Genomic DNA, 230,686 nt, shown 5'->3' with positions numbered 1-230,686 from the left:
CTGCCGGCGCTGAAGAAGGTCGTCGGCAGCCCCTCGCACGACGGACTCGACGCCGGCTTCGAGTAGGCGTGGTCCGCCTCTGCCGCCGATCCGGCGTTCCTCGCCGCGCAAGACGCGGAGCGCGATGCCCTCGACCTCGACCCCGCCGTGAGCCAGGGGAAGAAAGACGGCGTCGGCGCCCTCGGCCAGTTCATCTACTTCGATGCGCTCGTCATGCACGGGCCCGGATCCGACCACGCCAGCTTCGGCGGCATCCGCGCGACGGCCCGCAAGCACGCCTCGCCGCCGAGCGAGGGCGGCGACGAGACCGAGTGGCTGAACGCGGTGCTGGATGCGCGGGTGAAGGTCGTGCGCGAGGAGGCCGCTCACGACGACACCTCCCGCGTCGACACCGAGCAGCGCACCTTCTTGAAGGCGCGCAACCTCGACCTGCGCACGCCGCTCGTCTGGCGCACCTACGGCGACCGGTACGAGATCAGCTGAGCGGATGCGGAGCGCGGGCACGGCGCGGACTCGGCGCCGATGCGAGTGCCGGCCGCTGGTGACGCGCTGAACCGATCCGTCCACGGCGAGCGCGTCGCGGTTAGGCTGGCGCCGCATCCGACCGCGGGGGTCCGGAGCGACAGGGGAGCAGCATCGTGTCGAATCCGCAGCAGCCGGGCGAGCAGCCCATCCAGCCGGGGGCTTCCGCTCCGCAGCCGGGTCAGCCGGCCCAGCCCGGCCAGCCGGCGGCCTACATCCCCGGGCAGTACACCCCGCAGCCGAAGAAGTCGCGCAAGGGCCTCATCATCGGGCTCGCGATCGCGGCCGCGGTGATCATCATCGGCGGCGCCGTCGGCGGGCTGTTCATCAGCCGCGCGGTGATCTCGGCGGCGGAGACATCCACGCCCGAAGGCCTCGCCAAGATCGGCGCGGAAGAGGCGAACAAGCAGCAGAAGCTGCCCTACGACGTCGACCAGTACACGACGCTCGAATCGATCACCGCATCCGGCCCGAAGATCCAGTACACCTATACGGTGCACGGCGTCGACCCGGCGGCGCTGACCGAAGACGCGCTCGTGTCCGGGGTGCAGCCGCAGCTCTGCAGCACGTCCGCCACGAAGAAGCTGCTCGACCGCGGCGTCGTGATGGCCTACCGCTACACGATCGAGGAGACGGGCGACCGCATCGCCTTCCAGGTGACGAAGTCCGACTGCTGACGCCCGCTCGACTATGCTGAGCCGCCGCCTCCGATCACGGTGATCACCCGCGGCCACGGGGGGAGAGCCATGGAGCGCGACGATCTGCTGTCGACGGCGGACGAGGATGGATCGGCCGGCGAACCGGTCGAGACGGCACCGCCGGCCTCGGTAGTCACCACGCCGGACTCGGCACCGCAGGTCGCACGCGCAGCCTCGCCGAGTGGCGCTGCGCCAGGGCGTACGACCTCAGCCCCGTCGTCTCAGGGACGACTGCCCGCCCGCCGCATCGTCGGGCTCGCCGTGCTCGGACTCGCGGTCGCCGTGATCGCCGTCGCCGGCATCGCCCAGACCACCCGGGTCGCCGGCGAGACCGCGCACGCGGTGGCCGCCGCCGCGAAGTCGCCCACCACGCTCGCGAAGATCGGGGCACAGGCCGCTCGCCAGAAGTTCGACCTGCCGTACACGGTCGACGACAACACCACCCTCGAGGCGATCGAAGCCGACGGACCGGCGGTGCGCTACAGCTATTCGGTGCACGGCCTCGACCCCGCCCTCCTCACCGCCGACGCGCTGAAGGCCGTCGCGGTGCCCCGCCTCTGCACGACGCCGGCGACCCGCAACCTGCTGGAGAAGCACGTGGCCGTCGACTACGTCTGGCATATCGAGGAGAGCGGCGACGACCTGGTGTTCGAGATCACCGACGCCGACTGCTGAGCCGGGCGAGACGTCGGCCTGACCCGCGTCGCGTCCTCCCCGGGGTGTCGGCACCGTGCTCCCGAGGGAGCAGTTGGGCACTCCCGTCGGACGACGCGGTGATGGATGCGCGCGAGGAGCATCGAGGCATCCACAGGAAAGGGAGATTCCGATGTCTGCTCTCAGCTCGTCCCGCACCTCCGCCCGTCCGCGCTCCGCGGTGCTGCTCGGCGTCGCCGGCGTCGCCGCCGCGCTGCTCGCCTCGACGCTCGTCGGCACCGTCGCCGCCGCGCTCGGCGCCGACCCCGACTTCGCCCCGCTGCGTCCCTACGTCTACCTGACCTTCGCCGCGGTCGGCACCGTCGCCGGCCTGATCGGATGGGTGATCATCGCCCGCCGCGCCCGCAGCTCCCGTCGTCTGCTCACCGTGCTCGTGCCCGTACTGACGGTGCTGAGCCTGGTGCCCGACGTGGCGCTGCTCGCGCTCGGCTTCATCCCCGGATCGGGTCCGCTCGAGGTCGTCGCTCTGATGCTCATGCACCCGATCGCCGCCGCCTCGGCCGTGATCGCCGGCTCGCGCATCCAGCCCGCGCGCTGAGGTCGAGGCGGGTCGCGGCAGGGGTCGCGAGACCGACCGCGACACTGACATCACGGAGGCAGCGGGCGCGCGGGGAGACCGCCTCCGCGGCCCGCTGCCGCTGCCGCTGCTTCCGCCGCTTGAGCCGGACCTGCGCGGAGCCGACCCGCGCAGCGCCTCACGGCACCAGCACGAACCGCCCGAACACCTCGCCCGCGTCCATGCGGCGGTGCGCCTCGGCCGCCTGCTCCAGCGGAAGCACCTCCTGAACCACCGGGGTCAGCTCGCCGCGGGCCGCCGCGGCGAGCAGCCGCGAGCGCTCCGCCGCGAGCACATCGCGCTCGATCGTGTCGAGGCTCAGCCCGCCGAAGGAGATCGAGCGGCGGAACCCGGCCAGCAGCGCCATGCCGAACTCCGGCGGGGGGAAGCCGCCGACCACGCCGACCGCGACGAGGCGGCCGTTCGGCGCAAGACGGCCGATCGTGTCGGCGAGCCCCGGCCCTCCGACGATGTCGAGGATGACGTCGAACTCCGCCAGCTCGGTCGTCGCGCCTGAGGTCAGGGCTGCAGCGGTGGCGGAAGCGGGCGCCTCTCGCCCGGATTCCGCCCCACGAGCATCCTCGAGCGGCGTGAGATCCCGGCCGAGCATCTGCGTCGCGCCGAGCGCGCGCAGCCGGTCACCCCGTTCCGCTGACGACGTCGAGACGGCGACCACGGAAGCCCCGGCGCGGGCGGCCAGTTCGACCGCGGCGATGCCGATGCTCCCGGCCGCCCCGCGCACCAGCACGCGCTCGCCCGGCGCGAGCCGCGCCCGCTCGAGCCCGAAGTGCGCGACCGGCGCGGCGCTGCCGAGGGCGACCGCATCCACCTCGCTGAGCGCCTCAGGCAGCTCGGTGACGTCGTCGACGCTCGCCGCGATCGCGTGTTCGAGGTATCCGCCTGCCGTGCCAGTGAAGGCCCAGACGCGGCGACCGACCCAGGCCGGGTCGACGCCGTCGCCGACGCTCTCGACAACGCCCGCGACCTCGCTGCCGGGCACGAGCCCCTCCTCGAAGCCGAAGGTGCCGAGCCCGCCGCGACGGATCACCGCATCCACTCCGCCGACGCCGATCGCGGCGACGTGGATGCGCAGCTCGCCCGGCGCCGGCGTCGGCTCGGGCAGGTCGGTCAGGTGCATCCCGTCGGGGTCGCCGAAGGTCTGGATGGTGATGGCGCGCATGAGGGTCCTCTCGTCAGGCATGGTGGAGATCGGCCGGTCGGGATCGGCTGGCCATCGGTCGCCCGGCGGCCGGAACTCGCGACGCTCACGGCATCCGACCACCCGGCGAGGTTAAATGGACGCACCCGTCCGCTCGATCGAAGTGAGAGACATGACGCTCGAGATGCCTCAGACCCGGCGCGCAGCCGCGCCGGTCGCCTCCGGTTCTGGCGATGCGGCCGACACCGCTCCCGCCCTGCGCGCAGACGCGCAGGAGAACCGCGACCGTGTGCTGTCCGCCGCCCGCGAGCTCTTCGCCGCCGACGGTCTCGGCGTCACGATGCGCGAGGTCGCCCGCCGCGCCGGCGTCGGACCCGCCACGCTCTACCGGCGCTTCCCGACGAAGCACGACCTGATGCTCGCCGCGTTCCACGACGAGATGAGCGTGTGCGGCTCGATCATGAGCAACGCGATCGCCGACGAGGATGCGTGGCGCGGATTCTGCTCGGTGATCGAGCGCATCACCGAGCTCAACGCCCGCAACCAGGGTTTCGCGGACGCGTTCCTCGCGACCTATCCCGACGCGGTCGACCTGGGAGAGCACCGCTCCCAGATGCTGCGCGACTTCAGCGGACTCGCGCGTCGAGCGCAGGAATCCGGACACTTGCGGCCCGACTTCACGGTCGACGACTTCCTCGTCATCCTCCTCGCCGGCCGCGGGCTCACCCGCGCGCCCGCCGAACGCCGCGTCGGGGCCGCCCGCCGCTTCGCCCGTCTCGCGATCGACGGCTTGCGGGCGCCCGCCGCCGTCTGACCCTCTGCCGCCGCCTGACCAGCGCATCCGCCCGCCCGACCGGCTGCGCGACTCCGCGTCAGCCCGCTGCGCGCATCCACTCGACCGAGTCCGTCACGCATCGCGGAGGTACTCCGCCGAGTTGCCCGGTTCTGCCGCGATGGAGCATCGGAACCTGACCGAAGTGGGCGACTCGGCAGAACGACCGACCCCGCACACGACGACGGCGGGGCCGGTGCGCACACACCCGGCCCCGCCGTTCCTCACCGCGTGTGTCGACGCGGTGCGGTCTCGCTGCCTCGGCGCGCTGCGCGCGAGGCTCGCCGCATCAGCTCAGCTCGCGGCGAGCATCCCGAGCGTGTCGACGACGCGGTTCGAGAAGCCCCACTCGTTGTCGTACCAGGCGACGACCTTGACGTGGCGGCCGCCGTCGACGCGGGTGAGCTGCGAGTCGAAGATGCTCGACTCGGGGCGGCCCGTGATGTCGCTCGACACGATCGGGTCGGCGGTGAAGGCGAGGATGCCGTTGAGCGCACCGTCAGCGGCCGCGGCGTAGGCGGCGTTGACCTCCTCGAGCGTCACGTCGCGCGCGACGACCGTGTTGAGCTCGACGATCGAGCCGACCGGAACGGGCACGCGGATCGAGTCGCCCGAGAGCTTGCCGTCGAGCTTCGGCAGCACGAGTCCGATCGCCTTCGCGGCGCCGGTCGAGGTCGGGACGATGTTGACGCCGGCGGCACGCGCGCGACGCAGGTCGCGGTGCGGGCCGTCCTGCAGGTTCTGCTCCTGCGTGTACGCGTGCACGGTCGTCATGAAGCCGTGCTCGATGCCGGCGAGGTCGTCGAGCACCTTCGCGAGCGGAGCGAGCGCGTTGGTCGTGCAGCTCGCGTTCGAGACGACGGTGTGGTTCGCGGCGTCGTAGACGTCGGAGTTCACGCCGAAGGCGATGGTCGCATCCGCCCCCGTCGCCGGCGCGCTGACGAGCACGCGCTTCGCGCCGGCCGCGATGTGGGCGGCGGCGGCCTCGCGCTCGGTGAAGCGTCCGGTCGACTCGAGCACGATCTCGACGCCGAGGTCGCCCCAGGGAAGCTGCGCGGGCTCGCGCTCGGCGAGCACCTGGATGCGGCGACCGTCGATCACGAGCACGTCGCCATCCACCTCGACCGTGCCCGGGAAGGTGCCCGACGAGGAGTCGTACTTGAAGAGGTGACCGAGGGTCGCCGGGGCTGTCAGGTCGTTGACGGCCACGACCTCGAGGCCGTCGCCGCCGCGCGCGAGCAGTGCGCGCAGGGTGTTGCGTCCGATGCGTCCGAAGCCGTTGATGCCGATGCGGGTCATGGGGAGGTTCCTTTCGTTGCGCTCCCCACACTCCCCGAGTGGATGCGCGCTCACCCGTGGCGCTCAGGCCAACATCCGCAAGGATCTCGCCAGCCGTCGCTGATGCATCGGCACGCGAGTCGCCTCATCCGCCTCCCACATGCTGGTTGCTCGCGGGTGGCCAGAAATGCACCAGACACGCCGCCCGACCCGTGCATTCGTGGCCACCCTCCGTTCTGGGTTCGCCAAGGGTGGCCAGAAATGTACGCGACCCGCCGTGCTGGGCGGTCATTCGCGGCCACTCTCGGGTCGCCGCCGACCTTGCGGGCAGTCGCGGCGCGCCAGCTCAGCCCGGGAAGCTGCGCCGATACGCCGTCGGCGAGGTGCCGAGGATGCGCTGGAAGTGCCAGCGCAGGCCGGCGTCGGTCCCGAGCCCGACCTGCGCGGCGACCTGCCCGATCGAGAGATCGGTGCGCTCGAGCAGCTCGCGCGCCGCATCCACCCGCGCCCGCAGCACCCACTGCATCGGCGTGTACCCGGTGCCGTCGACGAAGCGGCGCGAGAATGTGCGCGCGCTGACCGCCGCGTGGCGGGCGAGGTCGTCGAGGGTGAGCGGCTCGTCGAGGTGCCGCAGCGCCCACTCGCGGGTCGCGGCGAAGCCGTCGGCGTCGCGCTCGGGCACGCTGCGCTCGATGTACTGCGCCTGCCCTCCGCTGCGGTGCGGAGCGCTCACGAGCCGGCGGGCGACGTGGTTCGAGAGCCCGACCCCGTGGTCACGGCGCACGATGTGCAGGCAGAGGTCGATGCCGCTGGCGGCGCCGGCGCTGGTGAGCACGGATCCCTCGTCGATGAACAGCACATCCTCGTCGACGTCGATCAGGGGATAACGCTCCCGCATCACGCCCGTGTAGTGCCAGTGCGTCGTGGCGCGGCGCCCGTCGAGCAGCCCGGCGGCCGCCAGCGCGAACGCGCCGGTGGAGATCGCCGCGATGCGCTTCCCGTTCGCGTGCGCCCGCGCGAGTGCCGCGACGACATCCGCCGGAGGAGCCGTGTCGGCGGGCTTGCGGTATCCGGGAACGAAGATCGTGTCGGCCCAGTCGAAGGCCTCGAGCCCGTGCCCGACCGAGTAGGCGAGTCCGTCACCGCCGGCGACGCGGCCGGCCCGGCGTCCGCACACTCGCACCTCGTACGGCATGCTCGGCCGGCTCGAGAACACCTGCGCCGGGATGCCCACATCGAGCGGCTTCGCCCCGTCGAGCACGAGCACCGCCACCCGATGGATGCCCTGCTCGCCCATGCGCCGAACCTACCGGCCGCCGCGATGCTCCTGCGGGCACCGGGACACGGCGATGTCGACGGGACTCAGACGCGCTGGAAGAGCGACGGATAGTCGAGCACGAGCCCGTGCTCGTCGACGGTCACCTCGCGCGAGAACACCGAGTCGAGTGACTCATACAGGTAGCGAAGCTCGGCGATCCGCGTGTACCGCTGGGGGTCGGCGCTGACATCGAGGTCATCGCCGACGTAGGCGGTGACGATCTCGGCCGACTCCCCGATCTCGAGCCCGAGGCGGCGGATGGGCAGCGTGCTGCTCAGCGGCGAGATCGCCAGATCGACCTCCCGGGCGCCGCTGAGATCCGGCCGTTCGACGTCGTCGACATACCAGCGACCACTGTCGTCGAGGATGACGCGACGGCGCACCGCGTGTGCTCCCCGGCTGTCCACGACGGCGAGCTCGCGGAACAGCCACGGTCGGACGATGCGCACCCGGTAGTCGACCATTCCGGGACGGAAGTCGATGGCTGCTGCGATCATCGGTCCGTCATCGCCCGCCAGGAGCGCACACCGTTCGACGGAGCCCTGTTCGAGCCCGACCCAGCCGACCTCGATCGACGTCATGAGGTGCGCCCCGCGCCGACTACTCCGGCTGCATGTCCGCGAAGCGGGACATGGCGCCCTGGAAGGCGACGGTGACCGTGGCCGTGGGGCCGTTGCGGTGCTTCGCGACGATGAGGTCGGCCTCGCCGGGGCGCGAGCTCTCCTTGTCGTAGGCGCTCTCGCGGTGCAGCAGGATCACCATGTCGGCGTCCTGCTCGAGCGAACCGGACTCGCGCAGGTCGGAGATCGCGGGCTTCTTGTCGGTGCGCTGCTCGGGGCCACGGTTCAGCTGCGACAGGGCGATGACCGGCACGCGCAGCTCCTTCGCGAGCAGCTTGAGCGCGCGCGAGAACTCACTGACCTCCTGCTGGCGCGATTCGACCTTCTTGCCCGAGGTCATCAGCTGCAGGTAGTCGATGACGACGAGCTTGAGATCGTTGCGCTGCTTGAGGCGGCGGCACTTGGAGCGGATCTCGACGAGCGTCATGTTCGGGCTGTCGTCGATGAAGAGGGGGGCGTCGGCGATCTTGCCGCGCACGTGCGCGAGCTTCGTCCAGTCGTCCTGCCCGACGGTGCCCTTGCGCAGCTTCTGCAGGAAGATGTCGGACTCAGCCGACATGAGGCGCATGGCGATCTCGCTGCGCCCCATCTCGAGCGAGAAGAAGACGGTCGTCTGGCGGTGCTTGATCGCGGCAGCGCGGGCGAAGTCGAGCGCGAGCGTCGACTTTCCGAGCGCGGGGCGGGCGGCGATGAGGATGAGCTGGCCCGGGTGCAGGCCGTTCGTCATCTCGTCGAGGTCGCGGAATCCGGTGGGCACGCCGAGCATCTCGTCGCCGCGGCCGCTGGCCTGCTCGATCTCCTCGGTCGCGGCGTCGATCGCGACATCGAGCGAGACGTAGTCCTCGGCCTCGACACCGCCGGAGACGTTGTAGATCTCGGCCTGCGCGCTGTTGACGAGGTCGATGACCTCGCCCTCGCTCTGGTAGCCCATCTGCACGATGCGCGTACCGGCCTCGACGAGGCGGCGCAGCACGGCCTTCTCGGCGACGATCTCGGCGTAGTAGCCGGCGTTCGCGGCGGTCGGCACGATGCCGGTGAGGGTGTGCAGGTAGTCGACACCGCCGGCACGGCTCAGGTCGCCGCTCTTGGTCAGCACGTCGGTGACGGCGATCACATCGGTCGGCTCACCGTGCGAGTAGAGCGTGAGCACCGCGTCGAAGATGATCTCGTGCTTCGGGATGTAGAAGTCGACGGCGCGGACGGTCTCGACGACGTCGGCTACCGCATCCTTGCTCAGCAGCATGCCGCCGATCGTCGACTGCTCGGCGAGGAGGTCGTGCGGGGGCGTGCGCTCGCCCTTCCACGACTCCCGCGGCTCCTGGTCGGGAGCGGCGAGTCCGAGATGAGCGATCGACACGGGGGAACCTCCTGCAGGACAAGCTAGGCGCCGCCACCGACATCGAATCGATGACGGCATCGGATGGGACGACGCGACGCACCGAGGAGGAACCGCGCGCGGGGGTTCGGAACGGGGGCGCCGGATCACGATATGAGCGGCTTCGGGCAGCTTCAATGCGCCCTGTGGATAACTCTGTGGGGAAAACGGCGGACACGCCGGGAAGCTTGTTGAAAGCCTGTGGATACATGTGGGGAAAGTCGGTGGACTTCTTGACTCGAACTCGCCCTGATCAGGCTTTTCCTTCTTCACACCCTGTGTGGAAGAACATCCCTTGACCGGGGGTTGAGGGTTGGGGAGATCCGCCGCCTCGGTGTGGATAGAGCTCTTGACAGAGCCGGTTAAACACCAGTAGCGACGAACCCTCACCGGGTGCGTCGCTACTGGGCGGGCGGTGCTTACTTGGCAGCCACCACGTTGAGCGTGATCGTCGCGACGATCTCGGCGCGCACGCGCACCGTGACCTCGTGCTGACCGGTCGTCTTGATCGCCGACGGGATCTCGACGGTGCGCTTGTCGATCGAGCCGATGCCGGCCTTCTCGACGGCGTCGGCGATGTCCTGCGTCGTGACCGAGCCGAACAGACGGCCTTCGCGACCGGCCTTCACCGAGAGCGGCACGGGACCGGCCTGCAGCTTGGCCTTGAGGTCCTGCGCCTCTTCGATCGTGGCGAGCTCGCGCGCAGCGCGGGCGGCCTTGATCGAGTCGACCTGCTTCTCTCCACCGCGCGACCACGCGACAGCGAAGCCCTGGGGGATGAGGTAGTTGCGGGCAAAGCCGTTCTTGACGTCCACGACGTCACCGGCGGAACCGAGGCCGGAGACCTCGGAGGTGAGGATGAGCTTCGACATGTTTCGAATCCCCCTTAGCGGCCCGAGCCGGCGTACGGAAGCAGGGCCATCTCACGCGCGTTCTTCACGGCGCGGGCGATGAGGGTCTGCTCCTGCACGGAGACACCGGTGATACGGCGGGCGCGGATCTTTCCGCGCTCCGAGATGAACTTGCGAAGCGTCGCGACATCCTTGTAGTCGATGACGCCGACGCGCACCGACTTCGCCGGCGCGGCGTTCTTTCCGCCCTTGCGGGGCTTGCGGCGGTCGCCGCTGCTCTTTCCAGCCATTGCTGTCTTCTTTCGTCAGTAACCCGTCAGGCCCGGAGGCTCAGAACGGGGTCTCGTCGTTGTAGGAGCCGGGCGCGTTCCACACGTCCTGGCCGCCGGCGTTGCCGCCACCGTTGCCGCCGGAGCTCTGCTGGCCCCACGGCTCGTCGGCCACGGCGCCCTGCGAGCCGCCGCGTCCGCCGCCGCCACCCGAAGCACGGGTGACCTGGGCGGTCGCGTAGCGGAGGCTCGGGCCGATCTCATCGACCTCGAGCTCGATCGCGGTGCGCTTGTTGCCGTCGCGGTCGTCGTAGGAGCGCTGCTTCAGGCGGCCCTGCGCGATGACGCGGCTGCCCTTGGTCAGCGATCCGGCGACGTGCTCGGCGAACTCACGCCAGCACGAGGCGCGCAGGAAGAGCGCCTCGCCGTCCTTCCACTCGTTCGACGCGCGGTCGAACGTGCGGGGGGTGCTGGCGATGGTGAAGTTCGCCACGGCGAGCCCGCTCTGCGTGTAGCGCAGCTCGGGGTCGGCCGTCAGGTTGCCGACCACCGTGATGATCGTGTCGCCGGCCACGGCTTACTCGGCGTCCTTCTTGGCGGCCTTCGCCGCGGGCTTGGCGGCAGGCTTCGAGGCGGGCTTCGCCTCCGCCTTGTCCGCCTTGTCCTCCGACGCCTCGGCCTTGTCGCCCTTGGCGGCGGCCTTGCGCGCGGCGCGCTTCTCGTCGTCGGCCTTGACGCTCGCGGCGCGAGCGGTGGCCTCCTCCGAGCGCAGCACCTTGGTGCGCAGAACGGCCTCGCTGAGCTTCAGCTGGCGGTCGAGCTCGAGCGTCGAGGCGCTCGTCGCAGTGAAGTTGACGACGGCGTAGATGCCTTCGCTCTTCTTCTGGATCTCGTACGCCAGGCGGCGACGGCCCCAGATGTCGACGTTGTCGATCGTGCCACCGTCGTTGCGGATGACATTGAGGAACTTGTCGAGGCTCGGGGCCACGGTGCGCTCATCGATAGCAGGATCGAGGATCACCATCAACTCGTACTGATGCGTCATTCACCCACCTCCTCTGGTCTTGAACGGCTGCAGACGATCTGCAGCAGGAGGGTGTGCATCGTGCCCGCTGACGACATGGGTCGACCCGGGCAACCTCGCAAGCATAGCCGCTGGTCGCCCTCACCGAAACCCGCAGGTTCAGCCGCGGGCGGCCCACCACTCCCGCAGCCGGCGCTCGGCGTCCTCCGGCTCCAGCGGACCCTCGTCAAGGCGCGCCTCCAGCAGGAAGCGGTACGCCTCGCCGACCTCGCGGCCGGGTCCGATGCCGAGGATGCGCATGATCTGCTCGCCGTCGAGGTCGGGGCGCACCGCATCCAGCTGCTCCTGCTCCTGCAGGGCGGCGATGCGCTCCTCGAGGTCGTCGTAGGCGAAGGAGAGCCGGTCGGCCTTGCGCACGTTGCGGGTGGTGACGTCGGCGCGCACGAGGATGTGCAGCCATTCGAGCACCGAGCCGGCGTCGCGCACGTAGCGGCGCACGGCCGAGTCGGTCCACGCCGCATCCGTGTAGCCGAAGAAGCGCAGGTGCAGTCGGATGAGCTCGGCGACCGGCTTGATCACGTCGGAGGGCAGGCGCAGCTCGCGCATCCGCTTGGTCGCGAGCTTCGCCCCGACGACGTCGTGGTGATAGAAGCTGACCGCCCCGCCCGGCTCGATCCGCCGCGTCGCCGGCTTGCCGATGTCGTGCAGCAGCGCCGCGAGACGTACGATCAGCGTCGGCTGGTGGCCGCGCGAGCGCTCGAGGTCGATGGCCTGCTCGAGCACGGTGAGGCTGTGGTCGTAGACGTCCTTGTGGTGCGCATGCTCGTCCTGCTCGAGCCGCAGCGCGGGGATCTCGGGCAGCACGATCTCGGCCAGCCCGGTGTCGACGAGCAGGCGGATGCCGCGCACGGGCGTCGGCGCCATCAGCAGCTTGGTGATCTCGTCGCCGATGCGCTCGGCCGACACGATCGACAGCCGGTCGGCCATCCGCTCCATCGCGGCGACGGCCTCCGCATCCACGTCGAAGCCGATCTGCGCCGAGAAGCGGGCGCCGCGCAGCATGCGCAGCGGATCGTCGCCGAAGGAGACCTCGGGGGAGCCCGGCGTGCGCAGGCGCTTCGCGAGCAGGTCGTCGACGCCGCCCCACGGATCGACGAGCTGACGCTGCGGCAGGCGCAGGGCCATCGCGTTGACGGCGAAGTCGCGGCGCTCGAGGTCGGCCTCGAGGCTGTCGCCGAACGCGACCTCGGGCTTGCGGGTCTCGTGGTCGTAGACGTCGCTGCGGTAGGTGGTGACCTCGACGGTCTGGTCGCCGATGCGCGCGCCGATCGTGCCGAAGGCGCGGCCGATGTCCCACTGCGCGTCGCTGATCGGCTTCACGATCTGGAGGATGCGGTCGGGGCGCGCATCGGTCGTGAAGTCGAGGTCGGTCAGCGGCCGATCGAGGAAGGCGTCGCGCACGGGTCCGCCGACGAGGGCGAGCTCGTGCCCGGCGTCGGAGAAGGCCCGCGCCAGGCGGGCGACGGCGGGGGACTCGGCGAGGGCGTCGAGTCGGGCGACGGCTGCCGCGACGTTCTGCATGACTCCCAGGGTAGGCGGCGGCCACGGCCTAGACTGGCGCGCATGGTGGCGGCCCGGCAATGGAGCGCGCCCGCGTGCCGCTGAGCCGGTCGCGGCGCGCCGGTTCCCCGACGACGGGCCGGTCGACGGTCCGCGGCACGGGTGGGGTCGTCGTCGCCGCGCTGATCGCGGCAGCTCTCGCGATCGCGCCGGGGATCGGCCTCGGATCCGGTGATGTCGCCCAGGCGGCCGCCGACACCGGCGACACGAGCGGCTCCGGTTCGAACTCTTCCGGCTCGAACGCCTCCGGTTCGACGCCCTCCGGCGACTCGGCCGGATCGAGCGACTCGAGCGTCGCCGCATCCGACCCGATGTCGACCGGATCCCTGCCGACCGCGACGGGCGCCGATGGCCGCGTCGGCATCGCCGCCGTGCTGCCGCTGACCGTTCCCGTCGGCTCCGACGGCCTCCTCTCCTCCGATGACCTCGCCGACCTCACCGCGAACGACGGGCTGCTCACCCGCGAGCTGGACGTCGTGTCCGGCCGCCCGATCGCGGTCGCGATCGACCCGCGCCTCATCGCCTCGATCCGCGTGCTCGGCGGGTCGGCGCCGGCCTCGGCGAAGAGCTGGCTGCTGCGTCTGGCCTCCCTCGACAACGAGACCTTCGCGCTCCGCTACGCCGACGCCGACCCGGTGGGTCCTGGTCAGGCGGGCTCCGCGTCCGCGCTCGGCCCGCTCGGCTTCGACTTCGCGATCGACGCCGATCGATTCGCCGATCCGCTGCCGTCGGCATCCTCGTCGCCCTCCGGTTCGACCGGCTCGGGATCCGACGCGGGCTCGGGCGCCGATTCCGGCGGATCCGGTTCGAGCACCGGCGACACGACCGCGGGCTCGGGCGGCTCGACCAAGCCGAACGGCGGCGCATCCACCCCCGCGGGTCAGCTGCCGGCGCTGCCGACCACGGTCGACCAGGTCGTGCAGTGGACCTACTCGCTGCCGACGATCGCGTGGCCCGGCGAGAACACGGTCACCGCCGCCGACCTCCCCCGCCTGCAGGCCGCCGGCGATTCGGCCGTGCTGCTCTCCGACGAGAACGTGGATGCCGACGGCGCGACCCATGTCTCCTTCGACGGCTCCCAGGTCGGCGGCCTGGTGATCGACAGCGGGCTCAGCGCCGCGGTGCGCGCCGCAGGCTCCACCTCGCAGAGCGACTACACCGTCGTCGACCAGGAGCTGCAGTCGGCTGCCGCCGAAGGCGGCTCGGCGGTGCGGATCGTCGCGCTCGCGCGACCGTCGACGGGCTCCGGCGCCGATGCCGACGCCCGCGCCGAAGCCCTGGACGCCGCCGTGTCGCACCTGCTGGCATCCCCCTTCGTCTCCGCCGTGCCGCTCTCCACCGCGATCGCCGAAGACCCGACGGCGGCCACCGTGATCGACCACCCCGAAGACGCCGCGCGCACCGCCTCGATCGCCGCCCTGCTCGATGTCGAGCAGCAGGTGAGCGCGTTCGCCGTCGTCGCCCGCGACGGCGCGCTGGCGATCTCCGCCCCCCGTCGCCTCGACCTGCTCGCGACCCTGTCGGTGGGGTGGATCTCGTCGCGGTCGTGGGCGTCGACGGTCAGCGATTACCAGAAGACGTCGTCCGAGATCCTCGACGGCGTGACGCTCAACCAGGGCAGCGACCTCATCGCGCTCGGCGCGAGCGCGCCCCTGCCGATGCAGGTGCAGAACTCGCTCGACGTGCCGATCGTCGTGTTCGCCCGCGCGCGCCCGCTCAGCCCGGTGCTGTCGATCGAGTCGAGCGCGCAGCCGGTGCGCGTCGAGGTGGCGCCGAAGTCGTCGGCGACCGTGCGCATCCCGGCGCAGGCGATCACCAACGGCAGCGTGCAGGTCGTGCTGAGCCTCAGCGCGACCGACGGCACGCAGGTCGGGCAGGCCCGCCGCATCCACGTCGAGGTGCAGGCCGGCTGGGAGACCGTCGGCACCGCCGTGATCGCCATCGGCGCCGTCGGCGTCTTCGGTTTCGGGATCGTGCGCAACATCCTCAAGCGCCGTCGTCGTCTCGCCGGCGAGGTGGACGAAGAGGATGCGGCCAACGCGCCGTTGCCAGGTCAGGAGGACGGTCCCGTCGAGGTCGTGCGCGACGCGGATGCGGGTGAGGCGGGCGAGCCCTCGGCGCCGCTCGTCGACGACCCGGCGGACGCGGATGCCACCGCCGGCGACTCCTCCGTCTCCCCTGACTCCGACGACGACCCGATCGACCCGAAGGCGAAGGATGACTGACCCGAACGCCCCCGGGGAATCTCCTCTCGCCTCCGCCGCCGCGGAGAGCGCGCCCGCCGCCGCGCGACCGACATCCGGGAGCATCGGCCGCGCGAGCATGATGCTCGCCGGCGGCACCCTCGTCTCGCGCGCCCTCGGCTTCGTCAACATCGGGCTGCTCAGCGCCGTCGTCGGCACGGTCGGCGTGGGCGCGAACGCCTTCACCGTCGCCAACGGCCTGCCGAATCAGATCTACCTGCTGATCGCCGGCGGTCTGCTCAGCGCCGTGCTGGTTCCGCAGATCGTCAAGTCGGCGCTGCACGACGACGGCGGCCAGGGCTTCGTGAACCGGCTGGTGACGCTCGGCCTGACGATCTTCGCCGGCGTGACGATCCTCGCCACGATCTGCGCCCCGCTGCTCGTGCTCGCCTTCGCGAACAGCGCCGGTCAGCTCAAGGGCGCCGGCATCGAGCTCGCCACGGTCTTCGCCTACCTCTGCCTGCCGCAGATCTTCTTCTACGCGATGTACAGCCTGCTCGGCGAGGTGCTCAACGCCCGCGGCGTCTTCGGGCCCTTCGCGTGGGCGCCGATCGTCAACAACATCATCGCGATCGGCGGTCTGGTGGCGTTCGCGCTGCTCTACGGGATCGATCCCGCGCATCGCGATGCGGCCTCGTGGGATGCGCAGAAGGTCCTCGTGCTGGCCGGCACGACCACGCTCGGCGTCGCCCTGCAGGCGCTGACGCTGTGCCTGTTCTGGCGTCGCACCGGGCTGAAGTTCCGCCCCGACTTCCGCTGGAAGGGGATGGGGCTCGGCGCGACCGGCAAGATCGTCGGCTGGACCTTCGGCATGCTGCTGATCAGCCAGGGTTCGGGCATCGTGCAGAACCAGATCGCGACGCTCGCCGACGCGCAGGACGCCTCGGTCGCCGCGATCCGCGTCGCCTGGACGATCTTCGTGCTGCCGCACTCCCTCATCGCGCTCTCGATCGCGACCCCCTATTTCACGCGGATGAGCGCGCACTCCCGCGACGGCGACATCGCCTCCCTGCGCAGCGACCTGAGCGGAGCGCTCCGATCGGTCGGTCTGCTGATCGCCGGCTCGGCGGTCGTGTTCGCGACCGCGGCGATCCCGCTCATCAACGTCTTCAGCCACACGGCGCCGCACGCGCTGCCGCAGACCTCGCTCGTGCTGCTCGCCTATCTCGCGGGACTGGTGCCGTTCAGCGCTCTGTTCCTCGTGCAGCGGGCCTTCTTCGCCCTCAGCGACACCCGCACGCCGTTCTTCATCCAGCTGCTGCAGGCGCTCGTCTTCGCGATCGGCGCGCTGACCCTGATCGGCGCTCCCAGCGACCGGCTCGCCATCGGCATCGCGCTCTGGACCTCGGCGTCGATCGTCGTGCAGCTGATCGTGTCGATCATCGTGCTGCGCCGCCGGCTCGACGGCTTCGACGGCCGCCGCCTCGCCCGCCGCTACGGCGTGTTCCTGCTCTGCACGATCCCGGCGGCCGGCGCGGGCCTCGCGATGCTGTGGCTGCTGGGCGGATGGGGAGTCGTCGACGGATCGGGCGGCGGCTTCGCGGTCGCCGGCGTGCTGCCGTCGATCCTCTCCGCCGCGGCGATCGCTGCGGCAGCCGGCATCGTCTACTTCGCCGCGGTGCTCATCGCCCGCGTGCCCGAGGTGCGCGAGCTCGCCGGGCCGCTCGGCCGACTGCTCCGCCGCTCCTGATCTGTGCGGATCCGGCCCGCTCTGACGGCCCGGATGCGCGCACCCTGACCGCCCGCTCCGAAGCCCTCACGGGCGCATCGGGGCCGGGAACATCCCGCACTTAAGATGTGTTGCACGATTCGACGCCGCAGGAGCGGCGCCAGGAAGAAGGAGACAGCGCGATGCGCCAGCTCATCATCGTCGGCTCGGGTCCGGCCGGTTACACCGCCGCCATCTACGCGGCCCGCGCCAACCTCAAGCCGCTCGTCATCGCCAGCTCGGTCGAGTTCGGCGGCGAGCTGATGAAGACCACCGAGGTCGAGAACTTCCCCGGCTTCCCCGACGGCATCATGGGCCCCGACCTCATGATGAAGATGCAGGCGCAGGCCGAGAAGTTCGGCGCCGAGATCGTCTACGACGACGTCACCAAGCTCGAGCTCGACGGCGACGTCAAGCGCGTCACCCTCGGCGACGGCAGCGTGCACGAGTCGCTCGCCCTGATCTACGCGACGGGATCGGCGTACCGCAAGCTCGGCCTCGACGACGAGACCCGCCTCTCCGGCTACGGGGTCTCGTGGTGCGCCACCTGCGACGGCGCCTTCTTCAAGCAGAAGCACGTCGCGGTCGTCGGCGGCGGCGATTCCGCGCTCGAGGAGGCGACGTTCCTGACCCGCTTCGCCGACAAGGTCTCGCTCGTGCACCGTCGCGGTGAGCTGCGCGCCTCGGCCGCGATGCAGGAGCGCGCGAAGAACGACCCGAAGATCGAGTTCCTCTGGAACAAGGAGGTCACCTCGGTGCTCGGCGACGAGAAGGTCGCCGGCATCGGGCTCACCGACACGGTCGACGGCAGCGAGTCGGCTCTCGACCTGCAGGGTCTCTTCGTCGCGATCGGGTCCGACCCGCGCACCCACCTGGTGCACGGCCAGCTCGACCTCACCGCCGAGGGCACCATCTGGGTGGATGGTCGCAGTTCGCGCACCAGCCAGAAGGGCGTCTTCGCGGCCGGCGACGTCATCGACCCGACCTACAAGCAGGCCATCACGGCCGCGGGCTCCGGCACGGCCGCCGCGCTCGACGCCGAGCACTTCCTGGCCTCGCTGCCCAAAGGCGTGATCGCCGAGGCCGAGGGCTCCGGCGAGCTCGTCGACCAGATCGGCGCCTCCGCCTGAGACCCCGCCCGACTCCGGTCGGACGCCCAGATCGTGTGCGGCGCGAGCCGCGCATCCACGATTCGGCGGGGCTCCAGCCCCACTGAACAGAAGAACACCTGAAGAAGGAGAAGAGATGTCCGCCAAGGATGTGACCGACGCCACGTTCGCCGACGAGGTGCTCGCCAGCGACAAGCCGATCATGGTCGACTTCTGGGCCGAGTGGTGCGGCCCGTGTCGCGCCGTCTCGCCGATCCTCGACAAGATCGCCGAGGAGCACGCCGACAAGCTCTCGATCGTGAAGATCGACGTCGACAACAACCCCGAGACCGCCATGAAGTACGGCATCACCTCGATCCCCGCGATGAAGGTCTTCAAGAACGGCGAGGTCGTCAAGACCGTCATCGGCGCCAAGCCGAAGCCCGCTCTCGAGGCCGACCTCGCCGAGTTCCTGGCGTAAGAGGTTCTCGCGCGGCACGCGCGCAAGTCCGATTCCGGGCTCGTGGCCCCGCCCTCCTTCGGGAGGGCGGGGCTTTCACGTTCCCCCGACTACCCTGGTCTGAATCCTCCAGAACGGACTTCCATGACCGGCAACGCGAATCAGGGCACCAATCTCGACCCGTGGTACGGCTCCTACGCCGCCCGCACGGCTGGCCTCGCCGCCAGCGAGGTCCGAGCTCTGTTCGCCGTCGCCAGCCGCCCCGAGGTGGTCTCGCTGGCGGGCGGCATGCCCTTCGTCTCGGCGCTGCCGACCGAGCTGCTGACCGAGGCCGTCGAGCGCACGGTGCGCGAGCGCGCCGGGGTCGCCCTGCAGTACGGCTCGGGGCAGGGGATGCCGCAGCTGCGCGAGCAGATCCTCGACGTGATGGCACTCGAGGGCATCCGCGCCGGCGTCGACGACGTGGTCGTCACGACCGGATCGCAGCACGCTCTCGAGCTGCTGGCGAAGCTCTTCCTCGACCCGGGTGACGTCGTCATCGCCGAGGGTCCGAGCTACGTGACCGCGATCACGGTGTTCAAGTCGTTCCAGGGCGAGGTCGTGCACGCGCCCATGGATGACGGCGGGCTCAACCCGCAGGCCCTGCGCGAGACGATCGCGCGGGTGCGCGCCGAGGGCCGCACGATCAAGTTCCTCTACACGATCCCCTCGTTCCACAACCCGATGGGCGTCACCCTCAGCTGGGAGCGCCGCATGGAGGTGCTCGAGATCTGCCGCACCGAGGGCATCCTCGTCGTCGAAGACAACCCCTACGGCCTGCTCTACTTCGATCAGCCGGCCCCGCACGCGATGCGCTCGGTCGAGGAGGACGGGGTCATCTACCTCGGCACCTTCTCGAAGACGCTCGCTCCGGGCATGCGCGTGGGATGGGCCGTGGCGCCGCACGCCATCCGCGAGAAGCTCGTTCTCGCCAACGAGGCCGCCGTGCTCTCGCCCGGCACCTTCGGCCAGACGGTCGTCTCCGAGTACCTGTCGACCGCCGACTGGAAGGGTCAGATCGACACCTTCCGCGGTGTCTATCGCGAGCGTCGGGATGCGATGCTCTCGGCTCTGCAGGAGCAGCTGCCCTCGCTGAGCTGGACCACCCCGAACGGCGGCTTCTACGTGTGGCTGACGCTGCCGCCCGAGCTGGACTCGAAGGCGATGCTGCCGCGCGCCGTCAAGGAACTCGTCGCGTACACCCCCGGCACCGCGTTCTACGCCGACGGGGGAGGGCGCAACGCCATGCGCCTCTCGTTCTGCTATCCGACGCCCGACTTCATCCGCGAGGGCATCCGTCGCCTCGCGAACGTGATCAACGGCGAGCTGTCGCTGGTGAGCGAGTTCTCGAAGACGGCGCCGCTGCAGCTCCGCCCCGCGCTCGACTCGGATCGCGTGCTTCCCCCCAATATCGGCTGAGGATCGTTCTATGGCTTCCGCTCTGCCCCGCGTCGTCGTGCTCGCCGGCGGCATCTCGCACGAACGCGACATCTCGCTGCGCTCCGGCCGTCAGGTCGCGGATGCGCTGAAGGGTCACGGCGTCGAGGTCGAACTGGTCGACCCTGATTCGACCCTGATCGACCGGCTGCGCAGCGATCGGCCCGATGTGATCTGGCCCGCACTGCACGGCGCGAGCGGGGAAGACGGAGCCCTGCGCGGCCTGCTGGAGTTCCTCGGTGTGCCCTTCGTCGGCGCCCGCGGCGACGCAGCGCGTCTCGCCTGGGACAAGCCGACCGCGAAGACGCTCGCCGCCCGCGCCGGCATCGCGACCCCGCGCTCGATCACCCTCGCCCGCGACGCCTTCCGTGAGCTGGGCGCCGACGCGGTGTTCTCGGCGATCGCCGACGAGCTCGCGCCTCCCGTCGTCGTGAAGCCCGCGCAGGGCGGCTCCGCGCAGGGCGTGACGATCGTCGAGGATGCCGCGGGCCTGCCCCGCGCCATGGTCGACGCCTACACCTACGGCGAGGTCGCGCTCCTCGAGCAGCGGATCACCGGCACGGAGATCGCGGTCGGCGTGATCGACACAGGCGACGGCGCCGTCGCGCTGCCGGCGGTCGAGATCCAGCCGCGCAGCGGGATCTACAGCTTCGAGGCGCGGTACAACGCGGGGGAGACCCGCTTCTTCACGCCGGCGCGCATCGCCGACGACGTGGCAGAGCGGGCGGCCGAGGCCGCGGTCACCGTCCATCGGGCCCTCGGACTGCGTCACCTGTCACGCGTCGATCTCATCATCGACGGCACCGGCACGCCGTGGTTCCTCGAGGCGAACGTGCTGCCCGGGCTCACCGAGACGTCGCTGCTGCCGCAGGCGCTCGAGGCCGCCGGACATGACCTGGGCTGGGTCTACACGGCTCTCGCCGAGGCCGCCGTACGCGACGCTCAGGCCTGATCCCCCACTGGGAGGCAGGCCGTACGCGGTCGTGAAAGTGCGCCCTGAACTGGGCTTATTCCGCTAGCGGAATCCGTCTTGCCCGAGCTCGGCGAGGATGCGGTTGAGGTCGCCGACGGTCGCGAAATCGATCACGATCTGACCCTTGCTGCGACCGAGGCTGATCTTCACGCGGGTGTTCAGGCGGTCGCCGAAGGCCTCGGCGATCTCGTCGAGACCGCCCTGATGCCGACCGGCGTTCGGACGGGCGGCGCGCTGCTTCTTCGGCGAGGTCTCGCCGGCCAGCGCCTCAGCGGCGCGCACCGACAGCTCCTGGTCGACGATCTTGTCGGCGAGCTTCTGCATCGCAGCCGGCTCGCCGGCGCTGAGGATCGCGCGGGCGTGTCCGGCGCTGAGCACGCCGGCGGCGACGCGGGTCTGCACGCTCTCGGGCAGGCGCAGCAGGCGCAGCGTGTTGCTGATCTGCGGACGCGAGCGGCCGATGCGCTCGGCGAGCTGCTCCTGCGTGATGCCGAAGTCCTCGAGCAGCTGCTGGTAGGCCGACGCCTCTTCGAGCGGATTGAGCTGCGCTCGGTGCAGGTTCTCGAGAAGAGCGTCCCGCAACATGTCCTCATCCGCGGTATCGCGGATGATCGCGGGGATGCGATCACGGCCCGAGGCCTTGGTGGCGCGCAGTCGACGCTCGCCCATGATGAGCTCGTACTGCGGCTCGCCCTCGACGGCGTTCGTGCGAGGGCGCACCACGATCGGCTGCAGCACGCCGAACTCGCGCACCGAGGTGATGAGCTCGTTCAGCTCCTCTTCGCGGAACTCGGTGCGGGGCTGGACAGCGTTCGGCACGATGTCGTCGGGCGACAGGGATGCCAGACGAGCGCCCGGAACGGCCACCAGAGCGCCATCCTCCTGCTTCGGGGCGGCCGGAGCGGGGAAGAAGACGTCCACCGGGCGGCTCTCAGAGCCGCTGGTGGGGATGAGCGCACCGATTCCGCGCCCCAGACCGGTTCTCTTGGTCGCCATCAGCTGTCTCCTCGTCGCGGTTCGCCCCTCAGAGCGATCTCACCGGCAGCTTCGCGATAGGAGAGCGAGCCGGCGGAGTTCAGGTCGTAGCCCACGACGGTCTGGCCGTAGCTCGGGGCCTCCGAGATGCGAACCGAGCGGGGGATGAGCGAGTCGAGCACCTGCTCGGGGAAGTGCGTGCGCACATCCTCGACGACCTGGTTCGCCAGGTTGGTGCGCGAGTCGTACATCGTGAGCAGGATCGTCGAGACCACGAGCTCGGGGTTGAGGTGGCGGCCGACGAGCTTGATGTTGTCGAGCAGCTGGCTGAGTCCCTCGAGCGCGTAGTACTCGCACTGGATCGGGATGAGCACCTCGCGGGCGGCGACGAAGGCGTTGATCGTCAGAAGTCCGAGCGACGGCGGGCAGTCGATGAAGACGAAGTCGATCGGCTGGTCGACCTCTTCGAAGTAGTCCTGGATGGCGCCGCGCAGACGCTGCTCGCGCGCGACGAGCGAGACGAGCTCGATCTCGGCACCGGCGAGGTGGATGGTCGCGGGCACGCAGAGCAGGTTGGGCGACTCGGGGCTCGGCTGCACGACGTCGTCGATCGGCGCCTCATTGATGAGCACGTCGTAGACGCTCGGGGTGTCGGCGCGGTGCTCGACACCGAGCGCCGTCGAGGCGTTGCCCTGCGGATCGAGATCGATCACGAGCACGCGCATCCCGGCGCGCGCGAGAGCAGCGGCGAGATTGACGGTCGTCGTCGTCTTGCCGACGCCGCCCTTCTGGTTCGCGACCGTGAGCACGCGAGGACGCGAAGGCTTGGGCAGCACCTGCTCAGCGAGGGCGATGCGGCGACGGGTGAGGTCGGCGATCTCGCGAGCGAGGGGAGTGGATGCGTCGTATCCGCCGGAGGCGGGGGAGCTGGCGTTGGGAGAGTTCACCGGCGCGCTCGTCCTCCTGAAAACAGTGGTGGGATGCGATGTTTCACGTGAAACACGAGACCGGCGAGGGAGCGGATGCGCCCTGAAGCCGGCCTAGACCACTGTAGCTCGAAAGACGCGCGTGACCTCGGACACATCCCCAGCGCCGAGCTCGAGCACCTCGACCTCATCGAGGCGCGCCTTGCGGATCTGCTTCTGCGCCGCCTCGATCTCGTCGTGAACGCGAGCTCCCTTGAGGAAGACGAGCTGGCCGCCGACGTCGATGAGCGGTCGCGTAATCGGAATCAGCTTCGACAGGGCGCTCACCGCGCGAGCCGTCACCTGTGACAGGTCGAGCTCGCGCCCGACTTCCTCTGCACGCGCACGAACGACCTCGACGTTGTCGAGGCCGAGCCGCTCGCTCTCAGAACGAAGCCACTCGACCCGGCGTTCCATCGGCTCGATCAGCACCATCGTCACATCCGGACGAGCGATCGCCAGCACCAGCCCAGGGAGGCCGGCCCCGCTGCCGATGTCGCCGACGCGCGCGCCCTCGGGCAGCAGGGGAGCGACCACGACCGAGTTCAGGATGTGCCGGGTCCAGATGCGGGGCAGCTCGATCGGCCCGATCAGCCCGAGCTCCTCACCCCGCGCCACGAGTTCTGCGGTGAACGAGCGAGCGAGATCGATCCGATCGTCGAAGAGGCGCGCCGCCGATTCGGGCTCCGGCTCCGGAACGGCAACGACCGCGGCTGCGGCCTCATCGGAGGCGGGGGAGTGGTCGGTCATGATCTCTCGTGCTTCTTCGGAGGGAGCGGCACACCGACAAGGGGGCGGCGGCAGGAGCAGGCCGGTGATGCCAGTCGGTGATCTGCTTCTCCGAGGGTACCGGGCGTCGACTTCCTCGTTCGCGAGCAGGCATCTGTCGCCCGCCGCGGCACATCACGACGTCTCACGTGAAACATCCTGTGATCCAGCAGGCCCGCGTGCTCGGCTGCGCCGACCGGCGCCCTGTGCCTTGACGGCGGGTGGCAACACCGCGACGGCGCCTGACTCGAACGTGATCCATGCCGCGCCGCGCGGCGCGGAGGACACCAGAGTTCCGGCACGACGGGTCTTCGTCCGACGCGAATCGCGCGACAGATGCACCGAACCCGACGAGTCACGTGCAACACGTTCCTAGCGGAGTGACCAGAGCACCGCGTCGCCGGCATCCGACCAGTCCATCCTCGCGATCCGGCGAGCTCGTGACTTCAGGAGATCGCCACGCCTCGACTACTGCCCGTTCTCGGTGGTAGCCGCTATCGATGTTTCACGTGAAACATCGACAACCGCGGTCGGCCTGGTGCGCACCCTCGCTGTCCCTGACCACATTGGGACTCATGCCGTCCGAGCATCGGATAACCAAATAGCCGAGCAACGAGCGTCGGCGCGGGTTCGCCGGCAGCCGGCGACGCGGTCCTCTGCGCCAGCAGTATCGGAGCGCCAACCAGCCACAGTCCGTTCCTGCTCACCGAACAGGAACCCGGCTCCACCACTGCCCGTCGTCGTCTCGTGCAGAACGATCGCCTCTCCGGTCAAACTCCGCGGACTGACGCCATCCCACCCGCCGCCGGGGAGCACGCCCCCTCTGCCATCGGGCGACGGGCATGCGCATGAGCAATTGCCCCACTGCCTTCATGAGTCTCACAACCCGGCGGACTGCCGGATTGGATCGACTCTGAGCCGGAGCGATGCCGACCCCGTGACGCCATCCGGTGCGTCGACCGACGCCCTCACCTGTGTCGCGCCACCCGCACTCCGCGCTACGAACGACTCCGTCGCCCAGCACCTTGCCAATAGCCGGCAACTCGGCAGTGCCAAACCCACGGCATGCCGCTGCGTCACCAGTCCACGATCGATCCCACCCGCGACGAGGCGACACGCAGTCGCGAGATCCCCGATCACGTGATGTCAGTGGCTACCGGCCGAACGGTCCGCACACGAACCGCCTCTCGACCCGCACCGCTACCGTGACTCCATGACGACGCCGTCGACGCTCGAGTCCATCTGGCCGCTCTTCACCCTGAAGCTCACGACGCCGCGACTGCAGCTCACACCGATCCGCGACGAGCACATGCCCGCCCTCGTCGATGCGGCCGTCGCCGGTGTCCATCCGGCCGAGCGCATGCCCTTCGATACGCCGTGGACCGACGCCGACCCCGCGCAGCTCGCGCACAACCTCACGACCTACCACTGGAGTCTTCGGTCCCAGTCTTCGCCAGCGCACTGGGTCATCGCCTTCGCTGTGCTACATGACGGCTGCCCGATCGGAATCCAGGAGGTGCATGCGCGCGAGTTCCCGACCCGGCGCACCGTCGTGAGCGGATCCTGGCTGAGCGCATCGCAGCAGGGGAGGGGATTCGGGCGGGAGATGCGCGCCGCACTGCTGCTGTTCGCGTTCGATGAACTCGGGGCCGAAGTCGCGGAGACGAACGCGCTCGATTGGAACACCGCATCGCTGACGGTCTCGGCGAGGCTCGGCTATCGCGAGGTCGGCCATCAGGCGACGGAATCGCGACCGGGCACGCCGGAGACGCAGACCGATCTTCGGGTCTCACGGTCGGAGTTCATCCGCCCGCACTGGGAACTCGACGTCGCGGGGGCCGATGCCGCCCGACACGAGCTGCTCGGGGCAGCGAATGCCGAGAGGTCATCCGAGAGCTGATCGATGAGACGCAGCAGGGCCGCACGGCGTCGGATCGACGCACGATGCCGATGACAGACGAAAGCGGGGCGATGTTTCACGTGAAACATCGCCCCGCTCGAGACCTTCACCCGCCCAAGCGGGGGAGTGCGATCAGGCTTTGCGGACCACCGTGTGGCGATCGCGACCTTCGCCCTCCGACTCCGAGGTGTAACCACGCTCGCCGACGAGGTCGTGAACGAGCTTGCGCTCGTAGCTCGACATCGGCGGCAGGGATGCCGATGCGGCGCCGGCCTCGATGCGCGCGACGGCAGCATCCACCAGCGCGCTCAGCTCGTCAGCGCGAGCATCGCGGGATCCGCCGACGTCGAGGATGAGCCGCGAGAAGCGACCGGTCTTGCTCTGCACCGCGAGACGCGTCAGCTCCTGCAGGGCCGACACGGTGTCCGGCTTCGAGAGGGTGCGCAGGGCGTCCTCCTCATCGGAGCTCACCGAGAGGTAGGCGCGGCCGGCACGCACGTCGATGTCGAGGTCGCCATCGAGATCGGCGATATCGAGCAGCTCCTCGATGTAGTCAGCGGCGATGTCGCCTTCTTCGACAAGCTGCTGCTCGGTGTCGGTCGCCGACTCCGGAGTCTCGACGGCGGTGACCGTCTCGCTCTGGACGGCCTCGCCCTGCAGGGTCGTGTTCTCGTCGGTCATCGCTTGTTCCCACCGCTCTTCTTGGCGCGCGACTTGCCCACCGGCTGCTGCCGCTGGGTGGTCGCCTTCTTGGTCTCCTGCTCGGCGGCCTCCGCGGCCTCGAGTGCGGCAGCATCCTCACCCATCTTGCGGCGGGCGCGCTTCGCGAGTCGCGCCTCACGGGCCAGGGCGGCCTCGCTGCCGGGGGTCGGCATGTTCCGGATGACGAGGAACTGCTGGATCATCGTCCAGACGTTCGAGGTCAGCCAGTAGAACATGACGCCGATGGGGAAGGCGAAGCCCGAGAACGCGAAGACCAGCGGCAGGATGTACAGCAGGATGCGCTGCTGCCGGAACATCGGGCTCTCCTTCATCTCCGGCGACTGGTTCTTCGCCATGATCTGAAGCTGAGTGACGAACTGCGAGGCGGTCATCGCGACGACCATGACGGCCGCGAGGATGACGACGGGCCACAGCACCGGGTTGTGCTCGAGAGCCGACTGGATGCTGAACTTGAGGCCGGCGCCGGGGAAGAGCTCGGCGTTGTAGAACTGGTCCGACAGCTCACGGGTCAGCAGGCCGACACCGGCCTTGTCGTTGCGGGCCTCGTTCAGCACCGAGAACAGGCTGAAGAAGATCGGCATCTGGATCAGCAACGGAAGGCACGAGGAGAACGGCGACGTTCCGGCCTTGCGGTAGAGCTCCATGGTCTCGCGCTGCATGGCCTCGCGCGAGAACTGGTCCTTCTTGCCCTTGTACTTGTCCTGGATCTTCTTGAGCTGCGGCGCGACCTCGAGCATCTTGCGCTGGCTCTTGATCTGGCGCACGAAGATCGGGATGAGCAGGGCACGCACGACGAGCACGAGGCCGACGATCGAGAGAACCCAGGTGAGGCCGCCGGCCGGGTTCATCCCGAGCGTGGTGAGCAGCCAGTGGAATCCGACCAGAAGCGCCTCGATCACCCATTTGATGGGTGTCAGCAGCGTCTGGAAGAAGGAGCCGATATCCATAGGGGAGGGTCAGGCCTTTCCTGTTCCCGCGACGACGAATCCGAAGCGGGTGATGCGGTAGCGGGGTGGTGCGAAGTGACCGGGCACGTCGTCGACGCCGCCGGCCGCCCACGGGTGGCAGCGGGCGATGCGCTTCGAGCCGAGCCACACGCCGCGGATGACGCCGTGACGCTGGATCGCCTCCAGAGCGTAGGCCGAGCAGCTGGGGTAGTACCTGCAGACCTGACCGTAGAGCGGCGAGATGACCGCCCGGTAGATGCGCAGAACCACGACGCAGACGTTGCGCGGCACGAGCATCACGGTCGTGAGCACTCGACGGGCGGGGGAGACCTGATCGCTCATGAGCGGATCAGCTTCCCGACCAGCGCGCCGCGCATGTCGTCGCGGATCGCGGTCCAGTCCTGCTCGGCACTGCCGGGCAGCGCACGCACGACGATGTCGCCGCCACGGGCGCCCTCATCCACCAGTTCTCGCCCGATCGCACGAAACCGCCGGCGCAGCTTGTTGCGGTGCACGGCGGTTCCGACGGCTCGGGTGATGATGAACCCGAAGCGAGCTGGATGATCGTCCCCGAGCTCGATGCGGTGGTACACCGCGATCGGCGTGGCCGTCCGGCGACCGCGACGCACGGCTCGACGGAATTCGTCGGCGGTGATGACGCGGTTGGCCCGGGCGAGCACGGAGTCGACCGGTGAGGTCTTACGCGCTGAGCTCGGTGCGGCCCTTGCGACGGCGGTTCGCCAGGATCGCGCGGCCGGCGCGGGTGCGCATGCGCAGACGGAAGCCGTGCACCTTGGCGCGGCGGCGGTTGTTCGGCTGGAAGGTTCGCTTGCTCATAGTCGTATCTCCGTTGCCCGGCGACGCGGAACGACCGGGAAGAAATGGGAACGGGCCCGCGTACACGCGAGTCCGAAGTCAACCGGGTTAATCTAGCCCGCCGAAGCGCTTCGGTCAAAAGGGCTCCGGGTCAACCCTGCATCCTCTACCCGATCCGGCCTCAGCACTGGCAGCGACGCGCCGCGTCCACCTAAGGTGATCCGAAGTCGCGCGACCCCCGGTCGCGACCATCTCGCGTTTCCACAGCAACCCACAACCGTGGATAATCCTGTGGATAACCCTGCGCGCTCGGAGCGTCGCGGGCGGCGTTCTCAGGTCCACAGCGCGAAAGGCACCATGTCCGACATCGATCCCACCCTCCAGCTCTGGCGCGCAGTGCGGGAGCACCTGGAGGAGGATCACCGGATCACGCCGCAGCTGCACGGCTTCCTCAACCTGGTCGAGCCGAAGGGCGTGCTCGCCGGCACCATCTACCTCGAAGTGCCGAACGATCTGACGCGGTCGATGCTCGAGCAGCGCATCCGAGTCCCCCTGCTCGAGGCGCTCTCAAGCGTGGAGGTCGACGACGCCGATGAGGTCTCGAACTTCGCGATCGTGGTCAACCCCGAGATCCACACCGAGGTGCTGAAGCCGGTCGCTCCGGCCGTCGCCGATCGTGACCGGGAGCCTCGTCACTCTTCCGTCGAAGCTCCGGCCGCCGAGCCCGGTCGCCGCTCCGACAGCCGGCTCAACGCCAAGTACAACTTCGACAACTTCGTCATCGGCGGATCGAACCGCTTCGCCCACGCCGCCGCGGTCGCCGTGGCCGAGGCGCCGGCGAAGGCCTACAACCCGCTCTTCATCTACGGCGATTCGGGTCTGGGCAAGACGCACCTGCTGCACGCGATCGGCCACTACGCCGAGAACCTCTACCCCGGCATCCGCGTGCGCTACGTGAGCTCGGAGGAGTTCACGAACGACTTCATCAACTCGATCGCGAACAACCGCTCGTCGCAGTTCCAGTCGCGCTATCGCGACATCGACATCCTGCTGATCGACGACATCCAGTTCCTGCAGCGCGCGGTGGAGACGCAGGAGGCGTTCTTCCACACCTTCAACACGCTGCACGACCACTCCAAGCAGGTCGTGATCACGAGCGATCTCGCGCCGAAGCACCTGACCGGCTTCGAAGACCGGATGCGGTCGCGCTTCGAGTGGGGCCTCATCACCGACGTGCAGGTGCCCGACCGCGAGACGCGCATCGCGATCCTGCGCAAGAAGGCGCAGAGCGAGAAGCTGCAGATCCCCGACGACATCCTCGAGTTCATCGCCACGAAGGTGTCGTCGAACATCCGCGAGCTCGAGGGCACCCTGATCCGCGTCACGGCGTTCGCGTCGCTCAACAAGACGCCCATCGATCTGCAGCTGGTGCAGACGGTGCTCAAGGATCTGATCACCCTCGACGAGGACAACGTCATCTCGCCGGTCGACATCATCAACAACACCGCCGACTACTTCAAGCTCTCGGTCGACGACCTCTACGGCTCGAGCCGGTCGCAGGCGATCGCGACGGCGCGGCAGATCGCGATGTACCTGTGCCGCGAGCTGACGAGCCTGTCGCTGCCGAAGATCGGGCAGCTGTTCGGCAACCGCGACCACACCACGGTCATGTACGCGAACAAGAAGATCAGCGAACTCATGAAGGAGCGCCGCTCGATCTACAACCAGGTGACCGAGCTGACGAACCGCATCAAGCAGGAGCAGCGGTACAAGATCTGACGCTCGGGTCGTCGCGTGCGCAGCACGTCGTCTCCACCGCACCCGATGAGCCCGCCCGCGCGACAGCGCCGGCGGGCTCTTCTGCGTCACGCAGCGAACCGCTGTCGCGGTCGCGGGTGCGTGCTCGGATCGTCGCGACGCGCCCGGGCCCGAGGTTTCGACCCCCCGAAGACGGGGTTAATGCTCACAGTGTGGAATGCCTGTGGATAACTGTGGAGAACCGCCGCTCAGGATGTGAGCGTTAAGCGAGATCCTGTGGAGAGCGCCGAATGACAAGAATCTCCGTCCACATCCGAGGGCTCGACTCTCGACAGTCCGCTCACAAGTTCCAAGGTTGTAGTTCCCTGCTTAACGCGGCTGTCCACCGAGTTATCCACATTCTCCACAGCTGTTAAGAAGATGACAGAGACAGATATCCGATTCGCGAATCCACAACCTCGACCCGGTCGGGTCGACTCGCGCCGGCGCTGAACGCCTTCGCTCGGTCTTCGCAGGCCGAGCAGGGCTCCCCGTGTGACAGGATCGCTCTGCAAACATCGTTCGATCACCGTCATCCGGGGACAGGGAGTGCCTCTCGTGAAGTTCCAGGTCAACCGCGACGTCTTCGCCGAGGCGGTCTCGTTCGCGGTGAAGCTGCTCCCGCAGCGCACGACGCAGCCGATCCTCAGTGGAGTGCTGCTCAGCGCCGAAGACGGCTCGCTCACGCTCTCGTCGTTCGACTACGAGGTGTCGTCGCAGACCGAGATCCCCTCTGAGGTGGATGAGGCCGGCACCGCGCTCGTCTCCGGTCGCCTGCTCGCCGACATCGCGAGCCGCCTGCCGAACGCCCCGGTCGTGTTCGAGAAGGTCGACAACAAGATCGCGGTGAGCTGCGGCTCCGCCCGCTTCACCCTGCTGAGCATGCCGGTCGAGGAGTACCCGACCCTGCCGCAGGTCACCGAGCAGACCGGTGTGCTGCCGGCCGACGACTTCGCCGCCGCCGTCGCGCAGGTCGCGGTCGCCGCCTCCCGCGACGATGTCACCCCCGTCATCACCGGCGTGCAGCTCGAGGTCGGCGAGAACTCGCTCTCGCTCGTCGCCACCGACCGCTACCGCGTCGCGATCCGCGCGATCGACTGGGATTCAGGCCAGACCTCGGCTGAGGGCACGACCGCGCTCGTCCCGGCCCGCACCCTCAGCGAGATCGGCAAGACCTTCGGCCACGCCGGCACCGTCTCGGTGTCGATCGTGCGCGGCGACGACCGCGAGCTCATCGCCTTCAGCAGCGAGAAGCGCACCGTCACCTCGCTGCTCATCAAGGGCAACTTCCCGCCCGTGCGCCGCCTCTTCCCCGACACGGTCGACAACTACGCCGTGCTCAACACGGCCGAGCTGGTGGATGCGGTGCGTCGCGTCGCCCTCGTGCTCGAGCGCGAGGCGGCCCTGCGCTTCAGCTTCTCGATCGACGGACTCACGCTCGAGGCCGCCGGCGCCGAGCAGGCCCAGGCGTCGGAGACCATCGACGCGCACCTGCACGGCGAGGACACGGTCGTGTCGCTCAAGCCGTCGTTCCTGCTCGATGCGCTGAGCGCGGTGCACTCGGAGTTCGTGCGCGTCTCGTTCACGAAGACCGAGAACCCGAACAAGCCGGGCCCGGTGCTCATCACCAGCCAGTCGTCGAAGGACCAGCCGGGCAGCGACGACTACAAGTACCTGCTGCAGCCGAACCTGCTGCTGCGCTGAGCCGGGGCTCGCCCGGCATCCACCACCACACCCGGAGCGACCCCTGCTGACCTGGTCAGCATCGAGCCACTCAGCCCGACGGCGGGGACCCCGCCAGTGAGGAGCGCATGATGCACATCGGACTCGTCGGCCTCGGCAAGATGGGCGGCAACATGCGGGAGCGTCTGCGCCGCGGCGGCGTGGAGGTCACCGGCTACGACCCGAATCCGGCCGTCACCGATGTGCCCGATCTGCCCGCGCTCATGGCCGCGGTTCCCGCGCCGCGTCTGATCTGGATCATGGTGCCCTCGGGCAAGGTCACCGATTCGGTCGTCACCGACCTGCTCGAGGTCATGGACGAGGGCGATCTGCTCATCGACGGCGGCAACTCGCGCTTCGTGGATGACGCCCGTCACGCCGAGCAGGCCGCCGCGAAGGGCGTGCGCTACGCCGACTGCGGCGTCTCGGGCGGCATCTGGGGTCTCGACAACGGCTACGGACTCATGGCCGGCGGCGAGAAGGCCGACATCGAGTTCGCCGCACCGGTCTTCGACGCGCTGCGTCCGGAGGGTCCGCGCGCCGAGGGATTCGTGCACGCCGGCCCGATCGGCGCCGGCCACTACGCGAAGATGGTGCACAACGGCATCGAGTACGCGCAGATGCAGGCCCTCGCCGAGGGCTACGAGCTGCTCGCCGCCCGCAGCGACCTCATCCACGACGTCACCGGCGTCTTCGAGGCCTGGCAGCGCGGCACGGTCGTGCGCAGCTGGCTGCTCGACCTGCTGGTCAAGGCCCTGAAGGAAGACCCGGGTCTGGATGACATCGAGGGCTTCGTCGAGGATTCGGGCGAGGGCCGCTGGACCGTGCAGGAGGCGCTCGACCACGCGGTGCCGATGCCCGCGATCTCGGCGTCGATCTTCGCGCGCTTCGTGTCGCGCCAGGAGGACTCGCCCTCGATGAAGGCCGTCGCCGCGCTGCGCAAGCAGTTCGGCGGGCACGCGGTGCGCTCGGCGTGATCCCGGCCCCGGCGGGGTCGTCGTGATCGTCTCCCATCTGCAGCTCACCGACTTCCGCAACTACGCGGAGGCGGAGGTGCAGCTGCATCCGGGTCCGAATCTGCTCGTCGGCCGCAACGGCCAGGGCAAGACGAACCTCGTCGAGGCGATCGGCTATCTGGCGACGCTCGGCTCGCATCGCGTGTCGACGGATGCGGCGCTCGTGCGCAGTGGACGCGAGTCGGCGATCGTGCGCACCCGCCTGCAGCACGGCGACCGCAGCCTGCTGGTCGAGCTGCAGATCAACAAGGCCGGCGCGAATCGCGCGCAGGTGAACCGGGCTCCGGCGAAGACGCGGGATCTGCCGCGGCACGTCGCGACGGTGCTCTTCGCCCCGGAGGATCTCGCGCTCGTGCGCGGCGAGCCCTCGGGCCGGCGGCGGATGCTCGACCAGCTGCTCATCCAGCTCACCCCGCGGCTCGCGGGTGTGGTCGGCGACTACGAGCGGGTGCTGCGGCAGCGCAACACGCTGCTCAAGACCGCGCGGGCGGCGGCGCGCGGCGGCGATCTCTCGACTCTCGACGTGTGGGATGAGCGCCTCGTCACCTTCGGCGCCGAGCTCATCGTGGCCCGACTCGAGCTGGTCGAGCGGCTGCGTCCCTTCGTCGCCGATGCCTACAAGGCCATCGCCGGCGACGAGCATCGGGCCGACCTCGGCATGCGGATGAGCGTCTTCGGCGCCTCTCCGGATGAGGACGATCCGACGTCGGCGGCCGACAGCGAGCACCGCCGCGTCACGATCGAGGTCGCGGCCGAGGCCTTCCGCGAGAGCCTCGCGCGACTGCGCCGCCAGGAGATCGACCGCGGCGTCACGCTCGCGGGGCCACACCGCGACGACCTCGTGCTCGAGCTCAACGGACTGCCCGCGCGCGGCTATGCCAGTCACGGCGAGAGCTGGTCGTTCGCGCTCTCGCTCAAGCTGGCCGCGGCCGGCATCCTTCGCGTCGAGTCGCCGACCGGCGACCCGGTCGTGATCCTCGACGACGTCTTCGCCGAGCTCGACGAGACCCGGCGCGCGCGTCTGGCCTCGGCGATCGGCGATTTCGAGCAGGTCATCATCACCGCGGCGGTCGAGGGGGATGTGCCGGTCGAGCTGGCGCAGAACGTGCTGCGCATCCGCGCCGGCGAGGTCGTCGATGAGTGACGGCCGCGACACGGACCATGTCGGGCGAGGCCCGGAAGCCCGGCCCGGTCCCGATGCCGGCCCCGACCCCGAGGCGGACGGCCGCGACGAGGTCGAGATCGATCCCGCGCAGCCCGAGCACGTGCAGGTCTACCTGCGGGTGCGCACCGCGATGGGCGAGCGGCGCCCCGGTCGGGATGCGCGCCGCCGAGCCCGTCGTGCCGAAGATCAGACGACCGTCCCCTTCGGCCCCGGCCGCGAGCCGCACGGCATCGACGCCGTGCTCGATCGGCTCACGACGCAGCTCGGCTGGGAGTCGCCACTGGCGCGCAGCGAGCTGATGATCGACTGGCCCGGCATCGTCGGCGCCGACACCGCGCAGCACTCCGAACCGGTCGGGGTGGAAGAGGGAACGTTGACGGTGCGCTGCGATTCGACCGCCTGGGCGAAGCAGCTCGGACTCATGCGCTCGTCGATCGTCGCGGCCATCGAGGACCGGCATCCGCTCTCGGGTGTGGACAAGGTGCGGATTCTGGGGCCGGACACCCCCTCGTGGAAACACGGTCCCAGAGCCGTTCCAGGCCGTGGCCCGCGCGATACCTACGGCTGAGAAGGCAAATCCGGTCTCTGGACGCGGAAAAGGCGCTCAGAAGGCCGTTTCCGCCGGTCGGAACGGGGTCGCTGCGATAGACTGGAGAGGTCTTCGGATCCGCCCGTCGCGACGAGCGCATCCTCCTCCAGCCACCAGGAGAAAACTCCTCTATGACCTCCTCTGACCAGAACGCGGGCGCCCCCGCGTCGGCTGACGACACCTACGGCGCGAGCGCGATCCAGGTCCTCGAGGGTCTCGAGGCCGTGCGCAAGCGTCCCGGCATGTACATCGGCTCGACCGGCCCGCGCGGTCTGCACCACCTCGTGCAGGAGATCGTCGACAACAGCGTCGACGAGGCCCTCGCCGGCTACTGCGACACCATCGACGTCACGATCCTCGCCGACGGCGGCGTGCGCGTCGTCGACAACGGCCGCGGCATCCCCGTCGACGAGCACCCGGTCGAGAAGAAGTCGACCGTCGAGGTCGTGCTCACGATCCTGCACGCCGGCGGCAAGTTCGGCGGCGGCGGTTACGCCGTCTCCGGTGGTCTGCACGGCGTCGGCAGCTCGGTCGTCAACGCGCTCTCCACCCGCCTGAACGTCGAGGTGCACCGTCAGGGCAGCGCGTGGACGCAGAGCTACCAGAACGGCGTGCCGGATGCGCCGCTCGCCCAGGGCGCCAGCATCCCCGAGAGCGACACCGGCACCACGATCACCTTCTGGCCGAACGCCGACATCTTCGAGACCGTCGAGTTCGACTACGAGACGCTGCGCACCCGCTTCCAGCAGATGGCCTTCCTCAACAAGGGCCTGCGCATCCGCCTCACCGACGAGCGCGAGGATGCGCGCATCCCCGACCCGGCCGCGAAGGCCGAGGACGAGGCGGATGCGCCGCTCATCGCCCGCCACGACGACTTCCTCTACGAACAGGGTCTCGTCGACTACGTCGAGTACCTCAACTCCGCCAAGAAGTCGGAGGTCATCCACCCGGAGATCATCGCCTTCCAGCAGGAGGACACCGAGCGCAAGATGGCGCTCGAGATCGCGATGCAGTGGACGACCGCGTACAGCGAGAGCGTGCACACCTACGCCAACGTGATCAACACGCACGAGGGCGGCACGCACGAGGAGGGCTTCCGCGCGGCGCTGACCACGCTGGTCAACCGCTACGCGCGTGAGAAGAACCTGCTGCGCGAGAAGGACGAGAACCTCTCCGGCGACGACGTGCGCGAGGGCCTCACCGCCGTCATCTCGATCAAGCTCAGCGAACCGCAGTTCGAGGGCCAGACGAAGACCAAGCTCGGCAACACCGAGGCGAAGTCGTTCGTGCAGCGCGTGGTCGGAGACCAGCTCGCCGACTGGTTCGAGCGCAACCCGAATCAGGCACGCGACGTCATCCGCAAGTCGATCCAGGCCGCGACCGCCCGTCTCGCCGCGCGCAAGGCGCGCGAGCAGACCCGCCGCAAGGGACTGCTCGAGGGCGGCGGCATGCCCGGCAAGCTCAGCGACTGCTCGAGCAAGGACCCGTCGCGCAGCGAGATCTTCCTCGTCGAGGGCGACTCGGCCGGCGGCTCGGCCAAGACCGGTCGCAACCCCGAGACGCAGGCGATCCTGCCGCTGCGCGGCAAGATCCTCAACGTCGAGAAGGCCCGCCTCGACCGCGCGCTCGGCAACGCCGAGATCCAGGCGATGATCACCGCCTTCGGCACCGGCATCGGCGAGGACTTCAACGGCGAGAAGGCCCGCTACCACAAGATCGTGCTCATGGCGGATGCCGACGTCGACGGCCAGCACATCACCACGCTGCTGCTGACGCTGCTGTTCCGCTACATGCGCCCGCTGATCGAGATGGGCTACGTCTACCTCGCGATGCCGCCGCTGTACCGCATCAAGTGGTCGAACCACGAGGACGACTACGTCTACTCCGACCGCGAGCGCGACGCCGTGATCAAGGAGGGCACCGCCGCCGGCCAGCGCCTGCCCAAGGAGAACGGCGTGCAGCGTTACAAGGGCCTCGGCGAGATGAACCACCAGGAGCTGTGGGACACGACGATGAACCCCGAGACCCGCACGCTCAAGCAGGTCACCCTCGACGACGCGGCCATCGCCGACGGCATCTTCGCCACCCTCATGGGCGACGACGTCGATGCCCGCCGCACCTTCATCCAGCAGAACGCCAAGGACGTGCGCTTCCTCGACATCTGATCGAGAGCGCCAGGGATAACCGCATATGACTGACGAGACCACCACCACCGAGGGCGGCGGCGACCGGATCGAGCAGGTCGACCTGCAGGTCGAGATGCAGCGCTCGTACCTCGACTACGCGATGAGCGTGATCATCGGCCGCGCGCTGCCGCGCGTGGAGGACGGGCTGAAGCCCGTGCACCGCCGCGTGATCTACACGATGTTCGACGGCGGCTACCGCCCCGACCGCGCGTTCTCGAAGTGCACCCGCGTCATCGGCGACGTGATGGGGCAGTTCCACCCGCACGGCGACTCGTCGGTGTACGACGCGCTCGTGCGCCTCGTTCAGCCGTGGTCGCTGCGCTACCCGCTCGCGCTCGGCCAGGGCAACTTCGGCTCGCCCGGCAACGACGGCGCCGCCGCGCACCGCTACACCGAGACCAAGATGTCGCCGCTCGCCATGGAGATGGTGCGCGACATCGAGGAAGACACGGTCGACTTCGAGCCCAACTACGACGGCCGCACCCAGGAGCCCGTCGTGCTGCCGGCGCGCTTCCCGAACCTGCTGGTCAACGGCTCGGTCGGCATCGCGGTCGGCATGGCCACGAACATCCCGCCGCACAACCTGCGCGAGGTCTCCGAGGGAGCGCTCTGGGCGCTCGAGCACCCGGATGCGACGCGCGAGGAGCTGCAGGAGGCGCTGATCCAGCGCATCAAGGGACCGGACTTCCCGACCGGCGCGCAGATCCTCGGCGTCAAGGGCATCCACGACGCGTATCGCACGGGCCGCGGCTCGATCACGATGCGGGCCGTCGTCACCGTCGAGGAGCTGCAGGGCCGCACCGCGCTCGTCGTCACTGAGCTGCCGTACCAGGTCAACCCCGACAACCTCGCGGTCAAGATCGCCGACTTGGTCAAGGAGGGCAAGCTCTCCGGCATCGCCGACATCCGCGACGAGACCTCGGGCCGCACCGGCCAGCGTCTCGTGCTGGTGCTCAAGCGAGATGCGGTCGCCCGCGTCGTGCTCAACAACCTGTACAAGCACACGCAGCTGCAGGAGAACTTCGGCGCGAACATGCTGGCCATCGTCGACGGCGTGCCGCGCACCCTGTCGATCGACCAGTTCATCACGCACTGGATCGGCCACCAGATCGACGTGATCGTGCGCCGCACGCAGTTCCGCCTCAACGAGGCCGAGGCGCGCGCCCACATCCTGCGCGGCTACCTCAAGGCGCTCGACGCGCTCGACGAGGTCATCGCGCTCATCCGCCGCTCGCCCACCGTCGACGAGGCCCGCCAGGGACTCATGGCGCTGCTCGAGGTCGACGAGCTGCAGGCCAACGCCATCCTCGAGCTGCAGCTGCGCCGCCTCGCCGCGCTCGAGCGCCAGAAGATCAACGACGAGCACGACAAGCTCGAGGCGCTGATCCTCGAGTTCAAGGCGATCATCGCCTCGCCCGAGCGTCAGCGCGAGGTGATCTCCGAGGAGCTCACCGAGATCGTGCGCAAATTCGGCGACGACCGCCGCACCGAGATCCTGCTCGGCTTCGACGGCGACATGAGCGTCGAAGACCTCATCCCCGAAGAGGAGATGGTGGTCACCGTCACGCGTGGCGGCTACGTCAAGCGCACCCGCAGCGACAACTACCGCTCGCAGCACCGCGGCGGCCGCGGCGTCAAGGGCGCCCAGCTGCGTGCCGACGACATCGTCGAGCACTTCTTCGTCACCACGACGCACCACTGGCTGCTGTTCTTCACGAACACCGGCCGCGTCTACCGCGCGAAGGGCTACGAGCTGATGGAGGCCGGCCGCGACGCGAAGGGCCAGCACATCGCGAACCTGCTCGCGCTGCAGCCGGACGAGCAGATCGCGCAGATCCTCGACATCCCCGACTACGAGGCCGCGCAGTACCTGACCCTCGCGACCCGTCGCGGTCTGGTCAAGAAGACGGCGCTCTCGGAGTACGACACGAACCGCACCGGCGGCATCATCGCCATCAACCTCCGCGACGAGGACGAGCTGGTGTCGGCGATGCTGGTGGATGACGACGACGACATCCTGCTCGTCTCGCGCCACGGCCAGTCGCTGCGCTTCACCGCCACCGACTCGGCGCTGCGCCCCATGGGCCGCTCGACCTCGGGCGTGAAGGGCATGGACTTCCGCGAGGGCGACGAGCTGCTCTCGGCGGCGGTCGCCCCGCACGATGGATACGTGTTCGTGGTCACCGAGGGCGGCTTCGCGAAGCGCACCGCGGTCGACCAGTACCGCGTTCAGGGACGCGGCGGACTGGGCATCAAGGTCGCCAAACTCAACGACGATCGGGGCTCTCTCGCGGGCTCACTGATCGTCGGAGAAGACGACGAAGTGCTCGCAATTCTCTCCAGCGGCAAGGTGATAAGGTCTGCCGTGGCCGAGGTCAGGGCGACCGGTCGCGACTCGATGGGCGTCACTTTCGCCAAGTTCGCGGCCAGCGACAAGATCATCGCCGTGGCCAAGAACAGCGAACGGAACCTGGACTCCCAGGAACCCGACGAGCCGGAGACCACCCCCAGCCCGGCCGACGATGAGAAGGACGGACCCGCCGAATGACGAGTGTCGCCGAGAAGCTTCAGCGAAAGTCCCCTCGCTCGAGTTCGAGCAAGCAGGTTCGCCTGAAGCTGGTCTACGTCGACTTCTGGTCGGTCGTGAAGCTGACCTTCCTCGTGATGCTGTGCCTGGGGATCGTGCTCGTCGTCGCGGCGTTCCTGATCTGGGTCGTGCTGAACTCGACGCAGGTCTTCGACAAGATCGACGACCTCATGCGCGACGTGCTCAGTGACAACAGCTTCAGCGTCACCGACACCTTCGGCGCCGGCCAGGTCGTGCTGTTCGCGCTCGTCGTCGCGATCCTCAACACGGTCGTCGGCACGGCGCTCGGCGCCATCGGCGCGCTGCTCTACAACCTCAGCGTGCGCTTCACCGGCGGTCTGCTGGTCGGCTTCACCAACAACTGACGTCGCGTCTCGCACGCGAGTACCCCATCCGTTGCCGCCGATTCGTCGGAACGGGGGCGGGTGGGGTACTGTTTCATTCGGCCCGAGCGGGGGATCCCGCGATCCGGTGCCACTCGGGGCTATAGCTCAGGCGGTTAGAGCGCTTCGCTGATAACGAAGAGGTCCGAGGTTCAAGTCCTCGTAGCCCCACTCGCACGAAGTCCCTCTCGGGGGGCTTTTCGTGTTTCCGGCGGTAGTGTCTCTACCGCACGGGGCCTTAGCTCAATTGGTAGAGCGCCTGCTTTGCAAGCAGGAGGTCAGGGGTTCGATTCCCCTAGGCTCCACTCCTTCTCCTCTCACCCGTCTCCCGGGCGCGGCTTCCTCCATGTCGGCTCCGCGGCGTTCGGCGAGCATCCGTCGGAATCTAGGCTGGCGCGGTGAGTTCCGCAGCTGATTCCGCATCCGCAGGACACGTCGCCGGGGAGCCGCCGCTCTGGCTGCCGTACTACCGGGCGCCGTTCGGCGCCGCGATCCGCCGGTTCTTCCGCAAGTACGCCGACTTCAGCGGTCGCGCCGGCCGGGCCGAGTACTGGTGGTGGACTCTCGCGTCGGTCGTCGTGCATCTGGTGCTGTTCGTGGTCGCGAGCCTGATCAGCGGCGACTGGAACCGCGCGGGCACCGGCGACATCGGGGTCATCTCGTCGTTCGGCATCGTGAGTCTGCCCACCCCGCCCGATCTCGCGCACGCCGGGGCCGGCGCGATCGGCGCGTGGGGGATCGACCTGCTGGCGAACGCCTTCGCCCTGGGCACGTTCATCCCCGGCCTCGCCGTCACCTGGCGTCGACTCCACGATGTCGACCGTGCGGGCGGCTGGTTCTTCATCTCGTTCATCCCGCTGATCGGCGCGATCGTGATGCTGGTGTGGACGGTGTCGTCGCCGCAGCCGGGCGGCGCGCGCTTCGACCGCCTGCCTGCGGCGGCGTACGTGCCGCGGCCCGTCGCCTGACCAGCGAGCGCTCGCTCAGTCCTCGCCAGCGAGGTGGTGGATGACGTCGGCCACCGGACCGGGACGCGCCGACTGCCAGCCGGCGCCCGCCCACAGGTGCAGGCGTTCCGCGTCGCCCACCTTGCCCGCGGTCGCGCGCAGCACCCGGGTCAGATGGTGCACGGCCGGATAGGCGGTGATCGCCGTCGCATCGTGACGATCGACGAAGGCGCTGCGCAGGGCGCGCGCTGGGCGACCGGTGAAGGCGCGGGTGATCACGGTGTCGGTGAAGGCCGGGTCGGCGAGGGCCGCGCGATGCGTCGGCGAGGTGCCCGCCTCATCCGTCAGCAGCAGGAGCGTGCCGACGGCGACCGCCTCGGCGCCGGCGTCGAGGATGCGCTGCACGTCGTCGGGTGAGCCGACACCGCCGGCGCCGATGACGGGCAGATCGACGGCGTCGCGGATCGTGTGCACCAGCTCGGCGGTGTCGCCGTCGGCGGGATTCTGCGTCGCCTCGAAGATCGCGCTGTGGCCGCCCGCCGCCGATCCCTGCACGATCAGCCCGTCGACGCCGGCGTCGCGGGCAGCGGCGGCCTCGTCGACATTCGTCACGGTCGCGAGCACCCGCGAGCCGGCACCCTGCAGCGTGGCGATGTCGGACTGCGGCGGGAGGCCGAAGGTCAGCGACACGACCGGAACCGGGTTCGCGACGAGCAGCGCGATCTTCTCGGCCCAGTGGTCGTCGTCGGCGACGGGAGTCGGATCCAGAGCGAGGTCGTAGACGTCGGCCTCGGGCTGCAGCTCGGCGGCGTAGGCGGCGAACGCCGCCGCATCCACCTCGGTCGAGGGGACGAAGAGGTTGACGCCGAAGGGATGCCCGCTCGCGCGCAACAGCTCCACCTCGGCGCCGATCGCCTCGGCGCTCTTGTACCCGGCGGCGAGGAAGGGGAACGCGCCCGCCTCGGCGGCGGCGATCGCCAGGGCGACGGTGGTCGCGCCGCCGGCCATCGGCGCGGCGACGATCGGCAGCCGCGAGGTGATCAGGGGCGAGATCGTCATGGATGCGCCTTCCGCGAGAGAGCCGGACACCTCGACGGTACGCACTCGCGCCCGCTCGTCGCCGGGTGGCGCAGCGTGCCTACGCCTGAGAACTAGTCAGCGGTCCAGTGTCGCTACCCGGTGGAAGCACAGTGGATCAAACGCACGACCCGGCTTCGAGCGCGCGCTGTTGGCGGTCAACTCGTGTGCCGGCCGCGAGAAAGCGCAGTCGGTGGACCGCTCTATCCTGGGTCTGAGGCGAACATCGAGTTGACGATTGACAACTCAGAGTCACGTCGGGTTACCATATCGATCGGTAGCGACCCCTGAAACACGGAGCGCGCGCCACTACGAAGAACCCACGCCTCGTGCGTGGGTTCTTGCGTTGTGGAGGAAAGTTGCTGATCGCCTACCTGGACGAGTTCGGTCACGTCGGACCGTTCGTCGAAGATCGGCACCCGAAGTTCGGTCAGCACCCCGTGTTCGGTTACGCCGGATTCATCATCCCGGCTGAGAACGCGCGGCGTTTCGGGGGTGACTTCAAGCGCGTCAAGACGTCGCTGTTCAAGACGGAGATCGACAAGAGCTCCAACCCCGCGCAGTGGGAGCGGAAGGGGAACGAGTACTTCTCGACCGGGAGCATCACTCGCCGACCGGAGCAACTCCGCGCATTCAGTGGTCTCATGCGACAGCTGCGCGGGAATGGCGGGCGACTCTTCTACTACGGCGATGAGAAGATGCGTGGAACGCTGAAGCAGACCGGGAGAACCAGCACCGACATCACCGAGCACGCGCTGAGCGAAGCGATCAATCGCATCTGCACTCATGCGGACTCAGTCGGTGACGATGTGCTCATCCTCACCGATTCGATCACGGAGAAATCCCGCATCGAGCTCGTAGCCAAGATGTACGCCCACATCTACTCCCGACGACGCGCGGAGATGAAGCGCATCGTGGAAGCACCCTTGCACGTTGAGAGCCAGCTCAACTCGGGCATCCAGATGGCCGACTGGATCTGCGGACTGATCGGTCGTCTGGCTCACTTCCACCTCCTTCGCGGCTCGGAGTTCGAGTGGGCGACCAACCTCAAGCCAGCGGCCGCTAGCCTCATCACCCACGAATCAAAGCTCCATCTGACGCACGGCCCTGAACTTCATAACGCGGCGATCTTCAACGGCAGTTCGCACCGGCACGGATCTCGCCCGGCGAACACAATTGCAGGGCGAATCCCGAATTTGGACGAGATCTACCAGGCGGCGTTGCGGAGCAAGACGAGTTCCTGAGCCATGTTGATCAAGGTTCCGCGGCGGGGCTCAGACGTACTGCAGCGGGCCCGCGAGCTGGGTGATGAGCTGCACGTGGGTGAGCAGGTCGCCGGTGTCGAGGTGGTCGGGCGACTCCGGCCCACCGAGGGCGAGCAGGGGCACGTACATGAACGCGTCCGCGTACGCCGGGCGGCCGAGGCGCGCGACGACGGCCGGGAAGGGCTCCCAGAGCCAGTCCTCGGCGAGGGCTTCCGGGTCGGAGAGATCGCCGATCGCGAGATCGAAGTTCGTGGCGAAGGGGTCGACGCGGCCGTAGCGGTAGAGCAGCACGCGGCTCTTCTGACGGGCCTCGTCCCAGACGACGATGTCGGCGAGGGCGGTCGCGAACAGGGGGATCAGGCCGGGTGCCGGCAGCGCATCCCCGAGCCGCTCGATCGTCAGGTCGGGGTCGATCACCTTGAGCCAGCCGCCGACGCCGTCGCCGAAGCCCTGCGACTGCCAGACGGCGAGCACCGGGTCGGGGATGCGGCCGCGGTAGCGCTCGATCGTGGCGGCGGGCACCGGGGCGGCGGGGACGAAATCGGGGATCTGAGGCATCGCATCCAGTTCTATCTGGTCCGGGTGACGGGCGGGAGGGCCGCGGATCCGGCGACCGCATCGGCACCGGCCGCGGCGCGGGCTACGGCTTGAGACTCACGTTCAGCAGGGTGGACTTGCGCTCGGCCGCGCTCAGCCCCTCCGCGTAGGTGCGGATGTGCTCGTCGAGCGCGCCGATGCGGGTGCGCCACTGCGATCCGATCGACGAGTTGATGTTCTTGTCGCCCATGTCGGTGATGCGGTCCGCGAAGCCGCCGGCGATCTGGTCGGGGTTGTGCAGTGCGGCCTGGGTCTTCAGCCAGTCCTCGGCCTGCGACTTCGCCTCGGCACGGCTGAGTCCGGTTCCGCGCAGCTCCTCGGTCTTCGCGATGAGCGCTTCCTTGCGGGCGGCGTCCTGGGCGATGTCGCCGGCGGGATCGCGGCCGCCGCGCGAGAGGTAGCCGTCGCGGTTGGTCAGGAAGTCGTCGATGCTCAGCTTGTTCATGCCGGCCTCCTGGCCGGCGAGCTGACGTTCGAACTCGACCTTGTCGTGACCCGACCCCAGCTTGAACTGCACGTCGAAGTGCGGCGCGCGCTTCGCGGCATCCGCTCCGCCCTCGGCGACGAGCCGCTTGACCGGCGCGGCGTGCGCGGTGCCGACGAGCATGCCGCTCAGCAGCTCGCCCGCGCGGGCGCCGAGCCTCTGCATCGACTGCAGCAGCGGGCGCAGCGACTTCATCGACTCGAGCAGCTTCGTCACGGTGCGGCCGACGCGGGTCGCGAGCGCGGACACCCGGGCGGTGATCTGGCCGATCACGGCGGGGGCGGCGGTGCCGACCGAGACGATCAGCTCCGTCGCGGCGGAGACGGCCATGCCGACGACCTGCGCGATCGCATCCCGCACCAGATCGTGCACGACCCGCACGAGCTGAGAGGCGATCTCGAGCCCGGTCGCGACGGCGCCCGCCCAGTTGCCCATGCTGTGCACGTGCTGCGCGAGGTCGTCGGCGTACTGGCGGTAGGCGTCGATCGTGGCGCCCGACAGCGAGCTCAGATCGCCGACGCGGGTCTGCAGGTTCTGGCCGGTCTCGCGCATCCGGGTCGCGACGTTCGACCAGGTCTGCCCGAAGGCCGCGACCTCGTCGGCGTTGCCGGTGAGCTGCGTCATCCACGTCTTCAGCGGCTCGAAGTGGTCGAGCAGCCAGCCGAGACCGTTGGCGACGAGCGTGCCGATCGGGTCGGCGAGCGAGGCGCCGATGTCGAGCGCGGTCGAGAACGAGGCGAGACCCCCCGACACCCACGATCCGGTGCTGATCGCGTTCGACAGATCCTCCCCGTCTTGCAGCAGGAAGGCGCCCGAGAACGGTGAGGTCGTGTCGACGACGGGGGCGACGAGCGTGTTCGACATGATCGGATGCGTCCCCCTCGTCTTCTCGGCTCAGCTCTGTCGGGCTCGGTGCGGCTCAGTCGAGCGACCGCTGCAGCTTCTTCAGCGCCGCCTCGATGTCGGCCTCGGTCGCATCCCAGTCGGCGACGGCGCCGCGCAGCTCGGTGCCGGTGCGCTTCAGCAGCTCGCCGCTCGCGCGGATCGCGCCCGTCGTCGCCGTCGTCACGGGCGAGATCACCGGCACGAGGAAGGCGCACATGAGCCCGAAGGCCCCGCCGCCGATGTTCACCGTGCCGGCCGCGGCGGCCGCCTCGGCCACATCGCCGGCCAGCGCCTCGACCTTCGCCGCCTGGGTGCGCAGCACGTCGGCGTCGATCGCGATGTGCTCGCCGCTCATCGCGCGCCTCCCTCGTTCCAGCCGCGGGCGCGCGCGGCGCTCGCCGCGTCCTGCGCCTCGGCGTCGGACTGCAGCTTCGCGGCGATCGGGTCGCCCGCGCCGAGCAGCTGCTCGGTCGCGGCGAGCGTCTTCGCGCGGGCTCCGCGCGTGGCCTTCTCGATCAGCGCCAGGATCTCGTCCGACACGGCACGGCCGCCCCGATCGGCGACGGCGTCGTCGTCGATCTCGAGCCGGGTGAGGCGCCCGGAGGCATCCACCTCGACCAGCAGATCGCGGCGATCCCCGCGCGCGGTCTCGCGCACCGCATCCACCGCCGCCTGCAGCTTCGGCAGCGCCTCGGCACGCTGCTGAACGCGCTGGATGTCGTCGGCGATCCGGGCGATCACGTCGTCCGGCTCCTCGATCACGCACCGACGCTATCCACGCCGTTCTCGCGCTGTAAAGAGAGGTCGCCTAGCGTTCATCTGAGGCGCGTCTCAGGACGGGCCCGGGCGCGAGATCCCGATTGATCCTCTAACATCTGCCGTGGTGCCGGTTGCCGAGGAGGGGCGTGCGTCCGCACCCGATGCGAGCCGACCGGAGCAGGAGGACCCGTGGCACGACGCGCGATCGCGGCGCCCCCGATGCTGCCCGGCTTCAGTGTGGTGCGCCCCCTCGGCTCGGGCGGCTTCGCCGACGTCTTCCTCTACGAGCAAGACCTTCCGCGCCGCGTCGTCGCGGTCAAGGTGCTCAGCGCCGACGCGGTCACACCGGCGCTGCTGCGGGCCTTCAACGCCGAGGCCGACATCCTCGCCCGTCTGAGCACGCATCCCTCGATCGTCACGATCCACCTCGCGAGCATCGCCGCCGACGGCCGCCCCTACTTCGTCATGGAGTACTGCCCCGACACGCTCGGCGCGCGGGCGAAGCGATCGACGCTGGCGCTGACCGAGGTGCTGGATGCGGGGGTGCGCATCGGCGGTGCCCTCGAGAGCGCGCACCGCGCCGGCCTGCTGCACCGTGACATCAAGCCCTCGAACCTGCTCGTGTCGAGCCTCGGCGCGCCCGTGCTCGCCGACTTCGGCATCGCCGCCGCCCTGTCGGTGTCGGGCGACACGGCGCACGCGATGTCGGTGCCGTGGTCGGCGCCCGAGGTGCTTCAGGAGCAGACCACCGGAACCGTGCCGAGCGAGGTGTGGAGCCTCGCCGCGACCGTGTACACGCTGCTCGCGGGCCGCAGCCCCTTCGAGAGCGAGCGACGCGAGCTGAACTCGCGCGACCAGATCACGCAGCGGGTGATCGCCGCGAAGTACGTGCCGACGGGCCGACCGGATGTGCCGGCGCGCCTCGAACAGGCGCTCGCGACGGCGATGTCGAAGAACCCCGAGCGGCGCTACCCGACCGCGCACGCCCTCGCCGAGGAGCTGCGCTGGGTGCAGTACGAACTGGGCGTTCCGCCGACGACGCTCGAGGTCGCCGCCACCGAGTGGGCGCGGGCCGGCGGCACGATCGACCTGGCCGACGACCGCCACCGCGGCGACGTCGTGACGGTCGTCAACCCCGACTCCCGCAGCGCCGCCCGTGAGCGCGCGCGGATGGCGGCCGCCGAGGTGGACCGCGACGGGCTCGTGATCCGCGACCGACGCCGCAGCCGCAACATCCTCCCCGCCCTGATCGGCGCCGGCATCGCGGTCGTGGTGCTCGTCGGGGCGGCCGTGATCCTGAGGACGGTGGGATTCCTGTGAGCCTGGGCACCGCATCCCCCCGCCGGCGCCGCACGCGCGGCATCGTCATCGCCGCGCTGTCGAGCGTCGCCGCGGCGGCGGTCGTCGCCACCTCGATCGTGGTCGCGCAGGGCTACGACGCCCAGCACGTCAACCCGCTCGAGACGGGGGTGTGGGTCTACCGGGATGCCGGGCAGTACGCCCGCGTCGACACCGATCTGAAGCAGATCGACACGGTGCGCGACGCCGAGGATCCGCGCGGGGTGCTGCAGGACGGCGCCGCGACGGTCGTGCTGACGGATGCGCTACGCAAGCGCTGGGCGATCGACCCGAGTGATCCGCCGGCGCTGGTGTCGTCGTCGACGAGCGGCGGCGCCGCGGCGGGATCCGGTGCGGATGCGGCGGCCGGCGATGCCTCGGCCGACACCGCGGGAGCGGACTCCGGCGACGCGGATGCGGGCGCGGGCTCGGGTGACGCGGGCTCGGGCGACGCCGGTGCCGGTGCGGGCGTGGCCACCGGCGGCGCCGCCGACTCGGCCGCTCAGGGCCAGAGCACCCCGCCCGGAACCCGGCAGGTCGTCTCGTCGGGCGCCTGGAGCGCCTACCTGACCGAGTCGGGCAAGGTCTTCATCGCCCGTGTCGACGCCGTCGGCTCCGGAGCCGAGCCGGCGCAGATCGACCCGCTCGTCGCGAGCGCGAAGGCGGGCACCGCGGCCTACGTCGCCAGCGCGATCACAGTCGCCGACGACGGCGCCGTGATCGTCTACTCCGCGGCCGAGGGCGCGATCCGTCGCTATGACGCGACCAGCGCATCCTGGTCGGACAAGCAGGAGATCTCCTCGCCGCCGGGCGCCGACGCCGACCTGCTGCTGACGGCGGCCGGCGGGCACTGGGCCCTCGCGGCGCCGGCGAGCGACCGGGTGTGGATCGACGGCGCCCGCTCTCCGGTCTCGGTCTCGCTCGGCTCCGACGCGGTCGCCGGTCAGGCGAGCTCGTCAGGCGACCGCGCCTACTTCGCCGACAGCGACGGACTCGTCGAGGTCGCGACCGGCGACCGCACCGCGCGCCGTCTCGGCGACGGCGGCGGCACCCCGGCCGCGCCGGCGGTCGTCGACGGCGTCGTCTACGGCGCCTGGATCAGTCAGAGCGGCGGCCGCATCTGGTCGTCCGACGGCGTCGACCGTCGACTCTCCGTGCCCGACGGCGCGCTCGCGCAGACCCGCACGATCGTGCCGCTCATCGCCAGCAACGGCCGCCGCGCGGTGCTCGCCGAGACCAGCACCGGTCTGCTGTGGACGATCCCCGACGGCACCGTCATCCCCCTGTCGCAGTGGACCATCGACCGCGATCGCACCACCCAGCAGGCCGGCACGGTCGAGGTTCCCGACGTCGCCGAAGAGGAGCCGCCGGTCGCCGAGCCCGACAGCTTCGGAGTGCGCTCGGGAACGCACGTGCTGCTGCCGGTGCTGCTCAACGACCACGACCCGAACAAGCGCGATGTGCTGACGATCGATCCGGCGTCGGTCGGCGGTCTCGCCGACCCCGGATTCGGCACGCTCTCGCTCGCCGCCGAAGATCAGCAGCTGGTGGTGGATGTGCGGGCCCGCTCGGGCAGCACGACCTTCACCTACGCGGCCAGCGACGGGCAGCAGAGCTCGCAGCCGACGACCGTGACGCTGCGGGTCGTTCCCGACGGCGAGAACTCGCCGCCGCAGTGGTGCGGCGTCGAGGGCTGCCTGCAGCAGTGGCCGAGCGTCTCGATCGAGCCGGGCGCGACGACGACCGTGCCGGTGCTCGACGGCTGGGTCGACCCCGATGGCGACGCGATGATGCTCAGCGCGGCCGCCGCCGACGACCCCGACAGCTCGCTGACCGTGGTGCCGACCGGCGACGGCCGCGTCGCCATCCGCCACCGCGACCCGAACGCGGCCCCTGGAACCGAGACGGTCACCGTGAGCGTGACCGACGCGCAGGGCGCCACGTCGACCCGTCAGCTCACGGTCGTCGTGGCGGGCGGCAGCGCGCTCGCCGCCGGCTCCTTCGCCGCGGTCGGCCGGGTCGGCGACCCGCTGACGATCGACGTCGCGCAGCACGTGCGCGGCGGATCCGGCTCGTACCGGCTCGTGGATGCGGTGGTCGCCGACGCCCAGCAGGACGGCATCGTCGTCGTGCCGAACGCGGCCGCCGGAACGGTCTCGGTCACGGCATCCCGCGCCGGCCAGTTCGCCCTGACCTACACGGTGCAGGATGCGAGCACCGACGCCGAGCAGACCGCGCAGCTGCGCTTCTCAGCCGTCGAGGGCGCCGGCTCGATCGGCGTGCCGCCGCTGACCGCCTTCGTGCGCCCGCAGCAGGACACCACGCTCGACCTGCTCGGCTCGGTGCAGAACACGACCGGTCGGGTGCTGACGATCTCGTCGGCGACCACGACCGACCCGAACCTCGCCGTCAGCGTGATCGGCGGCGCCCAGCTGCGCGTCAGCGGCGCGACCGACGACGGCCTGCCCGGTCGCGTCGGCACCGCGACGGTGACCGTGACCGACGGCGTCGGAACGACCGCGACCGGGCAGGTCGCCGTGTTCCTGACCGGCGCGACCACGGGCGTCGCCCCGATCGCCCTGCCGGATGCGGTGACGGTGCGCGCCGGATCGCTCGTCGACATCCCCGTCACCGAGAACGACATCGCGCCGCGCGGCGAGCAGCTCGAGCTGAGCACGCAGGTGCAGGGCTCGGGCGCGAAGGACGAGCTGGTCTTCGCCTCGGGTCAGACGCTGCGCTACCTCGCCCCGGCGAAGGCCGGCAGCTACACGGTGCGCTACTCGGTGTCGCTCGCCGGAGACCCGCGCCGCACCGCGACGGCCCCGGTCGCGATCACCGTCGTCGCGGCGGGCACCAACCACGACCCCGAGCCGCGCGCCCTCAGCGCCCGCACGCTCGCCGGGCAGAGCGTCGACATCCCGGTGCCGGCCACCGGCGCCGACCCCGACGGGGATGCGACCGTGCTCACCCAGGTCGAGCAGCCGAAGGCGGGCCAGGGCACCGCAGCGGTCTCGGCCGACGGGCAGTCGATCCGCTACACCGCCCCCGGCGGCGGGGTGAACGGCGGGCAGGTCGCGTTCTCGTACACGCTCAGCGACGGGCACGGCGGCACCGGATCGGCGACCGTGCACGTGGCCGTTCCCGAGGGCCGGCTCAGCGAGGTCGCCCCCATCACCTACTCGGATGCGGTGCGCGCCGTGCGCGGGGCGACGAAGCCGCTGACCGTGCTGCCGCTCGGCAACGACAGCGACCCCGCGGGCGGGGCGCTCGAGCTCATCAGCCTCGTGCCCGACGCCCCGAAGGGCGCCGCCGACCAGGAGTACGACCGCCTGCAGGGGCTGATCGACGACGGCACCGACCTCGACAAGGGCACCGTCAAGCTGCTGGCCGGCGACGTCGAGGGCGTGCACTCGTACATCTACACGGCGCGGTCGAAGCTCACCTCGAGCACGACCGAGGGGCTCATCGTCGTCACCGTCGCCCCGAGCGCGGTGGCGGTTCCGCCGACCATCACCGACACCGTCGTCACCGTCGCGAACCGCGCCAGCCTCGCGACCGGCATCGACGTGGTCACCGGCAAGACCGAGTGGTCGAGCGGCGAGCTCGACTCCCTGAAGCTCACCGTGTGGGGCGAGGCCGCGAAGCGCTACACGGTCGACGGCTGGCGCATCTCCGGTCCGGCCGCGGCCGGGGGTGCGCTCGTGCCCTTCCAGCTGGCGGGCACCGATGCGACCGGCGCCGACGTGGTCGGCTACGGCATGCTGCGCATCCCCGCCCTCGACGACATGCGGCTGCAGCTGAAGGCCTCGGCCCAGCCCATCAAGGTCGGCGAGGAGGCGACCGCGAACGCCCGGCTCGCCGACCTCATCGACCTCGGCTCGGGCGACCGGCTCGAGCAGAAGGGCGGAAGCTACGCGGCCCAGCGCGCCAACGCGACCTGCAAGTCCGCGGGCGCCGGCGACATCGGCTACGACGCGGGCCGCGAGGCGCCGTGGACCGACAGCTGCACGGTGCTCGTGCGCGTCGCCGGGCAGGAGAGCTGGACGGCCGTGCCGGTTCCGGTGGTCATCACCTCGAAGGCGCCCCGCGCCATCCTCGACCCGCTCAGCCGCACCGTCGCCCCCGGCGCGACGCAGACGATCGACCTCTACAAGGAGGTCACCCGCTGGGAGGGCGGCCGCGTCGGCGACCAGAGCAAGCTCGACTACCGCGTCGCCTACAGCGGCTCCGGCTTCGAGACCTCGCTCTCGGGCCGCACGCTCAGCGTCACCGCGAAGGCCGGCGCCCACTCCGGCTCGCGCGACAGCGTGCAGGTCTCGGTGACCGGCTTCGGCGGGCTCAGCTCGGCGATCACGCTCGTCGTCGGCATCGCCCCGGTGGATGCGCCGCGCCCCGTCACTTTCACCAAGAGCTGCTCGGTGGGGCAGGGGCCGAGTTGCACGATCCCGGTCATCGGCATCGCGGGCGAGTACGACCCCTTCGCCGGCAAGTCGGGCTCCGGCCTCAAGCTCGTCGGCATCGGGCAGACCACCTGCGAGCCGGCGACGATCAGCACCAACGGCACCAGCGGCATCACCGCGACCTGGCCGCGCACGGCGAAGCCCGCCGGCGGCAGCTGCATCGTGCCCTACTCGGTGGCCGATGCGCAGGGCCGCATGGGCAGCGCCAACCTGACGATCGACGTGCAGGGCTACCCGGCCGCGCCGTCGTCGCTCATGACGTCCGAGTTCACTGGCAGCTCGACGACGCTGCTGGTCGACCTCGGCGAGGCCGCGACCGCGCATCCCGGCGTCACCGGCATCGCGATCTACGAGGGCGGGGTGCGGGTGGATGCGTCGTGCCGCCCCGGCTCGGCCGGCACCTGGGTGTGCGTGATCAGCGGGCTGCAGAACGGCCAGCGCCACAAGTACACGGCGCGCGCGGTGAACGGCGTCGGCGAATCGGTCGACACGAGCGCGGTCGAGAGCTGGGCCTACCAGGCGCCGACGATCACGAACGCGACCGCGAAGAGCATCTACCTGCAGGGCCGCACCGACGAGCGCAACGGCTACGCCACCCTCGACATCACCGCGACCGCCGACACCGACTCCTTCCTGGTGTCGACCGACGGCTTCAACCCGCGGCGCGTGAACTCCAACCGGGGGTCTGCGAGCGAGCAGTACCAGCTCAGCCCCGGCGACCACAGCTTCTCGATCACGCCGGTCAGCCGCTTCCAGCCGCCGCTCGGCGGCGACGGATCCGGGTCGTCGACGACGGTCAGGGTGACCGTGGGCGGCACGACCTACGTGCGCGACCGCGGTCGCCTCAAGGCGATGAGCAACACCTCGGCGCAGTACGAGGGCGTGCAGTTCGACAAGAACTACAGCGACCGCAACGCGGATGTCGTCTACGCGATCTGGAAGGGCCGGGATGGCGCCGGTCCCGGCTGCTACATGGGCTCCGACGGCGGCCCGTCGATGAACGGCAGCCAGGCGAGCAACATCTTCACCGGGCTCGAGGAGACCCAGGACTACTCGATCAAGGCCTGCGCCGCGAACGGCTACGGCGCGGCCGAGTCGGTCGTGCGCGGACTCGTGTGGACGGCGACGCCGGCGCCCGCCGCGACGAGCTACACGGTGCAGACGACTCCGGCGTACACGGCGAAGGACGGCTTCCAGGCGTCGGCGACCTACGGCCCCGGCGCGATGCCGTCGGTCTCCGCGTCGTTCCCCTACAACGCCTACTACCGCTACGACGGCGATTTCGACCGCACCATCTTCGAGCTGAGCGACGAGCGGGCTCCGCGCGACCCGGCCGTGCGACTCTGCACCTCCTTGAACCTCGCGTGCAGCGCCGGCACGCCGATCACGGCGGCGACCGCTCCGACGACGGCGACGCTGCGGGTCGACACCGCGTGCATCGCCGACCCGAAGGACACCGACATCGTGCCGACGCGGGCCGTGAACGGCAACTACACGGTCGCGGTCGCGAAGGATGCGGCGGCGAAGCGTGCCACGTACACGATCACCTTCACCGGGGCGTGGTCCTCGCTCAAGCCGGCCACACTGACCCGCTGCTGGGAGCCGCCGGTGACGACCCCGCCGACCGACCCGGGAACCGGCACCCCGCCCGGCACCCCGGGCACCCCAGGCACCGGCGGCTGAGCAGGCCGCGCGGCCGCATCCCCGACCAGCACCGCTCGCCCCGCCCTTCCCTGCACCGCCCGACCCGAATCACCCGCGACGACCGACACCGAACGACAGGAACAGCATGACCATCACTCCGGAGCAGACCGCCTGGTTCGCGGAGTCGTTCGGCCAGCTCGCCGAGAACGTCGAGCAGGCCGTGCTCGGCAAGCGCCACGTCGTCGAGCTCGTGCTCGCGACGATCCTCAGCGAAGGGCACGTGCTGCTCGAGGATGTGCCGGGCACCGGCAAGACGGCGTTGGCCCGCGCGCTCGCGCAGACGATCCGCGGCACCTCGACCCGCATCCAGTTCACCCCCGACCTGCTGCCCGGTGACGTGACGGGCATCACCGTCTACGACCAGAAGCGCGGCGAGTTCGAGTTCCACGCCGGGCCGGTGTTCGCGAACGTGGTGCTCGCCGACGAGATCAACCGCGCCTCGCCGAAGACGCAGTCGTCGCTGCTCGAGGTGATGGAGGAGGGGCAGGTGACGGTGGATGGCGTGACCCGCTCGGTCGGCGTCCCCTTCGTCGTGCTCGCCACCCAGAACCCCGTCGAGCAGGCCGGCACCTACCGTCTGCCCGAGGCGCAGCTCGACCGCTTCATGATCAAGACCTCGATCGGCTACCCCGACGACGCGTCGACGCTGCGCATCCTGCAGAACGCTCAGTCGCCGCGGCGCGACGTGACCGGCATCATCGACACGGCGACGCTCGCGACGATGATCGAGCTGGTGGGCGGCGCCTACGCGAGCCCGCTGGTGCACGACTACGTCATGCGCCTCGTCGGCGCCACCCGCCGCGCGCGCGAGGTGCGGCTCGGCTCGAGCGTGCGCGGCGCCCTCGCCCTGGCGCGCATGGCCGCGACCTGGGCGGTCGCGCACGGCCGCTCGTACGTGACGCCCGACGATGTGCGCGACCTCGCGCTGCCCGTGCTCTCGCACCGCCTCGTGCTCGAGCCCGACGCCGAGTTCGACGGCGTCACCGCCGACGCGGTCATCAGCCAGATCCTGCTCGACGTGCCGGCGCCCGCCGAGAACGGCGCCGCCTGACCCGCATGGCCCGACCCGACCGCAGCTCCGCCTCGCGCGGACGACCCTCGCCCGAGCCGCGCCGCGGCCGCGGGCGCGGCGGCGTGCGCGCGGGGGCGGGCTCGGGCACCGGGTCGGATGCGGCGGGCCAGTCCGGCGGACTCGCCCCGAACGTCGAGCGCACCTACTCGGTCACGAGCACCGCGACCCGTTCGTCGACCGTCACCCGGGTCACGAGCACCCGCCTCGGCGCCGTCGACCGCGGTCGACGCAGCGCGCGCCGGGCGGTGCGCGCCGTCGCGGGTCGCACCCGGCTCACGGTGCGCTGGCTCGGCGAGACGGTCACGCCCGCGGGCTGGCTGCTCGGCGTCACGGTCGTGCTCGGAGCCGCCGCCGGCCTCGCCTTCGGCTGGACGCTCGGCTGGATCGCGGCCGCCGCGGCCGCCGTGCTCCTGCTGCTCTGCGTGCCCTTCCTGCTGGCGGGTCACGAGTACCGCGCCCGGCTCGTGCTCGCCCGCGACCGCGTCGTCGCCGGAACCGCGGTCGACGCCGACCTGCGCGTCGCCAACGTCGGCCGCCGCCTCGCGCTGCCCGGAGTGGTCGACGTGCCGATCGGCCAGGGCCTCGTCGAGGCGCAGGTGCCGCTGCTCATGCCCGGCGCGCACCACGACGACCGGCTCACGATCTCGGCCCGCCGTCGCGGCGTGATCGACGTCGGCCCGCTGTCGGTCACCCGCGGCGACCCGATCGGCATCCTGCGCCGCACCGTGCAGTGGCCCGAGGTGCAGACGCTGCACGTGCACCCCGTCACCGCGACGATCCCCTCGACGAGCGCGGGCATCATCCGCGACCTCGAGGGCATGCCGACGACCGACATCGTCTCGGCCGACCTCAACTTCCACGCGATCCGCGAGTACCTGCCCGGCGACTCGCGCCGCAACGTGCACTGGAAGTCGACCGCGAAGACCGGCCGGCTCATGGTCAAGCAGTACGAGGAGACCCGCAACGCCCGCATGGCGATCGTGATCGGCGTGGATGCGCACCGCGAGTACGCCGGTGAGGACGAGTTCGAGCTGGCGATCAGCGTCGCCGCGTCGCTGGGTCTGCAGGCGCTGCGCGACGGTCGCGACCTCGTCGTCGCGACGAGCGCCGACGACCACGGCGCCGCCCGCGGGTCGTCGGTCGCGCTGCGTCAGCTCTCGACGCGGTCGCCGCAGACCCTGCTCGACGGCTTCGCCGAGGTCGAGGGCGGTGAGAGCGCGAGCGCCCTCGAGGATGTCGCGCGGCTGACCGCGCAGCGCCACGACCTGCTCTCGATCGTCTTCATCGTGACCGGCTCGCAGCTGAGCGTCGACGAGCTGCGGGCGGTCGCGCATCCCTTCGACGACAGCCAGCCGGTCGTCGTGCGCTGCGAGGAGAACGCGCAGCCCGCGCTGCGGCGGGCGGGCCGGATGCGCGTCATCACGGTCGGAGCGCTCGGCGACCTGGGTCAGCTGATCGCGCGCGGAGCGCTCGCATGAGCGGCGTCGCGCCCGGGGGCCCGCGCGGAGCCGGCGGGGTCGGCGCACCCGGCGGCCCGGGGCCGATCGCCCCGCCGCCCGGCTTCGGTCCGCCGTCGGGCCAGGTCGGGCCCGTCCCCGCGCCGGGCCCCCGCCCGGGCCCGGCCAAGCAGCCGCGCGGACCGCGCCGCCGGCGTCGTCGCGCCGAGTCCCGCTCCGACCTGCTGCAGCGCGCCGTCGCCATCGCCTTCGTGCTGCTCGGGCTCGCCGTCGCGACCGCTCTGGCCTGGCCGATCTTCCAGACCCCGCGCCTGATCCTGCTCGCGGCCGTCGCCGGGGTCGTCGGCGTCGCGATCCCGCTCGTCGTCGGCTGGCGTCGCTGGCCCGCGCTCGCCGGGATCGGGCTCGTCGCCCTCGCCTTCGTCGCCCTGGTCGTGCCGCTCGCGGTGCCGTCCGGTCTCGCGTCGCCGTCCGCGCTGCTCAACGGCCTGCGCGACGGCGTCGCCGGCATCGTGCTCGGCTGGAAGCAGCTGCTCACCCTCGAGACCCCGCTCGGCGAGTACCAGGCGGTGCTCGTGCCGTTCCTGCTGGTCGCGCTCGTCGGCACGGCCGCCGCCACGGCGCTCGCCACCTCGCCCGGCGCCCGCGCGGTCGCGGCGGTGCCGGTCGTGCTGCTCATGTCGGTGTTCGGCATCGCGTTCGGGGCGACCTCCGGCGGCGCCGGAATCGACCTGCTCGGCACCCGAGTCGGCGCGGTGCGCGAGATGGTGCTCGGCCTCGTCGCCCTCGCGCTCGCCCTCACCTGGCTCGTGGTGCGGGCCCGCCTCATCCGCCGCGCCGCCCTGGCCCGCGCCCGCGTCGACGCGGGCATCACGACGCGCGGCCGCTCGCCGATCGGCGCGCTCGTGCGCCGGCGGATGCTCGTGGTCGGCCTGCTCGTCGTCGCCCTCGTCGCCGGCCTCGCCGTGACGCCGGCGCTCTCGGGCATCACCCCGCGCTCGACGCTGCGCACCGGCGCCGAGCCGCAGCTCATCCTGCGCGCGCAGAGCACCCCGCTCTCGCAGTACCGCGGATCGTTCACCGCCGACGCCTACACCGAGCCGCTGTTCTCGGTCAGCGGGGGAGCGGGCGCCGCGGGCGGCGGTGACGCGGCCGGCGCCGGTTCGGGCGAGCGCATGCGCCTGGCCGTGCTCGACTCGTGGACGGGCGCCGAGTTCCGCGTCGGCGACGACGAGCGCTTCACCCGCCTGCCCGGCGGCACCCCCGCATCCGGCTCGCGTCCCGTCACGATCACGATCGAGAAGGGCCTCGACGGAGTATGGATGCCGCTGCCCGCGGGCGTGCAGTCGGCCCCGACGTTCTCCGGGTCGCGCGCGACCGCGCTCGCCGACGGCTTCTACCTCGACCGCGACAGCGGAGCCGGCATCCAGATCGCGCCCTCCAGCGCCGGGCGCGGCCTGCGCGACGGCGACAGCTACACCGTGCAGGTCGCCCCGAGCCGCGACGTCGAACTCGGCGCCCCCGGGCGCACGAGCCTGCTCGACACCGCCGCCTACCCCCAGCTGAACGCCTGGCTGAAGGCGCAGAAGCAGCCGCGCACGGCCGACGGCTATCGCGAGCTCGTCGAGCGCCTGCGCGAGCGCGGCTACCTCACCCACTCCCTCGAAGAGGATGCGGCGGCGAAGTCATGGATCGCGGCGCTGTCGAAGCAGACCAGCTACAGCTTCCAGCCCGCCTACGCCGGGCACTCGACCGCCCGGGTCGAGACGCTGTTCAAGCAGCTCGTCGATCAGCAGGACAGCGTCGGCGAGACCGCCGACCCCGAGCTGCTCGTCGCGGCTCTCGGCGACGACGAGCAGTTCGCGACGGCCGCGGCGCTGCTCGGCCGGGCCCTCGGCTACGAGACGCGGGTCGTGGTCGGCGTGCGGATGACCGCGCTGAAGGGCAGCGGCGTCGGCACCTGCGACGGCACCTGCACCGGCAGCGACCTGGCCGCGTGGGTGGAGGTGCGCTCGCCCGGTGCCGCCGACTGGACCGTCGTCGACGCCGAGCCGCAGTTCGAGAAGCTGCCGACCATCGTCACCACCGGCCGTCAGCTGCCGAAGAACGCGACCGTGCCCGAGCAGCCGAAGGTCGACACCGTGCGCCCGCCCACCGACCAGCACGACGAGAGCCGCAGCGGCCAGCGCCCCGACGACGGCGACGGCGGCCTGCTCGGCCTGCTCTTCCCGGTGCTGCGCCCGATCGGGCTCGCGCTGGCCGCCCTGCTGCTGCTCGCCCTGCCCGGGCTCGTGCTGCTCGTCGCGAAGCGGCTGCGCCGCCGCGCCCGCCGCGGGGCCGCCGTGCCCGAGGTCGCCGTCGTCGGCGCCTGGGCTGAGGTCGTCGACGCCTGGATCGACGGGGGAGTGGATGCCGGCGCCGGCACCCGCCGCGACCAGGCGGAGCGCCTCGGCTCGCCCCACGCATTCCGTCTCGCCGTGCTGGCCGATCACGCGGTCTTCGCCGAGCATCCCCCGACCCGGCAGTCGGTCGCCGAGGCCTGGCGTCTGGTCGACGCCGAGCTCGCGCGGCGCACCGAGAGCCTCCGCTGGCGACACCGGCTGCGCGCCGCGGTGACGCCGGTGTCGTTCCTGCGTGCGCTGAACGGCAGGATGGGCGCATGAGCTCCTCAGACGCGACCGGCATCGGCGTCATCGGCATCGTCATCAGCCTGATCAGCGTGCTGATCTCGGTCGGCGTCTACGTGTGGCTCGGCCTCATGCTCTCGAAGCTGTTCCCGCACTTCGGCTCGGAGGGATGGCGCGGCTGGGTTCCGGTGCTCAATGTCGCCGAGATCCTGCACATCGGCGGCTACAGCCGACTGCTCGTGCTGCTGTCGCTCGTGCCGGGCGGCAGCGTCGTGGTCGTGATCTTCACGGCGCTCTCGGCGCACAAGATCGGGCAGCGGCTCGGCAAGCCGACCTGGTACGTGGTGCTCGCCGTCGTGCTGCTGCCGCTGTGGGCGATGCTGCTGCTGCGCGGACTCGGCGGTCAGCCGGGCGGCGTCGCGGGTGCGGGCGCCGCCGGACAGCAGCAGTGGGCGGGCCCCGGCTACGGCGCCGGTGCCCCGGCGACGGGCCCGGCCGCCGGCGCGACCGGCTCAGTGGCGATCCCGGTGCCGATGACCGGTGCGGGCACGACTCCGGCACCCGGATATGCGGGGCACGATGCCTACGCCGGCTACGGCGCGCAGCCCGGGGTCGACGCTGCCGCCGAGGTGAACCAGCCCCCGTCCGCCGCCGCGTACGGCGACCCGGCGGGCTACGCCGCTCCCGGGCAGACGCACGGGCAGCAGGGCGCCTATGGTCAGGCCGCCTACGGTCAGCCCGCGCCGCAGTCGGTCGGCGATGCGGTGGATGCGGCCCTCTCGGCGGCGCACCCCGAGCACCCGGGTGCGCCCTCGGTCTCGGCGCCCGAGTGGGTCCAGCAGGGCACGCCCGGACCGACCGCCGGTCAGCCCGCGCCGCTCATCGAGTCTCCCGGATTCTCGGTCACCTCGGCCTCGGCCGCGGGTGCCGGCGTCGCACCGGCCGCTGATGTCGCCGGCCCCGCCGCGAACTACGTCATCACTCCGCCGCCGGGACTCATGCCGCCGGCCGCGCCGGCCTCCACCATGCCGCCGACCGCGTCGGCGCCCGGCGATCACGTCGCGCCGTCGTCGCCGTCCTCCGAGGCGGGACCGTCCGCGTGGGATTACCCTGCCCCGGCCGCCGCTCCCGCTCCGCCCATCGCACCCGAGCCCCTCCCGGCGTCCGCTGACGAGGCGCCCGCGCCGCCCGTCGCCGATCCCGTCCCGAACCCGTGGTCCCGTCCTCCGGTCACGACGGTCGAGCCGGATGTCGCGGCGACCCCCGGGATCGCCCCGCCCCCGCTCGTGGCCGGCGCCCCGGTCATCCCCGGCGCCCCGGCCGCGCCCGCCGCCGATCCCCTCGGCCTCGGGCCCGTCCCGGGTGCCGCATCCGCCGGCGCTCTCGCCGACGAGGATGACGACGACTTCGGCGCGACGATCGTGGTCGATCCGAGCTCCACGGTGCGCTGGGAGCTCTCGCTCGACGACGGGCCGACCTACCAGCTGATCGGCGGCACCGTCGTGCTCGGCCGCAAGCCCGCCGGAACCGACCCGAGCGTGCACTACCTCGCCGTGCGCGACGCCACCCGCACCCTCTCGAAGGTGCACGCGCGCCTCGACCGCGAGGGCGACACCTGGCGCATCCGCGACCTCGGCTCGACCAACGGCGTGCGCGTCGTCGAGGCCGACGGCAGCGAGCATCCGGTTCCCGCCGGCGACGGCGTGCTGCTCGCGGGTCGCCGCTTCGTGCTCGGCCGCGTCGCGATGCGCCTCGATCGCCTCGGCGGCGCTCCGGCCGACGCGGCGAGCCGGGTGGAATCCGACTGGGACACCGAGGACCGATCGTGAGCGCCCGCCTCGACCTCGTCGACCTCATGGTCTCGGGTCTCACTGACGTCGGCCTGAAGCGGAGTGCGAACGAGGATGCGGCGCTCGCCGAGCGTCCCGTCTACCTCGTCGCCGACGGCATGGGCGGCTACGAGGCCGGCGATCGGGCGAGCGCGGCGGTCGTCGCGGCCTTCCGGATCGAGCTGTGCGGCCGCGGCGACGTCGACCCGGCCGGGGTGCGCCGCGCGCTCACGCGTGCCGAGCGCGACGTGGCCGAGATCGCGACGACGACGAGCCGCGGCACCGGCAGCACCGTCACCGGTGTGGTGCTGCTCGAGCACGAGGGCGAGCCGCACTGGCTCATCGTCAACGTCGGCGACTCGCGCGTGTATCGGCTCTTCGGCTCCGAGCTCGAGCAGCTCACGGTCGACCACTCACTCGCGCAGGCCCTCGCCGACAACGGCTCGCTGACCGCCGACGACCGCCGCGACTTCGCGCACCGCAACGTCATCACCCGGGCGATCGGCGCCCCCGACTCGCGCGCCGACACCTGGCTCATGCCGGTCACGACCGGCGAGCGGCTGCTGATCTGCTCCGACGGTCTGCACGGCGAGCTCGAGGACGAGCAGATCCGCGCGATGCTGACGATGGCGGGCCGGCCGGAGTCGGCGGCGGCGGCGCTGGTGGATGCGGCGAAGCGCGCCGGCGGACGCGACAACATCACCGTGCTCGTCGTCGACGTGCGCGCGGGCGGCGCGGTCAGCACCGCCGACCGCACCGACTCGATCGAGCTCTCCGCGAGCGCGACCATCCCGATCTGAGCGGTGCGCATCCGATGAGCAGCGACGACGACCGCCCGCGCACGGCGACGGGATCCCTCGACCTGTCGAGCCTGATGGGCGACGAGCCCGCGCCGGCCTCGGCGTCCTCGGGGACGACGTCGGCGGACGGCGGAGACGAGGCCGACGAGCGCACGATCGTGGTCGGCGGGATCGACGACGCCGACGAGCGCACCCTGCTCGTGAACGACGCGCTCGTCGCGGGCGGCGTCCCGGTCGGCGACGAGACGATCGTCGTGGATGCCGAGGAGACGATCGTCGCCGATCGCGGCTGGGGTGCTCCGCCCGTCGGGGGTGCGCCCGGATCGGCCGGAGTCGGCAGCGGCGCGCTCGCAGGCCCGCCCGGCGCGGGTCAGGTCGCCGGGGTCGGCCCTGGCGCCGGTATCGCCGCCCTCGGCTCGCCCGCTGCGCTCGCCGACCCTGCCGACCCTGCCGACCCTGCCGACCCCGCCGACCCCGCCGGGCTCGGCACCCGCCGGTCGCGTCGCGCCGCCGCGCAGCTCGCTCGGGTCGAGCTGCCGAGCGGCCTCGTGCCGGCCCCCTCCGCTGAGGGCGCCGGTGTCGGCGCGCGCGACGCCTACGTGCCGCGTCCGGTGCCGACCCCGCCGATCGTGCCCGACCTGCCGCCGGGCGGCGAGGCGACCCGTGCCGTGGCGCCGTCGATGCCCTCGGTCGCGCGCTCGGCCCGACGCACCGGACGCCTCGCGCTCATCCTCGCCGCCGCCGCGGTCGTCGTGACGATCGGCGGCCTCATCCTCATCGTCGCCGCGTTCCTCGCCCCCTGACCCCGGGCCTCGGGAATCAGCCGGGCCCGAGGACGCCCTGCTCTGCCCGGCGAGATCCGCTCCCGCCCGCGCCGTGGAGCCCCCGCTCAGACCCCGAACTCGTCGGGTGAGGCCTCCGCGCGCCGGCGTCGGCGGAAGTAGGCGAGCACCCCGACGACGCCGAGCACCGCCCCGGCCGTGACCGCGCCGACGATCGAGATGGTCGTGGCGAGTGCGCTGGCCGGGTCGCTGTGGGCGAGCGCGAGGTCGCGGCGGTCGTCGGCGGGCGCACCGGCGCTGCCGCCGCCGAAGGCGCTCTCCGGTCCGCGCAGCGCGCCGCCGACGGCGAGGGTCATGGCGTCGTAGGGCTGCACGACGCCCCAGCCGATCGCGTCGTCGCGCTGGTCGGGATCGGGTCGCACGGCGGTCGCCTCGAGCCGGTACCTCCACTGCGCGGGCGTCTCCTGCGGGTGCGACGCCGCGACGAGCGCAGCCGCGGCCGAGACGTAGGCGGTCGAGAAGCTGGTGTGCGCGGCCTCGCCCGAGTAGACGCAGTCGATGCCGTTGCTGGCCGAGGTGAGGATGTTCTGCCCGGGCGCCGCGATCGACACGTGCGGTCCGTTGACGCTGTTCCCGTCGGCGGCTCCGGCGGCGTTCACGGCGCCGCTGCCGAGCGCCTCGGGGTCGCCGGCCGGGTAGCGCGCCGAGCCGGAGGCCTTCTCCTCGACCGACTGGCTGTTGTCGGCGTTGCCCGAGCTGGCGACGACGAGGCTGCCGCGCGCGGTCGCGTAGGCCACCGCATCCCGCAGCTCGGGCGCATCGGCGGCGCTGCTCAGCGACACGTTGATGACCTGTGCGTTCGAGTCGGCGGCGACGCGGATGCCCTCGGCGATGCGGGGGATGGTCGGGCCGAAGCCGGCCTTGCGCGCATCCGACTCGGTCGTCGAGAACACCCGGATCGAGAGGATGCGCGCCTCCGGCGCGAGCCCCTCGACGCCGGATCCGTCGATCTTGCGGGCGGCGATCTGCCCGGCGATCGCGGTGCCGTGGCCGTCGAGGTCGGCGTAGCCGTTCTGGCCGGCTCCGTCGCCGACGAGGTCGACGCCGCCGGCGAGCACCCCGGCGAGGTGCGGGTTGTTCGCGTCGACCCCGGAGTCGACGACCGCGACGACGATGCCGGCTCCGCGGCTGACGCTCCACGCGAGTTCGGACTGCAGCTGCGCGAGCGCCGGCGGCGACTGGGCGATGCGCGTGCCGCCGCCGGCGGTGCAGTCGCTCGATCCGGAGTCGGCGTCGACGGTGACCCGCGCGCCGGCGGCGCCGCTCGCCGCCGACGCGCCGGTCGAGATGCCGGCGCCGCCGAGCACGGCCAGCGTCAGTCCCGCGCCCAGCAGCGCCGCTCCCGCTCGGGATGCGCGTCGCAGGCCGCGAGCGCGCCCGTCGCCAGCCGCGCGCCCGGCGAATGGAGCGGGCCGCATCTCAGCCATCCGAGTCCGACGACCCCGACGCATCCGACCCGCCCGAAGAGCCCGACGACGACCCCGAGGCCGGTTCGGCCGGTCCGCCGCCCGGCTCCGCGCCCGCCGCGGCCGTGCTCAGCGCCGGCCCGGTCTTGAACAGGCGGATCCAGCTCTGGTCGACCCGCCCGACCTCCTCGAGCGAGTAGCCGAGTCGCGCGACGGTGTCCTCGTCGGCGCCGGGGAGGGCGTAGGAGGTGCCGGTCGCGTCGACGATCGTGAGCAGCGGGGAGCCCTGCGCTCCGCGCCCGCCGGCGAGCACGATGGCGCCGCGCCCGGAGGCGACGGTGAGCGTCGCCTCCGCGTCTTCGGTCGTCGCGGTGGTCGCGAGCACGGTGCGGGCGAGCCCGCGGGCGTCATGGGTGAGCAGCGCGCAGGGACGGGCGTCGCTCTCGAGGGTCGTGAAGCCGTCGCTCGGCCAGTCGGCGCCGCCGACCGGGTTCTTCGCGGTGGGCACGTCGGCGACGTCGGCGGAGGCGACCTCGAGCACGCGGTCGGCGCCGCGCCCGGTGCCCAGCTGGTAGAGCTGCCAGGCGAGCGGGCTGAGCGAGCCGAGCGTGCCGTCCTGCTGCACGAGGAAGCGCTGGGTCACCGCCTGCCCGGTGATGTGCAGCACGTCGCCGACGTTGAGCGAGGTGCCGGCGAGCGGGAGCCCGGCGTCGGTGATGACGATCGACTGCAGGTCGGCGCCCTCGGTGAAGAGGTCGAGCCAGGCGGGATCGACGGCGACCGGGTCGAGCGAGTCGATGCCGGCGGCGCGCAGCACCGCATCCGTCTGCGCCGGGTCGACCTTGAAGCGGGTGTCGGCGGCGACGACGTAGATCTGGCCGCCCGACGACACGACCACGGCATCCTTCGTGGCGCTCGCGGTCGAGCCGCCGATGCGCACCCGGTTGCCGCCGTCGTCGGCGACGCAGGCCGTCCATCCGTCGTTGATGAGCCTGTTCGCGGCGGGCAGCGTGTCGGGGGCGCCGACGATGCCGACGGGGGCCCCGAGCTTCACGCCGGCGAGGCGCGCCTGGGTGGTGGTGATGACCTTGAAGTCGGTGCTGGGGATGAGCAGCCGCGCCGACACCGAGTTGATCACCGGGTGCAGCACGTTCTTCGAGCTCACATAGCGCGCCCCGGTGTCTTTGGCGATGATGAGCCGGTTGTTGCCCCAGTCGTTGGGCAGGCCCGGCTGCATCACGCCGTAGAACACGCCGGCGAGGATGACGGCCACGGTCAGCGCGATCGCGATGATCACGGCGCGCAGCGGCTTCGAGGGCTCGAGCTCGCGTCCGCCGGGGGCTCCCGAGATGAAGGCGGTGAGAAGGCGGCGGCGCGAGAAGTTCTGCGCCTCGATCAGATCGCTCTTGGTGGCCACGTCACGCCCAGGCGATTCCGGCGGCGATGACGCCGAGCGGCAGCAGGAGTCCGATCACGAGCACCTCGACGGTGTCGGCGAGGCGGGTGAGGCGCATGCGCGCGCGCGGCGCGAGCAGCGTGAGGAAGATCACGATCACGGTCACCGCCAGCAGCGCGACGAGCAGCACGAGCCGCAGGTCGGGCTGGGCGAGGCTCGTGGTGACGCCGGTGATCGCGATGCCCGCGGTGCCGAGCGCCATCAGCACGACGACCTCGGCGCGGGCGAAGCTCTGCCGCGCGGGCATCATGATCCCGATGAAGCCGAGCGCGCAGAGGGCGGCGCCGGCGGGGCTGGCTCCGGCGACGATCGGGGCGCCGACGAGCGCGGCGAGCCCGAGCGCGAGCCGCAGCGCGACGAGCACGCGGTGCCCGGCGGCGGCGCGGGCGCGCACCTGCTCGGTGTCGATCGGGTCGGGGTCGTCGAAGATCTCCTGGTCGCTCTGCGGCGAGATCACGCGGATGCGCGTCGACGTCATCGCGAGCCACGGCAGCGCGTTGGCGAGGGTGATGACGACCGCGACCATGAGCGCGTAGGCGCTCTGCTGGCTGCCCGGCATGAGCCCGGCGATGCCGCCGGTGATGCCGATCGCGCCGCCGAGCACGAGCGGCACGAGCAGGATGGCGCGGGATGCGGGGTTCAGCAGCAGCGCGATGCCGCCCGCGACGACGGCGCCGGCGCCGGCGGCGGCGAGCGGCCATCCGAACAGACCGCCGTCGGCCGGGGTGAGCAGGTAGCCGGTGAGCGCGGCGAAGGCGGCGGCGGCGAGGGCGAGGCCGCGGCCGGTCTCGGCCTGCCCGAGTCGTTCGATCACGGCGGCCGAGGCGAGCAGCAGCACGGTTCCGGCGGCGGCGATGATCGCGCGCAGCAGCGTCGAGGGTCCGTCGCCGCCCCCGGCGAGCAGCAGCACGGCGCAGATGCCGAGCAACGTGAGGCTCGCGGCGAGGGCGGTGCGCGCGTTGTCCTGGGGGGTCCACGGCCGGTTCTGCTCGCCGGTCGCGTCGATCACGGCCTCGACGATGTCGTCGTAGACGCGGGGCTCGGCCAGCTGCACGCCGCGCGCGAGCGTGAGCAGCTCACCGTCGAGCACGCCCTGCTCGGCGGCGCCGCGGCTCGGGTCGAGACGGGTGCCGTCCGCGCGCTGCAGGGCGTAGCCCGTGTGCGTCATGGTCGCATCCAGCACGCCGAGGCCGCGGGCGAAGCCGGGCATCAGCTCGACGAGCGGCAGCTGGGCGGGCACGCCGACATCGAGCCGTCGACCCTCGCTCTGGATCGACACCCTCAGCAGTGCCCGTGACGTGCTCACGGTCGTACTCACGCGTGCTCCTGCCATCGTGCGCATCCGCGCAGCTGACGCATTCCCGGTCAGCCTAATCATCCTCAGGGAACGGATGGCGCTCGGAGTAGGTTGTTCGTGAGTTTTTCCCGAGTGGATGGGCGGGCTCGGTCCGCCTTCCACTCACGGTGCCCTCGTCCTCCACCCGTGTCACCCAGGAGCCCCCGATGCCCCGTGCCCGCACCTCCGCCGCGGCGCTGCTCGCCCTGACCGCTCTGACGGCGGCGCTCGCCGCGGGCCCGACCGCCTCCGCATCCGCGGCGTCGTCGACGGACTGGTGGTACGCGAAGTACGACGTGGCGGGCGCCCAGTCGCAGGGGCTGACCGGGAAGGGCATCAAGATCGCGGTGATCGACGGGCCCTTCAACGCCTCGCTCGAGGTGTTCCAAGGGGCCGATATCACAGTCCCCGAGCCGTCCGTCTGCGGCGACCCGGCGTCGACGACGACCGCGACCATCGACTCGGTGCACTCCGCCGATGTCACCTCGTTGCTGGTCGGCAATGGGACCGGACCTGGCGCGGTAAAGGGCATCGCCCCGGAGGCGAAGGTCACGGTCTACGCCAACTCGACCCAGGGCGCCGAGTCCGGCTGCACCAAGACCGTCGACGGGGTTCCGTACACCGACTACGGCCTGATCGTGCGCAAGGCGGTGGCCGACGGCAACCGGATCATCTCCATCTCGCAGGCGACGAACGCGCATCTTCGCGGTGACGAGCTCGCGATCGCCGACGCGATCGCGCGCGGGGTCGTGATCGTCGCCGGCGACCCCAACTCCCTGACTGATCCGGGCAACTTCCCGGCCAACGCGAACGGCGTCGTGTCGGTCAACGCCTTCAAGGAGAGCGGCGACCTGCAGACCGATGGTGGTGTTCCGGTCGCCTTCGATTCGACGACGGTGGTCGCCGCGGGCGTCGGGTTCTCGTCGCAGGGCACGGCGAACTCCGCGTCGTGGGGTGACGACGGCCGACGGATGCAGGGGTCGTCGCTGGCGACGCCGCTCGTGTCGGGCATGTTGGCGCTGGTGGCGCAGAAGTATCCGCAGGCGACGGGTAATCAGCTGGTCCAGTCGCTGATCCACAACACGGGCGGTGACGATCATCCGCTGACCCGGTACGAGGGCGGGTACGGGTACGGTCCCGCGTCGTTGACGCACATGCTCAAGGTCGATCCGACGCAGTATCCGGACGAGAACCCGCTCATGAACGAGCCGGGTCACCTCGGCGTTCCGACCGTGGCTGATGTGGCTGCGGCCAAGAAGGCACTGGCATCCGCTTCCGCCTCGCCGTTGTCCGGTCCGTCCGCGGGTTCCGCGGCGCCGTCCGCCTCGCAGCGCGGCGGCTTCTCGCCGGTCGCGACGGCGCTCATCGCGGCGGGCGTGCTCGGCGGCCTCGTCGTCATCGCCGGGGTCGTGGTGCTGATCGTGCTGCTCACCCGCCGTCGGCCCTCGACCAGGGGGTAGCCGGATGGTGAATCTCAGGTTCCGAGGTCTTGTCGATATTGCGGGAACCGCATAGCCTTGCCTCATCCGCGTCACCGAGGCCCCCCATTCGGGGGCAGAGTGACGCGTCGACACCATCTCAGACAAGGGGAATGCTGTGGCAGATGTCATCGCGGCCGAAGAAGGCGCACTCAAGCGCGGAGCCCAGGCGGTCGGCACCGCCAAGGCCGGTATCGACCAGGAGGTGAAGAAGCTCCGCGGCGAGATCGAGCAGGTCTCCGGCTACTGGTCGGGCAGCGCCGCCGTCGCGTTCAACCAGCTCCTCACCCGCTGGGACAACGAGACCAGCAAGCTCAACAACGTGCTGATCACCCTCGAAGACGCCCTCGGCGGCACCGAGAAGGACCAGAACGCCACCGAAGAGTCGCACAAGCAGACCATCTCGGGCCTCGGCTCGATCATGGGCGCCTGAGACCGGCTGAGCCAGGAAAGGTAAGGGATTCCCATGGAAAGCATGTCCGTCAAGCCCGCCCAGGTCGTCGCCCTCTCGGGCCAGATCCGTGGTGGTGCCACCGGCATCCAGTCGAAGCTCGATGACCTCGACAACGAGGTCGGCAAGCTCCGCGGCTCGTGGAGCGGTTCCGCTCAGCAGGCCTACGACGAGGCCCAGCGCAAGTGGACCCAGTCGGTCAACGAGCTCAACAGCCTCCTGCAGCAGATCGCCGGCAAGACCGAGGAGATCGCGCAGCAGTACACCCAGAGCGACAACTCGTCGGCCGGCCGCTTCTCGGTCTGAGCTGATTCGCCGCGCTGCGGGCCGTCGCCATCCGGCGGCGGCCCGTTCGCGCGGCATCGCCGTCTCGTCTCGCCCGCCCACCTCGAAGGATCAGCTCCATGGCCGCGTCCAACATCTCCCTCGATCTGCAGACACTGATCTACAACCTGGGCAAGTTCACCTCGGCGCAAGAGGGACTCAGCACGGGCAGCGATGTCACGAGCAGCGTGCGTGGCAACGACGGCACCACCCACTCGGTCGCTCCCGAGATCACCTACTACAGCTGGCTCACCAGCGCCGCCAGCGCGATCGCCACTACGACGGAGGGCCTGCGTCAGAACCTGACGGCGAACGCCGACGCCCTGCGCGATGCCGCCCGGCAGCTGGTCGAGCGCAACGAGATCTCTGCCGAGGAGTCGCAGCAGTTCCTCGCCCTCATCGACGGCGCGACCGCGACGCCGGCACCCTCCGCCGCCGCGAACGCCAGCGGATCCGGAACCGGGACCGCCGCGGGCAGCGCCTATTCCGGAGCCTCGGCGATCGGCACCGGTGACGCCGCCACCGCTGGAGCCGACGCCGGCAAATCCGCGTTCGACGGCGTCTGAGGCGTGATCGGAACCCAGACCGTGCTCTCCCTCAGACGACGGACAGCGCCCGCTCGACGAGCCGTCGCCCTGATCGCGGCCGCCGCCGTCGTCTTCGGGGCGGTCCTCTTCGGCGCGACTGGCGCATCCGCTGCGTCGTCGACCGACTGGTGGTACGCCAAGTACGGTGTGCCGGCGGCCCAGGCGGCCGGCTTCACAGGCAAGGGCGTGAAGGTCGCGGTGATCGACGGTCCGTTCAATGCGTCGCTGGACGTGTTCCGCGGCGCCGACATCACCGTCCCCGAGCCGTCGATCTGCGGCGGGTCGGCTGCGACGACGACCGCGAGCCGCGATGCGGTGCACTCGGCTGACGTCACTGCACTCATCGTGGGCAACGGGACGGGCCCCGGGAGCGTCCGCGGAATCGCCCCCGGCGCCGCGGTCACCGTCTACGCGCATCCGACGAGCGGCGCCGGTGCGACCTGCACCAAGACGATCGACGGAACGCCCTACAGCGTCTTCGGGCTGATCCTGCGCAAGGCCGTCGCCGACGGCAACCGCGTGATCTCGATCTCGCAGGGGGCGAGCAGCCACCTGCGCGGCGACGAGCTGGCGATCGCGGACGCGATCGCGCGCGGCGTCGTCATCGTCGCCGCCAATGCGAACTCGACGACTGACAACGCGATCTTCCCCTCGAACGCCAGCGGTGTGATCGCCGTCAATGCGCTCCAGGAGACGGGCGACCTTCAGACGGATGGTGGCGTGCCGGTCAGCTTCGAATCGACCACGGTGGTCGCCGCCGGGGTGGGCTTCTCGTCGCAGGGCAATTCGGCCGGCGACACCTGGGGCGACGCCGGGCGCCGTACACAGGGATCGTCGCTGGCGGCACCGCTCGTCGCGGGGATGGTCGCTGTCGCTTCGCAGAAGTACCCTCAGGCGTCGGGCAACCAGCTCGTGCAGTCGCTGATCCGCAACACGGGCGCCGGAGGCCATGAGCTCACGCGCTACGAGGGTGGGTACGGCTACGGTCCCGCGTCGCTCACCCGTCTGCTCGAGTTCGACCCGACGCAGTACCCCGACGAGAACCCGCTGATGAGCGAACCCGGACACCTCGGCGTCCCGAGCGCCGCCGATGTGGCTGCGGCGAAGAAGGCGCTGGTCTCGACGGGCGGCGAACCGAGTGCGAAACCCACCACCGACGCAGCTGATCCTCAGCCGTCGGGACCCGGCATCCTGCCGGTTCTGATCGTCGTCGCCATCGTCGGCCTCCTGGTCGTCGCGGGCGTCGTCATTCTGCTGGTCGTGCTGCTCACGCGGCGGCGCGGCGGCGCATCCCAGGGAGGAATGAGATGACGGGCAAGAACGAGCAGAAGCTCGCAGCTCTGGCGAGTCGATCCGGCGACTGGTACCTGCCGGGCGCGGAGACGCTCGCGCGACAGCTCGAGGCGCTGACCCCGGTGGTGAAGGCCGTCGGAGAGCAGCACGGGCTCACCGGCGAATCGGGTCTGGCCGCGACGACCAGCCTGCTCGGGGCGTATCAGTCGGCGACCAAGCTGATGGGCGACATCGAGACCGTTCGCGCGAGTCTCGACACGGCGAACGCGGCGCGCCGTCAGGCGTCCGCCGAACTCGCCAACCTGCCCGACGGTCAGCTCGACTCGACCACGACCGCACTCGTGCGTGGCGCGGAGGTGGGCACGGCGATCTACTTCGGGCCGATCACCGTCGTGGCGGGTGAAGCCGCGATGGCGACGATCAACAGCTGGCTCGGCAACCGACGTGAGCAGGCGGCAGCCGACGCGCTGACCCGCGTCTCCACGCAGATGGGCCCGTCGATGTCGCAGAACGTCGAAGGTCAGGACTGGGCGTCCCACGACCGCGACGCAGAAGACGGCACCGGCGATGGTACGGGCGACAACGGCCCCGGAACGCGCGTGCCCGGACCGGGCTCGACGACGACCGGCGGCTCGAACGGCGGCTCGAACTCCACCGTCAACGGCGGCAGCGTCGCGACGCCGGGAGGCTCGACGGCCGGAACCGGCGGCGGGCTCGCCGGTGGCATCGGCAAGCCCGGCTCGATCATCGACCACACTCCGGAGACCGGCGACGGCAGCTGGACGGGCGGCACCACCCTGCAGCCGCCGGTCACGGCCGACGGCCCCCTGGGCGGCGGCTCGACGACCATCGGCGGCGTCGGCGGCGGACTCGGCGGCGGTCTGGGTGGTGGCCTCGGCGGAAGCCTGGGCGGCGGACTCGGAGGCGCGGCCCTCGGCGGCGGGCTCGGTGCGGCAGCCGCGCTCGGCGCGGGCAAGCTCGCGGGCCTCGGCGGTGGCGGAGTCGGCGGAGTCGGCGGCGGCGCCGGCGGTGCACTCGCCGGCGGCGGACGTGTCGGCGCGGCAGGCGCCGGCGGCGCGGGAGCCACGGCCGATTCGGGTCGCGGCGGCCTGCTCGGCGCTGGACGCGGGGGAGCCGGCGGCGCGGGAGCGGCGGCGGGAGCCGCGGTCGGCGAAGGCCGAGGGGCGACCAACAACATGATGGGCGGCGGAGGTGGCGGAGCGGCCGGAGGCGGTTCCGACAAGAAGAAGGCCGGCCGGGGAATGGGCGGACCGCTCGCCCCCAAGGTCGACGAAGACGAGGATGCGACGCCGCGATCGGCGTCGGCCGGCGCCGGGGGACGCGCGTCGGGTGACGATGAAGGAGCACTGAGCTGATGGCCGACAAGATCTCCGCCACCGAGGGGGCGCTGCGCGACGGGGCCGAAGCCGCGCGCCGCGCGCACGACGACGTCAACGCGACCGTGCGCCGCATCCAGGGCCACCTCGACACCCTGCGGGGCGCCTGGGCCGGCGACGCGGCCAAGTCGCACGATCAGCTCATGCAGCGGTGGAACGCCGACGTGCAGAAGCTGCAGAACACGCTCGCACGCTTCGAGGAGTCGCTGCGCGCCACCGAGCGCGACCAGGCGGCCACCGAGGAATCGCACCAGCAGACCATCAAGGGGCTCGGCAGCCTCATGGGAGGACAGTGACCATGGGCGACATCGGCAACGGCAGCTTCTCCGTCACCCCCGAGACCCTGCGCGAGGTCGCGGCCTCGCTCGGCCAGGAGAGCCGGCACCTCGCCGGCGTGCTCGGCGACCTCGAGCAGCGGGTGCGCGCGCTCGAGTCGAACTGGGATGGCGCGGCACGTCAGGCCTACTCCGAGGCGCAGCGCAGCTGGTCGGTCTCGATCAACGACATGACGAGCATCCTCGGCCAGGTCGGAAGCGCCACCGAGGAGATCGCGGCGGGCTACGTCTCCAGCGACAAGGCCTCGGCGAAGCGCTTCCCCGGTCAGGGCTGACGTCGAACGTGCTCGGGTTCGCCCGCAGCCGTTTCGACGTGAATAATCGTTAAGTGCCGTCCGCGACCGAGGAACGGCGCCGCATCGCGATCATCGACGGCGCCGAACGCTGGGATCTCTCCCTGCCGTTGAGCGCGCGCCTCGACAGCGTGCTGCATCGACTCGGCGTCGACGCCGTCGGCGAGGGGCGGATGCTCGTCAGCCCGTCGGGTGCGGAGATCGAGCTCGACCGCGACATCGGCAGCCTCGGCGACGGCGACGTGCTCGCCGTGATCGACCTCGGGGAGCGGGTGGTCGCCCCGCGACGCCGCCGCGACCGCACCGAGACCGTCACCAGCACCTCCTCGATCACCTGGATCGCGGCGACCGCCGGCATCCTCGCCGCCGTGCTCGCGCTCATGCTGCCGGGCTCGCTCGACCCGATGGCCCGGCTGATCGCGACCGGGGTGCTCGCGCTGAGCGCGATCGCCAGCGCGATCGCGACCGCACGCCACACCGGCATCGTCTCTGCCGTCGCCCCGCTCGCCTTCGCGTTCGCCGCCGGGGTCGGCGCCGTGCCGCTGCTGCCGGCCGCGACCACCCAGGCGGCCGTGCTCACCGGTCTGCTCGCCGCCGCCGTGGTCGCGGGCCTGCTCGCGCTGCTCGCGCGGTCCGGCTCGATGCGCGCCGGCGTCGCGACCGGAACCGTGCTGCTGCTCGTGCTCGCCGGCATCTGGGGGCTCACCCTGCTGGTCGGACTGGATGCGACGGCCGCGTCGGCGCTCACTCTCGGCCTCACCCCGGCCACCCTGCGCATCCTGCCGACGACCCTGCTCGATGTGCCGCCGGGCATGTTCATCGACTACGAGCGCTACCAGACCACCCGCTGGTCGGTGCGCCAGCAGCTGCCCGAGCCGGGCGTCTCGGTGCGGCTCGCGGCGGTGCGCGGACTCGTGGATGCGTCATCCGCCCGCCTGCTCGTCGGCACCGCGATCATCTGCACGGCCGCGGCTCTCGGCGCCCCGACGGCGGTGTCGGGCTTCTCGCGCGATGGGATCGTGCTCGGCGGGCAGATCGGCGTGCTCGTCTGCGTCGCGCTCGCGCTGATCTTCGGCGCCCGGCGCTACGCCGTTCCCGCGCTGCAGTGGCTTCCGCGCGCGGCGGCGCTGGTCGTGATCGGCACCGGCGTCGTCGCGATCACCCGTCTCGGCGACGTCGGATGGGTGCTGCTCATCGCGGCCGTCGCCCTCGGCGCCGGCGTCGCGACGGGGGCTGCGGTCATCCCGATCTCGCGCGGAGCCCGCTCGCTGTCGTGGTCGCGCTTCGCCGACGTGCTCGAGGGCATGACCGTCGCCCTCGCGCTGCCCGCTGGGCTGCTCGCCGCGGGCGTGATCGACCTGCTGCGGGGGATGATGACCTCATGAGCGCGCCGACGACCCCCGGCGGCCAGACCTGCTGGAACTGCCGCCAGCCCCTGCCGCCGGGCAGCGCCCGCTGCGTCTACTGCGGCTCGCCCCAGCAGGCGCAGAGCGCCCCGCTCGTCGTCGCGCCGCACGGCGTCGTCGCCGCGGCACCGCCGCCGAGCGCACCGGTTCCCGCCGCTCCCGGTCCCGCCGGGCCCGCGGCATACGGGGCTCCGGGCGCACCGGGGATGCCCGGTGGCGCTCCCGGCGCTCCCTTCGTCGGCGGTCAGGCCGGATCGCCCGCGCCCGCGGCGATCGCCAGCGCGCGCGGAATCGTGCACGGCCAGCGCGCCGCCGGGGTCGGCGCCCGGCTCGCGGCTCTCACGATCGACGCCCTCGTCGTCGCGGCGGTCGGCGTCGGCGCCCAGCTGCTGCTGCGGTCGCCCGTGCTCACCGCGGTGATCGTCGCCGAGCTGCTGCTCGGGCTCGTGGTGCTGCAGGCGCGAACCGGGCTCGGGCTCGGCAACCTGCTGCTGCGCATCCGCGTCGCCCGCCTCGATCGACCGTGGTCGCCGGGCCTCGGGCGCTCGCTGCTGCGTGGCGTCGTCACCTCGGCCGGGTGGCTCGTCGGCGGACTCGGCGCCTGGTTCGTCGAGCTGACCGCCGCCTTCGACGGCACCGGCCGTCGCCGCTCGTGGGGCGATCTCGCCGCGGGCACCGTCGTCGTCGCCGTGCCGAAGCGAAGCGCGCGGGCCGCCGCGCCGGCGCTGCCCGGTGCCCGTCCGGTCTCCGCGCCCGGCACCGCGCCGGCTGCGGGGATGCCCGTCGCCGCCCCCGCTCTCGCCTCCGCGGCGGTGCCGCTCTCGCTCGACCCGTCGTCGGGACTCGGCGGCGTGCCCGCCACGAGCTCGGCGCCCGCGCCGCAGCCCGGCGTCCTGCCCGGGGGGATCGCGCCGATGCCCGGGCTCGCGCCGGCGGCGACCGGACAGCCGGGCGCCGTGCCGCCGATGCAGCCGGGGCAGCCGCAGCAGCCGCAGCCCGCCCAGCCGGGTGCATATCCGCCCGGCGCCGGCCAGCCTCCTGTCGCGCCGCAGCCTGGCCACCCCGGCGGCTTCGCCCGCCAGGGCGCCCCGCAGCAGCCCGGGCAGCAGCATCCGATCCAGCCTGTTCACCCGAGCTCGGTCGCCCCGCCGCCCGGGGTCGTCCCGCCCGCGGGCTCGCCGTCCGTGCCGCCGGTATCGGGACAGCCCGGTGCGCAACCGGGCGCCGCAGCGCAGTCGGGCGCCGCGGCCCTGCCGGTCGCGCCCGCGCAGCCCACGCCGCCGCAGCCCGCACCGGCTCAGCCGGGAACCCCGGCGGGCGAACGCCAGGGCGCCGGCGGCCGCGTCGCGTACTCGCTGCCGCCCGAGCAGCCCGCACCCGCATCCGCTCCCGCCGACCAGGGCCGTGGCGCCGGCAGCCCCGGCGACTGGCACACCGAGCTCACCCTCACCGAGCTGCGCGGCCGCGCCCGGGTCGTGCTCACCTTCGACACCGGCCAGCAGGAGCAGGCGCCCATCCCGGCGACCGTGCTGCTCGGCCGCAACCCGACCGCCGACGACGCCCTCGAGATCGCCGTCGCCGTGCGCGATCCCGAGTCGACCGTATCGAAGGGCCACGCCCGGCTCGAGCTCACCCGCCAGGGCACCTGGGTCACCGACACCGGCTCGACCAACGGCACCTTCCTCGTCGACGAGACCGGCGAGGCCGAGCGGCTCGCGCCCGGGGTGCGCACCCCCGTCGACGACGGAGCGCGGGTGCGCCTCGGCAACCGCGTCTTCACGATCAGCACGCTTCTGGAGGAGTCCGAGTGAGCAGAGGACCCCGGCTCGCACCGCCCCGCGTGCCCAGCGGCACCGTGCAGGTGCAGCCGCCGCCCGAGCTCGCCCCCAGCGAGGGCGCCGGCGGCGTGCTGATGTCGGCGCTGCCTATGCTCGGCAGCATCGGCTCGATCGTGATGATCACCTTCTCGCAGCAGAACGCGACCGGACTCATCACCGGCGGCATGTTCCTGCTCTCGTCGCTCGGCTTCGTCGCGGTCAACGGATGGCGTCAGCGCGCGCAGCGGGCCGCATCCGTGCTCGAGAACCGTCGCGAGTACCTGGCGTATCTGAAAGAGCTGCGCGACACGGTGCGCACGGCCGCGCGCCAGCAGCGCCGCCACGGCAACTGGGTCAGCCCGGCGCCGTCGGTGCTGCCGTTCATGGCGGATGAGCGCACCCGCGTCTGGGAGCGCTCCGGCGGCGACGACGACTTCCTGCACACCCGCATCGGCGTCTCCGACCAGCCGCTCTGCATCACCCTCGAGGCGCCCGACCTGCCGCCGCTCGCGCAGCTCGACCCGGTCGCCGCCTCCGCCGCGCACCGCTTCATGCTCACGCACGAGCTGCAGCCGCGCCTGCCGCTCGCCGTCGACATCGGCGACTACGCCCGCCTCGAGGTGACCGGCGCCGACGAGGAGTCGGTGCGCTCGCTCGCCCGGTCGATGGTGCTCGGCCTCGCGACCCTGCACGACCCGGAGAGCCTGCAGATCGCGGTGCTCGCCGGTCCCGCGCAGCTGCCGCTCTGGGAGTGGACGAAGTGGCTGCCGCACACCCACTCGCACCGCAGCTCCGACCGTCTCGGCGCCGCCCGCATGATCGGCTCCGACCTGGCCGATCTCGAAGAGCTGCTGCCCGGTGACCTGCGCGAACGCCCCCGGTTCATCGCCGGCGGCGGAGGCGGCCGCGAGATGCCGCACATCCTGCTCGTCGTCGACGGAGCGCGCCTGCCCACCGACTCGCCGGTCGTCGGCGCCGATGGGATGCAGGGCGTCACCGTGCTCGACCTGCCCGCGCGCTGGAACGAGCTCGACGACGCCCTCACCCTGCGCCTCGCGCTCGCCGCCGAGGTGCGCTCGGTCGCGGATCAGGCGGAGGTCGTCGCCCTCGGCCGCCTCGCCGAGCGCTTCACGCCCGACTCGGTCTCGATCGCCGAGGCCGAGGCGACCGCCCGCCGCCTCATGCCGCTCGCGAACGCCGGCGCCTCCACCGGAGCCGAGGTCGCGCTCTCGGGCCAGGCCGAGCTCGTCGAGCTGCTGGGCATGCCCGACGTGCGCGAGATCGACTACGACCGGGTCTGGTCGCCGCGCCTCGAGCGCGACCGGCTGCGGGTGCCGATCGGTCAGGACACCAACGGCGTGCCCCTCGTGCTCGACATCAAAGAGGCCGCGCAGCAGGGCATGGGCCCGCACGGAGTGCTCATCGGCGCGACCGGCTCCGGCAAGTCGGAGGTGCTGCGCACCCTCGTGCTCGCCCTCGCGCTGACCCACAGCTCCGAGCAGCTGAACTTCGTGCTCGTCGACTTCAAGGGCGGCGCGACCTTCGCCGGCATGGCCGACATGCCGCACGTCTCGGCCATCATCACCAACCTCGGCAGCGAGCTCGCCCTCGTCGACCGATTCCAGGATGCGCTGCAGGGCGAGGTCGTGCGCCGTCAGGAGCTGCTGCGCGCCGCCGGCAACTTCGCCAACGTCTCCGACTACGAGAAGGCCCGCCGTGGCGGTCGCACCGACCTCGCGCCGCTGCCGGCCCTCTTGATCGTCGCCGACGAGTTCAGCGAGCTGCTCGCCGCGAAGCCCGAGTTCGTCGAGAGCTTCGTCAACATCGGCCGCGTCGGCCGCTCGCTGCAAGTGCACCTGCTGCTCGCATCCCAGCGCCTCGAAGAGGGCAAGCTGCGCGGACTCGACACGTACCTCTCGTACCGCATCGGCCTCCGCACCTTCTCGGCCGCCGAGTCGCGCACCGTCATCGGCGTGCCCGACGCCTACACGCTGCCCCAGGAGCCCGGGGTCGGCCTGCTCAAGGTCGGCACCGAGGAGCTCGTGCAGTTCCGCGCCGCCTACGTCTCCGGCTCGCCGCCGCGTCGTCGCATCAGCTCCGGCTCCAGTGGCGGCGGGCCCGGCGAGATCGCTGCCGAGATCGAGATCTTCACCGCCGCGGCGACCGGCGAGGAGCCCGAGCCCGACGTCGACCCCGCGGCCCTCGTGCAGCGCGAGCCCGAAGAGGAGCGCAGCACCTTCCAGATCGCCGTCGACCGGATGGCGGGCAAGGGCCCCGAGGCGCACCAGGTCTGGCTGCCGCCGCTCAAAGAGCCGCCATCGCTCGACCAGCTCATGTCCGACCTGGTCGTCGACCCCGAGCTCGGCCTCGTCTCGCCGTCGTGGCGCGCGACGGGCGGCCTCACCGTTCCGCTCGGGATCGTGGATGTGCCGCTCGAGCAGCGCCGCGAGCGCCTCACCGTCACGCTCGGCGGCGCCGCCGGTCACGCGGCCATCGTCGGCGGACCGCTCAGCGGCAAGTCGACCATGGCGCGCTCGCTCGTCACCTCGCTGTCGCTCACGGCATCGCCGCTCGAACTGCAGTTCTACGTGCTCGACTTCGGCGGCGGAACCTTCACCGGCCTGCAGAAGCTGCCGCACGTCGCCGGCGTCGCCACCCGCACCGAGCAGGAGTCGGTGCGCCGCACCGTCGCCGAGGTGCAGGGCATCATCGACGCGCGCGAGATCTACTTCCGCGAGAACGGCATCGACTCGATCGACACCTACCGCCTGCGGCGCTCGCAGGGTGTGGTGGATGACGGCTACGGCGACGTCTTCCTCATCATCGACGGCTGGTCGACACTGCGCACCGAGTACGAGCTGCTCGAGCCGACGATCCTCACGATCGCCGCTCGCGGCCTCAGCTTCGGCGTGCACCTCGTCGTCACCGCCAACCGCTGGCTCGACATCCGCTCGAACCTGAAAGACCTCATCCAGACCCGCCTCGAGCTGCGCCTCGGCGACCCGAGCGACTCGGAGATCGCCCGCAAGGCGGCCGCGAACGTGCCCTCGGGGCAGCCGGGCCGCGGCCTCGCACCGGGTGGCCTGCAGATGCTCGGCGCGGTTCCGCGCATCGACGGCATCGGGGATGCGGCGGCGCTCGTCGACGGCGTCGACGACCTGGTCGCGCGCGTCTCGGCCGCGTGGACCGGCCCGCGCGGACCGAAGCTGCGTCTGCTGGCGAAGCTGCTCAGCCTCGAGGAGGCGCGCCAGCAGGCGGGGCCGGAGTACCCGCGGCTGCTGCTCGGCGTCGACGAGCAGGCGCTCGCGCCGTTCGGCATCGACCCGCGCAGCGAGTCGCACCTCTTCCTCTACGGCGACGCGGGAACCGGCAAGTCGTCGTTCCTGCGCGGCATCGCCCAGGAGATCACGCGCCTCTACGGCCCGAACGAGGCGAAGCTGTTCGTCGTCGACTACCGTCGCGCGCTGCTCGGCGAGCTGCCGCAGGAGTACGTCGGCGCCTACCTCACCTCGCACGAGATGGCGATGGGCGGCATGGCCGAGCTGTCGGCGTTCTTCTCGTCGCGCATCCCCGGCCCGGATGTCACGCCCGACCAGCTGCGTGAGCGCAGCTGGTGGAAGGGCGCCGAGGGCTTCATCCTCATCGACGACTACGACCTCGTCGCGACCAGCCAGGGCAACCCGATCGCGGTGCTGCAGCCGCTGCTCGCGCAGGCGGGCGACCTGGGCCTTCACGTCATCCTGACCCGCCGCTCGGGTGGTGCGAGCCGCGCCGCCTACGATCCGATCATCCAGCGCTTCACCGACCTCGGCGTCACCGGCATCCTGCTCGGCGGCAGCCCCGAGGAGGGCGCGCTCATCGGCCGGGTCAAGGCGATCCCGTCCGAGCCGGGTCGCGCGCAGATCGTCAGCCGCGAGCGCGGCCTCTTCACGGGCCAGCTCGTCTACTCGCCGCCGTCGCACGCCTGACCGGGGAGCGTTCCCCGCGCGGGCTGGTGTCCCGTACGTGGGACCCCTCAACGCCGAGCCCAGGGTGAAACCGAGGCTTTCGCCACCTCGTAAGGCGACCCGGCTGTTCGCAATTCAGGACTCGATTCGTCGCAACTCAGGACCGGACACGAGATCCTGCGGTCATTCCGGCGGATCGGACGTCCAGTCCTGAATTGCGAAGCCACCAGTCCTGAATTGCGAAGCCGGATCGGGCGAGCCGCCGGGCACGATGAGGGCCCGGAGCAGAACCCTCGCGCAGCCGGGAACGCCGCAGCGCCCTGCCCGCCGAAGCGGACCGGGCGCTGAACGACTGCGACGCGCGACGAGGCGGTGCGGATGCGGTGAAGCGCTCCGAATCAGGCCTGCTGCTCGTCGTCGTCGGGCACGATCTCGATGTCGAGTCGGCGTCCGCCGCGGCGACCGAGGCGCGAACCGGTGTCGCCGGCGCGTCCGCCGCCCATCATGCCCATCCCGCCGCGGGCGCCCGCTCCGGCGCCGCCGGCCGTGGGGCCGCCGCCGACCGCGGTGCGGCCGAGGAGTCCGCCGCCGGCCATCGTGCCGGCGAGGCCGCGGCTCGCGAGCGCGGCCGCGCCCGCTGCGGCACCGCCGCCGAGCAGACCGGCGCCCGCGCCGGCCGCGCCGAGGCCACCCGCTCCGACTCCGCCGGAGCCGATGCTCACGCCCCCGCCTCCGCCGGTGCCGAAGGTGTTCGCCAGTTGCGCCTTGCCGCCCGAGATCGGGCCGTCGGCGCTGACCAGGTCGGCGTTCTCGCGGTCGGCCTTGGCGGCGGCGATCTCGAGGTTCTGGGCTCCGGTGGCGCCGAGCTTCGTGGCGGCCGAGGCGTCGGTGTAGCTGGTGTCGGCGAGCTTGAGCGCCTCGGGGCTGACCGTGACCATGTTCTGCATCAGCTTCTGGCTGCCGCCGAAGAGCTGCTTGAACGACTGCACGACGCCGACGAGCGACTTGACCGACTGCAGCACCTGCAGCATCGGCTTGACGACCTTGTTGACGATCTGGTTGACCTTCGTCACGACGCGGGCGATGGCGTAGCCGATGCCGAGTCCGAACGACGCGGCGACGACGGCCATGGCCTCGATCGCGGTGGCCAGGACGCTCGAGATGCCCTGCTTGACGACGCTCTGCATCTTCGCGACGAGCTCGCTGCCGGTGTTGAGTCCGCTCGAGATCGAGTCGGCCCAGTCACCGGAGGCGGCGACGTGCTCGGCGGCGTCGGAGGCGTAGGCGAGGTAGGAGTCGACGGTCTTGCCCGCCATTCCCTCGAGGTCCTTGAGGCGGGTGGCGAGGGTGCCGCCGGCCTGGCGCATCACGTCGCCGGCCTGGGTCCAGGTCTTGGCGAAGGCCTGCACGGCCGACTGGCTGCCGGCGAGCTTGTCGAGCCACTGCTTCAGCGGGCCGAGGTGGTTGATGACCCAGCCGAGGCCGCAGTTGACGATCGTGCCGATCGGGTCGCTGAGCGCCGCGGCGGCGTCGCCGAGCGTCTGCAGGAAGGCGATGCCGCCATCCAGCCAGTTGCCGTTCTTGACGGCGGTCGAGAGGGCCTTGCCGTCATTGAGGATGTTGCTGCCCTTGAAGGGCGAGGTGGTGCTCGCAGCTGCCGCGGTCATCAGTCCATCGCCTTCGTGATCGTGTCGTAGGTGCCCTTGACGTCGGTCTCGATCTGCTCCCACTGGGATGCCGTCTGCTTCAGCTCGACGGCGGTGCGCAGCAGCAGCGACTGCTTGCTGCCGAGCATCCCCGAGCCGGCGACGGTCATGGCGAGCGTCTCGGGCACCAGGAAGGCGCACATGATGCCGAAGGCGTCGGAGGCGAGGTTGCCGCCCTTCACCGAGGCGATGGCCTTGCTGACGTCATCCGCCACAGAGCTGACGAGCGCGGCGTGCTGCCGCAGCTTGTCGAAGTCGAGTGCGATCTCCTCAGTCACTGCTTGCGTTCCCCTCTGCTGATGCTGGTCTCGCTCGGCGTGCCGGGTGCCGGTCGCGTCGGGTCGATGGTCGCGGCGGCGGCAGCGGATGCGGCGGCGGCCGGGTTGGTCAGTGCAGCTTCGCGGGCGCTGAGCTCGGCGCCGAGCTGCAGCGTGATCGGGTCGTCGTCGCCGAGCAGCTGGGCGACGCTCTGAACGGCCTTGCGCTTGGCGACGAGCTCGGCGGCGTTGATGGTCTGCAGGATCTCGCGCGACAGCTTGCGGGCTCCGCCGGTCAGCGCGGTCTCGCTGATCTCGATGCCGGTGACGTGTCCGGTGGAGTCGGTCTCGACGCGGATGTCGCGGGCGGCGGAGACGGCCACGCCGCGCACGGCGCCGATCGCGGCGGTGAACGCCGGCATGCGCGCGGCGCGTTCGTCGTTCGCGCGGACGTCGTCGTGGATCTGGTCGATCACTTCGTCAGCAGAGAGCACTGCTCAAAATTAGTCAGCAATCCCGTCCGATAGGAAGGGTTTCGACCGTTGTTCACCAAACTTTTTGTCACCCGGACGGGGGACAGTCCGCGGGGGCCGTGTTTTCCGGCGATTCAGCTTCCGGGAAGGCGCGCACGGAACGACGAAGGCCCGCCCCGCTCGGATGAGCGGTGCGGGCCTTCGGTGGTTCTCAGCTGAGCTGACTCAGACCGCGGGGTCGACGTCGGCGACGTCTTCGATCCACAGGTCGTCGTCGGCGCGCAGCGTCTGCCAGGCGGCGTAGGCCACGGCGGCGACGGCGGCGACGCCGAACGCGGCGAGGATGTACTTGCCGGGGCCGCCCGACTTCGCCGGACGCACCTGCTTGGCCGCGTACTTGCCGTAGTTCTTGGTCTTCTTCTCGGCCTTCTTCACGAGCTCGCGCACGCGCGGGTCCTTCGCGGCCTCGAGCACGGCCAGCGTCGAGCTGATCGTGCCGGCGACCGCCGGGATCACGTCGTCGGCCAGGCGGTTGCGGCCGACATAGGCGGCCGCGCGGCCGGCGGCCACGCTCTGCGCCACACGGGGCTTCACCCGGGAGTCGTAGGCCTCGAAGAATCGAGGGGCGACGTCGGTGCGGGCGTAGTCGCCCATCTGCCGGCGTGCTTCGCGCAGCACCTTGCCCGCGTGTTCGAGCACCTCGCGCTGCTCGTCGACCACGGTGCTCGCGGTGTTCTTCAGTCGCTTCAGCTCGCGCTTCCGCTTGCGTGTCGATGCCACGTCGACCTCCGTCTTCGCGTTGGGGTTTCCCTCATCCTTCCACGCCGATCCGGCGAACGGACCCCCTGCCGTCTGCACGTCCACTGAAAGCACAGTGGATGCGCATCCCGCACCGACCGGGCGCATCCGGTGAACACAGACACCGCATGGAAGAATCACCCGCATGTCCGCACACACCGCTGTCGCCACCATCCACACGACCCAGGGCGACATCCGCGTCAACCTGCTCGGCAACCACGCCCCCGTCACCGTCGACAACTTCGTCGGCCTCGCCACCGGAGCGAAGGAGTGGACCCACCCGCAGACGGGTGAGAAGAAGACCACCCCGCTCTACGACGGCACGATCTTCCACCGCATCATCAAGGACTTCATGGTGCAGGCCGGCGACCCGCTGGGCCTCGGCATCGGCGGCCCCGGCTACCAGTTCGACGACGAGATCCACCCCGAGCTCAACTTCAACGAGCCCTACGTGCTCGCCATGGCCAACGCCGGCAAGCAGGCCGGTCGCGGCACCAACGGCTCGCAGTTCTTCATCTCGACCGTGCCCACCCCGTGGCTGCAGGCCAAGCACACGATCTTCGGCGTCGTCGCCGACGACGAGTCGAAGCGCGTCGTCGACGCCATCGAGGGCGTGCAGACCGACGGTCGCGACAAGCCGCTCGAGGACGTCGTGATCAACTCCATCGAGGTCGTCCCCGTCTCGTGACCGATCCCCAGGCCGCCGCAGACCCCTCGGTCTGCTACCGGCATCCCGACCGTCAGAGCTGGGTGCTCTGCCAGCGCTGCGGCCGCACGATCTGCCCCGAGTGCCAGATCCTCGCGCCCGTCGGCGTGCAGTGCCCCGAGTGCGTTCGGGAGGCCGGCGGCTCGGTGAAGTGGCAGCCGACCGGCGGATCATCGCTGCAGAAGGCCGCGCGTCGGCGCTCGCGCCCGCGCTGGGTGCAGAACACCCTCGGCCTGCTGCACCCCGACTCGAACGCGCCGGTGCTGACCTACGGGATCCTCGGCGCCTCGGTGCTGTTCTGGCTGATCGGGTTCTTCACCGCGAACCTGCCGGCGACCTTCCTCGCCGCCTTCCCGGCGAAGGAGATCGCCTGGCAGGTATGGCGCTACTTCACCTCGGTGCTGATCTTCCCGGCGATCCTCGACTTCCGGGTCGTGCTCTCGTTCCTGCTGAGCTGCGTGTTCTTCTTCCTCATCGCGCCGAGCGCGGAACGCAGCTTCGGCCGGTCGCGGTTCCTGCTGGTGTTCGCCTCGGGCGCGGTCGTCGGCTCGGCGGCGTCGGTCGTGTTCGGCTACGACGGATACGGCTTCAGCGGCGCGCTGTTCGGACTGCTCGCCGGGTTCTTCATCGTGCAGCGATCGATGGGCGGCGTCGGCACCCAGCTGCTGATCATCGTCGCGCTCAACGTCGTGATCAGCATCGCGCTCGGGGGCAATCTGGCGATGCTCTTCGGCGGTCTGATCGGCGGCGGACTCGCGGCCTTCATCATCGGCCGGTTCGAGTACCGGGCCCGATCCAAGCCGTCGACGCCGATCGCGTTGATCATCGCGATCTGGGTGGTCGCGATCGCGGCGGCGACCGTGCGACTGCTCGCGATCGCGCCCGCCGGCGTGGGCGGCTGACCGAGCGACTCCGCGTCAAGCGTGAAGCCCCGTCGACCTTGTGGTCGGCGGGGCTTCGTCGTTCCCGGACGCTGACCCGATCCATGCGGCACCGGGGTTCTCCACACCCGTCCACGGATCTGTCCACAGCCTCATCCACACCCGTTGACGGATCTATCCACAGGCTCATCCACAGCTGGGGAAAGAATCACACGCGTGTAATTCCTGGTCAGAAGCGTGCCCGCCGGACTGACCGCAGCGCGCATCCGCCCGGAGACGACGAAAGCGGGCCACCGCAGTGGCCCGTTTTCATGCGGAAGTTCGAGGTGCTCGGCGTCAGCGCCAGCGCGTCATCATCAGGAAGCCGATCAGCATGATGCCGAAGCCGATCGCGAGGTTCCAGGCCTGGATGCTCTGGATCGGCAGCTGCGAGCCGCTGATGTAGAAGATCAGGATCCACACCAGGCCGATGAGGATGAAGCCGAACATCACCGGCTTGAACCAGATCGGGTTGGGAACGGAGTCGCCGCTCTGTCGCTGCGGTTCCGGCTTGGTGGTCGGGCGGGTCCTGGCCATGCCCGTGATTCTAGCCTGACGAGAGGGCCTCTCGGATCTGCGGATCCTCGGGGCGACCTCCCCGGTTGCGGGGAGTCCCCGATGCATCTCGCCCGCCTAGAATCGTGCGCATGGCTCAGGGGCGGGATGACCACGGCGGCATCGAGGATCTGTTCCCCGGCGACGAACCCGCGCACGACGCGACGACGGCCCCCTCGGCGGGCTCGGACGGCGCTGCCGACGACGTCGCTGACGCACCCGCCGCATCCACCTCGTCCACCGGCAAGCGCCCCGCGAAGAAGCGCCGCATCTCGGTCGTCGGCGTCGCCGGAGAGCTGCTCATCACCGCCGGCGTGCTCGTGCTCATGTTCCTCGGCTGGCAGCTCTGGCTCGACGACCAGCTCTCCGCCCCGCGCCTGAAGAACGAGGCGACCGGGCTGTCGCAGCAGTGGGACAAAGAGGCGCAGAAGCCCACGGCGAAGCCGAGCCAGCCGGGCACCGACGTCTCGCAGAACCCGCCCGTGCAGACCGCGCCGAAGAACGCCGAGCGCTTCGCCCTGCTGGCGATCCCGCGGTTCGGCACCGACTTCTACCGCCCCATCGCCGAGGGAGTCGGCGTGCAGGACGTGCTGAACAAGTACGAGGTCGGCCACTACCCGTCGACCCAGATGCCCGGCGACGTCGGCAACTTCGTCATCGCCTCGCACCGCAGCGCCTACGGCGGCGCCCTGCACCGCATCCACGAGCTCGAGGTCGGCGACCACATCTTCATCGAGACGGAGGACGGCTGGTACCAGTACAGCTTCCGCAACCTCGAGTACGTGAAGCCCACCGGGGTCGGCGTGCTCGACCCGGTGCCCCAGCAGGACGGCGTGGCCGCGACGCAGCGGCTGCTGACCCTGACGACCTGCAACCCCTTCTACTCGACCGCCGAGCGCATCATCGGCTACTCGGTGTTCGACAAGTTCACCCCGCGCGCCGACGGCCCGCCGAAGGAGATCGCCGCGACCGTGAACGGAGGCAGCTGATGTACGCCGCGCTGTGGAGGGTGCTTCCCGGCCCGTGGTGGGTGCGGGTGCTCATCCTCGTCGTCGTGTTCGCCGCGATCACCGTCGCGCTGATCATGTGGGTGTTCCCGTGGTTCGACCAGTTCGTCGCCCCGCAGGACGTGACCGTAGGGGACCAGCAGTGACGCGCATCCTCGTCATCGACAACTACGACAGCTTCGTCTACACGCTCGACGGCTACCTGCAGCAGCTCGGCGCCGAGACCGAGGTGATCCGCAACGACGGCGTCGAGGTGGATGCGGTGCCCGCCCGCCTCGCCGAGTACGACGCCGTGCTGCTGTCTCCGGGCCCCGGCGATCCCGCCTCGGCCGGCATCTCGATCCCGGTCGTGCACGCGGCGATCGCCGGCGGGATCCCGCTGCTCGGCGTCTGCCTCGGGCATCAGGCGATCGGCGAGGCGCTCGGCGCGACGGTCACGCACGCCGAAGAGCTCATGCACGGCAAGACCTCGCAGGTCGAGCACGATGAGTCGACGCTGTTCCGCGGGGTGCCGCAGCCGTTCCGCGCGACGCGCTACCACTCGCTCGCGATCGTCGACGGCACCGTGCCCGATGAGCTGACCGTCACGGCGCGCACCGCCGGCGGCGTGATCATGGGCGTCGAGCACCGCTCGTCGCCGGTCTACGGCGTGCAGTTCCACCCGGAGTCGGTGCTGACCGAGGGCGGCTACACGATGCTCGGCAACTGGCTCGCGGCGAGCGGGATGCCCGAAGCGGCCGAGCGGGCCGTCGGCCTCACGCCGCTGGTGCGAACGCAGGTCTGAGCGGTCCCACCGCGCCGCGCGGATCGCTCGTCGATCCGGGATCCGACGCGCGGGTCAGCTGCCGGCGCAGTAGACGAGCTCGACCGTGGAGCCCTGGGGCTGCTCGCCCACGATCGACTGCGACTTCACCGTCTGACCCGTGCATCCCTTGTCGGCCTTCGGCGACGGGATCAGCTGCAGGTCGGGCCCGCTGAGGATGGTCTGCGCCTCGGTGATCGACTTGCCGCGCAGGTCGGGCACCTCGACGGTTCCCGTCGACACGACGATGTTCACCTTCGTGCCGGCGTCGACGTTGGGCGAACCCGCGGAGGGGTCGCTCGAGATGACCTGGCCGGCCGGTACGGTCGGCGACTGAGCCTGAGTCTGCTCGCCGAGCACGAGGCCGTTGTCGGAGAGGATCTGCTTCGCCTCGTCGACGGTGCGCAGCAGCACGCTCGGCGCCGTCACCGCCGTCGGGCCCGACGACACGTAGACGATGATCTGCTCGCCCGTGTTGACGGTGCGGCCGGCGCGGGGCTCGGTGCGGATGATGGAGCCCTCGGGCACGTCGACACTCGCCCGCTCGGCGCGCTGCACCGTCAGGCTCTTGCCGGTGAGCTCGCGGCTGCCGGCGTCGTACTCCTGGCCGGCGACGTCGGGCACCTTGACCGACGAGGCGATGTGCAGCGGAGAGCCCTGGATGTTGAACACCCAGACCATCGCGGCGACCACGATGATCACGGTCACCATCACGCCGGCCCAGACCCAGGCGACCGGAGGCCGCGACTGGGTCGTGCGCGGGGCGCGGTCTTCGTCGTCGTTCGCCAGGCGGCGCAGCGTCTCGTCGGGGGCGCCGCCGGAGCCGACGCCGAAGAGGGTCGCGTTGAACTCGTCGTCGCGGGCGGGCGTGCGGCTGGGCACCTTGCCCTCGGCCGCGATGTCGACCTCCTGCCGGAACTCGGCCGACGACTGGTAGCGCTCGGTGCGGTCCTTCGCGAGCGAGCGCATCACGACCGCGTTCAGCGCGGGCGAGACCGCCGGCACGAGCGCGCTCGGCGCGACCGGGGCCTCGCTGACGTGCTGGTAGGCGACCGCGACGGGCGACTCGGCGCGGAACGGCGCCTTGCCGGTGAGCAGCTCGTAGAGCACGACGCCGGTCGAGTAGAGGTCGGTGCGCGCATCCACCACCTCGCCGCGAGCCTGCTCGGGCGAGAAGTACTGGGCTGTGCCGAGGATCGCGCTGGTCTGCGCGATCGTGGCGGTCGACTCGGAGATCGCGCGGGCGATGCCGAAGTCCATGACCTTCACCTGGCCGTTGGAGGTGACCATGATGTTGCCGGGCTTGATGTCGCGGTGCACGACGCCGGCGCGGTGCGAGTACTCGAGTGCGGTCAGCACGCCGTCGATGATGCGCACGGCTTCGGCGGGGGCGACGGGGCCCTTGGCGATGAGCTCGGTGAGCAGGGTGCCCTGCACGTGCTCCATGACGATGAACGGGATCTGCACCTCGACGCCGTCGGCCCCGGTGGCGGTCTCCTCACCGGCGTCGTAGACGCGCACGATCGTGGGATGCGCCATGCGGGCCGCGGCCTGCGCCTCCTGGCGGAAGCGGGTGCGGAACGTCGGGTCGTTCGCCAGCGAGGGCTTCAGCAGCTTGACCGCGACGCGGCGGCCGAGCCGCGCATCCAGCCCCAGGTAGACGTCGGCCATCCCGCCGCGACCCAGCAGCTCGCCGAGCTGATAGCGACCGGCGAGAACACGCACGCCTTCGGTCACGCTGTCGCTCACGGTGACTCCTGGAGGGGGACGGGCCCGAGGACCGGGCAGGGGACCTCGCGAGTCTACCCGGGCCCCACTGGGCGATCCCTGCGGAGACGAGGGGTCGTCACGGTCGTGACCGGGCTGTTACCCGGGCGCCGTCGCCGCTCATCCAGACGCCGACGGCTCGGCGCCGCCGAGGTCGCGCAGCCGGGCGACGCGTCGGGCCCGCAGCCGCACTCGCGGGCGCAGCGAGCTCAGCACGGCGGCGGCGATGATCGCCGACCCGAACCAGGTCGCGATCGTGCTCGGCACGGGCACGACGACGCTCGTCCAGAGCAGCAGGCTGAGCGTGCCCAGCACGTACGCGGCACCCGCGCGCAGGTGGCGCAGCCGCCCGAGCCCGTCCACGGCGACGACACCCGACGTCAGCCGGCCAAGGAACACCGCGCCGATGGCGACGGCCGTGCCGGCGATGATCGCCTGCAGCGCGGGCGCGGGCAGCACCGTGTTGGCGCCGAGCGCGGGCAGTCCGTCGAGGATCTCGAAGACGAGGAAGATCACGAGCGCCCGCTCGAAGATCACCGTCGCGGCGTGGATGTGCGCCCGCAGCGCGCCGGGACGTCGACGCGCCCAGGTGGCCAGGCCCTGCGAGATGACGTAGGCGCCGATGCCGAGAGCGCCTCCGAGGGCGATCGCCGGCGCGAGATCCGATCCCGCGGCGACGGCGGCGATCAGGGTGCCGAGCGCGGCCGTCGAGAAGGCGGCGAGGCGCGGAGCCTTGACCTGCGCGAGCACGGCCTCTGGTCGCCCCAGCCACGGGCGGCGTCGCGCGCGGTCGGTGTTGAACAGGTACTCGGCGAAGACCAGCCAGACGAATGCCGCGCCGAAGCCGGCGATCAGCGGACGAACGGCGAGCAGCTCCTGCGCGAAGGTGCGCGGCTCGGCGACCGCGTGCTGCAGGGCGACGCCCGCATCCCCCACCTCGGTCGCGACGGCGAGCGGAGGCAGCAGCAGCCGCATCGCGATCACGCCGGCGACGAGACCGACCGCCAGGAACAGGCGACGCGCCCGCCGGTCGACGCGCCCGGCCACCCCGGCCATCGGCACCGAGGAGTCAGCGGCCGCCGCGATCTCGAGCGCGGTCAGCGCGAGCAGCGCCAGGGCGACGGGCCAGCCGAGCAGCAGCCCGGCGGCGACGGCCGCCGCCGCGGTGAGCGCGGCGGGCAGCAGGACGATCTGACGGATTGCGCGCAACGGCCCTCCCTCGTCGGCGTGCAGAGACGGCGCGACGTCGGGCCTGGCTTCAGGCCACCACGCGCGCCTCCGCAGTCGCTGGGAGGAGCCGGACGATCAGCCGCGGCCGGCCGTGTTGCCGGCTCCGGTGCCCGGGGTGACCGGGGTTCCGCCGCCGACGATGCCGCCGTTGCCGGTTCCGCCGCCGCCCGTGCCGGAGCCCGAGTCGGTGATCGGGATGGTGAGGGTTCCCGAAGCCGGGGTCGGCCCGAGACCGCTGCAGACGGCCGTGTAGCTGACCGTGACGCTGCCGGTGGCGGCGGCGACGATCTGCAGGCTGGTGGCGGTGCCCGGCACGTTCGAGAAGTCGGTGCCGGCCGGCGCGGTGCCGCCCGACACGTTGAACACGAAGTGGTCGAGCTTGTTCGACGCGGGGCATCCCGTGTACGTGAAGTTGACCGTCACGTTCGAGCCGCCGGCGACGCTGGTCTGCGAGCTGGTCGGCGTCGGGGGAGCCGTCGGGCCGGGGTAGTCGCCGTAGGCCGTGATCGCGATGTCGGAGCCCTTGGGCAGCGAGCCGTACTTGCTCAGCTTCGTGACCGTGTTGGCGCTCGCCGGGTCGGGCGCGTTGCCGCCGTCGGTGATGCTCACGTTGAGGCCGAGGTCGCTCAGGGCCGCCGAGACGTCATCCTTGTTCTTGCCGATGTAGTTCGACGGGTTCACGTCGACGTTGTCGCTCGACTTCGACGGGCTCGGCGAGTTCGACGGCGGCTTGGATGCCGTCTTCGAGACCGTCGGTGAGGCGGAGTTCCCCCCGGCCTTGTCGCCGCCGTTGAACACCACGGCGAGCACGATCGCGATCGCCGCCACGACCAGCACAGCCACGATGACGATGAGCGGGATGAGCGCCGGGTGGCGCTTCTTCTTCTCCTCCTGCGTGGGCAGCGAGGTCGTCGGCGTCGGCTGCGCGCTGGTGAGCACGCGCGTCGCCTGCGTCTGGCCCGCGTTCGCCTGGCCGAGCAGCTCGACCGGGTCTCCGCCGGCGACGCCGGGCACCGCCGCGATCGCGCCCGCGACATCCCCGCGACGCAGCGCCTGCGCGGCCCGCGAGAGGTGCGCGGCGCTCGCCGGACGGTCGGCGGGCTTCTTCGCGATGCACGCGTAGACGAGGTTGCGCACCGGCTCGGAGATCGTGACGGGCAGCTCGGGCGGCGCCTCGTTGATCTGCGCCATCGCGATCGCGACCTGCGACTCTCCCGTGAAGGGGCGGCGGCCGGCGAGGGCCTCGTAGGCCACGATGCCGAGCGAGTAGACGTCGGTCGCGGGCGACGCCGGGTGCCCGCTCGCCTGCTCGGGCGACAGGTACTGCACCGTGCCCATGACCTGACCGGTCGCGGTCAGCGGAACCTGGTCGGCGATGCGCGCGATGCCGAAGTCGGTGATCTTGACCCGGCCCTCGGGCGTGATGAGCAGGTTGCCGGGCTTGATGTCGCGGTGCACGAGACCGGCCATGTGGGCGGCGTGCAGGGCGGATGCGGTCTGCGCGACGATGTCGAGCACGCGGTCGGTCGAGAGCACCCGCTCGCGGTCGAGCACCGCCGAGAGCGCCTCGCCCGGCACGAGCTCCATGACGAGGTAGGCGCTGCCCTCCTCCTCGCCGTAGTCGTAGACATTGGCGATGCCCTCGTGGTTGACGAGCGCGGCGTGACGGGCCTCGGCGCGGAAGCGCTCGAGGAAGCCCGGGTCGCCCATGTACTCGTCCTTGAGGATCTTGAGTGCCACGGTGCGCCCGATCACGAGATCGGTCGCCTGCCAGACCTCGCCCATGCCGCCGATCGCGATGCGCGACGAGAGCTGGTATCGACCGCCGAAGGTGAGCCCGCTGGTCGGTCTCATCGCTTCACCACCGCCTCCATGACCTTCTTCGCGATCGGAGCCGCGAGTGTGTTGCCGAAACCGTTCTGACCCAGTCCGCCGCCGTTCGCCACGACGACCGCGACCGCGATCTGCGGATCATCGGCCGGTGCGAAGCCGGTGAACCACAGCGTGTACGGATCCCCGACGCCGTTCTGCGCCGTGCCGGTCTTGCCGGCGACCTGTACGCCACTGATTCTCGCATTGCTGGCGGCGCCGCTGTTGACGCCGTTGATCATCATCTGCGTCATCGTGGTGGCCGTCTGCTCGCTGATGGCCCGCCCGTACTCGGTGGCCTTGAACTCCTGCAGCGGGCTCAGATCGGGTGCCGTGATCTCCTGCACCAGATTGGGCTTCATGACGATGCCTCCGTTCGCGATGCCGGCCGAGACCATCGCCATCTGCAGCGGGGTCACGCGGTCGTCGGCCTGACCGAAAGCCGATTGCTCGACCTTCGCGGCGTCGGTGTAGAGCGGGTACTGACTGGGGGTGACGTGCTGGGGGATGTCGATCTCGTCGTCGCCGAAGCCGAACTTCTCGGCCTGCGCCTGGATCTTCTTCGCGCCGAGCTCGCCGCCGAGCTGGGCGAAGGGGATGTTGCAGCTGAGCCGCAGCGCGGTCGCGATCGACGCCGTCGCGCCGCCGCCGCAGGATCCGCCCTCGGAGTTCGTGATCGTCGTGCTCGTGCCGGTCAGCGTGAGGCTGCCCGGGTTCGGGAACTCGCTGTCGGGCGTGTAGTCGCCGCTCTCGAGCGCCGTGGCCGTGGTGATCAGCTTGAACGTCGACCCGGGCGCGTAGAGGTCGCCGGCGATCGCGCGGTTCTGCAGCGGCTTCGTCGGGTCGGCGACGAGCGCGTCGTAGGCGGCCAGCGCCTCCTGCCGGTTGTGGCTCGCGAGCTGGTTCGGGTCATACGACGGCTTCGACACCATCGCGAGGATCTGCCCGGTCTTCGGGTTCAGCGCGACGACCGCTCCGGTCTTGTCGCCGAGCGCATCCCACGCCACCTGCTGCAGGTTCGCGTCGAGCGTCAGCGTGACCGAGGCGCCCTTGGGGCGCTGCCCGGTGATGATCTGGTTCAGCCGGGCGAGGAAGGTCGAGTCGGCGGTTCCCGCGAGCTCGCGGTTGAGGGCGCCCTCGACGCCGCGCGGCTCGCCGTTGATGATCGAGTAGCCGGTCGCCGGGGCGTACAGCGGACCGTTCGCGTACTGACGCAGGAACTGGTAGTCGTCATCCACCGGCGTCGACGAGGCGATCGGCTGCCCGCCGACGATGATGTCGCCGCGCTCGGCCGAGAAGCTCGCCAGGATCGTGCGGGTGTTGCGCGGGTCGCTGCGCAGGTTGTCGCTCTGGCCCACCTGGATGATGCTCGTCGACAGGAACAGGGCGGCGAACATCGCCAGCACGATGATGCTGACGCGTCGCAGTTCGCGGCTCATTGCAGACCTCCCGGGAAGCGGGCGGGGCGGATGCCGTCGCTGAGCCTGAGCAGCAGCGCCACGATGATCCAGTTCGCCACGAGCGACGAGCCGCCGGCCGCGAGGAACGGCGTCGTCAGACCGGTCAGCGGGATGACGCGGGTCACGCCGCCGACGACGATGAAGGTCTGCAGGGCGATCACGAACGACAGGCCGACGCCGAGCAGGCGGCCGAAGTCGTCGTCGCCGAGGTGTCCGATGCGCAGACCCCGCGAGACCATCAGCAGGTAGAGGCCGAGGATCGCGAACAGGCCGATCAGCCCGAGCTCCTCGCCGAGGCTGGGGATGATGAAGTCGCTCTCGGCGATCGGCACGATGTCGGGGCGGCCCTGGCCGAGCCCGGTGCCGATGAGTCCGCCGTCGGCGAGGCCGAACAGGCCCTGCACGACCTGGAAGCTGCCGCGGTCGGCGCGGTACTGCTCGTTCGAGAACGCATCCAGCCAGGTCACGAAGCGGCCGTTGACGTAGCCGAGCGTCTGGCTGGCGATGAGGGCGCCGCCGATGAACAGCGTCATACCCAGCACGACCCAGCTGAGGCGCGCGGTGGCGACGTAGATCATCACCAGGAACAGGCCGAAGTAGAGCAGCGAGGTGCCGAGGTCGCGCTGCACCACGAGCACGCCCATCGCGACGACCCAGACGATGAGGATGGGGCCGAGGTCGCGGGCGCGCGGGAACTGCAGCGGGCCCAGCTTGCGGCCGATGATCGACAGCGAGTCGCGTGCCGTCACCAGGTAGCCGGCGAAGAAGATCGCCAGCGCGATCTTCGCGAGCTCGCCCGGCTGGAAGTTGATGCCGGCGATCGTCACCCACACCTGCGCGCCGTTGATCGGCTTGAACGCCATCGGCAGCAGCAGCAGCGCGATGCCGACGAACATGGCGATGTAGCGGTAGCGCGACAGCACCCGCACGTTGCGGAACGCGGCGAGCACGATGAAGGCGAGCACCATCGCGATCGCGCTGAACACGACCTGCTTGACGCCCAGCGCATCCCAGCCGAGCCGGTGCTCGGCGATGTCGAGGCGCGAGATCTCGGCGATGCCGATGCCGTTCAGCACGGTCGCGATCGGCAGCAGGAAGGGATCGGCGCCCGGAGCGGTCACGCGCAGGATGATGTGGCCCACCAGGGCGAGCCCGCCGAGCGCCGCCGGCAGCGCCAGCATCCCCTCGTCGAACTGACCTTGCGCCCCCAGCTGCACGAGCGCCATCGCCCCGATCGACAGGCCGATCGCGAACAGCAGCAGCGGCAGCTCGATGTTGCGCAGGCGGGCAGGCTCACGCAGGCGGATGCGGATGCTGCTGGTGAAGTCGCTGATCCGCCCGGGCCCGGTCGCGAGCGACGGGCCGGCTGCCGAGGGGGTGGATGCGCTCACTCAGCCCCCCGCCGCCGCCGAGAGGCGGGCCACGATGTCGAGCGCCTCCTTGTAGTCGTCGGCGCTGATGGTGCGCTTCACGCTGTCACGCTGCGCCGCGCTCAGGTCGTCGAGGTCGATCGCGGTCGGCTGACGCAGCTCTGAGAGCGAGATCGGGCCGATGTTCTGCTGCACTCCGCGGTAGATCGCGACCTTGCCCTGGTATTCGCCGACGAAGTAGTGCGACTGGGTCCAGTTGTAGGCGACGAGGCAGGCGGCCACGATCGCGGCGATCGCGAGACCGGCCATGACCAGCCAGGTGACGCGGCGACGGCGGGCGCGGCGGCGATCCTCTTCGATCAGCTCGTCGAGGTAGTCGTCGCTGTCGGGCTCGAAGTGGCTCGGGTCGGGCTGGGTCGCCTTGAGCGGATGCAGCAGCAGCGTCGGCAGGCGCAGCGGACGGCGCGAGGTCTCGTTCTCGAAGCTCAGCGGCACGGCGGCCGAGCCGACGAAGCGCGGCGGATGCGGCACGCCCGGCCCGTCGTCGACGTCGAGCAGCACGACGGTGACGTTGTCGGGGCCGCCGTGGTCGAGGGCCTCCTTGACGAGGCGGTAGGCCGCGGCCTCGGTCTCGCCGACGTGCATCATGACGCCGGCGATGCGCTCCTCGGGCACGTAGCTCGACAGGCCGTCGGAGCAGATGAGCCAGCGGTCGCCGGGGTGCGTCTCGAGGATGAGGGTGTCGATCTCGGGCGCCGCATCCACGTCGCCGAGAACCCGCATGAGCACCGAGCGGCGCGGGTGCACCGCGGCCTCCTCGGGCGTGATGCGGCCGGAGTCGACGAGGCGCTGCACGAAGGTGTGGTCGGCGCTGATCTGCGACAGCTCGCCCTCGCGGAACAGGTAGACGCGCGAGTCGCCGATGTGCGCCATGACCATCTGGTCGCCGACGCGGGCGAGGGCCGACACGGTCGTGCCCATCCCGGTCAGCTCGGAGTGCTCGAACACCGTCTCGGCCAGCAGCTGGTTCGCGGCGATGAGCGCCGACTGCAGCGCGAACTCCGCATCCTGCGCCGTCGGGTACTTCTGGTCGGCTTCGGCGATGCGCTTCGCGGCGATCGCGCTGGCCACATCCCCACCCGCGTGCCCGCCGACGCCGTCGGCCACCACGAACAGGTTCGGTCCGACGTAGCCGGAGTCCTGGTTCGAGGCGCGGATCTTGCCGACGTGCGAGACGGCCGCGCTGGAGGGGGTCGTCACAGGCCTACCGCCGCAGTTCGAAGGTCGTCTGCCCGATGGTCACGGGCGTGTCGAGCGGCACGGGCGTCGGCAGCGTCACGCGCTGCCCGTCCAGGAACGTGCCATTGGTCGAGTCTAGGTCTTGCACCACCCACTGGTCGTTCCAGAGCATGAGGCGCGCGTGGTGGGTCGAGGTGTAGTCGTCGCGGATGACGAGGCCCGACTCGCTCGAGCGGCCGATCGCGAGCTGCTCGCCGGGCAGCTCGAGCTCGGTGCCCTCGCGGGGCCCTGCCGTGATGACGAGTCGGCGGGCGGTGTTCGCACCGGGGCGTCCGCCGGTCGGCGGGGGAGTGCTCGGCGCGCTCGACACCGGAGCGGTGACGGCGGAGGCGGCGCCCGCTGCGGCCCCGACCGGGGCGGCGCTCATCGGCGACGACGGGAACGGCGAGGCGGCGGCCGCGCCGTCCTTCTTGCGCGCCCGCTGCCCGAACAGGTCGGAGCGCAGCGCGTAGACGATCGCGAAGACGAACACCCACAGCAGAAGAAGGAAGCCGATGCGCAGCACCAGCAGAACGAGATCGCTCACCGGCGCCCTCCGGTCGAGTCGTCGGCCTGCGCGAGCACGCGGAAGACGATGCGGGTGCGGCCGATGTCGATGACCGAGTCGGGGGTCAGCGGGGCCTGCTTGAGCGGCGAGCCGTTGAGGCGGGTGCCGTTGGTCGAGCCGAGGTCGTTGATCTGGCCGCGCTTGCCGTCCCACAGCACCTCGACGTGCTTGCGCGAGGCGCCCGCGTCATCCACCGGCACATCGGCCTCGCTGCCGCGACCGAGGATCGTGCGCGACTTCTTCAGCGGGTATCGCTTGCCGTTGACGTCGAGCACCGGAACCCAGCGCACGGTGCCCTGCACGGTGTTGGAGTCGATGCGCACGACGCCCTCGCTGAGTTTGTCGTCGCGCAGCAGCTCGATCGAGAGGCCGCCGGCGAAGCTGTAGTGCTGGGCGGTGGCGTGCTGCTGCACGAGCTGCGTGAACTCATCCACCAGCGCCGGGCCGAGCGACGTCATGCGCTGATGGTCGCCGGGGGCGAGGCGCACGGTGAAGCGGTTGGGGGCGAGGATGCGGTCGCGCGAGACGACGGCCGCCTTCGTGTCCAGCTCGCGGCGCAGGGCAGACGTCACTTCGAGCGGCTGCAGACCGCTCTTGAAGGTCTTCGCGAACGCGCCGTTGACGACGCGCTCGAGACCCTTCTCGAAGTTGTCGAGAATCCCCAACGGAGCTCCTGTTCGGCCGACTCGGACAGCACGATGTTAGTCGGCGGGCTTGAGCGAGCCTGGTACGCGCCGCGCGGAGCCTGCACGGGAGTTCTGGGAATGGATGCGCGGAGGTCGCCTGCGCGAGGCGCCGGACCCTGTCGCGCGGTGCCTCGAGTGGTGTCTCGGGCCCTTCGCGCTGTGATAATCTCGCACGGTTGGTCGCAGTGATGCGGCCGTCGCGCGCGAGTGGCGGAATTGGCAGACGCGCTGGCTTCAGGTGCCAGTGCCCTCCGGGGCGTGGGGGTTCAAGTCCCCCCTCGCGCACGCGAATGGAGTGTTCCGCAAACGGAGCAGCCCTTTGTTGAGCACGAACAAGAGGACGGGTCAAGATCCAGGGATCTTGACCCGTCCTCTTGTTTCTCAGAGAGCTAGCCGGCGAGGTCGGGCGGCGAAGTTCTGCGGAGCGTTTCCGGTCGGTTTCTCTCGTCGTGGCGGCGGTGTCTCGGAGGCGAGGTCGTCTTCGATCTGTTCTGTCTGAACTTGGCTCGTGAATCGCCAGAGGTTGTTCCCAGTGATCGAGTCGATCGAGATCGATTGGCCCGCGATGTCCCGGATCCAAACGAGATCCTCATAAAGGACGTTCAGCCGCTCTCGGGCGACCTCCTCGTTGTGGTGGTGGCTTCGCACGACCGTGTCCTTTGCGAAGGGTCCCCGTTCGTCCCAGTGCTACGGTGACCCCCCGGCATGACTCGCGGAGTCATCGCGAGGGCTCCCACAGCGTCGGGCGTGCCAGTGCGGGGTGAGCTCACGGGCCGTCTAGGTCGGCGACCGATCTCTTCGCGAGGGAGAACCGAGTAGTAAACGCGCTGACGTCCCAGCCGATTCCGAGATCAAGCGTCGCGTGTTTGGGCGGCGCGAGAGGGGGGACTCGCAATCGGCGCCGACATTCGTCTCGCAGATCCGGTCCGCGATCGACGACTTTCGAGCGGTCAATGGCTTGCGGGTCTGGTTTCAGCACCTTGACGCCGAATCTCAGGGGCGAAGGTCTGCCGCATCGGCTGCTCTCGGACTCCCGAGCAGTGTGGTCTGAGCCGACGTGTGGAACATAGCGAGGGGACGAGTAGCGGACTCGTTCGAGCTGTTCCGACGCGAGGCCGAGCAGCGGCTGCTCCCCGAAGGCGGAGCGGCTACCTAGCCAGCCACAGGGGCTCTATCGCGCCAATCGGCCGCCGAGACTGCCAGGGCCGGACCGCAAGCGGCGGATGCCCCGGCTCCGACTGCCCGGGTCAGCCGCGTGACGCTGCCGCGTGCGCCGAAATTATACGGGCGGCACCTCTACGCGCCACAGGACGCACCTCAAGAGGCGACTGCAGGGTACATGCGAAGCCGTCCAAGCAGCACGAAATTCGGCAGAAAGACTGAACGCCACCGCTTCAACGAACCAGCGTTGAGAGAAGTGGCGTTCACAACCCCAGAAGGGGAGTTCGATAATCACGATACGTTGGGCACCGTGCTGAGTCAAGTACGCGACACCGCCGATGCGAAGGCGCTTCAGGGTGCCGTCCCTAGCCTCAGATACAAGAGGTACCTGTCTGCCTCTGCCGGGTCACTTCTCTCGGCATCACGGCTATACGTGAGCGACACCGAGCTGCGAGGAGCGTTCCTCGAGTTGATTCATTTTGCTGAGGTTGCGCTTCGGGACCGGTTCGACCGTGCGCTCGCGCCGGCGTACGGATCTCATTGGTTCAAGGGCCGAACTGTCCTACTGGACGACCGAACCCTTGACAAGTTCCGCGAAGCAGAAGGCCGCGTGACCCACACGTCGAAACACCCCGCAAGGGTCATCGCAGAAGTCAGTCTTGGCGGTTGGGGGTACCTGCTTGAAGTCGGCGGAGTGGGTACCGGTGGAGGTGGAGCGTTAGCCGGCCGGGCGGACTATGAACGTGATCTCTGGGACGGGCGGATTGAGGCTCTCTTCTCCGGAACCATCACCACGCGTCAAGAAGCTGCGGCGCTGGTGCGCCGAGTGCGGCGCCTTCGCAACCGAGTTGCTCACCATGAGTCCGTGGTTTTCGGGGTGCATCAGCCGGGCGAGAGGGACGCGGTGGGAAACCATAAGCGCCAGCTTCCGGCATCTGCCTTGGCCGACGTGCGCCAGCTCCTAGAGCTGTTCTGCCCGACCGCGGCCGCATGGCTCGCGACCTGTAATCACGTCGATGAGCTGCTCGCGGACCAACTCCTGGTTGACGCTCTCAATGAGATGAAGACATTCCTACCGAAGACTCAGTGGTTCTGAGTCTCGGCTGCCGGGCGCTGGCCGACGTCCACCGAAACCAGCGAGTACAAGACCCATCTCGCACGACGCGCCTTGCGGATCTGCTCGGACGCGAGCCCGAAGCTCGCGTAGCCGGTCCGGTGTTCATCGCTCGAACGGTCCGATTGCCTGAGTGGCGAGCATCGGGCCGACGACGCCGGCGCTGATCGTGTCGAAGGGGTTGCAGATGTGCATCGGTCAGACGGCGCAACCCCCGCCCGATCGGCAACGAATCGAAAACGTCGTCGAATATTCGATGATTCGTGGTATTCTCGCCCTGTGACCGACCTGAAGCCCCGCGGCAGCGTCCTCGAGACGCTCCGGCTTTCGCGCGGCCTGACGCAGGTCGAGCTGGCGCAGGCCACCCAAATCTCGCAGGCCACGCTGTCGAAGGTCGAGTCGGGCGCCGCTCCGATCGACGATGAGCGGTGGCAGGTGCTCGCGGACGTTCTCCAGGTCCCGGTCTCGGCCTTCATGTCGGCTGCGGAGGAGTTCGGGTCTGTCCGCGTCTTCCATCGCAAGCAGAAGTCGACCCCGAAGGGCGCCATCAAGAGGATCGGCGCCGATGTCGCGCTGACCCAGCGGCGGGTTGGAAGCATCCTCGATACGACTCGCACGACTCTCACCCATCACGATCTCGACGGTGGCTTCGTCACGCCGCAGGAGGTTGCGCTCGAGCTCCGGGTGGAGCTCGGACTCGGTATGGCGCCGATCGCGGACCTGATCGACGTGGTCGAGCGGACCGGTGCGACCGTCGTTCGGTGGCCCCTCGATTCGATCCAGGTGGACGCGATCGCGGCCTGGCCGGAGAACGCGGCGCCGGTGATCCTTGTCGGCGAGCATGTCGGTGCCGAGCGTCTCCGCTTCACGATCGCGCACGAACTCGGTCATGCCGTCATGCATCGGGTGGAGGCGGACGATGCCCAGGAGAAGGAGGCAGACGCCTTCGCGGGCGAGTTCCTTCTCCCTGGCGCAGAACTCCGCAAGGAGTGGCCGGCTGACCCGACGGTGGAGAGTCTGACTCCCATCAAGCGCAAGTGGGGGATCTCGCTTTCGGCGCTCATCCGTCGAGCCTTCGACATCAGCATCCTCACCGAGCGCGACTATCGCCAGTGGAACATCCGGCTGGCCTCATCGGGCATGCACCGAAACGAACCCCACCCACTTCCGGCTGAGCGCCCGCAGGCTCTCAGCAACGTCATCAAGCAACGCCTCGAAGAGGGGGCGACGGTCGAAGAGCTCGCAGACCGCGCTCACATGCACGCCAGCGAGTTCACCGCCACCTTCCTGGAGTGATGCAGCATGGCCCCCAACTACACGGTGATCGAGAACCCCCATCTCACCGCCTCTCCCGTCCTTCCGGCCCGCCGGACCGTCGAGTCCGGCGACGCGATCGCGATCCTCACGGATCGGCAGTTCCACGTCTTCGGTGACATGGTCCTCCGCGCCCTTGACCACATCGACCCCTACTCGGGCGGCGCATTCGTCACGGGCGTCTACGCGGCGAAGCGCATCCACCGGCTCCGGCCCGCGCACGACACGCTCCCCCTGATCGTCGAGCCCGAAGCGATGCGCAAGCACCTGGCGACCGAGATCGAGCCGTTCCGAATCGACATCGCAGAGGGCGAGCTCTTCGCTCCCACGCTCGACGCTGCACTCGACATCCAGCGCCTGGCCGGAAGCGACCTCGCGATCACGCCGAGCGGTCAGATCCGCACGGGCGACTCGGCGACGCTCAAGGCCGCGCTGCGACAGGCGAACGCGCTGGATCGCCGCGACGTGCTGTTCGCTGTCGTGCTCGAAGCCGGTTGGCTGAGCCAGGAGCACCTCGCGAATCAGGTCATCCAGGTTCTGAACCGGAGCCGCCACCCGGTGCTGCTCACCTTCGTCGATCGGAAGAACCCGGTCGAGAGCATGCTCCGTCAGCGGTCATACGCCCGAATCTTCGAAGAGACGACCGGAATCGTCGTCGCGTACCGGACCGACATGACCGGCTTCGTCGCTCGGTCCCGCGGGGCGATCGCCGCCGCCATCGGCGCCTACCCGCGGATGCGCCGAATGACTCCGGTGGGCGAGCGCGGCAGCGCGATCGACCCCGAGGACATGTCGCCCCACATGCTCATCGCCGACATGCTCCGCTTCGTTCGTTCCACCCACATGCGCCGCGAGTGGTTCGCCGCCGTCCACGGTATCAACTGCTTCTGCGACATCTGTCGCGGGGCCGCGATCGACCGCCTGCATGGCTCGAACGCGGAGCGTGAACTCGGCCACCTTCACGGGATGGAGGAAGTTGGCCGCATCCACTCGACGATGGTCGGACTGAGCCAGCCGCAGATCGCAGACGTGTGGCGCAAGGCCGTTGCCGGAGCGCTCGACACCTACCCGCAGCTCGAAGCTCACGTCGGGGCGCCGATCAAGATCCCCAACGACCTGAAGGTCTGGGCGGAGTTCTAGGCGATCGAGATGGCGTCGAGGAACTGGTCGTAGACCAACTCGGCGAAACGCCATCGAGCAGATGTCCATCGCTCGGGCTCGTAGCACGACGGCGCGATGAGTCGGCGACCTTCGTCGCCGTGGACCAAGCCGATGCCGTAGTGGGCGGCTTCGGTCAGCAGAAAAGCCTCGTCGCGTGGCACCTTGTCGATCCACACGATGCGCGGGCCGTAGCCGACCCACCGGTGCGCGATGGCTGAACCCCGAGCCCACGTACGAGCGCGCGCCTGAATCTCGAGCACTTCTACGGGTGCCTGGATTAGTCGCCTCCCCCATCGAGCACCGTCCGGATCGTCGATGACGACCGAAGCGTTGCAAGCCGTCGGCGATTGGAAAATGAGACGAAAACGCTCTGGAAGCAGTCCTAGATCATCGGTCGGCAGCTCCATGAGCGCGGCAAGAATGCGTTCGTCTGTGACTGCTTCGACCCCAAGAGCTTTACGGCGTTGGTGCTCGTCGTCGTCCACGAGATAGAGCACCGTCAGTTCGGTTCCATCGAAGACGCCTGTGTGCCGATACACGACTCGACGATCGCGAATCCCGCGGCCGACCGTGACGTCGATCGGCTCGAGGGACGGGCTCAAGGTCGAGCCTCCGCGGCCACCACGAGCGCCTTCGCGGTCTCCCAGAAGGGATGCTCCACGCGGCGGTATGGCAGATGCTCGGTGCGAGAAGCCCGTGGCTGACGTGTGATCAACTCGACCTCCTCTAGGACCCGCAACGCCCGTTGAACTGCGGGCTGGCTCAGACCAAGCTCCGCTTGGAGGGCCGAAGACTCCACCGCGCCCTCGCTATCTGCAATCGCGAACGCGACTTGCAGGAGGTAGCGGTTGTTGAACAGGGTCTTCGACCACTGCGCACTACCCACGACGCTACCACCAGTTCAAACTCGAAACTCGAAAACCGTATCTCGTATTTAGAGATTCCACAACATCGTCGACTCAACCGCGGGATGACCACTAGATGTGGTCCAGTGCCGGTTCGAGGCGCATTGTGCGCCGGCTCAGATCTCAGCGTCGCGGCCGTGGAGTCGCCCGACCTGCTTCTCGATCGGGTCAGTCGGCGGCGGGAAACTCGGCGAGCACGCGCGACCAGGCGGGGTCGTCGGGGTCCGGGAGGCGGGTCCAGTCGAGGGCGTCGGCGCCGGCCGGGTCGGAGGGGTGGGCGAAAAGCACCAGTGTCACGAGGTCGCGGCCGCAGCGCGCGCGGACCGTGTGCAGCATCCCGTCGGCGGTCGTGACCTCGGCGTCGAGGGCGGGGGAGTCGGCATCGGCGCTGAGCAGGGTGGTGATCGCGAATCGCTCGCGCTGCCGCGGGATGGTGGCGTCTGTGGCGGTCTCAGCAGCGGCAGTGCGCGCATTCGCGTCCGCATCCGCATCGGGCTCGAGCCGTGACACCTGCTGAGCTTGGGCGAGGAGCGCGAGCAGGGTGAGCGGAGCGATGCGCGGGGTGGCGGGCGTCGGATCGAGGCGTGCGAGCTCGCGGCCGGGCATCCCGTGCCAGACGCGGCCGTCGTGCTCGAGCCACGCGATGGCCGGGCGGGCGCCGGCGGCGTGACCGGTGGTGAAGTCGATCAGGCCGCGCGTGGTCAGCACGTCGGGCGCGGCGCGGAAGAGGGTGCGGGCGAGGGCCAGCACGGGGCCGCGGCCGCGAGTGCGCTGCAGCGCGGCGTTGGTTCCGCTCGTGTCGAGGGTGAGCTCGATGAGCACGCGGCCCTGCGCGGCCGTGCGCACGAGAGCGTCGCGCAGAGCGTCGCGGGCGGTGCGGTCGGCCGCGCCCGAATCCGGGCGGGAGCCGGAGCCCGCGGTGTCGTTCGGCTCGGTGGTGCGGGCGTCGGGGGTGGATGCGGTGGTCACGGAGTCTCCCGTCGTCGAAGGCGGTGGGCCTGCATCCAGTCCACCTCGCGACCCCGGGGCAGGGTCAATCGGCCGGAGGTGCCGGTCTGCGTCGCGCGGGTCGCACCGTGGTGCCGGCGTCGCCCCGAACGGGGGCGTGCGACAGCTGTCGAGCATTTCTAGTCTGGGTCGGCACTGCGCGATCGGGGGATCGCGCGCGAGAGGGATCTGTGAGCGACACGGCGACGCGGCCCGCGCCCGGGTGGTACGCGGACCCGAAGAACGCCACGCAGGCTCGCTGGTGGAACGGCGCCGGCTGGAGCGAGACGACGCGTCCGCTGCCGGGTGCCGTGCCCGCATCGGCGACGACGCCTGCGCCCGCAATGGCGGCGACCGCCGTCTCCGCGACTGCGGCATCCGTCGCACCCGCTGTGCCCGCCGCGAGCTCCGCGTACGCGCCGACGCCCGCGCACCCCGCGGCGCCCGTCTCGCCCTATGCGACGAACGCGCCCGCGCCCGCCGCGCATCCGCATCCCGACCTGCCGTCGAGCCCGGCCGCGTGGTCGCGCGACCCGGCGCAGCGCAGCCTCGCCGACGGCTACTCGGCGATGAGCAGCTACGTTCCCGAGGTCGTGACCGTCGGCTCGGCGAACACGGTGCCCGGCTGGCTCATGGCGACCGCCCCGCTGTGGGCGGGCGGGTCGATCTTCGTCGCCGTGTTCCTGCTCGTGGTCAGCAACCCCGAGCTGCCGATCGACCAGGTGCCGCGCTGGGCCTGGGGTCTGATCTCCGCGATCCCGATGGTCGCGCTCGCGGCGGTGGATGCGCACCAGCTCAAGAAGCGCGGCTACGAGCCGCCGAACCCCGCGCTCGCGATCGTGCTCACGCCGTGGCTCTACCTCGGGGCTCGCGGCAAGGAGGTGCGCCGTCGCGGCCGGAAGATGTGGCCGATGGAGCTGACCTTCGTGATCTGCTTCGTGCTGGCGGTCGGCGCCGGCGCCGCGGCGGTCTTCGGCGGCAGCGCGCTCGAACGCGAGGGCGCGCGCATCCAGGCCGCGTCGATCCGGCACCAGGCCGAGCAGGAGCTCGACAAGCAGGTCGGCTCGACCTGGACGCTCACCTGCATGACGCCTGACGCCGACTGGAAGCCCTCGTCGACCATCGCCTGCACGGCGACGGCGGCCGACGGCCGGTCGGAGAACGTGAACATCGTCATCGCGGCCGACGGCACGGTCACCTTCGCGCCGGCCTGAGCTCGCCGCATCCGCTCGCTACGTCGCCCTCGCCGACGTCATCGGCGGATGCTACTGTTCCTCAGTTTGCGAACGGGCGGCGAGGGGCGTGCGGGATGAGCGACGCGGCGACGACAGGACCGGCGGCGGCGAGCAGCGCGGTCGGCGGCGATACCGCGATGCCCGCGCGCGGACTCCGCGGCCGTCTGCGACGCGAGCGCCGGCCCGCCACGTGGACGACGTTCCTGCGTGATCTCGTCGTGATCATCGTCGCCGCGGTGGTGATCTCGGCGCTGATCAAGGCCTTCCTGTTCCGCTCGTTCTTCATCCCCTCCGACTCGATGAACCCGACGCTCGTGCGCGACGACCGGGTGATCGTGAACGAGCTGCAGCCGAAGGTCTTCCCGCTGCAGCGCGGCGACGTCGTGGTGTTCCGCGACCCGGGCGGCTGGCTCGGCGACGGCTCCGACACTTCGGCGACGCCGCGACCGGATCCGACCTGGCTCGACTGGACCCTCTCGGTCGTCGGGCTGACCGCGCCCGACAGCGACGACCACCTCATCAAGCGCGTGATCGGGCTGCCCGGCGATCACGTGACCTGCTGCACCGGCGCCGGGCAGATCGAGATCAACGGCCAGCCGATCGACGACGCCTTCGTGAACAAGCAGCTCGGCGCCGACTCGGGCACGCCCTTCGATGTCGTCGTGCCGAAGGACTCGCTCTGGGTCATGGGCGACAACCGCGGTAACTCGCGCGACTCGCGGGCGCATGTCGACGAGCCCGGCGGCGGCTTCGTGCCGTACTCGGATGTGGTCGGCCGCGCCTTCGTGCTCAGCTGGCCGACGAGCCGGTGGGGCTGGCTCGACAACCATCCGGAGTCGTTCTCCGAGGTCGATCGCCGCGACCACGGTTGATCGCGACCCCCGATCGGGGCGCATATCGCCTGCACGGGGAACGTGAGGGGCGAGACCGGGGGTGAGGTCTGCGCGATCTCGGCAAAACAGGGAACGCAGTCGGTTTAGCATGACGCGTGCCCCACTCCCGACGCCGCGCGCTGATCCTCTGCGGGATCTACATCGTCGCCGCCGTCGTGGTCGGCGTGGCGGCGGGATTCCTGTCGGCGCACCCCGACGAGGCGGCGTCGCAGCACTCGCCCAGGCCGTCCGTCTCCGTCGCCCCCGTCGAGTCGCGATGATCCGCGCGACTCCGGCACGCCCGACTCCGGCTCGACCGATCCCGGCTCAGCCGACCCCGACCCCGACCCGGCCGGCTCGCGCAGGCGCGCCAAGCGGTGTGCGGCATCCATAGCGAGCACCGGCATACTGACGCCGTGCCGAAGCAAGCCCGCGCGATCGCGACCCGCGAGTCGATCATCGACGCCGCCGCCGAGGTGTTCGCCGCACGCAGCTTCGCCAGCGCGACGCTCGCCGACGTGATCGCCCGCGCCGGCGTGACCCAGGGCTCGCTCTACTTCCACTTCGCGTCGAAGCACGAGCTCGCCGCCGAGCTCATCCGCGAGCAGCACTCGCGGTCGATCGCGCTGCCGGCCGGGGTCGACGGCATGCACGCGATCATCCAGGTCAGCCGCGATCTGGCGCGGCAGATCCAGGGCGATCAGGTCGTGCAGGCCGGGCTGCGGCTCTCGACCGAGTCGGTCGAGCAGTTCCCCGACCTGGCGAAGCACCCCTACGAGGCGTGGGCGGAGGCGACCGCGGCCCTCGTCGCCCGGGCGATCGAGCTCGGTGAGCTGGCCCCCGACCTCGACGCGGCCGCGGTCGGCCGTGTGCTGCGCTCGTCGTTCACCGGCATCCAGATCGCGTCGCGCGTCACCGCCGACTGGGTCGATCTCGTCGACCGCCTCGAAGAGCTGTGGCGCATCGTGCTGCCCGGTCTCGTCGCGCCGGGTCGTCTCGACGAGCTGCTCGCGCTGATCCCCGTCGTCTTCGGCGGCGAGGAAGCGCCCGACTCCCCGCACTCGGCGCCCCGCGGCTGACAGCCGTCAGGCCGGTGTCAGGCGGGCGGGGCCTCGAGCCAGGCGGCGAGCTCGCGCGCCCGGGAGGTGCGGAAGCGCACCTCGAGCCGACCCGAGAGGCCCGGATGCGAATCGGCGAGCTCCGAGACGAGCAAGATGCGGTCGGGGCCCTCGAGCGTGACCTCACGCATCCACGGGTGCGCCGGCGGCAGGTCGATCCACTTCGTGCCCTTGCCCCAGACGACGAGGCGGGCGCCGCTCGCGACGACCGTCAGCGGCATCCACTCGGCGTCGACCGTGGAGCGGTAGCCGGGCCCGCGTCCGCCGACCTCGTGGATCGACCCGCGCACCTTCTCCTCGAAGAGCCACGGGTCGAGCGCGAGCAGCTCGTCGCGCAGGTCGTCGGGCAGTCGGGTGCGGCGGCGCCATGCCGCGGCCTCGATGAGCACGGCACCAGGGTAGGAACACGGCGCGCCGACACGCCAGGGGTGGTGTCACACGGCGACGTGTGCGAGGCGACGGCGACCCGGGAAACCTGGATCCCCGCTGAAACTGCGTGACAGATGTTTAATCCACGGCGAAGCGGCCCGGCGCTGATTCGATACTGACGTGATGCCGAACCTGGGGGAACGGATCCGTCGAGCGACCTGGTCGGTGCGCTCGCGCATCGTCGTGAGCATCCTCGTGACCGCGGCCTTCGGGCTGGGCGTCGCGGGCATCGTCTCCTACGAGCTGCAGCGCACCGCGACACTGCAGGCCGTCGACGACCGGCTCGAGGGCCAGCTCGCCGAGGCGCGCCAGATCGTGGATGCCGAAGACAGCTTCCCCAGCGTCGGCGACGCGCTCGAGAAGCTGATGACGGTGTCGGTGCCGCCCGACGCCGGAGGCACGCTCGGCATCCTCAACGGCACGGCGAAGTACTCGCCCGGCACCGGCGACGCCGTGCAGCTCGAGAAGGTGCCCGGCTTCACGACCTCCGTGGTGCGCACGGCAGCGACGGGCGAGCCGCGGCTGAACACCTTCCGCGACGACGACGGCACCGTGTTCCGCTACCTCGCGGCGCCCATCACGATCGGCTCGAGCTCCGACACCGGCATCTACGTCGTCGCGATCGACACGAACGCGCAGCTCGCCTCGCTCGACGCGACCTTCCGCGTCTACGCCGGCATCGCCGCCCTGTCGTGGGTCGTTATCGGCGTCATCGGCTGGCTCATCGCCGGTCGCCTGCTCAAGCCGCTGCGCCGACTCAACAGCACCGCCGCCCGCATCTCGACCGACGCGCTCGACGAGCGCATCCCCGTCGCCGGGCGCGACGACGTGTCGGCGATGACCGTGACCGTCAACTCGATGCTCGACCGCATCCAGACCGGCGTCGACCAGCAGCGTCAGCTGCTTGAGGATGTGCGGCACGAGCTGAAGACGCCGCTCTCGATCGTGCGCGGCGAGCTCGAGCTGCTCGACGCCGCCGACGAGCGCGAGGTGACCGAGGCGCGGCGCATCGGCATCGAGGAGATCGACCGGATGGTGCTGCTGCTCAACGACCTCGCCGACCTGACCGAGGTGCGCACCGCAGTGCCCGACTTCGGCGTCGTCGACCTGACGCTGCTGACCGACGACGTGCTGGCGCGGGCGGCGGTGCTCTCCGACCGGCCGTGGTCGGTGACCCAGCGCGCGACCGGCGAGGCGCGCCTCGATCGCGGACGCGTCATCCAGGCCTGGCTGCAGCTGGCCGAGAACGCCGACAAGTACTCGCCCGCCGGCGCCCCGGTCGAGCTCAGCAGCGTCGGCGAGGGCGACGAGGTGCGCTTCTCGGTGCGCGACCACGGCGAGCCGATCGCCGAAGAGCTGCGCGGGCGCATCTTCGACCGCTTCGTGCGCGGTGCCGACGCCGAGCGCGCCGACGGCACCGGGCTGGGGCTCGCGATCGTCAGCGCCATCGCGGCCGGGCACGGCGGACGCGCCGAACTCAGCGTCGACGAGGGCGGCAACACGTTCAGCCTCGTGCTGCCGCGCCTCTCGGCGGCGGCGCTGCGCATCGACGAGGAGCGCCGGCTGGCGCGGGAGTCGGCGGGGTCGGCGACGGACGCGGACGCGAGTGCCGAGCATCGATCGGGCCACGATGCGCCGGTCGCGTCGCCGCGCGGCGGAGACGGTGTCGAGACCGCCGAGCGGCACGACGAGGCCGCCGGCCTCGACGACGTGCCCGGCCTCGGCGCCCTGCAGGAGGAACGGGAGCGCGCATCCACCTCGCCGAGAGGCCGGGGCGCATGACCTCGATCCTCGTCGCCGAAGACGAGGACCGCCTCGCGTCGCTGATCGTGCGCGCGCTCAGCCGCGCGGGATTCCTGGTCGAGCGGGTCGCCACCGGAACCGCCGCCCTCGACGCCGCGCTGTCGGGCAGGTACCAGCTCGTGCTGCTCGACATCGGGCTGCCCGAGCTCGACGGCATCAGCGTGCTGGAGCGCATCCGCCGACTCGACGGCTCGCTGCCGATCCTGCTCGTCACCGCCGACAACGCGCCGCAGCACATCGTGCGCGGACTCGCCGCCGGAGCCGACGACTACATCCCCAAGCCGTTCCGCTTCGACGAGCTCGTCGCCCGTGTCGAGGCGAACCTGCGCAAGGCGCGCGCCGTGCAGACCGTGCTCGTCGTCGGCGACCTGACGCTCGATCTGATGGGGCGCACCGCATCCACCCCCGACGTCAGCGAGACGCTGCCGATCCGCGAGCTCGAGCTGCTCGAGTATCTCATGCGTCGCCCGGGGGCGACGGTCACCCGCGAGCAGCTGCTCGCCGACATCTGGGGCATCGAGACGGCGCGCAGCTCGAACGTGATCGACGTCTACGTGCGGCACCTGCGGCGCCGGCTCGGGGCGGATGTGGTCGAGACGGTGCGCGGTGAGGGGTACCGGATCGGGGCGTGAGCGATCTGCGTCACACTCGGCCGGAACGCGGTCGGACGGTGTCGAATGGACGCGGAGGCTGACTATGACCGATGACCCGACGCACGCTGCGAACGGCGACGCGACTCCCGTCGACGGGCCGACGACAGCGGACGCTGTGGCGGCCGCCGGGCGGCTGGCCGTCGCCCTCGAGGCCGGCGACGCATCCCATCGGCTGCAGGCCGCGCTCACCGCGGGGACGCGCCCGCACGACGCCTACGTCGATGTGCTCGTCGCGCGTTGCGCCGTCGAGCCCGACTTCTTCGTGCGCGAGATGCTGACGTGGGCGCTGATCCGCCACGACCCGGCCGTCACGGTCGACCGCGTCGTGCAGGAGCTGACGTCGCCGGTCGTGCAGGCGCGCAGTCAGGCGCTGCACACGCTGTCGAAGATCGGGGATGCGCGAGCGTGGCCGGCGATCACGCCGGGGCTGCTGCACGACGAGTCGGATGACGTGGCGCGTGCCGCGTGGCGCACCGCCGCCGGCCTAGTGCCGCCGACCGTCGATGACCGCACGGCGCTCGCCGCGGAGCTGGCGACCGAGCTCGGGCGCGGCGACCACGGACTGCGCCGCAGCCTGAGCCGCGCCCTCGGGATGCTGGACGACGTCGCCGGCCCGGTCGTCGAGGCCGCGACGCGCGACCCCGAGCTCGCCGTGCGCACGCACGCGCTCGCGACCGTGCACCTGCTCGCGAACCCCGACGCCGACTTCGACGACGCGGTGATCGAGGCGCGGCGGATCATCGCGCTCGACGCGCTGCCGGATGCCTCGGGTTCGCCGTCGGGCGAGCCGCCCGCCGCATCCAGCTGACTGGCGCAGCGACGTAACTCAGGAGAAGCGGCGTGATCTGCCGGGAAACGGGCCGGATCGGCGCGTTTCTCCTGAGTTGCGTCGGGTGCGGGAGGATCGGGGCGGGCTGGAACGGATGTGACCGGGCTGCGGATGCGGCGCTCGGGTCAGCGCTCGGCGCGACGGGCGCGGCGGCGCTCGCGGGCGCGCTCCCACCACGACGGCACGTGGGCCTCGGCGGCGGCGCGCGCCTCCTCAGCCTCGCGTTCGGCCCGAGCCTCGGCCCGGGCGGCGCGGCGCTCGCGCCAGCGCTTCACCTCGGCGTCGATGTCGCGGGTCGGAGTGACGACGGGCGGGCCGCCGAGCAGCTGCCGCCGCGCCTCGATCACGCGCGCGTTGAAGTCGGTCAGGTGCTCGCGCACCTCGGACTCGCGGTGCATCCGGTCGAGTCGGTCATCCAGACGCTGGTTCTCGGTGCGCAGGGTGAGGGCGGGCGGGCCGAGTCCGCCGAGCTCCTCGTCTTCGATCTTCTGGCGGATCCACCAGTCCTCGTCCATGCGTCCGCCGATGCCGCGCAGCGGCTTGCCTGCTCCTGGCAGGTTCTCGAACTCGCCGCGGCGGATGGCCTGCTGGATCTCGGTCTCGATGCGCGCCGTGTGCTGGTCGGGCGCCCAGAGCGTCGCGTTGGATCCCTCGTCGAGGTCGGCTTCGCCGCGCAGCCGACGCTGGCGGCGCAGCGCCTCGGGTTCGGGACGGAGCTCGGCCTCGGGACGGGACTCGGAGGGGCGACGCGGTCCGGGCTCGCGACGCGGCTCGGGTCGCGGGCGGCCGGACGGCGCGCCCCGCTGGCGGGCCGACGGCTCGCGCCGGCCGCGCCCTGCATCCTCTGGATCGACGCCGCCCATGTGCTTCGACGCTACCAACCCGCCGGGGACACGTGGGGGTCGCGCAGGCCCCGGAATCGTGCCGATTCGGCTCGATCTCGGGGCCTGTGCGACCCCTCAGCGGAAGAGGGTCAGCGGCCGCGGTGACCGCCGCCGCCCCATCCGCCGCCGTTGCCGCCTCCGCGGTTGTCGCCGCCGCCGGAGCCGCGGTGGTCATCGCCGCCGCCCCATCCGCCGTTGCCGCCGCGACCGTCACCGTGGTGTCCGTCGTCGTGACCGCCGCCGCTCCATCCGCCGCCGTTGCCGCGGTTGGAGGGCGCGGCCGGCTGCGGAGCCGGAGCCGGGGCGGGCTGCTGAACCGGCGCCGGTGCGGGCGCCGCCGGAGCCGGCGCGGGCGCGGCCTTCCTGACCGGAGCCGGCGCAGGCTGCGCCGCGGTGCCGCTCGAGACCGGCGTCTCGGCCGGCGGCGGCGTGGTCGGCGCGACCACCGGCAGCGGTGCGGCCGGAGCCGGCGCGCTGTCGGGAGCGGTCTCGGTGACCTCGATCGCCGAGCCCGCGAGGGTCTTCGTCGATTCGTCGTGCGTATCGGTGTTGAGCTGCACGGCCGCTCCGGCTCCCACGATGGCGAGAGCTCCGACGGCGATGACAGCAGGAAGCGTCTTCATCGGAATCCTGATCCTTTCGCGCGGACCCCCCGTCGGATGCCCGCTGTTCGTTGGTGAGACGAGTGATGGTGAGTCAGTGGGCGGGCACCCGGGCCGCGACACCGACAGACTGCGGGGCGGGCCGGCCGAGGGCGCGGAACTCCCAGCCGGCTGCCACGTAGGCCTCCTGGTCGAGCACGTCGCGGGCGTCGACCATGCGGGGATGCGCGCCGGCCTGCTCGAGAGCCTCGGGCGAGGCCTCGCGGAACTCCGACCACTCGGTCAGCAGCGCGACGACATCCGCGTCGACCACCGCCCCGTCGAGCGACTCGGCGTAGTCGAGGTCGGGGTAGGCGCGGTGCGCGTTGGCGTTCGCCTCGGGGTCGTAGACGGTGACGTGGGCGCCCTCGAGGTAGAGCAGGCGCGCGACGTCGAGAGCGGGGGCATCCCGCACGTCGTCGCTGTTCGGCTTGAACGCGGCGCCGAGCGCGGCGACCCGCTTGCCGCTGAGGTCGCCGCCGACGAGCTCGCGGATGAGGTCGACGGTGCGAGTGCGCCGGCGGATGTTGATCGCGTCCACCTCGGCCAGGAACGCGACCGCGTCGCCGACGCCGAGCTCTTCGGCGCGGGCGCGGAAAGCGCGGATGTCCTTCGGCAGGCAGCCGCCGCCGAACCCGAGCCCGGGCTTGAGGAAGCGCGAGCCGATGCGGTCGTCGAGGCCGAGCGCCGCCGACAGCGAGTCGACGTCGGCGCCCGTGGCCTCGCAGACCTCGGCCATCGCGTTGATGTACGAGATCTTCGTGGCGAGGAAGGAGTTCGCGGCGACCTTGACGAGCTCGGCGGTCGGGATGTCGGTCACGAGCACCGGCACGCCCTCGTCGACGATCGGGCTGAACACGTCGCGCAGCGTCGCCTCGGCGCGCTCCGACGCGACGCCGAACACGAGCCGGTCGGGGTGCAGCGTGTCGTCGACGGCGAAGCCCTCGCGCAGGAACTCGGGGTTCCAGGCGACCTCGATGCGCGCATCCTCGGGGCTGACCTCGTCGGCCAGCTCGGCCAGATCGGCCGCCGTTCCGACCGGCACGGTCGACTTGCCGACGATGAGCGCGTCGCCGTGGATGCGCGAGGCCAGCTCGCGCACGGCCGACTGCACGTAGCGCAGGTCGGCGGCGTAGCTGTCGGGCTTCTGCGGGGTGCCGACGCAGATGAAGTGCACCTCGCCGAAGTCGGCGGCCTCGTCGAAATCTGTCGTGAAGCGGATGCGCCCGGTCGCCTGCGCCTCGGCGAGCTTCTCGGGCAGCCCCGGCTCGAAGAAGGGCACGTCGCCGTGCGCGAGCCGGTCGACCTTGCCGGGGTCGACGTCGACGCCGAGCACGTCGTAGCCGAGGATCGCCATGCAGATGGCGTGCGTGGCGCCGAGGTAGCCGGTGCCGACGACGGTGATGCGGGTGCGCTCGGCGCCGCCGGTCGCGTCGGGGTTCTCTGGTGCGTTCGAGGTGCTCACGGTGCGTTCCTTCCTGACGGGTTGCGGATGGGCGGGGGACTCGTGCCGGCGGGGTGGATCGAGGGGCCGGCGGGTCGGTAGGTGGATGGATGGTCTAGACGGGCGTGCAGTCGGCGTTCGACAGGCCCTTGGCCGCGTCGGTGGCGCTGTTGTCGCAGCGCACGACGTTGGTCAGCTTCTTGGTGACGTTGATGCCGTAGCCGGAGCCGTCGACATCCGCCCGGTTGCCCGAGAAGACGTTGTCGGTACCCCAGCCGTCGACGATCTGGTGGGTCTGGAAGCCGTCTTCGGGCGCGGCTGTGCCGCTGTTGCCGGTAACCGTGTAGCCGTTGCCCTTGATGTCGACCCAGCTGTCGGCGGCCTTCATGCCGGTGCCGTCGAAGACGTTGCCGGTGATCGTGCCGCCGGTGGTGCCCTCTTTGACGTCGATCGACTCGGCCGTCGTGCCGCTGATGCGGTTGCCCTGGATGAGCGCGCGATCGCTGCGGTCGGGCTGGCCCTTCGTGATGTCCTTCCAGTTCGACTCGGCCGAGCCGACGTAGATGCCCTCGCCGAAGTCGGCCTTGCGCTGCCCGGTCTTCGAGATCGTGTTGCCGACGATCTGCGCGTCGGTGCTGTTCTCGCGCAGGTGGATGGCCTCGTCGCCGGTGCCGGTCACGGTGAGTCCGCGCACGATCACGTTCTTCGCGGCGTCGACCATGACGCCCTTCTGCGACTTCGTGACGGTGAAGCCGTCGAGCACCCAGTAGTCGCCGCCGTCGATGTGGAAGCCGTAGCCGTCGCTCGTGCTGCCGGTCGAGATGACGGCATCCGCGGCGCCGCAGACCGTGATGGGCTGAGTCGCGGTGCCGTCGGCCTTGCCGGTGAAGTCGCCTGTGTAGGTGCCGGCCTTGAGCTTGATGACGGCGCCGGGCTTCGCGGACTTGAGGGCGGCGGTGAGGGTCTTGGCCGAGCTCACTGTGGTGGTGGGCCTTGCGCAGGCGGCGCTCGCCGCAGTGCTGCTCGCCGCGGTGCTGCTCTTCGGCGAGGCCGCCGCCGACGGCGAGGTGGATGCGGCGGCCGGCTTCGCGGAGCCGCCGCGCGCATCCGCCGCCCCCGATCCGTTGGCCGCGACGGCGGCCCCGGCGACAAGGCCTCCGGCGACGACGGCGATGCCGGTCGCGAGGGCGATCGTGCGGGTTCTGCGGTTCAGGTTCATCGGATGCTCCCTGCGGCTTCACGCGTCATGACGCCGCGGCTGAAGGACTGGAGGGGGGCCCGCTGGCGCTGCCGGTCGCGGGCGCCGAGGCGGTAGATCACCGCGAAGGCGACGAGCGCGAGCACGGCCGACCAGATCACGGTGAGCGGACTGAAGATGCCGCCGATCACGCGGCTCAGCGACTGGCTGGCGACCCAGCCGTCGACGATGTTGTTCTCGACGTGCGGGTTGATGGCGCGGTCGATGTCGATCGCCCCTGCCCCGGTGCCCGAGATCGTGTTGCCGGTGACGCGGGTGCCGCTCAGGGTGCCGACGAGCGCGATGCCGTCGACCGCCGCATCCGTCACCTTGTTGCCGGTGAGCACGGCGCCGGCGTTGCGCACGTAGATGCCGATGCCGGTGTCGTCGATGCGGTTGCCCGTCAGCTTGCCGCCGCGGGTGTCGTCGAGCACCGCGACGCCGTGCTGCTGCTGGCCGCGGATCGCGACCTTCTCGATCGACGTCGACGCCGCACCGCTGCGCAGCGCGACGCCCATGAGCCCGCCGGTCAGGGATCCGCCGGAGATCGTGGTGCGCGAGCCGCCGAGCACGTCGACGCCGTAGCGCTGGTTGTCGGTCGCGGTCAGGCCGGTGATCGTCGCCGACTTCACGGCGCCCTTGACCCCGGCGCCGCTCGGGTTGGGTCCATCTTCGACGGGACGGCCGTCGATCGTGATGCCGTTGCGGAAGTTCTTCGACGCCGTGACCTTGTCGAGCACGAGGCGCGACGAGGCGGTCGAGGCGACCAGCCCGTCCTTCGCGTTGCCGGTCAGCTTCGTGCCGGTGATCTTCGTGTCGGTCGAGCTGCGCAGGTAGATGCCGTCGACGAGGCTGTTCGCGATCGTGCCGCCGGTGATGGATGCGCCGCTCACGCCGTCGAGGAAGAGGCCGTAGGCGTTGCCGTCGGTCGCGACGCCGTCGAGTACCACGCTCGTCGTCGCCGAGCCGGAGGGCGCGAGCGAGACCGAGGGGGTTCCCGCGGTCGACGAGCCGATCTGGTTCAGCGCGCGGGTCGTGCCGGTCGCGAGCGAGGCGGAGAGTCCGCCGGTCGCGCCGCTCCAGAAGCCGAGCCCCTTCGCATCCGTGTTCGCGAGCGTCAGCGCGCCGCCGTTCGCCCGAACATAGGCGCGGCCGTCGGCGGTCGCCTGATCGGGGGCGCCGGCGGCGGCATCCCAGCTCTCGATCACGGTGCGCGCCTCGGCGGTGCCGGCGCTCGCGATCGTGCCGCCGACCGAGACGAGACTCGCGAAGCCGCTCGCGTCGCTCGCGAGGCGCACGGTCTGGCCGGCGCCGAGCTGCAGGGTCGCGCCGCGGGTGACGAGCACGTGCTCGAGCACGTCGACGGCGCCGCCGCCCGCATCCCGCACCGAATCGGGCGAGGTGGATGCGAGCTCGCCGAGCGTGTACGGCGTCGCCCGCCCCGGCAGCACCAGGGTCGGCCTGCCGTCGGTCAGCACCCGGAACGAGCGCGTCACGTCGACCTTGCGCCCCGCGGCGGTCGCCGCGGCGGCCTGCGCATCGACCACGCGCTGCGCCTCGTGCTTCACGAGCGCGGCCTCGTTGGCCGGGTCGCCGGAGTAGGCGCGGCCGGAGACCGGCGCCGCCGAGGGCAGGTCGCGGCGGCCGTCGGGGTGCGTGATGAGTCCGACGATGGGCGGACCGGCGATGCCCGCGACAGTCACGATCACGGCGCCGACGGCGACCACGATCGCGAGGGTGCGGGCACCCGAACGGCCGGTGCGGGTGCTCTTCGTCGGGCGGGTCATGCCGCCACCTCCTCGGGCTCCAGCTCGCGCTCGGGAGCCGGCGCGGGGCGAGCCGACCGTGTCGACGACACGGCCGTCGCCGGCTCGAGGCTCGCCGCATCCTGCCCGTCGCCGCCGATCTGGCCCGCCTTGCGCGTCAGCCAGCCCTGCTTGTTCATGGTCACGAAGGCCCACGCCTTGATCGGCAGGGCGACGAGGATGACGGTCAGCGTCATGAGCGGCAGCAGCAGCACATCGCGCGGGTGCTGGCGCAGGTGCGAGATGCCGCGGATGCCGCGGCCCAGCAGCACCCAGCCGAGCGTCAGCGCGATGCCGATCGGCGTCAGATCGAGGCGCGAGAACATCAGGTACGTGAGGCTCATCCCCATCGTCACCGGGGTGAGCAGGATCTGCAGCACCGTCAGCTGGGTGATGATCGGCTGGCGGAACAGCCAGCCCTGGAAGATCGCCGTCAGGTAGCAGCGGAAGCTGTTGCGGCTCCAGCGCACCCGCTGCTTCACGAAGGCGCGGAACGTGGCCGGGAACATCGACAGCGCCTTCGCCGACGACTGGTGCCGGGTCGTGTAGCCGCTCGACAGCACGAGCCAGGTGAGGCGCCCGTCGTCGCCGGCGATGCAGCGGGTTCCGAGGAAGAACTCGTTCTCGAGCTGGTCGAGCACCGGCATCACGGCCGCGCGGCGGTAGGCGGCGGTGCGCCCCGAGAGGCAGGCAACGGCTCCGGCCTTGCCCTGCGCGGGCACGTAGTCGGCGTAGCGCAGGTTGACCATCCAGTCGGCGATGCGCCGCCACACGCTCGTCTCGCGCTGGAACACGTTCTGCTGCGTGCTCACCCCGCCGACCTCCGGGTCGACGAACGGCATCTGCACGTTGTCGAGCAGCCCCGGCGTCCAGCGGGTGTCGCTGTCGACGAGCACCAGCACCTCGCCCTTCGCCATGCGGATGCCCACGCCGAGGGCCGAGCGCTTGCCGACGTGCTCGTAGAGAACCGGGGTGACCCGCGCATCCCCGACCGCCGTGATGCGGTCGTAGGCCTCGAGGTCGGCCACGTCGAGCACGATGATGATCTCGGTCGGATCCTGCGCCCGCCACGTCTCGAGGCAGTCGAGCAGGATGTCGGGGTCTTCGTGGAACGACGGCACCACGATCGAGGTCGTGGTCGAGAACTCGTTGACGATCGGCTTCGCCGAGTGCGACATGACGAAGCGCACGAACCAGATGCTCCACACGATCGTGCCGGCGATCGCCATCGGGATGAACGGTCGGATGTCGCTGAAGACGCCGCCGAGGCCGTCGATGAACAGGCCGAGGCTGCCGGCGAGCTGATTCCAGAGCTGCTGGAGGTCCAATCCGATCATCCCCCCGGTGTCGGTCGGTGCGCCTGTCGCGCGGTCTCCTGTCGGCGCGGTCGATGGCCACGAAGTTAGGCAGGATGCCGCTCGGCGTCCGCCGCTTCCGGGTTTCTCCCAGCGGCGCTCGGCTTCGCCCCCTCGCGGACGATCGGCGGAGAAATGCCCGGTCAGGCGCGGATCACTGCCCGCCCGGATCGGGGCACAGGCGCGCCGAGTCTGACGACACTTTCATGCAGTCGGGGAGTGATCGTCGCATCCAGCCTGTCGCCCGCGGCGCCGCGCGCCTACCCTCGCCGCATGGGCATCCGGCGCTTCGACCATGTGGGCATCAACGTCGACGACCTCGAGGCGGCGGTCGCGTTCTTCGTCGCGCTCGGGCTCGAGGCCTCGCCCGTGCAGCAGATGGAGGGCGGCTATCTCGCTCGTCTCCTCGCGCTCGAGGCCGTGCGCACCGAGATGGTCTACCTGACGGTTCCGGGCGGGGTGGATGCGGACGGTGTCGCTCTGCCGGGCAGTTCGGCGTTCGAGCTCTCGCGCTACGTGCATCCGGGCGGAGCGGGTCCGGATGCGCCGGGTGGGGCCGCGGCATCCGCCCCGAACGCGCACGGCCCGCGTCACGTCTGCTTCGAGGTGGACGACCTGGATGCGGCGCTCGCCGTCGTCGCCGAGCACGGCCACGCGCCGCTCGGCCAGGTCATCGAGACGCACGGCTACCGGCTCGTGTACGTGCGCGGCCCCGAGGGGCTCATCGTCGAGCTCGCGCAGCGGCTCGGCTGAGCGCGGGGCGCTGGAGTCGGGTCAGCGGGTGCCTCGGCGGGTGACGGCGTGCACCACCAGCCGGGCGAGGATGCCAGCGAGCAGCATGCCCGCCCCGACCACGACCGACGCCGGCGGCAGAGTGATGGCGAGCACGAGGCATCCCAGCGCCCCCAGCACCGAGACGGCGCGGGGCACGAAGCGGTGACCGGGCGCCTGCGTCAGCGCGGTCGCGTTGGCGACGAGGTAGTAGAGCAGCACGCCGAACGACGAGAAGCCGATCACCGAGCGCACGTCGAGCGTCAGCACGAGCGCGACGGCGACGACGGCGACCGCGACCTCGGCGGCCCAGGGGACCGAGCGGCGCTCATCCACCCGGGCGAGCACGCGGGGAAGGTCTCCGGTGCGGGCCATGGCGAGGGCCGTGCGGCTGACGCCGGTGACCAGGGCGAGCAGGGCTCCGAGGGAGGCGAGCGCGGCGCCGACGGTCACCACGATCACGGCGACCGGCCCGGCGGCGGACACCGCGTCGGCGAGCGGCGCGGCCGAGGTGAGCAGGCGTGCCGGCTCGAGCGCGTGCAGCACCGCGATCGCGACCGCGAGGTAGACCACGATCACGGTCGCCAGCGCGATCACGACCGCGCGGGGGATCGTGCGGCGCGGGCGCACGACCTCCTCGCCGAGGGTCGTGATGCGGGCGTAGCCGGCGAAGGCGAAGAAGAAGAGGCCGGATGCGGTGAGCACCGCGAGCGGCGAAGCGGCGCCGCCCGGCGAGGGTGCGCCCAGCCAGGTGAGTCCGAACGGCGACGATCGCAGGTCGCTCGGTCCGCCGACCGGCGAGCCTGTCGGGTCGACCGCCGAGGTCGTCGGCGCGCCGAAGGGGAAGCCGGGCTCGAGCGTCGGCAGCGCGGAGGGCGACAGCTCGGGCCCGAGTGGCGTGGGCGTCGACAGCGCGACCACCACGACGCCGACGAGGATCACGAGCACCGGGATCACGAGGATGCGCGCCGCCTGCGCCGTGCGCGTCACCCCGCCGAGGTTCACCGCCAGCACCAGCAGGAGCGCGAGCGCGGCGACGGGACGCTGCCATCCGCTCGCCGCCGGCACCGCGTAGGTCGCGAAGGTCGCCGCCATGGCCGCGCAGCTCGCGGTCTTGCCGATCGTGAACGACCAGCCGGCGAGGAATCCGGGCCAGGCTCCGAGTCGCTCCCGCGCCGGGACGTAGGCGCCGCCGGAGGTCGGGTACTGCGCGGCGAGCTGCGCTGACGAGAGCCCGTTCGCGACCGCGACGACGCCGGCGATCAGCAGCGCCAGCAGGATCTGCGACGCATCCACCCCGGTGCGCGCGACCGGCGCCCAGACGGCGAAGACGCCGGCGCCGATCATCGAGCCGAGCCCGAGCATCACGGCGTCGCCGAGCCCGAGTCGCCGCGTCAGCGCGGGGGCGGATGTGCCGGCCTGAGTCACGCGCGGATGCTACCGCCCGCCGGTGTCGCACCGGTTGCCGGCCTCATCCGACGCCGACGCCGCGCACGAGATCTCGCGGGTGGCCACGAAGTGCACGCGACGCGCCGTGCGGGCGTGCGCTTTCTGGCCACCCTCGGTGGGTCGATCTCGCGGGTGGCCACGTAGTGCACGCGACACGCCGTGTGGGCGTGCGCTTTCTGGCCACCCTGCGCTCGTCACCCTGTGCTGGCCGCTCTGCGCCGCCACCTTTTGCGGCCACGCGTAACGGCAGCGTGGGTCAGTCGGCCTTGAGTCGCTTGCGCGCCGCGCGCTCGCCGAGCACGATCACGTAGTCGGTGACCGGCTTCGTCGCGAGGCGGTCGACCTCCTCCGTCGCAACCGTCGACAGCTGCTCGTCGCTGTGGTCGGGGAACTTCTTGCGAAGGCCTTCGGTGACCTGGCGGATCGCCTCGTCGCGGTTGAACTCGGTGGTCATGTCGGCATCCTGGCACGCTCGGGTGAACGACACCATGCATCCGCATCAACGTGAGTGGGCATCCGCTTCGCGGAGCTCAGACGCCGCGCCCCGACACCCGCAGCAGCAGGTCGCGCTGGGCCTCGGCGGTGAGCAGCTCGCGGGACATGAGGTGCCACTGGCCGCGCGGACGGGTCTGGAACAGCACGTGCTCGGCCGTGATCTGCACGTCGCTGACGTAGGCGAGCTCGTAGGTGGCGGCGGTCGGGCCGATGCGGGTCGCGAGTCGGTCGGACTGCAGCTGCGCCGAGCCGACGAGGCCGCGGCGACGCGCGCGCTGCGCGGCGATGGCGGCAGCGCCGACCGAGACCGCGAGGGCGAGTCCGAGGAAGATGAGGTACGGCATCGCCCACTCGCCGAGCAGGCGCGATCCGGTGACGGCCTGCAGCCCGAGCAGGATCGCGACGACGGCGATGAGCACGATCGGCGCCGGGCTCGTCGCGAAACCGCGGGCCATGCGCACCGCGGCCCGGCCGGGTCCGGCGCCGCCCGGCAGGGTCGATCCGACCGGGTAGGCGCTCGGCAGGCCCTCGACCGGATGCGTGATCGGGAACGGCGGCGGTGGGCCGGCGGCGGCATCCACACCTGTGTCGATCGCCTCGCGGAGGCGTCGCAGTCCGGTCGGCCCGAGCAGGGGCAGTGGGATGAGCGGGATGACATGGTCCACGCTCGTGCGCAGCTCGAGCAGGTCGCCGCGGGCACGGGCGCCGGTGATGCCCGCCCAGTCGACCTCGAGGGTGCTGCCGGGCTTCGACAGCACGAAGGAGGTCGGGGTGAAGCGCAGCTGGTGGATCGAGCCGGCGTAGGCGTCGAAGTCCCGGTGCACCGAGGTCTGGCTCGCGCCGATGCCGAGCGCGACGAGCACGCCCAGTCCGACGGCCGACCAGGCGATCGTCGGGGCGCCGAGCGCCGCCGCGCCGACCGCGATCACGAGGGCGCCGAGCAGCAGTGCGGCCGTGGGGCGCACGAGCTCGGGGCGGGTGCGGGCGAGTGAGGCGAGCGCGCCGCGCGAGCGGTCGGGGAAGTCGCGATCCATCCGCCACTCGCGCGTGTCGGGGTCGACCCAGGCGCCGGGGTCCAGCGGGGCGGGGGTGCGGCCGGCGTCGCCCTCATCGCCCTCGGGGCCGGGATGATCGGGGCTGCTCACGCGGTCACGCTAACGTCCGCGCATCGAGATGCCCCGAATGCCCGTGACACGCCGCGCCGGTGAGGCGTGCGAGACATCTCGACGTGGGGATGCGCGGAGGCGAGGGACGAGCGGGGCGAGGAACGAGAGAGGAGCGGGGCGCCGCACTCAGACCAGCGGCGCCGCGTTCACGGCGACGAGCCGGTCGATCGCGCCGCGCAGGCGTTCGGCGAGCGGCGCCTCGTCGTCGGCCTCTTCGTGGTGCAGCACGAAACCGAGCGCGGCCATGACGAGCGTCACCGCGAGCTCGGCCTCGGCGTGCGAGCCGGCACGGGAGGCGGCGAGGGCGACGAGGTCGCCGCGCAGCCCGGTCATCCACTGCGACAGCGGCGGCACCAGCTCGGGGCGGCGGATGACGAGCTCCTTCATGCGCGCCCGCTTGGGTCCGGCGGCGCCCATGTCGATGATGAGCTCGCACAGGGCGGGCACGAGCGCGCCCGTCGCCGAGCGGAAGCGCTGCTCGGTCTCGGCGCTCATGACGCGCTCGGGCAGGTCGAGGGCGGCGGCCGGCTTCGACGGGAAGTAGTTGAAGAAGGTGCGCGGCGAGACCTCGGCCTCGGCGCAGATCTGCTCGATCGTGGTCGCCTCGAGGCCGTGCTGCTCGATGAGGCGCAGGGCGGCCTCGTGGATCGCGCGGCGCGTCTGCTGCTTCTTGCGCTCGCGCAGCGAGGCGCCCTCGCCGCTGTCGGCGGATGCGGCATCCGTGCTGGTCGCGGTGCTGTCAGCGGAGGTGTCGGTGGAGCTCATGGGGTGATCCGGGGTCGGGATGTCGGGGGTCGGGATGTCGGGGGTCGGGATCTCGAGGTCGAGGTCGAGATCGGGGCGGCGGGATCGTCGATCGGTGAGGGTCGCGATCCGGCGACGGGGCGGCATCCGTGTCGTGATGCCGCCCCGCCGCGCGGGGTCGGGTCAGGCCGGGGTGGTGACCTGGATGGTGCCGGTCGCGGTGACGCCGGCGCTGTCGGCGCGCTCCTGCATCGCCGAGTGCTGGCGCAGGGCCGGCACCCGGAAGAAGAGCGACAGGATGAACGCGAGGATCATGTCGCCGAGCGCGATCCAGAAGATCACCAGGGTCGAGTTGTTGAACCCGGTGAGGAACGGCTTGGTCAGACGCGGGTCGGCTCCGTTGAGGAACGAGGTGTCGTTCGTCGAGTTCTCGGAGGTGCTCGACGCGGTCGACTTCTTGCTCGAGTCGATGTTCTTCTTCACCTCGGGCACGAGCTGGTCGACCCAGTAGGTGCGCTGGCCCTCGTCAGACCAGTCGACGCTGACCTTGCCGTCGGTCGCGGTGGCGTGCGCCTTCTCGGCGACGCCGGCCGCGATGACCGACAGGGGCGCGTTCGGGTTGGCGGCGACGCCCTGCTGCACGGCGCCGTCGAGCTGCGCCTGCACGCCCTCCTCGAGCTTCGAGGTGATGGGCGTCCACAGCTTCTTCATGATGGCCGCGTTCGACTTCTTGTCGGCGACGGCCGGGTCGAGCGCCGCATCCAGCGCCGAGGTCAGCGTGGCCTTGTCGCCGGTGGCGGTCGTGATCGCGCCGGGCAGGATCGAGAACAGCACCGAGAGCATGATCGCCGTGCCGAGCGTTCCGCCGATCTGGCGGAAGAAGGTGGATGCGCTGGTCGCGACACCCATCTGGTGCGGCTGCACGGAGTTCTGGCTGGCGAGGGTCAGCGTCTGCATGAGCTGGCCGAGGCCGAGGCCGACGACGAACAGCGCGATCAGCAGGAACCACAGCGGGCGGTCGGTCGTCATGAAGGTGAGGATGAAGAAGCCGATCGCGGTGAACGCGGTTCCGGTCATCGGGAAGATCCGGTAGTGCCCGGTGCGCGAGATGACCTGGCCGGAGACGATCGACGCGGTCATGAGGCCGGCGACCATGGGGATCATCGCGAAGCCCGACTCGGTCGGCGACAGGCCGAGCACGATCTGCAGGTAGAGCGGCACGCTGAGCATGACGCCGAACATGCCGAAGCCGACGAGCACGCCGAGGATGGTCGACATCGAGAAGACGCTCGAGCGGAAGAGGCGCAGCGGGATGATCGCGTCGTCCTTCATGAGGGTCTCGATGACGATGAAGGCGACGAGTCCGACGGCGCCGATCACGTAGCAGGCGATCGAGCCGGGCGAGCTCCAGCCCCAGGTGCGGCCCTGCTCGGCGACGAGCAGCAGCGGAACGAGGGTGACGATGACGGCGCTGGCGCCCCACCAGTCGATGCGCGGCTTGCCGTGGCGGGCGAACTTGGGCAGGTGCAGGAAGGCGAGCACCATGACGAGGGCGATGACGCCGATCGGCACGTTGACCAGGAAGACCCAGCGCCATCCGTCGATGAAGAGGATCTGGCTGGCGCCGGCGAAGAGTCCGCCGACGAGGGGGCCGACGACGCTCGAGATCGCGAAGGTCGCGAGGAAGTAGCCCTGGTACTTGGCGCGCTCGCGCGGAGCGAGGATGTCGCCCATGATCGCGAGCGGCAGCGACATGAGCGCGCCGGCGCCGATGCCCTGGATGGCACGGAAGGCGGCGAGCTCGAGCATCGTGCCCGAGAAGCTGGCGAGCAGCGAGCCGAGCAGGAAGACGCCGATGCCGAAGATGTAGAGCGGGCGCCGGCCGAAGATGTCGCTGAGCTTGCCGTAGATCGGCGTCGCGATCGTGCTCGTGATGAGGTACGCCGTGGTGACCCAGGCCTGCTGGTCGAGGCCGTGCAGGTCGTCGCCGATGGTGCGGATGGCCGTGCCGACGATGGTCTGGTCGAGCGACGACAGGAACATGCCGGCCATGAGGCCGTAGATGACCAGCAGGATCTGCCGGTGGGTCATGATCGGCGATCCGCCGGACGCGGGGCTCGATGCGGGCGACGCCGAGGCGGTCGCGGTGGTGGATGACACGGGTGGTGGTCCTTCGACGCGTGCGCTGGCGAACGGCGTTCGTGAGCGCGGTGTGTGGTGGATGCGGAGCGCGGGCGGGGCGCTCCTCGCGTCGGTGGCAGCATCCGCTGTTCGGCGTTTCCGGGGCGCCGACGTTGGCGGATGCCTGCGTGGAACTTTTTGCAAGCGGTGCAATATTACGCGCGTGCAAGATTGCGTCAAGTGCAAATCTGGGCGACGGGTGTCGCCTTTTCGGGTGACGCGCGAAGGGGCCGCCCGCGCGATGCGGACGGCCCCTCGGATTCGGCTGACGTCGAGCGCCAGCTGCTCAGCCGGTTCAGGCGGTGGCGCCTCCCTCGTCGTCCGCGCGACGGCGGCGCAGCCGCAGCAGCACCAGCGCGGCGCCGGCGGCCAGCATCCCGAGCCCGCCGAGCAGACCCGCGAGGCCGTTCACGCCCGTCGCGGCCAGACCCGAGCCGGGGCCCGTCGCCGGCGGGGTCGCCGCGGTGACGATGATGCCGTCGTGGGTCGACAGCACCACGCCGTCGGCATCCACCCCCACGACCCGGAAGTAGTACTTCGTGCTCGGGTCGAGGTCGGTGATGTCGATCGAGGTCTCGGTGCCCGCGACACCGCGGCCGTTCCAGCCGGGGATCGGGTTCGAGAAGTCGGGCGACGTCGACACGATGACGCGGTAGCCCGCGGCGCCCGGCGTGGCCGGCCAGGTGATCTTCGACGTGGAGGTCGTCGAGGGCTCCGGCTGCGGGTCGACGGTCGAGATGATCGACACGGTCGTCGTGGTCTCGGCCGCGGCCGGCGCGAAGCTCGCGTCGCCCGAGTACGAGGCGGTGACCGTGTGCTCGCCCGGCTTCAGCACGCTGGTCTGGCAGCTGCGCGTCGGCAGGTTGACCGTGCAGAGCACCGTGGTGCCCTCGCGGAAGGTGACCGTTCCGGTCGCCGCCGCAGGCAGCTCGGTCGCCGTCAGCGTGACGGCGCCGCCCCAGACCGGCTTGTTCTCGGCGACCGTGACCCCGAGCGGCGTCGTGCTCGGCGTGACCGTGAAGGTCAGCGCCGCGCCCTGGCTCGCCTCGTGGTTCGCATCGCCGAGGTAGCGCGGCACGATCGTGTAGGTGCCGCCGGGCAGGTCGGTCGGCGTCGCGCACGACGTGGCGGGGAGCGTGATGCGGCAGAGCACCGTCTCCGCTCCTCCCGCGCCGATCGCGATCACGTCGACCTCGCCGGTCGCGCCGGTCGGCAGCCCCGTCACGGGCAGCGTCGCCGCGGTGCCGTAGACGGCGGTCGTGGGCGCGTCGGACGCGAACTGCACGTCGGTCGGCTGCTTCGCGACCACCACGTTCACGGCCGGGCTCGTCGAGCCGGCGTGGTCGGCGTCGCCCGAGTACTGCACCGTCACCGGGTAGGTGCCCGCGGGCAGGTCGGCGGGCAGCTCGCACTCGCGCGTCGGCAGACTCACCGTGCAGATGTCGTGGCTGACGCCGTCGGCATCCGTGTACCGGAAGGTGAGCTGGCCGCTCGCGCCGTCGGGGATGTTCCCCGCCGTCACGGTCGTCGCCGTGCCGAACACGGCGCCCGAGGGCTGCTCGACCACGACGCCGGTTCCGGCGGGCTGCACGGTCAGCGTCACGGCCGGGCTGGTCGTGGGCTGGTGGTTCGCGTCGCCCTCGTAGACCGCGGTGATGTCGTACTCCCCGGCGCCGAGAGCGGCCGGACCGGTGCACGAGACCGTGCCGTCGGCGCCGACGTTCTCGCTGCACAGCGTGCGCGTGACCCCGTCGCCGTCCACGTAGGTGAACGACACCAGACCGGTCGCGCCCGCCGGCAGGCCGGATGCGCTGAGCGTCGCGGCGGTGCCGTAGGTCGTCGTGGCCGCGTCGGATCCGTTCGCCTTCGCCGTCAGGCTGGTGGCCTGCTCGGTCACGGTGACCGTGACGGGCGATCCCGTCGCCGGGGTGTGGTTCGCGTCGCCCGAGTAGGTCGGGGTCAGCTGGTAGCCGCCCGCCCGCACCGGCAGCACGGCGGTGATCTCGCAGCTGCGGGCCGGCAGGGTCACGGTGCAGAGCAGCGTGCCGTCCTGGTCGGTGATCTTCACCGTGCCGGTGGCATCCGTCGGCAGCTCGTCGCCGAGCGTGACGGTGAACGGCTGGCCGTACTCCGACTGGGCCGGGGCGGTGATGGTCACGGTCGGCTCGGCCTGCGTCACGGTCAGCTCGAGCGCGTTGCCCGTGGCCGCGGCGTAGTTGGCGTCGCCGCTGTAGGAGGCGGTGATCGCGTACGACCCCGCCGGCAGTGTCGCCACGGTCGCGCAGCTCACGCCGCCGTTCGTCACCGGGCCTGAGCACAGGGTGTGCGAGCCGCTCGCGTCGGTGTAGGTGAAGGTGATCGTGCCGGTCGCGTCGGCCGGCAGGCCCGTCACCGCGAGCGTCGAGGCGACGCCGTAGGGGTGGCTGGCCGAGGCCGGGTCGCCGTCGACCGTGGCGTTCACGGTCGGGGCGGCCTTCGCCACGGTCAGCGTCTTCGCGGCGCTGGTCGACCCGGCGTAGGGCGAACCGGGCGTCGGGATGAAGACCGCGACCACGCTGTATTCGCCGGCCGGCAGGGTGGCCGGGGTCGCGCACGACGTGCTCGTGTCGATGTCGGTGCGGCAGAGCACGACCGTCTCGCCGTCGCGGGTGGCGCGGTACTCGATCGTGCCGCTCGCCGCCTCCGGCAGGCCGCTCGCGTCGAGGGTCACCGGGGTGCCGTAAGTGGCGGCCGGCGGGGTGGCGAGCGTGAGGCTCGTGGGCGCCGCGGTCACCTCGAGGGTCACCGGACCGCTCGTGCTGGGCGCGTTGTCCGCGTCGCCGGAGTACTGCGCGACGACCGAGTAGCTGCCGACCGGCAGCGTCACCGCGCTCGGCGAGCAGGTGGTGGCCGGCAGGGTCGCCGTGCAGAGCACGGTGCCATCGGCCGGGCCGCCGCTGACGACGAACGAGATCGTGCCGGTCGCGGGCGTCGCGCCGCCGGGCAGCCCGGTGGCAGCGAAGGCGGGCGAGCCGCCGTAGGCGACGCTCGACGAGGTCTTCCCGTCGACCGTGGCCGTGAGCGCGGTGTCGCGCGGCGTCACCGTGAACCCGACGGAGCTGCCGTCGGCGCCGACGTGGTTCGCGTCGCCGGCCCAGGTGCCGATGACCGTGTAGTCGCCGGCGGGCAGGATCTTCGACTTCGCGGCGGCGAGGTCGGCGACCGTGGTGGTGACGGTGTCGACGGTGGCGCCGCCGGCATCCTTCACGACCAGCGTCACGGCGCTGGCGCCGTCGGCGCCGGCCGGGATTCCGGTGAGGCCGAGCGGCACCGGGGTGCCGTAGGCCTGCGGACCCTGCGCGGTCGTGGTGAGCGCGGGAGCGGCGGCCTTGGCGACCGTCACGTTCGCGACCGCGCCGTCGGCGCCGGTGTGGTTGGCGTCGCCGGCCCAGGTTCCGGTGACCGTGTAGTCGCCGGCGGGCAGGATCTTCGACTTCGCGGCGGCGAGGTCGGCGACCGTGGTGGTGACGGTGTCGACGGTGTCGCCGGCGGCGTTCTTCACGAGGAGCGTGACGGCCGAGCTGCCGGTGGCGTCAGCGGGGATGCCGCTCAGGCCGAGCGGGATCGGCGTGCCGAAGGGCACGCCGGTCGCGGTCGTGGTGAGCGCGGGCGAGGCCGCCTTGCTCACCGTGAACGGCGCCGCGGTGGCGTTCGACGCGGTGTGGTTCGCGTCGCCGGCCCAGCTGGCGGTGGCGGTGAAGTCGCCGGCGAGGAGGCCGGAGACCTGCGCTGTGGCGAGCTGCCCGACCGTCGTGGTGACGGTCGTCACCGGGGTTCCGGCGGCGGTCGCGATCGCGATCGTGATGACCGAGGCCGGGTCGGCGTCGGCCGGCAGGCCGGTCACGCCGAGCGGCACCGGGGTGCCGTAGGGCTTGCCCGTCGCCGTGGTGGCGAGGGTCGAGGCGGCCTTCGTGACCGCGAACCCGACCTGGCTGCCGGTGGCTCCGGTGTGGTTCGCGTCACCGGCCCAGGTGCCGACGACCGTGTAGTCGCCCGCGGGCAGGCCGGTCGCCTGCGCGGAGGCGAGCTGCGCGACCGTCGTGGTCACGGTCTGCACGGTGTCGCCGGCGCTGTTCTTGACGTCGAACGTGACCGCGCCGCTGCCCGAGGCGTCGGCGGGGACGCCCGTGAGCCCGAGCGGCACCGGGGTGCCGTAGGCCTTCGGCCCGGCGGCGGTGGTGGTCAGCGTCGGCGCGGCGACCGGGGTGACCGTGAAGGCGGCCTGGGCGCCGGTGGCGGCGTTGTGGTTCGCGTCGCCGGCCCAGTCGCCGACGACGGTGTAGCTGCCGGCGGGGAGCACCTTGCTCTTGGCGTTCGCGAGGTTCGCGACGGTCGTGGTGACGGTGTCGACGACGTTGCCGCCGGCATCCTTCACCGTCAGCGTCACGGCCGAGCTGCCGGTCGCATCCGCGGGGATGCCGCTCAGGCCGAGCGGCACCGGGGTGCCGTAGGTCTGCGGTCCCGTCGCGGTCGTCGTGAGGGTCGGGTCGATCTTCGCGACCGTGGCGGTGGCGACCGCGCCGTCGGCGCCGGTGTGGTTCGCGTCGCCGGCCCAGGTGCCGACGACGGTGTAGTTGCCGGCGGGGAGCAGCTTGCTCTTCGCGTTCGGGAGGCCCGCGACCGTAGTGGTGACGGTGTCGACCGTGTCGCCGGCGGCGTTCTTCACGACGAGCGTGACGGCCGAGCTGCCGGTGGCGTCAGCGGGGATGCCGCTCAGGCCGAGCGGGATCGGCATGCCGTAGGCGACGTTGCTCGCGGTCGTGGTGAGCGCGGGCGAGGCGGCCTTGGCGACGGTGAAGTCGGCGGGCGACGCGACGCTCGACGTGTGGTTCGCGTCACCGGCCCAGGTGGCGCGGGCGGTGAAGTCGCCCGCGAGCAGTCCGGCGACCTGCGCGGTGCCGAGCTGGCCGACGGTCGTGGTCACGGTGGTGACCGGCGTGCCGGCCCGCGTGGTGATCGCGATCGAGATCGACGAGGCGGGGTCGGCGTCGGCCGGCAGTCCGGTCACGCCGAGCGGAACCGGGGTGCCGTAGGGCTTGCCGGTCGCGGTCGTCGCGGTCGTGGAGGCGGCTTTGGTCACCGTGAACGGCGCGGCGCTGCCGGTGGCGGTCGCGTGGTTTGCGTCGCCGGCCCAGGTGCCGACGGCCGTGTAGTCGCCGGCCGGCAGCACCTTGGTCTTCGCGGTGGCGAGGTTCGCGACCGTGGTGCTGACCGTGTCGACGGTCACGCCGCTGCTGTTCTTCACGTCGAAGGTGACGACGCTCGTGCCGACGGCGTCGGCGGGGATGCCGGTCAGCCCGACCGGCACCTGCGTGCCGTAGGTCTGCGGCCCCTGCGCCGTGGTGGTGAGCGTCGCCGCGCCGGCCGGGGTCACCGTGAAGGTGGCCTGCGTGCCGGTCGAGGCGGAGTGGTTCGCGTCGCCGGCCCAGTCGCCGACGACCGTGTAGCTGCCGGCCGGCAGCACCTTGCTCTTGGCGTTCGCGAGGTTCGCGACGGTGGTGGTGACGGTGTCGACGACGTTGTTCGCCGCGTCGCGCACCGTGAGGGTGACGACGCTCGTGCCGACGGCGTCGGCCGGGATGCCGGTCAGACCGAGCGGAACCGGCGTGCCGTAGCTCTGCGGTCCCTGCGCGGTCGTGGTCAGCGACGTCGCCGCCTTGGTGACCGTCGAGCCGGCGGCCGTGCCGGCGCGCTGCGCGTAGTTCGCATCCCCGGCCCACACGCCCGTCGTCGTGTAGGTGCCGACGGGCAGCACCTTGCTCTTGGCGGTGGCGAGGTTCGCGACCGTCGTGGTGACGGTGTCGACGACGTTGTTCGCCGCGTCGCGCACGGTGAAGGTGACCGCGCTCGTGCCGGTCGCGTCGGCGGGGATGCCGCTGAGGCCGAGGGCGAGCTGGTTGCCGTAGGTGGTGGTCGCGGTGGCCGTGGTGGTCAGCGCCGGGGGCGTCGCCTGGGTGACGGTCGAGCTCGCGGAGGTGCCGGTGGTGCCGTTGTAGTTCGCGTCGCCGGCCCAGACGCCGGTGGTCGTGTAGCTGCCGACGGGCAGCACCTTGCTCTTGGCGGTGGCGAGGTTCGCGACGGTGGTGGTGACGGTGTCGACGACGTTGTTCGCCGCGTCGCGCACGGTGAGGGTGACGACGCTCGTGCCGACGGCGTCGGCCGGGATGCCGGTCATGCCGAGGGTCAGCTGGTTGCCGTAGGTCGTGGTCGCGGTCGCGGTCGTCGTCAGCGCGGGCGAGTTCGCCTTGGTGACGGTCGATCCCGCGGCGCTGCCGGTGGCGCCGTTGTAGTTGGCGTCGCCGGCCCAGACGCCGGTGGTCGTGTAGCTGCCGACCGGGAGCACCTTGCTCTTGGCGGTGGCGAGGTTCGCGACGGTGGTCGTGACGGTGTCGACGACGGCGTTCGTGACGCTGTTGCGCACGGTCAGCGTGACGGTGCCGGTTCCGGCGGCATCCGCGGGGATGCCGGTCAGACCCAGGTTCAGCTGGTTGCCGTAGGTGGTGGTCGCCGTGGCCGTGGTGGTCAGGGTCGGCGAGTTCGCCTTCACCACCGACGAGTTCGATGTCGTGCCGGTGGCGGCGTTGCGGTTCGCGTCGCCCGCCCAGGTGCCCTGCACCGTGTAGGTGCCGACGGGCAGCACCTTGCTCTGGGCGGTGGCGAGGTTCGCGACGGTGGTGGTGACGGTGTCGACCGTGTTGCCGGCCGAGTCCTTGATCGTGAAGGTCACGGCGCTCGTGCCGGGTGCATCCGCGGGGATGCCGGTGAGCCCCAGCGCGAGGTGGTTGCCGTAGGTCACGGTCGCGGTCGAGATCGTGGTCAGCGCCGGGGCGGTGGCCTTGGTCACGGCGAAGGACGCCTGCGCACCGGCGGCGCCGACGTGGCTGGCGTCACCCGCCCAGGTGCCGATGACCGTGTAGCCGGTGCCGGCGGGCAGCACCTTGCTGGTCGCGGTCGCCAGGTTCGCGACGGTGGTGTTGACCGTGTCGACGATCGTGCCCGCCGAGTCCTTGACGACGAACTGCACGGCGGAGGTGCCGTCGACGCCGGCCGGGATGCCGGTCAGGTTCAGCGGCGTGCCGTTGCCGTAGACGACCGAGCCGCCGCTGGTCGCTCCGGCGGCCGTGGTCGTGAGAGTCGGCGCGCCGGCCTTGTTGACGGTCAGGGTGGCGCTGGAGACGGTGGAGGTCGCGTACTGGGTGTCGCCCGAGTAGGTCGCGGTGATCGGGTAGGTGCCCGCCGCGAGGGTCGTCGACGTCGCGCAGGTCGCGGCACCGCCGGTGAGCGTCGCGGTGCAGAGCGTGATCGGGTTGTTCGCCGCATCCACGCTCGTGAAGGTCACGGTGCCGGTCGCGGCGGACGGTGCGACCGTGGCGCGCAGGTTCGCGGCGGTGCCGTAGGCGACCGTGGCGGTGGCGGCGTTGTTGACCGTCTCGGTCGTCGTCGTGACGCCCTTGGCGACCGTGATCGTGCCGGTGCCCGAGGCGGGCAGGCTGTCGTTCGACGTGCTCGCCGAGGTCACGTTCAGGGCCGTGCCGGTGACGTTCGTGCTCGTAGGAACCGAGTACGGCAGGTTGAGCGCGGGAAGAGCGGTGCCCGCGGCGACGGCGGCGGTGGGCGTGTAGGTGCAGGTGATGGCCTGGCCGGACGGGGCAGCGCAGGTCCATCCGGTCGGCAGCGTGGTGGGCGTGGTCGGCGTGGTGCCGGCCGGGAAGGTCGTCGTGACGACGACGGGCTGGTCTTCCGAGCCGCCGTCGGGGCTGACCGTGGGCGTCACCGTGTAGGTGCCCGTTCCGCCCTTCGGGGCGGTCGAGGTGCTGCCGGCGAGGGTGATGACGGGCACCGGGCCGGCGAGCGTCGTCGCCGAGACGGTGCTGATCTCGTGGTTGTCGTTGGCTCCGCCGGTCGACGAGGTCCAGCCGTAGCTGAGCTTGTACGGGTAGCCGGTCGTCGGGTTGTACCAGCTCGCGTTCGGGGCGAAGGCCGAGTACTCCGAGCTGGTGTACTTCGGCAGCGCGCCGGTCATCGAGGTGACGGCGCCCCCGATCGGCTTCCAGAGCACCGCGTAGCTGCCGGCGGGAACGGTGAACGTGCCGAACGACGCGGTGGCGGCAGCGGTGATGTCGGCGCCGGTCGGGTTGTAGAGCACGCGCACGGGGACGAGCGAGTTCGCGCGGGTGGTGCCTGCCAGCTTGGACTGATCCTTGACGGTCTGCCCGGTCACGACCTTGGTGTAGGTCTGGCGGTTCAGGAGGCAGTATCCGTTGGTGGTGTTTCCGGGGCCGCGCACCGCGACGGCGGTGTATTCGCCCGTGACCCGGCAGGTGGAGGGCGTGGTGCCGCCGACCTGGATGTAGTTGCCGTAGGCGTCGAGTCCGATGCCGAGGTATCCGTTGCTCAGACCGTTGAGCGCCCCGTTGCTGTCGCTGCCGTAGACATACCCGAGCGATCCGCCGAGGGCACCGGTCGTGCTCGGCACCTGCGGGTTCAGCGGGTCGGTCGCGGCGAGGTAGAACGCGATTCCGTCGGCGCCGCTGCCGCCCCACTGATACGAGTTGAACGAGATGTCGAGACCCTTGGTGGTCGGGATCGACTGCGTCGAACCGAGCGCACCGACCTGATCGCCGAGCGCGGGGGTGAGGCGCAGCACCCCGGGCGATTCCGCGGTCGTCGCGCATCCCGGCACGGGCGTCTGGTTGGCCGAGGCCGTGGTCTTGCCCGTCAAGCAGGCCGCATTCGTCGCGCCCGACTTCGACGGCGTCAGCTTCTGCCAGTTGCCGCGAACGGCGAGGTCGGAGCCGGTGAAGCTCTCGGTCTCGAAGGTCGATTGCGCGGGCGGTGCGGCGGAGGCCGTCGCGACCGGCAGCAGGGCGAGGCCCGCTCCGACGAGAAGAGCAGTGGACGCAGCGAGCAGCTTTCGGGCGCGCGCGGGCAGCGTTGAGTCGTGCACGGTCGGTTATTCCGTTTCCCCCGGGACCGCTCCCCTGGTCGGATTCGCGTCGCTGGTACTCGGCGGCCGTGAGCAGTCTTCGGGTCGAGGGTAACCCGCGCTATGCGACATCCGTCAAGGCTTCTCACCCCGCACTCGCCCCCCCAGTGCGAGCGGCCCCCGAACGGTTCCCACCGGATCGAGGGACAGCGGATGTCCGTTCCGGCGACGCGGATGTTGGACGCGTCCAACAACGAGATGCCCGTCGACACACCGCGGGCGCGCGCGACAGGGTCGCTGAGGATGAACGCCGGGAGGGCGCGCATCCGGGAAGGGACACCACCACCATGCCCGCCGAGCTCATCCGCAGAATCCTGATCTGCCTTGTGATCGCCGCCCCCGCGATCGCCTTCCGCGTCACCGGCTTCCGACCCGATCCGGTCGTCGACCTGCTCGTCTTCGGCGCCGCCGTCGTGGCCGCCGCGTTCCTGCTCGCCTGGGCCGCCGAGGCCGCCCAGAAGGACATCTCCGGCGCGCTCGCGATCGCGATCCTCGCCTTCATCGCCGTGCTGCCCGAATACGCGGTCGACCTCTTCTACGCCTTCCGCTCCGGCTCCGAGCCCGAGTACGCGCAGTTCGCCGCCGCCAACATGACCGGATCGAATCGGCTGCTGCTCGGCTTCGGCTGGCCGCTCGTCGTGATCACCGCGCTGATCGTCGCGCGGCGGATGACGACGAAGGCGATGCGGTCCGGGGCGGTCGCCGCGAAGCCGGCCCGCGCGGCGCACGCCCTCGAGCTGCCGAAGGAGAACCGCCTCGACATCGGCTTCCTCGCCCTGCTCTCGATCGCCGCCTTCGCGATCCCGCTGCTCGGCACGATCCCGATCTGGCTCGGCGCCCTGCTCGTCGTCACCTTCGGCCTCTACCTCTGGCGCGCCAGCAAGAACCACTCCGACGACGACGGCGAGGAAGAGTTCGTCGGCGGGGCCGCGCTCATCGCCGAGCTGCCGACCCGCGCCCGCCGCGCGACCGTGATCGCCCTGTTCGTCGTGGCCGCCGCCATCATCCTCAGCTCGGCCGAGCCCTTCGCCGAGGCGCTCGTCTCCTCGGGCTCGTCGCTCGGCATCGACAGCTACTTCCTCGTGCAGTGGCTCGCGCCGCTCGCCTCCGAGGCGCCCGAGTTCATCGTCGCGACGATGTTCGCCCTGCGCGGGATGGGCGGCGCCGCGATCGGCACGCTCATCGCCTCGAAGGTCAACCAGTGGAGCCTGCTCGTCGGCTCGCTGCCGGTCGCCCACGGTCTCGGCGGCGGCGGATGGGCGCTCGAGCTCGACGCCCGCCAGGTCGAGGAGTTCGTGCTCACCGCCAGCCAGACCGTGATGGGCGTCGCGATCATCCTCGCCCTGCGCTTCCACTGGTGGTCGGCGGCGGCGCTCGCCGGACTCTTCGCGGTGCAGTTCTTCGTGCCCGACGAGAACGGGCGCTACGTGCTCAGCGTCATCCACCTCGTGATCGCCGTCGGCGCGCTGATCGTGCACCGGCGCGACATCGTGCCGACGCTGGCGGCGCCGTTCCGGCGGGCGCGGCCGGTCGATGCTGAGATCACTGGGCGCGACGGGGATGCGGGCGGGCCCGCGACGGGGCAGCAGGCGGCAGTAGCCTCTCAGCGATGACGATCGATGCGGCGGCCGCCCGAGACCGCGAGCCCAGCCGCATGGAGGAGGACTACCTCACCATCGTCTGGAAGGCCTACGAGTGGCCGGGCGACCGGCCCACCACGACCGACCTCGCCGCGCGCCTCGGCGTCACGCCGTCGACCGTCTCGGCGAACCTGAAGAAGCTCGCCCGCGACGCGCTCATCGAGTACGAGCCCTACGGCTCGATCCAGCTGACGGATGCCGGCCGGGCGATCGCGACGAAGGTCGTGCGCCGGCACCGCATCATCGAGACCTACCTGGTCGAGCGGCTCGGCTTCGGCTGGGACGAGGTGCACGACGAGGCCGACCGCCTCGAGCACGCGGTGAGCGACCTCGTGCTCGAGCGCATGGACGCCGAGCTCGGGCACCCGGCCGCCGACCCGCACGGCGACCCGATCCCGGGTGTCGACGGCAGCATCCCCTTCGCCGACGCGCCGACGCTCGCCGCCGTCGCGGCCGGGCGCCGGGTGCGTGTGCTGCGCGTCGCCGACCGGCACCCCGAGGTGCTGCGCTACCTCGCCGACAAGGGCGTCGCGGTCGGCACCGAGTTGGTGGTCGTCACGGCGATGGATGCGGTCGGGGCGATGCGCGTGCGGCACGCGCCCGTCGGCGACGCCGCGCTCGCGGAGGGCGAGGGCGCCGCTGCCCCGGGAACGACGGACGGCGCCGAGCTGGAGCTCAGCGCCGTCGCGGCGGAGTCGATCCGCGCCCTCCCGCTCTGACCGCCGGGTCGCGAGCAGGAGCGCGGTCGCCGATCAGGGTTCCGTGACGAAGCCGTTCTTCTTGAGGAAGTCGAAGGCGACGTCGCCCGGATCCTCGCCGCCCTCGTCGACGCGCAGGTTGAGCTCCTGCAGGGTCTCGTCGGTGAGCTTCGGGCTGATCTGCTCGAACACCTTCTCGAGCTGCGGGTACTTCTTCAGCGTCGCCGTCTGCAGCACCGGGGCGACGTTGTAGGCCGGGAAGAACTTCTTGTCATCCTCGAGCACGGTGAGGTCGAGGCTCTTGATGCGGCCGTCGGTCGTGTAGACCTCGCCGAAGTTGCAGGCCGCGCCCTTGTCGGTGGCCGTGTAGACGGCGCCGGTGTCGTAGATCTTGATGTTCGAGTCGGGCACGCCGTCGGCGGCGCCGCGCTCGAGGCCGTACTTCTTCAGCATCGGCGTGAGGCCGTCGCTGCGCGAGTTGAACTCCGACTCGACGCAGATCGTGCGCTGGTCGACCGGCAGCTTCGCGATGTCGCTGAGCTTGGTCACGCCGAGCTCCTCCACCGCCTCCGATCGCACCGCGAGGGCGTAGGTGTTGTTCAGCGGCGCGGGCGGCAGCCAGGTCAGGCCCGACTTCGCATCCGCCTTGCGCACGGCGTCGTACTGCTCCTGCTTGTCGGGGATGCCCTGCTCGTGACCGAGGAAGGTCAGCCAGGCGGTGCCGGTGTACTCCCACGTCATGTCGGCGTCGTGCGCGAGCATCAGCTGCCGCACCGGAACGCTGCCGGGCACGTTCGTCTTGTCGACGACCTGGAAGCCGGCGGCCTTGGCCGAGATCACGGCGATCTTGCCGAGCACGAGCTGCTCGGTGAAGTTCTTCGACGTGACCGTGATCGTGGCATCGGCGGGCAGTCCGTCGATCTTCTTGATCGAGCCGGGCGCCGCGTCGGGCGCGTAGGCGGCGGCCGACTGCAGGCCGCATCCGGTCAGCGCGACGAGCGCGGCCGCGGCCAGCGCGCCGGCCGCGATGCCGCGGCGGCGCAGACGGGCCGAGGTGGATGCGGCGGGGCGCGCGGTGCGGGGGCGAGCGGCGGCGCGGGTGCTGGTGCGGGTGCGGGTGCGCATCACAGTCCCTTCGGTCGGGCGACGTGCTCGACGACGCGGCCGGCCCAGTCGACGACGAGGGCGAGCAGCGCGACGATGACGGCGCCGGCGAGAAGCACGGTGTAGAGGTAGAGGCTGACGCCCGTCGTGATCAGCAGGCCGAGCCCGCCGCCGTTGACGAAGGCGGCCAGGGTGGCGGTGCCGACGAGCAGCACGAGCGCGGTTCGCACGCCCGAGAGCATGACCGGCACGGCCAGCGGCAGCTCGACGCGGAACAGCACCGCCACGGCGCTCATCCCCATGCCGCGGCCGGCCTCGATGAGGCGCTGGTCGACGGCGCGGATGCCGAGCATCGTGTTGCGCAGCACCGGCAGCGCCGCGTAGAGCACGAGCGCGGTGATCGACGCCCAGTAGCCCGAGCTGATGAACACCGAGAGCAGCACGACGAGGCCGATCGCCGGCGCGGCCTGGCCGAAGTTCGCGATCGCGAGGATCGGGCCGGCCGCCTTGCGCAGCGGCTTGCGGGTGAGCAGCACACCGAGCGGGATCGCGATGACGAGCACGATCACGCCCGACACGAAGGTCAGCGAGAGGTGCTGCACGGTCGAGTTCCAGAGCGCGGCGGGCGCGAGGGTGCCGCGCTCGGTCGCGCTGAGCGGGGCGACGGCGATCCAGATGCACACCGCGGCGAGCACGGCGAGGATCGCGACGATCTGGATGATCAGCGAGCGCCAGCCGCTCTTCCGGCTGGACTCGACGCGGGTGGCGGTGTCGGTCATCCGGCGGCGCCTCGCTCGGTGTCGTCGGCCGCAGCGGTGTCGGCGGGTTCGGCGTCGTCGGCCGCGTGCGCGGCCTGCGCCGCCTCGCCGGCCGCGATGAGCGACGGGGTCAGCCCGATCGAGCCGGAGTTCATGCCGACGGGCGCGCCCTCGGAGTTCGCGGCGTTCGCGCGCGCATCCCGGATCGCCTCCATGACCGTCTCGACGTCGATGACGCCCTCGAAGCGCTCGCGGCGCCCGGTGACCAGGGCGGCGCCGACGCTCGTGACGAGCATCGTGTCGAGCGCGTCGTTGAGCGTCGCGGCGGCCGACACGACCGGCAGCGCCGGGTCGAGGCGCGAGTCGATCACGTCGATGCGGGCCAGCTGGCGGCGCGAGAGCCACTGCAGCGGGCGCTCGCGGTCATCGACGACCACGACGTGGCCGTGACCGGCGTTCTCGGCCTGCTGCAGCGCGTCCTTGCCGGTGGTGCCGGGCTTCACGACGACCGCGTCGGCCACATCCACCTCGCGCACGCGGCGCAGCGTGAGCTGCTTCAGGCCGGCGCCCGAGCCGATGAAGTTCTCGACGAACTCGTTCGCCGGCTCGGCGAGGATGCGCTCGGGGGTGTCGTACTGCACGATGCGCGCGCCCTCTTCGAACACCACGATCCAGTCGCCGAGCTTCACGGCCTCGTCGAAGTCGTGCGTGACGATGACCATCGTCTTCTGCACTTCCTCCTGGATGCGGATCAGCTCGTCCTGCAGACGCTGACGCGTGATCGGGTCGACGGCGCCGAAGGGCTCGTCCATCAGCAGCACGGGCGGGTCGGCGGCGAGGGCGCGGGCCACGCCGACGCGCTGCTGCTGACCGCCGGAGAGCTCGCGCGGGTAGCGGTCGCGGTAGGTGTCGGGGTCGAGCGAGACGAGGTCGAGCAGCTCATCCACTCGCGCCGCGATGCGCTCCTTCGACCAGCCGAGCATCTTCGGCACGAGGCCGATGTTCGTCGCGACGGTCATGTGCGGGAAGAGACCGCCGGCCTGGATGACGTAGCCGATGCGGCGACGCAGCTCGTCGCCGTCGATCGCCGTCACATCCTCGTCGCCGAGCACGATGCGGCCGTTCGTCGGCTCGATGAGCCGGTTGATCATCTTCAGGGTCGTCGTCTTGCCGCAGCCGGAGGGGCCGACGAACATGACGACCTTGCCGGCCGGGATCTCGAGCGTGATGCCGTCGACGGCGGGCTTGGTCTGCCCCGGGTAGCGCTTCGTGACGTCGTCGAGCCGGATGGGGCGCCCGCTCACCTCGGCGGAGGGCTGCTCGATCGTCGTGGTCGTATCAGACACGGATTCCTCTCGGGGTGGTCAGTCGGCCCAGGCCGACGAGAAGCAGGTCGAGCACGAGCGCCAGCAGCACGACGCCGACGACGCCGACGACGATCGACTCGGTCGCTCCGGCGCCGCCGAGACGCGACAGGCCGGAGAAGATGAAGCCGCCCATGCCGGGGCCGAGCACGTAGGCGGCCACGGCGGCGATGCCCATGATCATCTGGGCGGAGACGCGGATGCCGCCGAGGATGACCGGCCAGGCCATCGGCAGCTCGACCCGCAGGAAGGTGCGCATGCGGCTCATGCCGATGCCGCGGGCCGACTCGACGAGCGAGGGATCGACGCCGCCGAGCCCGACGATCGCGTTACGCAGCACGGGCAGCACGGCGAAGAAGGTCACGACCACGACCGCCGGCGTCACGCCGAAGCCGAAGGGAGCGATCATCAGGCCGACGAGCGCGAAGGCGGGGATCGTGAGGCCGATCGCCGAGACGCTGTTCGCGACCGAGGTCAGCGCGGGGCTGCGGTAGACGAGTGCGGCGATCACGACCGCGATGACGACGGCGAGCACGAGGCACTGCACGACGAGAGAGAGGTGCTGCCAGGCCGAGAAACCGATGGCGTCGAGTCGGGTCGAGATGTAATCCCACATCGTGGCGATCGCGCCGTCCGTTCCGTGTCGGGTTCCGTATGTCGTGGCTCGTGAAAGCTCCCGACGGCACAGGTGCGACCGGGGTATCGGCCGTGGTGGTGGCGCCTCTCGGCGGTGCCGTCGAATCTCCGCGGGGGTGAGCCGCGGGCTATTCGACCGTAGCGACCGGAGCGGCCCTCGACTCTCTTCGGGGTACGCGATGTCGGGTAGACCGTTCGTTCTCGGATTTCGGAAACCCCAGGTCACGGATGCCTGGCGCGGCGAACATGCGTAACTCCTGGGAACGACGGCCGTCCTGCCTAGAGTGGGGCCGTGGCGGACGACAACGACCAGTCAGCGCGGGATGCGACGCCAGCCGCGGGCGCGGCGGACGACAGCGCGACCTCGCGCCGGCGCTTCCTCCGTCGGGCCGGCATCGGCGTCGCCGGAGCCGCGATCGGCGCCGCGGGCGCGGCCGGGGCGATCGCCGCGGCGCAGGGCCGCTTCGGCGCGGGCGACGACCCCGACGACGTGTACGGCTTCACTCCGCTGAAGGCCCGCCCCGAGCCGGGATTCGACCATGTCGTCGTGCTGATGTTCGAGAACCGCAGCTTCGACCACATCCTCGGCCGCCTCTATCCCGATGGAGCCCCGCGCGGGCAGCGCTTCGAGGGGCTGCAGCAGGGCGAGCACGTCAACGTGCACCCCGACGGCACCCGCGTCGAGGCGCACGTCTACGAGGGGTCGACCGACTGGGTGATGTCGCAGCCCGACCCCGACCCCGGCGAGTTCTATGCGCACGTCAACACTCAGTGGTTCGGCGTCGTCGATCCGCCGTCGAACGAGCGCCCCGCCGAGAACGGCTACACGGCGCCGTACAACGCCCCCGCGGATGCGTCGACGGCTCGACCCGATATGTCGGGCTTCGTGCACGACTACGTCGTCAACTACCGCCTCGAGCGCGGCGCCGAACCGACCCCTGAGCAGTACCGGCCGGTCATGGGCGGCTTCGCTCCCGAGATGCTGCCCGTGCTCTCGACCCTCGCCCGCAGCTTCGCCGTCTACGACCACTGGCACTGCGCGGTGCCGTCGCAGACCTTCTGCAACCGCGCCTTCTTCCACGCCAGCACATCCCATGGCTTCGTCACGAACGCCGAGAACGGCGGGCAGCAGAAGTGGCTGGATGCCAGCCATGGCGAGACGATCTTCAACCGCCTCGAGGAGGCGGGCAGGAGCTGGCGCGTCTACTACGACGCCGACCAGGTGGTGTCGCTGACGGGGATGCTGCACGCGCCGGTGCTCGAGAAGTACTGGAAGAGCAACTTCCGCAGCATGGAGCAGTTCCACGAGGATGCGCGCACGGGAAAGCTGCCCGGCTACGCCTTCATCGAGCCGCGCATGGTCTTCGACCACAACGACATGCATCCGCCGCAGAACCGCGTGCGCTACCCGCACCTGCCCGGCGAGGAGTCGTACGACGTCGCCACGTCGGACATGCGGGCCGGCGAGGCGCTGCTCGCCGAGGTCTACGGCGCGGTGCGCGCCGGGTCGTCGACGACAGGCTCGAACGCGCTCAACACCCTGCTGCTCGCGACTTTCGACGAGCACGGCGGCATCTACGACCACGTGCCGCCGCCCGCCGCGACCCCGCCGTCGGGCGAGCCGGTCGCGGGGGAGTGGGACTTCACTTTCGACCGGCTCGGCGGCCGGGTTCCGGCGATCGCGATCTCGGCCTACACGCGCGCCGGCAGCGTCATCAACGACGAGATGCACCACGGCTCGCTCGTGAAGACGATCTGCGAGCAGCACGGGCTCGAGCCGCTCACCCACCGCGACGCCGAGGCCACGAGCATGCGGAACGTCGTCAACCTGACCACCCCGCGCCAGCCGGCGCTCTGGCCGGACGTCACGCCGGTGTACGTGCCTGCGAACCCCGAGCGGAAGCCGCGGGCGCGGCCCACCGGGGAGCACGCCGCGCATCCGCTCACCGCACCGGCCCGCAGCCTGATCGGACTGCTGCTCGCGAAGTACGAGCCCCAGGCGGCGGTGCCCGACACCTTCGCCGACGCCTACGACGTGCTGCATAAGCACGGCGAGCAGCTGTTCGGGGCGCGGGACTGAGTTCGGGGCTGCGACAACGAGCCTGCTGCGACGCCCGGGCTAGATCGGCGTGTCGACAGGCGGCTAGGAGTTTCGAATCGACCGCTCGCGCCTATGTTGATCCCGTGAATCGACGGTCCCTCGCGAGATCGATTCCGGCATGACGAATCCGAATCGACGGCGCGGTTCGCTGAACCGGATCAAATCAGGCTTCGCTGCCGCTGTGCGATGGGTCGCCGTGGTGGGGATCGGTGCCCTTGGTATTTGGATGGCCTTCGCCGGGTTCGCGGGCGGGGTAATTCCGATCGGCCTCGTCGGACTTCTGTTCGCGGCTGTGACCGCGATACCGCTACTCGTTGGACTCTTCCCACGACGTTCGGTCGGCTCGTCGGCGCGGGGCCCCAAGCGCTGGCTGCCATTCGCGACGGGGGTGGTCGGTCTCGGCGTCGCTGTGGTCCTGGCTGGCGCCTTCGTCAGCCAAATCCGGTGGGATCGCGGCTACGGCGACGACGAAGTTGAGACAGCGACATCCGGGGACGGTACGACTGTTAACTGCTTCCACTACCGATGCGAAACCTGGCCCGACACCGAGGGGCTGACTCTTCGACGATCTCTGGAGGTCCTCGATGATTTCGGCTACCGCGACGTCGTTGTGACCGCGGTCGACGCGGACTTTCGGACGATTGTCGACGAAAAGGGGATAGCAATCGATGCGGACGACGGATCTCACCTTGATTGGGTGGTTGTGACGCAGACGCTTCCTGATTCGATGCTCGGGTCGTCGTCAGGCCCGGCACGAATTCAAGTTCAGGCGAAGTAGCTTCGGAGTATCGAAACCCTAGGCGGCACGATCGGCCTGCCCCGGCAATCGACTAGGTGAGGGCGCGCATCCACACGCACGGGTGAGCGGCGAGGAAGTCGGCGACACCGCGCCAGTGGGCGCCGTGGCCGGCGGTGAACATCGTCGCCCAGGGCTCGACGCCGGCCGCGTGGCTGGCGCGGAGGTGGTCGTGCATGGCCTCGGCGCGGCGAGCGAGCAGCGCGAGTGTGCGGGGGCGGAGGTCGGCGGGGTCGAAGGCGGCGGCGTCGGGCTCGGTGTAGCCGTGCCAGAGGTCGCGCACCCGCCCGGCGACCTCGCGCGGATCGGCGTCGGCGTGCGCGAAGGCGAAGGCGGGGAGGGCGTAGGCGAGCTCCCACGCGCGGGTCGTCGGGCCCGCGCCGTCCCAGTCGATGAAGGTCAGGCGGGTCGGCGCGGTGGCCGTGTCGGTGCCGGTGTCGACGACGAGGTTCCACGGGGCGAGGTCGTGGTGCCCGATGAGGTCGGGCTCGCCGGAGGCACTCGCCGCGACCGGGGTCGGCAGCAGGGGCGTCGCGAAGGGCGGGCGTGCGGCCCGCATCCATTCGTCCGGAGTCGGGCTGGCGTCGTGGATGCGGCGGATCAGCGCACCGACCATCCGCAGCGTCGCGGTGTCGAAGGGCGGCAGTTCGAGGGCGGGGGTGCCGGGCACGAAGTCGAGCACCTGGCGTCCGGCGGCGTCGCGGCCGTGGGCGCGGGGCAGCGGCAGCTCGGGATCGCGCTCAGCGAGCAGGGCGAGGTAGGCGTGCACGGCCGGGGTGGCGGCGAGCCAGGGCTTGCGCACGGTGTCGCCGACGCGCACGACGCCGGCGCTCGCGTTGCCGCCGGCGAGCGGCTGCTCGAGCGGGGCATCGGCGCGTGCTCCGGCCCGTGCTCCGGCCCCAGCTCCGGCCCCGGCATCGGCGTGCGGCTCGACTCCGGCGTCGAGGTCGATATCCGCCTCGCCCGTGTCCGGCTCGCGATCCCCGTCGATCATCTGGCGAGCGTAACCGGGGCGACGGCTGGGAAGGCGAGCCGGGCATCCATTCGGTGACGGATGGTGGCGGCATGGCGCGCGCAAGAAACCACGACCGGACGAACGGCGACGCACGAGACCGCGACGAGACGGGTGAGGAGCTGGACGGCGTCGAGATCGCCGAGCGTCCGAGCGGGATCCGCCGGCTGGCGCGCGTCGCCCTCGGGGTCGCGCTGGTCGGCGCCGGGATCGGGCACCTGACGTTCGCGCGCCGCGACTTCCGCGCGCAGGTGCCTCGCGGGGTGACGGAGGCGACCGGCTTCAGCGAAGACCAGGTCGTGCTCATGTCGGGCATCGCCGAGATCGGGCTCGGTGGGGCGCTCGCCGTGCTCGGCCGAGGACGGCGCGATCGACGCCGGCTCGGAGTGGTGGCGGCGCTGTTCTTCGCGGCGGTGTTCCCCGGAAATGTCGCCCAGTGGGTGAACCGGCGCGACGGCTTCGGGCTCGACACCGACGACAAGCGCGCGCTGCGCCTGCTCGGTCAGCCGCTGCTCATCGCCTGGGCGCTCTGGTCGACGCGCCGCTGAAAAGCGGTTGAGGGGAGGCGGCACGGCGGCGCACATCCGGCCGCGGCCCCGGTCTCGGCTGCAGCCCTGCGCACAGCGTCGGCTCAGCAGGTGCTCCGCGTCGCGATGGTGGGCGGCGCCCCCGACGTACCGACGCTGTGCGGTGGCGGGCGCTCGTCGCGGCGGTGTGTTCGTGGTTTCGGATGCACAAGAACGTCGGGCGTCCCCGGGACTCGGGCGAGTCCGGCATCCGAAACGGCAGACACGTGTGCGGCCATCGGGCCGCGGCGCCGGTGCGGCGCGGCGGAGCGGCGCGGCGGAGCGGGGCCGGAGCCGACCCTGACGCGCGGTGACCGGCCCGGCCCACTCGAGCGCCCGCGGCGCGCATCCACCGACCGCCCTGTGGCAGACTGCACGCGGCGCTCGGCCCTCCCGGTCGGCGCTGCGGCGGTGGGGCTCACCGGAACCGAACCTCGCACCTGGTGCGACAACAGTCCCTGTCTCGGCACTTCGACGTGCCTGCAGATGGGAGACCCGTGAACGACCGCCCCGACATCTACCGCCCCGACACCGCGCCCGAGCTTCCGCTCGACCCCGACACGGATGCGGTGGAACTCGCCACCGGACGCTCGCTTCCGGTGCACCTGCGCCCCACCTCGCTGCTGCTGGTGATCGCGGGCGGCACCGTCGCCACGCTCGTGCGGGAGCTGATCGATCTGGCGCTGCCGCGTCCGGGCGGGCTGCCGGTCAGCATCCTGCTCATCAACCTCAGCGGAGCGCTCATCCTCGGAGCGCTACTCGAGGGACTCGCCCGCCGCGGACCCGACGAGGGCCGCCGCCGCAGCGTGCGCCTGCTCGTCGGAACCGGCGTGCTCGGCGGCTACACGACCTACTCGGCGCTCGCCGCCGACAGCGCCAAGCTGCTGCTCGGCGGGGACGCGCTGCTCGGACTGCTCTACCCGCTCGCGACGCTGCTGCTCGGGGCGCTCGCGTCGCTCGGCGGCATCCTGCTGGCTCGGCGGATCGTGCGGGCGGTGGATGCGGCGGGCTCGTCGGGTGCGGCTCGGTCGCCGGGTTCGCCCGGGGCCTCCGCTGACGCCGACGCCGAGGAGGCCGGCGCATGACCGTCGTGACCGTGCTCGTCGTCGCCCTCTGCGGCGGACTCGGCGCCGCCGCCCGCCTCGCGCTCGACGGACTCATCCGCGGACGCAGCGCGCGCAGCCCCCGCCTCGCGACGTTCCCCGTCGGAACGCTCGTGATCAACGTGACGGGGTCGTTCATCCTCGGCCTGCTCGCCGGTCTCGCCGAGGCGAACGCCGCGCCGGCCCTGCTCGTCAGCGCGCTCGGCACCGGGCTCATGGGCGGCTACACGACGTTCAGCACCGCGAGCTTCGAGACCGTGCGGCTGCTGCAGGCGCGGCGCTGGATCGCGGCGACGCTCAACGGACTCGGGATGCTCGTGGTCGCCGTCGCGGCCGGCGTGCTCGGCATCGTGGTCGGCCGCCTGGTCTGAGCCGCGGGCGTCCGGTGCGCGGGGTCGGCCAGACGAACGCGCGTCGGCCGGCCGAGTGTCGTGACGCGGATACTGCCCAGGCGTCGGGGCGATGCCGCCCGCGACCACAGCGCCGCGGATGAGCAGTATCGGCGTCGGGGGTCTCGGATGTGCGGGGTGGTCGGGTTTCTGGGCGGCTCGGTCGGGTCGCTGATCCGAAACGGCTGCCCCCGATCGCTGCGATCGTGCTGCGGATACTGTCCGGTCGGCGGGGCGGCGGCGCCCGCGAACTCGGCGCTGCGGGTCGCCAGTATCGGCGTCGCCGGCGGCGGGGAGGGTCACGTTAGCGGAGCTTCTCGTGCACGGAGGCGGGTCAGAAGGGTGGCCGAGCCGCAATGGTGCTCGATGGTGCCGCTCAGCCGCTTCCGTGCACATGGCGCGCGGACGGTGTGCGCCGGGCGGCGTGCGCGGAGGCCGGACGGTGGATGCGTGCGCGCCACCCGGGCGCGCCACGCGGGGCGCGGCGGCGGAGTGGCGGCGGCGAGCCGGCACGCGAGAAGCTGGGGGAATGACCGACCTGGATGACGCATTCGTGGAGGCGGCCGTCCAGTCCGCGTTCGAGATCGACCACCGCGGCACCGATGTGCTGCTGCGGGCTCCCGAGCGCGAGGAACCGTTCGAGGCGAAGTCCGGCGACGACGAGGCCGTGCCGTTCACGCTCGACGGCGGCCGCGACGACGTCGTGCTCGAGGTCGTCGTCGACGACGAGGTCGTCGGGCTCATCGTGCCGGTGGATGACGGCTTCGGCGTGCTCATCGTGCCCGAAGACGGCGAGGAGCCTTCGCGCGAGCTCGAGACCGTCGAGGATGCGCTCGACGAGCTCGGCATCTGACGGCCCTCTCCCTCGCGCGCCGCGGCACTGCTAGCGTCGCGGCATGCGTGTCGAAGACCGGATCGGCGCTGCGCTGACGGCGGCGCTCGCCGTCTCCGACACCCCGCCGCCGCCCTCGACGCTGGTCGCGATCGCGGCGGAGGCGATCGGCGCGTCGCGCCTCGAGCTGAGCCTTGGCACGAAGGCGCTCAGCTGGGGCGCGCACGATCCGCAGCAGCACGGCGAGGTCACGACGCTCGTGCTCGGCACCGATCCCGACATCGTCGCGACCGTCGCTCCGGCGCACGCGATGCCGTCGCCGACCGGGTGGCAGCCGCTGCTTGTGCTGCTCACGCCCTACGCGGCCGAGGATGCGACCTGGCACGCCCGGCGCCGGCAGCAGGAGGCGGCGCGCCGCATCGACGATGTGCGCTGGCGCGCGTCGGCCGACATGGAGCACGAGCGCCGTCGCCTCGAGCGCGACCTGCACGACGGCGCGCAGCATCACCTCGTGGCGCTGCGCATGGCGATCGCGCTCGGAGACCACCTGCAGAACGAACCCGATGCGGATGCGCGGCTCGCCGCGCTCGGCACGCAGCTCGACGCGGCGGAGGAGCTGCTGATCGCGACGGCGCGCGGCGTGCTGCCGAAGGTACTCGCGACCTCCGGGCTGCAGGGCGCTCTCCGTGCGCTCGCCGGAGCCGACGTCGAGGTGGATGCCGACATCCCCCGCCTCATGCCCGCCGTCGAGTCGGCGCTGTACTACCTGGCGCTCGAGGCCGTCAGCAATGCGCACAAGCACGCGCCGGGCGCCCGCGTCCTGGTCGAGGCCCGACTGGATCACGGCCGGGCGCGCGTCGAGGTGCGCGACGACGGCCCGGGCTTCGTGGTCGGGGATGGCGTGGGCGGGCTCGCGTACCTCGCCGACCGCATCCGGGCGATCGCCGGCACGCTCGAGGTGCACTCGGCGCCCGGCGAGGGCACCCGCGTCATCGCCGCCGTGCCGTACTGAGCGCGCCCGCCGGCCCGCCAGGTCGTCCGACGGTGCGGACCCTGACGACAGACGCGGATACTGGCCACTCAGGGCACCGCGCCCGCGGGCGTCCCCGCAACGCCGACCAGCCAGTATCCGCGCCGATGGCCCAGTATTTGCAACCTCAGCGCCGCCGGCCCGGCTCCCGCGCCGGCGAAGGCTCCGACTAGCGGGAGGTGAGCGTCGAGCGCGCGACCAGACCGGCCGCGCTGCGCTCGAGCACCTCGGCGGCCCGGCGGCGCGCGGCGCCGCCCGGTGTCGCCACGACCTGCTGCCAGCGGGCGAGCGCCGCGAGCGCCTCGGTGTGCAGCTGGTCGGGGTCGGCGTCGGCGGGCAGCCCGAGTCGCACGTGCGCCTCGCCGCCGTCGGCGCCGGCGAGCCGTGCCGCGGCGGCGTCGACGATGTCGGGGGCCCGCCCGCGGGCGACGTCGTCGAGCAGCGCGTCCTCGGCCAGCTCGTGCGCGCCGGCGCGCAGCTCGTCGATCTGCCAGCGCAGCGCGGCGGAGTCCTCGGCGGCGGCCCGTGTCGCGAGACGCTCGAGCACGCGACGCGCGGCGAGCACGGGTGCGCGGGCCGCGAGCGCCGCGACGGCCTCGGCGGGCGCGACGCCGTCGCGGAACAGCAGCTGGCCCGCGCCGAGTCCCGCCGCGAAGCCCGGTCGCGGCGTGAGCGCGCAGACGACGGCGTCGATGACGCCCCAGCGGCCGTCGCGGTCGCGGATCTCGGCCGCGAGCGCCGTGTCGGGCGCCGCGTCGCACAGCACCGTCTGCACCCCGGGCATCGGCGCCGGGAGCGGACCCTGCACGACGAGCAGCGTCACCGGCGCGGCGAGCGCGTCACGGCACGCCTCGAGCTCGTCGGCGGGCAGCCCGGCGACCTCGACGAGAGTGCCGACCCGGCCGTGCACGGGCCGAGCCTCGATCTGCCGGTTGCCGATCGGCAGCGACGTCACCTCGCTGCGGTCGGGCATCGTCACCTCCACCTCGACGGCCTCGCCGACCTCGCGCACCACGAGCGCGCCGCCGAGCGAGGCGATGCGCTCGGCATCCACTGTCAGCGCATGGGTCAGGTGGGCCGCGTCGACCGGCTGCGCGCTGCCGATCCGGGCGACGAGCGCGTCGGCTCGACGCAGCCGCAGGCTCATCCGTCCGCCCATCCGGGCGACGGCCGTGAGCGTGCCGGCGACCGCGTGGTAGAAGCCCGACTCGATGTCCCAGCCGGCCCGGCGGCCCAGCCCGCCGGTCACATCGATCGGCACCGGCAGCGCCGCCGCCAGTTCGCGCAGGGTCTCCTCGGCGCCGCGGTCGGGCAGCATCGCCGGGAACACCCCGCGCACGGCGTCGCGCAGGTCGGCGATGAGCTGCTCGGCTGAGGCGTGGATGGCGGGCCACTCGACCGCATCCGCCGGCTTCGCGAGCAGCGCGCGCAGCGCCGCGAGGTCGTGCACGGTCGCGGTCGTGATCGTCTCGACCAGCCGGATCCGCTCGCCCTCGCGCACCCGCGCGGCGCGCACCTCGGCCCGCTCGGCCTCCTTCTCCCGCTGCTCGGCGTCGCGCCGGGCGCGGTCGAGCGTGCGCATGGCGCGAGCGGCGCGCACGGTCGCGGCGAGCCAGACGCACGTCTCGTCGAGCAGTCGACGGCGACGCGCGCCGCCGAGGTCGGCGGGCGGGCGGATCTCGAGCACGCCCACCCCGTGAACGGGATGCTCGTCGGCCTCGCCGTGCGCGGCCGGGGCGCCGTCATCCGGCCAGGCCGCGACCTGCTGGTGGTGGCCGTCGTCGAAGCGGCGCAGCAGCCGCACCTGCGGCAGGGCGCCGTCGGGGGCGGCGATGCCTCTGGCCAGGTTCTCGAGCAGCGCCCAGAGCAGTGCGTCGCGTGGTGTCGTCGCGAGCACCTCCGCCACCTCGCGCGGTGCCGGATCGGTCATCGTCCGCCGCCGTCGACCTTCTGCGCCTGCAGGTAGGTGAGCACCGCGAGCACCCGGCGGTGGTGCATCGTGGCGTCGGCGGGGATGCCGAGCTTCACGAACAGCGACGCGACGTGCTTCTCGACCGCTTTCACCGAGACGAAGAGCTCTTCGGCGATCGAGCGGTTCGCGCGCCCCTCGGCCATGAGCCGCAGCACGTCGAGCTCGCGCTCGCCGAGGCCGCTGATCGCGACGTCGCGGTGCTCGCCGATCTCGACGAGCCGCGACGCGAGCACCGGCTCGATGACGATCTCGCGGGCGAGGATGCGCTCGAGGGTGTCGTTGAGCATCTGCACGCCGGCGATGCGCTCTTTGAGGCGATAGCCGATGCCCTCGGTGCCGATCGCGAGCATGGTGCGCAGGTAGTGCGATTCCGCGTAGTGCGACAGCAGCAGCAGTCCGACCCGCGGATGCAGCGCGCGGATGCGGGTCGCGGTCGAGAGTCCGCCCTCTTCACCGGGTGGCATGCGGATGTCGAGCACGGCGATGTCGACCTGCTGCTCGCCCAGCGTCGCCAGCAGCTGGTCGCCGTCGTCATGCGCGGCGACGACCTCGTGCCCTGCCGCGCCGAGCAGCATGACGAGACCCTCGCGGAACAGCGTGCCGTCGTCGGCGATCGCCACCCGCATCGATGCCACGCATCCCCTTCAGCCGCCGTGCGCTCTCCGTCGCCGGGGCGCGTCGCGCTCATCCTACGGCGGCCGTGCGAAGCAGATGAGGATCACGGCAACACTCGTGACACACCGGTCGTCTATCGTCTGCTTCGTGCGATATTCCATCGGCGTAGACCTCGGGACGACCTCGATCGCGGTCGCGATCGGCGACGAGCTCGGAACCCGCGCCGCGCAGCTCTCACCGCTGCTCGTCGAGCCGTCTGTCGCGTTCTGCTCCGCCGATGGCACGATCCTCACCGGCCGCGCCGCGCTGCTGGCCGCCGAGGGGGACCCGGCCCGTCTCGTGCGCGGTTTCAAGCGCCGTGTCGGCGACCCGACGCCGATCATCGTCGGCGGCGTCGGCTTCGCCCCCGAGGCTCTCATGGCCGCGCAGCTGCGGGATGTCGTCGCCCAGCTCACCGAGCAGCACGGCCACCCGCCCGAACGGGTGGTGCTCACCTGTCCCGCCGCGTGGGGACCGTACCGACGCGAGCAGTTCGCTCACATCGCCGCGCTCTCGGGCGTCGCCGTCGACGCGATCGTCACCGAGCCGGTCGCGACCGCCACCTACGTCTCCCGCGAGCAGCGCCTCGTCGAGGGCACGATCGTCGCCGTCTTCGATCTCGGCGGCCGCACCTTCGATGCGACGGTGCTGCGGATGGGCGCCGACGGCCTCGAGGTGCTCGGCAGCCCCGAGGGCGTCGAGCACCTGGGCGGCGACGACTTCGACGACGCCGTGCGCGGCCTGCTCGACCAGCGCGCCGGCGGCCGCATCTCGGCCCTCGACCCCGGGCAGCCCGCCGACGCGGCGACGCTCGCCGCGATCGACGAGGCGTGCACGAGCGCGAAGGAGGCGCTGTCGGTGCGCGAGGAGACGGTGGTGCACCTGCCGTTCGACGACGCCGTGCAGGCGGTCACTCTCACCCGAGCCGACCTGGAGCGCGCCATCCGCCCCGCTGTCGGGCTCGCGATCGCGGCGCTGCTGCGCACGATCGACTCCGTCGGCATCGATGCGGAGGCCGTGTCGACCGTGATCCTCGCCGGCGGCTCGTCGCGCATCCCCTTCGTCGCCGAGGAGGTGGCCGCGGTCGGCCGTCCCGTCGCGGCGACCCATCACCCGAAGTTCACGGTCGCGCTCGGCGCGGCGGAGCGGGCGCGCGAGCTCGCCGCCACCTCGGCGGCGCCTGCCGCTGCTGCCGCGGCCGGTGCCGGCGCCCCGGGCGTCCTCGCCGACGCGGCGCCGACGGCGACGTCGGTGACCGCGGCGCAGCGGGCCGACGTCGACCGCTCGCTCTGGCGCCTCACCGTGCACCGCGGATCGGCGATCGTCGTCGGCGCCGCGCTGGCCGCGATCATCGTCGCCGCGATCGCCGTCGCCGCCGCGCTCGGCCGTGCCGGCGGCGTCGAGGCCGCGACCTCCGGCCCGGATGCGGCACGCAGCCCCAGCAGCTCGGCGAGCGCCACGCACAAGGTCACCGCATCCCCGGCCCCGTCGGGCGTCGCGAAGCAGGACGGCACGAAGGCGACCGTCGCCTCGCCCGTCTTCACGGGCGGCAGCTCGACCGCCGGGCTGAAGTGGTTCGTGCAGTCGAACGACGCGGCCGGCGTCTGGGGCATCACCCCGCTCGCCGACGGCGTCGCCGCGCGACCGAACCTGACCCTGACGCAGTCGGACGCCGGCTTCCGAGCCCAGTGGGCGAAGGGCGGTCCCGCCCAGCTGTACGCGCAGACCAGCGGCACGGCGATCGACCTCCGCGACATCGCGGCCGACGACGGCGCGCTCGTGTTCGACGTCACCCGCAACGCCGGCTCGGCCGAGCAGCTCGAGATCGCGGTGCACTGCGAGTACCCGTGCGGTGGCAGCGTCGACGTGACCTCGATCGTCAACGGATTCCCGCCCGGGGTCACGCAGCACGTCATCATCCCCGCCGAGTGCTTCACCGCCGCCGGCCTCAAGCCCGGCGCGGTCGACACCCCCTTCGTCGCACTCGGCACCGGCGACCTCGACCTCACCCTGAACGACATCCGGTGGGAGAACCTCGCCGGTGCGGACTCGCGGGCCGTGCGCTGCGGCACCTGACGACGAGGTAGGGATACCCCCATTCGGGGGGAGCGGGCCTACCCCCCGAATGGGGGTATGACCCCAGAGACAGCGCCTTCGCGCGGTCCGACGATCGAAGCAGACGTCGACCGACACGAAGGGCTCGATCATGGCGACTGTTGCTTCCCCCACCGCGACCACGACCGCGACCGGCAGCGCGAGGGCGTTCGACGCTCTCGTCGCCGAGCACCGTCCGGGCCTCGTGCGCTACGCGACCCGGCTCATGAACGGCGACGTCTCGGCCGCCGAGGATGTCGCGCAGGAGACCCTGCTGCGCGCCTGGCGCCACCTCGACCGGCTCACCGAAGACCAGGGCTCGGTGCGCGGATGGCTGACGCGCGTCGCCCACAACGTCGCCATGGACCAGCATCGCGCCCGCCGCTCCCGGCCGACCGAGATCGCCTGGTCGGAGTTCGACGCCGAGAGCGCCGCCTCGCTCGACGACACCGCCCGCGAGGTCGAGGACCGCGTGCTGGTCTCCGAGATGCTCGCGCACGTGTCGCCGCTGCACCGCAGCACGCTCACGGAGGTGTACCTCTCCGACCAGACGACGGCGGCCGCCGCCGAGCGCCTCGGGGTGCCCGTCGGCACCGTGAAGAGCCGCGTGTTCCACGCGCTGCGCACCATCCGGTCGCAGTCGGTGGAACTCGCCGCCTGACGGCTTACCGTCGGAGCCGGTGGCGGCGGATCGCGACGGCCTAGGAGTCGAGGTCCTCGATATATGCAGCGAAACCGGGGAGCGTGAACACGAGCCGGCCGCGTCCCTCAGGGGCGATCATGCCTTTGTCGATCAGCCGCTGACGCGGGACCGACAGCGCTGCCGAGTCTTTCCCGAGCTGCTTGGCCAGCTCGGTGCGTGCTGCGGGCTTCTCGCCGAACGATGCGATCGCGCGCATCAGCTGCTGCTCGCCGTCCGTCGCCTGCGCCCATCGAGCGCGGTAGAGCGCATCGAGATCGTTCTGCATGAGAACCTCGGCGCGTTCGACGGCATCGCTGTCGATGGTCGCGCCCGGATCCGGGCTGCCGGCCGCAGCCCAGGAGTGATCGGCGATCAGCTGCACGAAGTACGGGTATCCGCCCGCGATCGCGGTGGCGCGCTCGAGTGCAGCCCGATCCCAGATCACTCCGAGCTCGCGTGCCGGCTCGGCGATCGCGAGCTCTTCGGCCGGCTCCGGAAGCGCGCCGATCGGACGGAATCGGAACCTCTCGGCGAAGGTCACCGCCGCGCTGATCACGTCGGGGGAGTTCGGCAGTCCGGCCGTGAACACACCGGCGGGAAGATCCGGCGCTTCGCGCTGCAGATCCTGCCAGGCGTACGCCAGCGCTCGGAGGCCGTCGGGGTCGGCGCTCTGCACCTCGTCGACCAAGATCACCAGGCCGCGGTGCGGTGTTCCGTCCGCGACCGCCGAGACCACCGCCTCAAGCGCCCTGCTTGCCGCGGCCGGCACCGTCTGCGGCCGCACCTCGGCACGGACGTGGCCGATGGGCGAGAATCCGACCTGCAGCTCGAGAATCTCGAGCTGCTTCGCGATCGCGGGACCTTTCGGCGCATGTGCGCGCAGCTGTGCACTGATCTGCGGAATGATCGGCGACTCGCCCGCGGTCACGAACACTGTCAGCAGCCGATTCTGGTGCGCGAGGCGCTCGTATTCGCGAAGCAACGACGTCTTGCCGTACCCGCGAGCCCCGTGATCCACACGGATCCTCGGCAGCAGTCGCCGCGTGAGCAGCCGTTCGACGTCGGCATTGAATTCGCCTAACTCCGCCGTCCGGCCAGGCAGTGAGCGAGCGATCTCCCCCGGGGTATACGGACTCGGCTGCATCGGAGATCCCTCGTTATCGTTTGTTATAGAAGCGTCGATCTATAACGAACGATAACGCTGACGCGCGAGATATGCGGGCCGTCGGACGATCGCGCCGTCAGGCGCCGATCGACTCCGGCGTCGGCACGTCTTCGGGCAGAAGCAGCACGAGGTCGTCCATGGTCGGCTCCTCGATGCCGCGGGTGCGGCGCGCGTGGTTGGCGATCGCCGCATCCATCACCTGGCGGGCGTAGCGGCCGTTCCCGAACGACGCCGTGCGGTCGACGGCCGTGAAGTGGCCGCGCAGCGCCGCGACGGTCGGCCCGGTGCACTCGTAGCCGGATGCGGTCGCGTGCTGGTTGACGATCGTGACGAGCTCGTCGGGCGTGTAGTTCGCGAAGCGCACGCGGTGCGAGAAGCGCGAGTCGAGGCCCGGGTTGGTGGCGAGGAACTGGTCCATCTCGCGCTCGTAGCCGGCGGCGATCACGACGACCTCGTCGCGGTGATCCTCCATGAGCTTCACGAGCGTGTCGACCGACTCCTTGCCGAAGTCGGCGCCGCTGCCGCCGCCGGAGGCGAGCGTGTAGGCCTCGTCGATGAACAGCACGCCGCCGCGGGCGCGGTCGAAGGCCTCGGTCGTGCGGCGCGCGGTGTGCCCGACGTACTCGCCGACGAGGTCGGCGCGCGACACCTCGGTCACCTGCCCCTGCGCGAGCACGCCGAGCGCGGTCAGCAGGGAGCCGTAGAGCCGCGCGACGGTCGTCTTTCCGGTGCCGGGAGGACCGGCGAAGATCAGGTGCCGGCTGAGGGAGGGCGCGGGCAGCCCCGCCGCCTGGCGACGTCGTGCCGAGGTCAGCAGGTCGACCATCCCCTCGACCTCCTCCTTCACGCCGTCGAGGCCCACGAGCTCACGCAGGGTGCTGAGCAGCTGATCGACGCGCTCCTCGTCGACGCGGCCCACGCCGGCCCCGATCGAGGAGCCGGGCAGGGGCCCGAGGTCGTCGGGCACGAGACGGGTGAGGGTGAGCGCATCCACCGATTCGGCGTTGCCGAGGCGGTACGCCTGCCGGCCGAGCATCTCCTCGAACACCTTGCGGGCCGTGCGGCCGTTGCCGAAGGTCTCGTCGCGCGGCAGCTTCGTGAAGTAGTCGTGCAGCGCCGCCCGCGTCTCGAACTCGAGGCTGTAGTGGTTGGCGCGGCACAGCCCCTCGACGATGGTCACCATCTCGGCCGAGGAGTAGTCGGTGAACTCGATCGTGCGCGAGAAACGCGACGACAGGCCGGGGTTGGCCGCCATGAAGGTGCGCATGTCGTTCGTGTAGCCGGCGACGATCACGACGACGTCGTCGCGGTGATCCTCCATGAGCTTCACGAGGGTGTCGATGGCCTCGCCGCCGAAGTCGTTGCTCGAGCCGGAGTCCTTCGACAGCGCGTAGGCCTCGTCGATGAACAGCACGCCGCCGAGCGCCTTGTTGAACATCTCGGCGGTCTTGATGGCGGTGCCGCCGATGACCGCGGCGACGAGGTCGGGGCGGGCGACCTCGACGAGCTGGCCGGTGCGCACGACGCCGAGGGCGGCGAGGATGCGGCCGTAGAGCCGCGCGACGGTCGTCTTGCCGGTTCCGGGCGAGCCCGCGAAGACGAGGTGCCGCGAGACGGGCGGCGACGGCAGCCCGGCCTCGGCGCGGCGCTCGGCCATCTGGTGCATGCGCACCAGGGTCTCGACCTGCCGCTTGACGCTGTCGAGCCCGACGAGCTGGTCGAGCTCGGCGAGCATCCGGTCGAGTTCGCTGTCGCCGGAGGCGGTCGACTCGGTGTCGCCGGAGCGCTTCGCCTCGCCGGTGGTGCCGGTCGTGCCGGCCGCGTGGGCCGCACCGGGTCGTGCGGGGGCGCCGTCGGGCGCGTCGTCCTCGTCATCCGTGGCGCGATCGATCTCGACGTCGGCGTCGGGGTCGACGCGCACCGCCTCGCCGTCGACGTCGACGATGCGCGTGCGGCGCAGCGCCCCCGTCGTCGAGTCCTCCCAGGCGAAGCCGAGTCGCCCGCCGCGCACCGAGCCGCCCTCGACCACGAGCCGAGCCGTGCCGCGGGCGATCGCCGCCTCGCCCTCAGCGTCGAGGATGCGCACGTTCGTCATCGTCACGGTCGCCTCGTCGGAGGCGGTCACCGCGGTGCCGCTCGGCCGATCGATCGTCGAGTCGGCGAGGGCGAGCGTCGCCGTGCCCGCGACGACGATCGCGTCGTGCCCCGCGCCGCGCAACTCGCACGCCTCGGCCGTGAGCCGAGCCTGGTCGACGAGGTGCAGCGCATGGGTGGAGCCTTGCTCGATCGTCACGCGCGCGAGCTCGACGCTCGCATCCGCCATGCCGACGACGCCCTGGCCGCCGAGGCGGCGCATCGTCACCTCGGTGAGCGACGCCGAGGCGCCCGAGGTGACGAGCAGCCCGATGCCCTCGCCGTCGGCGAGCACCGTGCCCGTGGCGTCGAGGCTCGCGCCGCCCTCGACCGTGATGGCGGCGTTCGCGATCGTGCCGATCGTGCCGCGCACGAGCGTCAGCTGGGCGCCGTCGGCGGCCAGCAGACCGCCCTGAGCTGTCTCGACGACGACGTCGGCGAGGTGCGCGGAACTCGGCCCGCGCACGACGAGCGCCGTGGTCGCGATGTCGTGCAGCCGGCCGCCGCTGAGCTCCGACTTGCCGCCCTCGTAGACGAGCACCCCCGCGCCGACGGCGTTCGAGACGGAGGCGTCGTGCATCGTCAGCAGCGCCTCGGCGCGCACGATGACCGCGACCTCGGTCGACGCCTCGATCGTGCAGTCGTCGAGCGCCAGCGCACCCGACTCGACGTCGACCGCGACATCGCCGTCGGCGCGCGCGATCGTGACACCCGAGACCCGCACGTCGACCGCCGCGCTGCGCACCGCGGGGCCCGAGACGCCCTCGATGCGCACCTCGCCGGCATCCCCGACCCCCGACAGCGACACGGCGCGGTCGATCGTGACCGACTCCCGGTAGATGCCCGGGCGGATGGAGATGACGTCGCCGTCGTTCGCCGAGGCGAGGGCGGAGGCGATGCTCTGGTGGCAGTCGGGGTTGTCGGCGGCGACGGTCAGCACCGCGCGCTCCGGCGCGATCAGTCGAGTGGCCATGTCGTGCCCTCCCAGGCGTCGGGGCGGATGGCGGCCGAGAGACGCCGCCAGGTGTCGGCATCCATCGGCGCCGCCGGTCCGGCCGTGCGCAGGTGCGCGACGAGCTCGGGATCGGGGGCGATCCAGTGGTGCTCGAGGTAGTAGGCGACGGCGTCGCTCCAGATCCAGGTGCCGTCGGAGCGCAGGTCGGCGGGCACCGCGGCGTCGAGATCGCCGAGGTCGTCGCGCAGCGGCTGAGCCGCGTGCACGAGCACCGAGCCTGACCGCAGCAGCGCCAGCAGCTCGTCGCGCTCGACCTGGTCGACGATCACCGGGCGCTCGGGGGCGAAGGTCGGCACGCCGTCGCGGTGGCCGTCGAAGACCCGCGCGACCTGCGGCGGCGCGGGCGTGCGCCGCAGCGGAAGCCGTCGGGCGACATCGTGCAGCAGCGCGCGCACGCGCTGGCCGACCTGCTCGGCGGCGGCGCGGGGTGCCGTGGCGGGGGAGGGCTTGACGGCCTCTCCGTCGGCGCCGTCGTCGGGCTCGCGGGAGTTCCGCTCGGCCGGCTGGGATGCGGCGGGCGGGGATGCGCTGGGCTGCGAGGCGCCGGGCTGCGAGGCTGTCGGGCGCGCGGCAGCGGATGCGGCGGCTTCCGACAGGTGCTGCGCGAGCGGCAGCACGCCGGGTCGGCCCGTCGGGGGCAGAGCCGGCGGACCGACGGGCGTCGTCGTCGACGCGTCGGGCGCATCCACCGGCTCGGGCGGTGCGAACCGCGACCGCAGGGTGCGGTCGGTGGGGCGCTCGGGGGTCATGGCGTGGCTCCTCATGCTGCCGACGGGAGGTCGCCGAACCAGCGGTCGTCGTCGTGCGCGCCGAGGTCGCCGCGCGCCTCGGCGGCTGCGTGCAGTCGCGCGAGAGCCAGCTCGGCATCCGCGCCCTCCTCGGCGAGCAGGAGTCGCGGGGCGGATCCGCCGGTGGTGCCGAGCACGCACAGCCGCGCGCCCGCCGGCAGCACGACGTCGGCGGCGCCCGCCGAGCCGTGCAGCACGCGGTCGAGTCGGCGGCCGCTCGTGGTCCAGATCAGGGCCTCCGCGGGGCCGGCCGCGGGGCCGTCGGCCGCCGCCGCGACCAGCGGGGCGCGCAGCCGGAGCGTCGAGCCCGGGGTCGCGTCGATGCCGGCCGGGATGCCACGCACCACGACCGAGCGCGCGGTCGGCAGCATCGCGAGGCCCTCGGCGAGGCAGGTGTGGAAGTCGAGGTCGTACTCGCCGTGCGGCTCGGTCGCGAAGACCCGCACGAGCGACAGCCCGGTGAGCATCGCCGAGCGGTCGCCCGCGGCGACGCGCATGCCCGGCTGCTGGGCGAGCAGCTGGGAGACCGTGCGGCTGGCGACGTCGTAGCGCGAGCCGAGGGCCGTGCGCACGCGGTGCCGCTGCTCGGAGGTCGAGCTCGCGCCGACGGGCACGTCGACGTCGGGCGTCGAGCGCTGCGGGCGGTCGACGGCGGCCTCGCCCGGGTGCGGGGCGGGGGATGCGGCGGCGGGCTGCGCGGACTGCTCGGCTTGCGGGGTCGGCTCGGGGCGCTCGGCCGCCGAGGATGCGGGGGCCGCGTCGGTCGCGGTGACCTGCGACGACGGCGCGGGAGCCGCCGTGGCAGCGGGCGCGGCCGCGTCGGTGCCGGATCCGGCGAGCGGGGTCGTCGGGGCTCCGGGCCGCACGATCGCGGTCGGCGCCGTCGGGGTGCTCGCGGCGCTCGACAGGGCCGCGGCGCGATCCGCCGCGCTCTCGTCACGGGGCGCCGCGCCGAGCAGACGGGTGGCCGCCGAGCCCTGCAGGGCGCGTGCGAGCGCATCCCCGGGCGTGCGGTCGCTGGGCGCCGCCGAGGGGGTCGGGACCGGGGCCGCTGCGGCGGCTGCCGTCGGCGCCTGGGGGGCGAACGAGCCCCCCTCGCGTCGGGCCGCGTGGGTCGTGCTCGCGGGCGGGGTGCTGGCGTGCGGCTTTGGCGAGGCGGATTCCGCCGGAGCCGCGGGTGTCGTCGGTGCGGCGGGCGCCGCCGCCACTGCGGATGTCGTCGAGGCAGTCGGCGTCGTGGGGGCCGCGCTCGTGGCACTCGGCGTGGTCGAGGGCGCCGCCGAGGCTGTCGCCGCCTCCGGCGCCGCCGGGCGCAGCGACTGCGCGGTCGGCGGGATCGGAGCGTCCGTCGAGACCGGAGCGGGAACGGCGGGAACCGCGGCCGGGCGCGACGCGACCGCCGCAGATTCGGCAGAGGGATCGAACTGCGGTTCGCTGACGAGCTCGTCGAGAGCGACCCGGCGTGCGCGGCGACCCGTGACCGGTGCGCTCGTCTCCGGCGACGGAGTCGAGGGCTCGGCGCCGACGACGGCGTCGACGACCGCCGACGCGTCCGGTGCGGACACCGTGGGAACCGGCGGACGCTGCGCCTCGTCGCGGTGCGACGCCGCGCGCTGCGCCTGCGGCTCGGTCGGCGCATCCTGCTGCTCGGCACGGGGATCCGACTCGACGCCCTCGGTCGACGCGGTCGACTCGGGTGCGGCGGTCTCGAGAGCGGGTGACTCGGCAGACGGCGACTCGGGAACGGCGGATGCGACGACGGCGGGCGCGGGAGCGCCCTCCTCGGCCGACGCGCTCTCGCTCGGTGCGCCCTCGAGAGAGATCGACTCGCCGGCATCGGACTCGACATCATCCGACTCGACGTCATCCGACTCGACGTCATCCGACTCGACGTCATCCGACTCGACGGCGTCCGCAGCGGCACCCTCCGCCTCGGCCCACGACCCCGCGACCTCGGCAGCCTCGGAGTCAGCCGCCACGGCATCCTCATCGACGACCGCAGACAGGTCGTCGGCGGGCGACTCGACGACCGGCGAGTCATCGACGGGCAGGTCGGTGTCGCCGCTCGCATCGGCGGTCGCCGCCACGAGCCGGCCGTCGGCCGTGATCGCGAGCGCCTCGGTCGGCGCCCACAGCCCGGGATAGGCGTCGCGCACGCCGCGGCGGGCCGCGGCGTCGAGCGGATGCAGGGTCACGGCGCCCCGCTCCTCGAGGCGGGCGCGCAGCGGCGCGAGCAGCGCCGGCAGCTCCTCGGGCCGGTAGGCGCCGTCGCACTGCAGGAAGACGCCGAGCGAACCGACCGGCGGCTGCAGCTCGGCGACGTCGACGAGCGGCTCATTCACCGGGTGCACGACGATGCCGGCGGCCACGACATCCGCGACCCAGGCGTCGCCGGGGCGCCCCCGGCTCATGCGCGATTCGCCGAGACGGTAGCGGGCCGCGGTGTCGGCCACGAGCCCGGGCGGCGGCGCCCAGCGCTCGAGCGTGACGGTGCCGTCGGGCGCGCAGACGCTCTCGAGCGCGAGCGTCGCGGGCAGGGTCTCGGCGTCGCCGTCGATGCGCACGGGGGCACCGCTGAGCTCGACGCCATGCGCGACGCGCAGGGGCTGATCGAGCTCGACCGCGAGCGCGCGCACGGTCGCGAGCGGCAGGCTCGCGCTGCCGAAGCCGGCGAGCACGATCGACGAGCGCGCCTCGGCGGGGATGGATCGCAGCAGCGCGAGCAGCCGCTCGCGGGTCGGCGGGGTCTCGGCCGGGCTGCCGACCACCACGAGCAGCTGGCGCTCGCGCACCGCGATGCGCGCGAGGCGCACGGCGTGGCGGGGGTCGGTGCCCGAGGTGATCCAGAGGCCGGCGGGGATGTGCGCCGCGCCTGCCAGGTCATGCGGCAGCTGCGACTGCCACGCGGGTGCGGGATAGCGCCGGCCTGCCGGAACCCGCGCGCCGCGGGGGCTCTGGGCGACCCAGCCGTCGCCGCCTCCGACGGAGAAGAGGGTGCCGTCGCAGCGGATGAAGCGGCCAGCCGGGGCGATGACCGAGACGCCGAGGGCCTGAGCCAGCAGCAGGCTGCCGGTGGTCGCATCGCCGTCGAGATCGGCGGCGAGACCGTCATCGGGAACGACGACCGTGCCGTCGAGGTGGGGGCGCACGGCGTCGACGAGAGCGGGCTCCGCGGCACGCAGGGCCTGGCGCAGCGCGGGGGTCGCGGTGAGGTAGCGGGCGGCCCGCAGCGGCGGGAGCCCGTCGAGGAGCGCCGTCGCCTCGGTGTCGCCGTCCTCGGCGACGACGATGCCGAATCCGGTCTGCTGCACGGTGATCGAGCTCACGGCACCTCCTTCCCTCACCACGTTCACGCGCGGCGGGGTGCGGGCGGTTCATCGCGGTGCTGGTCGAGTCTGCGAGGGTCCGTGTCGAGCGGCTCGGGCCGGCTCAGGCCGGCTCGGGCCGACTCGGTCGCGAGCTGCTCAGCCCTGGTGGGTGAGCGCGTCGTCGAAGAACGCCTGCGCGTCGAAGGTCGAGCCGTCGCCGGTCTGCGTGCCATCGGGCAGCAGCACGTGATCGTCGAGCTCGTCCTCCTCCTCGGGCACGTAGCCCGACATGGGCGCGCGCGGGATCCAGGTGGTGTCGGGTCGCGGGCGCGTCGGCTCGGGAGCGCCCGGCGCATCGTGGATCGGCGACCCGGCGGGCGCGGGATCGCGCGTCACGCCGGGGTCGGTCGTCTCGGCGCTCGTCGTCTCCGTGCTCGTCGCCCCCGGGATCGAACCGCTGGGGGTCGAGGCGGCCGCCGGCGTCGGCGCGATCGGCGGCGTGTCGGCCCGGGGTCGCGGCGGGGCGGGGCGCGACGGCGGCTCCTCCTCGCCCTCGCCCTCGTCCGCCGTCACGTACTCCTCGCCCTCCGAGGCGGTCACGTACTCGTCGGAGGACATGTCGCCCGCGTCGTCGACCGGCGCGATCGGCGTCGGACGCGGAGCCGTGGTCGACCGCTCGTCGCCAGACGGGGCGTCGTCGCCGAGATCGCTGTCAGCACCGAGGTCGCTGTCGCCGGACTCGCTGCCGAGGTCGTCGTCGAGATCGCCGCCGGCTTCGTCGTCGGGTTCATAGCCGTCGTCGATCGGCGTCGGATCGGCCTCGCGCTGCTCCGCGGCGAGCTGCTCGGCGCGTTCCCTCGCTTCGCGCTCGGCGGTCTCGTTGCGCGCGATCCGCTCGCGCTCCTGTCGAGCGGCTCGTTCGCGCCCGGCCCGCTCGCGCTCCTCGGCGGCGAGCTGCTCGGCGCGTTCCCTGGCTTCGCGCTCGGCGGTCTCATTGCGGGCGCGGCGCTCGCGTGCCTCGCGTTCGACCCGCTCGCGCTCGGCCTGTTCGCGTTCCGCCCGCTGACGCTCCTCGCGCTCGCGGATGCGACGGTCGCGCTCCTCCTGATCGCGCGCGTCGCGCTCGGCCTGCTCCCGCGCCACGCGCTCGCGCTCCGCCTGACGCTCGGCAGTCCGCGCCCGCTGCGCGGCCGCCTCGCGGGCGTCGCGCGCCTCCGTCTCGCGTGCCGCCGCCTCGTTCCGTTCGCGGCGTTCGCGGGCGTCGTCCGCATCCCTCGCCGCATCGCGCGCCGTGTCCGCAGCCGGGTCGGCCGGCACCTGGAGACCGAGGGCGCTCAGCTGCTGCTCCCAGACCTGCAGCACGACCGGCACATCCACCTCGCCCGGCTGCCGGGGCCCGCCGCTGCTGACGATCGTCGACGTGCCGGCGCTGATCCGCAGTCGCAGGTGCGCGTCGACGATGAACGAGCGGCCCGTGTGGGTGATCTTCTCCGAGGTCTTGACGTCGACGCCGTTCTCGTCGGTCTGGCTCGACGACATCTTGTACGACGGCGTCAGCCCGGCGAAGACGAGGCCCGCGTCGGTCATGCCCGAGAGGCCGAACGGCAGGCCCATCGCCGAGTCGTCAGCGCGCTTGCGCCCATCGCCCGCGCCGGTGCCGAGGTCGATGCTGTGCGACAGCGTCGTCGACGGGGCGGTGCTGCCGGGGCGGATGGACGGCTGGACGATTCCACCCGAGATCGCCAGGTCGGAGCGCAGGTCGCGGAAGGCGCCGCGGCGGGCGATCAGCTCGTCGATGCCGAAGGTCTCGCCGGCGGCGATGCGCGGGATCGCGTTGAAGAGCATCCCGTTCGAGATGGATGTGCTCAGCGCCTCGTCGTACACGTCGCCGGGGCGGGCGGCGCCGTCGGCGCCGAGCTGATCGCCGACCATGGCCTGCACGTCGGCGACCTTCGCGTGATCCCAGCGCATGGGCCGCCACGCGCCGAGCGCGGGGAGCTGGTGCTGGTGGGCGTCGCGCGGCGGGGCGACGGTGGTGACGCGGTCGGGCGAGTCCTTCGGCTCGAGCATGTCGAGCGAGCCGTTCAGCGAGATCTGCGGCAGAGCCGTGTGCGTTCCGGGCGTGAATCGCCGGGGCATGAGCGAGTCGAGCGCGCCGCCGACGTGCTCGTGCAACTGCACGTCGACGGTGAAGCCGACCGGCATGTGGTGCTGCACGAGCGACTCGTGTTCGGCGGTGACGGCGATCTTCGGCGACACCGGGGCCGAGCTGGACTTGTCGCGGCGGCGGTTGAAGAGCGTCCAGTCGTGCGAGGCCGCGGCCTCGCCGCCGGGGAGGTTCTTCACCTCGTCGGCCCGGCCGAAGAACCCGGCCCGGCCGTCGAGACCCATGCCGAACTGGTGGAAGCGGTTGCGCTTGCCCGACGCCCCGCCGGAGCGCTCGTTCGAGAGCTTCTCGCCGCTGACATCCTTCGTCGTCGCGGGATCGGCGGGGTCGGCGCGGTGGTCGACGGTGATCTCGATCGTCGCGGTGCGCTGCGTGAACGGGCCGGCCGGCAGCGGGACGGTGATGCGGTTGGGCTTCACGATCGCGTCGCGCACGAATCCGGAGCCCGAGGTCTCGGTGAGAACCCGGCGCACCTCGGCGAGGATCTGCTTGCGCGTGTCCGCATCCATGCCGGTCGGGCGCCAGGTGCGGTCCATGCGGTCGAGGTCGGCCTTCGAGACCGTGCTCTCGCCGACGACGGCGTCGGAGTCGTCGCGGAAGGCCGCGAGCGGATCGGCCGCCGGGTTCGGGCGCGCCGCGTTCGGGTCGGGGTTCGGGTTGGGGTTGGGATTCGGGTTCCGGTTCGGGTCGCGCTCGGCGAGCTCGATCCCGCCCTCCAGGCCCGGAGGGGGATCCGCGACCACGTTCGGGTCCGGCGCCGCGTTCGGGTCGGGCACGACGGCCGGATCGGTCGCCGGCGCGGCCGTGTCGGGCGTCGGCGCATGAGCCGCGAGCTGCTGCGGCAGCGGGATGCCGTGCCGCTGCAGCAGCGCCGCCGCCTCTCGCACGGGCAGCTCGACGTCGACCGAGCCGGGCTCGAACCGGGTGAACGGCGGGTTGTCGAAGCCCTTCTTCTGCCAGAACCGGCGCAGCTCGAGCGACGGCGTGTAGGTGCGCTCGGCGTCGAAGCGCAGCACCGCCGTCTCGCCGGTCTTGCTGCGTTCGGTGGTGGTGCCCATCGACTGCTCGGCGTCGCGCGACCGCCCGTAGGTGTAGCCGAGCTTCGCGCCGATCTGCAGCAGCAGGTTGTCCTTGCCGCCGGGGGCGGTGCCGCGCACGAGGCCGTCGGCGCCGACGTTGACGCTCCACTCCTTCGAGGTGCCGACGGCCCGCTCGTCCGAGGAGCCGCGCAGCAGCGTCCTCTCCTGTCGGGTCGTGACGAAGGAGGGGTTGCCGAGCTTCTGGCGCACGTCGACCGAGCCGTGCAGGTTGCCCAGCTTGCCGAGCAGCTTCATGTTCCCGGTGCCGACCGAACGGTCGCCGAGGCCGGCATTGGCGATCGTGCGCAGTCCCGCATCCGAGCCGAGCGCCTGCATGGTCGACGCGGTGACCTCGCCGGGCTTCGTGAACGGCGAGCGGGTGAGGATGGGGCTGCCCGCCGTGCCGTCGAAGGCGCGTGAGCCCCAGCTCGAGAAGTTGCCGCTGCCGATCGGCGACCGGTGCGCGCGTCCGTCGCCGTGGGCGAGGTCGGCGCGCTTCGACAGCGCCGACTCGAGCAGGTCGGCGTGCGTCTGGTGGCCGTCGACGCGCTCGACCTTCGCGAAGGTGCCGAGGTCGGCCGTGTCGATGGGAACGAAGGCGTCGTTGCGGGTCGTGCCGATGCGGGTGTGCGCGCCGGATGCGTCGGCGGCGGAGCCATCGAGCTGCGGGCGCCGCACAGCCACGCCGTCGACGTCGACCCGGTGCCCGCCGGCGGGCGTCTCGACGCGGTGACGGAGGGCGGCGTCGCCGCTGCCGAGCAGCCGGCCGCCGGCGAGACCGCGCTGCAGGAAGTTCGCATCCTTCGTCGACTCGTGGGTCACCGTCAGACGCGTGATCGTCGGGTGATAGCCGGCCGGGCCCGTGCTCGACGCCGTGCGGGTGTCCTTCACCGTGTGCGACGCGGAGTTCTTCGCCGAGCGCTGGTGCCCCGCCGAGAGCTGGGCGATGCCGGCGCCGATGTTGGTCGGCGACGCGGCCGTGGTCGCGCCGCCGTCGGTCGGCGCGATCGACGCGATCGCCTGCGTACCCACCGTGCCGCTCTGCCCGGCCTTCGAGTCCATGCTGGCGTCGCGCTTGCTGGCGAGCGACTCCTCGTGCTTCGACGTGCGGCCGTCGCTCGTGTCGAACGGCTCGCCGAGGTCGACCTCGGCCGTCACCGTCACGCGGTGCGTGCGGCCGTCCTCGTGCCACACGGCGGTCGTGCCGCCGGTCGCGGCGTCGTGCAGCGAGGCCTTGCCCGTCTCGCCGTCGAACTTGCTCGCGACGGCCGCCTTTCCGGCATCCGACAGCCCGAGGCCGTCGACGATCTGATTCGACAGGTCGGTCGGAACCGAGATGAAGGAGTCCCGCGACGGGTCGAAGGCGGCGTCGCCCCCCGGCAACCGCGGCGTCATGTCCATCGGACCGGGGCGCACCGCGTCGGGCAGCCACAGCCCGCGCGCGGCGGCGTCGACGATCGGCACCGAGAAGGTGGTGCGCACCTCGACCGGACGCGACGAGAACAGGCCGGTCTTCACCTGCACGGTGCGGCTGAGCGAGTAGATCGCGACCTTGTCGTCGTCGCTGCGCGCCGTCGAGTGCTTCAGTTCGCTCGAGCCGCCGATGCCGCCGCCGTGCGTCGCCGTCAGCGCGCCGCCGAAGCGGAGGAAGCTGAACAGTCGGCCACGGGCTCCCGCGGTGGCGCTGAGCTCGCTTCCCTTCGACCAGCCCGACGAGAAGGCCGTTCCGCGCGACGTCTTGCCCCCGCCCTTCGCGATGCCGACGAACGAGGTCTGCGGACGGTGTGCGTCGTCGACCGAGAACGTGCTCGTGTCGCCCTTCGCCTTCGTGTCGCCGGATGCGGTGAGCACGCTCGTGAGCGCGTCGACGTCGCGCTGCGAGCGCGGCTTCACCGCGCCGTCGCTGAGGGTCGTGACGCGGTTGGGCCGGATGCCCTTCAGATCGACGGTCGACAGGGTCGGATGCCCCGCAGGGCGGGCGCGCTGGATGGGGGCGGCCGCGCCGGCGTGCTCGACGTCGGGCAGCGACAGCTGCGTGTCGACGTCGATGCGGGACGTGCGGCCGTCGGTCGTGAGGTTCAGCGTCACGTTCGCGTGCGACGGCGCCGACGCCGCCTTGGGGGCGGACGTGTCGCGCAGGGTCGTCTTCAGGCCGAGGTCCGCGCCGGTCGAGGTGCTCATGCCGAAGGTCGCCGCGGGGAAGCCGGGCGTCGGCCCGACGCTGACCGTCAGCTGGCCTTCGACCTTCGTGGTGTTGCCGATCGACGTCTTCGTCGACGTCTCGACGTCCTGCGTGCGGCTGAAGTCGTCGGCGGCCTCGGTCTCGGCGTCGGCGTCGGCGTCGGCCGCGGCGACGGCCGGGTCGGTCGGAGTCGGCACCGTCACCCGCACGCCGCCGGTGCTCACGTCGGCGGTGCGGCCGTCGACCGTGATCGAGCCCGCGTCGAGCACGCCGCGCCATGCTGCGGCCGTCTCCGCGGCGGTCGACTCATCGCTGAGGCCCAGCTCATCCCGCACCGCCTGGGGCGTGACGCCGAGGTGGTCGGCGACCTGCGTGTGCAGGTCGGCGGGGCTGTCGACGGCCGACAGCGGCAGCGGCTGACCCTGCAGCAGCGCGGTCGCCGAGTAGTGGCCGTCGGGCAGCTGGTGCTGGCCGTCGGCGAGACGCTCGATCGCCCAGATGTTGCGGGGGTAGAGCGCGGTGCTCTCGCGGTGCACGCCGTCGCTCATGATGCCGTCGTCGTGGTGCACGGCCGTGTTGCCCGCGTCGCGCTGCAGCACCCGCCGCCGGTCGATCGACTCGTCGGCGAGGCCCAGCGAGTGCAGCAGCTCGTGCGTGAATACCCGGCCGCTCTCGTCGGTGCGCCAATGCCGCTGATCCGTCGAGGTGACGGGCCGGCCGCCGGGCCCGACGCCGGTGTCGCCGACCTCGTCGACAGGAGCGACGGCATCCACCGTCAGGTGCGGGTTCGCGTCGGTGAACTGCACGTCGACGTGCAGCTGGTCGCCCCTCGGCAGCCGGAAGCCGCGGTTGATGATGGCGTCGACGCTCGAGCGGGCGCGCTGCTGCGCCGCGGCGACGTCGCCCGGGGTGACGCCGTCGCCGGGGCGCAGGTTCACGCGCACCGTGTACACCTGCACCGCCCGCCCGTCGGGCATGACGACACGGGCGCGGTCGTAGGCGATGATGCCCTCGAACCGCCCGACGCGTCCGTTGCGGCCGTCGGCGCGCACGTCGGCGACCCGCAGGTCGACACGGTGCGGGGTCGCCGAGGCGAGGCGCGGGCGCCACTCCGACTCCGTGACCGGGTTCGTCGTCGGATTCGACCAGGTCGCCGTGCGCTGGGACGCGTGACGCCAGCCCTCGTCGCGCGCCGGCGCGCGACGAGGGTCGGGGCCGGGCAGCGGCGGCACGGGGCGGCGCGACCCGGACGCGGTCGACGTGGCGGGCGCCTCCCGCGATGGGGCCGGACGCGACGGCACCGGCGGCGCGTCCGGCGCCGGACGGAAGGGCAGGTCGGTGTCCGCGCGGCGCTGCTGCTCGACCGGTCGCTCGGTCGACTGGTCGGTGTTCTCCGACTGCTTCGGCCCATCCGGCTGCTCCGACTGCCGTGTCTGCTGCGACGACTCGATCGGCTGCTCCGAACGCCCGGCCGCCTGGTCGGCCTGCTGTTCGGCGTAGCGCTCCCGCACATCGGGCGACGGCTTCACGGGGTCGTCCGGCGTGCCCGCGGGCTCCGTCGTCGTCGGCCGGTCGACCTGGATGCTGCTGCTGAGCCGGTCGCCACTGCCCGACACCGAGGTGAAGATCTGCTCGTCGTGGTCGGGCTTCGCCGCCAGGTGCGCGTCGAAGAGCCGGGTCGAGCGAGGGGTCGGGTTGCCGTCGATGTCGAGCTCGACATCGAACCCGGTGCTCACGAGGCCGTTCTGGGCGCGGTCGCCGACGCGCACGTTGCCCGTGGAGTCGGTCGAGCGGCGCAGCACCTCGCGGTAGTCGGCCTGACGGTCGGGGGTCAGCTGCGAGCGGAGCGCATCCGCGGCATCCTGGCGCTGTCGGGTCGTCGGCGTCCGGCCCGAGAAGGGCGCGTCGCCGACGAGATCGTGCAGCCGGCGCAGGGCGCGCTCGTCGGGCGTCGGGCGATGTGACGAGCCGGAGCCGTCGGCATCCGCCGAACCGAGCGCGTCGAGGGCGCTCTCGACGCGCTGCCGGTCGCCGTCGCCGAGGCCGTGCAGCAGCGTCCGCAGGTGCTGGGCGCTCGGCTGGCGCTCGGTGCTCGTGAGCCGCTGATCGATGACGTCGGAGAGGGTGCGCACGGCATCGAATCCGGTCGGGCCCTGGTGCGATGTCGTCGCCGACGGGTCGAGGGCGTCCAGTGCGGCGAAGCGCCCATCCCGTCGCTCCGGCGAATCGACGAGTCGGGTCAGCTGCACGAGCGCGTCGTCGCGGTCGGTGCGCACCTGCTCGTCGCTGCGCTGCTCGGTCGCCGCGCGCGGCTCCTGCACGATCGCCCGCGCGTACTGCTGGAACCGGGCGATGCCGCTCGCGACCTGCGCGTTGCCGCTCTGGATCTTGCGGCGGGCGCTGTCCTGGCCGTCGGTGTCGCCGGCGATCGTCGCCCGGCGCAGCTCCGCCTGGCCCTGCGCGATCCGCTCGTGGCCGTCGACGCCGTTCAGGATGGCCCGGTTCAGCGCGTTCTGCCCGGCGCCGGCGGCGATGATGTGGTTGCGGGTCGTCTCCGGGTCGTTGCTCGTGGCGCCCTGGCGGTCGCGCTCCTGCGCGGTGAGCCCGTCGCCGGCCGCGACCGCCGACTCGACGATCGTCGTCTGGTCGGGCAGGCCGGTGTAGCGATCCGTGTGCAGAGTGATCGTCGGCTGGCCGGTGACGCCCTCGACGTGGCGGCCGATCTTCGCGAGATCCGACGGGCTGAGCCCCTCCTTAGGGCCGTACCCGAGCTGGTGCAGCTTCTCGCCGGGCTGGTACTTCTTCGGCTTGCCCGTGGCGTCGAGGTCGGGCTGCGTCGCCCGCACGTCACGGTCGGTGCGGTAGATGCTCGACGGCACCGTGCCGTCGGCGTTCGGTCGCGGTGCGGGGGTGAGCTGTGACGAGTCGGCGACGATCGGGCGGCGCTCGGCCTTGGCCTTCTTGGGCTTCGGCGTCGTACTCGACGACGCCGTCGTGGTGCGCGGACGCTTCGGCGCGGGCCCCGGGGTGCCGGTCGCCGTCGCCGGGGCGCGTCGTTTGCGGCCCCCTGCCGGGGGCTGCGCCGTCGACTGGGTCGCCGGCGCCGGCGGGGTCGCACTCGGCTGTGTCTTCGGGGCCCGCGCGGGGGTCGTCGATGGGGGCAGGTCGCCGTGCGGTGTCGGGGTGAATCCCGCCTGCTGTGGCGTCGCATCCTGCCAGGTGGTGTGGATCTGATCGACGTCGACGTCGGTCAGGTACGGCGGGGCGTCGGTCGTGTCGTCGCCACGGCGGGGGAGGCTGTCGACGCCGTCGCCCATGACACCGGGGCGCTTCGGGGTGCGCAGCAGGTGGTGGTCGGCACGGTAGCCCTCGCGCGCGCCGACGAAGTGCATGACCTCGTGCACGAGCTTCGGAGCCTGCGCCGGATCGGTGCTCCACGTGCGCTGGTCGACGTCGCCCGTGTCGCGCACCGTGACGCGCACGCGGTCGCTCGGCGGGGCGTGGCTCGAGACGAAGGTGGGATCGATGCGCACGTGCATCGTGTGGCTGCCGCCGAGCGTGTGCTGGCCGTTGACGAACTCATCGAGGTGCGCCTGCACGTCGTCGGTGACCTCGCGCAGCCGGTCGGGGGAGATCGAGTCGACGTCGGTGGTGATCTCGATCGGCACCTCGAAGAGGCGGATCTGCTCCCCGTCGACGGTGAGGTCGCGCGACACGTAGTCGACGGTGGCGATCTCGCCGCGGATCTGCGGGCGCGGGCGCCCCTGCTCGTCGACGCTCGGGGTCGCGCCGTCGTCGCGAGCCGGCGTGAACGACTCGGTGCGCAGCTGCTTGGGCGTGGCGGCGTCGTAGGCGTTCTGCCAGGCGGGAGTCGGTGTCGCGGGGGTCGGTGTCGCAGGGGGCGTCGACTTCGCGTCGTTCGCGGCGGGGTCGTTCGTCTGGGGGTCGTGCGTCTGGGGGTCGTGCGACTGGGGGTCGTTCGTCTGGGGGTCGTTCGGCGAGGTGCCGTCGCCGTCGTCGACGGTCGTGACGCTCGTCGTGTCGCTGTCGGCGACGCTCCAGGTGTCGCTGTCGGCGTCGCTCGTGGTGCTCGACGCGTCGCTGTCGGTCGTGTCGCCGTCGTCGACCGTCGCTGTCGCCGTCGGGTCGTCGGTCGTGGGCGCCGCATCCGGTTCCGCGGTGTCGGTGCTCGGCGTCGTGGTGTCGGTCGTCGTGGGGGTGGATGCCGCCGGATTCGTCGGCGATGGGGTCGGCGTCGTGCGCGGTGCGTCGGACTGCGACGGATCGGGGGTGGGACTCGTCGTCGAGTCGCGGCTGGTCGGATCGTGCCCGGTCGTGTCGTGCCCGGCTGTGTCGCGATTCGGGGTCGTGTCGGTGTTCGGTGTCGTGTCCGAGTTCGCGATCGTGTCCGGGTTCGGAGTGGACTCCGGAGCCGGGGTCGTGCCGGTGTTCGCCGACTCGCCGGAAGCCGTGCTGGTGTCGGGGTTCGGCGAGGAGTCGGTGCTGGTCGAGGAGTCCGCGTTCGTCGAGGAGTCCGCGTTCGGCGTCGTGCTGGTGTCCGGCCCGGTCTCCGCGCTTGAGTTCGAGTCGCCGCTCGTCGAGTTGTCGGGGTTCGGCGACGTGTCGGGGTTCGTCGAGTTGTCGGGGTTCGTCGAGGTGTCGGGGTTCGTCGAGGTGTCGGGGTTCGGGGTGGTGCTCGTGTTCGGCGTGCCCGTGTTCGATGTCGGATTCGCGTTCGTGCTCGTGGCGGTGTCGGCGTTCGACGGCGAGTTCTGATCCGGCGTGGTGCCTGTGTTCGACGACGGGCCGGGGTTCGTCGTCGCCTGCGGAGTCGTCGACGCGTTCGGGTTGGCGGACCCGTTCGGGTTGGTGGACGCATTCGGGTTCGTCGGAGCATCGGTGCTCGTCGACGAATCGGGGCGCGTCGAGGTGTCGGTGTTCGACGACGGAGTGCCGTCGGGCGTCGAACCGGAGTTCGTGGGGGCGTTCGGGTTCGTGGATCCGGCGGCGTTCGGCGTCGATCCCTGCGCGGGCGGGTTCGACGACGGGCCCGTGTTCGTCGACGAGTCGGCGTTCGTGGAGCCGCCCGTGTTCGCCGACGCATCGGTGCTGGTCGATCCACCCGTGTTCGCCGACCCGCCGGTGTTCGCCGATCCACCCGGGTTCGCGGAGCCGTTCGCGTTCGACGTGCCTCCCGCGGCGGCGGTGCCGCTCGCGCTGTCCTGGCCCTGCGGCGTGCCGCCTGCGGGACGCTGTCCGAGCGGATCCGGCGCCGACGTCGAGCTGCCATCGAGCGGCCCCGACCCGGTGCTCGAGTTCGGTCCGCCCGTGCCCGTGCCCGTGCCCGTGCCCGTGCCCGTGCCCGTGCCGACTCCGGTGCCCGTGCCGACGCCCGTGCCCGTGTCGTTCCCCGAGAGGTTCGACTCCTGCACCGAGCGGCTGCCGCCATCCGACCCCGAGCTCTCGCCGCCGTGCCCGCCCGATCCGTCCGGGCCCGAGATGCGGTTGCCGATCGCGCCGCCCGCGGCGGTGCCGAGCCCGGTGCCGATGCTCGACGAGGCCGCCGACAGGATGCCGCCGACGCCGACCTGGAAGCCCTCGCCCTGGATCGCGCTGTAGGTGCCCTCGGTCATGACCTCGACGAAGGCCTCGCCCGCGAAGTCGGTGGCGATCTCCTGGGCCGTGTGCTTCCAGCCGTTCGGCTTCGGTGCACCGGCCGATCCGGTCGTCGGCGGCAGGTCGCCGTCGCCGCCCTTGCTCGCCGGGGGCGTGTCCACGCCGTCGCCCGAGCCCTTGCCCGGCTTCGGCCCGTCGGGGATGTCGTCACCGGCGCCCTTGCCGGCTCCCTTCCCGGCGCCGGCCCCCGCTCCCCCGCCCGACGGGAACTCGTCGCCGGCGCCCTTTCCTGCGCCCTTGCCGGCACCCGATCCGGCGCCGTCGCCCGCGCCCTTGCCGATGCCCGATCCGACGCCGTCGCCGATCCCGTCGCCGATGCCCTTGCCGGCACCCGATCCGACTCCGTCGCCCACGCCGTCGCCGACGCCCTTGCCGATGCCCGATCCGATCCCGCCGCCCGCGCCCTTGCCGAGGCCCTTGCCGATCGCGGCGCCGCCGAGGATGACCGCGCCGCCGAACATGCCGGCCAGCGCCCCGCCCGCGGCCGCCCCGCTGGTCTTGGAGCCATCCCAGCTGTCGCGGTTGCCCTGCGCCATCTGCGCGAGCTGCGCGGCCGCGTCGATCGCGACCTCGCTGAGCACGTTGAACGCGGCGCCCTTGAGGATCTCCTTCAGCAGCTTGCGCAGCAGCGTGCGGAAGAGGATCGAGTACATCGCCTTGCGCGCCGCGAGCCACGCCATCGACGAGCCGAACGACGGCACGGCCATGGCGATCGCCCACGCGATCTCGGCGATGAGGGCGATGAGCGCGCCGATGAGGGTGTACTTCGTGTACTCGACGTCGAGCGCGAGCTTCTTGAGGAACTGCGCGCTCGAGATCATCGACTCGGCGACCTCGTGCAGGGCGTCGCCGTCGGTGATGGATGCGACGAGCTCGTCGTAGGCGTCGCGGCTCATGCCCGAGAAGCCCTGCTTGGCGCGGGCGAGGTCGCGCCTCAGGTCGGAGTCGAGATCGGCGAGCTCGCGGGCCGCCATCTGCCAGCCCTGGGAGAGCGCGCGCAGCTGGTCTTCGTTCGCCATCGGGAAGCGCTCGCCCGCGAGCACGAGGAAGAGATTGGCGGCCTCGTTGCTGACCATGAGAGCCATCGCGTCCTCCTCCCCGTGCACTGTGCACACGCGTCGCGGAGGTCGGCCGGTTCACCGTGCCCGCGGCCTCGCCGGCGTCCGGATCTGCGGTGCCGCTGGAGATGGCTCCCCGCTACTGCTGGTGCCGGCTCTCCAGGGTCGCCGAGTCCTCGGTCTCGGCGAAGGAGCGGGCGACCGTGCGGGTGCCGTCGGCGACCTCTTCGACGGTGGTCGACAGCTGCGTCATGAACTCCTTCGCGGCGTCGGCCGAGGGCACGTAGTTCGTGTCGTACGACGTCCTGAAGTCGCCGTCGCCGCCCGCATCCGGGTAGCGCGTCTGCAGCTGCTCGACCGTCGACGTCAGCTGACGCACGCGGCTCTGCAGGTTCATGAGCCGTCGCCCGCTCTCCTGCATCCGGTCGGGATCGGCGGCGAAGCGCTCGTCGCTCATTTCGAGACCTCCCCGAACTGCGCGACGAGATCCTGCATCATCGCGGTCATCTCGTCGGCCGACGGCAGGCCCGCCGTGGGGTCGAGCCCGTCGGGCCCGGCGCCCTCGAGCAGTTCGCGACCGCGGTTCTGCACGTCGCTCTGCGCCTGCGCGACGACGTCGACGATGCGGGAGCAGAGCTCCTTCGGCGCGAGCTCGCGCCACGACTGACCCGTGATCTTGAGGTCGGTGAGCACGCCGCGCGCGTCGACCGTCGCGCTCAGAACACGGTCTTTGGATGTCGCGGTCGCGGTGAGCGCCTCGACCTCCGCCGCGCGTTCGGCCAGCCGGGCGTGCGTCTCGCGCGTCTCGGCCATCATCTGCTCGATCTCGTCTCCGGTGAACTGCATCACGCTGCTCCTTCCTGTGCTGCCGCGGCCTGCTTGGCCGCGTCGGACTCCGCCTGACGCCGTGCCGCCTCGGGCACACGGCCCGCTGCGACGCCCGCCGGCACGTGGGTGGGCTGAACGGGCTCGCGCTCCTCGGCGAGACCGATGACGCCGTTGCCGTCGACGTTCGTCGTGCCCCAGATCTCCTCGTCTTCGGCGAGCCAGGTGTTGCGCTCGCGGTCGCGATCCTTCGAGCCCTGGTTCGGCGACATCGGCATCATCGGCATTCCGCCGCCGCCCATGCCGCCGCCGTTCGCGCCGCCGCCGGCAGCACCCGCGGCGCCGCCCGCGCCGTTGCCGGCACCGGATCCGCCGCCGGCCGCGAAGGCCCCGTCCTGGCCGCCGCCCGCACCGCCGCCGGCGCCGTCGACGCCGCCCGCGGCTCCGCCCGCGCTGCCGAACGAGCCGTCGGCGGGCAGGCCGGCCATGCCGCCGCCCCCGCCGGGCGTGAAGCCGCCACCGCCGGCGCTGCTGCCGCCGCCGACGCCGCCGAAGTCTCCGGCTCCACCGCCCACGCCGGCTCCGCCGCCGGCGCCGCCGCCTGCGGCGAAGTCGTCGGAGCCCCAGCCGCTGCCACCGGCCCCGGCGCCGCCGAAGTCGCCGCCGACGCCGCCGGCCCCGAAGTCTCCGCCTCCGCCGACGCCGTTTCCTCCGACGCCGCCGAAGTCCCCAGCGCCGTTTCCTCCGACGCCGCCGAAGTCCCCGTTGCCGCCGACGCCGGTCCCGCCGAAGTCCCCGCCGGCGCCGTTGCCTCCGACGCCGCCGAAGTCGCCGGCGCCGTTCCCGCCGATGCCGCCGAAGTCGCCGCTTCCGCCGATGCCGGTTCCGCCGAAGTCGCCGTTTCCGCCGACGCCGGTTCCGCCGAAGTCGCCGGCGCCGTTTCCGCCGACGCCGGTCCCGCCGAAGTCGCCAGCGCCGTTGCCCCCAACGCCGCCGAAGTCGCCGGCGCCGTTCCCGCCGACGCCGGTTCCGCCGAAGTCCCCGCCGCCGACGCCGGTGCCGCCGAATCCGCCCGCGCCAGCTCCGCCGCCGTCGTTGCGGCCGCCGGTGCCCTGGCCGTCCTGTCCGATCCCGTCGCCGCCGGCGCCCGGTCCGTTGCCGAACACGCTGTCGCCGTTCCCGCTGACACCGGCGCCGCCGGCGCCGGCTCCGCCGCCCACGCCGTCGCCACCGCCCACCCCGGTCCCGCCGAACTCGGTGGACGGCGAGGTCAGGTCGGAGAACGTGGCGTTCGGGTCTTCGAGGTCGGGCATCGCCACGCCGTCGCCGCCGCCGACACCCGTGCCGCCGTCGTCGTTGCGGTTCGCGTTCGGGTCGCGGTTCTGGTTCTCCGAGCTGCCGTTCGAGCCGCGCGGGGCTCCGAAGCCGCCGGCGCCGCCTCCGCCGCCGACCACGCCCGCACCGCCGATGCCGCCTCCGCCGTCGGCTCCGCCGCCGGTCGACCACGAGCCCGGTCCGCCGTCGCCGGCGCCGCCCGCGCCGCCGCCGAAGTCGCCTCCGCCGGCGCCGGCGCCGCCGAAGTCCCCGCCGCCGGCGCCGGCTCCGCCGGGGCCGTCACCGAAGATGCCGTCGCCGTTTCCGTTGACGCCGGCTCCGCCGCCACCGGCTCCGCCGACTCCGTCGCCGCCGGGGCCGTCACCGAAGATGCCGTCGCCGTTTCCGTTGACGCCGGCTCCGCCGCCACCGGCTCCGCCGACTCCGTCGCCGCCGGGGCCGTCACCGAAGATGCCGTCGCCGTTTCCGTTGACCCCGTCGCCGCCTCCGCCGACCCCGTCGCCGCCGCCACCGGTTCCGCCCCCGCCGACTCCGTCGCCGCCGGGGCCGTCGCCGAAGATGCCGTCGCCGTCCGGGCCGCCACCGGCGCCATCGCCGCCTCCGCCCGAGCCGTCTCCGCCGACCCCGTCGCCACCGGGGCCGTCGTCGCCGAAGATGTCATCCCAATCCGGGCCGTCCGGCGGGCCGTCGCCGTCTCCGCCCACGCCGTCGCCGCCGTTGTAGTCGGGCGTCGTGTCCTTCGGGGCGACGGTCGGATCCTGCATGTCCTTGAACGTGCGCAGCGATTGGCGCATCGTCGTCTCGAGCGTCTGCTGCGCCGTGAACACGTCGGTGGCGACCTTCTGCAGCACGTCGCGCACCGACTGCGAGATCGCGCGGTTGATTCCGCCGTAGGTCGAGGTGCTGCGCAGGTCGCCCCCGGGGGGCGAGAAGCCCGCGGGCGCCATGTTGCCGCGGTCGCCCCAGGTGTAGGCGGCGAACGCCTGCTTCGCGCGGTCCTCGGGCATGCCGTTGTTGCCCGACTTCTCGGCGCGATACGCCTTGTCGGCGTCTTCGATGTAGTGGTAGATGTCCGACAGCACGGCGGCCTTGGCGTTGGCCGCGGTGTTCGCGATCTCGCTGCTGTGCGCGTTCCAGGCCGTCTCGACCGCCTTCATGAAGGTGCGAACCGCGTTCGCGACCTCCGTCAGCTTCGCCGAGACCCCGCCGTCGTCGGTGAGCGACTCGTTCATCCGCTCGAGCGACTTGTACTGCGATTCGAGCTGAGCGAGCAGGGCCGCCGCCGTCGAGCCGCGGATCGACGAGTCGTCGGCTCCGAGCGCGGTCGCGAGCTGCTTCATGTCGGTCGCGTTCTGGCCGGTGACCTTGGTGAAGTTCGCGAAGAGGGCTGCCGCGGTGTCCGAGCGCTTGGCGCTGAGGCCGGGCATCTCGTCGGCGATCACCTTGCCGATGTTGGCCTTGAGCGCCGCGAACGCCTCGTTGAAGGCCTGCACCGGCTCCGGATTGTTGATGAGCTCGTACATCCGGATGTCTTTTTCGTACTGGTAGTACCCGTAGTACAGGTTCTGCGACCACGCGTCGCGGCCGGAGCCGCCGGGCGTTCCCGTGACCCAGCCTCGGTCGTTCGCCTCGTTGTCGGAGAGGATGCCGGCCAGCCCGCTGTCCGTCACTCCCGTCACGAGCGAGAGCAGAGCCTCGAGGCTCATGTCGCTCGTCGCCGTCGAGCTGCTCGACGAACCCCCTGCGCCTTCAGTTCCGGCCATGATGTCTTCCTTCTCGCAGGGGGTTCGTCGGGGTGAGCGGTGACGTCAGGCGGTGCCGGTGCCGGAGGCCTTGGCGGTGCTGAGGTCGTCGGTCTCGTCGAAGAGCTTCTCCGCCGTCTCCAGCTGGTCGTTGAAGTCGGGGAGCGTCTTGTCGGTGAAGGTGTCGGTGAACGTGCGCACCTGGCCGGCGAGGGCCGCGACGTCGTTGCCGACCTTCACGGCGACCTCCCACCGGGCCTCGGTGGGCTGGGCGCGCAGGTCCGAGTCGATGCCGTAGCCGTCGGTGCCGTAGAGCGCGTCGGCGCTCGACGTCTCCACGTCGGTGACGAGCTTCTGGACCTTCTTGTACTGATCGCGGTCGAATGCGACGCGCTTTCCGTCATCTGCCATGGTGATCTCCTCTCTCGAGCGAGACCGCGGGATGCCCGCCGCGCGGAGGGCGGGCGGGCATCCCGTCGGGCTCAGCTGAAGACGGCCGCGCCTCGCACGTCGCCGTCGAAGAACTCCTCGCGCACGCGCACGGCGGCGTTCTTGATGTTGACGCCCGCCTGCTGCACTTCCTGGTACTCGCTGTTCCAGCGCTGCTGCAGCTCGCCCCACACCGGGAGCGAACGACCCCACTGGGCCTCGCCCATCGGGCGGATGGTGTCGTAGATGTTCTGCAGGATCTGCTCGACCTCCTGGCAGGAGCTGTTGAGCGACTGGTTGGCCACCTCGAACTGGACGAGATCGACGTTGAAGGACATGTCGTTTCCTTTCGTGGAGAGGGGGATCAGGCCGCGGCGCTCGACGACGTCGAGTCGTCGGTGTTGGTGCGCTGCGCGAGGAGGGTATGGACCTGGCCGTTGAGGATGTCGAGCTTGTTCTTGATGTCGCTGTACTCGCTCTGCCACTCGGTCAGGCGCTGGCGGAGCACGGTGCCGGCCTGGGCCTGGGCGGCCGAGGCGATGGTCTGGGTGGCGTCCTCGACGCGGCCGCGGGCGGCCTCCATCGCGGAGACCTGCTCCATCGTGCTGGTGATGATCTTCTGAAGCGTCTCGGCTTCGAAACCGGTGAGCTGTGCCATGAGTTTCTCCTTGGGTGTGGTGTTCTCAGGGTCGAGAGTGAAGTGAAGTCGTCTGGTTCTGGGTGGGGGATGCAGCCGGGGTCAGGGGGCTCCTCTCCTACTTCGCGATCGTGGGCCCCGTCGGCAGCAGCGCGAGCAGCGCGGCCGGCACGGCGGGGGAGCTGGAGGCATCGAGCCCGAGGGCGGATGCGGTGGCGGCGTCGGCGACGGGGTACTTGGTGCCGTCGTCGGCGACGAGGTAGAGGCCGGCTCCGCGGACGCCGGGGGCGGCGGCGGTGGAGGCGAGCAGGCCGGCGCCGGGGGCGACCCGCACGGCGCCGGCCGCGTCGGTCGATCCGGAGTCTGCGGAAGAGGAGGATGCGGTGGCTGACGCGGCCGAGGCTCCGCCGGCCTTCGAGCTCGCGGCGACGGTCGCGATCGTGGTCGTGCCGTCATCCCACACCGAGCAGGGCGTGAGGTCGGCGCCGACCGCCGTGGGGGGCGTCGAGGGCAGCTCGCTCTGCCAGGCGGCGGCCTTCGTCACCGACGTGGCGACGAGGTCGCGGGTCGTGATGGTGCGCGGCTCGGGCAGCTGGTGCTCTTGCTCGGCGGAGAGCAGCGCGGCGACGGTCTCGGTGACGGGCATGAGCCCCTGCGCGGTCACGACGTAGCGGCTTCCGTCGCCGTCGGCCTCGACGAGCTGGCCGAGCGTCGTCGGCGCGCCGGCGATCGCCGGGCCCTCGCCGCCGAGCGTGAGCTCGCTGAGGTCGATGTCGCGGCCGCCGGGGATGGTGTCGAGCCAGGCGTCGTCCACCGGCACGGCGGCGCTCGGCTCGAAGCCGAGGGCCCGGGCGGCCCAGGGCCCGGCGAGATCGGAGCGGGTGCCCTGCCAGATCAGCGTGAGCCGGTCGTCGGCGCGCACGAGCACGCCCTCGTCGTCGCCGACCGGGGTCACGCGCGGGGCGCCCCCGATCGCGAGCGCCGTGCCGTCGCCGGTGGCGCAGGCGGCCCAGACGGGCGAGGTCGCCTGCGGGCTGGGCAGCTCGTCGGGCAGACCCTCTCTGCCGACGGCCTCGCCGCGCGGCACCGAGGCGAGGTCTTCGCTCGACACCTGGATGACAGCCGGCCGGCCGCCCACGAGCAGCGCGGCCGAGGCGAGGTTCATGACCGGGTGCAGGGTGTCGTCGATGAGCAGGTAGCGGCTGCCGGTCGACTTGTCGACGAGCAGCGCGCCGGCCTGGTTGCGCCAGGAGTCGTTCGTCGTGAACAGGAAGATGTTGAGCACGACCACGACGACGACCGCGCCGGCGGCCACCGCGAGCCCGATCGCCATGCCGGTCGCGGTGCGGCGCAGCGGGCGGTCGGGGGCGTCGGGGTCGGAGCGCAGCACCGCCGCCGAGAGGCGCCCGCGCAGGAAGAGGTGCGCATCCACCAGATCACGTCGTCCGTACATGTCGCCCCTCCTCTCCTGCCTTCATCTCGACCACGACCGAACCGCCGCGGATGGTTCACACCAGATCGGCGATCCAGTCGTAGAGGCCGACGACGGCGAGCACGAGCGCCGGGATCGCGATGGCGCAGACCCAGTGCAGGACGTCGCCCGCCCGACCCCAGGTCGGGGCGAGGCGGCCGCGCGGCAGCAGCAGCGCCGCGACGCAGGCGTTGGCGGCGACGATGACGAGCGCGGCGGCGATGACGATCTGCCACACGGTGTCGAGACGGGAGGCGTGGGCGAGCGCGAGCACGACGAGCGGCACGGCCGCCGCCACGATCACGGCGCCGCGCTGCACCGCGGCGTGCAGCTCACGCGCCTGCAGCAGCACGCCGACGCTCCCGGCGACGACGAGCGCGGTGGATGCCCAGCCCGGGTCGAGCGCGAGCACGGAGATGGCCGCGCACAGCACCACCGCCCAGGCCGCCCACAGCGCGGTCGCGGTCTGGTGCGCGACGGTCGCCTTGCGCTCGACCTCGTCGGCCGGCACGGCGTCGAGTCCGGTCTGGAACTCCTTCGACGACAGCGGCACCGGGTCGACGCTGAGCCCGCCGATCCAGGCGGCGAGCACGGGGAGGGCGCGGGCGACGGCCAGCGCGAGCAGCACGACGATCGCGGCGCCCTGCGGCAGGCCGAGGCGCAGCACGAGCGGCACGGTCAGCCCGAGCACGACGATGATCGCCGCCCCGGTCGTCGCCAGCAGCCGCGGGCGCACTCCGCCGCGGGCGTAGGCGGCGGCGCCGGCGGCGATGCCGGTCGCGGCGGCGCCCGCCGTCGCGGCGGCGAGCGGCGTCGCGCCCCCGCCGGGGAACAGCGCTGCCGGTGTCGTCGCGCCGGCGAGGGCGGCGCCGACGACGCCGGTGCCGATGAGCAGGGAGCCGATCACGTCATCCCACAGCCGCCCGATCAGGGCGCCCGCGGCGAGCAGCACGAGCGCGAGCGCGCCGGCCACGATCGGGGCGGCCGTGCCGGTGGTGCCGGCGACGGCGATCGATACCAGGCAGGCGAGCGTCGCGGCGGCGAGGGCCGCTCGGCGCGTCCACACCGGGTTCCACGAGTCGTCGCGCGCGTCGAGCACCAGCTGCACGCCGTCGACGAGGTCGTCGTACTGCGCCTGGGCGAGCACCGCCGTGCGCGGCCGCAGGTAGAGCACGTCGCCGTCGAGCAGGCCCGCCGCGGCCGTTCCGCGATCCTCATCGAGCGGCGGATGCCCGAGCCGCTGCAGCACCCAGCCGCCGTGGTCGAGCCCGCGGGTGGCGAGCATCGGGTCGAGGTGGCCGACGATCGTGGGCAGCAGCTCGACGATGGGGATGTGCGAGGGCACCGCCAGCTCGACGCGCGAGGTCGGCCCCACCACGCTGAGCCGGCACATGTCTCCGGCGCCGGCGCCCGCCGCGACGGCGGGCTCCACGGCGCGGCCGGCGCTCGGCGCGGCCTGGCTCTGCACGGCCTGGCCCGCAACGGCAGGGCTCTGTCCGATCGGTGCCCGGCCCTGACCCGCGGGTCGGCCGGACTCGGTGCGCTGATCGAGCGACGTCATGCCCAGCACACGCGCCGCGGCATCCGCGGGGTTCACTCCGATCTCGACGAGCCCCGCTTCCGAGCCCCGGCGACGTCGTCTCGACGCTGATCCCGGCCGCCGGTGAACCGTCCGAGGCGGCCCACCCGTGGCCCTGATGACGCATCTGCATCGAGGAGACCCGAGATGAGCACCATCCCCTTCCGCCGGCAGCAGCGCGAGAAGCCCCCGGAGATGCCGGCCGGCGACATCGAGCTGCAGGAGCCGCCGTCGCTGCCCGAGCTGCAGCCGAAGGACCCGCTCGCGATGCTGATGATGGTGCCGATGATGCTCATCAGCGGCGTCATGATGCTCGTCTTCCTCGGCCAGCGGAACCCGGCGCTCGCCGTCGGGCTGTTCCTCGGCATGCTCGTGCTCGCGATCCTCATGGTGCTCGTGCAGCTCACCCGCGCCGCCGCCGAGCGCCGCAACACGGTGCGCGGCGACCGCCGCGACTTCATGCGCTACCTCGGGCAGGTGCGCGGCAAGGTGCGCGGCGCCGCCGCCCAGCAGCGTGCGTCGCTGACGTGGCGGCATCCCCACCCGGCGTCGCTCGCGAACGTCGCGATGACGGCGCGGCTCTGGGAGCGCCGCGGCAGCCACGGCGACTTCGGCGAGGTGCGCATCGGCACCGGTTCGCACAGCCTCAGCCAGCGCATCACCCCGCTCTCGACCAAGCCGATCGCCGATCTCGAGCCGCTCTCGGCGCGAGCCCTGCGCCGATTCATCGCCGTGCACGGCTCGGTGCCCGACCTGCCGGTGTCGCTGTTCATCCGCCGGCTCGCCGACATCCGCCTCACGGGCGACGAGGATGCGGCGCGCGCCATGGTGCGCGCGATGATCGCCCAGGCGGTCACCGCGCACGCGCCCGACGAGCTGCGCGTCGCCGTCTGCACGACGCCCGAGCGCGCCGCCGACTGGGACTGGGTGAAGTGGCTGCCGCACGCGCAGCATCCCGACCTGCAGGACGGCGCGGGATCGACCCGGCTGTTCGGCGTCGACGTGCCCGCGTTCGTCGACCTGCTCGACGGCGATCTGAACGGCCGCTCGCGCTTCGAGCCGGGCGCCGCGCCGACCGCCGACGAGCCGTACCACCTGGTCGTGTTCGACGGCGTCGCGCCGCCGACCGGATCGCGCATCGCCTCGGCGGGCTACCGGTGCACGACGACGCTGACGCTCGGCGTCGCCGTCGACGAGACCGACACCTCGGGTCTGCTGCTCGACGTGCAGCCCGACACCGTGCACCTGCTGCGCACCGACCGCACCGAGGGCGTGCAGCGCACGCCGATGTGCGCGCCCGACGGCCTGAGCGTGGCCGCGGCGACGGCGCTCGTGCGCGTCATCGCGCCGTACCGCATCGGCGGTCGCACGGCGGATGCGAGCGAGCCGATGGTCTCCGACTTCGAGCTGCCGACGCTGCTCGGCATCGAGGATGTCGACCAGTGGTCGCCCGTCGGCTTCCTGCGGGAGGATCTCGACCGGTCGCGGCTGCGCATCCCTCTCGGCGTCGACGAGCGCGGCAACCCGGTCGACCTCGACATCAAGGAGGCGGCGCAGGGCGGCATGGGCCCGCACGGCCTGCTCATCGGCGCCACCGGCTCGGGCAAGAGCGAGCTGCTGCGCACGCTCGTGCTCGGCATGGCGATGACGCACTCCTCCGAGACGCTGAACTTCGTGCTCGTCGACTTCAAGGGCGGCGCGACGTTCCTCGGCCTCGACGAGCTGCCGCACGTGTCGGCGCTCATCACGAACCTCGCCGACGAGGCGACGCTCGTCACCCGCATGCAGGATGCGCTCGCCGGCGAGCTGAACCGGCGCCAGGAGTACCTGCGCGCCGCCGGCAACTACTCCTCGCTGCTCGAGCACGAGAAGGCCCGCCTCGCGGGCGCCCCGCTCGAGGCGATGCCGACCCTGTTCGTGATCGTCGACGAGTTCAGCGAGCTGCTCGCCTCGAACCCCGACTTCGCCGAGCTGTTCGTCATGATCGGCCGCCTCGGCCGCTCGCTCGGCGTGCACCTGCTGCTCGCATCCCAGCGCCTCGAAGACGGCCGCATGACGAAGCTCGAGAGCCACCTCTCGTATCGCATCGGCCTGCGCACCTTCTCGGCGATGGAGAGCCGCAGCGTCATCGGCGTGCCGGATGCGCACTCCCTGCCGAACGCCCCCGGCAACGGCTACCTGCGCAGCGACGTCGCGACCCTGACCCGCTTCAAGGCCGCCTACGTGTCGGGCACCTATCGTCGGCGCACGCGCGAGCAGCGGCAGGAGGAGGTGCGCCAGCAGGTCGTCGTGTTCGGCGCGTCGCCGGTCGTGCCGCCCGCGCCGACCGAGGTCGACGGGGTTCCGCTCGGGCCCGACGACGCGATCGTCGCGCCCGCGCCGGCCTCCGAGGCGCCGAGCCCGGCGCCGACCGCCGACGAGACCGTCATGACGATGATCGTCGACAAGCTCGTCGGCTACGGCCCGCCCGCGCACCAGGTCTGGCTGCCGCCGCTCGGCGCGCCGCCGACGCTCGACCAGCTGCTGCCGCCCCTGCTGCCCGATCCCGACCGCGGCCTGCACGCCATCGGCTGGACCGGCACCGGGCACCTCAGCGTGCCGATCGGCGTGGTCGACAAGCCCTACGAGCAGACGCGCGAGCTGTACGAGATCGACCTCTCGGGCGCCGGCGGCAACGTCGGCATCGCCGGCGGGCCGCAGTCGGGCAAGACGGCGCTGCTGCGCACCATGGTCAGCGGGCTCGCGCTCACCCACACGCCCAGCGAGGTGCAGTTCTACTGCATCGACTTCGGCGGCGGCGGGCTCTCGACGCTCGAGGGGCTGCCGCACGTCGGCAGCGTCGCGACGCGGCGCAACGCCGAGCAGGTATCGCGCACGATCGCCGAGGTGCGCACGCTGATGCGCGACCGCGAGCAGCTCTTCACCGACGAGTCGCTCGAGGGCATGGCCGAGTACCGCGACCGCCGCGCGGCGGGCGAGCTCGCCGAGCAGCGCTTCGGCGACGTCTTCCTCGTCGTCGACGGCTGGGCCGCCCTGCGCGCGGAGTTCGAGGAGCACGACATCGCCCTGCGCGAGATCGCCCGACAGGGCCTCGCCTACGGCGTGCACGTGATGATCTCGACCAGCCGCTGGACCGACGTGCACAGCTCGCTGCGCGACCAGCTCGGCACCCGCGTCGAGCTCAAGCTCGGCGACCCGATCGACTCGGTGCACGGCATGCGCAAGGCCGCCACGGTCCCTCAGCTGCCCGGTCGCGGCATCACCTCCGAGGGGATGCACTTCCTCGCGGGCGTGCCGCGCATCGACGGGCTCACCACCGTCGACGGACTCGCCGCCGCATCCCGCGACCTCGGCGACGCCGTGCTCGAGGCCTGGAGCGGCCCCGTCGCCCCCGAGGTTCGCATGCTGCCGGCCGTGCTCGACGCCGCGCTGCTGCCCGCGCCCACGGCGCCCGGACCGCGCGTCGCGCTCGGTCACGGCGAGCAGGATCTCGAGCCCGTCTGGCACGACTTCGGCGCGAAGCCGCACCTCAGCATCGTCGGCGACTCCGCCAGCGGAAAGACCGGGGCGCTGCGCCTGCTCGCGAGCGGCGTCGTCGCCGCCTACTCGCCCGACGACGCCCGCATCACGGTCATCGATCCGCGCCGCGGCGTCGTCGAATCGGTGCCCGAGCAGTACCAGTTCGCCACCGCGTTCTCGACGTCGGCGACCGAGCAGGTCGTCGCCCAGGTCGTGGCCGAGCTGCGGCAGCGCGTGCCCAGCGCCGACATCACCCCGGCCCAGCTGCGCCGCCGCGACTGGTGGAGCGGACCCGAGCACTTCGTGTTCGTCGACGACTACGACCTGATGCTGGGCACGATGGGCGGCCCCCTGGCGCCGCTCGTCGAGCTCATCCCGCAGGCCGGCGACATCGGCCTGCACCTCATCCTCGCGCGCGCCGGCGCCGGGTCGAGCCGCACGGCGATGGATGCGGTCATCCGCCGACTGCACGAGTCGAACACGCCCGAGCTCACCCTGTCACTGCCCCCGTCGGAGCCGCTCACCTTCACGCCCGGCCGCGGCAAGCCGCTGCCTCCCGGACGCGCCGCGCTGCTCACCCGCCGCGGCGGCGTCGGGCTGCAGATCGGCTGGACGGAGCCGCCGGAATGAGCGGGCGGCGGCGCGGGCGCGGCGAGTTCGGCGGGCGCCACGAGTTCGACGTGGATGCGCGCGGCACGGTGCGTGCGCGGAACTCGGATGCAGCGCGAACGGGCCGCGTCTCCCCGTCGCCGCGAGGCGTCGCGGTGCGCCCGGCCGACGGCGCCGAGGTGCGGAGACGTGAGAACGCGGGGCTCCGCGTCGCGCCGTCGAGTCGAGGCCGCCGGCGCCGCGGCGGGATCGCCGCCGCAGCGCTGCTCGGGGTCGTGGCGAGCGTGCTGCTGCCCGTCGTGGCGGCGCCGGAGCCCGCGCGCGCCGCATCCTGCGCGACCTCGTCCGGGTCGCCCGTGATCGAGGCGGCCTCGTGGGGGCAGCAGCGCATGGGCGCCGAGCGCGCGTGGCCGCGCACTCGCGGCGACGTCGTCGTCGCGGTGATCGACACCGGCGTCAGCGCGAACTCGGCGTCGCTGCAGGGCGCCGTGCTGCCCGGCACCGACCTCGCCGGCGGCACCGGCGACGTCGACTGCTACGGTCGCGGCACGTTCATCGGCTCGCTCATCGCCGGCCGTCCCGTCGACGGCACCGACTTCGTCGGCGTCGCCCCGGCGGCGACGATCCTGCCGGTGCGCGTGACCAGCAACCCCGACGACTACTCGCTCGCGGCCGCCCTTCCCGGGCTGCTGGCCCAGGGCATCCAGGCCGCCGTCGCCGGCGGAGCCCGCGTGATCGCGATCCCGCTGACATCGGCGACGACCTCGCCCGAGCTCGAGCAGGCCGTGCAGGCCGCCGTCGCCGCCGACGTGGTCGTCGTCGCCGCGGCGAGCGCTCCGACGACCGACGCGGCCGCCTACCCGGCGGCGCTCGACGGCGTGCTGTCGGTCGCCCCGCTCGACCAGAAGGGCGCCGCCGACCCCGCCAAGCTCGGCGCAGCCCCCGACCTCGCCGCCCCCTCCAGCGGGCTCGTGGGCGCCGTGCCCGACGGCGCGGGCCACGTCACGGGCGACGAGCCCGACCTCGCCGTGGCCTACGCAGCCGGCTCCGCCGCGCTCGTGCGCGCCGAGTTCCCCGCCCTCACCGCGGCGGAGGTCGGAGCGCGCCTGATGGCGACCGCCGACGCCTCCACCGCACCGCTCGCAAAGGATGCCGAGAGCGACCCGTCGCTCGGGCACGGCGTCGTCGATCCGGTCGCCGCCGTCTCGCGCCTCGACCCCGAGAAGGTCGTGACCGCGTCGGGCGCGACGCCGACGCTCAACCTGCCGCCCGAGCCCGACGAGCGCCCGAGCGACATGGCCCTCATGATCGGCATGGGCCTCCTCGCGCTCGTGGCGGCGACCCTCGGCCCGCTGCTCGGCCTCGTCGCGGTGCGCCGCCGCCGGGAGTCCGCCGCGGCCGAGTGACGCGCTGCGACGCGGGTACTGGTCGGCCGGCGGGCGGATACTGCTCGGCGGGCGGGGTGGTAACGCCGGTGGGCGTGGTGCAGCGGCTCGCCAGTATCGGCGTCTCGGGTTTCGGATGGATGCGCTGGTCGAGCCCCGGTGCGGCTCGGGCTGTCTCCTCGTCTGAGACGGCGCACGGCGAGCGGCGTCCGGCGTGCGGCGTCCGGCGGGCGGCGTTCGGCGCGCGGTCTCACGTCGTGAGACGCCGGGTGGGGTGCGCGCGCGCCGTCTGCCTACCGTTCGACACGCCCCGACGCCGCGGCTCTCTCGCCGGGTGAGTCGGATCTCCCGCGTGCCGCGGAACGTCCCCGGCCGCCGCGATCCGGCGCGCCCGGATGTCGGCTCGTGCGCACCCCGCGCACCGAGTCGCCGCTCGACCGGACCGCGGCATCCGCGGGGCTCATCGAGTCGAGGAGGACCCATGACCAGCACCCCCGCCCCCAGCATCCCGGCCGTCAGCAGCGACCGCGGCGGCGCGCCTCGCGTCGCGATCGTCACCGGAGCCGCCCGCGGCATCGGCAAGGCCATCGCCGAACGCCTCGGCGCCGACGGACTCCACGTCGTCGTCGCCGACCTGCCCGGCGCCCGCGCGGGCATCGACGAGACGGTCGCCGGCATCCAGGCCGCGGGCGGTCGCGCCAGCGGACACGAGGTGGATGTCGTCGACGAGTCGTCGGTCGAGGCGCTCGTCGCCGCCGCGGTCGCCGACGGCGGCCAGCTCGACGTCTTCGTCGCGAACGCCGGCATCGCGCAGGTCGAGCCGCTGCTCGACTACGAGGAGAAGGACTTCCAGAAGATCTTCGACGTCAACGTCACCGGCGTCTTCAACTCGTACCGGCAGGCGGCGAAGCAGTTCATCCGGCAGGGCGAGGGCGGCAAGATCGTCGGCGCCGCATCCATCGTCGCGTTCCGTCCGTTCGCGCTGCTCGGGCCGTACTCGGCCACGAAGTGGGCCGTGCGCGGGCTCACCCAGGCCGCCGCGATGGAGTGGGCCGAGCACGGCATCACCGTCAACGCCTACGGTCCCGGCATCGTCGGCACGGCGATGTGGGACCTCATCGACGAGAAGCTCGCCGCGCAGCAGGGGCTGGCGAAGGGCGAGGCGCTCGCCGAGAACGCGCGCTCGATCCTGCTCGGCCGGGTGAGCGTTCCCGAGGACGTCGCGAAGCTCGTCTCCTTTCTCTCGTCGCCCGACTCGGACTACGTGACCGGGCAGACCTACCTGGTGGATGGCGGCATCCAGTTCTCCTGATGGGGTGCTGACGGCGGCCGGTCGCCGAGGTCGCCCGGTCGCCGCGTGCACGGAGGCGTCTGAGCCGGGACGTCGCGACGCACTGCGTCGCGAGTCCCGGTCTCAGACGCTTCCGTGCTGGTGAGGGCGCCGGGCGCGACGGGGCGGGACCCTGCTCGCGATCGGGCAAGACCGGGACGGGACACCGCGCAACCGCATCGGATGTCGGGAACGGGGCTCGCCCGGGAGGCAACCGAGACGCATACTTAGCCGCGTGGCTCAGTATTCGGCGATCGATGAGGCGGAGGCCGACGTCGTCTTCGCGGCGCTCGCCGATCCGACCCGCCGAGCCGTCGTCGCGCGGCTGGGTCGCGGCGAGGCCGGGGTGAGCGTGCTCGCGGCCGGCTTCGACATGGCGCTGCCGTCATTCCTCAAGCACGTGCGGGCGCTCGAGCGCGCCGGACTCGTCACGACGGTCAAGCGCGGACGCGTGCGCACCTGCCGACTCGACCGCGAACGTCTCGCGGTGGTCGACGGCTGGCTGGCGGATCAGCGCGCGATCTGGGAGCAGCGCGCCGACCGGCTGGAGCAGTTCCTCGCCGGCGAGGGCGCGGCATCCACCGACCCGGCTCGCCTCGACGGGGCTCTGGGCCCGGCGATCGCGACCCCGGCATCCGCGACCCCCGCACCTGCCACGCGACGGCCGCCGACCCCCCGGACGGCATCACACCCGAAGGAGACCCACGATGAGCGATGACATGACCGACACGATCGGGGCCGGCTCCGGCGGTCACGTCGGCCCGGCGATCGACCCCGAGCTCGACCTCACGCTCGAGCGGGTGATCCGGGCGCCGCGCGAGGCGGTGTTCCGGGCCTGGACCGACCCCGAGCGCTTCGCGCAGTGGTTCCTGCCGGCGCCGATGCGGCTGCGCGTCGAGCGCTTCGAGCCGATCGCCGGCGGCGCGCTCGTGACGAGCATGAGCGACGACGGCGAGACGTGGATGCCGCACCTCGACGCGCTGTTCCTGCGAGTCGACGCGGGCGAGCGCATCGTCTTCACGAACGCGATCTCGGCCGACCTGCGCCCGCAGGATGCGCAGCCGGTGCCGATGGCGGCCGAGATCGTGCTCGCCGCGCATCCCGAAGGAACCGACTACCGCGCGACCGTGCGGCACCGCGCGCCCGCCGACCGGGACCGCCACGCCGAGCTCGGCTTCGCGGAGGGCTGGGGCGCCGTCACCGCGCAGCTCGCGGCGCTCGTCGAGGGCTGACCCCGCGCGTCGTGGGCTCACACCGAGCGCGGCGGCGCCGGCGCTGCAAGCTCCGCCGCCGCACGCCGTTGCGGATGGGGACGGGTTCTCAGCCGGAGGTGAGCTCGGTGGTGCCGCCCACCCGAAACCGTGTGCGCCGTGATGCGGACGCGGTTCCGCCAGCGCGCGCGTGAGTTGCGACGAGGCGCCGCAGGCCCGGTTCAGGCGTCGAAGATCTGGCCGATCGGCTCGCGCTTCTCGGCCTGGAACGCGTCTTCGGCACGGCCGAGCGCCCAGTACGCCGACAGCGACAGCAGTGCGCGGTCGACGCCCCACTCGCCGTTGATCAGGCGGCGCAGCTCCTTCATCGCGCCGCGCTCGCCGTGGGCGAAGACCTCGACGGGTCCCGTCGGGGCGGGCAGGGCGCGGGCCGCGGCGACGAGCAGCTCGCCGGCCGTCGCGGCGGGGGCCGCCGCATCCGTGTCATCGAGCCGGTGCAGCCAGGTCAGGTCGACGCCCTCCGGGTGAGTGAGCGGCAGCTCCTCGGCCGCCGAGTCGACCTCGATGATCGCGGTGCCGTGCGCGTCGGCCGGCAGCGCCTCGAGGGCCGCGGCGATCGCCGGGATCGCGGAGTCATCACCGAGATACAGGCGCGGCAGCGTCGCGTCGTCGGAGGGGGCGAACGCGCCGCCGGGGGTCGACGCCGAGACCACGTCGCCGGGCTGAGCGGCGAGCGCCCACGGCCCCGCGACGCCCTCGTCGCCGTGCACGACGAAGTCGATCGCGAGGGTCGCGGCCGCCGCATCCACCTCGCGGATCGTGTAGGTGCGACGCACCGGCAGGTCCTCGAGCGGCAGGCGCTCGCGCAGCACCTCGAGGTCATAGGGCGGCTCGAGGCCGAGCTCGGGCTTCGCGAAGAGCAGCTTCGCGTAGGTGTCGGTCGCGGTGAGGCGGGCGGGATCGGCGGCCGCGATCCACGCGGCGACACCCTCGCCGCCGAAGCGGAGGCGCACCAGGTGCGGGCTGAGCCGCTCGCTGCTCGTCACGGCGAGGGCGTGCTGCGAGCCGCGCGGGCGCACCGGGGCGGCGGAGGTGCCGGCGGGCGTCGCGGTGTCGGCGGGCGTGCGGGGCGGGGGAGTCGTGGAGCTCATCGGGTCTTCCGGTCGAGGGCGGCGGCCGCGCGGTGGCGAAGGTCGGCGCAGTAAGGATGCCCTAACATCCTCGCGGGTCGACCTCGGTGCGCGCTGGGCCGGCGTCGATCTCCCGCCGATCCGGTGCTCGGATGCGGGGGGGTGGTCGGCGGAAGGACCCGGTTCGCCCGGCCGGCTCAGGAATCGCTGTCGTCGGAGTCGCGCGGCTCCTCGACCCAGCTCCAGCGCTTGCGCTTGCGCGGCTCGCCGCCGCGAGCGGCGTCGCTCGGCGGGTTCTGGGCGTCGGCCTCGGGGTGCGGGGTCGGCGTCGCGAACGGCGTCGGGGGCGCCGGCTGCGGCGTCGCGCTCGGGGATGCCGGGGTCGGGGATGCCGGGTTCGGGGCCGAGGAGTCGGGTGAGCTCGCATCGCCGCGCGGGGTGTGCGCATCCAGCTGGGCCGCGCGCGGGAGGTCGAGCGGGTTCGGAGTCGGGCTCGGCGCGGCGGCCGGCGTCGCCTCGGGGCCCGGGTCGGCATCCGGCGCGGAGGCGACGGGATGCGCGGGCGACGCCCCGGCGGGAGCCGCGTTCGGCGCCCCCGTACTGGGAGCCCAGCTGTGAGTCCCCGCGCCCGGCGCGGCGCCGCCCGGCGCCCCGCCACCCGCAGCCCACCCGGTCCCGGTGCCGCCGGCGGCATCCGTCGCTCCGGGCGCATAGCCGACACCGCCGGGCGGCGTCGGCTGCCCGGGCTGCCAGCCCCACGACCGGAACCATCCGGCGGCCAGGGCGCGCAGCACGATGCCGACCCCGAGGTACATCGCGCCGAGTGCGAAGCAGAAGTGCGGCAGGTAGTTGAGGGCGCCGGCCGCGAAGCCGATGATCCCGAAGATCATGTCGATGATGCCGAGGCCGCCGGGCAGCCGAATGCCGCCGCCGTCGTATCCATACAGCTGGCTGAAGCGCACGACGGCCGACGCGACGAAGCCGACGATGAGGAAGGCGATGCCGCGGCGCGTGTAGCGGTGCGCGACGGAGGCCGGGTCGGCGACGGACGTCATGGAGCTCCTCGGCGTGTGGGGAATGCTCACACAGCCTGGACGACGCCTGTCGCCGCCGATAGCCCGCACCCGGGGGTCGCGGGTCGCGTCGCGGGTCGCGGGTCGCGGGTCGCGGCGGGGCGCGGGGCTCAGGGCGACGTGCCGGGCGGTCCCGCCTACTCCGTGTGCGACCCGTGGAACCGCGTGACCTTCGGGCGCAGCACCCGGATGACGATGCTCGCGCCGATGAACGCGGCGCCGAGCGGCACGCTGAGTCCGAGCAGCGACTGCACGCTGCCCAGCACGGTGACCGCGCCGACCGCACCGGAGAAGTACGGATAGAGCAGGCCGGCGGCGACGTCGGCGAAGCGGCCGAGCAGCCATCCGCCGGCCATGAGGGCGATGCCGGCGATCAGCAGCTTGCGCGCGGTGCGGCTGGCGGCGGTCTCGGTATCGACCACGCGGGCCTCCTCAGTGGTGAGCGCGACCGGATGCGGGCGCGGCGAGCGTTCCTCATCCATCCTCGCCGCCGAGGGTGAACGACGAGGGAACCGCGCCGCGCGAAGCGGCGTCGCGACGCCGCGCCGGCGACCTCAGCGCGGATCGAGCCGCAGTGTGACCTCGTGCGCGTTCGCCCCGACGACGGTGTCGACGATGTTCTTCGCATAGCGGGCGTACTTCGCCCGGTAGACCTCGTCGAGGGCGCTGTTCACCGCATCCGCCGCGTCGATGCCGGTGAAGGTCACCTGCTGATCGACGCCGCCGAAGCGCACCTGCCCGGTGCCCGAGGCGAGGGCACGGCGGAACCAGCCGTTGTCGCGGCCGTAAGCCGAGCGCACGAAGATCGCATCGCCCGAGCGCACCGCCCAGATCGTGACGAAGGGACGCAGCGAGCCGTCGCCGCGGTGGGAGGAGATCTCGAGCTCGTCCTCGGCATCGAGCGTGGCGAGCTGCTGCGGGGTCCAGTCGGTCATGCTCCGATCCTGCCCCCGCACGCCCACATCCCGCCGACCTTCTCCCGAGTTGCCCACTTCCGCGATACCCGCCGCGCGACATGCCGCGGAAGTGGGCAAGTCGGGAACAGGAACGGGTCAGTGCGCGCCGGTGACCCACATGATGCCGAGGCTCGTGAGGGTGACGAGCGCCCAGAGCGCGCCGCCGAGGGCGAGGGGGCGCCAGCCCGAGCGGCGGATCGCGGCGATGTCGGTCGACAGCCCGATCGCGCTGAGCGCCATCGCGATGAGGAAGACGGATGCGGCGCTCAGCCCCGGCTTCGCCTCGGCCGGGATCACGCCGAGCGAGCCGACGATCGCGACGACCACGAAGCCGATGAGGAACCATGGGATGAGCCTGAGCACTCCGAGCGGGGTCAGGCGCGGGGGAGCGGGGCGCGCCGCCTCCTCCGCCTCGGAGAGCTGAGGGTGGCCAGGAATGCCCGCCTCGACCGGCGTGTCGCGTGCATTCGTGGCCACCCGCGAGCCTTCGAGACCGGCCCGCCGCCGCCCGACGAGCACCGCCAGTCCGATCGTGATCGGGATGATCATGAGCGTGCGCACGAGCTTCACGACGACCGCGAAGTTCGCGGCGCCGTGTCCGTAGACGGCGGCGGTCGCGACGACCGAGGAGGTGTCGTTGACGGCGGTTCCGGCGAAGAGGCCGAAGGCGTGCGGAGAGAGCCCGAGCGCGTGCCCGATGATCGGGAAGACGATCACGGCGCTGATGTTGAACAGGAAGATCGTCGACACCGCGTAGGCGACCTCGGCGCTGACGGCCCCGATCACGGGCGAGACGGCGGCGATCGCCGAGGCGCCGCAGATGCCGGTGCCGACGCCGATGAGGGTGCGCAGGTCGCCGATCACGCCGAGCGCGCGTCCGATCAGCCAAGCCCCGACGAGGCACACGATGAGCGAGCCGAGCATGACGGGCAGCGATTCGAGCCCGACGGCGGCGATCTGCCCGAGCGAGAGCTGCGCGCCGAGCAGCACGACCGCGACCTGCAGCAGTCGCTTCGACGTGAACTGGATGCCCGGCTTGAGCACCGCGCCCGGCTTGCGGATCAGCGCGATCACGACGCCGATCACGATGCCGGGAACCGCGCTGCCGACGAGCGGCACGACCGACCCGATCAGCGTCGCGACGACGGCGATCACGGCGCAGACGAGGATGCCGGGCGCGAGCCGCATCCACCGGCGGGGAAGGGAGTCGGCGGCATCGGTCACAGGGCCACCTTGCCGCAGATCCCGTCGCGACAGAGTCTCAGCTCTGCGAAATGCGCAAGCACGTAACTGCGACACCACGGGTTTCGAGGCGATCGGCAGGAGACGGGCCGTGAACGACGCCCCAACATTGACCTCACGCCGCCCCACCGGGGCAGCCCACTCCCGCAGCGGATCGGCATCCGCCGCGGAGCCACCACGCCAGCCCAGTGCCGGGCGCGATCCGAAGGAGCCGCGATGTCGAGAACTCGCCGCGACAACCTCGCCGGAGCGCTGATGATGGTGCCGGCGTCGATCGTGATCCTCGTGCTCGTGATCGTGCCGATGGCCATCATCGCCCGCGACAGCTTCGCCGTCAGCGACCCGCTCGGCGGCAACCTGGGCGGCTTCACGCTCGAGAACTACGCGAAGCTGCTCGACCCCGTCTACGCGAAGACGATGGGATACAGCCTCGGCATGGCCGTGCTCAACGCGGTCGTCTGCACGGTCGTCGGCTACATCGTCGCGTACTACATCGCGACCCGGCCGGCCCGGCGTCAGCCGCTGCTCCTGCTGCTGGTGATCATCCCTTTCCTCACCGACTTCCTGGTGCGCACCTTCTCGTGGATCACGCTGCTCGGCTCGGGCGGCCCGATCATCGGCCTCGCCAAGGCGGTCGGCATCCCCGCCACCTCGCTCGTGCCTTCGCAGACCGCGGTCGTGCTCTCGCTGCTCTACGCCTTCCTGCCGGTCGCGGTGTTCCCGATCTACGCCTCGATGCGCGCCATCGACCCGTCGCTGCGCGAGGCGGCCGCCGACCTCGGCGCCGGCTGGTGGCAGACCCACGCCCGCGTCTACGTGCCGCTGAGCGCATCCGGTCTGGCCTCGTCGGTCATGCTCACCTTCGTTCCGACGCTCGGGGTGTTCGTCATCCCGGTGCTGCTCGGCGGCGGCAAGGACCCGCTGGTCGGCAACCTCATCGTCACCCTGTTCACCGAGTTCCGGAACGAGCCGCTCGGCGCCGCCCTCTCGATGGTCGTGCTGGTGCTCATGCTCGTCACGGTCGCCCTCGCCGGCATCGTCACCCGGGTCGTCACGAAGAAGCGGAGCGCCTGATGGATCGCGTCGTCGCCTGGGCCTCTCGACTGGTCTTCGTCTTCCTCTACCTGCCGATCGCGGCGCTGATCGTCTACTCGCTCAACGCCTCCGACGTGAACTACCGCTGGGAGGGCGTGAGCCTGCGCTGGTACGCGGAGCTGTTCGCCGACCGGATGCTGCTCGAGACGCTGCGCACGAGCCTGATCGTCGGTCTGCTGGCGGCTCTGCTCGCGACCGCGCTCGGCTTCCTCAGCTCGATGGCGCTCGTGCGCTTCCGGGTGAAGGGGCGCGGGGCGTTCCTCGGCGCGATCCTGATCCCGCTGATCGTGCCCGAGATCGTGCTCGGCGTCTCGCTGCTGACCGTGTTCAGCACGACGGGCGTGCCGGCCGGCTTCCTCACCCTCGTGCTCGGTCACACCGTCATCACGCTGCCGCTCGCGACGCTCGTGCAGATGGGCGCCATGAGCTCGCTCGACCCGAGCCTGCCTGAGGCGGCCGCCGACCTCGGCGCCGGCGCGTTCACGACCTTCCGCCGGGTGACGTTCCCGCTGCTGCGGCCCGCGATCCTCGCCGCGTTCCTGCTCAGCTTCGCGACCTCCTTCGGCAACATCGTCATCTCGACCTTCACCTCCGGCGTCGGCACCACGACGCTGCCGCTGCGCATCTACAGCCAGCTGAAGACCGGACTCACACCCGAGCTCAACGCCCTCGGAACGCTGCTCGTCGTGCTGACCCTCGCGATCATCCTGATCGTCGGCGTCGGCCAGCTGCGGCGCATCCTCGCCGGCGGCCCGAACCCGAACTGAGCCGCCCAGACCTGACCTGCCCGCATCCACAGCACCCGCTCCACAGCACCCAGCACCGCACCTGCTCCACACCACCCGAATCCCTCTTGAGAGGACACAGCAATGAAGAGCAAGGCCCTCGCCGCTGTCGGCGTCACCGTCGTCGCCGCCCTCGCGCTCGCCGGATGCTCCGCCGGCGGATCGTCGTCATCCGGCTCGAGCACCAAGCTGCACATCTACGCCTGGTCGGGCGAGATCCCCGACTCGGTCATCCAGGGCTTCGAGAAGGAGACCGGCATCACCGTCTCGGTCGACAACTTCGACAGCAACGAGACGATGATCTCCAAGCTCGCCGCGGGCAACTCCGGCTACGACGTCGTCGAGCCCAGCCAGTACGCGGTGCCGCTCATGGTGCAGCGCGACCTGCTCGCGAAGATCGACAAGTCGAAGCTCGAGGGCTTCGACAACATCGCCGAGAAGTTCGTGAACCCCTCGTTCGACAAGAACAACGAGCACAGCATCCCGTGGGTGTGGGGCACCACCGGCATCCTCTACAACGAGGACTGCACCGGCGCCCCCGTCACGGGCTGGAAGGACCTCTGGAACGAGAAGTACAAGGGCAAGATCTACATGCTCGACAACATGCTCTCGGCCTACATCGGCGGCATGCAGGTGAAGGGGCTCAGCGCGACCTCGACCAAGAAGGACGAGATCGAGAAGGGCACGCAGGCGCTCATCGAGCAGAAGCCGCTGCTCGCCGGCTACAACAGCGACAACTACGCCGACCTCGTCGCGACCGGCGACGCCTGCATCGCCGAGGCCTACAGCGGAACCGCCGCGGCCAAGGCCGTCGCGTCGAACCCGAGCGTGCACTACATCATCCCCGAGGAGGGCGGCACGCTCTGGACCGACAGCTTCTCGATCGCGAAGAACGCGCCGAACGAGGATGCGGCCTACAAGTGGCTGAACTACACGCTGAAGCCCGAGGTCGCCGCGAAGCTGACCGACGACGGCGCCTCGGCCAGTGCCAATGAGGCCGCACTGAAGCTCGTCAAGGACCAGACGCAGGTCACGAACCCGGCGATCTACGCGCCGGCCGACAGCCTGAAGAAGTCGGAGTTCATCGTCGACCCGGGCAAGGCCCTCGCCTACTACCAGGACGGCTGGACGCGCGTCCGCGCCAGCTGATCGGCGTCCGCGGCTCGGTCTCACCTGATCCGAGACCGAGCCGCGGCACCCGCCCCGCGCGACAGTCCGCCGAGCGCACGGGCCTCATCCCACACCCCGAACCACCCCGCACAGGGAGCAGCACAGATGACCGAGACACCGGCCCCCGTCGCCGTGCGACTGCGCGGCATCACCAAGACCTTCGGGTCGAACACGGTGGTGCGCCCGCTCGACCTCGACATCCGCGACGGCGAGTTCTTCAGCATCCTCGGACCGTCCGGATGCGGCAAGACGACGCTCATGCGCATGATCACCGGCTTCGAGTCGCCGACTGACGGCTCGGTCGAGCTCGCCGGACGCGACGTGTCGAAGGTGCCCACGCGCGACCGCGACCTGAACATGCTGTTCCAAAGCTATGCGCTGTTCCCGCACCTCTCCGTCTACGAGAACGTCGCCTTCGAGCTGCGCGTGCGTCGCACCGCGAAGGCCGAGCTCGACACCCGGGTGCGCGAGGCGCTGCAGCTCGTGCGCCTCGCCGACTTCGGCGACCGCAAGCCCAACGAGCTCAGCGGCGGTCAGCGTCAGCGCGTCGCGCTCGCCCGCGCCGTCGTCGGCCGCCCCGCCGTGGTGCTGCTCGACGAGCCGCTCGGCGCGCTCGACCAGAAGCTGCGCAAGGAGATGCAGTTCGAGCTCAAGCGCATGCAGCGCGAGGTCGGCATCACCTTCATCTACGTCACGCACGACCAGGAGGAGGCGCTGACGATGAGCGACCGCATCGCGGTCATGTCCGAGGGGCGCGTGCTGCAGGTCGCCTCGCCGATCGACATCTACGACGCTCCCGCCTCGCGCTTCGTCGCCGGCTTCATCGGCAGCTGCAACCTCATCCCCGCCCGCCTCGAAGCGGGTCGCGCGATCCCCTCGGGCGCCGGTGCCGGCGCCGGGGCGATCCCGGCCGACACGGCGGATGCGGCGGCCCGCGGCCTCCGGGACGGCGCGGAGGTCGTCGTGGCGGTGCGCCCCGAGCGCGTGACCCTGCACGCCGACCCCGCCGCGGCTCCCGCCGGCGCGGTGCGCGGCATCATCTCGGCCCGCGTCTTCCTCGGCGACGAGTGGACGGTGCACGTGGATGCGCAGGGCCTCACCCTGACGGTGCAGGTGCCCTCGGGCGAGGCCGGGGCGGAGCTCGCAGCTCTCGCCGACGGCGCCCCGGTGGCCGTGTCGTGGACGACCGCGGCCGGCCGCATCCTGCCCGCCGCCGACCAGCCCCCCGCCGACCAGCCCCCCGCCGACCAGCCCCCCGCCGACCAGTCCGCCGCCGGCCAGCCCTCCGCGGACCCGACCTCGACGGAGGCAGCAGCATGACCGCATCGAACCCCGCCCTGCGCGTCGCCGTCGCGCAGCTCGCGCCGACGACCGACGCCGGGGTCAACCGCGACCGCATCGTCGAGCTCGTCGAGGCCGCGCACGAGCGCGGCGCCCGCCTCGTGGTGCTGCCCGAGGAGGCGATGCTGCTCGCCGGCGAGCTCGACGAGTCGGTGCGCGCCGACACCGTCGCCCGCGACTGGCCCCTCTTCCTCGGCCTGCTCTCGCGCCTCGCGCTCGAGAACGGCACCTGGATCATCGCCGGCGGCTACGAGCCGAGCGGCGACGCCGAGCACCCGGCCCGCCCGCACAACAGCATCGCCGTCGTGAACCCGCGCGGCGAGCTCGTCGACGTGTACCGCAAGCTGCACCTCTACGACGCCTTCAGCTACCGCGAGAGCGACTACGTCACGGGCGGCACCGAGCTGCCGCCGGTCGTGCTGATCGAGGGCGTCGCCGTCGGCCTCGTCAACTGCTACGACATCCGCTTCCCCGAGCTGAGCCGCGACCTCGTCTCGCGCGGCGCCGACGTGCTCGCGGTCTCGGCCGCCTGGGTCGCCGGTCCCCGCAAAGAGGATCACTGGACGACGCTCGTGCGCGCCCGCGCGATCGAGAACACCTGCTGGGTCGTCGCCGCATCCACCAGCGTGCCCGACTGCGTCGGCACGAGCATGATCGTCGACCCGCTCGGCATCGTGCGCGCCGAGCTGCCGCCCCGCGGCGACGAGCTCGCCGTCATCGACGTGACCCTCGACCGCATCGCCGAGGTGCGCGAGACCCTGCCCTCCCTCGCCAACCGCCGACTCGACACCCGGGTCACCGTTCAGGAGAACTTCGCGTGAGCCTCACCATCGACCCCGCCGGCGCCCCGCTCGACCCCGAGCTGGTCGAGAAGCTCGGCCGCGTCTCGTTCCCGACCATCGGGCACTACCTCGAAGAGGGCTTCGCCGCCCCTGAGATCCGCCGCCAGTCGGGCGAGGGCAAGGTCGTCGGCCGCGCCGTCACGCTGCGCCTGACGGGTCAGGACTCGACGCTGCTGCACCATGCCGCCGGCGCCGCCGAGCCCGGCGACGTGTTCGTGATCGACATGGGCGGAGATGCGCGCCACGCGCCCGTCGGCGAGGTGCTCGCCGAGGTGCTGCACCACCGCGGCGCCGCCGGCGTGATCGTGGATGGCGTCGTCACGGACATCGACGAGATCGCCCGCACCGGCCTGCCCGTCTACGCCCGCGGACTCAGCGTGCTGACCACCAAGCTGCTCGGCCTCGACGCGGGCGGCATCAACGTGCCCGTCAGCGTCGGCGGCGTCAGCGTGCAGCCCGGCGATGTCGTGCTCGCCGACCGCAACGGGGTGCTGTTCGGCAGCCCCGCCGTCATGGCCGCGATCATCGACACCGCCCTCGACGACGACGCCGAAGAGCCCGGCTTCGTGCGGGAGGTGCTCGGCGGAGTCCCGCTCGGCACCGCCTCCGGCGCGACCGAGCTCGTCGAGAAGGTGCTCGCGGCGCGCGGCTGAGCCGCCGCATCCGCGCTCGCCGCACTCCCCGCCCGACCCCTCCAGCTCCTCCGATCGGACATCCCATGCTCATCAAGGCCGCCATCAACGGCGGGCGCTCGCGCGACGAGCACCCCGCCATTCCGCTGACCCCCGCCGAGATCGCCGTCGCGGCGGCGGATGCGGTCGCCGCCGGCGCCGACGTCGTGCACGCCCACGCGCGCACCGCCGACGGCTCGCAGACCATCCACCCCGACGAGATCGGCGCGATGGTGCGAGCGGTGCGCGAGGGCGCGCCCGGCGTGATCGTCGGCACCACGACCGGCCTCTGGACCTGCTCGGGTCACGCCGAGCGCATGGAGCTGCTGGCCGCCTGGCCCGCGGATGCGCTGCCCGACTTCGCGAGCGTCGCCTTCTGCGAAGAGGGCGCCGCCGAAGCGGCCGAGCTCGTGCTCGAGCGCGGCATGGTGCTCGAGAGCGCCGTCTGGTCGATGGATGACGTGCCCGCCCTGCTGGCCGCGTCGACCCTTCACCAGAACGTGCGCATCCTCATCGAGCCGGAAGACGAGGACGTCGAGGTCGCGGTCGACCACGCCCGCCGCATCGCCGCCGCGCTGCGCGACGCCGGCGTGACGGCGCCCCTGCTGTATCACGGCTACGACGAGACGGCCTGGCCGCTCGTGCGGGCCGCGATCGACGACGGCCACGAGACCCGGGTCGGCTTCGAGGACATGCTCGTGCTCGACGAGGATGCGCCGGCCGCCGACACGGCCGCGATGGTGCGCCTCGCCCGCGAGCTCGAGGGCGCCGCGCGCTTCGCGGGCGCCCGCGCAGAGGCGTCGGGGGCTCGCGCCTGAGGCCGCACACAGCACGTCGCACCGCCCGTGCAGGGTGCGGGCGACGCGGGCGCCTCGTGGAGAGGGGTGGCCCGATGGAGCGCCGGTCGCGTGGTGGCGACCGGCGCTCTGCTGTGTCGCGACGGCCGAGCGCCGAGCGATTCCGGACCGCGCTCCGAACACCCTCACGCAAGGAGCGGGCGTCGTGCGGATCGCAGGTTCCACGACGCCCGCGCCCCGCGCATCCGTCGACACGCCCGGCACCGGCTCGATCCGCCGCCGACTCGCCTCGGCACCGGAACGCGGGGGCGTGCCGGGGTGACGCGCGGGGGAGAATGAGGCGATGACTGCGGATCCGATCGACCGACGGCTCGTCGAGCTGCTCGGCGAGGACGGCCGTCGCGCCTTCACCGAGATCGCGCAGCAGCTCGGCGTCTCGGAGGCGACCGTGCGGGCCCGCGTGCAGCGCCTCACGACCGACGGCACTCTGCGCATCGTCGCGCTCTGCAACCCGCTGACCCTCGGTCACCAGTCGTTGCGCCTGCTCATCAGCGTGCGCGGGCTCACCCCGCGCAGCGTCGCCCGGTCCCTCGTCGGCGCCCCCATGATCGGCAGCGTCGCCCTCGTCTCCGGCGCCCACGACATCTACCTCGAGGGCACCCCGCGCGACCTGGGCCAGCTCGCCGACCTGCTCGACGACATCCGCCGCACCCCCGGCGTCGCGCGCATCGACCAGTACGTCATGACCCGGCTCTACAAGGACTACTCGTGGACGGGCCTGCGCGACCAGTCGGGCGAGCGCGCCCTCGGCGGCTCGGGTCAGCCCGAGGCCTGACCCCGCCCCGCCCTTCTCCGCGAAAGTACGCACTCTGCGCGTCCGCCGCGGCGTGTCGGGCTGCAAAGCACGTCCTCTCGCGGAGACCCGCTCAGGCGCCCGTCACGCTGCCGGGATGCGGACGGGTCGGCCGGTTCACCGGGTCGCGGAATCCGGCCCAGACGTACTCGTCTTTGAGCACCTCCATGACGGTCGCCGTCTCGATCGCGTCGATGCCCTGCACGCGACGCACCGTCTCGGTCAGGAATCGGCCGAGGTCGTCGCTCGTCTCGAAGCGCACATCCGCGATGAGGTCGAACGAGCCGATGCAGGTTCCGACGTACTTCACCTCGGGGAACGCGGAGAGCGCCCGGGCGACGCTATCGGCGGTCGCACCGCGCACCCGGATCGACAGGTGCGCCTCGACCCAGCCCATCTTGGTCGGGTTCGGCATCCCCACCACCTGCACGACGCCGAGCGACAGCAGCCGCTTGTAGCGGGCGCGCACACTGCCCTCCGAGAGCCCGACGTAGCGGCCGATCTCACCGAAGCTGCGGCGGCCGTCGATGCGCAGCTGATCGATGATCTTGCGATCGATCACGTCGATGGCATCGAGCTCCATCCGGCGATTCTCCCACCGGGTCCCGCCGACGAGAACACCCGTTGCGCTCACTCACGATTGACGACGCGAGAGGGTACACAGACGAGCGGAGTGATGTCCCGGCGGATGAGTCGGAGCTCACCCGCCCCAAAGCGAGGGGTTTGGGGAAACTGACGCGGATCCGCGCCGTACTGTGAAGCGATCACAGCACTGACACACCCTCAAATCAGAAGGATCCTGCTTCGATGTCTATGAAGAAGACCCTCGCGACGATTGCGCTCCTCGGAGCGGTCGCGCTCGCACTCTCCGGCTGCGCCACCAGCTCCGGGAGCCAGAACGTTCCGGCCGGCTCATCCGGAAAATCAGGATCCTCGTCCAGTTCTTCAGCTGCCAAACCGGTCGGCTCGCTCCCGTGGAACGCGGGAGGCTTCCTCGGCGGCAACGCGACTCCTACCGTCGCCGATGGAGAGAAGGGGAAGGTCAGCGTCGTGTCGCAGGGCGTTCTCGAATCCGACGGCTTCGGCAGCGGAACGCTCTTGATCGCGTTCCGCAACAACACCGACAAGGCCGTGTCCCACGTCGACTTCACCGGCACCGCTAACGCCGGAGGCAAGATCGTCGCCAGCGGTGAGAGCCAGGGAACCATCCCGGCCCAGGTGCAGCCGGGTGAGGCGGGATTCTCGTTCATCTACTTCAGCGACGTCGCCTCGATCCCGGCCGACGGAGTCGAGTACAAGTTCAAGGCATCGACCTCCGCCGCCGACACCTCGTCGTACAACACCGCGCCGCTGACTGTCACACAGGCTGACAACAACGGCACCGCGATCATCGGCGGTGCCGAGAACAAGACCAAGAAGCCGCTGACTGGGCCGTACTCGGTCGAGGTGTACTGCCTCAACGGCAATGATCTGGCGAAGCAGATCGGCACGTTCGCTACCGAAGACGGTGACATCGAAGCGGGCGATTCCGTCTCGTTCAGCGTTGATCTCTACGGCGGGACGTGCGACTCGTTCGTGCTCGGGGTCTCGGGCTACTTCCAGTGACCTACTGCGGCGACCGGCGACCGGCGATAGTCAGTCGGTCGCCGCATCGCTGAAATCGCGCTCAGGCGAAGCTGCGCGCCCCGATCACGGCGAGCAGCGCCAGCTTCTCGGCGCTCGGCGAGCCCGGCGTCGCCGTGAAGACGAGCAGCGTCTGGCCGCTCTCCGGGTCGACGAGGGTCTGGCAGTCGAGCTCCAGCTCGCCGACCTCGGGATGCGCGAAGCGCTTGTGCCGCGGATGCTTGAGCCGCACGTCGTGCCGCGCCCAGACCTCGGCGAACTCCGGGCTCGACGCGAGCAGCGCATCCACCACCGCCGTCGCCCGCGCTCGGGTCGCGGGCGTGGAGTAGGCGGAGCGCAGCTCGGCCGTGAACACGGCGCCGTGCTCGGGCTGGTCGTCGGCCGGGTACACGTCGCGCGTCGCGCGGTCGGTGTACCAGCGGTAGACGTTGACCCGCGAGAGCCCGGTGTAGCCGGCGTGGTCGCCGAGCAGCGCCCGCGCGAGGGGGGTCTGCACGAGCGTCTCGCCGAGGTCGCTGAGCACCATCGCGGGGGTGTCGCCGAGCCGGTCGAGGATGCGCTGCATGCCCGGCGAGATGTGCTCGGCGGCGCGCCCCGGCTCGGGTGCCGCGTGGCCGGCGAGGCGGAAGAGGTGGGCGCGCTCGTCGACGGTGAGGCGCAGGCCGCGGGCGATCGCGCCGAGCATCTGCTCGGAGGGCTGAGGCCCGCGCTGCTGCTCGAGGCGGCTCCAGTAGTCGGTCGACATGCCGCTGAGCTGCGCGATCTCCTCGCGCCGCAGTCCGCCCGTGCGCCGGCGCGGTCCGCGCGGCAGGCCGACGTCCTCCGGCTGCAGCGCCTCGCGGCGGCTGCGCAGGAAGTCGGCGAGCTGAACGCGGTCCATGCGCCCATCCTGCCCCCGCGTCGTCGGCCCTGCCAGGGATCGCCGATCCGTGGATGAGCGCGCCCTGGAGGGTGCTGCGAGCACGGCGCACGATGGAGCCATGACCGAGAAGATCACCCTCATCACCGGCGGCGGACGTGGCCTGGGCCGCTCCGCCGCGCTCGCCCTCGCCGACGCCGGGCACGACGTCGTCATCACCTACCGCTCCTCCGCGTCGTCGGCCGAGGAGACGGTCGCCGCGATCCAGGCGAAGGGCCGCAAGGCCGTCGCGCTGCAGCTCGACACGACCGAGTTCGACGCGTTCCCCGCCTTCGTCGACCAGCTGCGTGCGGCGCTCGCCGACACCTGGGGCCGCGACAGCTTCGACCACCTCTTCAACAACGCCGGCGTCGGAGTGCTCACTCCGGTCGGCCAGACCACCGCCGAGCAGATCGACGAACTGCTGAACACGAACCTCAAGGGCGTCGTGCTGTTCACCGAGGCGGTGCTGCCGCTGCTCGCCGACGGCGGTCGCATCCTCAACGTCTCGAGCGGTCTCGTGCGCTACACCGCCGGCTCGCCCTACGCCGTCTACGCCGCCACGAAGGGCGCGATCGAGGTCTACTCGCGCTACCTCGCGGCCGGTCTCGGCGCCCGCGGCATCGCCGTGAACACCCTCGCGCCCGGCGCGACCGCGACCGAGTTCGGCGGCGGCTACCTGCAGAGCGACGAGTTCCAGCAGAACGTGTCGAAGGTCACCGCGCTCGGACGCGGCGGTCAGCCCGACGACATCGCGGATGCGGTCGTCACCCTGCTCTCGCCCGGCGCGCGCTGGATCAACGCCCAGCGCGTCGAGGCCTCCGGCGGCGCGTACCTCTGATCGCCGCTCGATCCTGAACGTCGGCTCGCTCCCGCGCCTCCACCCGACAGCGGGCGGAGGCGCGGGAGTAGCGTCGCCCGCGTGACCGTGCTGCTCGCCCTCATCGCGAACGTGCTCGTGGCCGCGGCGAAGACCGTCGCGGCGGTGTTCACCGGATCGGCGGCGATGTTCGCCGAGGCCGCGCACTCCTGGGCGGATGCGGGCAACGAGATCTTCCTGCTGTTCGCCGACCGGGCGGCGGTGCGTCCGCGCGACAAGGACCACCCGCTCGGCTTCGGCCGCGACGCCTGGCTGTGGTCGCTGTTCGCCGCGATCGGCGTGTTCGCGGTCGGCGCGACGGTGTCGGTGTTCCACGGCATCACCCAGCTGCTCGACCCCGAGGCCGAGCCGGCCGGCGACTACGTCATCAACTACATCGTGCTCGGCGTCGCCTTCGTGCTCGAGGGCACGTCATTCCTGCAGTCGATCCGGCAGGGCCGCAAGCGCGCCCGCGAGACCGGACGCGAGTTCCTGCCCTACGTGCTCGGCAGCTCCGAGTCGACGCTGCGCGCGGTCTTCGCCGAAGACGGCGCGGCGCTCATCGGCATCCTGCTCGCCGTCGGCGGCATCGCCCTGCACCAGGCGACCGGTATCGCCGCCTTCGACGCGGTCGCCAGCATCCTCATCGGCCTGCTGCTCGCGGTCGTCGCGATCTTCCTCATCGACCGCAACCGCCGCTTCCTCATCGGCGGCGCGCAGGGCGGAAAGCTGCGCGACTGGATCGTCGAGCTGCTCGAGGCCCGCCCCGAGATCGACCACGTCACCTACCTGCACGTCGAGATCGTCGGGCCGAACCGGCTCTTCGTGGTCGGCGCCGTCGACCTGCTCGGCGACAAACCCGAGCACACCGTCGCCGACCAGCTGCGGGCGATCGAGGATGCGCTCGAGGCCGAGGAGATCATCCAGACGGTCGTGCTGACGGTCGCCTCCTACCGCGAGCCGAGCATCCACGACCCGGATGCGCTGCTCGACGGCGACCCCGAGGCGCGCCCCTCCTCGTGACCCGAGTTGCCCACTTCGGTCGGGTTCGGGGCTCGCGACCCGGCAGAACTCGGCAACTCGTGTTCCGCCCGCGGCATCTGACGCGATCCACGGGCGACACCTGAACAGCGCGCACCCGCGCCCGCGCGATAACACCTGAGCGCGACCTGCGCGAGTTGTGTCAGCGCTGTCAGCCTATGGCAGAGTGCCATCCCGGCGCTGTTCCGGACACCGTTCCGAACACGCTGCGACCACCCCCGCGATGAGCGACCCACGGCCCTCCTGCCACAGGTTGCGAAGCGCCGCCCACCGGCGGAGGTTCTCGCTCCCGATCGATGACGAATCCGGAGAGGACCCGCATGGCATCCGCGCCTGCAGCACTCGCCCTGAGCCACACCGCCCTGAACCCGGGCGCCGTGCACACCGCCACCCAGGGCATCCGCCTCGACCTCAGCTGGGTCGACTACCTGATGCTGATCATCTACTTCGCGGTCGTGATCGGCATCGGCCTGATCGCCCGCAAGCGGGTCAAGTCGAGCGTCGACTTCTTCCTCTCCGGCCGCTCGATGCCCGCGTGGATCACCGGCCTCGCCTTCGTCAGCGCCAACCTCGGCGCCACCGAGATCCTCGGGATGGCGGCGAACGGCGCGCAGATCGGCATGTCGACGCTGCACTACTACCTCATCGGCGCGGTGCCGGCGATGGTGTTCCTCGGCCTCGTGATGATGCCCTTCTACTACGCGTCGAAGGTGCGCAGCGTGCCCGAGTTCATGCTGCGCCGCTTCGGCAAGGCGCCGCACCTGGTGAACTCGCTCGCCTTCGCCGTCTCGAACGTGCTCATCGCCGGCATCAACCTGTTCGCGATGGCGCTCGTGATCGAGGCGATGCTGGGCTGGTCGCAGTGGGTCGCCATCCTCGTCTCGGCCGCCTTCGTGCTGGTCTACATCACCCTCGGCGGGCTCTCGAGCGCGATCTACAACGAGGTCATGCAGTTCTTCGTGATCATCGCCGGACTCGTGCCGCTGACGATCGTCGGCCTCAACCGCGTGCACGGCTGGAACGGCCTGGTGGATGCGCTGAACAAGACCGAGAGCGCGAAGCTGCTGCACACCTGGGTCGGCACCGGCTTCGGCGACGAGTCGAACCCGATCGGCGCGAACTGGCTCGCGATCGTCCTGGGACTCGGATTCGTGCTGAGCTTCGGCTACTGGACGACGAACTTCACCGAGGTGCAGCGCGCCTTCAGTGCGAAGAACATGTCGGCCGCGCGGCGCACGCCGCTGATCGGCGCGTTCCCGAAGCTGCTCATCCCGTTTATCGTCGTCATCCCGGGCCTCATCGGCGCGGCGACGATCGGCAACCTGCTCGCCGACCCCGACTCGGGCGTGACCTACAACGAGGTCATCCCGAAGCTCATGCAGATGTACCTGCCGACCGGTGTGCTCGGCATTGCGGTCACGGGACTCATGGCCTCGTTCATGGCGGGCATGGCGGCCAACGTGTCGAGCTTCAACACGGTCTTCACCTGGGACATCTGGCAGCGCTACATCAAGAAGGACATGCCCGACGAGCACTACCTCAAGGTGGGCCGCTGGGTGACCGTGATCGGCGTGATCATCGGCGTCGGCACCGCGTTCATCGCGGCCGGGGCGCAGAACATCATGACCTACATGCAGACGCTGTTCTCGTTCTTCAACGCGCCCCTGTTCGGCGTCTTCATCCTGGGTCTGCTGTGGAAGAGGATGACGCCGAAGGCGGCGCTCTGGTCGTACATCGCGGGCATCATCGCGCCGACGATCGTCTTCATCGCCTACCAGGTGAGCGTCGCGAACAAGGCCCCGATCTTCGCCACCGCCACGTCGGAGACGCTCTACGGCGCGATCATCTCCTTCGCCACGGTGCTCGTCTTCGCGGTCGTCATCAGCCTCGTCACGAAGCCGAAGCCGGTCTCCGAGCTCACGGGCCTCGTCTACGGCGTCGGCAAGATCGACGTCACCAAGGACCATGTCGCGGGCGATACCAAGTGGTACCGCTCGCCGGCCCTGCTCGGAACCGTGGCCCTCGCCGGCTGCGTCGCCCTCTACCTGCCGTTCCTCTGATCCGGCGCCCCGGATCGAGATAGGAGTCACTCATGAGTGAGAACAAGTCCAGCGGCTCGGAGAACACCGACCGCACCCTCGGCACCGACCGCACCCTCACCGCCGAGCAGGAGGAGCTGGTCAAGTCGACCCGGCGCTTCGACCTGCGTCGCATCCTCGGCGCCCTGTTCGTCGTCTACGGCCTCATCGTCGGCATCACCGGCCTCGTCACGGTCGGCGCGACGGATGAGCTGAAGCGCACCGGCGGCATCGCCATCAACCTGTGGACCGGCGCGGCGATGCTCGTGCTCGGCATCCTCTTCTTCGTCTGGGACCGGTTCTCGCCGGTGCCTGCCGAGGACATCGTCAAGAGCGACGAGCAGGAGGAAGAGGAGCGCAAGGTCGGCGAGGCCAAGGCCGACGCCTGACGTCTGACGCGCACCGGTCCTCTCGCGCCCGCCGCAACCCCGAGTTGCCCGCTTCCGCGGCATGTCATCCACGACAGGCCGCCGAAGTGGGCAACTCGCGTCTCCGGGGCGACGGGATGCGCGGCACGCAGCGCCCGGGCGCGCTACGGCGTCGGCTGGCGCGCGTCGTAGGCGCGGAACGACGGCTGCAGCCGCAGCAGCACCGCGATGAGCCCGATGATGATGAGCCCTCCGAGCAGCGGCGGGAACCACAGCGCCACCGCCGTCGCGAACACGCCCACGTAGAGGTCGCCGACGCGCGGGCCGCCGGTCACGACGACCGTGAACACGCCCTGCAGGCGTCCGCGCATCGAGTCGGGCGACGCCATCAGCATCATCGTCGAGCGGAAGATCGCGCTGAACTCGTCGCTCACGCCCATGCCGACCAGCGCGAGCGTCGCGAGGACGAGCGCGATCCAGTTCACCTGATCCAGGCCCGGCCCGACCTTCCCGAACCAGCCGGTCGCCATCGCGGCGAGCACGAGTCCGAAGCCCGCGACGAAGGCGCCGTAGACGGTGATCGCGCGCCCGACGGCGCGGCCGTGGTGGTGGATGTGCGCCACCGGTCCGCTGAACACGCTCGCCAGGAACGCGCCCACCGCCATCCCGGCCGTCAGCACGCCGACCGTGATCGGGCCCCCGCCGATCAGCACCGCGCCGACCGCCGGGAACACCGTGTGCGGGCGGCCGAAGGTCATCGCGACGATGTCGACGAGGAACGAGAGGCGGATGTTCGGCGCCGTGCGCAGGAACCGCACGCCCTCGACGAGCGAGGCGAAGCCGGGCCGCTCGACCTTGCCGAGCGGCGGCAGCTTCGGCAGCGTCAGGATGCCGGCGAACCCGGCGAGGAAGAGCACGGCATCCACCGCGAAGGTCCACGGGAAGCCGACCGCCGCGACGAGGATGCCCGCGACGGCGGGGCCGACCATCACCATGACGCCGATCGAGATGCCGTTGAGTGCGGCGGCGCGGGCGACCATGTCGTCGGGCAGGATGCGCGGGGTCACCGCCATGCGGGTCGTGCCCGAGATGGTCGCCGCGACCGCGTTGACGGTCGTGATGACGTAGAGCGGCCAGACGGCGACGGTGCGGTCGTGGTCGACGGCGACGGCATCCACCACCGCGATCACGATGAGCGCGAGCGTCGACAGCCAGCCGGCGAGCGCGCTGACGATCAGCACGAGCCGCCGGTCGAAGGCGTCGGCGAGCATGCCGCCCCAGAGCCCCGCGACGATCATCGGGGCGAGCGAGATGATGCCGACCAGCGACACCGCGAAGGTCTTCGCCTCGGCGCTGCCCGGCGTGATGTCGTAGATCAGCAGACCGACGGCGACGATCGTGAGCTGCGCGCCGATGCCCGAGATGGCGCCGCCGATCCAGATGCGGGCGAAGGCCGGCGAGGCCTTGAGCGGGCTCAGGTCGACGAATCGGCGCTTCTTGGCGGCCTGCTCGGTGCCGGGCGCGGCCTGCGGGGCGGCCGGCTCGGCGGCGCGGTCGTTCCGCGGGGCGGTCTGTCCGGCGCCGGCGGCGGTGCTCGCCGGCTGGTTCTGCGGCTGCTCCGACGCGGATGCGGTGCTGTTCTCGTCGGGCTCGCTCACTGCCCCGAGCGTAGTGCCGCGAACGTGCACCCACTGCAGGGTCGGGAGTCGCGGCGTCACGCGCTCGGCGCGCGACGGCGGGCGCGCGTACTCTCGGGGGCTGGAGGTTCCGCCCGCCCATGTGCCGTCTGCTCGCCTACGCCGCACCCCGCCCTGTCACCGCGCAGGAGGTGCTCGGACGCGACCAGAGCGCCGTCTTCCAGGACATGGCGCTGCTGCATCGCGACGGCTGGGGCACGGTCTGGCTGGATGCCGGCGGCGTGCACGAGCACCGGGACCCGCAGCCGCACGACGCGGGCGACGACGCCGCAGCCGCGGACGACGACGCCGACGATTCGCGCACCGCATCCGCCCCCGTCCGCCTGCGCCGCCAGGCGTCCGACCGCAGCGGTCTCGGCGACGCCGAGCTGACCGCCGCGCTCGCCGACGACCCCGCGACGGCCCGCCTGCTGCATCTGCGCCTCGCGACCGACGGGATGGTGTGCTCGCCGCAGAACACGCATCCCTTCGTGATCGACGGCCTCGCCTTCGCGCACAACGGCTCGCTCACCCCGGTCGAGCGCTTCGAGGATCTGGTCGCGCCCGAGCTGCGCGGCGACATCGAGGGCGAGACCGACAGCGAGCGCTTCTTCGCGGCGATCCGCACCCGCCTGCTCGCCGGCGACGGCCTGCGCGAGGCGGTCGTGGCGACGGTGGCCGAGCTGCGGTCGCGGTTCCCGCGCGCGAGCCTCAATGCGATCCTGCTCACCCCGACGCACCTGGTCGCGGTGCACGCGAGCGAGAGCAGCGGCATCCCGCGCGTCGAGCTCGCGGCGACCGGCGTGCCCGAGGCCGACCTGCCGTTCGAGAGCCTCAGCGCCTACTACCTGATGCGCTACCGCCGCGACGCCGACGGCACGACGGTCTTCGCGTCGTCGGGGCTCGACGTCGCCGACTGGGAGCCCGTGCCGCCCGAGTCGGTGGCGGTCGTCGACTTGGCTACCCTGGACCTGGATGTCGTGCCGCTGTCAGCGGCCGTGGGTGCGGAGGCGAAGTGAACGGGTTCCTGAAGTTCTGTGCGGTGGTCGGCACCGGCATCGTGCTGGTGATCGGCGCTGCTGTGACGGTCGCGGCCGTCGCCCTGGGCGTCGCCAGCGTCATCAGCATCTCGACGGGCGCCTCGCTCTGATCGTCGCGCCGGTCGTGTCGAGCTCGCCGCGGCGGGCGGCGCGCGGCCGGGTTCGCCGCTCATGACGGCGCCGCGGATGCACGCCGACGAGGTCGACATCCGTCTCGACGATGTGCGCCGCGCCCTCGACGCGCAGCATCCGCGCTTCCGCGATCTTCCGCTCGCGCCCCTCGCGGGCGGCGGCACGATCAACCGGGTCTTCCGCCTCGGCGACGAGCTCGTCGTGCGCGTGCCGCTCATCGAATGGGGTGCGGCGGATGCGGAGCGCGAGTCGCGCATCCTGCCTCACCTGCACGGCGCGCTGCCGCTGCGCACGCCCGAGCTCGTCGCGCTCGGTCGCCCCGCGCCGGGGCTGCCGTGGGCGTGGAACGTGCTCGACTGGATCCCGGGCCGCTCGCTCAGCGCGCACCTCGGCTCGGGTGCGGAGCCGGCTCGATCGTCGACCGGCCCGGCGCGGGATGCCGCGGCCGACGAACGGCGGGGCGGTGAGCTCGGCGCGGCGCTCGCCGCGCTGCACGCACTGCCGGTCGACGACGCGCAGCGCCACGGCGACGAGGGCGCTTCGTCCGGCATCCCGCTCTCGACCTCAGGCGGCGACCCCGTGGCCGAACGCGACACGATGCTCGCCGGTCTCCGCTCGGCCGCGGGCCTGATCGACGTCGCCGCGGCGGTCGACCGGCTGAAGCGCGACCTCGCGCATCCGCTGACGCCGGAGTTCGGCGTCGCCGGCACGACCGGCGTCTCGGGCTCGCCGCGGCGTCCGCTGGTCTGGACGCACGCCGACCCGCTGCCCGGCAACATCCTCGTCGGCGATGCCGGCGGCCCGATCACCGCTGTCATCGACTGGAGCGGCGGCGGGCTCGGCGACCCGACCCATGATCTCGTGGCCGGCTGGTGGACTCTCGGCCCCGCCGGGCGTCGGGCTTTCCGTGCCGCGCTCGATCCGTCCGACGACGACTGGCACCTCGCCCGCCTGCGCGCCTGGCGCAAGGCGGCCGCCGCGGTCGGCTACTACGCCGGCACGAGCCCGATCTTCACCGCCGATGCCCGTCGCGCGATCGAGCACCTGGTCGCCGACGCCGACTGAGCGATACCTGTACCCCGAACGCGGACTCGCGGCGGACGCCTCCGGTTCGGAAGGATCGTCAAGTTGTCGCCGCACCCGAAACGGCGACGGAAGGAACACCGTGAACACCACGATCGCCATGTCCACCGTGCCCGCTTCGCTCGACGCGCTGATGCACATCGAGGGCGCCCGCGCCGTCGCGCTCGTCGACAGCGACACCGGGATGCTGCTCGGCGGCCTGGGCGGACTCGGCGGCGGATTCGACCTCGAGGTCGCAGCCGCCGGCAACACCGAGCTGCTGCGCGCGAAGGCCCGCACCGCCCGCGCGCTCGGTCTGCCCGACGCGATCGACGACGTGCTCATCACGATGACGAGCCAGTTCCACGTGCTCATGCCGCTGCGCCACGCGCCCGAGGTCTTCATCTACCTCGTGCTCGACCGCGAGCGCGCGAACCTCGCCATGGCCCGCCTCAAGACCCGCGAGATCGAGAAGCAGCTGGTGCTCTGAGCTGGGCCGAACGGCACTGAGCTGAGCTGCGCCGGCAGGGCAGGACTGAGTCGGGTCGACCCGGCGCCGGTCGCTCAGCCGTGCTCAGCCTTGCAGCTCGATCGCCGTGAGCGGCAGCCCGCTCAGGCGACCGGCGCCTCGAAGGGCGAGGTGCCGACCGGACCACGTCCGTCATCCGCCTCGCCGTCGCCCCGCCGCCGAGACGTGCTGACGACCGCGCCGATGCTCGCCGCGATCACGAGGCCGATGCCGACAAGGTCGAGCGGATGCACGGCCTGGCCGAGCAGCAGGAGCCCAGCCGACGCGGCGAGCCCCGGCGCGAGGCTCATCAGCACGCCGAACGTCGCCTCGCTGAGCCGGCGCAGCGCGATCATCTCGAGGCCGTAGGGGATCGCCGACGACAGCAGCGCGACCGCGAAGCCGAGGCCGAGGTGCACCGGGTCGACGAGCGACGCGCCCGCGCTGACGATGCCGCCCGGCAGGCTCAGCACGGCGCCGATCGCCATCGCGATCGCGAGGCCGTCGAGGCGGGCGAAGCGGCGCCCGGTCTCGGCCGAGGCGAGGATGTAGCCGATCCAGCACGCCGCGGCGACGAGTGCGAGCGCGACGCCGAGCGGTTCGAGCCGGCCGAGATCGACGCCGCCGAGCACGATCACGCCGATCACCGCGAGGCCGGCGCAGAGGAAGGCGAGCGGCGTGCGCCCCGCGATGACCGACAGCGTCAGCGGGCCGAGCACCTCGATCGTGACGGCGATGCCGAGCGGGATGCGCTCGATGGAGAGGTAGAAGGCGCTGTTCATCGCCGCGATCGCGACGCCGAAGAGCACGGCCGTCATCCAATCGCGTCGGGTGCGCCCGCCGAGCTTCGGCCGCGCGACGAGCAGCAGCACGAGCGCCGAGAACACGAGGCGCAGCGTGACCATGCCGGGCGCCCCCACCGACGGGAACAGCAGCACCGCGATCGAGGCGCCCACCTCCTGGCAGGCGAGCCCGATCACGACCAGTCCTGCGGCGGTCGGCGGCGCGCTCGTCCAGGAGGGCAGCGCGCGGGTCACCGGGTCAGTCTTCCGCACGGCTGGCAGTCGCGTCGCCGGACGGCGTGGCCGGATGGGCGTGGCCGGATGTCGGGCGCGGGTGGCGGGAAAGCGCGCGACGACGAGAAGGTGACGTTCCTACGCTGACGGCATGAGCGCATCCACCACCGCGACGCCGACCGCGACCGGTATCGAGCCGGCCGCCGGCCTCGACCCCACCGGTCTCCACCCCGCTGCGCGCGCCGCCGCGATCGAGCACTTCGTCGCCAAGCTGCGCTACGAGACCGACCCGAGCGACGTCGCCGCCGCGATCACCGCGGGAGAGCGCTTCGTGCTCGTCGACACCCGCGGGCACGCCGCCTGGCACCAGGGGCGGGTGCCGGGCGCCATCCACCTGCCCACCGCCGAGATCGACGACCGGGCGCCGCGCGAGATCCCGCTCGATCTGCCCGTCGTCGTCTACTGCTGGAGCCCCGGATGCAACGGCAGCACCAAGGCGGCCCTGCGATTCAGCCGTCTCGGCTACGCCGTGCGCGAGATGATCGGCGGCTTCGAGTACTGGGCGAAGGAGGGTCTGGGCGTCGAAGACGATGACGGCGCGCTGAACATCCCCCTCGACATCTTGACGGCACCCCGCCCCGGGGTGGACGGTGTCATCAGCTGCGAGTGCTGATGCTCCTCTGACGGGTGTCGGATCACCGGCTGCGTCATCCGCATCACCGATTCACGCCTCATCTCAACAGGCTCCACAGACAACCGCCGCCGCGCTCCGCGGGTCGCCGTGCAGGGACGACTCGGGATGCGCGGCGGCGGTTCCTTCGTTCGGGCGCGGTCGGCGCTCCGGTTCCGGAGTTCGGCTCCGGCTCCGTCTCCGTCGATCGGCGCGCACGGCATCGGCCCAGCAGATGCGCGATGTCGCGAGGGGCGACGGCGCGGCCGCTGGGCCGACGAGGTGCTGGTGAGCTGCCGCTCAGCCGGCGGGGGTGCCCGCCGACTCGAGCGCCGGCTCGGCGGCGTCCGCCTTGGAGCCGCGCGCAACCGCGGAGCCATCCGCAGCCACGGCGCCTGCCGCCGCAGTCCCGGCCGCCGCGGCCGCGACCCGGCGCCCGGCCGGCAGCAGCAGCGCGAGCACCGCGGCTCCGAGCAGCACCGCGGCGCCGGTGATGACCGCCGGCTGGGCCGCGGCGACGTAGCCGGTCGGCGTGAGCTCGCCGCCCGCGCCGGTGAAGATCGCGGTCAGCACCGCGATGCCGAGCGCGACGCCGATCTCGCGCATCGTCGAGTTGACGCCCGAGGCCTTGGCGTGGTCGGCATCCACCAGCGTCGAGAGCAGCGCGGTCGACGAGGGCGCGAAGACGAGGGCCATGCCGACGCCGGCGATGATGAACGGCGCCACCAGGTCGACGTAGGGCACGGTCGCGCTCATCACCGCCGCGATCCAGAACAGCCCGATCGCCTGCAGCACCATGCCGGCCGTGATGAGGGCGCGGGTGCCGATGCGCCCGCCGAAGATGCCGGCGAGCGGCGCGACGATGACCGGCGCGAGCGTCCACGGGGTGGTCTGCAGCGCGGCCTCGAAGGGGCTCGAGCCCTGAACGACCTGCAGGAACTGGATGAGGATGAACACCGCCCCCATCGAACCGAAGCTGAACGCGAAGCCGACCACGTTGACCACCGAGAACGAGCGGTCGCGGAACAGCCGCAGCGGCATCATCGGCGCGACCGCGAGGCGCTGGCGCACCAGGAACGCGATCAGCAGACCGCCCGCCAGCACGAGCTCGGCGATGACCCCGAGCGAGTCCCAGCCGTCGTCGTTGCCGCGCACGATCGCGTGCACCAGGGCGAGCACGCCGACTCCGGCGAGCAGCACGCCGGGGATGTCGAGGCGCTCGCGGCGACCGCGCACCTCGTTCAGCACGATCAGGGCGAGGGGGATGCTGATGATCGCGACGGGCACGTTGATCCAGAAGATCGCCTGCCAGTTCCAGCCCTCCATCACGGCGCCGCCGACGAGCGGCCCGAGGGCGACGCCGAGGCCGCTGACGCCGCCCCAGATGCCGATCGCGAGCGGACGGCGCTCGGGCCGCACGGCGCCGGCGACGAGCGCGAGCGAGAGCGGCATGACGGCCGCGCCGCCGAAGCCCTGGATGGCTCGGGCGACGATGAGCTGCCACGGCTCGGTGCTCAGCGCGGCGAGGGCCGAGCCGATGCCGAACACGGCGACGCCGATGAGGAAGATGCGGCGTCGGCCGAGCCGGTCGCCGAGCGCCGAGGCGAGAAGGATCGTGCCCGCGAAGGCGAGCGTGTAGGCGTTGACGAACCACTGCAGCTGCTCGACGCTGGCGCCGAGCTTCTCGTGCAGCACGGGCAGCGCGTTGGTCATGACGAGGTTGTCGAGGGTCGCCATGAACATCGGCAGGGATGCGGCGATCAGCACGAGCCCGAAGGGGCGCGCGCGGCGAGTGCGCGGGGTCGACGGGGCGCTGCCGGTGGTGCCGGATGCGGCGCCCGGCGCGCTGTCGAGGGTGTCGGTGGACATCGTTTCTCCTGAGTCGAGAGGGAGTGTCGAGTGGATGTGGGGTGCGGCCGGCTGCGCATCCGGTCGTGGTGGTCGGTCAGATGATCGATCGAGAACCTGCGGCTTCTGAGACATCCGCATTGGTTGTAATCAACTGATTACTCGCAACGTAGTAAACGTTTGATAACCTTGTCAACATGAGCCCGCGAACCTCCGCACGAACTGCCAGCTCCGTGGCCGCGAGCCCGGATTCCGCGGAGGCGACCGCCCCGATCTCTGCCCCGACCTCCGGCTCTGGCGGCGGCCGCATGAGCTCGGAGGAGCGCCGCGCGCAGATCCTCGCCGCCTCGATCGCCGTGTTCGGCGCGAAGGGCTACGACGGCGCCACGACCGACGATCTCGCGCAGGCCGCCGGCGTCAGCCAGGCCTACGTGGTGCGCATGTTCGGCTCGAAGCAGGGCCTGTTCCTCGCAGCCTTCGAGGCCGTCGCCCAGCGCCTCGAGACCGACTTCCGCGCGGCGCTCGCCGAGGCCGACGCGACGCTGCCGTCCGGCGCCGACGCGGCGCAGCGCATCCACGCCCGCAAAGAGGCGATGAGCGTCGCCTACCTGCGCCTGCTCGGCGAGCGCGGGTTGCACCTGACGATGCTGCAGGCGTTCCTGCGCGGCGGAGACCCCGTGATCGGGCCCGTCGCGCGAGCGTCGTTCGGCCGCATCTGGCGCTTCATCCGCGAGGAGGCGGGCTTCGACGCCGAGTTCGGCAAGGAGTTCCTCTCCTACGGCATGCTGCTCAACACCCTGATCGGGCTGCGGATGCTCGACAGCGACGGCAGCGGACCCGCCGACGAGCTGCTCGCGATGTGCTTCCCCGACCTCGACGCCGTCGCCGGCGTCGTGCCGCGCGCCGACGAGCGCTGGTAGGCGCTGCGCTCTCTCCTTGGGGTCACGAGCGCACCGCGCCGCACCACCCGGATCCCGCGCGGAGCGTCCCGCTCTCAGAATCGATCGGTCGCAAACTGTCGGAATGAGCGGCCCATAGCGACACTTCGCGACCGATCGATCCCGGGCCCGGGTGGGCGCTCCCGCCCCAGCGCGACCTGAGCGTGCCCCGAGCAGCGAGCCCGATCCGGGCGCCCGCCGCTCCGACGCTGACACGATGGCGCCATGTCGCGCATCGTGGCGGTCGCCCCGGTTCTGCCCGCCCACTCGGCGGCGCAGTCCGAGATCACGGCTGAGCTCGTGCGCGCGATCGGACTCGACGATCCGGTGCTGCGTACCGAGAGGGCCGTGTTCGAGCGGATGCACGCCGGCACCGGCATCCGCACCCGCCACACGGTGCTGCCGATCGAGCGCTACGCCGACCTCGGCGGCTTCGACGCCACGAACCGGGTCTGGCTGGATGCGGGCGCCGAGCTGGGCGAACGCGCCGTGCGGGCGGCGCTCGCCGACGCGGGGCTCGAGCCGACCGACGTCGACCACTTCTTCTTCACCTCGGTGACCGGTGCGGCCGCCCCGTCGATCGACGCGGTGCTCGCGGGGCGTCTCGGGTTCCGCCGCGACTTGAAGCGCATCCCCTCGTTCGGGCTCGGCTGCGTCGCCGGAGCCGCCGGACTCGCCCGTGCCCACGACTACCTGGCCGGGCATCCCGAGGGCGTCGCGGTCGTGCTCGCCGTCGAGCTGTGCTCGCTCACCCTGCAGCGCGACGACCGCAGCGTCGCGAACGCGGTCGCGACGGGGTTGTTCGGAGACGGAGCCGCGGCCGTCGTGCTGGTGGGGGATGCGTGGGCGCCGGCAGCGCCGGCATCCATCCGATCCGCCGTCGACGCGACGCCGCCCGCGACCGTGCCGACGATCGTCGACTCGCTCAGCTCGCTCTACCCCGACAGTGAGGGCGTGCTCGGCTTCGAGCTGGGCGGCACCGGCTTCCGCATCGTGCTGACCGCCGAGGTCGCGGGCGCGATCGACGCGAACTTCGCCGCCGACGTGGATGCGCTGCTCGGCCGCAACGGCCTCGCGCGCTCCGATGTCTCGACCTGGGTCGCCCATGCCGGCGGACCCCGCGTGCTCGAGGCCTTCGCCCACGCGCTCACCCTGCCCGACGGCGCCCTCGACACGGCCTGGTCATCGCTGCGCGAGACCGGCAACCTCTCGTCGGCATCGGTGCTGCACGTGCTCGCGCGCACCCCCGCGCAGCCGGCCGGCACGGTCGGACTGCTGTTCGCGCTCGGCCCCGGCGTCACGAGCGAGATCGTGCTGCTGCGCTGGGATGCGGCTCCGCGCGGGCGGAGCGCACCGTCGGAGACGACGGACGCGACCGAGGCCGCGGCGGCGGCAGGAGTGCTCGCGTGACCAGCCTCATCCTCTTCACCGTCTTCGTCGTCGCGACCGGCGTCGAGCGCCTCAACGAGCTGCGGGTGTCGACGCGCAACGCCGCCGCCGCCCTCGCGCGAGGCGGGGTCGAGCACGGGCGCCGGCACTTCCCGTGGATGGTCGCCCTGCACACGGCGCTACTCGTCGGCGCGGTCGTCGAGGTGTGGGCGCTCGGCCGGCCGTTCATCCCCGCGCTCGGCTGGCCGATGCTCGTCATCGCCGTCGCCTGCCAGGCCGCACGGCTGTGGATCATCGCCAGCCTCGGCCCGCAGTGGAACACCCGCGTGATCGTCGTGCCCGGCGCCGGCCGCGTGACCCGCGGGCCGTACCGCTGGGCGTGGCTGCCGCATCCCAACTACCTCGTCGTCGTGATCGAGGGCATCGCGTTGCCGCTCGTGCACACCGCGTGGATCACCGCGATCGCCTTCACCGTGCTCAACGCGGTGCTGCTGCTCGGCTTCCGCATCCCGGTCGAGGATCGCGCGCTGCGGGCGCTCGCGGCGGGAGGCGGGGGTCCCGTCGATCCCGCGACCCCGCTTGCCCCGACGTCTCAATCGATCGGTCGCAAACTGTCGCCTGAGCCCGCCCCAGGCGACAGTTTGCGACCGATCGATCCTTCCCGGCCGGATGCGGCAGGCTCGGAGCGATGAGCGAGACGGATGTCGAGCGGGTTCCGGAGCCGGATGAGGCCGGCGCTCGATCGCGCGCTCGGGAGGCTGCGGGCCGCGCGGGCAGCGTCGCGCTCGGCGCCGCGCGGACGGCGGGTCGGCGGGTCGCCGAGGCCGCGGGGGCCGGCGGAGACCCTGATGCCGATGTCGATCACGGGCGAGCTGCGCTCGACCCGAGCGCCGACGTCGATGTGCTCGTGGTGGGCGGCGGTCCGGTCGGACTCGTCGCCGCGATCGAGGCGCGCCTCGCCGGGCTGACCGTCGCGATCGCGGAGCCGCGCGGCGCCCGAGGCGGCGTCGGCGCGGCGTCCGACGCCGACCGACCCGCGGCGCCCGCGGGTGCCGGGGCCCTCGATGCCGATCCGATGGCGGCGACGGACACCGGTGGGCCGCCCCCGACGCCACCCGGATCGCCGCCCGCATCCCTGCCCGCCGAGATCGTGTCGGATCTCGGCGTCACCGGCGCCGGCGATCCCATCGACAAGGCCTGCGGCGAGGGGCTCATGCCGGGCGCGCTCCCGCTGCTCGGACGCCTCGGCGTCGCCCCGCACGGCCTTGCCCTGCGCGGCGTGCGCTACTCCGACGGCATCCGCTCGGTCGAGCACCGCTTCCGCGAGGGCGCCGCGGTCGGCCTCGGCGTGCGCCGCACCGAGCTGCATCGCGCCCTCGCCGAGCGCGCCGCCGGGCTCGGCGTCACGCGCATCGCGGCGAAGGTGGATGCGCTGGCTCAGGACTCGACGGGCGTCACCGCCGCCGGCATCCGCGCCAGCTGGCTCGTGGCCGCCGACGGACTGCACTCGACGATCGCCCGCGAGGTCGGGCTCGCGCGTCCGGCTCCTCGGCGGCGTCGCCGCTACGGGCTGCGACGGCACGCGCGCGTCACCCCGTGGAGCGAGCTCATCGAGGTGCACTGGACCCCGCGCGCCGAGATCTACGTCACGCCCGTCGACGACCGGCTCGTCGGCATCGCCGTGCTCGCGCGGCAGGGCGTCGGCTTCGACGAGGCGCTCGCCGAGGCGCCCGAGCTCGTCGCCCGTCTCGGCGACGTCGAGTGGGCCGACGAGGTCATGGGGGCCGGGCCGTTCCGGCAGCGTACGCGGCGACGTGTCGCCGGGCGGGTGCTGCTCGTCGGCGACGCCTCCGGCTACGTGGATGCGATCACCGGCGAGGGCCTGCGCCTCGGCTTCGACCAGGCGCGCGCGGCCGTGAAGCGCATCCGGTCGGGCGATGCGGTGCACTACGAGGCGGACTGGTTCCACGTGACGCGCGCCTTCCGTCGCGTCACCGGACTGCTCGCCTGGGCCGCGACCGTGCCGGCGCTGCGGCGGCGCATCGTGCCGCTCGCCGCATCCCGCCCCGCCTGGTTCGGACGCGTCGTCGACCGCCTCGCCCGCTGACGGCATCCCGCCCTGCCACTGCCGCCATCCCCGCCCTGCCGCTGCCGCCGACCGCCTTTCCCGCTGGCGACGCCCAGACGCCGCCCCCGTTCCCGGAGGTAGTCCTCGCCCGCTCCGGCGATCTTGCCGCCCGCTCCTCGCCGGCCGCCGACCGGGGCCGCGGCTTCCCAATTCAGGATCGGATCCGGCGCAATTCAGGATCAGTCCGCGATTCGTCCCTGAAAACGGTTGAATCCACCGTCCGATCCTGAATTGCGAAGGCGACAGGAGCTGGCTGGCCCGCGAGACAGGTGGGCAGGTCAGCGGTGGGTCGCGGCAGGCAGGTAGTCGGTCGGGGATGGATGGCGACCGATCGACGGGTCAGCGGTCGATGCCGGCGAGCAAGCCGGTCAGGGCGTCGCGCACCCCGGTGAGCTGCTCGACGCTCATGCCGAGGCTCTCGACGACGCGCCCCGGAACCTTCTCGGCTTTCCGACGCAGCGCGACCCCCGCATCCGTCAGCGACACCGCGAGCGCCCGTTCATCGGCGGGGTCGCGGCGGCGCTCGACGAGTCCGGCCTGCTCGAGGCGCTTGACGAGCGGGCTCAGCGTCGCCGACTCGAGCCGCAGCGTGGAGGCGAGGTCGCGCAGGGTGCGGGGGCTGCGCTCCCAGAGCGCGAGCATGACGAGGTACTGCGGATGCGTGAGTCCGAGCGGCTCGAGCGCCGGACCGTAGACGGCGACCACGCTGCGCGCCGCGGCGACGAGCGCGAAGCAGAGCTGGCGGTCGAGCGTGAGCGGGTCGTCGAACTCGGCCGGGGCGACGTTCGCCGCACCGGTGGCGCCAGCGGGGCTCGACTGCGACGAGGTGGATGCTGCGCTCGCCGATGAGGACGAGGTCACAGCCGTCGCGGTCGTCTCATCAGGTGTCGCGGCATCCACATCCGTCAGCATAGTGCGCGAATCATTAGTACACTAACGATCATGGCCAAGGGAAAGCGCTGGTGGGATCGCCTGAACAAGGCGCTGTACCCGTACCTCGGCCCGGCGCAGCTCGGGCCGGGTCGCGGCGGTGAGCGCACCGACGCGCCGCCGCCCGCGATGTGCCCGCTCTGCGGTCAGGCCATGGCGACGCACGAGATCGAGCGCTCGACCGACGGTCACACGCCGACGCGGCTGCACTGCCCGACGCCGAGCGCGTCGTCCGCCTCGTCGGCCGCCTGACGCGAGCGGGAGCTCAGGCCGCGCGATCCTCGACGAGTCCGAGGGCCGAGAGCAGGGCATCCGCGTCGTCCGCCACCGCGACGGCGCCCGCCTGCTCGGCCGGAGCTCCGTAGCCCCAGGTGACGAGGATCGTCGGAACGCCGTGCGCGGCCGCGCCCTCGATGTCGTGCGAGCGGTCGCCGACGAGCACGGGACGGCTCACGTCGAAGCCGTCGGCGGTGAGGCGGCGCAGGGCCTCCTCCACCACATCCGCCTTCGCGCTGCGCGTCTCGTCTTCGCTCGCGCCGGCGATCTCGTCGAAGAGGTCGGTGATGCCGAAGCCGTCGAGGATCGCGCGGGCCGGCCCCTCGGGCTTCGACGTCGCGAGCGACAGCGGCAGGCCGGCGGCCTTGATCGCGCGCAGCACGCGCTCGACGCCGGGGAAGATCGTCGCGTCGTTCACGCCGTGCGCCACGTAGTGCGGGCGGTAGATCGCGAGGGCGTCGCGGGCGCCCGCCTCGTCCAGCCCCATGTACTCGCGAAACGAGTCGAGGATGGGCGGACCCACCCACTTCATCAGCTCGGCCGGCGTCGGCACGGGGCGGCCGAGCTGCTCGTAGGTCCAGGCGAGCGAGGCGGTGATGCCGGGGGCCGAGTCGGCGATCGTGCCGTCGAGGTCGAACAGCACGGCGGAGTACGGGGAGATGCTCATATCCCGCCCAGGCTAGGCCCGCCAGGTGAACGCTTCCCGCCCCCGTGCGGGGCGGGGATGCGGGCGGGCACGTGGATGTCGGCGCTGGCGTGCCCTGCCGACGATGCCCGATTCGCCCCGCCGCTGACGTGACTGCAAGGATGGGCGGCGCGTTCGCGGCGGCAGCCCGACGGCATCCACCTGGCACCATCCCCGCCTCGACATCGGCCCCCGCATCGGCGACGAGCGTCCGTGGCGGGGCCCGGCGCCGGCATCCGCTCGGCTCGCGCCCCGCGCGACCCCGCCCCGCGAACGCCCCACCCCGACCCTGCACGGAAGGCGGATGACATGGCGTGGCGCGTGAAATCGGTGGAGGCCTCAGTCGCCGACTCGGACGACGGCGAGCGCAGTCTCAAGCGCAGCCTCGGCACCTGGGATCTGGCGCTGATGGGCGTCGCGGTCGCGGTCGGCGCGGGCATCTTCAGCGTCGGCGCGCAGGCCGCGGCGAGCTTCGCCGGACCGAGCGTGATCATCAGCTTCGTGCTCGCCGCCATCACCTGCGGCCTGGCGATCATGTGCTACGCCGAGTTCGCCTCGACGGTGCCGGTCGCCGGCAGCGCGTACACCTTCACCTACGCGACGCTCGGCGAGCCGATCGCGTGGATCATCGCCTGGGATCTGATCCTCGAGATGTTCACCGCCGCGGCCGTGCTCGCGAAGTACTGGGGCGTGTACCTCGCCGAGGCGCTGAAGTCGATCGGGCTGCCGTTCGCCTCCACGTTCAAGATCGGCGATCTCGAGGTGAGCTGGCCGGCCTTCGTCGTCGTCGCCGTGTTCACGGCGCTGCTCGCGCTCGGCACGAAGCTCACGACCCGCGTCGGCGCCGTGTTCACGGTCATCAAGGTCGCGATCGTCATCTTCGTGATCGTGGTCGGCTTCTTCTTCGTCAAGGCCGCCAACTACAGCCCGTTCATCCCGCCGGCGAAGCCCACCGAGGGCGGCAGCGGGGATGTCTGGACCCAGTCGCTGTTCTCCTTCGTCAGCGGCTCGGCGCCCGCGCAGTACGGCGTCTTCGGTCTGCTGGCTGCGGCATCCCTCGTCTTCTTCGCCTTCATCGGCTTCGACGTGGTCGCGACGAGCGCCGAGGAGGTGAAGAAGCCGCAGCGCACCCTGCCGCGCGGCATCTTCCTGGGGCTCGGCATCGTGAGCCTGCTGTACGTGCTCGTGTCGATCGTGCTGACCGGCATGGTGCCCTACACCGAGCTGGCGAAGTCGGATGCGCCGTCGCTCGCGACGGCTTTCCAGCTCGTCGGCCAGCCGTGGGCCGCCGCGGTGATCTCCTTCGGCGCCCTCGCCGGACTCACGACCGTGATCATGGTGCTGCTGCTCGGCCTCTCGCGCATCGTCTTCGCGCTCAGCCGCGACGGACTGTTGCCGCGCTGGCTGTCGAAGACCTCGTCGCGCAAGACGCCGGTGCGCACGATCGTGATCGGCGGCGCCCTCGTCGCCCTCACTGCCGCGTTCTTCGACGTGGGGCTGCTCGAGGAGATGATCAACATCGGCACGCTCTCCGCGTTCGTGCTGGTGAGCATCGCCGTGATCGTGCTGCGTCGCACGCGGCCCGATCTGACGCGCGGCTTCCGGGTGCCGCTGTCGCCGGTGCTGCCCATCCTCTCGGCCGCCCTGTGCCTGTGGCTCATGTTCAACCTGACCACGCTGACCTGGGTGCGGTTCCTGATCTGGCTCGTCGTCGGGCTCGTGGTCTACGTGCTCTACGGCCGCCGCAAGTCGCGCGTCGGCGCGGAGCTGCGGGCGGCCGGTCTGCGCGCGGAGGCGTCGCCGAAGCTCGACTGAGGTCGCGGAGCCGGTGGATGCCGGGCCCGGCTTCGGGGTCGGCCGCGAGCCGGCGCTGAGCTCGGCTCGGCCGGTCTCGGTTCGGCGCCGCTACCAGCCGAGCGAGCCGGGGATCCCCTTGAAGGGGCCCACCACATCCGAGGTGATCCAGCCGCCGTAGAAGCCGCCGGGCTGGGAGATGACGCGCTCGCCGTCGACCATGCACGCCTCCATGGCCTCGGGGTAGATGGCGAGGCGGTCGGCGAGGATCTCGTAGCCGGGGAACGGGTTCGGGTAGTTCCACGCGGCGCGCTCGGCGGTGACGCCGCCGGCGGTGAGGCTGAAGTAGCGCGCGGATCCCTTGAACTCGCACATCGACGCCCCCGCCGCTGGCTGCACGACGCCGTCGGCGACATCGGCGAACCGCACGTAGAAGACGGGCGGATGGCTCGTCTCGAGCACCCGGACGACGTCGCGCGTGTCGACGATCCGCTCGCCGCCGAGGTCGATCGTCACACGCCGGTCGACGTGCTCGACGCGAGGCGGACGGGGGTAGTCCCACACCGACTCCTGGCCGGGTCCGGGCTTCTCGGGGACGGGGCGGCGCATCCCCTCAGGCTACGCGCGCGGGTCGCCGACGGGCCGCGCGGTCAGGTCGGACGCAGGGTTCGGCAGAACGCTCAGAACAGCCGGGCGAGGTGGTCGTCGAGTCCACGCATCGCGTCGTAGTCGAGCACGAGGCAGCGGATGCCGCGGTCTTCCGCGAGCACGCGCGCCTGCGGCTTGATCTCCTGCGCGGCGAAGACGCCGGCGACGGGCGCGAGCAGCGGGTCGCGGTTCATCAGCTCGAGGTAGCGGGTGAGCTGCTCGACCCCGTCGATGTCGCCGCGGCGCTTGATCTCGACCGCGACCGACTTGCCCGCGGCATCCCGGGCGAGGATGTCGACCGGCCCGATCGCCGTCATGTACTCGCGGCGCACGAGCGTGTGGCCCTCGCCGAGCAGCTCGATCTGGTCGGCGAGCAGGCGCTGCAGGTCGGCCTCGACGCCGTCCTTCTGCAGGCCGGGGTCGACGCCGAGCTCGTGCTGCGAGTCGTGCAGGATCTCATGGATCGAGATCACCAGCAGGTCGGCGGTCTTCGCGTGGGTGACCCGCCAGATCTCGCTGACGCCGGCGGCGGCGCGCTCCTCATCCACCTCGTCGATGGTGAGGGCGCACGGCGGGCTCATCCAGTTCAGCGGCTTGTAGCTCAGCGAGTCGGAGTGCACGAGCACGCTGCCATCGCTCTTCAGCAGCAGCAGGCGGGTCGCGAGGGGGAGGTGGGCGCTGAGTCGGCCGGCGTAGTCGACCGAGCAGCGGGCAACGACGAGACGCACCCGACGAGTCTAGGTCGGCGGATGCGGCACGGCGCACGCCGGGAGCACCGGGAGCACGGTGCTCAGCTGTAGCGGCCCACCGCCACGCGCTTCTGCTCGACTCCGGTGAAGCGCGGGCCGCCGAAGCCGGCGAGAGCGCGCGCGACCGGGTCGATGAACCCGAAGCGGTCGTCGCCGAGCGCGCCGGCCTTCGCGATCGGGAGCTTGTGCGTGTACGGCTCCTGCTCGTCGTTCGTGACGAGGAACTTCATGTCGGGCCGGTCGGTGAAGCCCGGGGTGGTTCCGGCGAGGCGGATGCGGATGATCGATCGCCCGCGGAACCGGCTCGGCACCGGCGGGGCACCCGGCCCGTCAAAGCCGGACGACGTGATCGAGATGCCGACGTAGGCGATCTCGTGCCAGGCGATGCGCACCGTCTTCCCCTGCAGCGTCGCCTGGATGCCGTCGGGTCCGATGGCGAGCCCGGCGCCGCGGATGTTGCGCACGCCCATCAGGCACAGCACGCCGAAGAGTCCGACGAGCACTCCGACGATCGTCAGGGCGACCCAGCTCGGGTCGTTCTTCACCAGGTCGAGCACGATCTGCACGGCGCAGAGTGCGACGACGACGAGACATCCGATGCCGACGCCCTTGACGAGCCCAGCGCCTCCGCCGAACGACATGCTGATCGGCTGCGGAGGGCCGGCGGGCGGCTGTGCGGCCGGCAGCGGCGCGGCCTGCGGCGGCCAGACCTGCTGCTGTGCGCCGGGCTGGGGTGCGCCGTGTTGCTGTGACCAGCTCTGCTGCGGCGGCGGGACCTGCTGTGGCCGCGCCTGCTGCGGTGTCGGCTGCTGCCCGAGCTGCCCCTGCCAGTTCTGCTGGATGCCCCGGTTCGGCTGCGGGGACCAGCTCTGCCCGGGTGCGGCCTGCCCGGGTGCGGACTGCGGTGTCCGGGCCTGCTGCTGCGCCATCCACTGCTGCTGCGCATCCCGCTGCTGCTGCGCCGCCGGGTCCCAGGCCTGCTGCGGACCGCCGTTCTGAGCCTCCGGCGTCCACGGCGAAGGCTGCTGCGACTGCCCTCCGCCGGGCGGGACCTGCTGCGGATCGGGCTGACGCCCGTACTCCGGGTTGACGGGCTGGCCGGGCTGCTGCGGGGGCAGGGACACGGTGTTCGGCTCTCTCGAAGTGGATGCCGGCTCGCCGCCGGGCGCGCCCCATCACAGCACGCGTCGACGCGCGCCGGAAGCGCCGCGCCGCGACGCCGCGCGCATCCGCTGTGCTTTCGTCGGCTTCGCGCGCGGCTCTTCCGGCCGATCCGTCGCCCGATCGTCGACGCAACTCAGGAGATCCGTCGTCAGACGGGGCGCTGGCCTCCTCTGCGCGCAGATCTCCTGAGTTACGTCAGGGTCAGGACGCCGCGCCGCCCGATCCGGAGCTGCCCGTACCCGATGCCGTGCCGGAGCTGCCCGTACCCGATGCCGTGCCAGAGCTGCCGGATTCCGCAGCATCCGTCCCCGCGACCTTGCCGGCCCGCGCCCGCACGCCCGACTCGCGGGCGGCGGGGGAGGCGATCGCGGCGATCACGATGAGTCCGACGACGAGCAGCAGCGCGTTGAGCAGTCCGATCGAGTCGCCGATGATGCCGATGACCGGCGGGCCGACGAGGAACGCGAAGTAGCCGACGGTCGCGACCGCGCTCACGCGAGCCGCCGCCTTCTTCGGGTCGTCGGCGGCCGCCGACATCCCGAGCGGGAATCCGAGCGAGGCGCCGATGCCCCAGAGCACGATGCCGACGATCGTCGTGACCGGGTTGTCGATGAGGATGACCGTCACCAGTCCGACGATCGCGAGCACGGCCGAGCCGATCAGCGCGGGCACGCGGCCGATGCGGTTGACGACGATCGTGCCGCCGACACGTCCGATCGTCATCGCGACGGTGAAGATCGTGAACATCGCGGCGCCTTCGGCGTGATCGAGTCCGCGGTCGTCGACCATCGCGAGCGCGAGCCAGTCGTTGGCGCTGCCCTCGGCGAAGGCCATGCCGAGCAGGATGAGACCGATCGCGAGGGTGCGCGGTTCGAGCCAGATCGAGAGGCGGTCGCGCAGAGTCGACTTCTCGGTCGGCTCGCCCGTCGGGTCCTCATGGTGCTTCGGGATGAAGCGCGGCAGGATCAGCCCCGCGATCGCGACGATGACCGCCGCGACGCTGAGGTGCACCGACAGCACGACGTCGAACTGCGCGACGAGCGCGGCCACACCGCCGCCGGTGACGGTGCCGAGGCTCCAGGCGGCGTGCATGAGCGGCAGCAGGGTGCGCTTCTCGCGGTGCTCGATGAGCGATCCCTCGACGTTCATGCCGACGTCGCAGATGGACGAGCTGAAGCCGAAGATCAGCAGGCCGACGAACGCGATCGGGAAGCTGTGCAGCGCCTCGGCGCCGAGCCCGATCACGACGAGGCCGACGGCCTGGATGACGAGGGCCGCGTGCAGCGAGCGGCGTCCGCCCAGCAGGGCGAGCACGTGGCTCGACGAGAGCAGGCCGATGATCGCGCCGGCGCTGAGGCCGGCGATGAGCACGCCCACGCGCGCGGGGTCGATGCCGAGGTCGTCGCGCACGGCGGGGATGCGCGCCACCCAGGTGGCCATCGCGAAGCCGTTCGCCGCGAAGATCGCGAAGGTCGCGTTGCGCCAGGCGGGCACGCGGGGCTTCGCGGTGGTGGATGCGGCGGTGCCGGCGGATGCGGCGGCGCCCGGGTTCGATGCGGCGGTGGGGTCGGTCATGAGCTGCTCCGGCGGAGGTCGTTCTCGGTCGGTGGATCGGAGTGGTCGTGCGGCGGGGGACTCGCCTGCCGTGACTCATCGGATGGTCGGCGCGGGCGGTGCCGCGGTCCGGGTCGTGCTTGTCGAATCGTTTCGATCGAATCGTTTCGAGTACAGTAACAGCCTATGAGCGAAACGGCGACGGGCGGAGCGAGCGGGCGCGACGCGCGCATCCGGCTCAGCGACGTCGCCGCGCGCGCCGGCGTCTCGAATTCGACCGCCTCGCTCGTGCTCAACGGCAGCGGGCCGGCCAGCGCATCCACCCGCCAGCGCGTGCTCGATGCCGCCGCCGAGCTGGGGTACGCCGGCCCCGACCCCCGCGCCCGCGGACTGCGGCAGGGCCGCTCGGGCATCGTCGCGGTCGTGACCGAGGATGCGCTCGGCGACGCCTTCCGCGACCCGATCAACCTCGCCCAGCTCGACGGCCTGGCCGACGGCCTCGGCGACGGAGGGCCCTCGCTGCTGATCATCCCCGGCGCCGCCGACGACCCGGCTCGCGTCAGCTCGTCGCCCTTCGACGCCGCCGTGCTGGTCGGCTGCGGCGTCGGCATCCTCGACACCCTCGAGCTGCTGCGCCGACGCCGCGTGCCGGTGATCGGACTCGAGGCACCGCACGCCGACGGCGTCGCCGCGATCGACCTCGACAACGTGGAGGGCGCGCGCGCCCTCGCCGAGCACCTGCGCGAGCTCGGCCATCACCGCGTCGGCATCGTCACCCTGCCGCTCGGGTCGCGCCGCACGAGCGGCCCGCTCACGCCCGAGCTCGAGGCGGCCGCTACGGCGCCGTCGACGAGCGAGCGTCTCGACGGGGTGCGGCAGGTGTTCCCGGACGCGCCGGGCTGGATCGCGAGCGCCAGCTCGATCGCCGCGGGGTACGAGGCGGGGGCGGCGCTGCTCGACGGGCGCGGTGCCGAGGGAGTGACCGACGCGGACGGCGCGACGCTCGCCGACGACGCGACTGGCGCGGACGGCGCGAAAGCTGCATCCACTCGCCCGACCGCGATCCTCGCCCAGAGCGACCTCATCGCGATCGGCGTGATCCGAGCCGCGGAGGAGCGCGGGCTCCGCGTGCCCGACGATCTCAGCGTGACCGGCTTCGATGGCATCCGCGTCGACGGGCTCACCGATCACGACCTGACGACGATGGTGCAGCCGGCGCGCGCGAAGGGAGAGGCGGCCGGACGCGCGGTGCTCGCCGCGCTCGCCGACCCCGAAGCGCCCGCGCCGGATCCGGTGCTCTTCCGCACGACGCTGCACCGCGGCGCCACCACGGCGCGCGCGGGAGCCTGACCGCGCGTCGGGGCGTCCGATCGGGTGGCGGACTCGTCGTCGGCGAGCCGCAGCGAGCTCTTCACCCCGAGCCCGGTCTGCTCGGGCTCGCAATTCAGGATCCGGAGCTTCGCAATTCAGGATCCGGCGGCGAAGGGGCCCGAAAACATGGTCGGATCGGCGGCTGATCCTGAATGAGGTCGGTTCGGATCCTGAATTGCGAGGGGGAGCGGGTGTCCGCGGTGGAGGATCGGGGCGAAGACGGGGCGGGTGAGGGGGAGAAGGCGAGGCTGGACCGCATGCCGCCCGGCGCCCTCAGGCGTGGCCGAGCCGCACCCATCCGCCGCCGCGGATGCGCCAGCCGAGCGTCGCGAGCCGGGCGAGCATGTAGCCGACCTGCAGGGTCAGCTGCACGCCGACGACCGCGCCGGCAGCGGAGAGCGGCAGCACGGTGACGAGCACGAGCAGCGGGATCGCGACGACCAGGTTGAGCAGGCCCGCGAGCGCGAGGTAGCGGCCGTCGCCGGCGCCGATGAGGATGCCGTCGAGCGCGAACACGGCGCCCGCGAACGGCAGGCCCACCGCCATCGCGAGCAGCCCGCCGGGGATCGCCGCGAGCACCTCTGCGTCGCTCGTGAAGACCCGGCCGAGCACCGGGCTGACCGCCGCGATGAGGATGCCGAAGCCCAGCCCGCCGACGACCGACAGCTCGATCAGGCGGCGCAGGATCGCGCGCGCTCGCGCCTCGTCCGACGCCCCGAGCGCGTGCCCGATCATGGCCTGCCCGGCGATCGCCAGCGCATCCAGGGCGAGCGCGATGATGCTGAACAGCGTCGCCAGCACCTGCGTCGCGGCGAGCGCCGTCGTGCCGTGCGCGGTCGCGGCGACGACCGTGCCGACGATCGCGATGCGCAGCGACAGCGTGCGCAGGAACAGCCAGCCGCCGGCGCTCGCCGAGGCGAGCACACCGCCCCGCCCGGGCAGCAGCGGCACGCCGACGCGCCGCGCGTGCTTGGCCGCGATCACGACGCA

188 protein-coding genes, 3 tRNA genes and 3 pseudogenes (2 of these 194 only partly in view) are annotated in these 230,686 nt (G+C 71.9%); 102 read left to right on the top strand and 92 right to left on the bottom strand.

The features are described from left to right. The 4 genes and pseudogenes from BJ979_RS03570 to BJ979_RS03555 all read left to right on the top strand — a co-directional run. Positions 1-483: pseudogene (locus BJ979_RS03570) on the top strand (chitosanase); it begins 390 nt to the left of the window's first position. A 155-nt stretch (positions 484-638) separates the two neighbouring features. After that, positions 639-1,199, top strand: coding sequence for a hypothetical protein (locus BJ979_RS03565; protein ID WP_179565246.1), 561 nt, complete (start codon positions 639-641; stop codon positions 1,197-1,199). A 69-nt stretch (positions 1,200-1,268) separates the two neighbouring features. Beyond that, positions 1,269-1,895: a hypothetical protein gene (locus tag BJ979_RS03560; RefSeq protein ID WP_179565244.1), complete on the top strand. Its 627-nt coding sequence runs from the start codon at positions 1,269-1,271 to the stop codon at positions 1,893-1,895. A gap of 151 nt (positions 1,896-2,046) precedes the next feature. After that, positions 2,047-2,472: a DUF6069 family protein gene (locus BJ979_RS03555; RefSeq protein WP_179565242.1), complete on the top strand. Its 426-nt coding sequence runs from the start codon at positions 2,047-2,049 to the stop codon at positions 2,470-2,472. 157 nt (positions 2,473-2,629) lie between these two features. Here the strand turns inward: BJ979_RS03555 and BJ979_RS03550 are convergent, their stop codons facing one another. Next, positions 2,630-3,670: a zinc-binding dehydrogenase gene (locus BJ979_RS03550; protein ID WP_179565240.1), complete on the bottom strand. Its 1,041-nt coding sequence runs from the start codon at positions 3,668-3,670 to the stop codon at positions 2,630-2,632. 151 nt (positions 3,671-3,821) lie between these two features. Here BJ979_RS03550 and BJ979_RS03545 point away from each other — a divergent pair, with 151 nt between their 5' ends. Continuing rightward, positions 3,822-4,463 carry a TetR/AcrR family transcriptional regulator gene (locus BJ979_RS03545; RefSeq protein ID WP_246286677.1) on the top strand — a complete coding sequence of 214 codons (642 nt, stop codon included), beginning with the start codon at positions 3,822-3,824 and terminating at the stop codon, positions 4,461-4,463. A 312-nt stretch (positions 4,464-4,775) separates the two neighbouring features. Here BJ979_RS03545 and gap read toward each other — a convergent pair whose 3' ends face one another. The 9 genes and pseudogenes from gap to BJ979_RS03500 form a co-directional block, all read right to left on the bottom strand. Continuing rightward, positions 4,776-5,780, bottom strand: a complete 1,005-nt coding sequence (gene gap, locus BJ979_RS03540; protein WP_179565238.1) for a type I glyceraldehyde-3-phosphate dehydrogenase — start codon at positions 5,778-5,780, stop codon at positions 4,776-4,778. A gap of 325 nt (positions 5,781-6,105) precedes the next feature. Continuing rightward, positions 6,106-7,056: a GlxA family transcriptional regulator gene (locus BJ979_RS03535; protein WP_179565236.1), complete on the bottom strand. Its 951-nt coding sequence runs from the start codon at positions 7,054-7,056 to the stop codon at positions 6,106-6,108. Between the two features lie 65 nt (positions 7,057-7,121). Then, positions 7,122-7,658: a putative glycolipid-binding domain-containing protein gene (locus tag BJ979_RS03530; RefSeq protein ID WP_179565234.1), complete on the bottom strand. Its 537-nt coding sequence runs from the start codon at positions 7,656-7,658 to the stop codon at positions 7,122-7,124. A gap of 19 nt (positions 7,659-7,677) precedes the next feature. Next, on the bottom strand, positions 7,678-9,054 hold the full coding sequence (gene dnaB, locus BJ979_RS03525) for a replicative DNA helicase (RefSeq protein ID WP_141162318.1): 1,377 nt from the start codon (positions 9,052-9,054) through the stop codon (positions 7,678-7,680). A 437-nt stretch (positions 9,055-9,491) separates the two neighbouring features. After that, on the bottom strand, positions 9,492-9,944 hold the full coding sequence (gene rplI, locus BJ979_RS03520; protein WP_179565232.1) for a 50S ribosomal protein L9: 453 nt from the start codon (positions 9,942-9,944) through the stop codon (positions 9,492-9,494). Between the two features lie 14 nt (positions 9,945-9,958). Further along, the gene (gene rpsR / locus BJ979_RS03515) at positions 9,959-10,213 is read right to left on the bottom strand and encodes a 30S ribosomal protein S18 (protein WP_141143768.1); all 255 of its coding nucleotides are present in this window, start codon (positions 10,211-10,213) and stop codon (positions 9,959-9,961) included. 40 nt (positions 10,214-10,253) lie between these two features. Further along, positions 10,254-10,766 carry a single-stranded DNA-binding protein gene (locus BJ979_RS03510; RefSeq protein WP_179565230.1) on the bottom strand — a complete coding sequence of 171 codons (513 nt, stop codon included), beginning with the start codon at positions 10,764-10,766 and terminating at the stop codon, positions 10,254-10,256. Between the two features lie 111 nt (positions 10,767-10,877). Next, positions 10,878-11,237 (bottom strand): annotated as a pseudogene (rpsF, locus tag BJ979_RS03505) (30S ribosomal protein S6); the annotation flags it as partial. A 138-nt stretch (positions 11,238-11,375) separates the two neighbouring features. After that, positions 11,376-12,797 carry a CCA tRNA nucleotidyltransferase gene (locus BJ979_RS03500; RefSeq protein ID WP_179565226.1) on the bottom strand — a complete coding sequence of 474 codons (1,422 nt, stop codon included), beginning with the start codon at positions 12,795-12,797 and terminating at the stop codon, positions 11,376-11,378. A gap of 59 nt (positions 12,798-12,856) precedes the next feature. Here BJ979_RS03500 and BJ979_RS03495 point away from each other — a divergent pair, with 59 nt between their 5' ends. The 6 genes from BJ979_RS03495 (at position 12,857) to BJ979_RS03470 (ending at position 20,763) form a co-directional block, all read left to right on the top strand. After that, positions 12,857-15,061 carry a DUF6049 family protein gene (locus tag BJ979_RS03495; protein WP_179565224.1) on the top strand — a complete coding sequence of 735 codons (2,205 nt, stop codon included), beginning with the start codon at positions 12,857-12,859 and terminating at the stop codon, positions 15,059-15,061. Then, positions 15,054-16,769, top strand: a complete 1,716-nt coding sequence (gene murJ / locus BJ979_RS03490) for a murein biosynthesis integral membrane protein MurJ (RefSeq protein WP_179565222.1) — start codon at positions 15,054-15,056, stop codon at positions 16,767-16,769. The genes BJ979_RS03495 and murJ overlap by 8 nt, the downstream gene beginning before the upstream one ends. Positions 16,770-16,930: 161 nt before the next feature. Then, positions 16,931-17,917: a thioredoxin-disulfide reductase gene (trxB, locus tag BJ979_RS03485; RefSeq protein ID WP_179565220.1), complete on the top strand. Its 987-nt coding sequence runs from the start codon at positions 16,931-16,933 to the stop codon at positions 17,915-17,917. Positions 17,918-18,032: 115 nt separating this feature from the next. Next, positions 18,033-18,356, top strand: coding sequence for a thioredoxin (gene trxA, locus BJ979_RS03480; protein WP_141162326.1), 324 nt, complete (start codon positions 18,033-18,035; stop codon positions 18,354-18,356). A gap of 123 nt (positions 18,357-18,479) precedes the next feature. Next, entirely contained in the window at positions 18,480-19,793 is a 1,314-nt protein-coding gene (locus BJ979_RS03475) for an aminotransferase-like domain-containing protein (RefSeq protein WP_179565218.1), read from the top strand. Positions 19,794-19,803: 10 nt separating this feature from the next. Beyond that, positions 19,804-20,763, top strand: a complete 960-nt coding sequence (locus BJ979_RS03470; RefSeq protein WP_179565216.1) for a D-alanine--D-alanine ligase family protein — start codon at positions 19,804-19,806, stop codon at positions 20,761-20,763. 63 nt (positions 20,764-20,826) lie between these two features. Here BJ979_RS03470 and BJ979_RS03465 read toward each other — a convergent pair whose 3' ends face one another. The 3 genes from BJ979_RS03465 to rsmG all read right to left on the bottom strand — a co-directional run bounded on the left by BJ979_RS03465 (position 20,827) and on the right by rsmG (position 23,474). Beyond that, positions 20,827-21,780, bottom strand: a complete 954-nt coding sequence (locus BJ979_RS03465; protein ID WP_179565214.1) for a ParB/RepB/Spo0J family partition protein — start codon at positions 21,778-21,780, stop codon at positions 20,827-20,829. After that, entirely contained in the window at positions 21,780-22,706 is a 927-nt protein-coding gene (locus BJ979_RS03460) for a ParA family protein (RefSeq protein WP_179565212.1), read from the bottom strand. The genes BJ979_RS03465 and BJ979_RS03460 overlap by 1 nt, the downstream gene beginning before the upstream one ends. A 93-nt stretch (positions 22,707-22,799) precedes the next feature. Then, complete coding sequence (rsmG, locus tag BJ979_RS03455; RefSeq protein ID WP_179565210.1) at positions 22,800-23,474, bottom strand: 16S rRNA (guanine(527)-N(7))-methyltransferase RsmG; 675 nt, start codon at positions 23,472-23,474, stop codon at positions 22,800-22,802. A gap of 1,231 nt (positions 23,475-24,705) precedes the next feature. Between rsmG and BJ979_RS03450 the strand changes: the two genes are divergently transcribed. Then, the gene (locus BJ979_RS03450) at positions 24,706-25,392 is read left to right on the top strand and encodes a GNAT family N-acetyltransferase (protein WP_179565208.1); all 687 of its coding nucleotides are present in this window, start codon (positions 24,706-24,708) and stop codon (positions 25,390-25,392) included. 132 nt (positions 25,393-25,524) lie between these two features. On the opposite strand, the gene BJ979_RS03445 is transcribed toward BJ979_RS03450, so the two are convergent. The 5 genes from BJ979_RS03445 to rpmH are packed head-to-tail and all read right to left on the bottom strand — an operon-like array spanning position 25,525 to position 27,899. Continuing rightward, positions 25,525-26,073: a Jag family protein gene (locus BJ979_RS03445; protein WP_179565206.1), complete on the bottom strand. Its 549-nt coding sequence runs from the start codon at positions 26,071-26,073 to the stop codon at positions 25,525-25,527. After that, on the bottom strand, positions 26,070-27,062 hold the full coding sequence (yidC, locus tag BJ979_RS03440; protein WP_179565204.1) for a membrane protein insertase YidC: 993 nt from the start codon (positions 27,060-27,062) through the stop codon (positions 26,070-26,072). The genes BJ979_RS03445 and yidC overlap by 4 nt, the downstream gene beginning before the upstream one ends. 9 nt (positions 27,063-27,071) lie before the next feature. Further along, positions 27,072-27,404, bottom strand: coding sequence for a membrane protein insertion efficiency factor YidD (gene yidD / locus BJ979_RS03435; RefSeq protein ID WP_179565202.1), 333 nt, complete (start codon positions 27,402-27,404; stop codon positions 27,072-27,074). After that, positions 27,401-27,742, bottom strand: coding sequence for a ribonuclease P protein component (locus BJ979_RS03430; protein ID WP_179565200.1), 342 nt, complete (start codon positions 27,740-27,742; stop codon positions 27,401-27,403). Before BJ979_RS03430 ends, yidD begins: the two co-directional genes overlap by 4 nt. 19 nt (positions 27,743-27,761) lie before the next feature. Further along, the gene (gene rpmH / locus BJ979_RS03425; protein WP_026940492.1) at positions 27,762-27,899 is read right to left on the bottom strand and encodes a 50S ribosomal protein L34; all 138 of its coding nucleotides are present in this window, start codon (positions 27,897-27,899) and stop codon (positions 27,762-27,764) included. 336 nt (positions 27,900-28,235) lie between these two features. Between rpmH and dnaA the strand changes: the two genes are divergently transcribed. The 11 genes from dnaA to BJ979_RS03370 all read left to right on the top strand — a co-directional run bounded on the left by dnaA (position 28,236) and on the right by BJ979_RS03370 (position 40,291). Beyond that, positions 28,236-29,657 (top strand): chromosomal replication initiator protein DnaA, encoded by a 1,422-nt coding sequence (gene dnaA, locus BJ979_RS03420; protein WP_179565198.1) that lies wholly within the window; start codon positions 28,236-28,238, stop codon positions 29,655-29,657. A gap of 576 nt (positions 29,658-30,233) precedes the next feature. Continuing rightward, entirely contained in the window at positions 30,234-31,379 is a 1,146-nt protein-coding gene (gene dnaN / locus BJ979_RS03415) for a DNA polymerase III subunit beta (RefSeq protein WP_179565196.1), read from the top strand. Between the two features lie 107 nt (positions 31,380-31,486). Beyond that, on the top strand, positions 31,487-32,374 hold the full coding sequence (gnd, locus tag BJ979_RS03410) for a phosphogluconate dehydrogenase (NAD(+)-dependent, decarboxylating) (RefSeq protein WP_484592900.1): 888 nt from the start codon (positions 31,487-31,489) through the stop codon (positions 32,372-32,374). Positions 32,375-32,396: 22 nt separating this feature from the next. Then, the gene (gene recF, locus BJ979_RS03405) at positions 32,397-33,557 is read left to right on the top strand and encodes a DNA replication/repair protein RecF (RefSeq protein WP_179565192.1); all 1,161 of its coding nucleotides are present in this window, start codon (positions 32,397-32,399) and stop codon (positions 33,555-33,557) included. Next, positions 33,550-34,146 carry a DciA family protein gene (locus BJ979_RS03400; RefSeq protein ID WP_179565190.1) on the top strand — a complete coding sequence of 199 codons (597 nt, stop codon included), beginning with the start codon at positions 33,550-33,552 and terminating at the stop codon, positions 34,144-34,146. The genes recF and BJ979_RS03400 overlap by 8 nt, the downstream gene beginning before the upstream one ends. A 152-nt stretch (positions 34,147-34,298) precedes the next feature. Further along, positions 34,299-36,332: a DNA topoisomerase (ATP-hydrolyzing) subunit B gene (gyrB, locus tag BJ979_RS03395; RefSeq protein WP_179565188.1), complete on the top strand. Its 2,034-nt coding sequence runs from the start codon at positions 34,299-34,301 to the stop codon at positions 36,330-36,332. 25 nt (positions 36,333-36,357) lie between these two features. Beyond that, positions 36,358-38,901 carry a DNA gyrase subunit A gene (gene gyrA / locus BJ979_RS03390; RefSeq protein WP_179565186.1) on the top strand — a complete coding sequence of 848 codons (2,544 nt, stop codon included), beginning with the start codon at positions 36,358-36,360 and terminating at the stop codon, positions 38,899-38,901. Beyond that, on the top strand, positions 38,898-39,305 hold the full coding sequence (locus BJ979_RS03385; protein WP_179565184.1) for a DUF3566 domain-containing protein: 408 nt from the start codon (positions 38,898-38,900) through the stop codon (positions 39,303-39,305). The genes gyrA and BJ979_RS03385 overlap by 4 nt, the downstream gene beginning before the upstream one ends. Positions 39,306-39,420: 115 nt before the next feature. After that, positions 39,421-39,494: transfer RNA gene (locus tag BJ979_RS03380), tRNA-Ile, on the top strand. A 61-nt stretch (positions 39,495-39,555) separates the two neighbouring features. Next, positions 39,556-39,628, top strand: a tRNA-Ala gene (locus BJ979_RS03375). Between the two features lie 93 nt (positions 39,629-39,721). Then, positions 39,722-40,291 carry a DUF805 domain-containing protein gene (locus BJ979_RS03370; protein ID WP_179565182.1) on the top strand — a complete coding sequence of 190 codons (570 nt, stop codon included), beginning with the start codon at positions 39,722-39,724 and terminating at the stop codon, positions 40,289-40,291. Positions 40,292-40,306: 15 nt separating this feature from the next. On the opposite strand, the gene BJ979_RS03365 is transcribed toward BJ979_RS03370, so the two are convergent. Further along, positions 40,307-41,329, bottom strand: a complete 1,023-nt coding sequence (locus tag BJ979_RS03365) for an NAD(P)H-dependent flavin oxidoreductase (RefSeq protein ID WP_179565180.1) — start codon at positions 41,327-41,329, stop codon at positions 40,307-40,309. Positions 41,330-41,706: 377 nt separating this feature from the next. Between BJ979_RS03365 and BJ979_RS03360 the strand changes: the two genes are divergently transcribed. Then, positions 41,707-42,591, top strand: a complete 885-nt coding sequence (locus BJ979_RS03360) for a DUF3800 domain-containing protein (protein WP_179565172.1) — start codon at positions 41,707-41,709, stop codon at positions 42,589-42,591. Between the two features lie 30 nt (positions 42,592-42,621). Here the strand turns inward: BJ979_RS03360 and BJ979_RS03355 are convergent, their stop codons facing one another. From BJ979_RS03355 to BJ979_RS03340, 4 genes are all read right to left on the bottom strand, one after another. Then, positions 42,622-43,170, bottom strand: a complete 549-nt coding sequence (locus tag BJ979_RS03355; RefSeq protein ID WP_179565170.1) for a T6SS immunity protein Tdi1 domain-containing protein — start codon at positions 43,168-43,170, stop codon at positions 42,622-42,624. An 82-nt stretch (positions 43,171-43,252) separates the two neighbouring features. Next, entirely contained in the window at positions 43,253-44,557 is a 1,305-nt protein-coding gene (locus tag BJ979_RS17310; RefSeq protein WP_218853426.1) for a polymorphic toxin type 15 domain-containing protein, read from the bottom strand. 55 nt (positions 44,558-44,612) lie between these two features. Next, positions 44,613-44,933: a type VII secretion target gene (locus tag BJ979_RS03345; protein ID WP_179565168.1), complete on the bottom strand. Its 321-nt coding sequence runs from the start codon at positions 44,931-44,933 to the stop codon at positions 44,613-44,615. Then, a complete protein-coding gene (locus tag BJ979_RS03340) occupies positions 44,930-45,340 on the bottom strand; it encodes a YbaB/EbfC family nucleoid-associated protein (RefSeq protein WP_179565166.1) in 411 nt (136 codons plus the stop codon). The genes BJ979_RS03345 and BJ979_RS03340 overlap by 4 nt, the downstream gene beginning before the upstream one ends. A 186-nt stretch (positions 45,341-45,526) precedes the next feature. Here BJ979_RS03340 and BJ979_RS03335 point away from each other — a divergent pair, with 186 nt between their 5' ends. The 8 genes from BJ979_RS03335 to BJ979_RS03300 all read left to right on the top strand — a co-directional run bounded on the left by BJ979_RS03335 (position 45,527) and on the right by BJ979_RS03300 (position 61,427). After that, positions 45,527-46,657, top strand: a complete 1,131-nt coding sequence (locus BJ979_RS03335) for a serine/threonine-protein kinase (RefSeq protein WP_179565164.1) — start codon at positions 45,527-45,529, stop codon at positions 46,655-46,657. Beyond that, a complete protein-coding gene (locus BJ979_RS03330) occupies positions 46,654-52,818 on the top strand; it encodes an Ig-like domain-containing protein (protein ID WP_179565162.1) in 6,165 nt (2,054 codons plus the stop codon). The genes BJ979_RS03335 and BJ979_RS03330 overlap by 4 nt, the downstream gene beginning before the upstream one ends. A 106-nt stretch (positions 52,819-52,924) precedes the next feature. Beyond that, entirely contained in the window at positions 52,925-53,890 is a 966-nt protein-coding gene (locus BJ979_RS03325) for an AAA family ATPase (protein WP_179565160.1), read from the top strand. Positions 53,891-53,895: 5 nt separating this feature from the next. After that, entirely contained in the window at positions 53,896-55,389 is a 1,494-nt protein-coding gene (locus tag BJ979_RS03320) for a DUF58 domain-containing protein (protein WP_179565158.1), read from the top strand. Beyond that, positions 55,386-58,031 (top strand): transglutaminase-like domain-containing protein, encoded by a 2,646-nt coding sequence (locus BJ979_RS03315; RefSeq protein WP_179565156.1) that lies wholly within the window; start codon positions 55,386-55,388, stop codon positions 58,029-58,031. Before BJ979_RS03320 ends, BJ979_RS03315 begins: the two co-directional genes overlap by 4 nt. Beyond that, positions 58,028-59,824, top strand: a complete 1,797-nt coding sequence (locus BJ979_RS03310) for an FHA domain-containing protein (RefSeq protein WP_179565154.1) — start codon at positions 58,028-58,030, stop codon at positions 59,822-59,824. Before BJ979_RS03315 ends, BJ979_RS03310 begins: the two co-directional genes overlap by 4 nt. Further along, positions 59,821-60,624: a PP2C family protein-serine/threonine phosphatase gene (locus BJ979_RS03305; protein ID WP_343046585.1), complete on the top strand. Its 804-nt coding sequence runs from the start codon at positions 59,821-59,823 to the stop codon at positions 60,622-60,624. The genes BJ979_RS03310 and BJ979_RS03305 overlap by 4 nt, the downstream gene beginning before the upstream one ends. Positions 60,625-60,638: 14 nt before the next feature. Continuing rightward, the gene (locus tag BJ979_RS03300) at positions 60,639-61,427 is read left to right on the top strand and encodes a hypothetical protein (RefSeq protein WP_179565152.1); all 789 of its coding nucleotides are present in this window, start codon (positions 60,639-60,641) and stop codon (positions 61,425-61,427) included. An 86-nt stretch (positions 61,428-61,513) separates the two neighbouring features. Here the strand turns inward: BJ979_RS03300 and BJ979_RS03295 are convergent, their stop codons facing one another. Genes BJ979_RS03295 through eccD (BJ979_RS03285) form a run of 3 tightly spaced genes read right to left on the bottom strand, consistent with a single transcriptional unit; the run spans position 61,514 to position 65,646 of the window. Next, complete coding sequence (locus tag BJ979_RS03295) at positions 61,514-62,884, bottom strand: S8 family serine peptidase (RefSeq protein WP_179565150.1); 1,371 nt, start codon at positions 62,882-62,884, stop codon at positions 61,514-61,516. A gap of 1 nt (position 62,885) precedes the next feature. Then, complete coding sequence (gene eccB / locus BJ979_RS03290) at positions 62,886-64,289, bottom strand: type VII secretion protein EccB (RefSeq protein ID WP_179565148.1); 1,404 nt, start codon at positions 64,287-64,289, stop codon at positions 62,886-62,888. 1 nt (position 64,290) lies between these two features. Continuing rightward, on the bottom strand, positions 64,291-65,646 hold the full coding sequence (gene eccD, locus BJ979_RS03285) for a type VII secretion integral membrane protein EccD (protein WP_343046584.1): 1,356 nt from the start codon (positions 65,644-65,646) through the stop codon (positions 64,291-64,293). Positions 65,647-65,831: 185 nt separating this feature from the next. Here eccD (BJ979_RS03285) and BJ979_RS03280 point away from each other — a divergent pair, with 185 nt between their 5' ends. From BJ979_RS03280 to eccCa (BJ979_RS03230), 11 genes are all read left to right on the top strand, one after another. Further along, positions 65,832-67,124, top strand: a complete 1,293-nt coding sequence (locus BJ979_RS03280; RefSeq protein ID WP_179565146.1) for a S8 family peptidase — start codon at positions 65,832-65,834, stop codon at positions 67,122-67,124. 136 nt (positions 67,125-67,260) lie between these two features. After that, positions 67,261-67,575 carry a WXG100 family type VII secretion target gene (locus tag BJ979_RS03275; RefSeq protein ID WP_179565145.1) on the top strand — a complete coding sequence of 105 codons (315 nt, stop codon included), beginning with the start codon at positions 67,261-67,263 and terminating at the stop codon, positions 67,573-67,575. A 42-nt stretch (positions 67,576-67,617) separates the two neighbouring features. Then, the gene (locus tag BJ979_RS03270; RefSeq protein ID WP_179565144.1) at positions 67,618-67,899 is read left to right on the top strand and encodes a WXG100 family type VII secretion target; all 282 of its coding nucleotides are present in this window, start codon (positions 67,618-67,620) and stop codon (positions 67,897-67,899) included. Between the two features lie 98 nt (positions 67,900-67,997). Then, positions 67,998-68,483 (top strand): hypothetical protein, encoded by a 486-nt coding sequence (locus tag BJ979_RS03265; RefSeq protein ID WP_179565143.1) that lies wholly within the window; start codon positions 67,998-68,000, stop codon positions 68,481-68,483. 21 nt (positions 68,484-68,504) lie between these two features. Continuing rightward, positions 68,505-69,815: a S8 family serine peptidase gene (locus BJ979_RS03260; RefSeq protein ID WP_179565142.1), complete on the top strand. Its 1,311-nt coding sequence runs from the start codon at positions 68,505-68,507 to the stop codon at positions 69,813-69,815. Next, a complete protein-coding gene (locus tag BJ979_RS03255; protein WP_179565140.1) occupies positions 69,812-71,173 on the top strand; it encodes a hypothetical protein in 1,362 nt (453 codons plus the stop codon). The genes BJ979_RS03260 and BJ979_RS03255 overlap by 4 nt, the downstream gene beginning before the upstream one ends. Next, complete coding sequence (locus BJ979_RS03250; protein ID WP_179565138.1) at positions 71,173-71,490, top strand: WXG100 family type VII secretion target; 318 nt, start codon at positions 71,173-71,175, stop codon at positions 71,488-71,490. The genes BJ979_RS03255 and BJ979_RS03250 overlap by 1 nt, the downstream gene beginning before the upstream one ends. Positions 71,491-71,492: 2 nt before the next feature. Next, positions 71,493-71,804, top strand: a complete 312-nt coding sequence (locus BJ979_RS03245) for a WXG100 family type VII secretion target (protein WP_179565136.1) — start codon at positions 71,493-71,495, stop codon at positions 71,802-71,804. 53 nt (positions 71,805-71,857) lie between these two features. Next, a complete protein-coding gene (locus BJ979_RS03240) occupies positions 71,858-73,207 on the top strand; it encodes a hypothetical protein (protein ID WP_179565134.1) in 1,350 nt (449 codons plus the stop codon). Continuing rightward, positions 73,204-75,039: an FHA domain-containing protein gene (locus BJ979_RS03235; protein ID WP_179565132.1), complete on the top strand. Its 1,836-nt coding sequence runs from the start codon at positions 73,204-73,206 to the stop codon at positions 75,037-75,039. The genes BJ979_RS03240 and BJ979_RS03235 overlap by 4 nt, the downstream gene beginning before the upstream one ends. Continuing rightward, positions 75,036-79,013: a type VII secretion protein EccCa gene (eccCa, locus tag BJ979_RS03230; protein WP_179565130.1), complete on the top strand. Its 3,978-nt coding sequence runs from the start codon at positions 75,036-75,038 to the stop codon at positions 79,011-79,013. The genes BJ979_RS03235 and eccCa (BJ979_RS03230) overlap by 4 nt, the downstream gene beginning before the upstream one ends. 377 nt (positions 79,014-79,390) lie before the next feature. Here eccCa (BJ979_RS03230) and BJ979_RS03225 read toward each other — a convergent pair whose 3' ends face one another. From BJ979_RS03225 to BJ979_RS03210, 4 genes are all read right to left on the bottom strand, one after another. Then, positions 79,391-80,659 carry a hypothetical protein gene (locus BJ979_RS03225; protein WP_179565128.1) on the bottom strand — a complete coding sequence of 423 codons (1,269 nt, stop codon included), beginning with the start codon at positions 80,657-80,659 and terminating at the stop codon, positions 79,391-79,393. Further along, positions 80,659-80,976 (bottom strand): type VII secretion target, encoded by a 318-nt coding sequence (locus tag BJ979_RS03220; protein WP_179565126.1) that lies wholly within the window; start codon positions 80,974-80,976, stop codon positions 80,659-80,661. Before BJ979_RS03220 ends, BJ979_RS03225 begins: the two co-directional genes overlap by 1 nt. Beyond that, positions 80,973-81,431, bottom strand: coding sequence for a hypothetical protein (locus tag BJ979_RS03215; protein ID WP_179565124.1), 459 nt, complete (start codon positions 81,429-81,431; stop codon positions 80,973-80,975). The genes BJ979_RS03220 and BJ979_RS03215 overlap by 4 nt, the downstream gene beginning before the upstream one ends. Positions 81,432-81,653: 222 nt before the next feature. Further along, entirely contained in the window at positions 81,654-82,208 is a 555-nt protein-coding gene (locus tag BJ979_RS03210; RefSeq protein ID WP_179565122.1) for a hypothetical protein, read from the bottom strand. Positions 82,209-82,371: 163 nt separating this feature from the next. On the opposite strand from BJ979_RS03210, the gene BJ979_RS03205 reads away from it, so the two are divergent. Together BJ979_RS03205 and BJ979_RS18055 are read left to right on the top strand one after the other, a co-directional pair. Further along, positions 82,372-82,914, top strand: a complete 543-nt coding sequence (locus BJ979_RS03205; RefSeq protein ID WP_179565120.1) for a peptidylprolyl isomerase — start codon at positions 82,372-82,374, stop codon at positions 82,912-82,914. Next, entirely contained in the window at positions 82,911-83,834 is a 924-nt protein-coding gene (locus BJ979_RS18055) for a rhomboid family intramembrane serine protease (protein ID WP_179565118.1), read from the top strand. Before BJ979_RS03205 ends, BJ979_RS18055 begins: the two co-directional genes overlap by 4 nt. A gap of 315 nt (positions 83,835-84,149) precedes the next feature. Here the strand turns inward: BJ979_RS18055 and BJ979_RS03195 are convergent, their stop codons facing one another. Continuing rightward, complete coding sequence (locus tag BJ979_RS03195) at positions 84,150-84,389, bottom strand: cell division protein CrgA (protein WP_179565109.1); 240 nt, start codon at positions 84,387-84,389, stop codon at positions 84,150-84,152. Between the two features lie 110 nt (positions 84,390-84,499). On the opposite strand from BJ979_RS03195, the gene BJ979_RS03190 reads away from it, so the two are divergent. Genes BJ979_RS03190 through BJ979_RS03180 form a run of 3 tightly spaced genes read left to right on the top strand, consistent with a single transcriptional unit; the run spans position 84,500 to position 86,198 of the window. After that, positions 84,500-85,396, top strand: coding sequence for a class E sortase (locus tag BJ979_RS03190; protein ID WP_179565107.1), 897 nt, complete (start codon positions 84,500-84,502; stop codon positions 85,394-85,396). After that, positions 85,396-85,560 carry a hypothetical protein gene (locus tag BJ979_RS03185; protein ID WP_179565105.1) on the top strand — a complete coding sequence of 55 codons (165 nt, stop codon included), beginning with the start codon at positions 85,396-85,398 and terminating at the stop codon, positions 85,558-85,560. The genes BJ979_RS03190 and BJ979_RS03185 overlap by 1 nt, the downstream gene beginning before the upstream one ends. Next, the gene (locus BJ979_RS03180; RefSeq protein ID WP_179565103.1) at positions 85,557-86,198 is read left to right on the top strand and encodes an anthranilate synthase component II; all 642 of its coding nucleotides are present in this window, start codon (positions 85,557-85,559) and stop codon (positions 86,196-86,198) included. Before BJ979_RS03185 ends, BJ979_RS03180 begins: the two co-directional genes overlap by 4 nt. 54 nt (positions 86,199-86,252) lie before the next feature. Here the strand turns inward: BJ979_RS03180 and pknB are convergent, their stop codons facing one another. The 8 genes from pknB to BJ979_RS03140 all read right to left on the bottom strand — a co-directional run bounded on the left by pknB (position 86,253) and on the right by BJ979_RS03140 (position 96,423). Continuing rightward, positions 86,253-87,965, bottom strand: a complete 1,713-nt coding sequence (pknB, locus tag BJ979_RS03175) for a Stk1 family PASTA domain-containing Ser/Thr kinase (protein ID WP_179565101.1) — start codon at positions 87,963-87,965, stop codon at positions 86,253-86,255. Positions 87,966-88,103: 138 nt separating this feature from the next. Beyond that, positions 88,104-89,192, bottom strand: a complete 1,089-nt coding sequence (locus BJ979_RS03170; protein ID WP_179565099.1) for a DUF475 domain-containing protein — start codon at positions 89,190-89,192, stop codon at positions 88,104-88,106. Between the two features lie 96 nt (positions 89,193-89,288). Continuing rightward, positions 89,289-91,067, bottom strand: a complete 1,779-nt coding sequence (locus tag BJ979_RS03165) for a serine/threonine-protein kinase (RefSeq protein WP_179565098.1) — start codon at positions 91,065-91,067, stop codon at positions 89,289-89,291. Further along, positions 91,064-92,521 (bottom strand): peptidoglycan D,D-transpeptidase FtsI family protein, encoded by a 1,458-nt coding sequence (locus BJ979_RS03160; RefSeq protein ID WP_179565096.1) that lies wholly within the window; start codon positions 92,519-92,521, stop codon positions 91,064-91,066. Before BJ979_RS03160 ends, BJ979_RS03165 begins: the two co-directional genes overlap by 4 nt. After that, positions 92,518-93,876, bottom strand: coding sequence for an FtsW/RodA/SpoVE family cell cycle protein (locus BJ979_RS03155; RefSeq protein WP_343046761.1), 1,359 nt, complete (start codon positions 93,874-93,876; stop codon positions 92,518-92,520). Before BJ979_RS03155 ends, BJ979_RS03160 begins: the two co-directional genes overlap by 4 nt. Before the next feature lie 57 nt (positions 93,877-93,933). Further along, on the bottom strand, positions 93,934-95,172 hold the full coding sequence (locus tag BJ979_RS03150; protein WP_179565094.1) for a PP2C family protein-serine/threonine phosphatase: 1,239 nt from the start codon (positions 95,170-95,172) through the stop codon (positions 93,934-93,936). Between the two features lie 4 nt (positions 95,173-95,176). Further along, entirely contained in the window at positions 95,177-95,737 is a 561-nt protein-coding gene (locus tag BJ979_RS03145; protein ID WP_179565092.1) for an FHA domain-containing protein FhaB/FipA, read from the bottom strand. Continuing rightward, positions 95,734-96,423, bottom strand: coding sequence for an FHA domain-containing protein (locus BJ979_RS03140; RefSeq protein WP_179565090.1), 690 nt, complete (start codon positions 96,421-96,423; stop codon positions 95,734-95,736). Before BJ979_RS03140 ends, BJ979_RS03145 begins: the two co-directional genes overlap by 4 nt. 222 nt (positions 96,424-96,645) lie before the next feature. Between BJ979_RS03140 and BJ979_RS03135 the strand changes: the two genes are divergently transcribed. The 5 genes from BJ979_RS03135 (at position 96,646) to BJ979_RS03115 (ending at position 101,173) form a co-directional block, all read left to right on the top strand. Further along, positions 96,646-96,729 (top strand) — tRNA-Leu (locus BJ979_RS03135). Between the two features lie 1,309 nt (positions 96,730-98,038). Continuing rightward, positions 98,039-98,701 (top strand): Abi family protein, encoded by a 663-nt coding sequence (locus tag BJ979_RS03130; RefSeq protein WP_179565088.1) that lies wholly within the window; start codon positions 98,039-98,041, stop codon positions 98,699-98,701. A 151-nt stretch (positions 98,702-98,852) separates the two neighbouring features. Further along, positions 98,853-99,002: a hypothetical protein gene (locus BJ979_RS03125; protein WP_179565086.1), complete on the top strand. Its 150-nt coding sequence runs from the start codon at positions 98,853-98,855 to the stop codon at positions 99,000-99,002. Further along, the gene (locus BJ979_RS03120; RefSeq protein WP_179565084.1) at positions 98,999-100,015 is read left to right on the top strand and encodes a helix-turn-helix domain-containing protein; all 1,017 of its coding nucleotides are present in this window, start codon (positions 98,999-99,001) and stop codon (positions 100,013-100,015) included. The genes BJ979_RS03125 and BJ979_RS03120 overlap by 4 nt, the downstream gene beginning before the upstream one ends. A 6-nt stretch (positions 100,016-100,021) precedes the next feature. Then, positions 100,022-101,173: a hypothetical protein gene (locus BJ979_RS03115; RefSeq protein WP_179565082.1), complete on the top strand. Its 1,152-nt coding sequence runs from the start codon at positions 100,022-100,024 to the stop codon at positions 101,171-101,173. On the opposite strand, the gene BJ979_RS03110 is transcribed toward BJ979_RS03115, so the two are convergent. The 3 genes from BJ979_RS03110 to BJ979_RS03100 all read right to left on the bottom strand — a co-directional run bounded on the left by BJ979_RS03110 (position 101,170) and on the right by BJ979_RS03100 (position 103,068). Continuing rightward, positions 101,170-101,796, bottom strand: coding sequence for a hypothetical protein (locus BJ979_RS03110; protein ID WP_179565080.1), 627 nt, complete (start codon positions 101,794-101,796; stop codon positions 101,170-101,172). The two genes, BJ979_RS03115 and BJ979_RS03110, sit on opposite strands and share 4 nt — an antisense overlap. Continuing rightward, positions 101,793-102,080, bottom strand: coding sequence for a MarR family transcriptional regulator (locus BJ979_RS18245; RefSeq protein WP_179565078.1), 288 nt, complete (start codon positions 102,078-102,080; stop codon positions 101,793-101,795). The genes BJ979_RS03110 and BJ979_RS18245 overlap by 4 nt, the downstream gene beginning before the upstream one ends. Before the next feature lie 187 nt (positions 102,081-102,267). Continuing rightward, positions 102,268-103,068: a hypothetical protein gene (locus BJ979_RS03100; RefSeq protein ID WP_179565076.1), complete on the bottom strand. Its 801-nt coding sequence runs from the start codon at positions 103,066-103,068 to the stop codon at positions 102,268-102,270. Between the two features lie 209 nt (positions 103,069-103,277). On the opposite strand from BJ979_RS03100, the gene BJ979_RS03095 reads away from it, so the two are divergent. The 4 genes from BJ979_RS03095 (at position 103,278) to BJ979_RS03080 (ending at position 106,272) form a co-directional block, all read left to right on the top strand. After that, complete coding sequence (locus tag BJ979_RS03095; protein WP_179565074.1) at positions 103,278-104,300, top strand: DUF2510 domain-containing protein; 1,023 nt, start codon at positions 103,278-103,280, stop codon at positions 104,298-104,300. A 95-nt stretch (positions 104,301-104,395) separates the two neighbouring features. Beyond that, a complete protein-coding gene (gene lepB / locus BJ979_RS03090) occupies positions 104,396-105,193 on the top strand; it encodes a signal peptidase I (protein WP_179565072.1) in 798 nt (265 codons plus the stop codon). A 116-nt stretch (positions 105,194-105,309) separates the two neighbouring features. After that, positions 105,310-105,474, top strand: a complete 165-nt coding sequence (locus BJ979_RS03085; protein WP_179565070.1) for a hypothetical protein — start codon at positions 105,310-105,312, stop codon at positions 105,472-105,474. A gap of 135 nt (positions 105,475-105,609) precedes the next feature. Then, positions 105,610-106,272, top strand: a complete 663-nt coding sequence (locus tag BJ979_RS03080; RefSeq protein ID WP_179565068.1) for a ScbR family autoregulator-binding transcription factor — start codon at positions 105,610-105,612, stop codon at positions 106,270-106,272. Positions 106,273-106,289: 17 nt separating this feature from the next. On the opposite strand, the gene BJ979_RS03075 is transcribed toward BJ979_RS03080, so the two are convergent. After that, on the bottom strand, positions 106,290-106,700 hold the full coding sequence (locus BJ979_RS03075; protein ID WP_179565066.1) for a hypothetical protein: 411 nt from the start codon (positions 106,698-106,700) through the stop codon (positions 106,290-106,292). Positions 106,701-106,863: 163 nt separating this feature from the next. On the opposite strand from BJ979_RS03075, the gene BJ979_RS03070 reads away from it, so the two are divergent. From BJ979_RS03070 to BJ979_RS03060, 3 genes are all read left to right on the top strand, one after another. After that, a complete protein-coding gene (locus BJ979_RS03070; protein WP_179565064.1) occupies positions 106,864-108,522 on the top strand; it encodes a sensor histidine kinase in 1,659 nt (552 codons plus the stop codon). Next, positions 108,519-109,175, top strand: coding sequence for a response regulator transcription factor (locus BJ979_RS03065; RefSeq protein WP_179565062.1), 657 nt, complete (start codon positions 108,519-108,521; stop codon positions 109,173-109,175). Before BJ979_RS03070 ends, BJ979_RS03065 begins: the two co-directional genes overlap by 4 nt. Before the next feature lie 64 nt (positions 109,176-109,239). After that, positions 109,240-110,004 carry a HEAT repeat domain-containing protein gene (locus BJ979_RS03060; RefSeq protein WP_246286673.1) on the top strand — a complete coding sequence of 255 codons (765 nt, stop codon included), beginning with the start codon at positions 109,240-109,242 and terminating at the stop codon, positions 110,002-110,004. Between the two features lie 146 nt (positions 110,005-110,150). Here BJ979_RS03060 and BJ979_RS03055 read toward each other — a convergent pair whose 3' ends face one another. The 6 genes from BJ979_RS03055 to BJ979_RS03030 all read right to left on the bottom strand — a co-directional run bounded on the left by BJ979_RS03055 (position 110,151) and on the right by BJ979_RS03030 (position 117,364). Then, entirely contained in the window at positions 110,151-110,888 is a 738-nt protein-coding gene (locus BJ979_RS03055) for a DnaJ family domain-containing protein (RefSeq protein ID WP_179565060.1), read from the bottom strand. A gap of 110 nt (positions 110,889-110,998) precedes the next feature. Next, complete coding sequence (locus BJ979_RS17480; protein ID WP_179565058.1) at positions 110,999-111,532, bottom strand: hypothetical protein; 534 nt, start codon at positions 111,530-111,532, stop codon at positions 110,999-111,001. 73 nt (positions 111,533-111,605) lie between these two features. Next, a complete protein-coding gene (locus tag BJ979_RS03045; RefSeq protein WP_179565056.1) occupies positions 111,606-113,015 on the bottom strand; it encodes a UDP-glucose dehydrogenase family protein in 1,410 nt (469 codons plus the stop codon). A gap of 94 nt (positions 113,016-113,109) precedes the next feature. Further along, positions 113,110-114,213, bottom strand: coding sequence for a right-handed parallel beta-helix repeat-containing protein (locus BJ979_RS03040; RefSeq protein ID WP_179565054.1), 1,104 nt, complete (start codon positions 114,211-114,213; stop codon positions 113,110-113,112). Beyond that, entirely contained in the window at positions 114,210-116,018 is a 1,809-nt protein-coding gene (locus BJ979_RS03035; RefSeq protein WP_179565052.1) for a right-handed parallel beta-helix repeat-containing protein, read from the bottom strand. The genes BJ979_RS03040 and BJ979_RS03035 overlap by 4 nt, the downstream gene beginning before the upstream one ends. Next, entirely contained in the window at positions 116,015-117,364 is a 1,350-nt protein-coding gene (locus tag BJ979_RS03030; protein ID WP_246286671.1) for a glycosyltransferase, read from the bottom strand. The genes BJ979_RS03035 and BJ979_RS03030 overlap by 4 nt, the downstream gene beginning before the upstream one ends. Before the next feature lie 300 nt (positions 117,365-117,664). On the opposite strand from BJ979_RS03030, the gene BJ979_RS03025 reads away from it, so the two are divergent. Further along, complete coding sequence (locus BJ979_RS03025) at positions 117,665-118,144, top strand: VOC family protein (protein WP_179565048.1); 480 nt, start codon at positions 117,665-117,667, stop codon at positions 118,142-118,144. Between the two features lie 21 nt (positions 118,145-118,165). Here BJ979_RS03025 and BJ979_RS03020 read toward each other — a convergent pair whose 3' ends face one another. The 6 genes from BJ979_RS03020 to BJ979_RS17860 all read right to left on the bottom strand — a co-directional run bounded on the left by BJ979_RS03020 (position 118,166) and on the right by BJ979_RS17860 (position 133,183). Continuing rightward, positions 118,166-119,590 (bottom strand): APC family permease, encoded by a 1,425-nt coding sequence (locus tag BJ979_RS03020; protein ID WP_343046580.1) that lies wholly within the window; start codon positions 119,588-119,590, stop codon positions 118,166-118,168. Between the two features lie 277 nt (positions 119,591-119,867). Beyond that, positions 119,868-120,065, bottom strand: a complete 198-nt coding sequence (locus BJ979_RS03015; RefSeq protein WP_179565046.1) for a three-helix bundle dimerization domain-containing protein — start codon at positions 120,063-120,065, stop codon at positions 119,868-119,870. Between the two features lie 76 nt (positions 120,066-120,141). Next, complete coding sequence (locus tag BJ979_RS03010; RefSeq protein WP_179565044.1) at positions 120,142-121,251, bottom strand: hypothetical protein; 1,110 nt, start codon at positions 121,249-121,251, stop codon at positions 120,142-120,144. Positions 121,252-121,398: 147 nt separating this feature from the next. Continuing rightward, positions 121,399-122,037, bottom strand: a complete 639-nt coding sequence (locus BJ979_RS17300) for a TetR/AcrR family transcriptional regulator (protein WP_218853425.1) — start codon at positions 122,035-122,037, stop codon at positions 121,399-121,401. Positions 122,038-122,199: 162 nt separating this feature from the next. After that, complete coding sequence (locus BJ979_RS03000; RefSeq protein ID WP_179569964.1) at positions 122,200-124,107, bottom strand: MDR family MFS transporter; 1,908 nt, start codon at positions 124,105-124,107, stop codon at positions 122,200-122,202. 385 nt (positions 124,108-124,492) lie between these two features. Beyond that, positions 124,493-133,183, bottom strand: a complete 8,691-nt coding sequence (locus BJ979_RS17860; protein ID WP_179565042.1) for an Ig-like domain repeat protein — start codon at positions 133,181-133,183, stop codon at positions 124,493-124,495. A 326-nt stretch (positions 133,184-133,509) separates the two neighbouring features. Here BJ979_RS17860 and BJ979_RS02990 point away from each other — a divergent pair, with 326 nt between their 5' ends. Next, positions 133,510-134,835 (top strand): sodium:proton exchanger, encoded by a 1,326-nt coding sequence (locus tag BJ979_RS02990; protein ID WP_179565040.1) that lies wholly within the window; start codon positions 133,510-133,512, stop codon positions 134,833-134,835. Further along, complete coding sequence (locus BJ979_RS02985) at positions 134,832-135,581, top strand: metal-dependent transcriptional regulator (RefSeq protein WP_179565038.1); 750 nt, start codon at positions 134,832-134,834, stop codon at positions 135,579-135,581. The genes BJ979_RS02990 and BJ979_RS02985 overlap by 4 nt, the downstream gene beginning before the upstream one ends. Before the next feature lie 33 nt (positions 135,582-135,614). Here BJ979_RS02985 and BJ979_RS02980 read toward each other — a convergent pair whose 3' ends face one another. Genes BJ979_RS02980 through BJ979_RS02965 form a run of 4 tightly spaced genes read right to left on the bottom strand, consistent with a single transcriptional unit; the run spans position 135,615 to position 139,402 of the window. Continuing rightward, positions 135,615-136,685: a glycine betaine ABC transporter substrate-binding protein gene (locus BJ979_RS02980; protein WP_179565036.1), complete on the bottom strand. Its 1,071-nt coding sequence runs from the start codon at positions 136,683-136,685 to the stop codon at positions 135,615-135,617. Beyond that, on the bottom strand, positions 136,685-137,443 hold the full coding sequence (locus BJ979_RS02975) for an ABC transporter permease (RefSeq protein ID WP_141162415.1): 759 nt from the start codon (positions 137,441-137,443) through the stop codon (positions 136,685-136,687). Before BJ979_RS02975 ends, BJ979_RS02980 begins: the two co-directional genes overlap by 1 nt. Beyond that, positions 137,440-138,768 (bottom strand): ABC transporter ATP-binding protein, encoded by a 1,329-nt coding sequence (locus tag BJ979_RS02970; protein WP_179565034.1) that lies wholly within the window; start codon positions 138,766-138,768, stop codon positions 137,440-137,442. Before BJ979_RS02970 ends, BJ979_RS02975 begins: the two co-directional genes overlap by 4 nt. Next, positions 138,761-139,402 carry an ABC transporter permease gene (locus BJ979_RS02965; RefSeq protein WP_179565026.1) on the bottom strand — a complete coding sequence of 214 codons (642 nt, stop codon included), beginning with the start codon at positions 139,400-139,402 and terminating at the stop codon, positions 138,761-138,763. The genes BJ979_RS02970 and BJ979_RS02965 overlap by 8 nt, the downstream gene beginning before the upstream one ends. Positions 139,403-139,714: 312 nt before the next feature. Between BJ979_RS02965 and BJ979_RS02960 the strand changes: the two genes are divergently transcribed. After that, positions 139,715-141,502, top strand: coding sequence for an alkaline phosphatase family protein (locus tag BJ979_RS02960; protein WP_179565024.1), 1,788 nt, complete (start codon positions 139,715-139,717; stop codon positions 141,500-141,502). A 139-nt stretch (positions 141,503-141,641) separates the two neighbouring features. Beyond that, on the top strand, positions 141,642-142,301 hold the full coding sequence (locus BJ979_RS02955) for a hypothetical protein (RefSeq protein ID WP_179565022.1): 660 nt from the start codon (positions 141,642-141,644) through the stop codon (positions 142,299-142,301). 52 nt (positions 142,302-142,353) lie between these two features. Here the strand turns inward: BJ979_RS02955 and BJ979_RS02950 are convergent, their stop codons facing one another. After that, complete coding sequence (locus BJ979_RS02950) at positions 142,354-143,313, bottom strand: aminoglycoside phosphotransferase/kinase family protein (protein ID WP_218853424.1); 960 nt, start codon at positions 143,311-143,313, stop codon at positions 142,354-142,356. A 71-nt stretch (positions 143,314-143,384) separates the two neighbouring features. Here BJ979_RS02950 and BJ979_RS02945 point away from each other — a divergent pair, with 71 nt between their 5' ends. From BJ979_RS02945 to BJ979_RS02925, 5 genes are all read left to right on the top strand, one after another. Then, positions 143,385-143,879 carry a DoxX family protein gene (locus BJ979_RS02945; protein WP_343046579.1) on the top strand — a complete coding sequence of 165 codons (495 nt, stop codon included), beginning with the start codon at positions 143,385-143,387 and terminating at the stop codon, positions 143,877-143,879. Positions 143,880-144,394: 515 nt separating this feature from the next. After that, complete coding sequence (locus BJ979_RS02940; RefSeq protein WP_343046578.1) at positions 144,395-144,982, top strand: fluoride efflux transporter FluC; 588 nt, start codon at positions 144,395-144,397, stop codon at positions 144,980-144,982. Then, positions 144,979-145,371 carry a fluoride efflux transporter FluC gene (locus BJ979_RS02935; protein ID WP_179565020.1) on the top strand — a complete coding sequence of 131 codons (393 nt, stop codon included), beginning with the start codon at positions 144,979-144,981 and terminating at the stop codon, positions 145,369-145,371. Before BJ979_RS02940 ends, BJ979_RS02935 begins: the two co-directional genes overlap by 4 nt. Positions 145,372-145,918: 547 nt before the next feature. Further along, positions 145,919-146,242 (top strand): hypothetical protein, encoded by a 324-nt coding sequence (locus BJ979_RS02930; RefSeq protein WP_179565018.1) that lies wholly within the window; start codon positions 145,919-145,921, stop codon positions 146,240-146,242. A 43-nt stretch (positions 146,243-146,285) separates the two neighbouring features. Further along, complete coding sequence (locus BJ979_RS02925) at positions 146,286-147,233, top strand: sensor histidine kinase (protein WP_179565016.1); 948 nt, start codon at positions 146,286-146,288, stop codon at positions 147,231-147,233. Between the two features lie 187 nt (positions 147,234-147,420). On the opposite strand, the gene BJ979_RS02920 is transcribed toward BJ979_RS02925, so the two are convergent. Beyond that, positions 147,421-149,181 (bottom strand): hypothetical protein, encoded by a 1,761-nt coding sequence (locus tag BJ979_RS02920; protein ID WP_179565014.1) that lies wholly within the window; start codon positions 149,179-149,181, stop codon positions 147,421-147,423. Continuing rightward, entirely contained in the window at positions 149,178-149,849 is a 672-nt protein-coding gene (locus BJ979_RS02915) for a response regulator transcription factor (RefSeq protein ID WP_179569956.1), read from the bottom strand. Before BJ979_RS02915 ends, BJ979_RS02920 begins: the two co-directional genes overlap by 4 nt. 136 nt (positions 149,850-149,985) lie before the next feature. Between BJ979_RS02915 and BJ979_RS02910 the strand changes: the two genes are divergently transcribed. After that, positions 149,986-151,953, top strand: coding sequence for an Hsp70 family protein (locus BJ979_RS02910; protein WP_179565012.1), 1,968 nt, complete (start codon positions 149,986-149,988; stop codon positions 151,951-151,953). Between the two features lie 130 nt (positions 151,954-152,083). Next, on the top strand, positions 152,084-152,632 hold the full coding sequence (locus BJ979_RS02905) for a sigma-70 family RNA polymerase sigma factor (protein ID WP_179565010.1): 549 nt from the start codon (positions 152,084-152,086) through the stop codon (positions 152,630-152,632). Between the two features lie 40 nt (positions 152,633-152,672). Here BJ979_RS02905 and BJ979_RS02900 read toward each other — a convergent pair whose 3' ends face one another. The 13 genes from BJ979_RS02900 to eccD (BJ979_RS02840) all read right to left on the bottom strand — a co-directional run bounded on the left by BJ979_RS02900 (position 152,673) and on the right by eccD (BJ979_RS02840) (position 181,224). Beyond that, on the bottom strand, positions 152,673-153,797 hold the full coding sequence (locus tag BJ979_RS02900) for an ATP-binding protein (RefSeq protein ID WP_179565008.1): 1,125 nt from the start codon (positions 153,795-153,797) through the stop codon (positions 152,673-152,675). Positions 153,798-153,894: 97 nt separating this feature from the next. Beyond that, the gene (locus tag BJ979_RS02895; protein ID WP_179565006.1) at positions 153,895-156,924 is read right to left on the bottom strand and encodes an AAA family ATPase; all 3,030 of its coding nucleotides are present in this window, start codon (positions 156,922-156,924) and stop codon (positions 153,895-153,897) included. Then, a complete protein-coding gene (locus BJ979_RS02890; RefSeq protein WP_179565004.1) occupies positions 156,909-157,715 on the bottom strand; it encodes a hypothetical protein in 807 nt (268 codons plus the stop codon). The genes BJ979_RS02895 and BJ979_RS02890 overlap by 16 nt, the downstream gene beginning before the upstream one ends. An 11-nt stretch (positions 157,716-157,726) precedes the next feature. Continuing rightward, positions 157,727-161,080 (bottom strand): hypothetical protein, encoded by a 3,354-nt coding sequence (locus tag BJ979_RS02885; protein WP_179565002.1) that lies wholly within the window; start codon positions 161,078-161,080, stop codon positions 157,727-157,729. 138 nt (positions 161,081-161,218) lie between these two features. Further along, positions 161,219-173,251 carry a WXG100-like domain-containing protein gene (locus BJ979_RS02880; RefSeq protein ID WP_179565000.1) on the bottom strand — a complete coding sequence of 4,011 codons (12,033 nt, stop codon included), beginning with the start codon at positions 173,249-173,251 and terminating at the stop codon, positions 161,219-161,221. 112 nt (positions 173,252-173,363) lie between these two features. Next, positions 173,364-173,681: a hypothetical protein gene (locus BJ979_RS02875; protein WP_179564998.1), complete on the bottom strand. Its 318-nt coding sequence runs from the start codon at positions 173,679-173,681 to the stop codon at positions 173,364-173,366. Further along, complete coding sequence (locus BJ979_RS02870; RefSeq protein WP_179564996.1) at positions 173,678-174,070, bottom strand: YbaB/EbfC family nucleoid-associated protein; 393 nt, start codon at positions 174,068-174,070, stop codon at positions 173,678-173,680. Before BJ979_RS02870 ends, BJ979_RS02875 begins: the two co-directional genes overlap by 4 nt. After that, a complete protein-coding gene (locus tag BJ979_RS17855) occupies positions 174,070-177,147 on the bottom strand; it encodes a hypothetical protein (RefSeq protein ID WP_179564988.1) in 3,078 nt (1,025 codons plus the stop codon). Before BJ979_RS17855 ends, BJ979_RS02870 begins: the two co-directional genes overlap by 1 nt. Before the next feature lie 45 nt (positions 177,148-177,192). After that, positions 177,193-177,537 carry a hypothetical protein gene (locus BJ979_RS02860; protein WP_179564986.1) on the bottom strand — a complete coding sequence of 115 codons (345 nt, stop codon included), beginning with the start codon at positions 177,535-177,537 and terminating at the stop codon, positions 177,193-177,195. 71 nt (positions 177,538-177,608) lie between these two features. Beyond that, positions 177,609-177,893, bottom strand: coding sequence for a hypothetical protein (locus tag BJ979_RS02855; protein ID WP_179564984.1), 285 nt, complete (start codon positions 177,891-177,893; stop codon positions 177,609-177,611). Between the two features lie 26 nt (positions 177,894-177,919). Further along, positions 177,920-178,213, bottom strand: a complete 294-nt coding sequence (locus tag BJ979_RS02850; RefSeq protein WP_179564982.1) for a hypothetical protein — start codon at positions 178,211-178,213, stop codon at positions 177,920-177,922. Between the two features lie 97 nt (positions 178,214-178,310). Beyond that, on the bottom strand, positions 178,311-179,645 hold the full coding sequence (eccB, locus tag BJ979_RS02845) for a type VII secretion protein EccB (RefSeq protein WP_179564980.1): 1,335 nt from the start codon (positions 179,643-179,645) through the stop codon (positions 178,311-178,313). 55 nt (positions 179,646-179,700) lie between these two features. Next, complete coding sequence (gene eccD / locus BJ979_RS02840) at positions 179,701-181,224, bottom strand: type VII secretion integral membrane protein EccD (RefSeq protein WP_179564978.1); 1,524 nt, start codon at positions 181,222-181,224, stop codon at positions 179,701-179,703. A 165-nt stretch (positions 181,225-181,389) separates the two neighbouring features. On the opposite strand from eccD (BJ979_RS02840), the gene eccCa (BJ979_RS02835) reads away from it, so the two are divergent. The 5 genes from eccCa (BJ979_RS02835) to BJ979_RS02815 all read left to right on the top strand — a co-directional run bounded on the left by eccCa (BJ979_RS02835) (position 181,390) and on the right by BJ979_RS02815 (position 189,317). Beyond that, complete coding sequence (gene eccCa / locus BJ979_RS02835) at positions 181,390-185,391, top strand: type VII secretion protein EccCa (RefSeq protein ID WP_179564976.1); 4,002 nt, start codon at positions 181,390-181,392, stop codon at positions 185,389-185,391. Continuing rightward, a complete protein-coding gene (locus BJ979_RS02830) occupies positions 185,388-186,776 on the top strand; it encodes a S8 family serine peptidase (protein ID WP_179564974.1) in 1,389 nt (462 codons plus the stop codon). Before eccCa (BJ979_RS02835) ends, BJ979_RS02830 begins: the two co-directional genes overlap by 4 nt. A 460-nt stretch (positions 186,777-187,236) precedes the next feature. Then, positions 187,237-188,067: an SDR family oxidoreductase gene (locus tag BJ979_RS02825; protein WP_179564972.1), complete on the top strand. Its 831-nt coding sequence runs from the start codon at positions 187,237-187,239 to the stop codon at positions 188,065-188,067. Between the two features lie 253 nt (positions 188,068-188,320). After that, positions 188,321-188,803, top strand: coding sequence for an ArsR/SmtB family transcription factor (locus tag BJ979_RS02820; protein WP_179564970.1), 483 nt, complete (start codon positions 188,321-188,323; stop codon positions 188,801-188,803). Continuing rightward, entirely contained in the window at positions 188,793-189,317 is a 525-nt protein-coding gene (locus BJ979_RS02815; protein WP_246286670.1) for an SRPBCC domain-containing protein, read from the top strand. Before BJ979_RS02820 ends, BJ979_RS02815 begins: the two co-directional genes overlap by 11 nt. Before the next feature lie 200 nt (positions 189,318-189,517). Here BJ979_RS02815 and BJ979_RS02810 read toward each other — a convergent pair whose 3' ends face one another. From BJ979_RS02810 to BJ979_RS02790, 5 genes are all read right to left on the bottom strand, one after another. Then, a complete protein-coding gene (locus tag BJ979_RS02810; protein WP_179564968.1) occupies positions 189,518-190,447 on the bottom strand; it encodes a siderophore-interacting protein in 930 nt (309 codons plus the stop codon). 176 nt (positions 190,448-190,623) lie between these two features. Further along, positions 190,624-191,481, bottom strand: a complete 858-nt coding sequence (locus BJ979_RS02805) for a hypothetical protein (RefSeq protein WP_179564966.1) — start codon at positions 191,479-191,481, stop codon at positions 190,624-190,626. Positions 191,482-191,636: 155 nt separating this feature from the next. Next, positions 191,637-191,921: a hypothetical protein gene (locus BJ979_RS02800; RefSeq protein ID WP_179564964.1), complete on the bottom strand. Its 285-nt coding sequence runs from the start codon at positions 191,919-191,921 to the stop codon at positions 191,637-191,639. A gap of 132 nt (positions 191,922-192,053) precedes the next feature. Further along, positions 192,054-192,434, bottom strand: a complete 381-nt coding sequence (locus tag BJ979_RS02795; RefSeq protein ID WP_179564962.1) for a DUF2255 family protein — start codon at positions 192,432-192,434, stop codon at positions 192,054-192,056. Between the two features lie 117 nt (positions 192,435-192,551). Beyond that, positions 192,552-193,679, bottom strand: coding sequence for a YeiH family protein (locus tag BJ979_RS02790; protein WP_343046577.1), 1,128 nt, complete (start codon positions 193,677-193,679; stop codon positions 192,552-192,554). A gap of 234 nt (positions 193,680-193,913) precedes the next feature. On the opposite strand from BJ979_RS02790, the gene BJ979_RS02785 reads away from it, so the two are divergent. The 8 genes from BJ979_RS02785 to BJ979_RS02750 all read left to right on the top strand — a co-directional run bounded on the left by BJ979_RS02785 (position 193,914) and on the right by BJ979_RS02750 (position 201,233). Beyond that, positions 193,914-194,771, top strand: a complete 858-nt coding sequence (locus tag BJ979_RS02785; RefSeq protein WP_179564960.1) for an ABC transporter permease — start codon at positions 193,914-193,916, stop codon at positions 194,769-194,771. After that, on the top strand, positions 194,771-195,559 hold the full coding sequence (locus BJ979_RS02780) for an ABC transporter permease (protein ID WP_179564958.1): 789 nt from the start codon (positions 194,771-194,773) through the stop codon (positions 195,557-195,559). The genes BJ979_RS02785 and BJ979_RS02780 overlap by 1 nt, the downstream gene beginning before the upstream one ends. A 102-nt stretch (positions 195,560-195,661) precedes the next feature. Further along, positions 195,662-196,726, top strand: a complete 1,065-nt coding sequence (locus BJ979_RS02775; protein WP_179564956.1) for an ABC transporter substrate-binding protein — start codon at positions 195,662-195,664, stop codon at positions 196,724-196,726. Between the two features lie 126 nt (positions 196,727-196,852). Further along, entirely contained in the window at positions 196,853-198,067 is a 1,215-nt protein-coding gene (locus tag BJ979_RS02770; protein ID WP_179564954.1) for an ABC transporter ATP-binding protein, read from the top strand. Beyond that, entirely contained in the window at positions 198,064-198,909 is an 846-nt protein-coding gene (locus tag BJ979_RS02765; protein ID WP_246286668.1) for a carbon-nitrogen hydrolase family protein, read from the top strand. The genes BJ979_RS02770 and BJ979_RS02765 overlap by 4 nt, the downstream gene beginning before the upstream one ends. Next, the gene (locus BJ979_RS02760; protein ID WP_179564952.1) at positions 198,906-199,583 is read left to right on the top strand and encodes an RraA family protein; all 678 of its coding nucleotides are present in this window, start codon (positions 198,906-198,908) and stop codon (positions 199,581-199,583) included. The genes BJ979_RS02765 and BJ979_RS02760 overlap by 4 nt, the downstream gene beginning before the upstream one ends. 65 nt (positions 199,584-199,648) lie before the next feature. Beyond that, positions 199,649-200,419 (top strand): 3-keto-5-aminohexanoate cleavage protein, encoded by a 771-nt coding sequence (locus BJ979_RS02755; RefSeq protein WP_179564950.1) that lies wholly within the window; start codon positions 199,649-199,651, stop codon positions 200,417-200,419. A 322-nt stretch (positions 200,420-200,741) separates the two neighbouring features. Continuing rightward, the gene (locus tag BJ979_RS02750; RefSeq protein WP_179564941.1) at positions 200,742-201,233 is read left to right on the top strand and encodes an Lrp/AsnC family transcriptional regulator; all 492 of its coding nucleotides are present in this window, start codon (positions 200,742-200,744) and stop codon (positions 201,231-201,233) included. A 91-nt stretch (positions 201,234-201,324) separates the two neighbouring features. Here the strand turns inward: BJ979_RS02750 and BJ979_RS02745 are convergent, their stop codons facing one another. Beyond that, positions 201,325-201,834: an Lrp/AsnC family transcriptional regulator gene (locus tag BJ979_RS02745; RefSeq protein WP_179564940.1), complete on the bottom strand. Its 510-nt coding sequence runs from the start codon at positions 201,832-201,834 to the stop codon at positions 201,325-201,327. A 224-nt stretch (positions 201,835-202,058) separates the two neighbouring features. Between BJ979_RS02745 and BJ979_RS02740 the strand changes: the two genes are divergently transcribed. Beyond that, positions 202,059-202,856: a hypothetical protein gene (locus BJ979_RS02740; protein ID WP_179564938.1), complete on the top strand. Its 798-nt coding sequence runs from the start codon at positions 202,059-202,061 to the stop codon at positions 202,854-202,856. Between the two features lie 61 nt (positions 202,857-202,917). Here BJ979_RS02740 and BJ979_RS02735 read toward each other — a convergent pair whose 3' ends face one another. Beyond that, complete coding sequence (locus BJ979_RS02735) at positions 202,918-203,754, bottom strand: helix-turn-helix transcriptional regulator (RefSeq protein WP_179564936.1); 837 nt, start codon at positions 203,752-203,754, stop codon at positions 202,918-202,920. A gap of 100 nt (positions 203,755-203,854) precedes the next feature. Between BJ979_RS02735 and BJ979_RS02730 the strand changes: the two genes are divergently transcribed. The 4 genes from BJ979_RS02730 to BJ979_RS02715 all read left to right on the top strand — a co-directional run bounded on the left by BJ979_RS02730 (position 203,855) and on the right by BJ979_RS02715 (position 208,139). Then, positions 203,855-204,613, top strand: a complete 759-nt coding sequence (locus tag BJ979_RS02730) for an SDR family NAD(P)-dependent oxidoreductase (protein ID WP_179564934.1) — start codon at positions 203,855-203,857, stop codon at positions 204,611-204,613. 81 nt (positions 204,614-204,694) lie between these two features. Next, positions 204,695-205,654, top strand: coding sequence for a cation diffusion facilitator family transporter (locus BJ979_RS02725; protein ID WP_179564932.1), 960 nt, complete (start codon positions 204,695-204,697; stop codon positions 205,652-205,654). A gap of 338 nt (positions 205,655-205,992) precedes the next feature. Further along, positions 205,993-207,732 carry a sodium:solute symporter family protein gene (locus BJ979_RS02720; protein ID WP_179564930.1) on the top strand — a complete coding sequence of 580 codons (1,740 nt, stop codon included), beginning with the start codon at positions 205,993-205,995 and terminating at the stop codon, positions 207,730-207,732. Between the two features lie 32 nt (positions 207,733-207,764). Further along, on the top strand, positions 207,765-208,139 hold the full coding sequence (locus BJ979_RS02715; protein WP_218853422.1) for a hypothetical protein: 375 nt from the start codon (positions 207,765-207,767) through the stop codon (positions 208,137-208,139). 143 nt (positions 208,140-208,282) lie between these two features. Here the strand turns inward: BJ979_RS02715 and BJ979_RS02710 are convergent, their stop codons facing one another. Continuing rightward, positions 208,283-209,776, bottom strand: coding sequence for an MFS transporter (locus tag BJ979_RS02710; protein WP_343046576.1), 1,494 nt, complete (start codon positions 209,774-209,776; stop codon positions 208,283-208,285). Positions 209,777-209,895: 119 nt separating this feature from the next. Here BJ979_RS02710 and BJ979_RS02705 point away from each other — a divergent pair, with 119 nt between their 5' ends. The 4 genes from BJ979_RS02705 to BJ979_RS02695 all read left to right on the top strand — a co-directional run bounded on the left by BJ979_RS02705 (position 209,896) and on the right by BJ979_RS02695 (position 212,518). Beyond that, positions 209,896-210,813 (top strand): class II glutamine amidotransferase, encoded by a 918-nt coding sequence (locus tag BJ979_RS02705; protein ID WP_179564928.1) that lies wholly within the window; start codon positions 209,896-209,898, stop codon positions 210,811-210,813. Further along, positions 210,810-210,944, top strand: a complete 135-nt coding sequence (locus BJ979_RS17850) for a hypothetical protein (protein ID WP_255447136.1) — start codon at positions 210,810-210,812, stop codon at positions 210,942-210,944. Before BJ979_RS02705 ends, BJ979_RS17850 begins: the two co-directional genes overlap by 4 nt. Positions 210,945-211,020: 76 nt before the next feature. Beyond that, positions 211,021-212,031 (top strand): phosphotransferase, encoded by a 1,011-nt coding sequence (locus BJ979_RS02700; protein ID WP_179564926.1) that lies wholly within the window; start codon positions 211,021-211,023, stop codon positions 212,029-212,031. A 100-nt stretch (positions 212,032-212,131) separates the two neighbouring features. Further along, entirely contained in the window at positions 212,132-212,518 is a 387-nt protein-coding gene (locus tag BJ979_RS02695) for a hypothetical protein (protein WP_343046575.1), read from the top strand. 122 nt (positions 212,519-212,640) lie between these two features. Here BJ979_RS02695 and BJ979_RS02690 read toward each other — a convergent pair whose 3' ends face one another. Then, positions 212,641-213,573: an EamA family transporter gene (locus tag BJ979_RS02690; RefSeq protein ID WP_343046574.1), complete on the bottom strand. Its 933-nt coding sequence runs from the start codon at positions 213,571-213,573 to the stop codon at positions 212,641-212,643. Positions 213,574-213,703: 130 nt separating this feature from the next. Here BJ979_RS02690 and BJ979_RS02685 point away from each other — a divergent pair, with 130 nt between their 5' ends. Next, positions 213,704-214,225 (top strand): rhodanese-like domain-containing protein, encoded by a 522-nt coding sequence (locus BJ979_RS02685; protein ID WP_179564924.1) that lies wholly within the window; start codon positions 213,704-213,706, stop codon positions 214,223-214,225. Positions 214,226-214,522: 297 nt separating this feature from the next. Here the strand turns inward: BJ979_RS02685 and BJ979_RS02680 are convergent, their stop codons facing one another. Next, the gene (locus BJ979_RS02680) at positions 214,523-216,091 is read right to left on the bottom strand and encodes a DHA2 family efflux MFS transporter permease subunit (RefSeq protein ID WP_179564922.1); all 1,569 of its coding nucleotides are present in this window, start codon (positions 216,089-216,091) and stop codon (positions 214,523-214,525) included. A gap of 287 nt (positions 216,092-216,378) precedes the next feature. Between BJ979_RS02680 and BJ979_RS02675 the strand changes: the two genes are divergently transcribed. The 4 genes and pseudogenes from BJ979_RS02675 to BJ979_RS02660 all read left to right on the top strand — a co-directional run bounded on the left by BJ979_RS02675 (position 216,379) and on the right by BJ979_RS02660 (position 220,504). Continuing rightward, positions 216,379-216,990, top strand: coding sequence for a TetR/AcrR family transcriptional regulator (locus BJ979_RS02675; protein ID WP_179564920.1), 612 nt, complete (start codon positions 216,379-216,381; stop codon positions 216,988-216,990). A 243-nt stretch (positions 216,991-217,233) separates the two neighbouring features. Next, entirely contained in the window at positions 217,234-218,418 is a 1,185-nt protein-coding gene (locus tag BJ979_RS02670) for a type III polyketide synthase (RefSeq protein WP_179564918.1), read from the top strand. Beyond that, positions 218,415-218,942, top strand: a pseudogene (locus tag BJ979_RS17450) (isoprenylcysteine carboxyl methyltransferase family protein); the annotation flags it as partial. The gene BJ979_RS02670 and the pseudogene BJ979_RS17450, both read left to right, overlap by 4 nt. Before the next feature lie 143 nt (positions 218,943-219,085). Next, positions 219,086-220,504 carry an NAD(P)/FAD-dependent oxidoreductase gene (locus BJ979_RS02660; RefSeq protein ID WP_246286667.1) on the top strand — a complete coding sequence of 473 codons (1,419 nt, stop codon included), beginning with the start codon at positions 219,086-219,088 and terminating at the stop codon, positions 220,502-220,504. A 360-nt stretch (positions 220,505-220,864) separates the two neighbouring features. On the opposite strand, the gene BJ979_RS02655 is transcribed toward BJ979_RS02660, so the two are convergent. Further along, entirely contained in the window at positions 220,865-221,386 is a 522-nt protein-coding gene (locus BJ979_RS02655; protein WP_343046760.1) for a MarR family winged helix-turn-helix transcriptional regulator, read from the bottom strand. Positions 221,387-221,467: 81 nt separating this feature from the next. Between BJ979_RS02655 and BJ979_RS02650 the strand changes: the two genes are divergently transcribed. Then, entirely contained in the window at positions 221,468-221,707 is a 240-nt protein-coding gene (locus BJ979_RS02650) for a hypothetical protein (protein WP_179564912.1), read from the top strand. A 13-nt stretch (positions 221,708-221,720) separates the two neighbouring features. On the opposite strand, the gene BJ979_RS02645 is transcribed toward BJ979_RS02650, so the two are convergent. Continuing rightward, positions 221,721-222,398 (bottom strand): HAD hydrolase-like protein, encoded by a 678-nt coding sequence (locus tag BJ979_RS02645; RefSeq protein ID WP_179564910.1) that lies wholly within the window; start codon positions 222,396-222,398, stop codon positions 221,721-221,723. A gap of 327 nt (positions 222,399-222,725) precedes the next feature. Between BJ979_RS02645 and BJ979_RS02640 the strand changes: the two genes are divergently transcribed. Continuing rightward, a complete protein-coding gene (locus tag BJ979_RS02640) occupies positions 222,726-224,231 on the top strand; it encodes an APC family permease (RefSeq protein WP_179564908.1) in 1,506 nt (501 codons plus the stop codon). Positions 224,232-224,321: 90 nt separating this feature from the next. Here BJ979_RS02640 and BJ979_RS02635 read toward each other — a convergent pair whose 3' ends face one another. The 4 genes from BJ979_RS02635 to BJ979_RS02620 form a co-directional block, all read right to left on the bottom strand. After that, entirely contained in the window at positions 224,322-224,819 is a 498-nt protein-coding gene (locus BJ979_RS02635; RefSeq protein WP_179564905.1) for a DUF427 domain-containing protein, read from the bottom strand. Between the two features lie 71 nt (positions 224,820-224,890). Then, on the bottom strand, positions 224,891-225,586 hold the full coding sequence (nucS, locus tag BJ979_RS02630; protein ID WP_179564903.1) for an endonuclease NucS: 696 nt from the start codon (positions 225,584-225,586) through the stop codon (positions 224,891-224,893). A 62-nt stretch (positions 225,587-225,648) separates the two neighbouring features. Further along, positions 225,649-226,731, bottom strand: coding sequence for a phage holin family protein (locus tag BJ979_RS02625; RefSeq protein WP_179564901.1), 1,083 nt, complete (start codon positions 226,729-226,731; stop codon positions 225,649-225,651). A 241-nt stretch (positions 226,732-226,972) separates the two neighbouring features. Then, entirely contained in the window at positions 226,973-228,346 is a 1,374-nt protein-coding gene (locus BJ979_RS02620; RefSeq protein ID WP_179564899.1) for an MFS transporter, read from the bottom strand. 165 nt (positions 228,347-228,511) lie between these two features. Here BJ979_RS02620 and BJ979_RS02615 point away from each other — a divergent pair, with 165 nt between their 5' ends. Further along, positions 228,512-229,675 (top strand): LacI family DNA-binding transcriptional regulator, encoded by a 1,164-nt coding sequence (locus tag BJ979_RS02615; RefSeq protein WP_179564897.1) that lies wholly within the window; start codon positions 228,512-228,514, stop codon positions 229,673-229,675. Positions 229,676-229,969: 294 nt separating this feature from the next. On the opposite strand, the gene BJ979_RS02610 is transcribed toward BJ979_RS02615, so the two are convergent. Then, positions 229,970-230,686, bottom strand: partial view of an MATE family efflux transporter gene (locus tag BJ979_RS02610; RefSeq protein ID WP_343046573.1) — the 3' portion only. 639 nt of this gene lie beyond the right edge of the window; 717 of the gene's 1,356 nt are visible here — the last part of the coding sequence; the start codon falls outside the window, past its right edge; it ends in the stop codon at positions 229,970-229,972.

It is taken from the genome of Schumannella luteola, assembly GCF_013408685.1.
Lineage (GTDB): Bacteria > Actinomycetota > Actinomycetes > Actinomycetales > Microbacteriaceae > Schumannella > Schumannella luteola.
The sequence above is the reverse complement of the archived record's forward strand: the minus strand, read 5'-3'. Positions and strand labels throughout refer to the sequence as shown.

Bases quoted from the DNA above. Each gene is read 5' to 3' on its own strand.
- BJ979_RS03560 (WP_179565244.1), top strand. From the start codon at position 1,269: ATGGAGCGCGACGATCTGCTGTCGACGGCGGACGAGGATGGATCGGCC.
- BJ979_RS03555 (WP_179565242.1), top strand. From the start codon at position 2,047: ATGTCTGCTCTCAGCTCGTCCCGCACCTCCGCCCGTCCGCGCTCCGCG.
- BJ979_RS03550 (WP_179565240.1), bottom strand. From the start codon at position 3,670: ATGCGCGCCATCACCATCCAGACCTTCGGCGACCCCGACGGGATGCAC.
- BJ979_RS03545 (WP_246286677.1), top strand. From the start codon at position 3,822: ATGACGCTCGAGATGCCTCAGACCCGGCGCGCAGCCGCGCCGGTCGCC.
- gap (WP_179565238.1), bottom strand. From the start codon at position 5,780: ATGACCCGCATCGGCATCAACGGCTTCGGACGCATCGGACGCAACACC.
- BJ979_RS03535 (WP_179565236.1), bottom strand. From the start codon at position 7,056: ATGGGCGAGCAGGGCATCCATCGGGTGGCGGTGCTCGTGCTCGACGGG.
- BJ979_RS03530 (WP_179565234.1), bottom strand. From the start codon at position 7,658: ATGACGTCGATCGAGGTCGGCTGGGTCGGGCTCGAACAGGGCTCCGTC.
- rplI (WP_179565232.1), bottom strand. From the start codon at position 9,944: ATGTCGAAGCTCATCCTCACCTCCGAGGTCTCCGGCCTCGGTTCCGCC.
- rpsR (WP_141143768.1), bottom strand. From the start codon at position 10,213: ATGGCTGGAAAGAGCAGCGGCGACCGCCGCAAGCCCCGCAAGGGCGGA.
- BJ979_RS03500 (WP_179565226.1), bottom strand. From the start codon at position 12,797: ATGCAGAACGTCGCGGCAGCCGTCGCCCGACTCGACGCCCTCGCCGAG.
- BJ979_RS03495 (WP_179565224.1), top strand. From the start codon at position 12,857: ATGGAGCGCGCCCGCGTGCCGCTGAGCCGGTCGCGGCGCGCCGGTTCC.
- murJ (WP_179565222.1), top strand. From the start codon at position 15,054: ATGACTGACCCGAACGCCCCCGGGGAATCTCCTCTCGCCTCCGCCGCC.
- trxB (WP_179565220.1), top strand. From the start codon at position 16,931: ATGCGCCAGCTCATCATCGTCGGCTCGGGTCCGGCCGGTTACACCGCC.
- trxA (WP_141162326.1), top strand. From the start codon at position 18,033: ATGTCCGCCAAGGATGTGACCGACGCCACGTTCGCCGACGAGGTGCTC.
- BJ979_RS03475 (WP_179565218.1), top strand. From the start codon at position 18,480: ATGACCGGCAACGCGAATCAGGGCACCAATCTCGACCCGTGGTACGGC.
- BJ979_RS03470 (WP_179565216.1), top strand. From the start codon at position 19,804: ATGGCTTCCGCTCTGCCCCGCGTCGTCGTGCTCGCCGGCGGCATCTCG.
- BJ979_RS03465 (WP_179565214.1), bottom strand. From the start codon at position 21,780: ATGGCGACCAAGAGAACCGGTCTGGGGCGCGGAATCGGTGCGCTCATC.
- rsmG (WP_179565210.1), bottom strand. From the start codon at position 23,474: ATGACCGACCACTCCCCCGCCTCCGATGAGGCCGCAGCCGCGGTCGTT.
- BJ979_RS03450 (WP_179565208.1), top strand. From the start codon at position 24,706: ATGACGACGCCGTCGACGCTCGAGTCCATCTGGCCGCTCTTCACCCTG.
- BJ979_RS03445 (WP_179565206.1), bottom strand. From the start codon at position 26,073: ATGACCGACGAGAACACGACCCTGCAGGGCGAGGCCGTCCAGAGCGAG.
- yidC (WP_179565204.1), bottom strand. From the start codon at position 27,062: ATGGATATCGGCTCCTTCTTCCAGACGCTGCTGACACCCATCAAATGG.
- yidD (WP_179565202.1), bottom strand. From the start codon at position 27,404: ATGAGCGATCAGGTCTCCCCCGCCCGTCGAGTGCTCACGACCGTGATG.
- rpmH (WP_026940492.1), bottom strand. From the start codon at position 27,899: ATGAGCAAGCGAACCTTCCAGCCGAACAACCGCCGCCGCGCCAAGGTG.
- dnaA (WP_179565198.1), top strand. From the start codon at position 28,236: ATGTCCGACATCGATCCCACCCTCCAGCTCTGGCGCGCAGTGCGGGAG.
- gnd (WP_484592900.1), top strand. From the start codon at position 31,487: ATGATGCACATCGGACTCGTCGGCCTCGGCAAGATGGGCGGCAACATG.
- BJ979_RS03400 (WP_179565190.1), top strand. From the start codon at position 33,550: ATGAGTGACGGCCGCGACACGGACCATGTCGGGCGAGGCCCGGAAGCC.
- gyrB (WP_179565188.1), top strand. From the start codon at position 34,299: ATGACCTCCTCTGACCAGAACGCGGGCGCCCCCGCGTCGGCTGACGAC.
- gyrA (WP_179565186.1), top strand. From the start codon at position 36,358: ATGACTGACGAGACCACCACCACCGAGGGCGGCGGCGACCGGATCGAG.
- BJ979_RS03385 (WP_179565184.1), top strand. From the start codon at position 38,898: ATGACGAGTGTCGCCGAGAAGCTTCAGCGAAAGTCCCCTCGCTCGAGT.
- BJ979_RS03365 (WP_179565180.1), bottom strand. From the start codon at position 41,329: ATGACGATCTCGCCCCTGATCACCTCGCGGCTGCCGATCGTCGCCGCG.
- BJ979_RS03355 (WP_179565170.1), bottom strand. From the start codon at position 43,170: ATGCCTCAGATCCCCGATTTCGTCCCCGCCGCCCCGGTGCCCGCCGCC.
- BJ979_RS17310 (WP_218853426.1), bottom strand. From the start codon at position 44,557: ATGTCGAACACGCTCGTCGCCCCCGTCGTCGACACGACCTCACCGTTC.
- BJ979_RS03345 (WP_179565168.1), bottom strand. From the start codon at position 44,933: ATGAGCGGCGAGCACATCGCGATCGACGCCGACGTGCTGCGCACCCAG.
- BJ979_RS03325 (WP_179565160.1), top strand. From the start codon at position 52,925: ATGACCATCACTCCGGAGCAGACCGCCTGGTTCGCGGAGTCGTTCGGC.
- BJ979_RS03320 (WP_179565158.1), top strand. From the start codon at position 53,896: ATGGCCCGACCCGACCGCAGCTCCGCCTCGCGCGGACGACCCTCGCCC.
- BJ979_RS03315 (WP_179565156.1), top strand. From the start codon at position 55,386: ATGAGCGGCGTCGCGCCCGGGGGCCCGCGCGGAGCCGGCGGGGTCGGC.
- BJ979_RS03310 (WP_179565154.1), top strand. From the start codon at position 58,028: ATGAGCTCCTCAGACGCGACCGGCATCGGCGTCATCGGCATCGTCATC.
- BJ979_RS03300 (WP_179565152.1), top strand. From the start codon at position 60,639: ATGAGCAGCGACGACGACCGCCCGCGCACGGCGACGGGATCCCTCGAC.
- BJ979_RS03295 (WP_179565150.1), bottom strand. From the start codon at position 62,884: ATGCGGCCCGCTCCATTCGCCGGGCGCGCGGCTGGCGACGGGCGCGCT.
- BJ979_RS03280 (WP_179565146.1), top strand. From the start codon at position 65,832: ATGCCCCGTGCCCGCACCTCCGCCGCGGCGCTGCTCGCCCTGACCGCT.
- BJ979_RS03270 (WP_179565144.1), top strand. From the start codon at position 67,618: ATGTCCGTCAAGCCCGCCCAGGTCGTCGCCCTCTCGGGCCAGATCCGT.
- BJ979_RS03265 (WP_179565143.1), top strand. From the start codon at position 67,998: ATGGCCGCGTCCAACATCTCCCTCGATCTGCAGACACTGATCTACAAC.
- BJ979_RS03255 (WP_179565140.1), top strand. From the start codon at position 69,812: ATGACGGGCAAGAACGAGCAGAAGCTCGCAGCTCTGGCGAGTCGATCC.
- BJ979_RS03250 (WP_179565138.1), top strand. From the start codon at position 71,173: ATGGCCGACAAGATCTCCGCCACCGAGGGGGCGCTGCGCGACGGGGCC.
- BJ979_RS03245 (WP_179565136.1), top strand. From the start codon at position 71,493: ATGGGCGACATCGGCAACGGCAGCTTCTCCGTCACCCCCGAGACCCTG.
- BJ979_RS03235 (WP_179565132.1), top strand. From the start codon at position 73,204: ATGAGCGCGCCGACGACCCCCGGCGGCCAGACCTGCTGGAACTGCCGC.
- BJ979_RS03225 (WP_179565128.1), bottom strand. From the start codon at position 80,659: ATGACCGCGGCAGCTGCGAGCACCACCTCGCCCTTCAAGGGCAGCAAC.
- BJ979_RS03205 (WP_179565120.1), top strand. From the start codon at position 82,372: ATGTCCGCACACACCGCTGTCGCCACCATCCACACGACCCAGGGCGAC.
- BJ979_RS03195 (WP_179565109.1), bottom strand. From the start codon at position 84,389: ATGGCCAGGACCCGCCCGACCACCAAGCCGGAACCGCAGCGACAGAGC.
- BJ979_RS03190 (WP_179565107.1), top strand. From the start codon at position 84,500: ATGGCTCAGGGGCGGGATGACCACGGCGGCATCGAGGATCTGTTCCCC.
- BJ979_RS03185 (WP_179565105.1), top strand. From the start codon at position 85,396: ATGTACGCCGCGCTGTGGAGGGTGCTTCCCGGCCCGTGGTGGGTGCGG.
- BJ979_RS03165 (WP_179565098.1), bottom strand. From the start codon at position 91,067: ATGAGACCGACCAGCGGGCTCACCTTCGGCGGTCGATACCAGCTCTCG.
- BJ979_RS03160 (WP_179565096.1), bottom strand. From the start codon at position 92,521: ATGAGCCGCGAACTGCGACGCGTCAGCATCATCGTGCTGGCGATGTTC.
- BJ979_RS03115 (WP_179565082.1), top strand. From the start codon at position 100,022: ATGGCCCCCAACTACACGGTGATCGAGAACCCCCATCTCACCGCCTCT.
- lepB (WP_179565072.1), top strand. From the start codon at position 104,396: ATGAGCGACGCGGCGACGACAGGACCGGCGGCGGCGAGCAGCGCGGTC.
- BJ979_RS03070 (WP_179565064.1), top strand. From the start codon at position 106,864: ATGCCGAACCTGGGGGAACGGATCCGTCGAGCGACCTGGTCGGTGCGC.
- BJ979_RS03065 (WP_179565062.1), top strand. From the start codon at position 108,519: ATGACCTCGATCCTCGTCGCCGAAGACGAGGACCGCCTCGCGTCGCTG.
- BJ979_RS03060 (WP_246286673.1), top strand. From the start codon at position 109,240: ATGACCGATGACCCGACGCACGCTGCGAACGGCGACGCGACTCCCGTC.
- BJ979_RS03055 (WP_179565060.1), bottom strand. From the start codon at position 110,888: ATGGGCGGCGTCGATCCAGAGGATGCAGGGCGCGGCCGGCGCGAGCCG.
- BJ979_RS17480 (WP_179565058.1), bottom strand. From the start codon at position 111,532: ATGAAGACGCTTCCTGCTGTCATCGCCGTCGGAGCTCTCGCCATCGTG.
- BJ979_RS03040 (WP_179565054.1), bottom strand. From the start codon at position 114,213: ATGAACCTGAACCGCAGAACCCGCACGATCGCCCTCGCGACCGGCATC.
- BJ979_RS03035 (WP_179565052.1), bottom strand. From the start codon at position 116,018: ATGACCCGCCCGACGAAGAGCACCCGCACCGGCCGTTCGGGTGCCCGC.
- BJ979_RS03025 (WP_179565048.1), top strand. From the start codon at position 117,665: ATGGGCATCCGGCGCTTCGACCATGTGGGCATCAACGTCGACGACCTC.
- BJ979_RS03015 (WP_179565046.1), bottom strand. From the start codon at position 120,065: ATGACCACCGAGTTCAACCGCGACGAGGCGATCCGCCAGGTCACCGAA.
- BJ979_RS17300 (WP_218853425.1), bottom strand. From the start codon at position 122,037: ATGAGCTCCACCGACACCTCCGCTGACAGCACCGCGACCAGCACGGAT.
- BJ979_RS03000 (WP_179569964.1), bottom strand. From the start codon at position 124,107: ATGACCCACCGGCAGATCCTGCTGGTCATCTACGGCCTCATGGCCGGC.
- BJ979_RS02990 (WP_179565040.1), top strand. From the start codon at position 133,510: ATGCCCGCCGAGCTCATCCGCAGAATCCTGATCTGCCTTGTGATCGCC.
- BJ979_RS02985 (WP_179565038.1), top strand. From the start codon at position 134,832: ATGACGATCGATGCGGCGGCCGCCCGAGACCGCGAGCCCAGCCGCATG.
- BJ979_RS02980 (WP_179565036.1), bottom strand. From the start codon at position 136,685: ATGCGCACCCGCACCCGCACCAGCACCCGCGCCGCCGCTCGCCCCCGC.
- BJ979_RS02975 (WP_141162415.1), bottom strand. From the start codon at position 137,443: ATGACCGACACCGCCACCCGCGTCGAGTCCAGCCGGAAGAGCGGCTGG.
- BJ979_RS02965 (WP_179565026.1), bottom strand. From the start codon at position 139,402: ATGTGGGATTACATCTCGACCCGACTCGACGCCATCGGTTTCTCGGCC.
- BJ979_RS02955 (WP_179565022.1), top strand. From the start codon at position 141,642: ATGACGAATCCGAATCGACGGCGCGGTTCGCTGAACCGGATCAAATCA.
- BJ979_RS02950 (WP_218853424.1), bottom strand. From the start codon at position 143,313: ATGATCGACGGGGATCGCGAGCCGGACACGGGCGAGGCGGATATCGAC.
- BJ979_RS02945 (WP_343046579.1), top strand. From the start codon at position 143,385: ATGGCGCGCGCAAGAAACCACGACCGGACGAACGGCGACGCACGAGAC.
- BJ979_RS02935 (WP_179565020.1), top strand. From the start codon at position 144,979: ATGACCGTCGTGACCGTGCTCGTCGTCGCCCTCTGCGGCGGACTCGGC.
- BJ979_RS02930 (WP_179565018.1), top strand. From the start codon at position 145,919: ATGACCGACCTGGATGACGCATTCGTGGAGGCGGCCGTCCAGTCCGCG.
- BJ979_RS02925 (WP_179565016.1), top strand. From the start codon at position 146,286: ATGCGTGTCGAAGACCGGATCGGCGCTGCGCTGACGGCGGCGCTCGCC.
- BJ979_RS02920 (WP_179565014.1), bottom strand. From the start codon at position 149,181: ATGACCGATCCGGCACCGCGCGAGGTGGCGGAGGTGCTCGCGACGACA.
- BJ979_RS02915 (WP_179569956.1), bottom strand. From the start codon at position 149,849: ATGCGGGTGGCGATCGCCGACGACGGCACGCTGTTCCGCGAGGGTCTC.
- BJ979_RS02905 (WP_179565010.1), top strand. From the start codon at position 152,084: ATGGCGACTGTTGCTTCCCCCACCGCGACCACGACCGCGACCGGCAGC.
- BJ979_RS02900 (WP_179565008.1), bottom strand. From the start codon at position 153,797: ATGCAGCCGAGTCCGTATACCCCGGGGGAGATCGCTCGCTCACTGCCT.
- BJ979_RS02895 (WP_179565006.1), bottom strand. From the start codon at position 156,924: ATGGCCACTCGACTGATCGCGCCGGAGCGCGCGGTGCTGACCGTCGCC.
- BJ979_RS02890 (WP_179565004.1), bottom strand. From the start codon at position 157,715: ATGACCCCCGAGCGCCCCACCGACCGCACCCTGCGGTCGCGGTTCGCA.
- BJ979_RS02880 (WP_179565000.1), bottom strand. From the start codon at position 173,251: ATGGCTCTCATGGTCAGCAACGAGGCCGCCAATCTCTTCCTCGTGCTC.
- BJ979_RS02875 (WP_179564998.1), bottom strand. From the start codon at position 173,681: ATGAGCGACGAGCGCTTCGCCGCCGATCCCGACCGGATGCAGGAGAGC.
- BJ979_RS02870 (WP_179564996.1), bottom strand. From the start codon at position 174,070: ATGCAGTTCACCGGAGACGAGATCGAGCAGATGATGGCCGAGACGCGC.
- BJ979_RS17855 (WP_179564988.1), bottom strand. From the start codon at position 177,147: ATGGCCGGAACTGAAGGCGCAGGGGGTTCGTCGAGCAGCTCGACGGCG.
- BJ979_RS02860 (WP_179564986.1), bottom strand. From the start codon at position 177,537: ATGGCAGATGACGGAAAGCGCGTCGCATTCGACCGCGATCAGTACAAG.
- BJ979_RS02855 (WP_179564984.1), bottom strand. From the start codon at position 177,893: ATGTCCTTCAACGTCGATCTCGTCCAGTTCGAGGTGGCCAACCAGTCG.
- BJ979_RS02850 (WP_179564982.1), bottom strand. From the start codon at position 178,213: ATGGCACAGCTCACCGGTTTCGAAGCCGAGACGCTTCAGAAGATCATC.
- eccB (WP_179564980.1), bottom strand. From the start codon at position 179,645: ATGTACGGACGACGTGATCTGGTGGATGCGCACCTCTTCCTGCGCGGG.
- eccD (WP_179564978.1), bottom strand. From the start codon at position 181,224: ATGACGTCGCTCGATCAGCGCACCGAGTCCGGCCGACCCGCGGGTCAG.
- eccCa (WP_179564976.1), top strand. From the start codon at position 181,390: ATGAGCACCATCCCCTTCCGCCGGCAGCAGCGCGAGAAGCCCCCGGAG.
- BJ979_RS02830 (WP_179564974.1), top strand. From the start codon at position 185,388: ATGAGCGGGCGGCGGCGCGGGCGCGGCGAGTTCGGCGGGCGCCACGAG.
- BJ979_RS02825 (WP_179564972.1), top strand. From the start codon at position 187,237: ATGACCAGCACCCCCGCCCCCAGCATCCCGGCCGTCAGCAGCGACCGC.
- BJ979_RS02815 (WP_246286670.1), top strand. From the start codon at position 188,793: ATGAGCGATGACATGACCGACACGATCGGGGCCGGCTCCGGCGGTCAC.
- BJ979_RS02810 (WP_179564968.1), bottom strand. From the start codon at position 190,447: ATGAGCTCCACGACTCCCCCGCCCCGCACGCCCGCCGACACCGCGACG.
- BJ979_RS02805 (WP_179564966.1), bottom strand. From the start codon at position 191,481: ATGACGTCCGTCGCCGACCCGGCCTCCGTCGCGCACCGCTACACGCGC.
- BJ979_RS02795 (WP_179564962.1), bottom strand. From the start codon at position 192,434: ATGACCGACTGGACCCCGCAGCAGCTCGCCACGCTCGATGCCGAGGAC.
- BJ979_RS02785 (WP_179564960.1), top strand. From the start codon at position 193,914: ATGTCGAGAACTCGCCGCGACAACCTCGCCGGAGCGCTGATGATGGTG.
- BJ979_RS02780 (WP_179564958.1), top strand. From the start codon at position 194,771: ATGGATCGCGTCGTCGCCTGGGCCTCTCGACTGGTCTTCGTCTTCCTC.
- BJ979_RS02775 (WP_179564956.1), top strand. From the start codon at position 195,662: ATGAAGAGCAAGGCCCTCGCCGCTGTCGGCGTCACCGTCGTCGCCGCC.
- BJ979_RS02770 (WP_179564954.1), top strand. From the start codon at position 196,853: ATGACCGAGACACCGGCCCCCGTCGCCGTGCGACTGCGCGGCATCACC.
- BJ979_RS02765 (WP_246286668.1), top strand. From the start codon at position 198,064: ATGACCGCATCGAACCCCGCCCTGCGCGTCGCCGTCGCGCAGCTCGCG.
- BJ979_RS02755 (WP_179564950.1), top strand. From the start codon at position 199,649: ATGCTCATCAAGGCCGCCATCAACGGCGGGCGCTCGCGCGACGAGCAC.
- BJ979_RS02750 (WP_179564941.1), top strand. From the start codon at position 200,742: ATGACTGCGGATCCGATCGACCGACGGCTCGTCGAGCTGCTCGGCGAG.
- BJ979_RS02745 (WP_179564940.1), bottom strand. From the start codon at position 201,834: ATGGAGCTCGATGCCATCGACGTGATCGATCGCAAGATCATCGATCAG.
- BJ979_RS02740 (WP_179564938.1), top strand. From the start codon at position 202,059: ATGTCTATGAAGAAGACCCTCGCGACGATTGCGCTCCTCGGAGCGGTC.
- BJ979_RS02735 (WP_179564936.1), bottom strand. From the start codon at position 203,754: ATGGACCGCGTTCAGCTCGCCGACTTCCTGCGCAGCCGCCGCGAGGCG.
- BJ979_RS02730 (WP_179564934.1), top strand. From the start codon at position 203,855: ATGACCGAGAAGATCACCCTCATCACCGGCGGCGGACGTGGCCTGGGC.
- BJ979_RS02720 (WP_179564930.1), top strand. From the start codon at position 205,993: ATGGCATCCGCGCCTGCAGCACTCGCCCTGAGCCACACCGCCCTGAAC.
- BJ979_RS02715 (WP_218853422.1), top strand. From the start codon at position 207,765: ATGAGTGAGAACAAGTCCAGCGGCTCGGAGAACACCGACCGCACCCTC.
- BJ979_RS02705 (WP_179564928.1), top strand. From the start codon at position 209,896: ATGTGCCGTCTGCTCGCCTACGCCGCACCCCGCCCTGTCACCGCGCAG.
- BJ979_RS02700 (WP_179564926.1), top strand. From the start codon at position 211,021: ATGCACGCCGACGAGGTCGACATCCGTCTCGACGATGTGCGCCGCGCC.
- BJ979_RS02685 (WP_179564924.1), top strand. From the start codon at position 213,704: ATGAGCGCATCCACCACCGCGACGCCGACCGCGACCGGTATCGAGCCG.
- BJ979_RS02680 (WP_179564922.1), bottom strand. From the start codon at position 216,091: ATGTCCACCGACACCCTCGACAGCGCGCCGGGCGCCGCATCCGGCACC.
- BJ979_RS02675 (WP_179564920.1), top strand. From the start codon at position 216,379: ATGAGCTCGGAGGAGCGCCGCGCGCAGATCCTCGCCGCCTCGATCGCC.
- BJ979_RS02670 (WP_179564918.1), top strand. From the start codon at position 217,234: ATGTCGCGCATCGTGGCGGTCGCCCCGGTTCTGCCCGCCCACTCGGCG.
- BJ979_RS02660 (WP_246286667.1), top strand. From the start codon at position 219,086: ATGAGCGAGACGGATGTCGAGCGGGTTCCGGAGCCGGATGAGGCCGGC.
- BJ979_RS02650 (WP_179564912.1), top strand. From the start codon at position 221,468: ATGGCCAAGGGAAAGCGCTGGTGGGATCGCCTGAACAAGGCGCTGTAC.
- BJ979_RS02645 (WP_179564910.1), bottom strand. From the start codon at position 222,398: ATGAGCATCTCCCCGTACTCCGCCGTGCTGTTCGACCTCGACGGCACG.
- BJ979_RS02640 (WP_179564908.1), top strand. From the start codon at position 222,726: ATGGCGTGGCGCGTGAAATCGGTGGAGGCCTCAGTCGCCGACTCGGAC.
- BJ979_RS02635 (WP_179564905.1), bottom strand. From the start codon at position 224,819: ATGCGCCGCCCCGTCCCCGAGAAGCCCGGACCCGGCCAGGAGTCGGTG.
- BJ979_RS02620 (WP_179564899.1), bottom strand. From the start codon at position 228,346: ATGACCGACCCCACCGCCGCATCGAACCCGGGCGCCGCCGCATCCGCC.
- BJ979_RS02615 (WP_179564897.1), top strand. From the start codon at position 228,512: ATGAGCGAAACGGCGACGGGCGGAGCGAGCGGGCGCGACGCGCGCATC.